The sequence below is a fragment of the Streptomyces sp. NPDC001153 genome, assembly GCF_053598315.1.
In genome coordinates this window covers 1-206,149 of the sequence record NZ_JBSFJZ010000015.1, presented here as the reverse complement: position 1 = coordinate 206,149, position 206,149 = coordinate 1, and the positions used below count along the sequence as shown (strand labels likewise).

General features: G+C 72.1%; 191 protein-coding genes, 1 pseudogene and 1 riboswitch. Of the genes and pseudogenes, 108 read left to right on the top strand and 84 right to left on the bottom strand.

All coding sequences use genetic code 11. The features are described from left to right. Nucleotides 1-139: 139 nt before the first annotated feature. On the bottom strand, nt 140-1,051 hold the full coding sequence (locus tag ACWDEN_RS19520) for a carbohydrate kinase family protein (protein WP_351619092.1): 912 nt from the start codon (nt 1,049-1,051) through the stop codon (nt 140-142). Continuing rightward, nucleotides 1,048-2,178, bottom strand: coding sequence for a LacI family DNA-binding transcriptional regulator (locus ACWDEN_RS19515; protein WP_450859743.1), 1,131 nt, complete (start codon nt 2,176-2,178; stop codon nt 1,048-1,050). The genes ACWDEN_RS19520 and ACWDEN_RS19515 overlap by 4 nt, the downstream gene beginning before the upstream one ends. 247 nt (nt 2,179-2,425) lie before the next feature. Between ACWDEN_RS19515 and ACWDEN_RS19510 the strand changes: the two genes are divergently transcribed. Next, nucleotides 2,426-2,854, top strand: a complete 429-nt coding sequence (locus tag ACWDEN_RS19510; protein ID WP_351619096.1) for a Rieske (2Fe-2S) protein — start codon at nt 2,426-2,428, stop codon at nt 2,852-2,854. Nucleotides 2,855-3,463: 609 nt separating this feature from the next. Here ACWDEN_RS19510 and ACWDEN_RS19505 read toward each other — a convergent pair. Beyond that, nucleotides 3,464-4,441, bottom strand: a complete 978-nt coding sequence (locus ACWDEN_RS19505; RefSeq protein ID WP_351619098.1) for a hypothetical protein — start codon at nt 4,439-4,441, stop codon at nt 3,464-3,466. 283 nt (nt 4,442-4,724) lie between these two features. Here ACWDEN_RS19505 and ACWDEN_RS19500 point away from each other — a divergent pair, with 283 nt between their 5' ends. The 13 genes from ACWDEN_RS19500 (at nt 4,725) to pgi (ending at nt 20,981) form a co-directional block, all read left to right on the top strand. Beyond that, a complete protein-coding gene (locus ACWDEN_RS19500; protein ID WP_351619101.1) occupies nt 4,725-5,099 on the top strand; it encodes a hypothetical protein in 375 nt (124 codons plus the stop codon). Between the two features lie 68 nt (nt 5,100-5,167). Then, nucleotides 5,168-7,264: an excinuclease ABC subunit UvrC gene (gene uvrC, locus ACWDEN_RS19495; RefSeq protein WP_450859742.1), complete on the top strand. Its 2,097-nt coding sequence runs from the start codon at nt 5,168-5,170 to the stop codon at nt 7,262-7,264. After that, complete coding sequence (gene rapZ, locus ACWDEN_RS19490; protein WP_351619106.1) at nt 7,261-8,280, top strand: RNase adapter RapZ; 1,020 nt, start codon at nt 7,261-7,263, stop codon at nt 8,278-8,280. Before uvrC ends, rapZ begins: the two co-directional genes overlap by 4 nt. Next, nucleotides 8,277-9,368: a gluconeogenesis factor YvcK family protein gene (locus ACWDEN_RS19485; protein WP_450859741.1), complete on the top strand. Its 1,092-nt coding sequence runs from the start codon at nt 8,277-8,279 to the stop codon at nt 9,366-9,368. The genes rapZ and ACWDEN_RS19485 overlap by 4 nt, the downstream gene beginning before the upstream one ends. Further along, nucleotides 9,359-10,348 (top strand): DNA-binding protein WhiA, encoded by a 990-nt coding sequence (gene whiA, locus ACWDEN_RS19480; RefSeq protein WP_030583311.1) that lies wholly within the window; start codon nt 9,359-9,361, stop codon nt 10,346-10,348. The genes ACWDEN_RS19485 and whiA overlap by 10 nt, the downstream gene beginning before the upstream one ends. Nucleotides 10,349-10,520: 172 nt before the next feature. Then, a complete protein-coding gene (locus tag ACWDEN_RS19475) occupies nt 10,521-13,484 on the top strand; it encodes a M14 family zinc carboxypeptidase (protein WP_450859740.1) in 2,964 nt (987 codons plus the stop codon). A gap of 342 nt (nt 13,485-13,826) precedes the next feature. Next, nucleotides 13,827-14,834 carry a type I glyceraldehyde-3-phosphate dehydrogenase gene (gap, locus tag ACWDEN_RS19470; RefSeq protein ID WP_191877421.1) on the top strand — a complete coding sequence of 336 codons (1,008 nt, stop codon included), beginning with the start codon at nt 13,827-13,829 and terminating at the stop codon, nt 14,832-14,834. Nucleotides 14,835-14,978: 144 nt separating this feature from the next. Next, a complete protein-coding gene (locus ACWDEN_RS19465) occupies nt 14,979-16,190 on the top strand; it encodes a phosphoglycerate kinase (RefSeq protein WP_351620075.1) in 1,212 nt (403 codons plus the stop codon). Between the two features lie 6 nt (nt 16,191-16,196). Continuing rightward, entirely contained in the window at nt 16,197-16,973 is a 777-nt protein-coding gene (tpiA, locus tag ACWDEN_RS19460; RefSeq protein ID WP_450859739.1) for a triose-phosphate isomerase, read from the top strand. A 108-nt stretch (nt 16,974-17,081) separates the two neighbouring features. Then, on the top strand, nt 17,082-17,318 hold the full coding sequence (gene secG / locus ACWDEN_RS19455) for a preprotein translocase subunit SecG (RefSeq protein WP_351620069.1): 237 nt from the start codon (nt 17,082-17,084) through the stop codon (nt 17,316-17,318). A 231-nt stretch (nt 17,319-17,549) separates the two neighbouring features. Further along, on the top strand, nt 17,550-17,885 hold the full coding sequence (locus ACWDEN_RS19450) for an RNA polymerase-binding protein RbpA (RefSeq protein WP_003976875.1): 336 nt from the start codon (nt 17,550-17,552) through the stop codon (nt 17,883-17,885). Between the two features lie 197 nt (nt 17,886-18,082). Next, nucleotides 18,083-19,276 (top strand): MFS transporter, encoded by a 1,194-nt coding sequence (locus ACWDEN_RS19445; RefSeq protein ID WP_450859750.1) that lies wholly within the window; start codon nt 18,083-18,085, stop codon nt 19,274-19,276. Nucleotides 19,277-19,328: 52 nt separating this feature from the next. Next, complete coding sequence (gene pgi, locus ACWDEN_RS19440; RefSeq protein ID WP_351620066.1) at nt 19,329-20,981, top strand: glucose-6-phosphate isomerase; 1,653 nt, start codon at nt 19,329-19,331, stop codon at nt 20,979-20,981. A gap of 136 nt (nt 20,982-21,117) precedes the next feature. On the opposite strand, the gene ACWDEN_RS19435 is transcribed toward pgi, so the two are convergent. From ACWDEN_RS19435 to ACWDEN_RS19425, 3 genes are read right to left on the bottom strand one after another with little or no spacing between them, the layout of a single operon-like run. After that, nucleotides 21,118-23,418 carry an ABC transporter permease gene (locus ACWDEN_RS19435; protein ID WP_351620063.1) on the bottom strand — a complete coding sequence of 767 codons (2,301 nt, stop codon included), beginning with the start codon at nt 23,416-23,418 and terminating at the stop codon, nt 21,118-21,120. Between the two features lie 2 nt (nt 23,419-23,420). Further along, the gene (locus tag ACWDEN_RS19430; RefSeq protein WP_351620060.1) at nt 23,421-24,173 is read right to left on the bottom strand and encodes an ABC transporter ATP-binding protein; all 753 of its coding nucleotides are present in this window, start codon (nt 24,171-24,173) and stop codon (nt 23,421-23,423) included. Further along, nucleotides 24,170-24,676 carry a PadR family transcriptional regulator gene (locus tag ACWDEN_RS19425; RefSeq protein WP_351620058.1) on the bottom strand — a complete coding sequence of 169 codons (507 nt, stop codon included), beginning with the start codon at nt 24,674-24,676 and terminating at the stop codon, nt 24,170-24,172. Before ACWDEN_RS19425 ends, ACWDEN_RS19430 begins: the two co-directional genes overlap by 4 nt. 130 nt (nt 24,677-24,806) lie before the next feature. Here ACWDEN_RS19425 and ACWDEN_RS19420 point away from each other — a divergent pair, with 130 nt between their 5' ends. From ACWDEN_RS19420 to ACWDEN_RS19395, 6 genes are all read left to right on the top strand, one after another. Beyond that, a complete protein-coding gene (locus ACWDEN_RS19420; protein ID WP_450859738.1) occupies nt 24,807-26,078 on the top strand; it encodes an ABC transporter substrate-binding protein in 1,272 nt (423 codons plus the stop codon). A gap of 135 nt (nt 26,079-26,213) precedes the next feature. Next, nucleotides 26,214-27,824 (top strand): glycoside hydrolase family 13 protein, encoded by a 1,611-nt coding sequence (locus ACWDEN_RS19415; RefSeq protein ID WP_351620054.1) that lies wholly within the window; start codon nt 26,214-26,216, stop codon nt 27,822-27,824. Nucleotides 27,825-27,852: 28 nt separating this feature from the next. Next, the gene (locus tag ACWDEN_RS19410; protein WP_450859749.1) at nt 27,853-29,178 is read left to right on the top strand and encodes an ABC transporter substrate-binding protein; all 1,326 of its coding nucleotides are present in this window, start codon (nt 27,853-27,855) and stop codon (nt 29,176-29,178) included. Nucleotides 29,179-29,190: 12 nt separating this feature from the next. After that, nucleotides 29,191-30,543, top strand: a complete 1,353-nt coding sequence (locus ACWDEN_RS19405) for an ABC transporter permease subunit (protein WP_351620051.1) — start codon at nt 29,191-29,193, stop codon at nt 30,541-30,543. Between the two features lie 8 nt (nt 30,544-30,551). Further along, a complete protein-coding gene (locus tag ACWDEN_RS19400; protein WP_351620085.1) occupies nt 30,552-31,391 on the top strand; it encodes a carbohydrate ABC transporter permease in 840 nt (279 codons plus the stop codon). Between the two features lie 160 nt (nt 31,392-31,551). Further along, nucleotides 31,552-36,450, top strand: coding sequence for a DUF3320 domain-containing protein (locus tag ACWDEN_RS19395; protein ID WP_450859737.1), 4,899 nt, complete (start codon nt 31,552-31,554; stop codon nt 36,448-36,450). An 86-nt stretch (nt 36,451-36,536) separates the two neighbouring features. Here ACWDEN_RS19395 and pgl read toward each other — a convergent pair whose 3' ends face one another. From pgl to tkt, 5 genes are read right to left on the bottom strand one after another with little or no spacing between them, the layout of a single operon-like run. After that, on the bottom strand, nt 36,537-37,319 hold the full coding sequence (gene pgl / locus ACWDEN_RS19390; protein WP_351604931.1) for a 6-phosphogluconolactonase: 783 nt from the start codon (nt 37,317-37,319) through the stop codon (nt 36,537-36,539). Continuing rightward, the gene (gene opcA / locus ACWDEN_RS19385; protein ID WP_351604934.1) at nt 37,316-38,374 is read right to left on the bottom strand and encodes a glucose-6-phosphate dehydrogenase assembly protein OpcA; all 1,059 of its coding nucleotides are present in this window, start codon (nt 38,372-38,374) and stop codon (nt 37,316-37,318) included. The genes pgl and opcA overlap by 4 nt, the downstream gene beginning before the upstream one ends. Then, entirely contained in the window at nt 38,371-39,909 is a 1,539-nt protein-coding gene (gene zwf / locus ACWDEN_RS19380) for a glucose-6-phosphate dehydrogenase (RefSeq protein WP_351604937.1), read from the bottom strand. Before zwf ends, opcA begins: the two co-directional genes overlap by 4 nt. A 1-nt stretch (nt 39,910) precedes the next feature. Next, nucleotides 39,911-41,029: a transaldolase gene (gene tal, locus ACWDEN_RS19375; RefSeq protein ID WP_351604940.1), complete on the bottom strand. Its 1,119-nt coding sequence runs from the start codon at nt 41,027-41,029 to the stop codon at nt 39,911-39,913. A 33-nt stretch (nt 41,030-41,062) separates the two neighbouring features. Continuing rightward, nucleotides 41,063-43,150 (bottom strand): transketolase, encoded by a 2,088-nt coding sequence (gene tkt / locus ACWDEN_RS19370; protein WP_351604942.1) that lies wholly within the window; start codon nt 43,148-43,150, stop codon nt 41,063-41,065. Between the two features lie 378 nt (nt 43,151-43,528). On the opposite strand from tkt, the gene ACWDEN_RS19365 reads away from it, so the two are divergent. The 4 genes from ACWDEN_RS19365 (at nt 43,529) to ACWDEN_RS19350 (ending at nt 46,966) form a co-directional block, all read left to right on the top strand. Then, nucleotides 43,529-44,485, top strand: coding sequence for a heme o synthase (locus tag ACWDEN_RS19365; RefSeq protein WP_450859748.1), 957 nt, complete (start codon nt 43,529-43,531; stop codon nt 44,483-44,485). A 69-nt stretch (nt 44,486-44,554) separates the two neighbouring features. Further along, complete coding sequence (locus ACWDEN_RS19360; RefSeq protein ID WP_450859736.1) at nt 44,555-44,875, top strand: hypothetical protein; 321 nt, start codon at nt 44,555-44,557, stop codon at nt 44,873-44,875. A gap of 225 nt (nt 44,876-45,100) precedes the next feature. Further along, entirely contained in the window at nt 45,101-46,207 is a 1,107-nt protein-coding gene (locus tag ACWDEN_RS19355; RefSeq protein ID WP_351604951.1) for an amidohydrolase family protein, read from the top strand. An 18-nt stretch (nt 46,208-46,225) separates the two neighbouring features. Beyond that, on the top strand, nt 46,226-46,966 hold the full coding sequence (locus ACWDEN_RS19350; protein ID WP_450859735.1) for an aminoglycoside adenylyltransferase domain-containing protein: 741 nt from the start codon (nt 46,226-46,228) through the stop codon (nt 46,964-46,966). A gap of 1 nt (nt 46,967) precedes the next feature. Here the strand turns inward: ACWDEN_RS19350 and ACWDEN_RS19345 are convergent, their stop codons facing one another. The 4 genes from ACWDEN_RS19345 to ACWDEN_RS19330 are packed head-to-tail and all read right to left on the bottom strand — an operon-like array spanning nt 46,968 to nt 50,583. Beyond that, entirely contained in the window at nt 46,968-47,978 is a 1,011-nt protein-coding gene (locus ACWDEN_RS19345; protein WP_450859747.1) for a COX15/CtaA family protein, read from the bottom strand. A 48-nt stretch (nt 47,979-48,026) separates the two neighbouring features. Then, nucleotides 48,027-48,758, bottom strand: a complete 732-nt coding sequence (locus ACWDEN_RS19340) for an ABC transporter permease (RefSeq protein WP_450859746.1) — start codon at nt 48,756-48,758, stop codon at nt 48,027-48,029. 53 nt (nt 48,759-48,811) lie between these two features. Next, entirely contained in the window at nt 48,812-49,735 is a 924-nt protein-coding gene (locus ACWDEN_RS19335) for an ABC transporter ATP-binding protein (protein ID WP_351604955.1), read from the bottom strand. A gap of 53 nt (nt 49,736-49,788) precedes the next feature. Beyond that, on the bottom strand, nt 49,789-50,583 hold the full coding sequence (locus ACWDEN_RS19330) for an aminoglycoside N(3)-acetyltransferase (protein WP_450859734.1): 795 nt from the start codon (nt 50,581-50,583) through the stop codon (nt 49,789-49,791). Between the two features lie 184 nt (nt 50,584-50,767). On the opposite strand from ACWDEN_RS19330, the gene ACWDEN_RS19325 reads away from it, so the two are divergent. The 11 genes from ACWDEN_RS19325 (at nt 50,768) to dapD (ending at nt 59,363) form a co-directional block, all read left to right on the top strand. Continuing rightward, entirely contained in the window at nt 50,768-51,502 is a 735-nt protein-coding gene (locus ACWDEN_RS19325) for a helix-turn-helix transcriptional regulator (protein ID WP_351604960.1), read from the top strand. Beyond that, on the top strand, nt 51,499-52,920 hold the full coding sequence (sufB, locus tag ACWDEN_RS19320) for a Fe-S cluster assembly protein SufB (RefSeq protein ID WP_069781546.1): 1,422 nt from the start codon (nt 51,499-51,501) through the stop codon (nt 52,918-52,920). The genes ACWDEN_RS19325 and sufB overlap by 4 nt, the downstream gene beginning before the upstream one ends. A 57-nt stretch (nt 52,921-52,977) precedes the next feature. Further along, a complete protein-coding gene (sufD, locus tag ACWDEN_RS19315) occupies nt 52,978-54,162 on the top strand; it encodes a Fe-S cluster assembly protein SufD (protein WP_351604964.1) in 1,185 nt (394 codons plus the stop codon). Then, nucleotides 54,159-54,476, top strand: coding sequence for a non-heme iron oxygenase ferredoxin subunit (locus ACWDEN_RS19310; RefSeq protein ID WP_351604967.1), 318 nt, complete (start codon nt 54,159-54,161; stop codon nt 54,474-54,476). The genes sufD and ACWDEN_RS19310 overlap by 4 nt, the downstream gene beginning before the upstream one ends. A 7-nt stretch (nt 54,477-54,483) precedes the next feature. Next, a complete protein-coding gene (sufC, locus tag ACWDEN_RS19305) occupies nt 54,484-55,248 on the top strand; it encodes a Fe-S cluster assembly ATPase SufC (protein WP_351604970.1) in 765 nt (254 codons plus the stop codon). Beyond that, on the top strand, nt 55,245-56,501 hold the full coding sequence (locus ACWDEN_RS19300) for a cysteine desulfurase (RefSeq protein ID WP_351604973.1): 1,257 nt from the start codon (nt 55,245-55,247) through the stop codon (nt 56,499-56,501). Before sufC ends, ACWDEN_RS19300 begins: the two co-directional genes overlap by 4 nt. Before the next feature lie 16 nt (nt 56,502-56,517). Next, on the top strand, nt 56,518-56,985 hold the full coding sequence (sufU, locus tag ACWDEN_RS19295) for a Fe-S cluster assembly sulfur transfer protein SufU (RefSeq protein WP_450859733.1): 468 nt from the start codon (nt 56,518-56,520) through the stop codon (nt 56,983-56,985). Beyond that, the gene (locus ACWDEN_RS19290; protein WP_030792219.1) at nt 56,982-57,314 is read left to right on the top strand and encodes a metal-sulfur cluster assembly factor; all 333 of its coding nucleotides are present in this window, start codon (nt 56,982-56,984) and stop codon (nt 57,312-57,314) included. The genes sufU and ACWDEN_RS19290 overlap by 4 nt, the downstream gene beginning before the upstream one ends. A 141-nt stretch (nt 57,315-57,455) precedes the next feature. Then, nucleotides 57,456-57,779, top strand: a complete 324-nt coding sequence (locus ACWDEN_RS19285) for a DMT family transporter (RefSeq protein ID WP_351604980.1) — start codon at nt 57,456-57,458, stop codon at nt 57,777-57,779. Then, nucleotides 57,779-58,348: a TetR/AcrR family transcriptional regulator gene (locus ACWDEN_RS19280; protein WP_450859732.1), complete on the top strand. Its 570-nt coding sequence runs from the start codon at nt 57,779-57,781 to the stop codon at nt 58,346-58,348. The genes ACWDEN_RS19285 and ACWDEN_RS19280 overlap by 1 nt, the downstream gene beginning before the upstream one ends. Before the next feature lie 28 nt (nt 58,349-58,376). After that, nucleotides 58,377-59,363: a 2,3,4,5-tetrahydropyridine-2,6-dicarboxylate N-succinyltransferase gene (gene dapD, locus ACWDEN_RS19275; RefSeq protein WP_351604985.1), complete on the top strand. Its 987-nt coding sequence runs from the start codon at nt 58,377-58,379 to the stop codon at nt 59,361-59,363. A 279-nt stretch (nt 59,364-59,642) separates the two neighbouring features. Here the strand turns inward: dapD and dapA are convergent, their stop codons facing one another. Further along, on the bottom strand, nt 59,643-60,548 hold the full coding sequence (dapA, locus tag ACWDEN_RS19270; RefSeq protein ID WP_450859731.1) for a 4-hydroxy-tetrahydrodipicolinate synthase: 906 nt from the start codon (nt 60,546-60,548) through the stop codon (nt 59,643-59,645). A 167-nt stretch (nt 60,549-60,715) separates the two neighbouring features. Here dapA and ACWDEN_RS19265 point away from each other — a divergent pair, with 167 nt between their 5' ends. From ACWDEN_RS19265 to ACWDEN_RS19245, 5 genes are all read left to right on the top strand, one after another. Beyond that, nucleotides 60,716-60,856 carry a hypothetical protein gene (locus ACWDEN_RS19265; RefSeq protein ID WP_450859730.1) on the top strand — a complete coding sequence of 47 codons (141 nt, stop codon included), beginning with the start codon at nt 60,716-60,718 and terminating at the stop codon, nt 60,854-60,856. After that, the gene (locus ACWDEN_RS19260) at nt 60,853-61,548 is read left to right on the top strand and encodes a hypothetical protein (protein ID WP_450859729.1); all 696 of its coding nucleotides are present in this window, start codon (nt 60,853-60,855) and stop codon (nt 61,546-61,548) included. Before ACWDEN_RS19265 ends, ACWDEN_RS19260 begins: the two co-directional genes overlap by 4 nt. Before the next feature lie 274 nt (nt 61,549-61,822). Beyond that, nucleotides 61,823-62,311 carry a DUF3618 domain-containing protein gene (locus ACWDEN_RS19255; protein ID WP_450859728.1) on the top strand — a complete coding sequence of 163 codons (489 nt, stop codon included), beginning with the start codon at nt 61,823-61,825 and terminating at the stop codon, nt 62,309-62,311. Nucleotides 62,312-62,406: 95 nt separating this feature from the next. After that, entirely contained in the window at nt 62,407-63,015 is a 609-nt protein-coding gene (locus tag ACWDEN_RS19250; protein WP_351604997.1) for an ArsR/SmtB family transcription factor, read from the top strand. A gap of 14 nt (nt 63,016-63,029) precedes the next feature. Further along, nucleotides 63,030-63,767, top strand: coding sequence for an SRPBCC family protein (locus tag ACWDEN_RS19245; protein ID WP_351605000.1), 738 nt, complete (start codon nt 63,030-63,032; stop codon nt 63,765-63,767). A gap of 7 nt (nt 63,768-63,774) precedes the next feature. Here the strand turns inward: ACWDEN_RS19245 and ACWDEN_RS19240 are convergent, their stop codons facing one another. Continuing rightward, nucleotides 63,775-65,601 carry an endonuclease/exonuclease/phosphatase family protein gene (locus ACWDEN_RS19240; RefSeq protein WP_351605003.1) on the bottom strand — a complete coding sequence of 609 codons (1,827 nt, stop codon included), beginning with the start codon at nt 65,599-65,601 and terminating at the stop codon, nt 63,775-63,777. A gap of 265 nt (nt 65,602-65,866) precedes the next feature. Here ACWDEN_RS19240 and ACWDEN_RS19235 point away from each other — a divergent pair, with 265 nt between their 5' ends. From ACWDEN_RS19235 to ACWDEN_RS19215, 5 genes are all read left to right on the top strand, one after another. After that, nucleotides 65,867-67,294: a hypothetical protein gene (locus tag ACWDEN_RS19235; RefSeq protein ID WP_351605006.1), complete on the top strand. Its 1,428-nt coding sequence runs from the start codon at nt 65,867-65,869 to the stop codon at nt 67,292-67,294. Between the two features lie 160 nt (nt 67,295-67,454). Then, nucleotides 67,455-68,906 carry an alkaline phosphatase PhoX gene (locus ACWDEN_RS19230; protein ID WP_351605008.1) on the top strand — a complete coding sequence of 484 codons (1,452 nt, stop codon included), beginning with the start codon at nt 67,455-67,457 and terminating at the stop codon, nt 68,904-68,906. A 165-nt stretch (nt 68,907-69,071) separates the two neighbouring features. Beyond that, a complete protein-coding gene (locus ACWDEN_RS19225; protein WP_351605010.1) occupies nt 69,072-69,449 on the top strand; it encodes a hypothetical protein in 378 nt (125 codons plus the stop codon). An 86-nt stretch (nt 69,450-69,535) separates the two neighbouring features. Continuing rightward, nucleotides 69,536-70,174, top strand: a complete 639-nt coding sequence (locus tag ACWDEN_RS19220; RefSeq protein ID WP_351605013.1) for a 2'-5' RNA ligase family protein — start codon at nt 69,536-69,538, stop codon at nt 70,172-70,174. A gap of 57 nt (nt 70,175-70,231) precedes the next feature. Then, the gene (locus tag ACWDEN_RS19215) at nt 70,232-70,828 is read left to right on the top strand and encodes a TetR/AcrR family transcriptional regulator (RefSeq protein WP_351605016.1); all 597 of its coding nucleotides are present in this window, start codon (nt 70,232-70,234) and stop codon (nt 70,826-70,828) included. Nucleotides 70,829-70,872: 44 nt separating this feature from the next. Here ACWDEN_RS19215 and ACWDEN_RS19210 read toward each other — a convergent pair whose 3' ends face one another. From ACWDEN_RS19210 to ACWDEN_RS19180, 7 genes are all read right to left on the bottom strand, one after another. Then, a complete protein-coding gene (locus tag ACWDEN_RS19210; protein ID WP_450859727.1) occupies nt 70,873-72,072 on the bottom strand; it encodes a TerD family protein in 1,200 nt (399 codons plus the stop codon). A gap of 82 nt (nt 72,073-72,154) precedes the next feature. Beyond that, the gene (locus ACWDEN_RS19205; RefSeq protein WP_450859726.1) at nt 72,155-73,144 is read right to left on the bottom strand and encodes a zinc-dependent alcohol dehydrogenase family protein; all 990 of its coding nucleotides are present in this window, start codon (nt 73,142-73,144) and stop codon (nt 72,155-72,157) included. After that, a complete protein-coding gene (locus tag ACWDEN_RS19200; RefSeq protein WP_450859725.1) occupies nt 73,141-73,968 on the bottom strand; it encodes a carbohydrate ABC transporter permease in 828 nt (275 codons plus the stop codon). Before ACWDEN_RS19200 ends, ACWDEN_RS19205 begins: the two co-directional genes overlap by 4 nt. Continuing rightward, entirely contained in the window at nt 73,965-74,900 is a 936-nt protein-coding gene (locus ACWDEN_RS19195; protein ID WP_351605028.1) for a carbohydrate ABC transporter permease, read from the bottom strand. Before ACWDEN_RS19195 ends, ACWDEN_RS19200 begins: the two co-directional genes overlap by 4 nt. Beyond that, nucleotides 74,897-76,261, bottom strand: coding sequence for an ABC transporter substrate-binding protein (locus ACWDEN_RS19190; protein ID WP_450859724.1), 1,365 nt, complete (start codon nt 76,259-76,261; stop codon nt 74,897-74,899). The genes ACWDEN_RS19195 and ACWDEN_RS19190 overlap by 4 nt, the downstream gene beginning before the upstream one ends. A gap of 77 nt (nt 76,262-76,338) precedes the next feature. Then, nucleotides 76,339-77,109 (bottom strand): DeoR/GlpR family DNA-binding transcription regulator, encoded by a 771-nt coding sequence (locus tag ACWDEN_RS19185; protein ID WP_450859723.1) that lies wholly within the window; start codon nt 77,107-77,109, stop codon nt 76,339-76,341. Between the two features lie 1,376 nt (nt 77,110-78,485). Further along, on the bottom strand, nt 78,486-79,295 hold the full coding sequence (locus tag ACWDEN_RS19180) for an NAD-dependent epimerase/dehydratase family protein (protein ID WP_450859722.1): 810 nt from the start codon (nt 79,293-79,295) through the stop codon (nt 78,486-78,488). A 213-nt stretch (nt 79,296-79,508) separates the two neighbouring features. On the opposite strand from ACWDEN_RS19180, the gene ACWDEN_RS19175 reads away from it, so the two are divergent. Together ACWDEN_RS19175 and ACWDEN_RS19170 are read left to right on the top strand one after the other, a co-directional pair. Next, nucleotides 79,509-80,450 carry a 5-dehydro-4-deoxyglucarate dehydratase gene (locus ACWDEN_RS19175; RefSeq protein ID WP_351605038.1) on the top strand — a complete coding sequence of 314 codons (942 nt, stop codon included), beginning with the start codon at nt 79,509-79,511 and terminating at the stop codon, nt 80,448-80,450. 67 nt (nt 80,451-80,517) lie between these two features. Continuing rightward, complete coding sequence (locus ACWDEN_RS19170; RefSeq protein WP_450859721.1) at nt 80,518-81,681, top strand: hypothetical protein; 1,164 nt, start codon at nt 80,518-80,520, stop codon at nt 81,679-81,681. Here the strand turns inward: ACWDEN_RS19170 and ACWDEN_RS19165 are convergent. Continuing rightward, nucleotides 81,618-82,850 (bottom strand): MFS transporter, encoded by a 1,233-nt coding sequence (locus ACWDEN_RS19165; RefSeq protein WP_450859720.1) that lies wholly within the window; start codon nt 82,848-82,850, stop codon nt 81,618-81,620. The genes ACWDEN_RS19170 and ACWDEN_RS19165 overlap by 64 nt on opposite strands. Before the next feature lie 863 nt (nt 82,851-83,713). On the opposite strand from ACWDEN_RS19165, the gene ACWDEN_RS19160 reads away from it, so the two are divergent. The 11 genes and pseudogenes from ACWDEN_RS19160 to ACWDEN_RS19110 all read left to right on the top strand — a co-directional run. Further along, nucleotides 83,714-84,160: a DUF6010 family protein gene (locus tag ACWDEN_RS19160; RefSeq protein WP_351605046.1), complete on the top strand. Its 447-nt coding sequence runs from the start codon at nt 83,714-83,716 to the stop codon at nt 84,158-84,160. 4 nt (nt 84,161-84,164) lie between these two features. Beyond that, nucleotides 84,165-84,746, top strand: a complete 582-nt coding sequence (locus ACWDEN_RS19155) for a TIGR03086 family metal-binding protein (RefSeq protein ID WP_450859719.1) — start codon at nt 84,165-84,167, stop codon at nt 84,744-84,746. Nucleotides 84,747-85,069: 323 nt separating this feature from the next. Continuing rightward, nucleotides 85,070-85,234: a hypothetical protein gene (locus ACWDEN_RS19150; protein WP_351605050.1), complete on the top strand. Its 165-nt coding sequence runs from the start codon at nt 85,070-85,072 to the stop codon at nt 85,232-85,234. A gap of 155 nt (nt 85,235-85,389) precedes the next feature. After that, nucleotides 85,390-88,542 (top strand): lantibiotic dehydratase, encoded by a 3,153-nt coding sequence (locus ACWDEN_RS19145; RefSeq protein WP_450859718.1) that lies wholly within the window; start codon nt 85,390-85,392, stop codon nt 88,540-88,542. Continuing rightward, entirely contained in the window at nt 88,539-89,882 is a 1,344-nt protein-coding gene (locus ACWDEN_RS19140) for a lanthionine synthetase C family protein (protein ID WP_450859717.1), read from the top strand. The genes ACWDEN_RS19145 and ACWDEN_RS19140 overlap by 4 nt, the downstream gene beginning before the upstream one ends. Nucleotides 89,883-89,956: 74 nt before the next feature. Beyond that, on the top strand, nt 89,957-91,861 hold the full coding sequence (locus ACWDEN_RS19135) for an ATP-binding cassette domain-containing protein (RefSeq protein ID WP_450859716.1): 1,905 nt from the start codon (nt 89,957-89,959) through the stop codon (nt 91,859-91,861). Nucleotides 91,862-91,923: 62 nt separating this feature from the next. Next, nucleotides 91,924-92,685 (top strand): MBL fold metallo-hydrolase, encoded by a 762-nt coding sequence (locus tag ACWDEN_RS19130; RefSeq protein WP_351605061.1) that lies wholly within the window; start codon nt 91,924-91,926, stop codon nt 92,683-92,685. Between the two features lie 120 nt (nt 92,686-92,805). After that, nucleotides 92,806-93,516: a GntR family transcriptional regulator gene (locus tag ACWDEN_RS19125; RefSeq protein WP_450859715.1), complete on the top strand. Its 711-nt coding sequence runs from the start codon at nt 92,806-92,808 to the stop codon at nt 93,514-93,516. Beyond that, entirely contained in the window at nt 93,513-94,424 is a 912-nt protein-coding gene (locus tag ACWDEN_RS19120) for a dihydrodipicolinate synthase family protein (RefSeq protein WP_450859714.1), read from the top strand. The genes ACWDEN_RS19125 and ACWDEN_RS19120 overlap by 4 nt, the downstream gene beginning before the upstream one ends. Further along, complete coding sequence (gene araD, locus ACWDEN_RS19115) at nt 94,412-96,145, top strand: L-arabinonate dehydratase (protein WP_450859713.1); 1,734 nt, start codon at nt 94,412-94,414, stop codon at nt 96,143-96,145. Before ACWDEN_RS19120 ends, araD begins: the two co-directional genes overlap by 13 nt. A gap of 97 nt (nt 96,146-96,242) precedes the next feature. Continuing rightward, nucleotides 96,243-96,617 (top strand): annotated as a pseudogene (locus ACWDEN_RS19110) (hypothetical protein); the annotation flags it as partial. A gap of 106 nt (nt 96,618-96,723) precedes the next feature. On the opposite strand, the gene ACWDEN_RS19105 reads toward ACWDEN_RS19110, so the two are convergent. After that, a complete protein-coding gene (locus tag ACWDEN_RS19105; RefSeq protein ID WP_351605071.1) occupies nt 96,724-97,206 on the bottom strand; it encodes a hypothetical protein in 483 nt (160 codons plus the stop codon). Nucleotides 97,207-97,309: 103 nt separating this feature from the next. Next, nucleotides 97,310-97,801, bottom strand: a complete 492-nt coding sequence (locus tag ACWDEN_RS19100; protein ID WP_450859712.1) for a hypothetical protein — start codon at nt 97,799-97,801, stop codon at nt 97,310-97,312. A gap of 108 nt (nt 97,802-97,909) precedes the next feature. Between ACWDEN_RS19100 and ACWDEN_RS19095 the strand changes: the two genes are divergently transcribed. Further along, nucleotides 97,910-98,707 (top strand): HAD family acid phosphatase, encoded by a 798-nt coding sequence (locus ACWDEN_RS19095; protein ID WP_450859711.1) that lies wholly within the window; start codon nt 97,910-97,912, stop codon nt 98,705-98,707. Between the two features lie 114 nt (nt 98,708-98,821). Here the strand turns inward: ACWDEN_RS19095 and ACWDEN_RS19090 are convergent, their stop codons facing one another. Both ACWDEN_RS19090 and ACWDEN_RS19085 read right to left on the bottom strand, forming a co-directional pair. Then, a complete protein-coding gene (locus tag ACWDEN_RS19090) occupies nt 98,822-99,673 on the bottom strand; it encodes a hypothetical protein (protein WP_450859710.1) in 852 nt (283 codons plus the stop codon). Further along, nucleotides 99,670-100,239 (bottom strand): SigE family RNA polymerase sigma factor, encoded by a 570-nt coding sequence (locus ACWDEN_RS19085; RefSeq protein ID WP_450859709.1) that lies wholly within the window; start codon nt 100,237-100,239, stop codon nt 99,670-99,672. The genes ACWDEN_RS19090 and ACWDEN_RS19085 overlap by 4 nt, the downstream gene beginning before the upstream one ends. 167 nt (nt 100,240-100,406) lie before the next feature. Here ACWDEN_RS19085 and ACWDEN_RS19080 point away from each other — a divergent pair, with 167 nt between their 5' ends. After that, complete coding sequence (locus ACWDEN_RS19080; protein ID WP_450859708.1) at nt 100,407-101,804, top strand: NCS2 family permease; 1,398 nt, start codon at nt 100,407-100,409, stop codon at nt 101,802-101,804. Between the two features lie 13 nt (nt 101,805-101,817). On the opposite strand, the gene ACWDEN_RS19075 is transcribed toward ACWDEN_RS19080, so the two are convergent. The 6 genes from ACWDEN_RS19075 to ACWDEN_RS19050 all read right to left on the bottom strand — a co-directional run bounded on the left by ACWDEN_RS19075 (nt 101,818) and on the right by ACWDEN_RS19050 (nt 107,584). Further along, complete coding sequence (locus ACWDEN_RS19075; protein ID WP_450859707.1) at nt 101,818-103,272, bottom strand: peptidoglycan D,D-transpeptidase FtsI family protein; 1,455 nt, start codon at nt 103,270-103,272, stop codon at nt 101,818-101,820. A 54-nt stretch (nt 103,273-103,326) separates the two neighbouring features. After that, nucleotides 103,327-103,986 carry a response regulator gene (locus ACWDEN_RS19070; RefSeq protein ID WP_450859706.1) on the bottom strand — a complete coding sequence of 220 codons (660 nt, stop codon included), beginning with the start codon at nt 103,984-103,986 and terminating at the stop codon, nt 103,327-103,329. Further along, nucleotides 103,983-105,272 (bottom strand): sensor histidine kinase, encoded by a 1,290-nt coding sequence (locus ACWDEN_RS19065; RefSeq protein ID WP_351605089.1) that lies wholly within the window; start codon nt 105,270-105,272, stop codon nt 103,983-103,985. Before ACWDEN_RS19065 ends, ACWDEN_RS19070 begins: the two co-directional genes overlap by 4 nt. Further along, nucleotides 105,269-106,213: a hypothetical protein gene (locus ACWDEN_RS19060; protein WP_351605092.1), complete on the bottom strand. Its 945-nt coding sequence runs from the start codon at nt 106,211-106,213 to the stop codon at nt 105,269-105,271. The genes ACWDEN_RS19065 and ACWDEN_RS19060 overlap by 4 nt, the downstream gene beginning before the upstream one ends. 78 nt (nt 106,214-106,291) lie before the next feature. After that, nucleotides 106,292-106,762 (bottom strand): GNAT family N-acetyltransferase, encoded by a 471-nt coding sequence (locus ACWDEN_RS19055; RefSeq protein WP_450859705.1) that lies wholly within the window; start codon nt 106,760-106,762, stop codon nt 106,292-106,294. Nucleotides 106,763-106,813: 51 nt separating this feature from the next. Next, on the bottom strand, nt 106,814-107,584 hold the full coding sequence (locus ACWDEN_RS19050; RefSeq protein ID WP_351605098.1) for an IclR family transcriptional regulator: 771 nt from the start codon (nt 107,582-107,584) through the stop codon (nt 106,814-106,816). A gap of 131 nt (nt 107,585-107,715) precedes the next feature. On the opposite strand from ACWDEN_RS19050, the gene ACWDEN_RS19045 reads away from it, so the two are divergent. The 4 genes from ACWDEN_RS19045 to ACWDEN_RS19030 all read left to right on the top strand — a co-directional run bounded on the left by ACWDEN_RS19045 (nt 107,716) and on the right by ACWDEN_RS19030 (nt 111,971). Continuing rightward, nucleotides 107,716-109,245, top strand: a complete 1,530-nt coding sequence (locus ACWDEN_RS19045; protein WP_450859704.1) for an aldehyde dehydrogenase (NADP(+)) — start codon at nt 107,716-107,718, stop codon at nt 109,243-109,245. Nucleotides 109,246-109,286: 41 nt separating this feature from the next. Beyond that, nucleotides 109,287-109,895 carry a DUF1349 domain-containing protein gene (locus ACWDEN_RS19040; protein ID WP_450859703.1) on the top strand — a complete coding sequence of 203 codons (609 nt, stop codon included), beginning with the start codon at nt 109,287-109,289 and terminating at the stop codon, nt 109,893-109,895. A 181-nt stretch (nt 109,896-110,076) separates the two neighbouring features. Continuing rightward, nucleotides 110,077-110,805: a DsbA family oxidoreductase gene (locus tag ACWDEN_RS19035; RefSeq protein ID WP_351605106.1), complete on the top strand. Its 729-nt coding sequence runs from the start codon at nt 110,077-110,079 to the stop codon at nt 110,803-110,805. Between the two features lie 59 nt (nt 110,806-110,864). Continuing rightward, nucleotides 110,865-111,971, top strand: coding sequence for an aminotransferase class V-fold PLP-dependent enzyme (locus ACWDEN_RS19030; protein WP_351605109.1), 1,107 nt, complete (start codon nt 110,865-110,867; stop codon nt 111,969-111,971). A 155-nt stretch (nt 111,972-112,126) separates the two neighbouring features. On the opposite strand, the gene thpD is transcribed toward ACWDEN_RS19030, so the two are convergent. The 6 genes from thpD to ACWDEN_RS19000 form a co-directional block, all read right to left on the bottom strand. Further along, complete coding sequence (gene thpD / locus ACWDEN_RS19025; protein WP_450859702.1) at nt 112,127-113,020, bottom strand: ectoine hydroxylase; 894 nt, start codon at nt 113,018-113,020, stop codon at nt 112,127-112,129. A gap of 6 nt (nt 113,021-113,026) precedes the next feature. After that, nucleotides 113,027-113,431, bottom strand: a complete 405-nt coding sequence (locus tag ACWDEN_RS19020) for an ectoine synthase (protein WP_069781597.1) — start codon at nt 113,429-113,431, stop codon at nt 113,027-113,029. Nucleotides 113,432-113,462: 31 nt separating this feature from the next. Next, nucleotides 113,463-114,734 carry a diaminobutyrate--2-oxoglutarate transaminase gene (ectB, locus tag ACWDEN_RS19015; protein ID WP_351605117.1) on the bottom strand — a complete coding sequence of 424 codons (1,272 nt, stop codon included), beginning with the start codon at nt 114,732-114,734 and terminating at the stop codon, nt 113,463-113,465. 13 nt (nt 114,735-114,747) lie between these two features. Beyond that, the gene (gene ectA / locus ACWDEN_RS19010) at nt 114,748-115,266 is read right to left on the bottom strand and encodes a diaminobutyrate acetyltransferase (RefSeq protein ID WP_351605119.1); all 519 of its coding nucleotides are present in this window, start codon (nt 115,264-115,266) and stop codon (nt 114,748-114,750) included. A 262-nt stretch (nt 115,267-115,528) separates the two neighbouring features. Next, a complete protein-coding gene (locus ACWDEN_RS19005) occupies nt 115,529-116,065 on the bottom strand; it encodes a DinB family protein (protein WP_450859701.1) in 537 nt (178 codons plus the stop codon). Between the two features lie 78 nt (nt 116,066-116,143). After that, nucleotides 116,144-117,187, bottom strand: a complete 1,044-nt coding sequence (locus ACWDEN_RS19000; protein ID WP_450859745.1) for a pyridoxal-phosphate-dependent aminotransferase family protein — start codon at nt 117,185-117,187, stop codon at nt 116,144-116,146. 151 nt (nt 117,188-117,338) lie between these two features. On the opposite strand from ACWDEN_RS19000, the gene ACWDEN_RS18995 reads away from it, so the two are divergent. The 5 genes from ACWDEN_RS18995 (at nt 117,339) to ACWDEN_RS18975 (ending at nt 121,980) form a co-directional block, all read left to right on the top strand. Then, a complete protein-coding gene (locus tag ACWDEN_RS18995) occupies nt 117,339-118,187 on the top strand; it encodes a transporter substrate-binding domain-containing protein (RefSeq protein ID WP_450859700.1) in 849 nt (282 codons plus the stop codon). Further along, complete coding sequence (locus ACWDEN_RS18990; protein WP_351605129.1) at nt 118,184-119,017, top strand: amino acid ABC transporter permease; 834 nt, start codon at nt 118,184-118,186, stop codon at nt 119,015-119,017. The genes ACWDEN_RS18995 and ACWDEN_RS18990 overlap by 4 nt, the downstream gene beginning before the upstream one ends. Continuing rightward, nucleotides 119,014-119,808, top strand: coding sequence for an amino acid ABC transporter ATP-binding protein (locus ACWDEN_RS18985; RefSeq protein WP_351605132.1), 795 nt, complete (start codon nt 119,014-119,016; stop codon nt 119,806-119,808). The genes ACWDEN_RS18990 and ACWDEN_RS18985 overlap by 4 nt, the downstream gene beginning before the upstream one ends. A gap of 18 nt (nt 119,809-119,826) precedes the next feature. Then, a complete protein-coding gene (locus ACWDEN_RS18980) occupies nt 119,827-120,918 on the top strand; it encodes an amidohydrolase family protein (RefSeq protein WP_351605135.1) in 1,092 nt (363 codons plus the stop codon). A 159-nt stretch (nt 120,919-121,077) separates the two neighbouring features. After that, entirely contained in the window at nt 121,078-121,980 is a 903-nt protein-coding gene (locus ACWDEN_RS18975) for an SCO1860 family LAETG-anchored protein (protein ID WP_450859699.1), read from the top strand. A 73-nt stretch (nt 121,981-122,053) separates the two neighbouring features. Here the strand turns inward: ACWDEN_RS18975 and cobC are convergent, their stop codons facing one another. Genes cobC through cobM form a run of 6 tightly spaced genes read right to left on the bottom strand, consistent with a single transcriptional unit; the run spans nt 122,054 to nt 128,398 of the window. Next, nucleotides 122,054-123,109 carry an Rv2231c family pyridoxal phosphate-dependent protein CobC gene (gene cobC / locus ACWDEN_RS18970; RefSeq protein ID WP_351605141.1) on the bottom strand — a complete coding sequence of 352 codons (1,056 nt, stop codon included), beginning with the start codon at nt 123,107-123,109 and terminating at the stop codon, nt 122,054-122,056. Continuing rightward, on the bottom strand, nt 123,099-124,031 hold the full coding sequence (locus ACWDEN_RS18965) for a sirohydrochlorin chelatase (protein ID WP_450859698.1): 933 nt from the start codon (nt 124,029-124,031) through the stop codon (nt 123,099-123,101). The genes cobC and ACWDEN_RS18965 overlap by 11 nt, the downstream gene beginning before the upstream one ends. Further along, nucleotides 124,028-124,615: a precorrin-8X methylmutase gene (locus ACWDEN_RS18960; protein ID WP_450859697.1), complete on the bottom strand. Its 588-nt coding sequence runs from the start codon at nt 124,613-124,615 to the stop codon at nt 124,028-124,030. The genes ACWDEN_RS18965 and ACWDEN_RS18960 overlap by 4 nt, the downstream gene beginning before the upstream one ends. 5 nt (nt 124,616-124,620) lie before the next feature. Beyond that, nucleotides 124,621-126,324, bottom strand: a complete 1,704-nt coding sequence (gene cobJ / locus ACWDEN_RS18955) for a precorrin-3B C(17)-methyltransferase (RefSeq protein ID WP_450859696.1) — start codon at nt 126,322-126,324, stop codon at nt 124,621-124,623. Beyond that, nucleotides 126,321-127,583 carry a precorrin-6y C5,15-methyltransferase (decarboxylating) subunit CbiE gene (cbiE, locus tag ACWDEN_RS18950; protein WP_450859695.1) on the bottom strand — a complete coding sequence of 421 codons (1,263 nt, stop codon included), beginning with the start codon at nt 127,581-127,583 and terminating at the stop codon, nt 126,321-126,323. Before cbiE ends, cobJ begins: the two co-directional genes overlap by 4 nt. Next, nucleotides 127,580-128,398 (bottom strand): precorrin-4 C(11)-methyltransferase, encoded by an 819-nt coding sequence (cobM, locus tag ACWDEN_RS18945; RefSeq protein WP_351605152.1) that lies wholly within the window; start codon nt 128,396-128,398, stop codon nt 127,580-127,582. The genes cbiE and cobM overlap by 4 nt, the downstream gene beginning before the upstream one ends. Nucleotides 128,399-128,516: 118 nt before the next feature. Between cobM and ACWDEN_RS18940 the strand changes: the two genes are divergently transcribed. Beyond that, the gene (locus ACWDEN_RS18940) at nt 128,517-129,251 is read left to right on the top strand and encodes a ZIP family metal transporter (RefSeq protein WP_351605155.1); all 735 of its coding nucleotides are present in this window, start codon (nt 128,517-128,519) and stop codon (nt 129,249-129,251) included. Nucleotides 129,252-129,322: 71 nt separating this feature from the next. Here the strand turns inward: ACWDEN_RS18940 and cobI are convergent, their stop codons facing one another. The 10 genes from cobI to ACWDEN_RS18890 all read right to left on the bottom strand — a co-directional run bounded on the left by cobI (nt 129,323) and on the right by ACWDEN_RS18890 (nt 142,961). After that, entirely contained in the window at nt 129,323-130,072 is a 750-nt protein-coding gene (gene cobI / locus ACWDEN_RS18935) for a precorrin-2 C(20)-methyltransferase (RefSeq protein WP_351605158.1), read from the bottom strand. Beyond that, a complete protein-coding gene (locus ACWDEN_RS18930) occupies nt 130,069-131,421 on the bottom strand; it encodes a cobyrinate a,c-diamide synthase (protein ID WP_450859694.1) in 1,353 nt (450 codons plus the stop codon). Before ACWDEN_RS18930 ends, cobI begins: the two co-directional genes overlap by 4 nt. Next, nucleotides 131,415-132,023, bottom strand: coding sequence for a cob(I)yrinic acid a,c-diamide adenosyltransferase (gene cobO / locus ACWDEN_RS18925; RefSeq protein ID WP_055704317.1), 609 nt, complete (start codon nt 132,021-132,023; stop codon nt 131,415-131,417). The genes ACWDEN_RS18930 and cobO overlap by 7 nt, the downstream gene beginning before the upstream one ends. Further along, nucleotides 132,023-134,017 carry a putative cobaltochelatase gene (locus tag ACWDEN_RS18920; RefSeq protein WP_450859693.1) on the bottom strand — a complete coding sequence of 665 codons (1,995 nt, stop codon included), beginning with the start codon at nt 134,015-134,017 and terminating at the stop codon, nt 132,023-132,025. Before ACWDEN_RS18920 ends, cobO begins: the two co-directional genes overlap by 1 nt. After that, on the bottom strand, nt 134,014-137,667 hold the full coding sequence (gene cobN / locus ACWDEN_RS18915; protein ID WP_450859692.1) for a cobaltochelatase subunit CobN: 3,654 nt from the start codon (nt 137,665-137,667) through the stop codon (nt 134,014-134,016). The genes ACWDEN_RS18920 and cobN overlap by 4 nt, the downstream gene beginning before the upstream one ends. Beyond that, nucleotides 137,664-139,208, bottom strand: coding sequence for a cobyric acid synthase (locus tag ACWDEN_RS18910; protein ID WP_450859691.1), 1,545 nt, complete (start codon nt 139,206-139,208; stop codon nt 137,664-137,666). The genes cobN and ACWDEN_RS18910 overlap by 4 nt, the downstream gene beginning before the upstream one ends. After that, nucleotides 139,205-140,170, bottom strand: coding sequence for a cobalamin biosynthesis protein (locus tag ACWDEN_RS18905; protein ID WP_450859690.1), 966 nt, complete (start codon nt 140,168-140,170; stop codon nt 139,205-139,207). Before ACWDEN_RS18905 ends, ACWDEN_RS18910 begins: the two co-directional genes overlap by 4 nt. A 104-nt stretch (nt 140,171-140,274) precedes the next feature. Beyond that, nucleotides 140,275-140,416, bottom strand: a riboswitch (cobalamin riboswitch). A gap of 142 nt (nt 140,417-140,558) precedes the next feature. Continuing rightward, complete coding sequence (locus tag ACWDEN_RS18900) at nt 140,559-140,786, bottom strand: hypothetical protein (RefSeq protein WP_351605178.1); 228 nt, start codon at nt 140,784-140,786, stop codon at nt 140,559-140,561. 34 nt (nt 140,787-140,820) lie between these two features. Beyond that, on the bottom strand, nt 140,821-142,071 hold the full coding sequence (locus ACWDEN_RS18895) for an anion permease (RefSeq protein WP_450859689.1): 1,251 nt from the start codon (nt 142,069-142,071) through the stop codon (nt 140,821-140,823). A 143-nt stretch (nt 142,072-142,214) separates the two neighbouring features. Further along, entirely contained in the window at nt 142,215-142,961 is a 747-nt protein-coding gene (locus ACWDEN_RS18890) for a lysozyme (RefSeq protein ID WP_351605183.1), read from the bottom strand. A 190-nt stretch (nt 142,962-143,151) separates the two neighbouring features. Between ACWDEN_RS18890 and ACWDEN_RS18885 the strand changes: the two genes are divergently transcribed. The 3 genes from ACWDEN_RS18885 to ACWDEN_RS18875 all read left to right on the top strand — a co-directional run bounded on the left by ACWDEN_RS18885 (nt 143,152) and on the right by ACWDEN_RS18875 (nt 147,033). Beyond that, nucleotides 143,152-143,814, top strand: coding sequence for a class II aldolase/adducin family protein (locus ACWDEN_RS18885; RefSeq protein WP_450859688.1), 663 nt, complete (start codon nt 143,152-143,154; stop codon nt 143,812-143,814). A gap of 68 nt (nt 143,815-143,882) precedes the next feature. Next, entirely contained in the window at nt 143,883-145,010 is a 1,128-nt protein-coding gene (locus ACWDEN_RS18880; protein ID WP_450859687.1) for an alpha/beta hydrolase, read from the top strand. 808 nt (nt 145,011-145,818) lie between these two features. Then, complete coding sequence (locus tag ACWDEN_RS18875) at nt 145,819-147,033, top strand: hypothetical protein (protein ID WP_450859744.1); 1,215 nt, start codon at nt 145,819-145,821, stop codon at nt 147,031-147,033. Between the two features lie 16 nt (nt 147,034-147,049). Here the strand turns inward: ACWDEN_RS18875 and ACWDEN_RS18870 are convergent, their stop codons facing one another. After that, on the bottom strand, nt 147,050-147,463 hold the full coding sequence (locus ACWDEN_RS18870) for a VOC family protein (RefSeq protein ID WP_351623292.1): 414 nt from the start codon (nt 147,461-147,463) through the stop codon (nt 147,050-147,052). 292 nt (nt 147,464-147,755) lie between these two features. Beyond that, nucleotides 147,756-147,977 carry a hypothetical protein gene (locus ACWDEN_RS18865; RefSeq protein ID WP_450859686.1) on the bottom strand — a complete coding sequence of 74 codons (222 nt, stop codon included), beginning with the start codon at nt 147,975-147,977 and terminating at the stop codon, nt 147,756-147,758. 63 nt (nt 147,978-148,040) lie between these two features. On the opposite strand from ACWDEN_RS18865, the gene ACWDEN_RS18860 reads away from it, so the two are divergent. The 4 genes from ACWDEN_RS18860 (at nt 148,041) to ACWDEN_RS18845 (ending at nt 151,778) form a co-directional block, all read left to right on the top strand. Then, nucleotides 148,041-148,550, top strand: a complete 510-nt coding sequence (locus ACWDEN_RS18860) for a hypothetical protein (protein WP_351623288.1) — start codon at nt 148,041-148,043, stop codon at nt 148,548-148,550. Between the two features lie 118 nt (nt 148,551-148,668). Beyond that, nucleotides 148,669-150,267: an ABC-F family ATP-binding cassette domain-containing protein gene (locus ACWDEN_RS18855; RefSeq protein WP_351623286.1), complete on the top strand. Its 1,599-nt coding sequence runs from the start codon at nt 148,669-148,671 to the stop codon at nt 150,265-150,267. 357 nt (nt 150,268-150,624) lie between these two features. Beyond that, complete coding sequence (locus ACWDEN_RS18850; RefSeq protein ID WP_004002281.1) at nt 150,625-150,846, top strand: helix-turn-helix domain-containing protein; 222 nt, start codon at nt 150,625-150,627, stop codon at nt 150,844-150,846. A 128-nt stretch (nt 150,847-150,974) separates the two neighbouring features. Next, on the top strand, nt 150,975-151,778 hold the full coding sequence (locus ACWDEN_RS18845; RefSeq protein WP_450859685.1) for an enoyl-CoA hydratase/isomerase family protein: 804 nt from the start codon (nt 150,975-150,977) through the stop codon (nt 151,776-151,778). 38 nt (nt 151,779-151,816) lie between these two features. Here ACWDEN_RS18845 and ACWDEN_RS18840 read toward each other — a convergent pair whose 3' ends face one another. Further along, nucleotides 151,817-152,539 carry a nucleopolyhedrovirus P10 family protein gene (locus ACWDEN_RS18840; protein ID WP_450859684.1) on the bottom strand — a complete coding sequence of 241 codons (723 nt, stop codon included), beginning with the start codon at nt 152,537-152,539 and terminating at the stop codon, nt 151,817-151,819. A 97-nt stretch (nt 152,540-152,636) separates the two neighbouring features. On the opposite strand from ACWDEN_RS18840, the gene ACWDEN_RS18835 reads away from it, so the two are divergent. From ACWDEN_RS18835 to amaP, 5 genes are read left to right on the top strand one after another with little or no spacing between them, the layout of a single operon-like run. Continuing rightward, nucleotides 152,637-153,107, top strand: coding sequence for an Asp23/Gls24 family envelope stress response protein (locus ACWDEN_RS18835; protein ID WP_351621164.1), 471 nt, complete (start codon nt 152,637-152,639; stop codon nt 153,105-153,107). Between the two features lie 55 nt (nt 153,108-153,162). Continuing rightward, a complete protein-coding gene (locus tag ACWDEN_RS18830; protein ID WP_351621161.1) occupies nt 153,163-153,357 on the top strand; it encodes a hypothetical protein in 195 nt (64 codons plus the stop codon). 6 nt (nt 153,358-153,363) lie between these two features. After that, on the top strand, nt 153,364-153,720 hold the full coding sequence (locus tag ACWDEN_RS18825; protein WP_351621158.1) for an Asp23/Gls24 family envelope stress response protein: 357 nt from the start codon (nt 153,364-153,366) through the stop codon (nt 153,718-153,720). Then, entirely contained in the window at nt 153,720-154,334 is a 615-nt protein-coding gene (locus tag ACWDEN_RS18820) for a DUF6286 domain-containing protein (protein ID WP_351621155.1), read from the top strand. The genes ACWDEN_RS18825 and ACWDEN_RS18820 overlap by 1 nt, the downstream gene beginning before the upstream one ends. A 6-nt stretch (nt 154,335-154,340) precedes the next feature. Then, entirely contained in the window at nt 154,341-154,922 is a 582-nt protein-coding gene (gene amaP, locus ACWDEN_RS18815; protein ID WP_450859683.1) for an alkaline shock response membrane anchor protein AmaP, read from the top strand. 25 nt (nt 154,923-154,947) lie between these two features. On the opposite strand, the gene ACWDEN_RS18810 is transcribed toward amaP, so the two are convergent. From ACWDEN_RS18810 to ACWDEN_RS18785, 6 genes are all read right to left on the bottom strand, one after another. Further along, a complete protein-coding gene (locus ACWDEN_RS18810) occupies nt 154,948-155,703 on the bottom strand; it encodes an SDR family oxidoreductase (protein WP_351621149.1) in 756 nt (251 codons plus the stop codon). A 5-nt stretch (nt 155,704-155,708) separates the two neighbouring features. Continuing rightward, complete coding sequence (locus ACWDEN_RS18805; RefSeq protein WP_450859682.1) at nt 155,709-157,493, bottom strand: glycoside hydrolase family 15 protein; 1,785 nt, start codon at nt 157,491-157,493, stop codon at nt 155,709-155,711. A gap of 129 nt (nt 157,494-157,622) precedes the next feature. Continuing rightward, a complete protein-coding gene (locus ACWDEN_RS18800; protein ID WP_351621167.1) occupies nt 157,623-158,435 on the bottom strand; it encodes an SURF1 family cytochrome oxidase biogenesis protein in 813 nt (270 codons plus the stop codon). Nucleotides 158,436-158,469: 34 nt separating this feature from the next. Next, complete coding sequence (locus tag ACWDEN_RS18795) at nt 158,470-158,703, bottom strand: hypothetical protein (protein WP_153535354.1); 234 nt, start codon at nt 158,701-158,703, stop codon at nt 158,470-158,472. Between the two features lie 113 nt (nt 158,704-158,816). After that, nucleotides 158,817-159,818 carry a DEDDh family exonuclease gene (locus ACWDEN_RS18790; RefSeq protein WP_450859681.1) on the bottom strand — a complete coding sequence of 334 codons (1,002 nt, stop codon included), beginning with the start codon at nt 159,816-159,818 and terminating at the stop codon, nt 158,817-158,819. A 146-nt stretch (nt 159,819-159,964) separates the two neighbouring features. Beyond that, complete coding sequence (locus ACWDEN_RS18785; protein ID WP_351621140.1) at nt 159,965-160,630, bottom strand: TetR/AcrR family transcriptional regulator; 666 nt, start codon at nt 160,628-160,630, stop codon at nt 159,965-159,967. Nucleotides 160,631-160,747: 117 nt separating this feature from the next. Between ACWDEN_RS18785 and ACWDEN_RS18780 the strand changes: the two genes are divergently transcribed. From ACWDEN_RS18780 to ACWDEN_RS18755, 6 genes are all read left to right on the top strand, one after another. Then, on the top strand, nt 160,748-161,560 hold the full coding sequence (locus ACWDEN_RS18780; protein WP_450859680.1) for an acetoacetate decarboxylase family protein: 813 nt from the start codon (nt 160,748-160,750) through the stop codon (nt 161,558-161,560). Next, nucleotides 161,560-162,444, top strand: a complete 885-nt coding sequence (locus tag ACWDEN_RS18775; RefSeq protein WP_450859679.1) for an SDR family NAD(P)-dependent oxidoreductase — start codon at nt 161,560-161,562, stop codon at nt 162,442-162,444. Before ACWDEN_RS18780 ends, ACWDEN_RS18775 begins: the two co-directional genes overlap by 1 nt. Before the next feature lie 17 nt (nt 162,445-162,461). Next, nucleotides 162,462-163,775 (top strand): amidohydrolase family protein, encoded by a 1,314-nt coding sequence (locus ACWDEN_RS18770; RefSeq protein WP_450859678.1) that lies wholly within the window; start codon nt 162,462-162,464, stop codon nt 163,773-163,775. Beyond that, nucleotides 163,772-165,001: an amidohydrolase family protein gene (locus ACWDEN_RS18765; protein WP_450859677.1), complete on the top strand. Its 1,230-nt coding sequence runs from the start codon at nt 163,772-163,774 to the stop codon at nt 164,999-165,001. The genes ACWDEN_RS18770 and ACWDEN_RS18765 overlap by 4 nt, the downstream gene beginning before the upstream one ends. 39 nt (nt 165,002-165,040) lie before the next feature. Beyond that, nucleotides 165,041-165,751 (top strand): VIT1/CCC1 transporter family protein, encoded by a 711-nt coding sequence (locus tag ACWDEN_RS18760; RefSeq protein ID WP_450859676.1) that lies wholly within the window; start codon nt 165,041-165,043, stop codon nt 165,749-165,751. 107 nt (nt 165,752-165,858) lie between these two features. Then, a complete protein-coding gene (locus tag ACWDEN_RS18755; RefSeq protein WP_450859675.1) occupies nt 165,859-166,908 on the top strand; it encodes a zinc-dependent alcohol dehydrogenase family protein in 1,050 nt (349 codons plus the stop codon). Between the two features lie 4 nt (nt 166,909-166,912). Here the strand turns inward: ACWDEN_RS18755 and ACWDEN_RS18750 are convergent, their stop codons facing one another. The 3 genes from ACWDEN_RS18750 to ACWDEN_RS18740 form a co-directional block, all read right to left on the bottom strand. Continuing rightward, on the bottom strand, nt 166,913-167,923 hold the full coding sequence (locus ACWDEN_RS18750) for a CopD family protein (RefSeq protein WP_351621119.1): 1,011 nt from the start codon (nt 167,921-167,923) through the stop codon (nt 166,913-166,915). A 124-nt stretch (nt 167,924-168,047) separates the two neighbouring features. Continuing rightward, a complete protein-coding gene (locus ACWDEN_RS18745; protein ID WP_450859674.1) occupies nt 168,048-169,424 on the bottom strand; it encodes a CoA transferase in 1,377 nt (458 codons plus the stop codon). A 50-nt stretch (nt 169,425-169,474) separates the two neighbouring features. Continuing rightward, complete coding sequence (locus tag ACWDEN_RS18740; RefSeq protein ID WP_450859673.1) at nt 169,475-171,007, bottom strand: S8 family peptidase; 1,533 nt, start codon at nt 171,005-171,007, stop codon at nt 169,475-169,477. 259 nt (nt 171,008-171,266) lie between these two features. On the opposite strand from ACWDEN_RS18740, the gene ACWDEN_RS18735 reads away from it, so the two are divergent. The 3 genes from ACWDEN_RS18735 (at nt 171,267) to moaA (ending at nt 174,384) form a co-directional block, all read left to right on the top strand. Then, nucleotides 171,267-171,623, top strand: coding sequence for a DUF485 domain-containing protein (locus ACWDEN_RS18735; protein WP_450859672.1), 357 nt, complete (start codon nt 171,267-171,269; stop codon nt 171,621-171,623). Then, complete coding sequence (locus tag ACWDEN_RS18730; protein ID WP_351617495.1) at nt 171,620-173,239, top strand: solute symporter family protein; 1,620 nt, start codon at nt 171,620-171,622, stop codon at nt 173,237-173,239. Before ACWDEN_RS18735 ends, ACWDEN_RS18730 begins: the two co-directional genes overlap by 4 nt. Nucleotides 173,240-173,394: 155 nt before the next feature. Further along, nucleotides 173,395-174,384, top strand: a complete 990-nt coding sequence (moaA, locus tag ACWDEN_RS18725) for a GTP 3',8-cyclase MoaA (protein WP_450859671.1) — start codon at nt 173,395-173,397, stop codon at nt 174,382-174,384. On the opposite strand, the gene ACWDEN_RS18720 is transcribed toward moaA, so the two are convergent. Next, nucleotides 174,381-174,599 (bottom strand): hypothetical protein, encoded by a 219-nt coding sequence (locus ACWDEN_RS18720; RefSeq protein WP_228623897.1) that lies wholly within the window; start codon nt 174,597-174,599, stop codon nt 174,381-174,383. The two genes, moaA and ACWDEN_RS18720, sit on opposite strands and share 4 nt — an antisense overlap. 226 nt (nt 174,600-174,825) lie before the next feature. Next, nucleotides 174,826-175,218 carry a DUF3099 domain-containing protein gene (locus tag ACWDEN_RS18715; protein WP_351617501.1) on the bottom strand — a complete coding sequence of 131 codons (393 nt, stop codon included), beginning with the start codon at nt 175,216-175,218 and terminating at the stop codon, nt 174,826-174,828. Between the two features lie 202 nt (nt 175,219-175,420). On the opposite strand from ACWDEN_RS18715, the gene ACWDEN_RS18710 reads away from it, so the two are divergent. Next, the gene (locus tag ACWDEN_RS18710; protein ID WP_351617504.1) at nt 175,421-175,708 is read left to right on the top strand and encodes a GlsB/YeaQ/YmgE family stress response membrane protein; all 288 of its coding nucleotides are present in this window, start codon (nt 175,421-175,423) and stop codon (nt 175,706-175,708) included. A 109-nt stretch (nt 175,709-175,817) separates the two neighbouring features. Here the strand turns inward: ACWDEN_RS18710 and tyrS are convergent, their stop codons facing one another. Genes tyrS through ACWDEN_RS18695 form a run of 3 tightly spaced genes read right to left on the bottom strand, consistent with a single transcriptional unit; the run spans nt 175,818 to nt 180,057 of the window. Beyond that, complete coding sequence (tyrS, locus tag ACWDEN_RS18705; RefSeq protein WP_351617506.1) at nt 175,818-177,086, bottom strand: tyrosine--tRNA ligase; 1,269 nt, start codon at nt 177,084-177,086, stop codon at nt 175,818-175,820. A 56-nt stretch (nt 177,087-177,142) separates the two neighbouring features. Beyond that, nucleotides 177,143-178,537: a metallopeptidase TldD-related protein gene (locus ACWDEN_RS18700; protein ID WP_450859670.1), complete on the bottom strand. Its 1,395-nt coding sequence runs from the start codon at nt 178,535-178,537 to the stop codon at nt 177,143-177,145. Next, on the bottom strand, nt 178,534-180,057 hold the full coding sequence (locus ACWDEN_RS18695) for a TldD/PmbA family protein (protein ID WP_450859669.1): 1,524 nt from the start codon (nt 180,055-180,057) through the stop codon (nt 178,534-178,536). Before ACWDEN_RS18695 ends, ACWDEN_RS18700 begins: the two co-directional genes overlap by 4 nt. A 183-nt stretch (nt 180,058-180,240) precedes the next feature. Here ACWDEN_RS18695 and ACWDEN_RS18690 point away from each other — a divergent pair, with 183 nt between their 5' ends. The 4 genes from ACWDEN_RS18690 to ACWDEN_RS18675 all read left to right on the top strand — a co-directional run bounded on the left by ACWDEN_RS18690 (nt 180,241) and on the right by ACWDEN_RS18675 (nt 183,737). Next, entirely contained in the window at nt 180,241-181,383 is a 1,143-nt protein-coding gene (locus ACWDEN_RS18690; RefSeq protein ID WP_450859668.1) for an SEC-C domain-containing protein, read from the top strand. A 348-nt stretch (nt 181,384-181,731) separates the two neighbouring features. After that, nucleotides 181,732-182,436, top strand: a complete 705-nt coding sequence (fabG, locus tag ACWDEN_RS18685; RefSeq protein WP_351617518.1) for a 3-oxoacyl-[acyl-carrier-protein] reductase — start codon at nt 181,732-181,734, stop codon at nt 182,434-182,436. Nucleotides 182,437-182,441: 5 nt separating this feature from the next. Then, nucleotides 182,442-183,209, top strand: a complete 768-nt coding sequence (gene fabI / locus ACWDEN_RS18680) for an enoyl-ACP reductase FabI (protein ID WP_450859667.1) — start codon at nt 182,442-182,444, stop codon at nt 183,207-183,209. A gap of 177 nt (nt 183,210-183,386) precedes the next feature. After that, nucleotides 183,387-183,737 (top strand): hypothetical protein, encoded by a 351-nt coding sequence (locus ACWDEN_RS18675; protein ID WP_351617524.1) that lies wholly within the window; start codon nt 183,387-183,389, stop codon nt 183,735-183,737. A 10-nt stretch (nt 183,738-183,747) separates the two neighbouring features. Here the strand turns inward: ACWDEN_RS18675 and ACWDEN_RS18670 are convergent, their stop codons facing one another. After that, nucleotides 183,748-184,449 (bottom strand): FadR/GntR family transcriptional regulator, encoded by a 702-nt coding sequence (locus ACWDEN_RS18670; protein ID WP_450859666.1) that lies wholly within the window; start codon nt 184,447-184,449, stop codon nt 183,748-183,750. Nucleotides 184,450-184,531: 82 nt separating this feature from the next. Between ACWDEN_RS18670 and ACWDEN_RS18665 the strand changes: the two genes are divergently transcribed. The 4 genes from ACWDEN_RS18665 to ACWDEN_RS18650 all read left to right on the top strand — a co-directional run bounded on the left by ACWDEN_RS18665 (nt 184,532) and on the right by ACWDEN_RS18650 (nt 187,806). Beyond that, nucleotides 184,532-185,905: a CynX/NimT family MFS transporter gene (locus ACWDEN_RS18665; RefSeq protein ID WP_450859665.1), complete on the top strand. Its 1,374-nt coding sequence runs from the start codon at nt 184,532-184,534 to the stop codon at nt 185,903-185,905. Nucleotides 185,906-186,680: 775 nt separating this feature from the next. Further along, nucleotides 186,681-186,800 (top strand): SGM_5486 family transporter-associated protein, encoded by a 120-nt coding sequence (locus tag ACWDEN_RS18660; protein WP_023551744.1) that lies wholly within the window; start codon nt 186,681-186,683, stop codon nt 186,798-186,800. Nucleotides 186,801-187,003: 203 nt separating this feature from the next. Further along, on the top strand, nt 187,004-187,210 hold the full coding sequence (locus ACWDEN_RS18655) for a hypothetical protein (RefSeq protein ID WP_351617533.1): 207 nt from the start codon (nt 187,004-187,006) through the stop codon (nt 187,208-187,210). Nucleotides 187,211-187,287: 77 nt separating this feature from the next. Beyond that, entirely contained in the window at nt 187,288-187,806 is a 519-nt protein-coding gene (locus ACWDEN_RS18650) for a SixA phosphatase family protein (protein WP_351617535.1), read from the top strand. A gap of 63 nt (nt 187,807-187,869) precedes the next feature. Here the strand turns inward: ACWDEN_RS18650 and serB are convergent, their stop codons facing one another. Together serB and ACWDEN_RS18640 are read right to left on the bottom strand one after the other, a co-directional pair. Next, nucleotides 187,870-189,093: a phosphoserine phosphatase SerB gene (gene serB, locus ACWDEN_RS18645; protein WP_351617538.1), complete on the bottom strand. Its 1,224-nt coding sequence runs from the start codon at nt 189,091-189,093 to the stop codon at nt 187,870-187,872. Between the two features lie 231 nt (nt 189,094-189,324). Further along, nucleotides 189,325-191,277 carry a streptophobe family protein gene (locus ACWDEN_RS18640; RefSeq protein ID WP_450859664.1) on the bottom strand — a complete coding sequence of 651 codons (1,953 nt, stop codon included), beginning with the start codon at nt 191,275-191,277 and terminating at the stop codon, nt 189,325-189,327. A 241-nt stretch (nt 191,278-191,518) separates the two neighbouring features. Between ACWDEN_RS18640 and ACWDEN_RS18635 the strand changes: the two genes are divergently transcribed. Further along, a complete protein-coding gene (locus ACWDEN_RS18635) occupies nt 191,519-194,089 on the top strand; it encodes an FHA domain-containing protein (RefSeq protein WP_450859663.1) in 2,571 nt (856 codons plus the stop codon). 83 nt (nt 194,090-194,172) lie between these two features. Here the strand turns inward: ACWDEN_RS18635 and ACWDEN_RS18630 are convergent, their stop codons facing one another. The 3 genes from ACWDEN_RS18630 to ACWDEN_RS18620 form a co-directional block, all read right to left on the bottom strand. Then, the gene (locus ACWDEN_RS18630) at nt 194,173-194,919 is read right to left on the bottom strand and encodes a transglycosylase SLT domain-containing protein (RefSeq protein WP_351617547.1); all 747 of its coding nucleotides are present in this window, start codon (nt 194,917-194,919) and stop codon (nt 194,173-194,175) included. Between the two features lie 301 nt (nt 194,920-195,220). Then, on the bottom strand, nt 195,221-196,291 hold the full coding sequence (locus ACWDEN_RS18625; RefSeq protein ID WP_450859662.1) for an S-adenosylmethionine:tRNA ribosyltransferase-isomerase: 1,071 nt from the start codon (nt 196,289-196,291) through the stop codon (nt 195,221-195,223). 8 nt (nt 196,292-196,299) lie between these two features. Beyond that, the gene (locus ACWDEN_RS18620) at nt 196,300-196,995 is read right to left on the bottom strand and encodes an SDR family NAD(P)-dependent oxidoreductase (RefSeq protein ID WP_351617552.1); all 696 of its coding nucleotides are present in this window, start codon (nt 196,993-196,995) and stop codon (nt 196,300-196,302) included. A gap of 227 nt (nt 196,996-197,222) precedes the next feature. Here ACWDEN_RS18620 and ACWDEN_RS18615 point away from each other — a divergent pair, with 227 nt between their 5' ends. From ACWDEN_RS18615 to ACWDEN_RS18605, 3 genes are all read left to right on the top strand, one after another. After that, complete coding sequence (locus ACWDEN_RS18615) at nt 197,223-198,368, top strand: GAF domain-containing sensor histidine kinase (protein ID WP_351617555.1); 1,146 nt, start codon at nt 197,223-197,225, stop codon at nt 198,366-198,368. Then, complete coding sequence (locus ACWDEN_RS18610; protein ID WP_351617558.1) at nt 198,361-199,002, top strand: response regulator transcription factor; 642 nt, start codon at nt 198,361-198,363, stop codon at nt 199,000-199,002. Before ACWDEN_RS18615 ends, ACWDEN_RS18610 begins: the two co-directional genes overlap by 8 nt. 159 nt (nt 199,003-199,161) lie before the next feature. Beyond that, nucleotides 199,162-199,407, top strand: a complete 246-nt coding sequence (locus tag ACWDEN_RS18605; protein ID WP_351617561.1) for a chaplin — start codon at nt 199,162-199,164, stop codon at nt 199,405-199,407. 174 nt (nt 199,408-199,581) lie between these two features. On the opposite strand, the gene ACWDEN_RS18600 is transcribed toward ACWDEN_RS18605, so the two are convergent. Next, nucleotides 199,582-200,370 (bottom strand): hypothetical protein, encoded by a 789-nt coding sequence (locus tag ACWDEN_RS18600; RefSeq protein WP_450859661.1) that lies wholly within the window; start codon nt 200,368-200,370, stop codon nt 199,582-199,584. Between the two features lie 150 nt (nt 200,371-200,520). Between ACWDEN_RS18600 and ACWDEN_RS18595 the strand changes: the two genes are divergently transcribed. From ACWDEN_RS18595 to ACWDEN_RS18585, 3 genes are all read left to right on the top strand, one after another. Beyond that, nucleotides 200,521-201,312 (top strand): ABC transporter ATP-binding protein, encoded by a 792-nt coding sequence (locus ACWDEN_RS18595; protein ID WP_208901649.1) that lies wholly within the window; start codon nt 200,521-200,523, stop codon nt 201,310-201,312. Nucleotides 201,313-201,395: 83 nt separating this feature from the next. Then, complete coding sequence (locus ACWDEN_RS18590; protein ID WP_351617568.1) at nt 201,396-201,827, top strand: NfeD family protein; 432 nt, start codon at nt 201,396-201,398, stop codon at nt 201,825-201,827. A gap of 111 nt (nt 201,828-201,938) precedes the next feature. Beyond that, complete coding sequence (locus tag ACWDEN_RS18585) at nt 201,939-202,907, top strand: SPFH domain-containing protein (protein ID WP_351617571.1); 969 nt, start codon at nt 201,939-201,941, stop codon at nt 202,905-202,907. A 65-nt stretch (nt 202,908-202,972) separates the two neighbouring features. Here the strand turns inward: ACWDEN_RS18585 and ACWDEN_RS18580 are convergent, their stop codons facing one another. The 3 genes from ACWDEN_RS18580 to ACWDEN_RS18570 form a co-directional block, all read right to left on the bottom strand. Beyond that, entirely contained in the window at nt 202,973-203,479 is a 507-nt protein-coding gene (locus ACWDEN_RS18580; RefSeq protein ID WP_351617574.1) for an HNH endonuclease, read from the bottom strand. 168 nt (nt 203,480-203,647) lie between these two features. After that, nucleotides 203,648-204,187 (bottom strand): YbhB/YbcL family Raf kinase inhibitor-like protein, encoded by a 540-nt coding sequence (locus tag ACWDEN_RS18575; protein WP_450859660.1) that lies wholly within the window; start codon nt 204,185-204,187, stop codon nt 203,648-203,650. Nucleotides 204,188-204,232: 45 nt separating this feature from the next. After that, nucleotides 204,233-205,015, bottom strand: coding sequence for a sporulation protein (locus tag ACWDEN_RS18570; protein ID WP_450859659.1), 783 nt, complete (start codon nt 205,013-205,015; stop codon nt 204,233-204,235). 99 nt (nt 205,016-205,114) lie between these two features. Between ACWDEN_RS18570 and ACWDEN_RS18565 the strand changes: the two genes are divergently transcribed. Then, entirely contained in the window at nt 205,115-205,765 is a 651-nt protein-coding gene (locus ACWDEN_RS18565; RefSeq protein ID WP_351617583.1) for a DNA-3-methyladenine glycosylase, read from the top strand. The last annotated feature ends 384 nt before the right edge of the window (nt 205,766-206,149 follow it).

Here is a 206,149-nt window from a genome sequence, read left to right as displayed (position 1 = left end):
CCCGCGGGAACTCCCCGCGGGGCGCCGCTCGTTCCACCATCAGCCACCCCGGCTCCGAGGCACGCCAGGTCCCCGTGTCACGGTCCGGGCCGCACCTTGACAACAGCAGAGAGGAAAACAGCACAGAGAAGAGGGCCGCTCACAGATCACCGAGCTCGGCCGAGTACGGCGGCTCGGCCCCCGCCCGTGAGCAGGTGACCGCAGCCGCGCGTGCCGCGAAGCACAGCAGCCGCCTCCAGCCCTCCGTCCCGAGGGCGGCGAGCGCTTCCTCCGACAGCGCGTCCAGGGCGGAAAGCCCATGCAGCAGAGCCGCGTTGACCGTGTCACCGGCGCCGATGGTGTCCACCACGGCGACCTTCTCACCCGGCACGGAATACTCGGCGCCGTCCCGGGTGAACGCGGTCAGCCCGTCCCCGCCCCGGGTCACCACCACGGCCGCCGGTCCCGCGGCCAGCCACTCGCGCGGTGTGCCGCCCAGCCACTCGGCGTCCTCCGCGGACAGCTTCAGCAGCGTCACCGAGGGCAGCCAGCTCTTGAAACGCGCCCGGTAGGCGTCCGCGTCCGGGATCAGTCCCGCCCGGATGTTGGGGTCGAGCGCGGTGAACAGCCCCCGCCCGGCCGCCGTGCGCATCAGCTCCTCATAGGCGCTCGCCCCCGGTTCCAGGACGAGTGAGCAGGTACCGAAGGACACCGCGCGGGTACCTTCGGGCAGCGCGGCGGGCGCGGTGAACAGGCGGTCGGCGGTGCCGTCCACATAGAAGGAATATGCGGCGGAGCCGCCGCCGTCGATCGTGGCCACCGCCAGCGTCGTCGGCTCCGTCCCGCGCTGTACGCCCGACACGTCCACCCCAGCGCGCCGCAGCCCGTCCAGCAGGGCTTCGCCGAAGGCGTCGTGTGACGTCCGGGAGCAGAAAGCGGTGCGGGAACCGAGCCGGCCAAGGGCCACGGCGGTGTTGTACGGGCCGCCGCCGAGCGCCGGCTTCAGGGTCGCGAGGGCGCCGGAGCCCTGCGGTACCAGGTCGATCAGTGCCTCACCGGCGACGACGATCACGAGGCGGTTCCCTTCTCCGACGGCGTTGACGATGTGGTGTGACCGGGCTCCTCGGACCCCCCCGGCTCCTCCGGGCACCCGCAGGACGTGCGATGGACGAACGCGCACGGCAGCCGCACTGTGCGGGTCGGCCGACGCGGCTCGTCCAGACGGTCCAGGAGCACCTGGACGGCCCGCGCACCCAACTCCCTGCTGGGCTGGGCGATGGCGGTGAGCCGGGGCGAGAACAGATCGGCCCAGGCGAAGTCGTCGAAGCAGCACAGGGCCAGGTCGTCCGGGACGGACAGACCGTGCCGGCGCAGAGCGCGCAGGGCGCCGATGGTCATCGCGTTGTTGGCGGTGACGAGTGCCGTGGGCGGTTCGGGGAGGGCGAGCAGGGCGGCCGTGGCCTGCTCGGCACCCGAGGCCTCGGAGTTGCCGGACACGAGGAGCCGTTCACCGAGGTCCAGTCCGGCGGCGTTGAGGCCGTCGTGGTAGCCGGAGACACGGTCGCTGGTGGTGCTGAGCCCCGGCAGGCCCGCGACCAGGCCGATCCTGTGGTGGCCCAGCCCGGCGAGATGGGTGACCAGGCGGGCGGTCGGCCCGGCGCCGTCGGCGCAGACCTGGTCGTACCAGGGCGCCTCCTGGTCGGGGGCGGCGCCTGCTCCAGCACCCACCGCGGATCCGTCCGTCGGGTCCGCGTCGATCACCCGGTCCAGGAACACGGTCGGCACGGCATGGCGGCGGAGATAGCCGACCAGTTCCTGAGGACGCGCGGAGGGGGCGACGATGAGGCCGTCCACGCGGCGCTCATGCAGGAGCTGCACGACCTTGCGCTCGTGCCCGGGGTCGTCGTGCGGGTCCGCGATGAGCAGGCTGTAGCCCGCCCTGAGGGCGGCGGCTTCGACGCCCTGGAGGATCTCTGTGAAGTACGGGTTGCTGATCGCCGACACCGCGAGCCCGATGGAGCGTGTGCGGGACGTCACCAGGGACCGCGCCAGGGTGTTGGGGGTGTAGCCGAGCGCGTCGATTGCGTCGAGCACGGCCTGGCGGGTGTGCGGCAGCACCGGGCGGGTGCCGTTCAGCACATGGGACACGGTCGCCACGGAGACTCCGGCGCTCCGCGCGACGTCCGCCATCGTGGGCATCGCCTCTCCCTCCCGAACCGACCGAGCGCAGTCCTTCCGGCCGGGACCGTATCCCATGGACCGCCCCTGCGTAAACGCTTGCGCAAGCGTTTACGCACCCTTCTCGCCCCGGCCCTCCCCAGGTGTCCCCTCGCTCCTCACTGTCAACGCCAGGCAGCCATCCCCGCAGTCACCGCCCCCGCTCCGGGGGCGGCCCCTGTGCCCGGGTATCGTCGCCCTCCACACCCCTTGAGCAGTGGAGTTCCCGATGCCCGCCCGACCGTCCGCGAGCCGTCGTACCGTCCTTCGAGGGGCCGCCGTGGCCCCGGTCGCCGGGCTCGGCCTGGCCGCGTGCTCGGCGCCGGGCCAGGGCGGCTCGGTCGCGGCCACCCCGACCGCTCCGGTGGACCTCGGTGCCGAGAGCGAGGTCTCGAAGGGCGGAGCCAAGCTCTACCGGGACCACAACGTGGTCGTCAGCCGCGACGGGAGCGGCGCGCTGAAGGCCTACAGCACGATCTGCACGCACGCGGGGTGCCCCATCAACAAGCTCCAGGGGACGACCTTGATCTGCCCCTGCCACGGCAGCCAGTTCGACGCCGTGACAGGCAAGGTGGTCCAGTCACCGGCCACCGAGCCCCTGGCCGAGCTCCCGGTCAAGACCAAGAACGGCAGGATCGTCGCCGGCCCGGGCGCCTGAACGGACAGCCGCGCCGGCACCCCGGGTGCCTGAACGGGGTGTACGGCCGCACAGCATCGCCGGCACCGCCGCGCGCGCCCTCATGCCGCGGCGCAACCGTGCTGCCACGCCGCTGCACGGGGCAGCCGCCTTCCAGCCGGCCCGCGGCCCTGTCCCCTCTCTCCTGTCCCCGGCATCGGCCCCCTGCCTCCGGTCTCCAGCCATGGTCCTGGGCGCCGCCGTGGTCCCCGGCCGTCGGCACCGGCCCAGCTCTCGATCCCATCCCCGGTCGCCGCGTGCCGCGGCTGCCTGCCTCGGGTCCGCCGAGCCGCTGGCCCTGGTCCGTTCCTGGTCGCCGCGTGCCGCGGCTGCCTGCCTCGGGCCCGCCGAGCCCCTGGCCCTGATCCGTCCCCGGTCGCCGCCTGTCCCGGCTGCCTGTTCCGGCCGCGTGCCTCGAGGCCCGCCGAGCCCCCCGAGCCCTGGTCCCCTGCCGCCCCCTGGTCCCCAGCCCTCCACCTGCTGCCCCGGCCCAGCCGTCGGCCCGCGAGCCCGGCCCCGTCGCCCGTGCGACGCCTTCCCGCCGCCTCGACGTCAAGGGCCCCCACGCCCGTGCGATGTCTCCCCACCGACTCACCTCAACGGACCCACGCCCGAGGCGATTTCACCCCACTCCCAGGCGATGCCGACGATGCCCGGGCGGATTCGCGGTTCGACCACGTGGACGCAGTGGTGGGGGCCGGTGACCGGCAGGTCGTGGCGGCCGCTGCGGGGAGCCGCCGTCGAGTGCTGGGTGAAGCGATGGCAGCGCGCCGGCAGCGCGGCCGCGTCGAACCGCACCTGGAGGGCGTACTGGCCGCCAGGGAAGCCGAAGCGGTGGAGGTACTCGCGGCAGGGCCCGGCCGTGCCGTCCTCGATGCCGTACCGGAAGAGGAAGGTGTCGCCGGCGCGCAGCCGGGTGTCGAAGAGCAGCTCCGCGGCCAGCACGCCGGTGCCCTGGTCCCAGCGGACGCGTCCCGTGCGGCAGTTCTCCAGCGCCCGCACCCTGATGTCGTGCGGGCGGCAACCCCGGTCGCCGTGGTGCACGGCGACGAAGCGGTCGACGCCGTCGCGGTGGGCCCGCACGATGTGGTGGGCCTCGCGGCCCGCCAGTTCGCGCCGGGCGCCGATGCGGACGCATTCGTGGTGGCCCAGGGTGTGCAGCCCGCCGTCCAGGGTCCAGCCGAGCTCGGCCCGGAGCCGGTCCAGGACGTCCGAGGCCTCGATCAGGGAGCGGTAGGAGCGCCCGGCCGGCCGGCCGGGCGTCGCGCACCCGTCGGTCTCGGCGAGCAGCCGGATCAGTGACTCGTCCGGCAGCTGGAGGATCTCCTCCAGTGCCCGTACGGCCCGCAGCGACTCCGGGCGCTGGGGGCGGCGGGCTCCCTGCTGCCAGTAACTCAGGCTGGTGACGCCGACCTTCACCCCGTGCCGGGACAGATGGTGCTGGACGCGCTGGAGCGGCAGCCCGCGTGCGGCGATCGCGGCGCGCAGCGCCACATGGAAGGGGCCGCCCCGCAGGGCCGTGTCCAGTTCCGCGGTGGGGAGGTGCGCGTGCTCTGTGGCATGCCGCATGCCGGGGCGCCTTTCTGTGAGGTGTCGCTACGGCTGGTCAGGCCGCCTGCGCCGGTGTACGGGGCCCACCCCCCTGGGCGTCGTGGACGCCCCTGGCTGCGCACGCCGCGCCGGTACGGGTGCGTGCACGGCCCCGAGTTCCCCCGCATTGAAGCGTGTTGACCAGACCCCGACAACACCTCGAACCCGCCATGGCCACCCCCGGGCGGGCCGCGGCCCTACGCCGGGGTCTCCGGCCACAGACGTCACGCCCGTCCGAGCCGGCCGATGGGAAGATCGACGCGTGACGGAGACCTGGACCTTCGACGGTGATCGCACGGCCGTGACGGGGGAGGAGGCGGTCGCCGTGCTGCGGCGGCGGATCGCCGAGGGCTGTCCGGAAACCTGGCTGACCGGCTCCGCCGGGCGCCTGCTGTCCGTGGTGAGCAACACCGGACGCGCCCTGGTAATGCTTCTCGAGGGGGAGGGCGACCCGGGCGCCCACGCCGTCTCCGCGGGTTCCGGAGGGGTGAGCGGGGGTTTCCGGCCGGCGAACGGGCAGTGCGACACGTACGCCGACGAGGACACCGTGCCGCTCGACGAGGCGTTCCGGATCGTCCGGCACGTGATCGGTACGGGCCTGCCGCCGACGGACACGCGATGGGCTGTGGACAGGTGAGCGGCACGGGCGGGGGCGTTGTCCACAGGCCCGACGCGGTGTCGGTGCTCGCCAGTAGGGTGTGAGACATGGCCGATCCCTCCAGCTACCGCCCCAGGCCGGGTGAGATCCCGGACTCCCCCGGGGTGTACAGGTTCCGTGACGAGCACCGCCGGGTGATCTACGTCGGAAAGGCGAAAAGCCTGCGCCAGCGCCTGGCGAACTACTTCCAGGACCTGGCGAACCTGCACCCGCGCACCCGGACGATGGTGACCACCGCCGCGTCCGTCGAGTGGACCGTGGTGTCCACGGAGGTCGAGGCCCTCCAGCTGGAGTACTCCTGGATCAAGGAGTACGACCCCCGGTTCAACGTCAAGTACCGCGACGACAAGAGCTACCCGTACCTCGCGGTGACGATGAACGAGGAGTTCCCGCGCGTGCAGGTGATGCGCGGTCACAAGAAGAAGGGCGTCCGGTACTTCGGGCCGTACGCGCACGCGTGGGCCATCCGGGACACCGTCGACCTGCTGCTGCGCGTGTTCCCGGTGCGCACCTGCTCGGCCGGCGTGTTCAAGAACGCCGCCCGCACCGGCCGCCCCTGCCTGCTCGGCTACATCGACAAGTGCTCCGCCCCCTGCGTCGGCCGGATCAGCCCCGAGGACCACCGGGAGCTGGCCGAGGAGTTCTGCGACTTCATGGCCGGCCGCACCGGCGCCTACCTCCGCCGTCTGGAGAAGCAGATGATGGAGGCGGCCGAGGAGATGGAGTACGAGCGGGCGGCGCGGCTGCGCGACGACATCGAGGCCCTGAGGAAGGCCATGGAGAAGAACGCCGTCGTGCTCGCCGACGCGACGGACGCCGACCTCATCGCCGTCGCCGAGGACGAGCTGGAGGCGGCCGTGCAGATCTTCCATGTGCGCGGCGGCCGGGTGCGCGGCCAGCGCGGCTGGGTGACCGACAAGGTCGAGGAGATCACCACCGGCGCGCTGGTCGAGCACGCCCTGCAGCAGCTCTACGGCGAGGAGACCGGGGACGCCGTCCCCAAGGAGGTCCTGGTCCCGGCGCTTCCCGAGCTGGTCGAGCCGGTCCAGGAGTGGCTGACCGTCCGCCGCGGGGCGAACGTGTCGCTGCGCATCCCGCAGCGCGGCGACAAGAAGGCGCTCATGGAGACAGTGCAGCGCAACGCCCAGCAGGCGCTCGCCCTGCACAAGACCAAGCGCGCCTCCGACCTGACCACGCGCTCGCGCGCCCTGGAGGAGATCGCCGAGGCCCTCGGTCTGGACAGTGCCCCGCTGCGCATCGAGTGCTACGACATCTCGCATCTCCAGGGGGACGATGTGGTCGCCTCCATGGTCGTCTTCGAGGACGGCCTGCAGCGCAAGAGCGAGTACCGCCGCTTCCAGATCAAGGGCTTCGCCGGTCAGGACGACGTCCGCTCCATGCACGAGGTGATCACCCGCCGCTTCAGGCGGTACCTCGCGGAGAAGGAGAAGACGGGGGAGTGGACCGACGGCTCCGGCCCCGAGGACGCCCTCACCGACGGCGACGGCACGCTCACCGGCACGGACGAGATCACCAACGCGCTCAAGGACGACGACGGCCGTCCGAAGAAGTTCGCCTATCCGCCGCAGCTCGTCGTGGTCGACGGAGGGCAGCCCCAGGTCGCCGCGGCCCGGCGCGCCCTGGACGAGCTGGGCATCGACGACATCGCCGTCTGTGGCCTCGCCAAGCGCCTGGAGGAGGTCTGGCTGCCCGGCGACGACGACCCGGTGGTCCTGCCCCGCACCAGCGAGGGCCTCTATCTGCTCCAGCGTGTCCGTGACGAGGCCCACCGGTTCGCGATCACCTACCAGCGCACCAAGCGCGCCAAACGCTTCCGGGCCGGCCCCCTGGACGACGTCCCCGGCCTCGGCGAGACACGCAAACAGGCGCTCATCAAGCATTTCGGCTCGGTGAAAAGGCTGCGGTCCGCCACAATCGAACAGATCCAGGAGGTGCCCGGGATAGGCCGGAAGACGGCCGAGACCATCGCCGCGGCCCTCGCCCAGGCGGCTCCGGCCGCACCCGCCGTGAACACGGCGACTGGAGAGATCATTGATGACGAGGAACCCGATACGACGGCGGGTTCCTCGGGGGAGCCCGTAACCGCGGGCCTCCCGGACGAACGACGGGGGCAGGAGAGATGACGGAGCACGACGCACAGCCCACAGCACAGCGGGACCGGGCTCGCAAGGAAGCGGGGCAGGACCAGCCGCGACCCGCGGCGGGCGAGCAGCCCGCTGCCCAGGAAAACGGAGCACAGGTGAGCACGGACGGTACGCCGGCCGCAGGCCAGGAGGCGGCCATCCCCGAGCTGGTGATCATCTCCGGGATGTCCGGAGCGGGACGGTCGACGGCGGCGAAGTGTCTGGAGGATCTCGGCTGGTTCGTCGTGGACAACCTCCCGCCCGCCCTCATCCCCACCATGGTGGAGCTGGGCGCCCGCTCACAGGGCAACGTGGCGCGGATCGCGGTCGTCGTGGACGTGCGCGGCCGGCGCTTCTTCGACAATCTGCGCGAATCCCTCGCCGACCTCGACACCCGGGGCGTCACCCGGCGGATCGTCTTCCTCGAGTCCTCCGACGAGGCCCTGGTGCGCCGCTTCGAGTCGGTGCGCCGTCCGCACCCGCTGCAGGGCGACGGCCGCATCGTGGACGGCATCGCCGCCGAGCGCGAGCTGCTGCGCGAGCTGCGCGGCGACGCCGACCTGGTGATCGACACCTCCAGCCTGAACGTGCACGAGCTGCGTGCCAAGATGGACGCCCAGTTCGCCGGCGAGGAGGAGCCCGAGCTGCGGGCCACCGTGATGTCCTTCGGCTTCAAGTACGGCCTCCCGGTCGACGCCGACCTGGTCGCGGACATGCGGTTCCTGCCCAACCCGCACTGGGTGCCGGAGCTGCGCCCGTTCACCGGCCTGAACGAGGAGGTGTCGGCGTACGTCTTCAACCAGCCCGGCGCGAAGGAGTTCCTCGACCGGTACGCCGAACTGCTGCGGCTCATCGCCGCCGGCTACCGGCGCGAGGGCAAGCGGTATGTGACCATCGCCATCGGCTGTACGGGCGGCAAGCACCGCTCGGTGGCGGTGTCGGAGAAGCTCGCCGCGCGCCTCGCGGCCGAGGGTGTGGAGACGGTGGTCGTACACCGGGACATGGGACGGGAATGACGGAACGTACACGGCGGCTCGGCAGGCTGCGCCGGATGGTGCCGGAGGGGCGCTCCGGCCGGGCCACGGCCGAGGGGACGGCCCGCCCCGCAGAGGCCCGCGGCGGCCGGCCCCGCCGCCGGGGCGCTCAGCCCAAGGTGGTCGCGCTCGGCGGCGGCATGGGCCTGTCCGCCTCGCTCGCCGCGCTGCGCCGGATCACCGGCGACCTCACCGCCGTCGTCACCGTGGCCGACGACGGCGGCTCCAGCGGCCGGCTGCGCGACGAGCTGGGCGTGCTGCCGCCCGGCGACCTCCGCAAGGCGCTGGCCGCGCTGTGCGGCGACGACGAGTGGGGCCAGACCTGGGCCCGGGTCATCCAGCACCGCTTCCAGTCCAAGGGCGATCTGCACGAGCACGCGGTCGGCAATCTGCTGATCGTCGCCCTGTGGGAGCAGCTCGGCGACCATGTCCAGGCCCTGGACCTGGTCGGCAAGCTGCTCGGCGCGCACGGCCGGGTGCTGCCCATGTCCGCCGTACCGCTGGAGCTGCAGGCCCTGGTCAAGGGGCACGACCCGGAGCGCCCGGAGGACGTGGACACCGTGCGCGGGCAGGCGAACGTCGCCCTCACGCCCGGCGAGGTCCAGTCGGTGCACCTGGTGCCGCACGACCCGCCGGCGGTGCCCGAGGCCGTGGCGGCGGTGCTGGACGCGGACTGGGTGGTCCTCGGTCCCGGCTCCTGGTTCTCCTCGGTGATCCCGCACCTGCTCGTCCCCGAGCTGCTGGACGCCCTGACCGAGACCAAGGCGCGCAAGGTGCTGTCGCTGAACCTCGCCCCGCAGCCGGGAGAAACCGAGGGCTTCTCCCCGCAGCGTCATTTGGAGGTTTTGGGGCGACACGCCCCTAAACTCGCCCTGGACGTGGTGCTGGCCGACGAGGCCGCCGTGCCCGACCGCGACTCGCTCACCGAGGCCGCCAAACGGCTGGGAGCCGCGATCGAGCTGGCGCCGGTGGCCCGGACCGACGGAACACCCCGGCACGACCCGGAGCTGTTGGCCGCCGCGTACGACCGTATTTTTCGGATGCATGGAAGGATCGGCCCATGGCGATGACGGCAGCGGTGAAGGACGAGATCTCCCGGCTCCCCGTCACCCGGACCTGCTGCAGGAAGGCGGAGGTCTCCGCCATTCTGCGGTTCGCCGGCGGCCTTCACCTGGTGAGCGGGCGCATCGTGATCGAGGCGGAGCTGGACACCGCGATGGCGGCCCGCCGTCTCAAGCGGGACATCCTGGAGATCTTCGGCCACAGCTCCGAGCTGATCGTGATGGCGCCCGGCGGGCTGCGCCGCGGCTCGCGCTACGTCGTACGGGTCGTCGCGGGCGGTGACCAGCTGGCCCGCCAGACCGGCCTGGTCGACGGCCGGGGCCGGCCGATCCGCGGGCTGCCCCCGCAGGTGGTCTCCGGGGCCACCTGTGACGCCGAGGCGGCCTGGCGCGGGGCCTTCCTGGCGCACGGTTCGCTGACCGAGCCCGGCCGCTCCTCCTCCCTGGAGGTGACCTGCCCGGGCCCGGAGGCCGCGCTCGCGCTGGTCGGAGCCGCCCGCCGGCTGTCGATCGCCGCGAAGGCCCGGGAGGTGCGGGGCGTGGACCGGGTGGTCGTCCGCGACGGCGACGCGATCGGTGCGCTGCTGACCCGGCTCGGCGCGCACGAGTCGGTGCTGGCCTGGGAGGAGCGGCGGATGCGCCGCGAGGTGCGGGCCACGGCCAACCGGCTCGCCAACTTCGACGACGCCAACCTGCGCCGTTCGGCCCGGGCCGCCGTGGCCGCGGGTGCGCGGGTGCAGCGGGCCCTGGAGATCCTGGGCGACGAGGTCCCCGAGCACCTCGCCGCCGCCGGACGCCTGCGCATGGAGCACAAGCAGGCCTCGCTGGAGGAGCTGGGCGCGCTCGCCGACCCGCCGCTGACGAAGGACGCGGTCGCGGGCCGTATCCGCCGCCTGCTGGCCATGGCCGACAAGCGCGCCGCCGACCTGGGTATCCCGGGCACGGAGGCCAACCTCTCCGAGGAGCTGGCGGACAACCTGGCCGGCTGACCAGCCGGGCCAACAGGCCGGTGCCGAGGACCAGTTGGGGTTTCGGCATCGGCCTTCGCGTACCCGGCGAACCTTCATTTGCGTGGCCGTTAAGCGCTCTTGACTCGATCTCCGACTGACATGAGCCTGGCAACCTGTTCGCCGCTGTGGCGGACCACCGCTAGGGGGGTTCATGAGACACAGAGCGAGATCGATCCTCGCTGTCGGCGCGCTCCTGATCGGCGGAGCGAGCCTCGCACCCATAGCCCAGGCACAGAGCGCAAGCCCGGCGAAGTCCGACCCGGACGCGGTCAGGGTCTTCCGCGCCGACGTCACCAAGCAGCAGATACCCCTGCTCCTCAAAGCCGGCCAGGACGGTGACGAACTCGCCGAGCAGGTCACCGGAGGCGGAAAGACCGGGAAGTCCGAGGTCGAGGTCTACCTCACCGGTCAACAGGCCGCGAAACTCCGCGAACAGGGCGTCGACCTCACCGAGCACACCGTCCCGGCCAGGGCTCAGGCGCGCATCGAGAAGGCGTCCCAGGGCGTGTTCCGCCCGTACAGCGGCAAAGGCGGGCTCAAGGAGGAGATCCTCCGCACCGCCCAGGCCAACCCCGGCCTGACCAAGGTCGAGTCCATCGGCAGGACGGTCGACGGCCAGGACATCCTCGCCCTCAAACTGACCAGCGGCGCCAGGAGGACGAAGGACGGCTCCAAGCCGTCCGTGCTGTACCTGTCCAACCAGCACGCGCGCGAGTGGATCACACCGGAGATGACCCGGCGCCTGATGCACTATTACCTGGACCACTACACGTCCGACCAGCGCATCCGGAGGATCGTCGACTCCACCGAGCTGTGGTTCGTCATCTCGGCCAACCCCGACGGCTACGACTACACGTTCAAGAACTCCACGACCCGCCTGTGGCGCAAGAACCTGCGGGACGTCAACGGAGACGGTGTCATCGGCACGGGCGACGGCGTCGACCTCAACCGCAACTTCCCCTACAAGTGGGGCTACGACGACGAGGGTTCGTCCCCCGACCCCACCAGCGAGACCTACCGCGGCGCGAGCCCCGAGTCCGAGCCCGAGACCAAGGCGCTGGACGGCTTCGAGAAGCGCGTCGGGTTCAGGTATGCCATCAACTACCACTCCGCCGCCGAACTCCTCCTCTACGGCGTCGGCTGGCAGGTCGCCACCCCCACCCCCGACGACGTCCTCTACAAGGCGCTCGCCGGCACCCCGGACAACCCGGCCATCCCCGGCTACCGTTCGCAGGTCTCCTCGGAGCTGTACACCACCAACGGCGAGGCGGACGGGCACGCGTCGAACGTCAACGGCATCGCGATGTTCACCCCCGAGATGTCGACCTGCCAGACCGCGTCGCAGATCGACCCGAACGACGCCTGGAAGCCCGAGGACTGCCAGTCCGTCTTCAACTTCCCCGACGACGAGAAGCTGATCCAGCAGGAGTTCGCCAAGAACATCCCGTTCGCGCTCTCCGTCGCCGAGACCGCCGTGCACCCGGACCTGCCGGCTTCCTCGGTCGGGCTGAGTACCGCCGACTTCACCCCGGCCGCGTTCCCCACGTCGTACGCACGGGGCGCGGGCCAGGAGGTCTCCGTCGTCGTCCGCAAGGCGATCCACGACAAGGAGCTGAAGTACCGCGTCAACGGCGGCCGTACGCACGACCGGGCGCTGCGGCACTGGAAGGGCGGCAGGACCTACGGCGGCCACGACGACCTGTACTTCGACGAGTACCGGGCCAGGGTGCAGGGCGGCGAGCCGGGCGACAGGGTCGAGGTGTGGTTCAGCGGCGAGACGAAGAGCGGAAAGAAGGTCTCCAGCTCGCACTTCACGTACACCGTCGCCGAGCGCCCCAGGGCCGACACGCTCGTCGTCGCCGAGGAGGGCGCGGCCGCCGCGCAGGCGCAGAAGTACGTGGACGCGGTGAAGGCGGCCGGGCACCGGGCGCTCGTGTGGGACGTCGCCACGCAGGGCGCCCCGGACGCGCTCGGCGTGCTGAAGCACTTCCGGACGGTCGTGCACTACTCGGGCGCCGCCGGCCCCGGCAACGCCACCCAGCTCCAGCTGCGCGCCTACCTCAACGAGGGCGGCCGGCTGATCGAGGCCGGTGAGCTGGCCGGCGGCAGCGTCGACCTCGGACGCGGCACTCTCTCGGACGACTTCAGCCAGTACTACCTGGGCGCCTACAGCCGTACGTCGACCAAGGGAGCCACCGGCTTCACCGGCACCGGCGCCCTGGAGGGCTACTCCGGCGCCCTGGGCGACGCGCCCAGCAATCCACTGGATGAGGCCGGTACCTACGGCGTCACCTCCGACGAGCTCCCGGCGTCCGCGTATCCGCAGTTCAAGAGCGCCGGCGCGGGCCGGTTCGCCGGGGCGGTGAGCCCCTACGGGCCGTACTCCGGCTCGTACATGGCCGCCGCCGTGCACACCGACGACGCCTACAAGCGTCTCACCCGCACCATCGATCTCACCGGTGTCGCCGCCGCCGACAAGCCGGCCCTGCGCACCCGGCTGTTGTGGGACACCGAGCCGGGCTACGACCACGCGGTGATCGAGGCGCACACCGTGGGTGCCGACGACTGGACCACGCTGCCGGAGGCCGGGGGCGCGACGAGGACGGCCGTGCCGGCGGACTGCGGGCAGGGGTTCCTGATCGCCGAGCATCCGTGGCTGAGGCACTATCTGACGCTCGCGAACAACGCCTGCACCGCGACCGGGACGACCGGATCGTGGAACAGCCTCACCGGCAGCTCCGGCGGCTGGCGGCAGGTCGCCTTCGACCTGAGCGCCTACGCCGGGAAGTCCGTCGAGGTCTCGATCAGCTACATCACCGACCCGGGCACCGGCGGACACGGCGTGCTCGCGGACGACGCCTCGCTCGTCGTCGGCGGAGCGGTGAAGGAGACCGAGGGATTCGAGTCGTCGCTGGGCGCCTGGCACGTGACCGGACCGCCCGCGGGCAGCCCGCCGGCCCGGAAGGACTGGGCGCGCTCCGGGGCGCTGTTCCAGACATACGGAGCGGTGACCACGGACGACACCGTGCTGCTCGGTTTCGGCCTGGAACAGGTGTCGTCGGCGGCCGACCGGGCAGCCCTGGTGCGGAAGGCGTTCGCGGCGCTCGGCGGGTGAGGGGCGCCACGTTGACAGATCCCGCTCACCTTGTTCCGACAGGTGAGCGGGAGCCCTCTCAACGGTGCGCGGAACCGGTCCTGATCAAGTGAGCCGACCCGCTCACGAACGAGTGAAGAGAGCGCAAAAACCGCCCGGCATTCCGTACTAAATACGAGTGAATCCACTGCCGTTCCGGGATGTTCCGTACCCTACTGACGGGTACGGAACGCCTGCCCGTGTATGGGCCATCTCGATGTCACCCCGGGGCCCTCAGGGAGGTAGGGTCGGTGGTGGTCGGGGACATCCCAAACAGAGCTCGCCGGCACCGCATGGCCGGCGTACCAACGAGGAGATCGGTTCGTGACGATCCGCGTAGGCATCAACGGCTTCGGCCGCATCGGGCGTAACTACTTCCGCGCGCTGCTGGAGCAGGGAGCGGACATCGAGGTTGTGGCTGTCAACGACCTGGGTGACACCGCGACCACCGCTCACCTGCTCAAGTACGACACGATCCTGGGTCGCCTCAAGCAGGAGGTCTCCCACACCGCCGACACCATCACCGTGGACGGCCACACCATCAAGGTGCTCTCCGAGCGCAACCCGGCCGACATCCCCTGGGGCGAGCTGGGCGTCGACATCGTCATCGAGTCGACCGGCATCTTCACCAAGAAGGAAGACGCCGCGAAGCACATCGCCGGTGGCGCGAAGAAGGTTCTCATCTCGGCTCCGGCCAAGGACGAGGACATCACCATCGTGATGGGCGTCAACCAGGACAAGTACGACGCGGCCAACCACCACGTCATCTCCAACGCCTCCTGCACCACCAACTGTGTGGCCCCGATGGCGAAGGTCCTCGACGAGAACTTCGGCATCGTCAAGGGTCTGATGACCACGGTGCACGCGTACACGAACGACCAGCGGATCCTGGACTTCCCGCACAAGGACCTGCGCCGCGCCCGTGCCGCCGCGGAGAACATCATCCCGACCACCACGGGTGCCGCGAAGGCCACCGCCCTGGTCCTGCCGCAGCTCAAGGGCAAGCTGGACGGCATCGCCATGCGCGTCCCGGTCCCGACCGGCTCGGTCACCGACCTGGTCGTGGAGCTCGGCCGCGAGGTCACCAAGGAAGAGGTCAACGCCGCCTTCCAGAAGGCCGCCGAGGGCGAGCTGAAGGGCCTGCTCGACTACACCGAGGACCCGATCGTCTCCTCGGACATCGTCAACGCCCCGGCCTCCTGCACCTTCGACTCCTCCCTGACCATGGTCCAGGAGGGCAAGAACGTGAAGGTCATCGGCTGGTACGACAACGAGTGGGGCTACTCCAACCGCCTCGTGGACCTCACGGTCTTCGTCGGCAACCAGCTCTGATCGCCGAAGATCTCAGCAGCAGGACCTTGAAGTGAGAGCAGGGCTCGGGCAGCGCACCGCCGCGCTGTCCGGGCCCTGTCTCGCGTACGGACCACGTCCTTTTACGATCAGGTGCACCACGAGCCCTCCTTTGGAGTCCACTCAATGAAGACGATCGACGAACTTCTCGCCGCCGGCGTGAGCGGCAAGCGGGTCTTCGTCCGCGCCGACCTCAACGTGCCGCTCGAGAACGGCACCATCACCGACGACGGCCGGATCCGCGCCGTCCTGCCCACCGTCAAGGCTCTCGCGGACGCGGGCGCCAAGGTGGTCGTCGCCTCGCACCTGGGCCGCCCCAAGGGCGCCCCCGACCCGGCCTTCTCCCTCGCGCCGGCCGCCTCCCGCCTGGGTGAACTCCTCGGCTCCGCCGTGGCCTTCGCGACCGACACCGTCGGCCGCTCCGCCCAGGACACGGTCGCCGGCCTGATGGACGGCCAGGTCGCCGTCCTGGAGAACCTGCGCTTCAACGCCGGCGAGACCAGCAAGGACGACGCCGAGCGCGGCACGTTCGCCGACCAGCTCGCCGCCCTGGCCGACGTCTACGTCGGCGACGGCTTCGGCGCGGTCCACCGCAAGCACGCCTCCGTGTACGACCTCCCGGCCAGGCTGCCGCACTACGCCGGCTACCTCATCGCCACCGAGGTCGGCGTCCTGAAGCAGCTCACCGAGGACGTCAAGCGCCCCTACGTCGTCGCGCTCGGCGGCGCCAAGGTCTCCGACAAGCTCGCCGTCATCGACCAGCTGCTCGGCAAGGCCGACCGCCTGCTGATCGGCGGCGGCATGGCCTACACCTTCCTCAAGGCCAAGGGCTACGAGGTCGGCATCTCCCTCCTGCAGGAGGACCAGATCCCGGCCGTCACGGAGTACATGGAGCGCGCCGAGAAGCAGGGCGTCGAGCTGGTGCTCCCCGTCGACGTCCTGGTCGCCCGGGAGTTCCCGGACCTGAAGACCAAGGCGCCGGCCGACTACGACGTGGTCGACGCGGACAAGATCCCCGCCGACCAGGAGGGCCTGGACATCGGCCCGAAGACCCGGGAGCTCTACGCCTCGAAGCTCACCGACGCCGCGACCGTCTTCTGGAACGGTCCCATGGGCGTCTTCGAGCACCCCGACTACGCGGGGGGCACCGCGGCGGTGGCCCGGGCCCTCCTCGACTCGGACGGATTCACCGTCGTCGGCGGCGGTGACTCCGCCGCGGCCGTGCGTACGCTCGGCTTCGACGAGAACGCATTCGGCCACATCTCGACCGGTGGCGGCGCCTCCCTCGAATACCTCGAGGGCAAGACGCTCCCCGGCCTCGCCGCACTGGAGGACTGACCCCGCATGACGACTCGCACGCCGCTGATGGCGGGCAACTGGAAGATGAACCTCAACCACCTCGAGGCCATCGCACACGTCCAGAAGCTCGCCTTCGCCCTGGCCGACAAGGACTACGAGGCCGTCGAGGTCGCCGTCCTGCCGCCCTTCACCGACCTGCGCTCCGTGCAGACCCTGGTCGACGGCGACAAGCTCAAGATCAAGTACGGCGCCCAGGACCTCTCGGCGCACGACTCCGGCGCCTACACCGGCGAGATCTCCGGCCCGATGCTGGCCAAGCTGAAGTGCACGTACGTGGCCATCGGCCACTCCGAGCGCCGCCAGTACCACAACGAGACCGACGAGCTCGTGAACGCCAAGGTCAAGGCCGCCTACCGGCACGGCCTGACCCCGATCCTGTGCGTCGGCGAGGAGCTGGACGTCCGCGAGGCGGGCAACCACGTCACCCACACCCTCGCCCAGGTCGAGGGCGGTCTGAAGGACCTCACGGCCGAGCAGGCCGAGACCATCGTGATCGCCTACGAGCCCGTGTGGGCCATCGGCACCGGCAAGGTCTGCGGCGCCGAGGACGCCCAGGAGGTCTGCGCCGCCATCCGCGCCAAGATCGCCGAGCTGTACGCGCAGGACGTGGCCGACAAGGTCCGCATCCAGTACGGCGGCTCCGTGAAGGCGGGGAACGTCGCCGAGATCATGGCGCAGGCCGACATCGACGGCGCCCTGGTCGGCGGCGCCTCGCTGGACGCCGACGAGTTCGTCAAGATCGTGCGTTTCCGCGATCAGTGACGCATGCTGTGAGTAGGCGGTAGCGGCGATACGTCGTACTCTTGCGGGGGCACGGCCGAGGTGCTGTGCCCCCGTCGTCCATCCGAATCCGAGGAAGTTGGTCCAGCCGTGGTTTTGGGGTTCTCGATCGCCCTGATCGTCTTCAGCCTGCTGCTGATGCTGCTGGTGCTGATGCACAAGGGGAAGGGCGGCGGCCTCTCCGACATGTTCGGTGGCGGCATGCAGTCCTCCGTCGGCGGCTCCTCGGTCGCCGAGCGCAACCTGGACCGGATCACGATCGTGGTCGGCCTGCTGTGGTTCGCGTGCATCATCGTCCTCGGCATCGTGATGAAGACGACCAGCTGACACGAACTGCCGGCACACCGCGCAGCACACACATCACGCATATTCGGTACGTAAGGCCCCATGTTCGGTACGCGCTCCTGGGTGCGGCCTATCATGGGGCTTGCGTCTAGGAGCGGGGCCCTTGTAACTCCAATCACTGGACGCGCGTTGGGCCTTACGTAGACTGAGGCGCTCGCAGCGAAGCGGAACGCCGACTCGTTTCGCGGCACCATCACGCAGGGAGTTACGACCGTGGCAAGTGGCAACGCGATCCGAGGAAGCCGGGTCGGGGCGGGGCCGATGGGCGAGGCCGAGCGCGGCGAGTCCGCGCCGCGTCTGCGCATCTCCTTCTGGTGCTCCAACGGGCACGAGACGCAGCCCAGCTTCGCCAGCGACGCGCAGGTGCCCGAGACCTGGGACTGCCCGCGTTGCGGCTTCCCGGCCGGTCAGGACCGGGACAACCCGCCGGACCCGCCGCGCACCGAGCCGTACAAGACGCACCTCGCGTACGTACGGGAGCGGCGCAGCGACGCGGACGGCGAGGCGATCCTCGCCGAGGCGCTCGCCAAACTGCGGGGCGAGATCTAGCACTTGACACCGGCCGGGCGCCTTGAGGTGCCTGGCCGGAACCGTCTGCGCCCGCCTGCGGCCGGTCGATTGTCAGTGCCTCCCGTTACGTTGTGTCCATGGACGCATGGTGAGGGGGAGCTGTGACGAGGGCCGGGGAAGGGCGCGGGAGTGCGCCCGCGTGGCGCGGGGGATTCGGGCGGCTGTGGACGGCCGCCGTGGTCTCCCGGTTCGGGGACGCGTTGCGGAACTCCGCGCTGCCCCTGCTCGCGGTGCGGCTCAGCGACGAACCCCTGGTCATCGCCTCGGTGACGGCCTGTGGATACGTGCCGTGGCTGCTGTTCGGGCTGCTCGGCGGGGCCGTGGCCGACCGGGTCGACCAACGGCGGGCGATGTGGGCCGTGGACACGGTCCGCGGCCTGCTGGTGGTCGCGTTCGCCGTCGCCGTGGGACTGGGCCACGCCTCGATTCCGCTGCTGCTCGCCCTCGCCTTCGCGCTGACCACGCTCCAGACGCTGTTCGACAACGCTTCCACGGCCCTGCTGCCCGCGCTCGTGGACCGCGAGGCCCTGGGCGGCGCCAACGCCCGGCTGATGACCGGTCAGCAGATCGCCGGCGGTCTGCTGGCCGCTCCGCTGGTGCCGCTGCTGCTGACGGCGGGCGCGTTCGTGCCGTTCGCGGCCGACGCGAGCACCTTCCTGGCGGCCGCCGCCCTGGTGGCGTCCCTGCGGATACGTCCGCCGGAGCGCGAGACACGCCCGGCGGGCAGCACCCTGCGCACGGAGATCGGCGCGGGGCTGCGCGCCCTGTGGGGGGACCGGGCCCTGCGCGCGATCTGCGTGGCCACGCTGCTGTGCAACATCGGCATGGGCGCCCTGATCGCCACCCTCGCGCTGCACGTGACGCGCTGGCTCGACGCGGGCGACGCCGGTTACGCGGCCGCGATGACGGCTTTCTCGGTGGGCAGCATCACGGGCGGATTCGTCGCGCAGCGCCTCGCGCGCCGCACCGGCCGGGTGCGGGCCCTGCTGCTCGCCGGCAGCGTCCAGACGTCGTCACTGCTGCTCATCGGCTCCGTCCGGCACCTGGCCGCGCTCATCACCGGCATGCTGCTGCTCGGCGCCATGAACATGGTCTGGAACGTCAACCAGGTCACCCTGATGCAGCAGCGCAGCCCCGAGGCGATGGTGGGCCGTATCGCCTCCGCGTTCCGCACCTCCTCGACGTCCGGCGCTCCGCTCGGCGCGCTCCTCGGCGGAGTGGCGGCCCGGACGTACGGACTGAACGGTCCGGCCCTGCTCGCCGCGGTCCTCTTCGCTCTTGCCGTCACCGCGCTGATACCCGCCCGTAAGACGGACGTACCTGTTGTTGCGCCGCACGACGGAGCCACGACGGCTCCTGCCGTGCAGTGATCAATTAGGTTGGAACAGCTGGGACAGGCACGAAAGAAGGCGGAAGTCGGAAATGAACGCAGACGGCCGTACCAGGCTCAACCAGAGGCCCGAATGGACCGCTCTCGCCAAGCACCGGGAGGAGCTGGCCGACACCCATCTCAGGGAGCTGTTCGCCGCCGATCCGGGGCGCGGTGAGGGGTACACCCTCCAGGTCGGCGATCTGTACCTCGACTACTCGAAGCACCTGGTCACCGACGAGACCCTGCGGCTGCTGCGCGAGCTGGCCGCCGCCACGGACGTGTTCGCGCTCAGGGACGCCATGTTCCGCGGCGAGAAGATCAACGTCACCGAGAACCGGGCCGTGCTGCACACCGCGCTGCGCGCCCCGCGGGACGCGGTGATCGAGGTCGACGGGGAGAACGTCGTCCCGAAGGTGCACGCCGTTCTCGACAGGATGAGCGACTTCGCCGACCGCGTCCGCTCCGGCGCCTGGACCGGCCACACCGGCCGGCGCATCAGGAACGTCGTCAACATCGGCATCGGCGGCTCCGACCTGGGACCCGCGATGGCCTACGAGGTGCTGCGCAGCTTCACCGACCGGGCCCTGACCGTCCGCTTCGTCTCCAACGTGGACGGCGCCGACCTGCACGAGGCCACGCGGGACCTGGACCCGGCCGAGACGCTGTTCATCATCGCCTCCAAGACCTTCACCACCATCGAGACGATCAGCAACGCCACGTCGGCCAGGAAGTGGCTGGTGGACGCACTCGGTGACGAGTCGGCGGTCGCCCGGCACTTCGTGGCGCTGTCCACGAACGCCGAGAAGGTGACCGGGTTCGGCATCGACGCGGACAACATGTTCGAGTTCTGGGACTGGGTCGGCGGTCGGTACTCGTACGACTCCGCGATCGGCCTGTCCCTGATGATCGCGATCGGCCCCGACCGGTTCCGGGAGATGCTCGACGGCTTCCGGCTGGTCGACGACCACTTCCGCACCGCGCCCGCCGAGGCCAACGCCCCGTTGCTGCTGGGCCTGCTGGGCATCTGGTACGGCAACTTCCACGACGCCCAGTCGCACGTGGTGCTGCCGTACAGCCACTACCTGTCGAGGTTCACCGCCTACCTCCAGCAGCTGGACATGGAGTCCAACGGCAAGTACGTGGCGCGGGACGGCCGGCAGGTCGAGTGGCAGACCGGCCCGGTCGTCTGGGGCACCCCGGGCACCAACGGGCAGCACGCCTACTACCAGTTGATCCACCAGGGCACCAAGCTCATCCCTGCGGACTTCATCGGCTTCGCCGAGCCGGTGGGCGAGCTGAGCGGTGAACTCAAGGCGCAGCACGACCTGCTGATGGCCAACTTCTTCGCCCAGACCCAGGCGCTGGCCTTCGGCAAGAGTGCCGAGGAGGTCCGCGGGGAGGGCGTGCCGGAGGAGCTGGTGGCGCACAAGACCTTCCAGGGCAACCGGCCGACGACGACCATCCTGGCGAAGGAACTGACCCCCTCCGTCCTCGGCCAGCTGGTCGCGCTCTACGAACACAAGGTCTTCGTGCAGGGCGCGGTGTGGCACATCGACTCCTTCGACCAGTGGGGCGTCGAGCTGGGCAAGGTGCTGGCCAAGCGGGTCGAGCCGGCACTGACCGAGGGCGCCGAGGTCGAGGGCCTCGACGCGTCGACGAAGACACTCGTCGCCAAGTACCGGGAACTGCGCGGCCGTAGCTGACGGGGCGTACGCCGGAGCCGGACGGAGCCACGGCATCGGGCCGACCGCCCACCCGGCCCCGGGCACACCCCGGAGGCCGTACAACAGCCCCAACAGCCCCCGCACCTATGGGCGTTGAGTTCCCCCGGGGGCCCGGTCAGGCCACCGCGCTCAGGGTGTCCGCGAGGCGGCTGCGTGCCGCGCGAGCCGCGGGCAGCGCCGCCAGCGCGGCCGCCCCGAGCACGGCGGCGGCGCCCAGCGCGAGCAGCAGCCCGGGTGAGGGGGACTGGGCGATGCCGGCGCCGATACCGCTGGAGCTGCCCTGGGCGTCGATCAGCCGGCGGCCCAGCGGCAGCCCCAGCGCCGTGGCGGCGATCGCCGCGGCCAGGGCCGTACAGCTCGTCGCCGTGACGGTGATCGCGGTGATCTGCCGCGGCGACATGCCGATCGCCCTCAGTGCCAGCACGTCCCGCTCGCTCTCGCGGACGCTGCCCCCGATGGCGGTGCCCAGCTCGACCAGCCCGATCAGGGCCAGCACGGCGATCAGCCCGGCGACGACCGCGCGCAGCGGGGACAGACCGTCGGCCGGGTTCGTCACCGTGTGCACGTCGAGGTGGCCGCGGCCGGCCCGGGCCAGTGCGGTGGCCACGCGCTGCGGGTCGGTGCCGGGGCGCAGCCGCAGCTCGTAGAAGGCGGGGGTCAGCCCGGGGTCGTTCTCCCGGAGGGTGTCCAGTGAGGTGGTCACGACCCGGCCGGCGTTCTGCGGTTCGATGCTGCGGCCCACGATGTGCAGGATCTGCGGCCGGTCGCCCACCGTCATGCGCACCCAGTCACCGACGCGGGCGTGCAGCAGGTCCAGCAGGCCCTGGCCGGCCACCGCCTCGTCGGATCCGTGTGCGGCCCGGCCCTCGGCGAGGGCGTAGGGATAGGGCTCGGCGCGGGTGCCGACGCCGCGCAGCGCGATGGTGCCGGTCTGGCCGGGGACCAGCGCGGCGACCTCGACCCCGGGATAGGCGGCGGTGACCCGGTGATCGCCGGTGAGCAGGGCCCGTACCGCGGACGTGTCCATGGCACCGTCGGAGCGGACCGACAGGGACGTCGGCAGACCCATGCGGTCCGGGCTGTTGTGGAAACGGTCGATCGTGGTCCAGGCGCTGAGCGCCACCACGATCAGCAGCAGCGGCAGCGTCAGCCGGGCCACGGTGGCAAGCGACCGGCCACGCCCCGCGAACGCCTTGTGGCAGCCGAGGACGAGCGCGGCCGGCAGCCGCAGCCCGAGCGCCCGCCGGGCCAGTCCGGTCAGCCGCCCGCCGGCCGCAGCGGCCGGGCGCGGCACCGGAACCGGCGGCACCCGCCCGGCCCGCCAGGCCGCGAGCCCCGTGGTCAGACCGATGAACAGCACCGCCCCCACGGGTACCAGGAACAGCGCCACGGTGTGCCCGGGCAGCCCCTGCCACAGGCCCACGGCGTCGCCGAGCCGGCCGGGGATCCTCCGGCCCAGGGCCTCGGTGAGCCCCGCGGCGGCCACCGAGCCGAGCAGCGCGTACGCGAGGTGCTGCAGCAGGAAGATCCGGACGACCTGGCCGGGTGTGAAGCCGATCGCCTTCAGCACCGAGATGTCCCGCAGATGCCCCCGGATGCGGGTGGCGATCGCTCCGTGCACGGCGAACCCGGCGGCGATCAGGGCGCCCAGACCGAACAGGCCGAGCACCTGGCCCAGCAGCCGGTTGTCGCCCTGGGCCGCGGCGCGCGCCTGCTGCCAGGTGGAGACATCGCCGACCGCGCCCGCGCCCAGCACGGTGACGGCTCGCTGCACCGCGTAGTCCGTGTCGCCCGGGTCGGCGAGGCGCAGTCCGATCACCTGGCCGCCGGGAGCGCGTACGGCGGACGGCAGGGCCCATACCAGGCCCGGCTGCTCGCCCGGGCTGTAGCGGGGTTCGGCACTGTCCGCGATGCCCTCGACGGTCAGGGCGCGGGCGGTACCGGGCAGGGTGAGGGTGTCCCCGGGCTCGGCCAGCAGCGCCCGGGCCAGGCTGCTCTCCAGCACCACGCCGTCCGGTTCGGCCGGATCCAGCCAGTGCCCGGCGGTCAGCAGCGGCCGGCCGACGGAGGGCAGCTGCGGGGTGCCACGCAGCTCCACGGAGGCGCGGGTGCCGCGTACGGCGACGGTGGCGGACTCGGTGCGGTAGGGGCCGGCCACGGAGTCGACACCGTCCAGCCGGGCCAGCCCGCGGGCGTCGGCCGACGGCACGGTGTGGATCCACACATGCGCCCCGCGGGCCTGTGTGAAGACGCGCTGCCAGGGGTTGGTCGCGTACCCGAACAGGGCGGTGGCCAGCAGCAGCGAGACGACGATCCCGGCGGTGGCCAGCACGAGGAACAGCGCCTCGCCACGGTGGGTGCGCAGATCGGAGTGCGCCCACCGCAGGGTGGCTCGTACGTCCCGGAGATCCAGCACCGTCAGTCCCTCAGCTCCAGCACGCCCGAGATCCCCGGCTTCCCGCGCGGCGGGGTGCCGCCCAGGGCGGCGTCGTCGGCTATGCGGCCGTCGAAGAAGCTGATCACGCGGTCGGCGGCGCTCGCCAGCCGGGCGTCATGCGTGACCAGCACGATCGTCTGGCCGCGTCCGTGGAAGCGGGACAGCAGCCGCATGACCTCGCGCGTGCCCCTGCTGTCCAGGCTGCCGGCTGGTTCGTCGGCCAGCAGCAGCGGGGGATGGTTGACCAGGGCCCGGGCGAGCGCGACCCGCTGCTGCTCGCCGCCGGACAGCTCGCCCGGCATGCTGCGCTCCTTGCCGGTGAGCCCCAGCTCGGCCAGCAGCTCCTCACGCTCGGCGCGGGCCTTCTTCGGCGGGACGCCGGCGAGCAGGGCGGGCAGTTCGACGTTGTCGGCGACCGACAGGTTGGACACCAGGTTGAAGAACTGGAACACGATCCCGATGGCCTTGCGGCGCTCCACCGCCCAGCGCGCCTCGCTGAAGGAGTCCGTGCACCGGCCGTCCAGCCAGATGCTGCCCTCGTCCGGCCGCTGGAGCCCGCCGAGCAGATGCAGCAGGGTGGACTTCCCGGCCCCGGACGGGCCGGTGATCGCCACGAACTCGCCCCGGCCCACACTCAGGTCGACCCCGCGGACGGCGTGCGCGGGGGCGCCCTCGCCGTGGTGGGTCTTCACCAGCCCCTCGGCCCGGAGCACCGGAACCCGGTCCTCACTCATTCCAGTTCCTCCTGGCACCGCTCCAGCCAGTCGAGATCGGCCTGCAGATGCAGCATCGCGCCCTCGATGAGCAGCAGGGCGATGCGGTTGTCCCGGTTCTCGGCCGCGGCCAGCTTCGACAGGTTGCGCATGGTGTTCAGGTACTGGCGCCGCTGCCTGTTGATGAGGGCGATCTGGTCGGCGAGACCGGTCTGCGGGGCCAGGGCGAGCTTCATGAAGAACTCGTCCCGTACCCGCGCCTCGTCCTCGGTCTCCTCGAACCAGGCGTGCAGCGCCTCCCGCCCGGCATCGGTGAGGTGGTAGACCTTCTTGTTGGGCCGGCTGGACTGCTCGACGTCCTCGCCCTCGATCAGTCCCGACTTCTCGAGGCGGCCGAGGGTGACGTAGATCTGGCCGACGTTCGGCTGAGGGTACGCGGAGCCCAGCAGTTGCTCAAGGTCCTGCTTCAGCTCGTAGCCGTGGGCCGGGCCGCGGGCGAGCAGTGCCAGGAGGGGCAGGCGCACTCGTGCTCTCCTCCTAGTCTGCGTAATGTGCTCCAGGCCCTAGTATCGCCCATACCTAACAGGTATACATGGCCTCTGACTCCCGGGCGAGGGTGCCCGGAGCCGTGTGTACGTGTTCAGGGAGGAACCTATGCGGTGGATACGCGCCGCCGGTAGGGGCCTCCTGGTTCTGGCCGTGATCCTCACCGGGTACGTCGCCTCCGGCGCGCACGCCGACGAGGACGCGGGCGACGGCCGCGGCCCGCTCACCCTGGCCACCGCCGGCGACCTCACCGGTTATCTCGCCCCGCTGCTCCAGGGCTGGAACCGCACCCACCCCGGCGAGAAGGTCACCCTCGTCGAGCTGCCCGACTCCGCCGACGAGACCCATGCGCAGATGACAACCGACCTGCGCGGCGGCGACCGGGGCCGGTTCGACGTCCTCAACATCGACGTCAACTGGACCTCGGAGTTCGCCGCGGCCGGCTGGATCCGCCCGTTGCCGCCGGACCGCTTCCCGCTGAAGAGCTTCCTGCCGCCGGTCGTGGACACGGCCACCTACGACGGCCGGCTGTACGCCGTCCCGTACGTCACGAATGCCGGACTTCTCCTCTACCGCAAGGACATCCTCGCCAAGGAGGGCGTGCCGCCGCCGCGCACCTGGGCCGAGCTGGAGCATGACGCGAAGACCATCGCGCCGAAGTACGGACTCGGCGGTTACGCGGGCCAGTTCCTGCCCTATGAGGGTCTGACCGTGAACGCGGCCGAGGCCGTCTACTCGGCGGGCGGCACGATCCTCGGCGGCGAGGGCACCCGGGTCACCGTCGACTCCGCCGCCGCCCGCCAGGGCATCGGCTTCCTCGCCCGCGGCGTCCGCGAGGGCTGGATACCGAAGGCGGCGCTGACGTACAAGGAGGAGGAGTCCAAGCAGGCCTTCCAGGACGGCAGACTGCTCTTCCTGCGCAACTGGCCCTACGCCTACGCCGTCGCCTCCGCCAGGGGCTCCAGGGTCGCCGGGAAGATCGGCGCCGTGCCGCTGCCCGGACCCGACGGGCCGGGGACCAGTGTGCTCGGCGGCTCCGACCTCGCCGTCAACTCCCATGCCCGGCACCCCGATTCGGCCGCCCGGCTGATCGCCTATCTCACCAGTGCGCCCGTCCAGCGCCAGGTGCTCACCCGGGGCGCGCTGCCTCCCGTGCGCGCCGCGCTCTACGAGGACCCCGGACTCGTACGGCGGTTCCCCTATCTGCCGACCCTGCGCACCGCCGTGCTCACCGCCCGGCCGCGCCCCAAGAGCCCGCACTACGACCAGGTCAGCCTGGTGGTGCAGGCCGTGATGCAGGACGCGCTCAGCGGGCGCCAGACGCCCGAGCAGGCCGTGTGCCGGCTCGCGTACGAGCTCGACGCGATCGCCCGCCGATAGTTACTTGTTAAGTAACGCGCAGATCTCATCTCGGTGCGTGATGCCCCGCTAAGTCCGGTTTTACGCCCTCAACTCACCGGTAGCTTCCGTTCTTTTCGTTGACACCCTCACGACACGCCTACCTAACATGCATGCATGCTGAGTAAGTACCACTGGTGGCGTGACGCGGTGATCTACCAGGTCTACGTCCGCAGCTTCCTCGACAGCACCGGCGACGGCGTCGGCGATCTGGCCGGCGTCCGGGCCGGGCTGCCGTACCTGAAGAAGCTGGGCGTCGACGGGATCTGGCTGAGCCCGTTCTACCCCTCGCCGCAGCACGACCACGGCTACGACGTGGCCGACTACTGCGGGGTCGACCCGCTCTTCGGCGACCTCGCCGAGTTCGACCGGCTGATGGCCGCCGCGCACCGGCTCGGCATCAAGGTGCTCCTCGACATCGTCCCCAACCACTGCTCCAGCGAGCACCCGTGGTTCCGCGAGGCGCTGGACAGCGCGCCCGGCAGCCCGGCCCGCGCCCGCTTCCACTTCGCCGACGGCCGCGGCCCGGACGGCGGCGAGCCGCCCAACAACTGGCACGCCATGTTCGGCGGCCCCGCCTGGACCAGGGTCGGCGACGGCCAGTGGTACCTGCACATGTTCACGCCCGAGCAGCCGGACTGGAACTGGCGCACCCCCGGGGTCGCCGCCGAGTTCGACCGCGTCCTGCGCTTCTGGCTGGACCGGGGCGTCGACGGCTTCCGCATCGATGTCGCCGCCGGCCTCTACAAGCACCCCGAACTGCCCGACTCCGACGACCCCGAGGCCGACGCCCGCACCCGCGACTCGGTCAACCCGCTCGCCTGGAACCAGCCCGAGGTGCACGCGGTGTGGCGGCAGTGGCGCGCGACCTGCGAGGAGTACACCGCACGCGACGGCCGCGAACGCCTCCTCGTCGGCGAGGTCTCCGTCCCCACGGCCCGCGAACACGCCCTGTACGTCCGCCCCGACGAACTCCACCAGGCCTTCTTCTTCGACCTGCTCGGCGCGCCCTGGGACGCCGACGCCTTCCGCAAGGTCATCACCGAGGCCATGCAGGACATCGCCGGCACCGGCTCCACGGTCACCTGGGTCCTCAACAACCACGACCAGGTCCGCACGGTCACCCGCTACGGCGAACCCGCCCCCGAGGGCAGCGGCCTCGGCGCCGCCCGCGCCCGCGCCGCCGCGCTGCTGATGCTGGCGCTGCCCGGAGCCGCGTACATCTACCAGGGCGAGGAACTGGGCCTGCCCGAGGTCGTCGACCTGCCCGACGACGTCCTGACCGACCCCATATTCCGTCGCACCGGAAGCCGCGCCCGCATCCGTGACGGCTGCCGGGTGCCGCTGCCCTGGTCCGGTCAGGCCTCGCCGTTCGGCTTCACCTCCGGCGTCGAGGGTGTGAAGCCCTGGCTGCCCCAGCCGGACTACTTCGCCGAGTACGCCACCGACCGCGCCCTCGCCGACACCCGCTCCTTCTGGCACCTGTACCGCGATGGCCTTCAACTCCGCGCGCAGCTCCCCCAGTTGGGCGAGGGCACGCTGCACTGGCTGGACACCCCGCCCGGCGTCCTCGCCTTCACCCGCGGCGACGGCCTGGTGTGCGCCGTCAACTTCGGCACGGCCCCCGCGCCCGCCCCCGTCTCCGGTACCCCCCTGCTCTCCAGCGGCCCCTGTCCGGCGGGCGTCCTGCCCGGCGCCACGGCCGCCTGGTGGCTCAGCGACCTGTGATCAACCACCTCTTGAAGGGACATCGATGATGATGCGACGCCGTACCACCCTGCTCACCGGCTGTACCGCCCTCACCCTCGCCCTCGGCGCGACAGCCTGCGGCGGCGGCCCCGTCTCGGCCGGCGGCGGCGACAAGGCGCTCAGCGGCCAGACCGTCACCGTGGCCGGCGTCTGGACCGGCAGCGAGCAGAAGAACTTCCAGAAGGTCCTGGACGCGTTCACCGCGAAGACCGGCGCCAAGACGCAGTTCATCTCCACCGGCGACAACGTCTCCACCGTCGTCGGCAGCAAGATCGAGGGCGGCAACGCGCCCGACGTCGTGATGGTCCCGCAGGTCGGCGTCCTGCAGCAGTTCGCCAAGAAGGGCTGGCTCACGCCGCTGTCCCCGACCGCCCAGCAGACGGTCACCGCCGACTACGCACCCGTGTGGAAGAAGTACGGCAGCGTCGACGGCACCCTGTACGGCCTGTACTTCAAGGCCGCCCACAAGTCGACCGTCTGGTACAGCCCCGCCGCGCTCACCCAGGCCGGGGTCAAGCCGCCGAAGACGTACGACGAGCTGCTGAAGGCCGGGCACACCGTCTCCGACTCCGGGCTCGCCGCCTTCGCCGTCGCCGGTGAGGACGGCTGGACCCTCACCGACTGGTTCGAGAACATCTACCTCTCCCAGGCCGGACCCGAGAAGTACGACGCCCTCGCCGCGCACAAGCTGAAGTGGACCGACGCGTCCGTCGTCAAGGCGCTCACCACCCTCGGCAAGCTGTTCAAGGACAAGCAGCTCGTCGCCGGCGGCCAGAAGGAGGCCCTGAACACCGACTTCCCGAGCTCGGTGGAGAAGGTGTTCGGGCCCAAGCCCGAGGCCGGCATGGTCTACGAGGGCGACTTCGTCGCCGGCGTCGCGCACGACCAGTTCGGCAAGACCATCGGCAAGGACGCGAACTTCTTCCCGTTCCCGGCGGTCGACGGCGGCACGGCACCCGTCGTCAGCGGCGGTGACGCGGCCGTCGTGCTGAAGGACGGCAAGAACACCAAGGCCGGCATGAAGCTCCTGGAGTACCTGGCGAGCCCCGAGGCCGCGGCCGTATGGGCGAAGGCGGGCGGCTTCCTGTCCCCGAACAAGAAGCTCGACCTCGCCTCCTACGCCGACGACGTCACCCGCGCCACCGCCAAGTCCCTGATCGACGCGGGCGACTCGGTCCGCTTCGACATGTCCGACCAGGCCCCGGCGGCCTTCGGCGGCACCAAGGGCGCCGGCGAGTGGAAGCTGCTCCAGGACTTCCTGCGCGACCCGTCGGACCCGAAGGGCACCGCGGCGAAGCTGGAGTCCGCAGCCGCCCAGGCCTACCAGGGCTGACCGGCAGCGATCATGACCGCCACCACTCTTGTGAAACAGCAGGCGGGCCCGCGGGCCGCCGGCGAGGCGCGCGGGCGCCGCAGCCGGCGGCGCGCCCGGCTGATCGCCCTGCTCTTCGTCTTCCCCGCGCTGCTGCTGCTCGGCGCGCTCGTCGTCTACCCGGTGCTGTTCTCCGTCGGCCGCAGCTTCTTCGACGCCTCCGGCACCCGGTTCGTCGGCGGCGACAACTACGCCGAGATGTTCCGCGACCCGGCGACCCTGAAGGCCATCCGCAACACCGCCATCTGGGTGGTGGTGGCCCCGTCCCTGCTCACGGGCCTGGGCCTGATCCTGGCCGTCCTGGTGGAGAAGGTCCGCTGGGCCACCGCCTTCAAGCTCCTGCTCTTCATGCCGATGGCCGTGTCCTTCCTGGCCGCCGGCATCATCTTCCGGCTCGCCTACGACCAGGACCCGAACAAGGGCGTGCTGAACGCGGCCGCCGTCTCCGTCCACGACGCCTTCCAGGGCACGTCGTCGTACCCGACGGCGCGCGGCCGCGCGGGCCTGCTGACCCAGGACCGCGACGGCTCCTACCGCACGACCGCCGCCGCCGGCCACACGGTGACGCTCCCGATGGTCGGGGTGCTGCCCAAGGACCTGCCGAAGGGAGCCGAGCCCGCTGCCGCGGCGGCCTCTCGCAAGGCCGCGCCCGGCGAGCTGCGCGGTGTCGTCTACCTGGACTTCACCCCCGGCGGGGGCGGCAGGCAGGGCCAGGTCGACCCGAAGGAGAGCGGCCTGCCCGGCATGCGGGTCCAGGCGGTGCGCGACGGGCACACGGTCGCGAGCACGACCACCGCGGCCGACGGCTCCTTCCGCTTCGCCGGGCTGCGCGCGGGCTCGTACACGGTGGAACTGCCCGCGTCCAACTTCGCCCCGCCCTACCAGGGCGTCTCCTGGCTCGGCCCGACGCTGGTCACCCCGGCGATCATCGGCGCGTACCTGTGGATCTGGACCGGCTTCGCGATGGTGCTGATCGGCGCGGGCCTGTCGACGCTGCCCCGGGACGCGCTGGAGGCGGCCCGGATGGACGGCGCGAACGAGTGGCAGATCTTCCGCCGGATCACCGTCCCGCTGCTGGCCCCCGTGCTGACGGTCGTCTTCGTGACCCTCGTCATCAACGTGATGAAGGTCTTCGACCTCGTCTACATCATCGCGCCCGGGCCGGTGCAGGAGGACGCCACGGTGCTCGCCACCCAGATGTGGCTCGTGTCCTTCGGCGGCGGCAACAACCAGGGCCTCGGCAGCGCGCTGGGCGTGCTGCTCCTGCTCCTGGTGATCCCGGCGATGGTCTTCAACGTCCGCCGCTTCCGAAGGAGCCAGCGATGAACTCGGCGATGAACGCGATCAGGCGCGGCCTGGGCAACGGCGTGGTGCAGGCCTTCCTGGTGGTGATCGGCCTGGTCTGGCTGACCCCGCTCGCGGGCCTCTTCGTGTCCTCCCTGCGCTCGGCGCAGGACACCGCGAAGGGCGGCTGGTGGACGGCGCTCACCAGCCCCGGCCAGCTGTCCTTCGACAACTACTCGGCCCTGCTGAAGAACTCCGGCATGACGCAGGCCTTCTGGAACACGGTCCTGATCTCGGTGCCGGCCACGACCCTCGTCGTGGTCATCGCCGCCCTCGCCGGATACGCCTTCGCCTGGCTGGACTTCCCGCTGCGGGAGCCCCTCTTCCTGCTGGTGGTGGCCCTGTTGGTGGTGCCGGTGCAGATCGGACTGCTGCCGGTGGCCAAACTCTTCGGCGCGCTGGGCCTGTTCGGCACGATCCCCGGAGTCGTCCTCTTCCATGTGGCCTACGGCCTCCCCTTCGCCGTGTTCCTGCTCCGCAACTACTTCGCGGAGATGCCGAAGGAGATGCTGGAGGCGGCCCGGATGGACGGAGGCAGCGAGTGGCGCATCTTCACGCGGCTGGTCCTGCCGGTGGGGCGCCCGGCGATCGCCTCCCTCGCGATCTTCCAGTTCCTGTGGGTCTGGAACGACATGCTGGTGGCGTTGCTGTTCGCCGACAGCTCCTCGCAGCCGCTGACTGTTGAACTCCAGTCCCAGATCCGGCAGTTCGGCAGCAACATCGACGTCCTCGCCCCGGGGGCGTTCCTGTCCCTGATCGTGCCGGTGGTGGTGTTCTTCGCCTTCCAGCGGCACTTCGTCCAGGGCGTCATGGCGGGCTCGGTCAAGTGAGCGCGGCGGAACCACACCTCATCCGCACGCCCGCTGCACAACAAATTCATACCATCGGGCGATCAACAGGCGTGTCGGATGGCGTGAGCTGATAGGGAGATACCTCCAGGGGGCCGGGAAGGGTGGTCACCCCTGCGCCCGCTCAGGAGGTATCCACGGCATGGCCCAGCAGCCCCAGACCATGATGAAGACCGTCCTCGACGGATGGCGGAACTCTCTGCTGGACATGGGCGGGCGCAACCGGCTGCTGAACTTCCGTCATACCAGAACGGCCACGCTGGAGGTCGGCTCACCCGGCGCCGAGGCGGTGCTCGCGGACCTGGCCAGGGGATGGGAGTTCGCGCCGCTCCCGCAGAAGGCGCCGGGCGTGGGCCTGGAGAAGGCCGGCGACACGGCGGAGGGGAGCACCGGCCGGCAGCACCGCCCGGGACTCGTCACCCAGAAGACCACCCAGGCGGCGCTGGACTCCTCGCTGTACCAACTGCGCCAGAAGTCCGGCCAGATGTACAACGACTACGGCCTGTGGGTGCTCTGGCTGGGCGTCGGCATGCTCGACTGGCGGGAGGCCGACGCCCACGAGAGCAGCGCCGCGCCCCTGCTCCTGGTACCCGTCGAACTGCGCAGGGACGGCAACCGCCGCTACCGCCTGCACCCGGCGGAGGACCAGGAGCGCATCCACAACCCCGCGCTCGCGGTGAAACTGGACCGGCTCGGCGTCGACTGGACACCCGTCACCGCGACCGATGCCGCCGATCTGCCCGGCGTCCTCGCGGCGGCCCGCTCGGTCGCGGCCGGGCTGCAGGGGTGGGCGGTCGAGGAGCGCGTGGTCCTCGGGCTGTTCGCCTCCCACCGAGAGGCGATGTACCAGGACCTCCAGCAGAACGAGGAACGGATCCTCGCCCATCCGCTGGTGCGGGCCGTCGCCCTCGGGCCCGAGGCCGGCCTGCCCGACGACCTGACCGACTTCGAACCCCCCGACGCGGACCGCATCGACGACGTCCAGCTGCCCGAGCAGACCCCGCTCGTCCTCGACGCCGACGCCTCGCAGCGGCAGTGCATCGCCGCGGCCCTCGACGACCGGTCCTTCGTCATGAGCGGCCCGCCCGGCACCGGCAAGAGCCAGACCATCACCAACCTGATCGCCGCACTCATGCACGCCGGCCGCAGCGTGCTGTTCGTCAGCGAGAAGGCCGCCGCCCTCGACGTCGTACGCAACCGGCTGCGCGGGGTCGGGCTCGGTGACTTCGTCATGGCACTGCACAGCGGTGACACGAGCAAGAAGGCGGTGGCCACCGAACTCGCCCGGGTGCTCACCACCGAGGCCCGGGTCACCGGAGCCGCCGAGCACGAGCTGGCGCGCGCCCGGAAGCTGCGCACGGACCTGTCCGCGTACGCCGCCGCCATGAACGAGACCCGCGAACCCCTGGGGCGCAGTCTGCACGACGTCCTCGGCCGCCTGGTGCTGCTGGAGCAGTCCGACACCCCCGGCCTGCCGCTGGGCGCGGAGAACGCCAAGGTCGTCCGCACCCTGACCGCCGGCGGCCTGCAGGAACTCGCCGCCGCCGCGCAGACCGTCGCCCGAGCCTGGCGCCCCGCCGCCGAGGGCGAGTCCTTCCCCTGGCGGGGGCTGGCCGGCGGCTCCGAGCACCAGGTGGTCGCCGAGGCCGCCGACGCCCTCGGCGCCCTGCTGACGGCGGCCGGACGCCGCCCCTTCGCCGCCACCCAGGACGAGCCCCGTTCGGTGCGTGAGGTCCAGCAGCTCGTGCGCGGCCTGCGGGCCGGGCTCACCGGCCGTCCGGCGCAGCAGGAGGACGGCGGCCTGCCGGAGGACGTCACCACTCAGGTCGCTCAGCTCGCCGACCTGCTCGGCATGCCGAAGCCCGAGCGCGCCGAGACCGCGTTCGCCCTGTGCGAGCTGGCCGACCTGACGACGGCCGGCCACCGCCCGCTGCGCGGCTGGTTCGACACCGACACCCTGCGCTGGGCCCACGCGGCGGCCCGGGACCTGCGTACGGCCCTCGACGCGCAGGCCGTGGCCCGACAGGCGGCCGAGGACGTCTTCGGCGAACAGGTCCTCACCGCCACCGACCTGCCCGCCCTGGTGCGCCGCTTCGCCGAGCAGCACCGCGGACTCATGTCCCGCTTCTCGGCACAGTACAAGGAGGATCGTCAGCGAGTGGCCGGCCTGACCAGGGCCGGCACCTGGGACAAGGCGCTGGCCGGCCGGCTGGAGCAGGCGCTGGCCTGGCAGCAGGCCGCCGCCGAGGTGACGCGCCTGACCGGGGCGCACACCGCCCTGCTCGGCAGGTACACGCCGCACACCCCGGACGCGTGCGAGGAGCTGGACCGGGCCCTGGCGACGGCCGACCGCGTCGAGACGCTCGGCCGGGACGCCCAGCGCCGCGACCTGCTCGCCGACCGGCTGGCCGACCAGGCCGAACCCGACCGGCTCCCCGCCCTGCTCGCCGAGCACGTCCGCAGGTCGCTCGGCGCCTGGTGCGCGGCCGCCGAGACCCGGGCCGAGCGCTTCAACCGTGCCGTGACGGACCTGCTCGACCTCTTCGACACGGCCCGCCGTACCCGGCTGTCGCCCTCCCTGCTCGGTCCCCTGGACCAGGCCGAGCAGGCCATCCACACCCTGCTCGCCGACCCGGAGGGCCCCGAGGTGTGGCGCGCCCACCTCGACGGGCTCGCCGTCCTCGCCCGGCACGGGGCGGACGGCCTGGTCGCGGGCGCGGCCGAGCGCGGCCTCGACCCGTGGCGCCTGCCGGACATCGTCGAGCAGGCGCTGCTGCGCGCCTGGGCGGACGGCGTCCTCGCCGCCGACCCGCGCCTGCGCAGCACCCGCGCCGAGGACCTGGACGCGCGCGTGGCCGACTTCCAGGAGGCCGACCGGCGGCTGATCGCGGCCGCCGGGGGAGCGGTGACCGAGGCGTGCAACAAGCGCCGGCCCCGCAGCTTCGGCGGTGGCGGTGCGGCCGTCGTCATCCGGGAGGCCGAGAAGAAGACGCGGCACATGCCGGTGCGCGAACTGCTCGGCAGAGCCCGCGAAGTCGTGCAGGCCGTCAAGCCGTGCTTCATGATGAGCCCCCTGACGGTCAGTCAGTTCCTGCCGCCGGACTTCCAGTTCGACATCGTCGTCTTCGACGAGGCCTCCCAGGTCCGCCCCAGTGACGCGGTCAACTGCATCTACCGGGGCCGTACGCTGATCGTCGCCGGTGACGACAGGCAGTTGCCGCCGACCTCCTTCTTCGACTCCTCCGTCGACGACGACTCCGACGAGTACGCCGAGGACGTCCCGGACTCCTTCGAGTCCCTGCTGCAGGCCTGCAAGGCCGGCGCCATGCGGGAACTGCCGCTGCGCTGGCACTACCGCAGCCGCCACGAGAACCTGATCACCTTCAGCAACCACGAGTTCTACGACAACTCGATGATCACCTTCCCCGGGGCCCTCGACGAGGGCAACGGCGTCGGCGTCGCCTTCCTGAAGACCGACGGCGTCTACGACCGGGGACGGCGCCGGGACAACCGCGAGGAGGCGGAGTTCGTCGCCCGCCGGGTCCTGCACCACTTCGACACCCGCCCCGGAAGGAGCCTCGGCGTCGTCGCGCTCTCCCAGGCCCAGGCCTCCGCCATCGACCAGGCCGTGCAACAGGCCCGGCTGGCCCGCCCCGACCTCGACCACTGCTTCACCGAGGACCGCCTCGACGGGTTCTTCGTCAAGAACCTGGAGTCGGTGCAGGGCGACGAGCGCGATGTGATGATCATGTCCGTGGGCTACGGCCCCGACGAACACGGCAAGGTGGGGCTCAACTTCGGCCCGATCAACAAGAGCGGAGGCTGGCGCCGCCTCAACGTGGCGGTGACCCGCGCCCGTTACCGCATGGAGGTCGTGGCCTCCTTCCGCGCCGCCGGCCTGCCGGACAGCCCCAACGACAGCGTGCAGTACCTGAAGCGCTACCTCGACTACGCCGAGAACGGCCCGTCGATCCTCGCCCGGGACGTCGTGCAGACCGACGCCGAGCCGGAGAGCCCCTTCGAGGAGTCCGTCCTCGCGGTGCTGCGCGGCTGGGGCTACCAGGTGCAGCCCCAGGTCGGTGTCGCCGGATACCGCATCGACCTGGGCGTACGCCACCCGGAGCTGCCCGGCGCCTTCGCCCTCGGAGTCGAGTGCGACGGGGCCATGTACCACTCCGCCAAGGCCGCCCGGGACCGGGACCGGCTGCGTGAACAGGTCCTGAACGGGCTCGGCTGGCGGCTGCACCGCATCTGGGGCACCGACTGGTACCGAGGCCGGCCGGCCGCCGAACTGCGGCTGCGGGAAGCGGTCGAGCAGGCCGTCGCCCAAGGTCCGCTCACCACGGCGCCGGCCACGCCGAGGCCCGCCGCGGGGGAGGGGGCGGACACCGCACCGCCCTCGGGCGGCGACGAGCACGGCCGCATCCCGCGGCAGACGAGGGTGGAGTACGAACGCGTGCCCGTGGACACCGGGACCGCACGCGAGTGGAGCGTTGCCTACCGGGCCGGCGCCGTCACGGTCGTACCACGCCATGAACTGCACACCCCGGAGGCCCGGCCCGCCCTGCGCAAGGTGCTGGCGCAGATCATCGAGACCGAGGGCCCGATCCACGAGGACCTTCTGGTCCAGCGGGCGCGCGAGGCCTGGGGCGTCGGCCGCGCCGGCAGCCGCATCCGGGACAACGTCCGGGAGGTGGCCCGCGCCCTGGTCCGCTCCGGACAGGTCCGCGCGGACGACGCCTTCTACGATGTGACGGCCCGGGACGAGGCGAAGGCGCGGCACCCTCAGGACGGCACTCCGCCCCGCAAGATCCTCCACATCGCACCGGCCGAGCGGCACCGGGCGCTGTACGAGCTGGCCGCCGAATGCCCCGGCATGTCCGAGGACGAACTGATCAAGCAGGCCTGTGAGTTCTTCGGCTGGCGCCGGACCGGCAAGGACATCCGGGACCGCCTGGCCGCGGACCTCGCGGAACTGCGCCGGCGGGGCGAGCTCCACGGCGGGCCGGACCGGGTCAGCGCCGTGCGCCGCGCCGGCTAGCGACCTCAGGAGACAGCCGGCCCGCGACCTCGCGAAAAAACAGGGCGGCGGGGTCGAAACCCCGCCGCCCCGCGCTCAGCCGGGGCTCACGGCGAAGCCGGCGGATACAGCGACCTCGGCAGCTGCGAAGCCGCGGCGGCATCCAGCAGCCACAGCGTGCGCGAGCGGCCGTACGCCCCCGCCGCCGGGGCCTGGATCTCGCCCGCGCCCGACAGGGCGATGGCCGCGGCCTCCGCCTTGTCCTCGCCGGCCGCGAGCAGCCAGACCTCGCGGGCCGAACGGATCGCGGGGAGGGTGAGGGAGATCCGGGTCGGCGGCGGCTTGGGGGCGCCGTGGACGCCGATCACCGTGCGTTCCGTCTCCCGTACCCCCGGATGCTCCGGGAAGAGCGAGGCCACGTGGGTGTCCGGGCCGACACCCAGCATCAGCACGTCGAAGGTGGGCACCGAGCCGTGGTTCTCGGGTCCGGCCGCCTTCGCCAGCTCCGCCGCGTACGCCTCCGCCGCCGCGTCGACGTCCGTACCGTACGGGCCGTCGGAGGCGGGCATGGCGTGCACGCGCTCCGGGTCCAGCGGGACGGAGCCGAGCAGGGCCTCGCGGGCCTGCGTGACATTGCGCTCGGGGTCGCCCTCGGGGAGGTAGCGCTCGTCGCCCCACCACAGGTCGAGCCGGCCCCAGTCGATGGCGTCCCGGGCGGGGGCCGCCGCCAGCGCGGCCAGCAGGCCGTTGCCGTTGCGGCCGCCCGTGAGGACCACGGACGCGGTGCCCCGGGAGGCCTGCGCGTCCACGATCTTCGTGATCAGGCGGGCCGCGGCGGCCTGCGCCATCAGTTCCTTGTCGCGGTGGACGACCAGCTGCGGAGTGCTCACTTCGCCGCCGCCTTCCTCGCAGGTGCCTTCTTCGCGGTCTTGGCCGCCGCTCTCTTGGCCGGTGCCTTGGCCGCTTCCTCTTCCGGCCGGGGCTCGGCGACCGGCTCGCCCGCAGGCTGCTGCTCCGGAACCGTGTTCAGCCGCTCCACGCCGTAGCGCAGCGCCGACGCGTAGGTGTCGTCCGGGTCGAGCCGGCGCAGCTCCTCCGCGATCAGCTCGGCGGTCTCCCGCCGCTTCAGCGCCACCGCGCGGGCCGGCTGGCCCTCGATGGCCAGCGTGGCCAGCGTGCCGTCCGCGCGGTCCAGGACGATCGAGCCGCAGGTGGTGTCCATGCGGACCGCGGTGAGACCCGGGCCGCCCGACAGCGACCGCTTCACCGGTACGTCCAGCCGGTCCGCGAGCCACATCGCCAGCAGCTCACAGCTCGGGTTGAACTCCTCGCCCTCCACCTCGACGGCCCTCACCTCGCAGGTGACCTGGTCGAGTGCCGCCGCGAGCATGGAACGCCACGGCGTGATCCTCGTCCAGGACAGGTCGGTGTCGCCGGGCGTGTACGACGCGGCGCGGGCGGACAGCTCCCGCACCGGCTGCTCGGCGGCGTAGGTGTCGGTGACCCGGCGCTGGGCGAGCGCGCCCAGCGGGTCCTTCGCCGGGTCCAGCGGGGCGTTCACCGGCCACCACACCACCACCGGCGCGTCCGGCAGCAGCAGCGGCAGCACGACCGAGTCGGCGTGGCCCGCGACCTCGCCGTACAGGCGCAGCACGGCCGTCTCGCCGGTGCCCGCGTCCGCGCCCACCCGCACCTCGGCGTCGAGACGCGAGGACGTGCGGTCGCGCGGACCGCGGGAGACCCGCTTGATGACCACCAGCGTGCGCGAGGGGTGCTCGCGCGAGGCGTCGCCCGCGGCCTTCAGCGCGTCGTAGGCGTTCTCCTCGTCGGTGACGATGACGAGGGTCAGGACCATGCCGACGGCGGGGGTGCCGATGGCGCGGCGGCCCTGCACGAACGCCTTGTTGATGTCGCCGGCGGTGGTGTCGGTCAGGTCTGTCTTCATGGCCGGCGCCAGCTCCGTCCGTCTCGTGCGAGCATCTCGTCCGCCTCGGCGGGGCCCCAGGTGCCCGACTTGTACTGCGCGGGCCTGCCGTGCCTGTCCCAGTACTCCTCGATCGGGTCGAGGATCTTCCAGGACAGCTCGACCTCCTCCGTGCGCGGGAAGAGGTTGGCGTCGCCGAGCAGCACGTCCAGGATCAGACGCTCGTACGCCTCCGGGCTGGACTCCGTGAAGGACTCGCCGTAGGCGAAGTCCATGGAGACGTCCCGGATCTCCATCGAGGTGCCCGGCACCTTCGAACCGAAGCGCACGGTCACGCCCTCGTCCGGCTGGACGCGGATGACGATCGCGTTCTGGCCCAGCTCCTCCGTCGCCGTGGTGTCGAAGGGGGAGTGCGGGGCCCGCTGGAAGACGACGGCGATCTCCGTCACCCGGCGGCCCAGGCGCTTGCCGGTGCGCAGATAGAAGGGGACGCCCGCCCAGCGGCGGTTGTCGATGCCCAACTTGATCGCCGCGTACGTGTCGGTCTTCGACTTCGGGTCGATGCCCTCCTCTTCGAGGTAGCCGATGACCTTCTCGCCGCCCTGCCAGCCGGCCGCGTACTGCCCGCGCACGGTGCTGCGGCCCAGGTCCTTGGGCAGCCGTACGGCGCCGAGCACCTTCTCCTTCTCCGCGGCCAGCGCGTCCGCGTCGAAGGAGGCGGGCTCCTCCATGGCGGTCAGCGCCATGAGCTGGAGCAGGTGGTTCTGGATGACGTCACGGGCGGCGCCGATGCCGTCGTAGTAGCCGGCGCGGCCGCCGATGCCGATGTCCTCGGCCATGGTGATCTGCACGTGGTCCACGAAGGACCGGTTCCAGATCGGCTCGAACATCGTGTTGGCGAAGCGCAGCGCCAGGATGTTCTGGACGGTCTCCTTGCCGAGGTAGTGGTCGATGCGGAACACCTGGTCCGGCTCGAACACCTCGTGCACGACCTTGTTGAGCTCCTCGGCCGACTTCAGGTCGTGGCCGAACGGCTTCTCGATGACCGCGCGCCGCCAGGAACCGCCGCTCTGGTCGGCGAGGCCGTGCTTCTTCAGCTGCTGGATGACCACCGGGAAGGAGCGCGGCGGCACCGACAGGTAGAAGGCGAAGTTGCCGCTCGTGCCCTGTGCCTTGTCCAGCTCCTCGATGGTGGAGCGCAGCCGCTCGAACGCGTCGTCGTCGTCGAAGGTGCCCTGGACGAAGCGCATCCCCTGGATGAGCTGCTGCCAGACCTCCTCACGGAACGGCGTACGGGCGTGCGCCTTGACCGCGTCGTGGACCTCCTGCGCGAAGTCCTCGTTGGCCCACTCGCGGCGGGCGAAGCCCACCAGCGAGAAGCCCGGCGGCAGCAGACCCCGGTTGGCGAGGTCGTACACCGCGGGCATCAGCTTCTTGCGGGACAGGTCGCCCGTGACACCGAAGATGACCAGACCCGACGGCCCCGCGATACGCGGGAGCCGTCGGTCGGCCGGGTCACGAAGCGGGTTCGCTCCGGAACCGGTAAGGGGTGACAAGTCAGCCCTCCGAAGGGGCGAGGCGCTCGAGCTCCGCCTGGGTGGACTTCAGCAGGTCGTTCCAGGACGCCTCGAACTTCTCGACGCCCTCGTCCTCCAGCACCTGCACGACGTCGTCGTACGAGATGCCGAGGTTCTCCAGCGCGTCGAGGTCGGCACGCGCCTGCTCGTAGGTGCCGGCGACGGTGTCGCCGCTGATCTGGCCGTGGTCCTCGGTGGCCTCCAGCGTGGCCTCCGGCATGGTGTTGACCGTGTTCGGCGCGACCAGCTCGGTGACGTACAGGGTGTCCGGGTAGGCCGGGTCCTTCACGCCGGTCGACGCCCACAGCGGACGCTGCTTGTTGGCGCCCGCGTTCTCCAGCGCGCTCCAGCGGTCGGAGGAGAAGACCTCCTCGTACGCCTGGTAGGCGAGGCGCGCGTTGGCGACGGCGGCCTTGCCGCGCAGCGCCTTGGCCTCGTCGGTGCCGATGCCGTCCAGCCGCTTGTCGATCTCGGTGTCCACGCGGGACACGAAGAAGGACGCCACGGAGTGGATCAGCGAGATGTCGAGGCCGCGCTCCTTGGCCTTCTCCAGGCCCGAGAGGTAGGCGTCCATGACGGCCCGGTACCGCTCCAGGGAGAAGATCAGGGTGACGTTGACGCTGATGCCGAGGCCGATCGTCTCGGTGATCGCCGGCAGACCCGCCTTGGTGGCCGGGATCTTGATCAGGGTGTTGGGGCGGTCCACCAGCCAGGCCAGCTGCTTGGCCTCGGCGACGGTGGCCCTGGTGTTGTGCGCCAGGCGCGGGTCGACCTCGATGGAGACCCGGCCGTCCTTGCCGCCGGTGGCGTCGAAGACCGGGCGCAGGATGTCGGCGGCGTCGCGGACGTCCGCCGTGGTGATCATGCGGATGGCCTCTTCGACGGTGACCTTCCGGGCGGCCAGGTCGGCGACCTGCTGCTCGTAGCCGTCGCCGCTGCTGATCGCCTTCTGGAAGATCGTCGGGTTGGTGGTGACGCCCACGACGTGCTGCTGGTCGATCAGCTCGGCGAGGTTGCCGGACGTGATCCGCTTGCGCGACAGGTCGTCCAGCCAGATCGCGACGCCTTCGTCGGAGAGGCGCTTGAGTGCGTCTGTCATGGAATTACATCTCCTACGTGTCGTATATGAGCGTCAGCGCTGGGCGGCGGCGAGGGATTCCCGGGCCTTGGCGGCCACATTCTCGGCAGTGAAGCCGAACTCGCGGAAGAGCACCTTGCCATCGGCGGAAGCACCGAAGTGCTCCAGGGAAACGATGCGGCCGGCGTCCCCGACATAGCGGTACCAGGTCAGCCCGATGCCCGCCTCCACGGCCACACGGGCCCTGACGGACGGCGGGAGCACGGAGTCCCGGTACCCCTGGTCCTGCTCTTCGAACCACTCGACGGACGGCATCGACACGACACGCGTCGGGACGCCCTCGGCCTGGAGCTGCTCACGCGCCTCCACGGCCACGTGCACCTCGGAACCGGTGGCGATCAGGATCACCTGCGGCTCGCCGCCGTCGGCCTCGAACAGGACATAGCCGCCCTTGGCCGCGTCCTCGTTGGGCTCGTACACCGGCACGCCCTGGCGGGTGAGGGCGAGGCCGTGCGGCTGCCCCTTGCCGAACTCCTTGGTGTAGCGCCCCAGGATCTCGCGCCAGGCGATCGCGGTCTCGTTGGCGTCCGCCGGGCGGACGACGTTCAGACCGGGGATCGCGCGCAGCGAGGCCAGGTGCTCGACCGGCTGGTGGGTGGGGCCGTCCTCGCCGAGGCCGATGGAGTCGTGCGTCCACACGTACGTCACCGGCAGGTGCATCAGGGCCGACAGGCGCACCGCGTTGCGCATGTAGTCGGAGAAGACGAGGAACGTGCCGCCGTAGACACGGGTGTTGCCGTGCAGCGTGATGCCGTTCATCTCGGCGCCCATCGAGTGCTCGCGGATGCCGAAGTGGATGGTGCGGCCGTACGGCTTGGCCTCGGGCAGCGGGTTGCCCTCGGGCAGGAACGAGCTCTCCTTGTCGATGGTCGTGTTGTTCGACCCGGCGAGGTCGGCGGAGCCGCCCCACAGCTCGGGGATGACCGCGCCGAGAGCCTGCAGCACCTTGCCGGAGGCGGCACGCGTCGCGACGCCCTTGCCCGGCTCGAAGACCGGGATCTTCTCCTCCCAGCCGGCGGGCAGCTCGCCCTTGCTGATGCGGTCGAACTCGGCGGCCCGCTCGGGGTTGTCGTCGCGCCACTGCTGCAGGGACTTCTCCCACTCGGCCTTCGCCTGGGCGCCGCGCTCCAGGGCCTTGCGGGTGTGGGTGATCACCTCGTCCTCGACGGCGAAGGACCGCTCCGGGTCGAAGCCGAGGACGCGCTTGGTGGCCGCGACCTCTTCGGCTCCCAGCGCCGAGCCGTGCGCGGCCTCGGTGTTCTGGGCGTTGGGCGCCGGCCAGGCGATGATCGAGCGCATCGCGATGAAGGACGGCTTGTCCGTGACGGCCTTGGCCTTCTGGACGGCGTCGTAGACGGCGGCCGGGTCCAGGTCGCCGTTGGCCTGGGCCTCCACGCGCTGCACATGCCAGCCGTAGGCCTCGTACCGCTTGACGGTGTCCTCGGACACGGCCGTCTCGGTGTCGCCCTCGATCGAGATGTGGTTGTCGTCCCACAGCAGGATCAGGTTGCCGAGCTTCTGGTGGCCGGCCAGCGAGGAGGCCTCGGCGGAGATGCCCTCCTGGAGGCAGCCGTCACCGGCGATGCAGTAGATGAAGTGGTCGAAGGGCGACTCGCCCTGCGGGGCCTCGGGGTCGAACAGACCGCGCTCGTAGCGGGCGGCCATCGCCATGCCCACCGCGTTGGCGACACCCTGGCCGAGCGGACCCGTGGTGGTCTCGACGCCCTTGGTGTGCCCGTACTCCGGGTGGCCCGGGGTCTTCGAACCCCAGGTGCGGAAGGACTCCAGGTCCTGAAGCTCCAGGCCGAAGCCGGCCAGGTAGAGCTGTGTGTAGAGGGTCAGGGAGGAGTGGCCGGCGGACAGCACGAAGCGGTCGCGCCCGACCCACTCCGGGTCGGCCGGGTCGTGCCGCATCACCTTCTGGAAGAGGGTGTAGGCGGCCGGGGCCAGGCTCATCGCCGTACCGGGATGGCCGTTGCCGACCTTCTGTACGGCGTCGGCGGCCAGGACACGGGCGGTGTCCACGGCCCGCTGGTCCAGCTCGGTCCACTCAAGGTCTGTGGTGGTCGGCTTGGTGCTCACCCTGGGTCAGGGCTCCTCTCCACATGTCGGTCGCCGGTCTTCGGGGCATGCCCCCACCCGGCCGCCGGCGCGCTTGCCGCCCGCCGGCCGCTGACGAGCCTACCCTCGCGAGGACGTGCATTTTTTCGAGTGTTTCCAGACTGCCGGGACTCTGTCGGATCCGCCTCCCGACTGGCCGAGAAGCCATGTGGCACATGAATACGGACGCTGACATCTGAGCGCTCAATCGAGGGGTGGGTCCCCTCTTATGGGGCGTGCGCCAACACGACCCCACCCCCGCGAAGGCCGGGGTATGGGCAACGTCTAAAGTGGCGTGGTACGCGCGAGCCTTTACCGGGACTTCACACGGGGAGGCTTGCTGGGATGTCTCTGTCAGGGGTGTGCGTGACGGCCGTCGAATCCCGTCCAGCGGGCTTGCTCGGTGGTGCGAGCCAGGGCCCGGTTCACCGGCCGTTCGGGGCCCGTGTCAAGGCGTTCGTGGCGCTGACCAAGCCGCGGATCATCGAGCTGCTGCTCATCACCACCGTTCCGGTGATGTTCCTGGCGCAGCAGGGCGTGCCCGACCTCGGGCTGGTCCTGCTGACCTGCGTCGGCGGCTACCTCTCGGCGGGCGGCGCCAACGCGCTGAACATGTACATCGACCGGGACATCGACGCCCTGATGGACCGCACCTCGCAGCGGCCGCTGGTGACCGGCATGGTCAGCCCGCGCGAGTGCCTCGCCTTCGGCATCACCCTCGCGGTCGTCTCGACGCTCCTGTTCGGCTTCACCGTCAACTGGCTGTCCGCCTGGCTCTCCCTCGGGGCACTCCTCTTCTACGTCGTCGTCTACACGATGATCCTCAAGCGGCGTACGGCGCAGAACATCGTGTGGGGCGGCATCGCGGGCTGCATGCCCGTGCTCATCGGCTGGTCGGCCGTGACGGACTCGCTCTCCTGGGCGCCCGTCATCCTGTTCATGGTGATCTTCTTCTGGACCCCGCCGCACTACTGGCCGCTGTCCATGAAGGTCAAGGACGACTACGCGCGCGTGGGCGTGCCGATGCTGCCGGTCATCGCGTCCAACAAGGTCGTCGCCAAGCAGATCGTCATCTACAGCTGGGTGATGGTCGCCGTGTCCCTGCTCCTCACCCCGCTCGGCTACACCGGCTGGTTCTACACGGCCGTCGCGCTGGCCGCCGGCGGATGGTGGCTGTGGGAGGCGCACGCGCTGCAGAACCGGGCCAGGGCCGAGGTCACGGGCGTGAAGCTGAAGGAGATGCGGCTGTTCCACTGGTCGATCACCTATGTGTCGCTGCTGTTCGTGGCGATCGCGGTGGACCCGTTCCTGCGCTGACACACGGCGGGCGTACGTCACAGAGACCTGCTCTCGCCAGCTGATCTACCCGCGAGTAGCATCCTGGCCATGGCAGACACGCAGCAGGTTGACGCGAGGGCCGAGCGCAAGGCCGCGAAGCTCGCCCGGGAGATCACCGCCTTCTCCAAGGCGCACGGCGGCGCCGAGGGCCAGGTGGCCTACATCGGCGAGCGCGGCGCCCGCATCGTCCTCGTGGGCGAGGACGGCGGCTGGGGCGACCTCGTCGCACCCACGTACGCCATCGCCGAGCAGGCGGTGGAGAAGGCCGGCATCACGCGCCACGAGTCCTTCGACGGCGAGTTCGCGGCGAAGGTGAAGACGGGTTCGTACGAATGGAAGCGCATGGCCGGCATCCAGATCGGCGGTTGACCGGCGCGCCCGGAGGGGCGCGGGGCCGTATCGATATGCGGCTCCGCCGCGATGGGGGTCCCCCCGGTTCCAGCGAAGCCGAGAATTTGGGGGAGCGACCGGCCACGTACGGTCCGAAGTCGCCAAATAACCCGCAGCCCCGAGCTCATCCGCGACCTCGAACCGTGTTCACCCGTTAGGCCGTGCGGGCCAGCGCAGCGCCCACGCGTCTGACGGGGAGTCCGGATGATCGAAACGCCGTCCCTCGTGGACCAGTACTGCCACGGAGTGCTCCGCACGGAATTGGGCCTCGGCACCTTCGAGGCCCAACTCGCCCGCACCGAGGGCCCACCCGCACCGGGCACCACCCTCTTCGACACCCAGACGGGATTCGCCGTACGGCGCTGGTGCCCGCCCCTGCTCGGCCTGGAGCCGCACTGCCCGCCCGCCCGCTATCTGGCCCGGCGCCGGGAACTGGGCGTCCTGGAGACGGGCCGCAGGCTGCTGCGCGGCAGCGGCATCACCGCCTACCTCGTCGACACCGGCCTGCCCGGCGACCTCACCGGCCCCGCCGAGCTGGCCTCCGCCGGTTCCGCCCAGGCCCACGAGATCATCCGGCTCGAGCAGCTCGCGGAGCAGGTCGCCGACACCTCCGGCACCGTCGAGTCCTTCCTCGCCAACCTCGCCGAGTCGGTGCACGGCGCCGCCGCGAACGCGGTCGCCTTCACCTCCGTCGCGGGGCTGGGGCACGGCCTGGCGCTCGCGCCCGAGCCGCCGGGGCCGGGGGAGGTGCGGGGCGCGGCGGGCCGCTGGCTGGCCGGGCGGCGGGTCGGCGGGCCGCTCACCGACCCCGTGCTGCTCCGGCACCTGCTGTGGATCGCCGTGGCCTCCGGCCGCCCGCTCCAGCTGCACGCCGGGCTCGGCGAGCCGAGCTCCCGCATCGACCGTACGGACCCCGTGCTGCTCACCGACTTCGTGCGGGCCACGGCCGGCCTCGGCACGGACCTGATCCTGCTGCACGGCTACCCGTACCACCGGCACGCCGCCCATCTGGCCGGGGTCTTCCCGCACGTCTACACCGACTCCGGCGCCGCACTCGTGCGCACCGGAGCCCGCGCGGCCACCGTGCTCGCCGAGATCCTGGAGCTGGCCCCGTTCGGCAAGATCCTCTTCTCCACGGGCGCGCACGGCCTGCCCGAGTTGCACGTCGTGGGCGCCCGGCTGTTCCGCGAGGCCCTGGGCCGGGTCCTGGGCACCTGGGTCGCCGAGGGCGCCTGGTGTCTGGAGGACGCTCAGCGGGTGGCCCGGATGGTCGCGGCGGACAACGCGCGCCGGGTGTACGGGCTGGAGTGAGCTGTCCAGACTGGGCGGATGCCGACCACATCGCTGCTCGACCGGTTCCTCGACGGACTCACGCCGCTACGGCCCCGCGCGGTATGGGCCCACGGCTCGCTGGCCGGCGGTGACTATCAGGAAGGCCGCAGCGACCTGGACCTGATCGCCGTACTGCCGGGCCCGGTGCGCCTCGGGAGCGTACGGCGGGTGGTGGCCCTGCACCGGCGGCTGCGGGCCGAACCCCTCGCCCCGAAACTCCACTGCAGCTATGTCACCCCGGCCACCCTGGGCGACCCGGACCGCTCGCACCTCACCTGGGCCCACGGACGCGTGCTGCGCCGCCCGGTCACCCCCGTCACCCGGCGCGAGCTGCACGACTTCGGGCGGGTGCTGTACGGCGGATCCCCGGCCGGACTGCTCCCGCCGGTGCCGGAGCGGCAGCTGCACGACTTCGCCGTACGGGACCAGCGGGACCACTGGCGCCCGGCGGTGGACAAGGCTCGGCTGTGGCGGCAGGACGTGTGGGTGGACCTGGGCCTGCTCACCTTCGCCCGGGCCACCGTGACCCTGCGCGACGGGCGGCTGGTCTCCAAGCGGGAGGCGCTCGCCGAACTCCCGGCGCTCGGCGCTCCTGTCGAGGTCGTCGAGGACATCGCCCGTCGGCGCTACGACGACGACCCCGCCCCGGCGGCCCAGGACTGGCGCGACCGCCGCGCCGAGCTGACCCGCGCCTACCTCGGCCCGGCGATCGACGCGCTGGTCACCGCCTACGGGTGACTCACGCGCGCGTGCCCACCGTCGCCTCGGCCGAGGGGCCGGGCAGTTCCAGGGCGGCCTCCGGGCGTTCGCGCAGGGCCAGCAGGACGCGCAGGACGCCGATCCACACCAGGCACGAGCCGAGCATGTGCAGGCCCACCAGCAACTCGGGCAGGTGGGTGAAGTACTGCACGTAACCGATCACACCCTGGCCGAGCAGGATCAGGAACAGATCGCGGGTGCGGGCGAGCGGCCCCTTCGGCGCGTCCACCGCCTTCAGCACGAACCACAGCGCGAACGTCAGCGTCACCACGATCCAGGCGAGCACCGCGTGCAGCTTGGCCACGGTCTCCCAGTCGATGGGGATTCGCTTGACGTCGCTGGAGTCACCCGCGTGCGGCCCGGCCCCGGTCACCACCGTGCCGACCGCGATGAGCAGCAGGGACGCCGCCACCAGGAACCACACCAGCTGTTCCACGGCCTTGCCGGTCAGCGGCCGGGGCGCGCCGTCGCCCTCGCGGGTGCGCTGCCACATCACCGCGGCGACGGTGGTCAGGGCCGTCGCCAGCAGGAAGTGGGCCGCGACGGTGTACGGGTTGAGGCCCACGAGCACCACGATGCCGCCGAGGATCGCGTTGCTCATCACCAGCCAGAACTGCGCCCAGCCCAGCCGGGTCAGGCTGCGCCGGTACGGCTTCTCGGAGCGGGCGGCGATGATCGCCCAGCCGACCGCGGCGCACAGCACGTACGTCAGCATGCGATTGCCGAACTCGATCGCGCTGTGGTAGCTCAGCGCGGTCGTCGGCGTGAGGGAGCCGTCGGTGCACTCGGGCCAGGTCGGGCAGCCGAGGCCGGAGCCGGTCAGGCGGACGGCGCCGCCGGTGACGACGATGACCACCGACATCACGAGCGCGGCGAGGGCCGCCCGCCGGACCGTCCGGGGGGAGGGGGTCCAGCGTTCGGCGATGAAGGCGAGCGGGTTGCGCACGGCCGCTGCGGCGTCGGCGGGGTTCAGCTTGGGCACGCCCACCATCGTAGGCCGCCGCTTGTGCATGCTTTCACGAGGGTCCACCGTGACCGCTCACTCCCAGCGGAAGAACGTGCCCGCCGCGGCCAGCCCGACGACCGCCCACCCCGCGAGGATCCCCAGGTCGCCCCACGGCATCCCGGTGCCGTGCTGGAGCACGTCCCGCAGGCCGCCGGAGAGCGCGGAGATGGGCAGCAGTCCGAGCACGTGCTGTGCGGCCGGGCCGAACTTCTCCAGCGGCACGATGACCCCGCCGCCGACCAGCAGGAGCAGGAAGACCAGGTTGGCGGCGGCCAGGGTCGCCTCCGCCTTCAGCGTGCCCGCCATCAGCAGGCCGAGGCCGGAGAAGGCGGCCGTACCCAGGATCAGCAGGAGCAGGACGGCGGCCACGCTTGTAAATGTTCCGGCGCCGTGCGGGTTCCAGCCCAGCGCGAAGGCGATCACCGTCAGCAGGATCACCTGAAGGACCTCGGTGACCAGCACGGACGCGGTCTTCGCGGTCATCAGGCCCCAGCGGGGCAGCGGCGAGGAGGCGAGCCGCTTGAGCACGCCGTAGCGGCGCTCGAAGCCGGTCGCGATGGCCTGACCGGTGAACGCCGTCGACATCACGGCCAGCGCCAGGATGCCCGGGGCGAGGAAGTCGACCGCCCTGCCCTTGCCGGTGTCCACGATGCCCACCGAGCTGAAGAGCACCAGCAGCAGGGTCGGGATGACCACGGTCAGCAGCAGCTGCTCGCCGTTGCGCAGCAGCATCCTCGTCTCCAGCGCCGCCTGCGCCGCGATCATGCGAGGGAGGGGCGCCGCGCCCGGCTTGGGGGTGTATGTACCGGTTGCAGTCGTCACGAGCGCAGCTCCTTGCCCGTCAGCTCCAGGAAGACGTCCTCCAGCGTGTGCCGCTCCACCGAGATCCTCTCCGGCATCACTCCGTGCTGGGCGCACCAGGAGGTCACGGTGGCCAGCAGCTGCGGGTCGACCTTGCCGACGACCCGGTAGGCACCCGGGGTGAGCTCGGCGGCCGTGCAGTCGGCCGGGAGGGCCTTCAGCAGGGAGCCCACGTCGAGTCCGGGGCGGCCGGTGAAGCGCAGGGTGTTCTCGGCGCCGCCCTTGCACAGCTCCTCCGGGGAACCCTGGGCGATGACCCGGCCGCCGTCGATGACCGCCACGTCGTCGGCGAGCTGCTCGGCCTCCTCCATGTAGTGGGTGGTGAGGATCACCGAGACCCCGTCGGCGCGCAGGTCCTTCACCAGGTCCCAGGTGGCCCGGCGGGCCTGCGGGTCCAGGCCGGCCGTCGGCTCGTCCAGGAACACCAGCTCCGGGCGCCCGACGACGGCCATGGCGAGCGCGAGGCGCTGCTGCTGGCCGCCGGACAGCCGCCGGTAGCCGGTCCGGCCGCAGCTGCCCAGGCCCAGCCGCTCGATCAGGGCGTCCACGTCCAGCGGGTGCGCGTGCAGCTTCGCGACGTGTCTGAGCATCTCGTCGGCCCGGGCGCCGGAGTACACGCCGCCGGACTGGAGCATCACACCGATACGGGGACGCAGCTCGGCGGACTGGCGTACGGGGTCGAGGCCCAGGACGCGCACCGTGCCGGAATCCGGCTTCCGGTACCCCTCGCAGGTCTCGACCGTCGTCGTCTTCCCCGCCCCGTTGGGACCGAGTACGGCGGTCACGCCCGCTTCGGCCACCAGGTCGAGGCCGTCCACCGCGGTCTTCGTGCCGTACCGCTTCACCAGGGCCTGGACCTGGACCACGGGCTCACTTCGCATGGTCCCAGAGTCTAGGGAGACCGCTTGCCGTCCGGACCGGCGGGTAGGCGCACTCACTCTTCCCGGGGGCGGTGTACCGGGAGCCACCCCTCGGCGTAGGCCACCGCGTCCGCCACCGGGAACAGCCGGGCGTCCGCCGCGCCCACCTTCCCGCGCACGACGGTCCGGTCCCGCTCGAAGTCGTGCCCCAGCTCGTCGAACCGGTCGGAGTCGATCGACACCTCGACCACCGTCTCCCAGCCACCCCCGGGAGCGGGCCGCCCGACCTCGACCAGCGGGGCGGGTATCCGGTACTCGGCCAGGTGGAAGGCGGTGCAGGAGTCGTAGCCCGCGCCGAGCAGCAGGACCCGGGCGCCCAGCTTCTCCAGCCGGGCCAGCGGGCTCCGCTCGCCGAGTCGGCAGTCGGGGGCGTGGCCGTCGGTGATCTCCCGCGCGCGGGGGCCGAGGGCCGCGAACGAGGTGTGCGGGTGCGCGCTGCGCAGGGCGCCCGGCCAGGTCCGTACGGTCTCGGGGATCACGCCGACCCCGCGCGTGGGGGTGATCAGCGGGTCGTACGGCGGCATGGTGGCCCGGATGCGGTCCCACCACTCCCGGGGCACGGGCGGCCTGCACCACAGCGCGGGGTCCGACAGGTCGGCCGACTGGGCGGGGACGACGAGCGTGCCCGAGGGGCCGAGGGCGTCGAGCAGTCCCTGGACGACCGCGACGGTTCCGCCGTTCACCCAGCCGAGAGAGCTGAGCGAGGAGTGGACGAGCAGGGTTTCACCGGTCTCGACACCCAGAAGGCGTAGCTGTGCGGCGAGGATGTCGCGGGTGACAAGAGGGCCGGTCGGAGGGGGTGTCGGCATGGTTCGCGAGTCTTCCGGACGGACCCGCCCGCCGCCACCGAATTGCCTGCTCAGGGCCTCGCCGGATGATCGATCAAAGATCGTTTCCGCAGGTCGGATTAGGTATGCCTAAGTGACGCAGGGCACCGCTCGATGATCCGGACGGCGCTTGTCAGGCTCCGCGGAATTACGCAACAATGGCGTTGTGAAAAACGTCGGCGAGGCTCGGGAGACCCCCCTGGGGGCCCCGCAGGAGGAACTCGCGACCGGTGAGCGCTCCACGCGCAACCGCGTCGCGCGCTCCATCCTGGATCACGGCCCGTCCACCGTCGCCGAACTCGCCGGCCGGCTGGGACTGACCCAGGCGGCCGTCCGGCGCCACCTGGACGCACTGGTCGCCGACGACGTCGTGGAGGCCCGCGAACAGCGCGTGTACGGCACGCGCACGCGCGGCCGCCCCGCCAAGGTCTTCGCGCTGACCGACTGCGGCCGGGACGCCTTCGACCAGTCGTACGACAAGCTCGCCGCGGACGCGCTCCGCTGGATCGCCGAGCAGGGCGGGGGCCCCGAGGCGGTCGCGGCCTTCGCCCGTGCCCGGATCGCCGCCCAGGCGAGCGCGTACCGCAAGGCGATCGAGGCGGTCACGCCGGACAAGCGCGCCGAAGCCCTGGCCAAGGCCTTGAGCGTGGACGGGTACGCTGCTACGGCACGCAGCGCACCGGTCGGCGAGCAGCTGTGCCAGCACCACTGCCCGGTCGCTCATGTCGCGGAGCAGTTCCCGCAGCTGTGCGAGGCGGAGACGGAGATCTTCGCCGAGCTGCTGGGTACCCACGTCCAGCGACTGGCGACCATCGCGCACGGCGACGGCGTCTGCACGACGTTCATCCCCAAGACATCCACTGACGCACCTGCAAGCACGGCCGGGAGGAACCCCGCATGACTCTCCCCACGGAGACTGCCCACCCCGAACTCGAGGGCCTGGGCAAGTACGAATACGGCTGGGCCGACTCCGACGTGGCCGGTGCCTCCGCCAGGCGCGGCCTGAACGAGGAGGTCGTCCGCGACATCTCCGGCAAGAAGTCGGAGCCGGAGTGGATGACCAAGCTGCGCCTGAAGGGCCTGAAGCTCTTCGAGAAGAAGCCGATGCCGAACTGGGGCTCCGACCTCTCGGGCATCGACTTCGACAACATCAAGTACTTCGTGCGCTCCACGGAGAAGCAGGCGGAGTCCTGGGAGGACCTGCCCGAGGACATCAAGAACACCTACGACAAGCTGGGCATCCCGGAGGCCGAGAAGCAGCGCCTGGTCGCCGGCGTCGCCGCCCAGTACGAGTCGGAGGTCGTCTACCACCAGATCCGCGAGGACCTGGAGGAGCAGGGCGTCATCTTCCTCGACACCGACACCGCCCTGAAGGAGCACCCGGAGCTCTTCAAGGAGTACTTCGGCACCGTCATCCCCGCCGGTGACAACAAGTTCGCCGCGCTGAACACCGCTGTGTGGTCCGGCGGCTCCTTCATCTACGTCCCGAAGGGCGTGCACGTCGAGATCCCGCTCCAGGCCTACTTCCGCATCAACACGGAGAACATGGGCCAGTTCGAGCGGACCCTGATCATCGTCGACGAGGGTGCCTACGTGCACTACGTCGAGGGTTGTACGGCCCCGATCTACAAGTCGGACTCGCTGCACTCCGCGGTCGTCGAGATCATCGTCAAGAAGAACGCCCGCTGCCGCTACACGACCATCCAGAACTGGTCGAACAACGTCTACAACCTGGTCACCAAGCGCGCCGTGGCCTACGAGGGCGCGACCATGGAGTGGATCGACGGCAACATCGGCTCCAAGGTGACGATGAAGTACCCGGCCGTCTACCTGATGGGCGAGCACGCCAAGGGCGAGACCCTCTCCATCGCCTTCGCGGGCGAGGGCCAGCACCAGGACGCCGGTTCGAAGATGGTCCACATGGCCCCGAACACCTCGTCCAACATCGTCTCCAAGTCGGTGGCCCGCGGTGGCGGCCGTACCTCGTACCGCGGCCTGGTCGAGATCGGCGAGGGTGCCGCCGGGTCGAAGTCCAACGTGCTGTGCGACGCGCTGCTGGTCGACACCATCTCCCGCTCCGACACGTACCCCTACGTCGACGTCCGCGAGGACGACGTGTCCATGGGCCACGAGGCGACCGTCTCCAAGGTCTCCGAGGACCAGCTCTTCTACCTGATGAGCCGCGGTCTGACCGAGTTCGAGGCGATGGCGATGATCGTGCGCGGCTTCGTCGAGCCGATCGCCAAGGAGCTGCCCATGGAGTACGCCCTTGAGCTCAACCGGCTGATCGAGCTGCAGATGGAAGGCGCGGTCGGCTAAAGGCCCGCCCCATCGGTCAGCACACGTCTTACTCAGAAAGCGAGCACTACGACAGCCATGGCTGAGGCTCAGAACATCCCGGTGGGCTCCACCACCGCCGGCCAGATCGCGGTCGCCGCCGAGTCGACCGTCGTCTCGCGCATGAGCGCGCCCCCGTCCTTCGACGTGTCGGACTTCCCGGTCCCGCACGGCCGCGAGGAGGAGTGGCGGTTCACCCCGCTGGAGCGGCTGCGCGGGCTGCACGACGGCACCGCGGTCGCCACCGGCGACGGCGTGAAGGTCACCGTCGAGGCCCCCGAGGGCGTCGTCGTCGAGACCGTCGGCCGCGAGGACGCGCGCCTCGGCAGGGCCGGCACCCCGGTGGACCGCGTCGCCGCCCAGGCGTACTCGGCGTTCGAGAAGGCCGGCGTGGTCACCGTCCCCAAGGAGACGGTGCTCACCGAGCCGATCCGGATCGCCGCGCACGGCGAGGGCGGGGTCGCCTTCGCCCACCAGGTGATCGAGCTGGGCGCCTTCGCCGAGGCCGTCGTGGTCATCGACCACACCGGTGACGTCGTGCTCGCCGCCAACGTCGACTACATCCTGGGCGACGGCGCCAAGCTGACCGTCGTCTCCGTGCAGGACTGGGACGACAAGGCCGTGCACGTGGCCCAGCACAACGCGCTGGTCGGCCGGGACGCCTCCTTCAAGTCCGTGGTCGTCACCTTCGGCGGTGACGTGGTCCGCGTGCACCCGCGCGTGACCTACGCCGGCCCCGGTGGCGAGGCCGAGCTGTTCGGCCTGTACTTCACCGACGCCGGGCAGCACCAGGAGCACCGCCTGCTGGTCACCCACAACACCCCGCACTGCAAGTCGAACGTCGTCTACAAGGGCGCGCTCCAGGGCGACGACGCGCACGCGGTCTGGATCGGCGACGTGCTCATCGAGGCCAAGGCCGAGGGCACGGACACCTACGAGATGAACCGCAACCTGGTCCTCACGGACGGCGCGCGCGTCGACTCGGTGCCGAACCTGGAGATCGAGACCGGCGAGATCGTCGGCGCCGGCCACGCCTCCGCGACCGGCCGCTTCGACGACGAGCAGCTCTTCTACCTGATGGCCCGCGGCATCCCGCAGCACGAGGCCCGCCGCCTGGTGGTCCGCGGCTTCTTCGCCGAACTGGTCCAGCAGATCGGTGTCGCCGACATCGAGGAGCGCCTGCTCGCCAAGATCGAGGAGGAGCTGGAGGCTTCGGTCGCATGACCTTCGTACGCGTCTGCGGGCTGAGCGAGCTGGAGGAGGACACCCCGAAGCGGGTGGAGATCGACAGCACGCCGGTCTCGGTCGTCAAGACCGAGGGCGAGGTGTTCGCGATCTACGACATCTGCTCCCACGCGAACGTCTCGCTCTCCGAGGGCGAGGTGGAGGACTGCCAGATCGAGTGCTGGCTGCACGGCTCCTCCTTCGACCTGCGCACCGGCAAGCCGTCCGGCCTCCCGGCCACGCGCCCCGTCCCCGTATACCCCGTAAAGATCGAAGGGGACGACGTTCTCGTCTCCCTCACCCAGGAGTCCTGAGGCACCCATGGCAACGCTTGAAATCCGAGACCTGCACGTCACCGTCGAGGCCGACAACGCCACGAAGGAGATCCTCAAGGGCGTAGACCTCACCGTGAAGCAGGGCGAGACGCACGCCATCATGGGCCCCAACGGCTCCGGCAAGTCGACCCTCGCCTACTCCCTCGCGGGTCACCCGAAGTACACGATCACCCGCGGCACCGTCACCCTCGACGGCGAGGACGTCCTGGAGATGTCCGTCGACGAGCGCGCCCGCGCCGGCCTGTTCCTGGCGATGCAGTACCCGGTCGAGGTCCCCGGCGTCTCGGTCTCCAACTTCCTGCGCACCTCCGCCACCGCCGTCCGTGGCGAGGCCCCCAAGCTGCGCACCTGGGTGAAGGAGGTCAAGGAGACCATGGAGCGCCTCAACATGGACCCCTCCTTCGCCGAGCGCAACGTCAACGAGGGCTTCTCCGGCGGTGAGAAGAAGCGCCACGAGATCCTCCAGCTGGAGCTGCTCAAGCCGAAGGTCGCGATCCTCGACGAGACGGACTCCGGTCTGGACGTCGACGCGCTCCGCATCGTCTCCGAGGGCGTCAACCGCGTCCGCGAGACCGGCGAGGTCGGCACCCTGCTGATCACGCACTACACGCGCATCCTGCGCTACATCAAGCCCGACTTCGTCCACGTCTTCTCCGGCGGCCGGATCGTCGAGTCCGGCGGTGCCGAACTCGCCGACAAGCTGGAGGACGAGGGCTACGAGGCATACACGAAGGGTGGCGTATCCGCGTGACACAGATGCCGGGCCTCCTCGACACAGAGGCGATCCGCAAGGACTTCCCCGTCCTCGACCGACTGGTCCACGACGGCAAGAAGCTCGTGTACCTGGACAACGCGGCGACCTCGCAGAAGCCGCGCCAGGTACTGGACGCCCTGAGCGAGTACTACGAGCGCTACAACGCCAACGTCCACCGCGGTGTGCATGTGCTCGCCGAGGAGGCCACGGCGCTGTACGAGGGCGCGCGTGACAAGGTCGCCGAGTTCGTCAACGCGCCCAGCCGCGACGAGGTGATCTTCACCAAGAACGCCTCCGAGTCGCTGAACCTCGTGGCGAACATGCTGGGCTGGGCCGAGGAGCCCTACCGGGTGGACCACGAGACCGAGATCGTCATCACGGAGATGGAGCACCACTCCAACATCGTGCCGTGGCAGCTGCTCGCACAGCGCACGGGCGCGAAGCTGAAGTGGTTCGGTCTCACGGACGACGGCCGGCTGGACCTGACCAACATCGACGAGATCATCACGGAGAAGACGAAGATCGTCTCCTTCGTGCTGGTGTCGAACATCCTGGGCACCGTCAACCCGGTCGAGGCGATAGTGCGCCGCGCCCAGGAGGTCGGCGCGCTGGTCTGCATCGACGCCTCCCAGGCCGCCCCGCACATGCCGCTGGACGTGCAGGCCCTGCAGGCCGACTTCGTGGCCTTCACCGGCCACAAGATGTGCGGCCCGACGGGCATCGGCGTCCTGTGGGGCCGCCAGGAGCTCCTGGAGGACCTTCCCCCCTTCCTGGGCGGCGGCGAGATGATCGAGACCGTCTCGATGCACTCCTCCACCTACGCCCCGGCGCCGCACAAGTTCGAGGCGGGCACGCCCCCGATCGCTCAGGCGGTCGGTCTCGGCGCGGCGATCGACTACCTCCAGTCGATCGGCATGGAGAAGATCCTCGCCCATGAGCACGCGCTGACCGAGTACGCGGTCCAGCGTCTGCAGAAGGTCCCGGACCTGAGGATCATCGGCCCGACCACGGCCGAGGACCGGGGTGCCGCGATCTCCTTCACGCTCGGTGACATCCACCCGCACGACGTGGGCCAGGTCCTCGACGAGCAGGGCATCGCGGTTCGCGTCGGCCACCACTGCGCGCGCCCGGTCTGCCTGCGCTACGGAATTCCTGCGACCACGCGAGCGTCGTTCTATCTGTACTCCACGCCGGCCGAGATCGACGCACTGGTCGAGGGGCTGGAGCACGTACGGAACTTCTTCGGCTGAGAGGCGTGTCTACACCGTGAAGTTGGACTCGATGTACCAGGAAGTCATCCTGGACCACTACAAGAACCCCCACGGGCGTGGTCTGCGGGATGGCGACGCCGAGGTGCACCACGTGAACCCGACGTGCGGCGACGAGATCACCCTCCGCGTGAAGTACGACGGCACGACGATCGCGGACGTCTCGTACGAGGGCCAGGGCTGCTCGATCAGCCAGGCGAGCGCGTCGGTCCTCAACGAGCTGCTGGTCGGCAAGGACCTGCCCGATGCGCAGAAGATCCAGGAGACCTTCCTGGAGCTGATGCAGTCCAAGGGCCGGATCGAGCCCGACGACGCGATGGAGGACATCCTGGAGGACGCGGTCGCGTTCGCCGGTGTCTCCAAGTACCCCGCGCGGGTCAAGTGCGCCCTCCTGAGCTGGATGGCGTGGAAGGACGCGACGGCCCAGGCGCTGGGTGGCGCCGACGCCGAAAGGAAGACGGCATGACCGACACCGCTGAGATGAAGCCGGCCTCCGAGGAGGAGCTGCGCGAGGCCCTGATGGACGTCGTCGACCCCGAGCTGGGCATCGACGTCGTCAACCTCGGCCTGATCTACGGCATCCACATCGACGACTCCAACATCGCGACCGTCGACATGACCCTCACCTCGGCGGCGTGCCCGCTGACGGACGTCATCGAGGACCAGGCCAAGTCCGCCACGGACGGCCTCGTCAACGAACTGCGCATCAACTGGGTCTGGATGCCCCCGTGGGGCCCCGACAAGATCACGGACGACGGCCGCGAGCAGCTCCGGGCGCTCGGGTTCAACGTCTGACACCGAGTCGGTGGAAGGGGCCACGGCCATGTGCCGTGGCCCCTTCGTCGTTCACCGGCGCCGCGGGCTGATGGCCGGCGGTCTCCGCCGGGACCTCCCCGTTGTGTACGACCGTACGCAACGTTGTGTACGCTTGTACACATGGGATACCTGACACTCGCCGGCGCCATAGCCGCCGAGGTCGCCGCGACGACGGCGATGAAGTACAGCGAGGGGTTCAGCCGGTTCTGGCCCTCGCTCGTGACGGCTCTGGGCTACCTCGTCTCCTTCGCGCTGCTCGCCCAGACGCTGAAGACCGTCCAGATCGGCACGGCGTACGCGATCTGGTCCGGGGTCGGCACGGCGGTCATCGCCCTGCTCGGCCTGCTGCTGTTCGGGGAGGGGCTGGGCGTCGCCAAGGTCGGCGGGATCCTGCTGATCATCGGGGGAGTGGTCGTGCTGAACCTCGGCGGGGCGAGCCACTGATGCCCCGCCGCTACGACCCCGACCGGCGCCGGCGCATCGTCGACGCGGCGATCCGCGTGGTCGGCCGGGACGGCATCGCAGGCCTCAGCCACCGCTCGGTCGCCGCCGAGGCGGACGTCCCGCTCGGCTCCACGACGTACCACTTCGCCACCCTGGAAGAGCTGATGGTGGCCGCGCTGCGGCAGACCAACGAGAACTTCGGCCGGGTGCTGGCCGAGCGGCTGCCGGAGAACGGCGAGGGCGATCTCGCCGCCGACCTCGCCCGCGCGCTCGGCGTGTGGCTGGGCGGCGAGCGCACGGGCGTGGAGCTGGAGTACGAGCTGTATCTGGCGGCCCTGCGCCGGCCCGCCCTGCGCCCCGTCGCCGCCGAGTGGACCGATCAGGCGGCGGCACTGCTGGCCCGCCGCACGGACCCGCTCACCGCCCGGGCCCTGCTCGCGCTGATGGACGGAATCTGTCTCCAGGTCCTGCTGACGGGCGGTTCGTACGACGAGGAGTACGCCCGCGCCGCCCTCGCTCGGCTGATCCCCCGAAGCGGCGACCGGCACGTGAGACGCGGTTCGCCCTGACCACCCCGCCCACGTTAGGTTTTCTTCCATGACCGACTCTGCTTCCCGCACCACCGGCGCCGTCGCCGCCGGCCTCGCCACCCTCGCCTCCGACGGCACCGTTCTCGACACCTGGTTCCCGGCCCCCGAGCTGGTCGCGGAGCCGGGCCCGGCCGGCACCGAGCGGCTGACCGCCGAGCAGGCGGCCCAGCTGCTGGGCGGCGGCGCGACCGCGGCGGTCGGCCCGGACGCCCGCCGGGGCGTCGAGGTGGTCGCGGTCCGGACGGTCATCGCCTCCCTCGACGAGAAGCCGCTCGACGCGCACGACGTCTACCTGCGGCTGCACCTGCTCTCGCACCGCCTGGTCAAGCCGCACGGCCAGAGCCTGGACGGCATCTTCGGCCACCTCGCCAACGTCGCCTGGACCTCGCTCGGCCCGGTCGCCGTCGACGACATCGAGAAGGTGCGCCTGAACGCCCGCGCCGAGGGCCTGCACCTGCAGGTCACCTCGATCGACAAGTTCCCGCGCATGACCGACTACGTCGCCCCCAAGGGCGTCCGCATCGCCGACGCCGACCGGGTCCGCCTCGGCGCGCACCTCGCCGAGGGCACCACCGTCATGCACGAGGGCTTCGTCAACTTCAACGCCGGCACGCTCGGCACCTCGATGGTCGAGGGCCGGATCTCCGCGGGCGTCGTGGTCGGCAACGGCTCCGACATCGGCGGCGGCGCCTCCACCATGGGCACCCTGTCCGGCGGCGGCAACGTGATCATCTCCATCGGCGAGCGCTGCCTGATCGGCGCCGAGGCGGGCGTCGGCATCGCCCTCGGCGACGAGTGCGTGGTCGAGGCCGGCCTCTACATCACCGCGGGCACCCGGATCACCATGCCCGACGGCCAGATCGTCAAGGCCCGCGAGCTGAACGGCGCCTCCAACATCCTCTTCCGCCGCAACTCGGTCACCGGCACGGTCGAGGCCCGCCCGAACAACGCGGTCTGGGGCGGCCTGAACGACATCCTGCACAGCCACAACTGACCGCAACGCCCTCGGAGCGCCCTTCGCCGCGCGGTGATGGGCGCTCCGTCAGGCCGGCGGAGCCGCCGCGGACGCCCGCAGCGCCGCGAAGCGCACGCCGTCCGTGCCCTCGGCGAACAGGCCCGCGCCGGCGTCGACGTGCGGCGATTCGGGCAGCCCGGCCTCAGCGTTCCGCCGGATGTGCCGTGATGTGCCGTCAGGAGTCTGCGGTGCCGTCGTGGTTGGTCGCGCGGTTCGCCGCGCGCCTTCGGGGCGCGCCGAAGCCGGCCCGGGCGCTGATCAGGCGGTCGTCAGTTCCTCGTACCGCGCCAGCAGCCCGTCGGCCGCCTCCCGGCCCGCGGGCAGCAGCGGTGCGCGCACCGGGCCCGCGGGCAGGCCGAGCCGGGCGAGGAGGGCCTTGGCGGTGACCGTGCCGGGCAGGCCCGCGCCCATCATCGCCTCGATCAACGGCGTGGCGCGCAGCTGGAGTTCGGTCGCCCGGGCGGTGTCGCCCGCGTCGAAGGCGTCGAGGATCGCGGCGATCCGGCCGGGTACGGCGTTCGCGACCGTGCTCACGCAGCCCGCCGCGCCGACCGCGTACAGCGCCAGCATATGCTCGTCGCAGCCCGCGTAGAACGCCAGGTCCGTGCCTGCCAGCACCTTCTGGGCGCCGAGGAAATCGTAGGAGCAGTCCTTGACGGCCACGATCCGCGGATGCCCGGCGAGGCGGATCATCGTCTCCGGCTCGATCCGGGTACCGGTGCGGCCCGGAATGTCGTACAGCATCACGGGCAGCTCACTCGCGTCGGCGACCGCGCGGAAGTGCGCCTCCACCGCCTGCTGGGGCGGCCTGCTGTAGTACGGAGTCACCACCAGCACGCCGTCGGCGCCCGCCCGCCCGGCCGCCAGGGCCAGCTCGACGGTGTGCCGGGTGTCCGCGCTGCCCACGCCCGCGACCAGGGGCACCCCCTCGCCGACCGCCTCCCGTACGGCCGCGACCAGCTCCGCCTTCTCCGCGTCCGTGGTGGTGGGCGATTCGCCCGTGGTGCCGTTCAGCACCAGACCGTCGCAGCCCTCGGCCACCAGCCACGCGGCCAGCTTCCGGGCACCGTCCAGGTCGAGGGCTCCCTCCTCGGTGAACGGCGTGATCATCGCGCAGAGAGCGCGGCCGAAGGGGCGGACGGCGGTGGTGCGTGAGGTCCTCATGGGAGTAGTCTCGGCGCCGCATCCGTGAAGCTCTACTTAATTCTTCTACGAGGTATCGCTAAGTATTGCTGATGCGTCGGGGCGGCGGCCGAAGGTCCTGTGTCCAACTCGGCCCCTCATGGGTCACTATGGCCGGAGGGTCACCGACGTTCGTCATGGGAGGCACCATGAAGCTCGGCAAGGCACTGGCCACGGGAGTCGCCGAGGAGCGGCCGCTCGTCGACGAGGAGCAGACCCCGCTCCCCGAGGAGACCGCCCGCACCGAACCGGCCGAGCCGGCCCGCGAAGAGGTCCCGGCCGCCCGATGAGGCTCCGGCTCCCGGCGGAACGCCCGACGGAGCCGCCGACCGGATACAAGATCGCCCACCCGGTGCTGTCCCAGGACGGCACCCGGGCCGGGTTCACCGGTGTCTCGCTCGGCGGCGCGCTGCCGTACGCCGTACTCGACGACGCCTCCTGCGTCTACGGCCGCCGGCACCGCCCGCCGGCCCGGCTGTGCGACTGCGGCTTCCACTGCGTCCACGACCGCGGTGCCGCCGAGGCCATGCTGTGCACCGCCGAGCACCGCACCGCCCTGCTCCTGGAGGTCTCCGTGCTCGGCGCCTACATCCGCTTCGAGCGCGGCTTCCGCTACGCCCGGCAGCGGGTGCGCACGGCCACCGCGGGACCGTGCGCCTGCGGCGCCACCGCCGTCGCGCTCGCCGACGCCGGCTGGGGCAGACCCGGCTGGCGGGCCCTCGCCCCCGTCTGCGGCGACTGTGTGCGCGGCAGTGCGTCCGTCTCGCTCGCCGGCTTCGCCGGGCTGGCCGGGCAGGGGCTGCGGGTCGCGGCGCGGGGCGGCGGTACGGCACTCCCGTCCGCCGAGTTGGCGTACGGCGCAGAGCCGGGCGTGCCCGAACTCGTCGCGGAGGCCGCGCTGTTGCAGGCTCGGCTCGACTGGTTCCAGAGCCAGCTCGCGCGGCTGGGTGAGCGCGGGAACGGGAGCGCGGAGCGGGGCTGACGGGCTTCGGGCCGGGTACCCGGGTGTTGGGTGCGGATGCCTGCGGCGGCCCGTGCGGGTGCGTCGTGGCCGGGGTCGCGCCTACGGTGGGTTGTGAGTCGGTGCCGCGCCAGGCGGTGTCCGTCCTCGGTCCGGCGGGCTGTTCGTCGCGTGGTGCGGGGAGGTTTCGCCGCCCGCCGCGGGCGGACACTGCTCGCCACGACCCCTCCCCGCCGTGCGCGACCTCAGGAGGCATCACGCTCAGCGCTCCAGCGATCAGGGAAAGGGCACACCGATGAAGCACAGGATTCCGCACGGCTCGGGCGCCAAGGGTCCCGACGAGCTGCGGCAGCAGATCGAGCACACCAGGCACCAACTCGGCCACACCGTCGCGCAGTTGGTCGGCAAGGCCGATGTGAAGGGCCGGGCACGGGTGCGGGCCGCCGACCTGAGGGACAAGGCCGGCGCCATGACCGTACAGCTGCGGGTGAGCGCGGCCCACGCCGGCCACGGCATGCAGGACAGGGCCGCCAAGGCCGGTCACGTCGTGCAGGGCAGGGCGGCCCGGGCGGGTCACACGGTGCAGGGCAAGGCCACACAGGTGGGGCACGCGCTGCAGGGGCGGGCCGTGCAGGCCGGGCATACGGCGCAGGGCCGGGCGAGTCGCGCCGGGCACGTGGTGCAGGAACGGGCCGGACGTCATCCGGGGCCGGTTCTCGCCGTGGGCGTGCTGGGCGCGGCCGCGGTGGCGGCGGGCGTCGCCCGGCGCAGGCGGCGCCACTGAGATCGACCGCCCGAGCGGCGGTGGCTCGACATCACCCTCGTACCGAAGATCAGATCCGTCTGGACAAAATAATTTTTCGGTGCGAGGGTGGGCGCATGCTGGACGTGACCGTGATCGAGGACCCCGAGGCGGCGGCCGTGTCGCTGGACCCCATCCGGGCCCGGCTGCTCGCCGAGCTGGCCGCCGAGCCCGCGTCGGCGGCGATGCTGGCCGGCAAGGTCGGACTGCCCCGGCAGAAGGTGAACTACCACCTCAAGGCGCTGGAGCGGCACGGCCTGGTCGAGCTGGCCGGAGAGCGCCGCAAGGGCAATGTCACCGAGCGGCTGATGCGCGCGACCGCCGCGTCGTACGTCATCTCGCCGGCCGCCCTGCCCGCCGTGCAGCCGGACCCGGACCGCTTCCGCGACCAGCTCTCCGCGCGCTGGCTGCTCGCGCTCGGCGCCCGCCTGGTGCGGGACGTCGGCGCGCTGATCACCGGCGCCGCCAAGGCCAGGAAGCGGCTGGCGACCTATGCCCTCGACGGCCAGGTCCGGTTCGCCTCCGCCGCCGACCGCGCGGCCTTCGTGCAGGAGCTGACGGCGGGCGTGAGCGCCTTGATCCGCAAGTACGACGCCCCGGATGCCGAGGGCGGCAGGGATCACCGGATCGTCGTCGCCCTCCATCCCACGGTCAAGGAACAGCCCGCCCCCGCACTGGATCAGTGAGAAAGAGCCCCGCCATGTCCAAGGAATTCGAGATCGTCCGCGAGTTCGAGGTCGACGTCCCGCCCGAGAAGGTCTGGGAGGCCGTCACCACCGGCACCGGTGGCTATCTGTGGCCCATGGACCCGCCCGAGCCCAGGGAGGGCGGCAAGGGCCCCTTCGGATCCACCGTCACCGCCTGGGACCCGCCCCACCGCTACACCAACCGCAGCGAGGACGTCGGCTTCCCGACCCAGACCGCCAACCAGCTCGACTACACCATCGAGCCCCGCGACGAGGGCCGCCGCGCCTGGGTGCGCTATGTCCACAGCGGCATCTTCACGGACGACTGGAACAACCAGTACGACGGCGCGAGCAAGCACACCAACTTCTATCTGCACACCCTGTGCGAGTACCTGACGCACTTCGCACCCCGCCCGGTCGTCTTCGCCCAGCTGCAGGGCCCCGCCGCCTCGCAGAACCCGAGGGCGCTGGCCGCCGTCGGGCACGCCCTCGGCCTGGCGGACGACACGGCGGCGGGGACGAAGACCGGCGTGCGGGGACCCGGCGGGCGGACCCTGGACGCCGTACTCGACTACCGCAACCCGTACTTCATCGGGCTGCGCACCGACGGCGCGCTCATCCGCTTCTTCGGGCGCGGCCACTGGGGCGCCCCCCTCGGCATCAGCATCCACGACTTCGCGCCGGACGCCGACGCCGAGGCGAACGAGAGCGCCTGGCAGGACTGGCTGAACGGGGTGTTCAGCCAGTCCTGAACGGGAGTTACGGGCGCAAGCGCAGCACCTGCGGGTCGTGGTCGCTGATCTGGTCGTCGAACTCGGCGTTGATGTGCACGCTGTCGTACTCGAAGTCGCAGCCGCGCCGGATCGCGGGGCTGATCAGGATCTGGTCCAGGACCTGCTCGTTGCCCTGGTAGTCGTAGGTGTAACGCTCGCTCTTCGGCAGCGACTTGATCGCCGACCACAGCTCGCCGTCACCCTCGAGGATCTTCGCGGTGCCGGAGAACTCGAAGTCGTTCATGTCGCCGAGCGCGATGACGTCCGCGTTCCGCTGGACCTTCAGGATGTCCTTGACGAAGGCGTTCACCGCGGTCGCCTGTGCGTGGCGCTGGATCTCCGAGCTGCGCGTGGGCGGCTGGTACTGCGAGGTCAGGCCCTGGTCGCCGCCCTTGGAGACCAGGTGGTTGGCGATCACGAAGACGGTCTTGCCGCGGAAGACGAACTCGCCGGCCAGCGGCTTGCGGCTGTCCTTCCAGGCCGCGTTCGCCGGGTCGATCCGGCCGGGGGAGACCGTCAGTTCGGCCTTGCCGTTCTCCTTGGTGACGCCGACCGCGGTGGTGGAGTCGCCGCCCGGCCGGTCCACGAAGGACACCCGCTCGGGGTTGAACAGGAACACCTGGCGGATGTTGCCGCCCGGCTCGCCGCCGTCCTGGTCGTTGACCGGGTTGATCGAGCGCCAGTCGTACTTCGGGCCGCCCGCCGCGACGATCGCGTCGATCAGCTTGTTCACGGTGACGCTCGCGTCGACCGTGCCGTCGTCCGTGGCACCGTTGTTGTCCTGGATCTCCTCCAGGGACACGATGTCCGGCGACTGCAGGTTGTTCACGATCGCGGCGGCGTGCTGGTCGAACGTGTTGTCCGACGGGTCGAGGTTCTCGACGTTGTAGGTGGCCACCGCCAGCTCGCGGCCCGACTGCCTGCGGGTCGTCTCGCGCTCCAGGCCGCCGCTCCTCAGCGTGCCGAGCTTGCTCGCGACCAGGGTGTAGCCGCCGAACTGGTTGAAGTCCAGCGGGCCGGTGGTGGTGCCCTCCAGGGTGTCGCCGACGTTCGCCTTCGGGAAGTCGGCGGTCGAGCCCAGCGACTGGATCTGCAGCCGGCCGGTGTTCTGCGAGTCGTAGGAGCCGTAGACCGTGCCGCCGCGGCGGCTCCGGTGCTCCCAGGGCTTCACCGTGACCCACAGCTCGCTGTACGGGTCGGTGCGGCCGACCACGCGGGTGTCCTCGACCTGGACGTTCATGCCCTCCAGGGACTCGTAGTAGTCCAGGGCGTACGCCGACGGGTCCAGGGTCAGGCCGTTGACCGAACCGCCGGCGGCGGTGTCGCCCTCCGGCGCGTACTCGTCCGGCACCGAGTCCTCGTCGATCACGACCGGCGCCGGGACCGCGTTGCCGGTGGAGACCGTCGTGATCGTCGGCTTGGTGATCTCCGTGACCGACTGGTTGCCGGAGGAGGCGCCGCCCGGGACGTACTCCGAGACCGTGCCGGTCACCGTCACCGAGTCGCCGGCCGCGACCTTGGGCGCGGAGCCGGTGAAGACGAAGACACCCTCGCTGGTGGCCGGATTGTCGTCCGGGTTCGGATCCTGCATCCAGAAACCTCTGGAGGAGCCGTAGGTGCGCGTGGCCGTGACGATGCCGGGAACGTCCGTCACCTTCTGGCCCGCGAACGGCGATATTCGGGTGGTGCCCTGAATGTCGTGGATACGCACCGAGTCGGCGTGCGCGGGCGAGGTGAGGACGACGGCGGACGCCGCGCTGCAGACGGCGGCGACGGTGAGCGCGGCGAGGCGCGCGGAAGACCTGCTCGGCAAGGGATCCCTCCGGGGACGTGACGATGCGCCGGGACGAGGGTGGTACGGGAGCGTGGAGGACTCGTAGCCCTCTGTGACACGCGTAGAGCCGAGTGAACAGTTGTCCCCCCAACTTCTACGCGCGTCAATCTCCTGCCTGGCAACGGGAGTTGTCAAGGTTTCGGCCATGTACGGTGGCCGTCGGGGAGATGAACCGGGCGGCATGGGTGGAAATCCGTCTAGGCTGAGCGGCTGAGCCCGTTCACGGTCCGAGGAGAACCAGCCGATGCCAGACAGCTCCCCCCTGCCGCCCGTACGGCTGCGCCCCGAAGCGGAGCTGGCACACGCCGCGCTGTCCACTCCGCTGCTCTCCCGCGCCGCCCGCCTCGCCCGCTGGGCCGGGCCCGACACCCGCGTGGACGCCGGCGGCGGACTGGTCGAGGAGCAGCTTCCGGCCGCCGCCGAAGTGCTCGGACTGAGCGACGACGACGCCGCCGCGTACGCCGCCGAGGCCTGGCGGGTCGCCGTGGACACCGGACTGGTCGAGATCGTCGACGAGGAGGCCGGGACGGTCCGGGCCGGCGAGGAGCTGAAGCTGCTCACCGGGGGCGCCCCGGCCGATGTGCTCGCCGTGTGGCTCACCGCGCTGGAGACCGTCATCGCCGACGCGAGCGTCCCCGACCTGGACGACCTGGTCGACACCCTGGACGAGGGCGGCGAGATCGATTTCGCGTCACTCGACTGGGATCCCGAGGCCGAGGCGGAGTTCCTGGACGGCGTCCTCGGCAACCTCTATCTGCTGACGGTGAGTGAGGACGGCCCCGGCGAGGGCCCGGTCCCGCTGCCCGCCCTCGCCGCCTCCATGATCGTCCCCGACGACATGGGCGAGCCCACCAACGACGTCCTGGAGCAGGTCTCCGACGCGATGATGCGGCTCGACGACCAGTTCCGGGTGCTGGAGCCGGTCGGGCTCGTGGAGTACCAGCCGGTCGACGAGGCGCTGATGGCCGACGCCGAGGAGGAGCCCGCGGCGTCGCCGGACGACACCGACGTCACCCGGTACGGCATGGTCCGGCTCACCCCGCTCGGTGCGTACGGGCTGCGGGCGCGGCTGCTGGAGGCCGGGCTCCAGGCGCCGGCCGTCGGGGACCTCGCCGACAAGGGCGCGGACGCGCTGCTCGACGCCACGGCCGGGTTCGGCCAGGCGGCTGCCCGGGCCGAGACCGAGCAGTGGCTCGCGCGCCGCGAACCCCTCGCCGCGGCACGGGAGTTGCTGGCGGCGGCACGGGGTGCGGACGCGGGCGCGCCGCTGCGCCGACTGCGCTGCCAGCAGGCCCTGTCCCTGATCGGCACGGAGGCCGAGCCGGCGCTGCGGGAGGTGCTGGACGACCCGGAACTGGGCGGCCTGGCCCGGGTGTGGCTCAGCGAACGGGGCGCGGCGGGGGTGCCGGCGCCGTCCGAGGAGCTGGTGTTCTGGCTGACCATCGACACGGTGGCCGCGCAGCTGGCGGCCGAGGGCAACTCCGCGGAGCTGCAGGCGCTGGTGGAGGGGCTGGCCGCGCAGCACAGCGGGTTCTTCTCCGCGGCCTGGCGGGTGGAGCACCCGGCCACGGCCGATGTGCTGGAGGCGATGGGGCGGCTGCATCCGGACAAGAAGGTGGCGAAGGAGGCGCGGAAGGCCGCGTTCAAGGCGAGGTCGGCGCACGGCGGTTGAGGGCTCCTTGGGTCGGCCATGGGGTGGTGCATACGGATTCTTGAACAAGGGCATCTGGAGTGACCCGGCGTTCAACTGCCGTTCAGGGTGTGGCGGGAGCGTGTGCGCCGAACCGAGGTCCGCCCCTCCACGGCACTCCGACCGTCTCAGGAGACACACCATGTCGCTCACCCGCAGGGACTTCGCCAGAAAATCCGCGATCACCGGTGCCGGGGTCGCCCTGGCGGGCAGCGTCGGCGTCCTCGCCACCGCGCCCAACGCCCTCGCCGCGACCGACATCGACACCGCCGGGGCGGAGGAACCGGCCCACAGCGGCCACCACGGCGTCGGCTACGGCCCGCTGGTCCCCGACCCGGACGGCATCCTCGCCCTGCCGGCGGGCTTCACGTACAAGATCGTCACCTACAGCGGCAGGACCAGGCTGGAGTCCGGCGAGTTCACCCCCTCCCACCACGACGGCACCGCCGCCTTCGAGGGCCCCCGCGGCACGACCCTCCTCGTCAACAACCACGAGCTCGCCGGCGCCCGCGCCCAGTGGCCGCACCCGGTGCCGCCGACCGAGGGGCTCGTCTACGACCCGGCGGCGGCCGGCGGCTGCACCGTCGTCGAGGTCCGCCGCGGCGGCGAGGTCGCCGAATGGGTCGGCATCGCCGGCACCGCCACCAACTGCGCGGGCGGCAGCACCCCGTGGGGCACCTGGCTGACCTGCGAGGAAACCGAGGACAAGGCCGGCACACACGGCTTCACCAAGGACCACGGCTATGTCTTCGAGGTCGACCCCGAGGACCGCCGGGCCAACCGCGACCCCAGGCCCGTCAAGGCCCTGGGCCGCTACGCCCACGAGGCCGTCGTCGTCGACCCCAGGCGCGGCCACCTCTACCTGACCGAGGACGCGGCCGGCCCCAACGGCCTGCTCTACCGCTGGACCCCGCCGGAGGGCTTCCGCCACGGCCGCGGCGAGCTGCGCACCCTCGCCGACGACGCGGGCCGGCTCCAGGCCTTCAGGTGCTTCGACTCCGGCGGAAGGTTCGTCGACGACCTGTCCCGCGCCACGAGGATCGGCACGGTCTACGGCGTCGACTGGGTGGACGTCCCCGACCGCGACGCGAGGACCGTGTCGGTGCGCAAGCAGTTCACCGACGGCCAGGTCACCCGCGCCCGCAAGCTGGAGGGCATGTGGTGGGGCGACGGCGGCGCCTACATCGTCTCCTCCTACGCCCGCGCGGAGAGCCCGGTCCAGCACGACGGCCAGGTCTGGTTCTACGACCCGCGGCGCCGCACGCTGACCCTCAAGGTCCTGCTCGGCATGAACCCGGACCCGGGCCGGGACGGCGCCTTCGACGGCCCCGACAACATCACCGTCTCCCCGTACGGCGGCCTGGTCATCGCCGAGGACGGCGAGGGCGTCCAGCACCTGTTCGGCGCCACCGAGAGCGGCCGCACCTACCCGATCGCCCGCAACGAACTCAACACGGGCACCGAAGCGGAGCCGGAATACAGCGAGTTCACCGGCGTCACTTTCTCCCCCGACGGCCGGACCCTGTTCGCCAACATCCAGACACCCGGCATCATGCTCGCGATCACGGGGCCGTGGAAGCGGCAGCGGCGTTAGGACACGGATTCGCCGAACGGGTGACTCGAGCTCGATTCGTCGAAGTACGCGCACGCTGTTCCGGTCGGCGTGCCCGGCCCTTATATCTCACGTTACTACGATCCGTGCGTCTATTCTCACGCTGAGTAGTTCTACCATCACACTCAGATGAGAAAGGGCACACACATGCGCACGTTTCAGCGCGCCGCGCTCGTGGCGGCGGTGGTCGCGGGACTGTCCACCCTGGGCGCCGGCGTCGGCTTCGCCGAGGGCACCGACGGTCCGCACGAGGTCTCCGCCGTGGCTTCCGCGCACGCCACCGCGGTGGTCACGTGGGGCGCCCCGCACAGCGAGGAGCATTCGAGGCCGGGCCACGAGCCCGAGGAGTCGAAGCCGGGGCATGAGCATCACGGCTCGAAACCCTGTCACAAACACGAGGAGCCGAAGCCCTGTCACAAGCACCACAAGTGCAAGCACCATCACAAGCGGTGCAAGCGCGACCACGAGCGCGCGGCTGAACGCTTCTCCGACGCCTGGGCGGACGTGAACGCCTCGGAGGCGTGAGGAGCCGGACCATGCGGCCGGGACGGTGAGCCACCCGCCGGAGACCAGGCACGGCGGCCGTCGGGGGGCGGGGCCATGATGGCGATATGCCCCGCCCCCCGACGCCCCGCCCGGCCGCCGCCCCCGGCCGCCTGGAGTCGGCCCCGACGCCCCGGACCGCCGTGGCGTGGCTGCCCCCGGCCGGACTGTGGCCCGCCATCCAGGGCATCCGCGCCGAGCACGACCCGCAGATCCGCCGCTGGCCGCCCCATGTGAACCTGATCTTCGGCTTCGTACCGGAGGAGGACTTCCCGGCGGCGTTCCCGCTGCTGGCCGCCGCGGCCGCGCAGTGCGAGCCCTTCGGCATCCGGCTCGGCGGGGTCCGCTTCTTCCGCCACCGGTCCTACTCCACCGTGTGGCTCGACCCCGCGGCGGCCGGCGCCGCGCCCTGGACGGAGCTCCGGCGCGTGCTGGCGGAGCCCTTCCCGTCCTGCACGGACCGCTTCCCGCGTTTCACCCCGCACCTCTCGCTCGGCCGCACCCGCGCCCCGCGTGTGCTCGCCGCCGAATGCGCCGCCCGGCTCGGCGTACTGCATGCGCGCGTGGCCGAGATCGCGGTGCTGTCCCGCCGTGACGACGGCCCGATGCGGACGCGTGCCACGATCGGCCTGGGCACCGGCGCGGTACGCCGCCATCTCGGACCGGACCCGGCCACCGGCGGGTACGAGCCCCCGGAACCGCACTGACCGGGGGGCGTCCCGATAGGATTCGGGGAGAATCCCCGGTCCGCGAGGAGTGTCTGGATGCCGCAGGTCAGGCCCATGCGCGCGGACGCCCGGCGCAACTATGAGCGGCTGCTGAAGGTCGCGGCGGAGGCCTTCGCCGAGCACGGGGAGAACGCGTCACTGGACGACATCGCCAAGCGAGCGGGCGTCGGCTCCGGCACGCTCTACCGGCACTTCCCGACCCGGCAGGCGCTGCTGGAGGCCGCGTACGTGGACCGGATCGAGGCCATGGCGGCCCGGGCCGACGAGCTCGCCGCCGAACTGCCGCCCGGTGAGGCGCTGGTGGAGTGGCTGGGCGAGGTGGGTGTCGGGGCGATCCAGGTGCGCGGCCTGAAGGCCCTCCTGGGTTCGGCCGTCACCGACGGCAGCTCCCTCGCGGCCACGGCCTGCGGCACCCGGATGAAGGACGCGGCACGGCGGCTGGTGGAGGCGGCCCAGCGGGAGGGCAGCCTGCGGGAGGACGTCGAGCCGATCGAGGTCCTGCGCCTCGCACATGGCGTGGCGTCCGCGTCGGAACTCGCGGACGGGCAGGGGAGGCAGATCCGCCGCTACCTGTCCCTGCTGACGGAGGGACTGCGGCCGGACGGCACGGCCCGGGAACCGGGCGCCCCCTGACGGACGGGGGCGCCACCGGCTCTCGTACGGCCGGGTACGACCGTCTACAGGGCCCGCGCCCCCGGCTCCACCATGTTTCTCACCGTGCGGGCCTTGACGAAGTCGCCCAGAGCCGTCATGTCCCACTCGCCGGAGAACTGGCGGACGAGCTTGGCCATCATCACGCCCGTCTGGGGCTCGGCGTGGGTGAGGTCGAAGCGGACCAGTTCCTCGTCGGTGGTGGCGTCCACCAGGCGGCAGTAGGCCTTGGCGACCTCGGTGAACTTCTGGCCGGAGAAGGAGTTGACCGTGAAGACCAGACCGGTGATCTCCTGGGGCACGCGGCCGAGGTCGACCGTGATCACCTCGTCGTCGCCCGCGCCCTCGCCGGTGAGGTTGTCGCCGGAGTGCTTGATCGCGCCGTTCAGGATCGTCAGCTTGCCGAAGTAGCAGCTGTCGACGTGGTTGCGCTGCGGGCCGTAGGCGATGACCGAGGCGTCCAGGTCGATGTCCGCGCCGCGGAACGCCGGCTCCCAGCCGAGCCCCATCCTGACCTGGGCGAGCAGCGGGCGGCCGCCCTTGACGAGGGACACGGTCTGGTTCTTCCGGAGGCTGACCCGGCCCTTGTCGAGGTTGATCTTCCCGGCGCCCGGAGCGGGCGCGGGCGGGACCGGGGGAGGGGACGCCGGCGGGGCGGGCGGGGTGACCGGCGTCTGCACGGTGGGCGCCGGCGGGGCCACCGGCTGCGGCGCAGTCGCCGGGGCCGCCGCCGGCTCCTCCACCGTCACGCCGAAGTCCGTCGCGATGCCGGCCAGCCCGTTGGCGTACCCCTGGCCGACCGCGCGGGCCTTCCAGGTGCCGCCCCGGCGGTAGATCTCCACGACGACCAGCGCCGTCTCCGCGCCGAGCTGGGGCGGGGTGAACGTGGCCAGCACCGCGCCGCCGTCCGCGTCGCGGATCGTGGCCGTCGGCTCGATGCCCTGGAAGGTCCGGCCGGCCGCGTCCGGGCTGGCCGTGACGACGATCTTCTCGATGTCCGGCGGGACGGCGGCGGTGTCGACCGTGATCGCGTCCGGCGCCGCACCGCCGCCGGGCGCATACGTCACGCCCGGCCCCGCCGGCTGGTTGTAGAAGATGAAGTCGTCGTCCGAGCGCACCTTGCCGTCGGCGGTGAGCAGCAGGCCCGACACGTCGAGCCGCACCGGAGCGGCGACGTCCACCGTCACGCGCGCGGCCGGAAGAGGGATGTTCGAGCCAGGGGTCATAGCTGTCATGCCGGGTGAACGAACAACACCGCTTTACCGTTCCCTTACCCGCGGAAACCCGTCGAACGGCCTGCCGGACGGCCTACGGCACCACCACGATCTTCCGCCCCACCCCGGCCGCGAACTGCTCCAGCGCCTGCGGGTACCGCGCCAGCGGGATCCGGTCGCTGATGAACACCTGCGGGTCCAGCACCCCGTTCGCGAACAGCTCGGCCGCCCGTTCGAAGCTGTGCAGCACCGCCATGGAGCCGGTGATGGTGATCTCCTGGTTGTAGATGCGGTACGGGTCGATCGTCACCCGGGTCGCGTAGTCGGCCACCCCGAACTGCAGGAACGTACCCGCCTTCGCCACCCGGCCCAGGCCGTCCTGGATCGCCGCCGCGTTGCCGGTCGCGTCCACCACGACGTCCCAGCCCTGCGGACGGTCCAGCTCGGCCGCGTTCGCGGCGGACGCCGAGACGCCCAGCCGTACGGCCGTCTCCAGGCGTGCCGGGTTCACGTCCACCACGTCCACACGGGCCGCGCCGGTCCGCTTGGCGAGCTCCAGCATCATCAGGCCCATGGTCCCCGAGCCGTAGATCAGGACATGCGCGCCCAGACGGGACTGCAGGACGTCGTAGCCGCGCACGGCGCAGGACAGCGGCTCGACCAGGGCCGCGTCCTCGGTGCGCACGTGGTCCGGCAGCTTGACGCAGTTCGCCACCGGCGCGACGGCGTACTGCGCCGCCCCGCCGGCCGTGGTCACGCCGATCGCGGCCCACCGTTCGCACAGGTTGTTGTGGCCGGTACGGCAGTAACGGCACTCGTAGCAGTACAGGGAGGGGTCGACGGCCACCCGGTCGCCGACCGCCACCTCGGTGACCTGGGTGCCGACGCCGACCACCTCGCCCGCGAACTCGTGGCCGGGGACGATCGGCAGCTTGGGCGCGAACTCGCCCTGGAGGATGTGCAGGTCGGTGCCGCACAGGCCGCAGGCGGCCACTTCCACGACGACCTCGCGCGGGCCGGGCGTCGGGTCCGGCACCTCGGTGACGACGGCGCGGCCCACGGACTCGATGACGGCGGCCTTCATTTCACGGCTCCCAACGACAGGCCCTGGACCAGCTTGTCCTGGGCGGCGAACCCCGCGGCGAGCACCGGCAGGGAGACGACGAGCGACGCGGCGCACACCTTGGCCAGGAACAGGCCCTGGCTGGTGATGAAGCCGGTCAGGAAGACGGGGGCGGTCTCGGCGACCACGCCCGTGAGGACTCGGGCGAAGAGCAGTTCGTTCCAGCTGAAGATGAAGCAGATCAGTGCGGTGGCGGCGATGCCGGGCAGGGCGATCGGGGCGACCACGCGCGCGAGGATGGTCGGCAGCCGGGCGCCGTCGATCTGCGCCGCCTCGATCACCGCCACCGGGACCTCGGCGAGGAACGACTGCATCATCCACACCGCGATCGGCAGGTTCATGGAGGTGTAGAGGATGACCAGGAGCCAGATGTTGTCGAGCGTCCCGGTGTTCTTCGCGAACAGGTAGACCGGCAGCAGGCCGGCCACCACCGGCAGCATCTTCGTGGACAGGAAGAAGAACAGGACGTCCGTCCACTTGCGGACCCGCCGGATCGACAGCGCGTACGCCGCCGGCAGGGCGAGGAGCAGCACGCAGATCGTCGACACCACGGACGCCACCGTGGAGTTGATCAGCGCCGGCCAGGGGCTCGCGCCGCCGCCCGACCCGAAGAACTCGCGGTAGCCGTCGAGGGTCAGGGAGGCGGCGAAGGACGGCGGGTTGGTCGCCGCGTCCGCCTCGGAGTGGAAGGACGTCAGCGCCATCCAGGCGATGGGCAGGAAGAACACGATCCCGACGAGCCAGGCCACGAGACCCAGGCCGTTACGGCGGAGCACGGCGTTCATGCGCGGGACACCTCCTCGCGGAACAGGGACGACACCACGCGCAGGGCGAAGGTCGCGATGATGATCGAGCCGATGACCACCAGGACGCCGGCGGCCGAGGCGAGGCCGTTCTCGTGGGCCTGGTAGAAGCTCTGGTAGACGGTGTAGGGCAGGTTGGCGGTGCCGAGGCCGCCGGACGTGATCGTGAAGACCGCGTCGAAGTTCTGGACGATGTAGATGGAGCCCAGCAAGGCGCCGAGTTCGAGGTAGCGGCGCAGGTGCGGCAGTGTCAGGTGGCGGAAGACCTGCCAGTCGTTCGCGCCGTCCACCCGCGCGGCCTCGATCTGCTCGGGGTCACGGCTCTGCAGCCCGGCGAGCAGGATCAGCATCATGAACGGCGTCCACTGCCACACCAGGGAGGCCTCGACCGCGAGCAGCGGGGTGTGGGAGATCCAGTCGGGCTGTGGGCCGCCCAAATAGTGCAACAACCCATTCAGCAGGCCGTATTCGGGGTTGTAGAGCACATGCTTCCAGAGCAGGGCCGCGGCCACCGGCACGACCAGGAAGGGTGCGATGAGGAGGGTGCGGACGATGCCCCGGCCGAGGAACTTCCGGTTCAGCAGCAGCGCGAGCGCCAGCCCGAGGACCAGGCTGACCAGCACCACCGTCACGGTGAGCAGCACGGTCGTCCAGACCGAGTGGCGCAGGTCCGCGTCCGTCAGGACCTGGCGGTAGTTGTCCAGGCCGGTGAAGTGGCGGGCCTTGGGGTAGAGGGCGTTCCAGTCGAAGAGGGAGATCACCAGCGTGGCCACGAACGGCAGCTGGGTCACCACGATCATGAAGACGAGGGCGGGCATGAGCGGGGCCCGGGTGGCCCAGGCGCGCAGGCGGGCGGAGGGCTGCCGCGTGGCGCGTACCGGTGTGGTCGCAAGGGGTGCTGTCGTCGCGGTCATCGTCCCTCGTACTCCTTGGAGATCTTCTCGGCGAGCGCCTGCGAGTGCCTCAGGGCCGAGTCGACGGACTGGCGTCCGGCGACGGCCGCGCTGATCTCCTGGGAGACCTTGGTGCCGAGGTCGGTGAACTCGGGGATGTCGACGAACTGGATGCCGGGCGCGGGGCGCGGCTGCACACCGGGATCACCGGGCCGGGCGCTCTCGATGGCCTGCTTCGTCATGTCCTGGAAGGCGGCGGCCGACGCGCGGTAGTCGGCGTTGGTGTACGTCGAGGCCCGCTTGCCCGCCGGGACGTTCGGCCAGCCGCTGATCCGGCCGACCAGCTGCTCGTACCCCTTGCCGGACGCCCAGGACACGAACTTCCAGGCCCTGTCCGGATTGCGGGAGGCCTTCTGGATGCCCCAGGCCCAGGTGTAGAGCCAGCCGGAGGACGAGGTCTTCTCCACGGGGGCGGGGGCGTAGCCGAGCTTGCCCTGGACGGGGGAGCCCTTCGCCTCCAGCAGGCCGGCCGCGGACGTGGCGTCGTACCACATGGCGACCTTGCCCTGGGTCATGTCGTTGAGGCACTCGGCGAAGCCGGACTGGGCGGCACCGGACTCGCCGTGCCTGCGCACCAGGTCGACATAGAACTTCGTCGCCTTCTCGAACTCGGGGGAGTCGAGGTGCGCCTTCCAGTTCTTGTCGAACCAGGTGCCGCCGAAGGTGTTCACCACCGTGGTCAGCGGCGCGATCATCTCGCCCCAGCCGGGCAGGCCGCGCAGACAGATGCCCTTCATGCCGGGCCTGGCGCCGTCCACCCGCGCGGCGAGGTCGGCGACCTGCGTCCACGTCGGGTGCGCGGGCATGGTCAGGCCCTTCGCCGCGAACACGTCCTTGCGGTACATCAGGAAGGACGACTCGCCGTAGAAGGGCTGGCCGTAGAGCTTGCCGTCGGAGGCGGTCAGGGACTGGCGCATGGGCCCCAGGACGTCCTGTTCGTCGTACGACGGGTCCTTCGCGACGTACGAGTTCATCTCGTGCAGCCAGCCGTTGCGGGCGTAGATGGGTATCTCGTAGTTGCTCAGGGTCGCCACGTCGTACTGCCCGGCCTGGTTGGCGAAGTCCTGGCTGATCTTGTCGCGGACGTCGTTCTCGGGCAGGACCGTGAAGTTGACCTTGATGCCGGTCTCTTCGGTGAAGCGGGGGGCGAGCTTCTGCAGCTCGGTCATCTGGGGGTTGTTGACCATCAACACGTTGATGGAGTCGCCGCCACCGGTCCCGCCCGCGCCGACCCAGCAGCCGGAGAGCAGCGGGGCGAGCAGCGTCCCTGCGGCGGCCATGGCGAGCGTGGCTCGCGGCCTCCGTCGGCTCTGGGTTCGCATGGATCGCTCCTGAAGATATCGGGATATAAAGGGCACTTGGCGGTGTGGAACGCCTCTGGAAGGAGTGAGTCGGTCTTTCAGACCCGGATGACCTGCGGGCCCAGCAGGGAGTAGCGGTGGGCCTCGGAGGCCGGGAGCTGGGTGCTCGTCACGATCGTCTCCAGCGCGCCGACCTCGGCGAACCGGCAGAAGCTGACCGCGCCGAACTTGGTGTGCACGCCCGCGAAGACGGTGCGGCGCGCGGCCCGTATCGCCTGCGCCTTGACCTCGCTGACCGCCGGGTCGGGGGTGGTGAGGCCGTGCTCGCGGGAGATGCCGTTGGCTCCGATGTAGGCGAGGTCGATGACGAAGCCGGCGAGCATCTTCGTGGTCCAGTGGTCGACGGTGGCCAGCGTGCCGGCCCGGACCCGGCCGCCGAGGAGCAGGACCTGGATCTGCTCGGCCTCCGCCAGGGCGCCCGCGACCGGCAGGGACGCGGTGACCACGGTCAGCGCCCGGTCGGCGGGCAGGGCCTCGGCGATGAGCTGCGGGGTGAAGCCCTCGTCCACGAAGACCGTCTCCGCGTCCCCGAGCAGCTCGGCCGAGGCGGCCGCGATCCGGCGCTTCTCGGGCACGTGGCTGGTGGCGCGGAAGGCGAGCGTCGTCTCGAAGCCCGCGCTCTCCACCGGATAGGCGCCGCCGTGCGTACGACGGACCAGCCCGTGGTCCTCCAGGGCACGCAGATCGCGCCGGACGGTCTCCTTGGCCACGCCCAGCTCGGCGGCGAGCGCGGTGACGTCGACCGAGCCGGCGGCGCGCGCCGCCCGCACGATCGCGCGCTGGCGTTCTTCCGCCGTCCCTGTGCCCATGTCGTCACCCACCTTCCCGCGGAACCGCCCGTTCGGGCCCATGGGGGAAGTTCTACAGCGGGCGTGCGGCACTGACCAGGCCTGTTGCGGGCCCGATACTGCCCGCTTGTGCCCGTTCACCGAGGGCGGTGCCCGGCGCGGACCTGCGCGGCCGTGCCCGGCGGGGTGGGAGCGGGCGCCTCGGATGCCCGAATGCGGCGGCGGACGGGCCCGTTCGGTGTCCGCACGCGCGCGTGGACGATTGTTTCGAGCCGCCGGGGCTCTTTCGGCCGCAGCCTCTCCGGGGCCTCCCGCCCCGGCCTCGGCTCCGTGCCGCCCGGCGGCCGGGGCCGCAGCCGTCGCTGCGCGGCACCTGCCGGGCGTCGGGGTGTGGTGGGTGTGGCCGTCGCGTCGGCCGTCCTCCGTCGGGTTTGCGGGCCGGTGGGGGTTTGCCGTGTGTCCGGGTTCGGTGGCCTTTGCCGGGCGGGGTCATGGCGGGTGTGGCCGGGAGGGGGGGGCGCCGGGGCTGTGGGCCGTGTGGGTGCTGCTCGTGGGGTCCGGCCGATCGGTGTCGTTGCCGGGGGCCTGCCGGGCGTCGGGGTGTGGTGGGTGTGGCCGTCGCGTCGGCCGTCCTCCGTCGGGTTTGCGGGCCGGTGGGGGGTGCCGTGTGTCCGGGTTCGGTGGCCTTTGCCGGGCGGGGGCACGGCGGGTATGGCCGGGAGGGGGCGCCGGGGCTGTGGGCCGTGTGGGTGCTGCTCGTGGGGTCCGGCCGATCGGTGTCGTTGCCGGGGGCCTGCCGGGCGTCGGGGTGTGGTGGGTGTGGCCGTCGCGTCGGCCGTCCTCCGTCGGGTTTGCGGGCGGGTGGGGGTTGCCGTGTGTCCGGGTTCGGTGGCTTTCGCCGGGCGGGGGCACGGCGGGTATGGCCGGGAGGGGGCGCCGGGGCTGTGGGCCGTGTGGGTGCTGCTCGTGGGGTCCGGCCGATCGGTGTCGTTGCCGGGGGCCTGCCGGGCGTCGGGGTGTGGTGGGTGTGGCCGTCGCGTCGGCCGTCCTCCGTCGGGGCTTGCGGGCGGGTGGGGGTTGCCGTGTGTCCGGGTTCGGTGGCCTTTGCCGGGCGGGGGCACGGCGGGTATGGCCGGGAGGGGGGCGCCGGGGCTGGGCGCCGTGCGGGTGGTGCCCGTGGGGTCCGGCCGACGGTGTTCGCGCCGGGAGGCGACTGCTGGGCGGCCCGGCCCGGCCCGGCTCGGCCCGGCCCGGCTCGGCGCAGGGGCGAGGGGAGGTTCGTCGTTGTCCCGGGTGCACCGGTGGCCGCCGTGGGGACAGGCCCCGGTGCGGCGGCGGGACAGGGCCGTCACCCCGGTGCCGGCCGGCCTGGCGGCACGGCGTCCCGTCCGGCAGGCTCAGTACGGCCAGATCGGAGGGTCGTTCACGAAGTGCCCGCCCAGGTGGCTGTGCGCCGGGTTGCCCGGGTCCAGCTCGCCCTGCTCGGCGATCAGCTTCTCGGCGTACGGCTCGGAGTCGTCCTGCGGCTCGTAGCCGAGCGCCCGCGCGGTGGTCAGGTCCCACCACAGCCGGGTGTTGGCGGAGGAGCCGTAGACGACGGTGTGGCCGACCTCCTCGGCGGTCAGGGCCGCGTGGAAGAGGCGGGCGCCGTCGGCCGGGCTCATCCACACCGAGAGCATGCGCACGCTGGTCGGCTCCGGGAAGCAGGAGCCGATGCGCACGGAGACGGTCTCCATGCCGTGCTTGTCCCAGTACAGCTGGGCGAGGTCCTCGCCGAAGGACTTGGACAGGCCGTAGAAGGTGTCCGGGCGGCGCGGGGTGCCGACCGGGATCAGCGGCTCACCCGGGCGCGGGGCCGGGGTGAAGCCGACGGCGTGGTTGGAGGAGGCGAAGACGATCCGGGGCACGCCCTCCTGGCGGGCTGCCTCGTAGAGGTTGTAGGTGCCCTCGATGTTGGACTTGAGGATCTTCCCGAAGGGGGCCTCCAGGGAGATGCCCGCGAGGTGCAGGACCGCGTCCACGCCCCGTACGGCCTCGCGCAGGGCCCCCGTGTCGGCGAGGTCGGCGGTGATCGCGTCCGGCGCGTCCTCGACGGGGCGCACGTCGAACAGGCGCAGCGTGTACCCGTACGGCGGCAGCAGGGACCGCATCAGGGTGCCGAGCCCGCCGGCGGCGCCGGTGAGCAGAACGGTGCGGGGAGCGGGCATCGGCACTTCTCCTTGTGGCCGTTATTCACATACGTGGACACGCTAGAGAGCTTCGCCGCGCACCGTCAAGTGTGGCGTGAAGTCGGCGAATTCGCTCCGGGTGTTGCGAGTTTGCCTGCTTGACCTGCCATAAGGAGGCCCCGTAGCGTGGTCGCGTTCAGAAATATGGACGTGGATCAGAAACATGCACCGGTGTGTCCCAAGGGAGAGCCCGTGACGCCAGCCCCTCTCACCGAACGGCTCGACGAACCGAGCGGGCCCCTCTTCTTCCCCGTCACGGCCTACGGCCCCGACGGCTCGCTCGACCTCGACGTGTTCCGCACCCACGTCCGCCGCGGTGTCGCCGCCGGTGCCGCCGCCGTGTTCGCCTGCTGCGGCACCGGGGAGTTCCACGCGCTGCTGCCGGAGGAGTTCGAGGCCTGCGTCCGGGTGGCGGTGGAGGCGGCCGAGGGACGCGTCCCGGTGGTCGCGGGCGCCGGCTACGGCACCGCGCTCGCCGTCCGCTACGCCCGTCTCGCCGAGCAGGCCGGCGCCGACGGCCTCCTCGCCATGCCGCCGTACCTCGTGCTCGCCGGTCAGGAGGGCCTGCTGCGGCACTACCGGGAGGTCGCCGCGGCCACCGGCCTGCCGGTGATCGTCTACCAGCGCGACAACGCCGTCTTCGCCCCGCGGACGGTGGTCGAACTCGCCCGCACCGACGGGATCATCGGCCTCAAGGACGGCCTCGGCGACCTCGACCTGATGCAGCGGATCATCAGCGCCGTACGCACCGAAGTCCCCGGCGGCTTCCTGTACTTCAACGGCCTGCCCACCGCCGAGCAGACCCAGCTCGCCTATCACGCCCTCGGCGTCACCCTGTACTCCTCGGCCGTCTTCTGCTTCGCCCCCGAGATCGCCCTCGCCTACCACCGGGCCCTGACCGCGGGCGACACCGCGACCCTGCGGCGCCTCCTGGACGGCTTCTACCGCCCGTTCGTGGAACTGCGCGCCCAGGGCCGCGGTTACGCCGTCTCGCTCGTCAAGGCGGGCGTACGGCTGCGCGGCCTGGACGTCGGCGAGGTCCGGCCCCCGCTGCACGAGCCGGCGGAGGACCACGTCAAACAGCTCGCCCAGCTGATCGAGCGGGGCTACGCGCTGCTGGAGGAGGACGCGTGAGCGAGCGTCGGCACGGCTCGGACGGGGGACGCGTGAGCGAGCGTCCGTGCGGCTCGGAGGAGGGCGTGTGAAGGCGTCGGCGTTCGTCTACCCCTGGGACGTCAACGGGGATCCCGTGGCCCCCGCCCGCATCGCCGGGCTCGGCGTGGAGCAGGTGACCCTGGCCGCCGCCTACCATTCCACCCGCGCCCTGACCCCCCGCCACCCCCGCCACCGCATCGTCACCGCCGAGTACGCGGCCGTCCTCTATCCGCCGGGCGAGCGCTGGGCGGGCCGGGGTCTGAGGCCCTACCCCGCCGGCCGCTGGGCCCCCGGCGACGCCTACGGCGAGGCGGCAGCGGCCCTGACCGCGGCGGGCCTGGAGGTGCACACCTGGGCCGTCCTCGCGCACAACTCCCGCCTGGGCGCCGAGCACCCGGACACCTCGGTCGTCAACGCCTACGGCGACCACTACCCGTGGGCGCCCTGCATCGCCCAGCCCGCCACGCGCGCCTACCTGGTCGACCTGGCCGCCGAGGCCGCCGTACGCCCCGGCGCGCGGGGCACCGAGCTGGAGTCCGTCGGCTGGTACGGGCTCCAGCACCTGCACGCCCACGACAAGACCGGCGGTGTGGGTCTCGGCGAGGCCGGGCAGTACCTGATGTCCCTGTGCTTCTGCCCGTCCTGCCGCGCCGGGTACGCCGGACGGGGCCTGGACCCCGAGGAGTTGACGGCTTCCGTGCGGGCCGCGCTGGAGCCGCTGTGGCGGGGCGCGGCGGACGACGAGGGCTGGCCGACGGTCGCCCAGCTGCTCGGCGAGGAGAAGGCGGGCCGCACGCGCGCGTGGCGCGACGAGGTCGCCGGCACGCTCCAGGAGGAGGCCGTCGCCGCCGTACGCGCCGCCGCACCGGCCGGCTTCCAGGTCCTGCTGCACGCCGACCCGGTCTCGTACCACTGCGGTGCCAACGCGGGCGTCGACCCCGCCCGCGTCCTCGCCGTCGCCGACGGCGTGGTGGTGCCCTGCACCGGCGGTACGGCCCTGCTGGCGCCCTTCGCCGCAGCGGCCCGGGAGGGGACGGTGCTGGCCGCCAACCTCACCGTCGTCTCCGGCATGGGCGGCAGCCCCGGCACACTCGCGGTGGACGCGGCACGCGCGCGTGCGCAGGGCGCGACGGAACTGCGGCTCTATCACGCCGGGTTGGCGTCGGACTCGGACCTCGCCTCGGTGCGCGAGGCGCTGTCGGCGCGCTGAGCCAGGGAGGCCGCCGTCCCGAGCAGTGCGAGGCCGTACAGCGGCAACAGCAGCGCGGGGGAGGCCGGTTCGACCAGGGCCGCGCCGACGGCCAGTCCGACGGCGTTGGGTGTGAAGACCAGGGTGCCCGCGGTGGCCGTCGCCCGGCCGAGCAGCGGGCCGGGCGTCTCCCGCTGTACGGCGGTGAACACCGCGACGAGCACGCAGGGCAGGCCGAGACCGCCCGCCGCGGACGAGGCGAGGGCCACCGCGTCCGACGGCACGGCACGGGCGGCCACCGCGAGTGCCGTCAGCGCGATCCCCGCCGCCGCGAACCGGCGCGCGCCGAGCCGCCGCAGCGCGGCGCCCGAGACGAGCCCGGCCGCCACCGAACCGGCGCCCTGGACGGCGTACAGCACGCCCGTGTACGCGGGGGAGTGACCGAGACGGTCGACGACGGCGTACAGCGTCGTGCCGCACAGGGAGGTGAGGAGCATCGTCGCACCGCCCGCCCGGACCAGTGGGCGCAGCTCCGGGTGACCCCACAGGTGCCGGATGCCCTCCGCGGTCTCCTCGCGCCAGTTGCCGGCGGACCGGGCGGGCCGTTCCTCGCGCACCCGCAGCAGGGCGTACAGCCCGGCGGCGACCGCGAAGGTGCCCGCGTCCAGGCAGGCGACGGCCGGGCCGCCGAAGGCCGTGTACAGACCCGCCCCGGTCAGCGGGGCGACGAGCTTCATACCTTCGGTGACGGCCATGCGCAGCCCGTTGAAGTCGCCGAGGAGCTCTGGGCCGATCGCCGCGGTCACCAGGGCCGACTCGGCCGCGTCATGGACGACCTCGGCGGCGCCGTAGACCAGCAGCACGGTGAAGAGCAGCCAGAGGCCGCCCGGGGAGTGCACGGTGCACAGGGTGAGCAGCAGGGCCGCCAGGCCCGCGTTCAGGGCCACCAGCAGGGGCTTGCGGCGGACGCGGTCGGCGATCGTGCCCAGCGGCGGGCCGGCCACGGTGGGGGCCCACATGGCGAGCATGCACAGCGCGGCCAGGCCGTCGGAGCCGGTGAGGTCCTTCACCCACACACCCGAGGCCAGAAACAGCGCGGAGTTGCCGAAGCCCGACACCACCACGGCCGCCAGATACAGCCCCGCGTTGCGCTGCCGCAGCACGCGCAGCGGGGTCCAGGAAGTCGTCATGCCTGCTCATCGTGGGTCTAAGGAGGGGCGGCGGGGATCGGTAAGGTGCCCTGTCCCGGCACACCGGGCGCTCCACGAGGACGGGGCACCCCTCCCACTTCCGCGCTCGTCACTCCCCGGCTCGGCTGCCGCCCGCTTCCCCACGCTCCTGCGCCTCCTGAGCTCGGGGCCCTGCCCTTCCCGGCTGGGGCTTGCGTGCCTCCTGGGCTCGGGCGGGATGTGTGCCTCGCGGGCAGGCTCTTGCGCGCTTCCCGCGCCCGGGGCATGTGCCTCCCAAGCCCGGGCGCCCCCTGCCGGTCCCCGGGCTCCCGCTTCTCCGGTCCCCGGGCTGCCGCCCTGCCGGGTCCGGGCGCCCGCTGCCGGGCCTGGGCTCCTGCCGCTCCCGGTCTCCGGGCTCCTGCCGCTCCCGGTCCCGGGCTCCTGCCTCTCCCGGTCCCGGGCTCTTGCCCCTGCCGGTCCCGGGCTCTTGCCCCCTGCCGGTCCCCGGGCTCCCGCTTCTCCGGTCCCCGGGCTCCCGCCCTGCCGGGTCCGGGCGCCCGCTGCCGGGCCTGGGCTCCTGCCGCTCCCGGTCTCCGGGCTCCTGCCTCTCCCGGTCCCGGGCTCCTGCCCCTGCCGGTCCCGGGCTCTTGCCCCTGCCGGTCCCCGGGCTCCAGCCCTCTCGGGACCGGGCTCCAGCCCTCTCGGGACCAGGTTCCCGACCTCTCGGGACCAGGTTCCCGACCTCTCGGGACCAGGCTCCCGACCCTCCCTCCCGGGCGCGGTCTCCCGCGTACCCGTCCGTCGGCTGCCGTCGGCGGCAATCCGTCGGGACCTGTCGGTAATGGGCCTGGGGCGGGAGCTCGCCCGGATCTACTGTCGGCGGCATGCGCTGCATCGCCCCGATCCTGATCGGTCTCGTCTACGTCCTGCTGATGTCGCTCGTCCCGGAGCGGCACCGGCGCCGCCTCAACGCGGTCATGGTCGCCGGCGCGGGTGCCGCCTATCTCAGCGGCGGCGGCCTCGGCGGCTGGGAGTTCGTGTTCACCGCGGTGGCCACCTGGGTGGCGTACAAGGGCCTGGACTCCTGGGCCTGGATCGGCGTGGGCTGGCTGCTGCACACGGCCTGGGACGTGGTGCACCACCTCAAGGGGCACCCGATCATCCCGTTCGCCCACGACTCCTCGTTCGGGTGCGCGCTGTGCGACCCGGTGATCGCGCTGTGGTGCCTGGGCGGCGGGCGGTCGCCGTGGGAGCGGCTGCGCGGCACCGATGAGTTCTCGCGGGCCGGCCGGTCAGCCCTCCGTACGAGGAGTGCAACCGTGAAGGAGTAACGGCATGACCATGATCGACCTCGGCCCGCAGGCCCGGATCGTGGCGCGGCTCGCCGAGTCCGTGACCGACGACCAGCTGGGCGCACCCACACCGTGCCCGGACCTGGCGGTGCGGAACCTGCTGGGCCACATCCAGATGCTCTCGCCGGCCTTCCGCGACGCGGCCCGCAAGGACCTCGGTACGACGACCGACACCAACCCGACCGCCGCCGTGCCGGACATCGGCCCCGGCTGGCGGGCGGAGCTGCCCAAGGCCCTGGACGAACTGGCCGACGCCTGGCGCGATCCGGACGCCTGGACCGGGATGACCCGCGCGGGCGGGGTGGACCTGCCGGGCGAGCTCGCCGGTGCCGTCGTCGCCGACGAACTGGTCATCCACGGCTGGGACTTGGCCCGTGCCGTCGGCCGGCCCTATGCTCCCGACCCCGCGGCCCTGGACTCGGCCCACGGTTTCCTGCTCGCGGCCGCCGGGGACCCGAACCGCGGCGGCGGACTCTTCGGCCCGGTCGTCCCGGTGCCGCCGGAGGCACCCCTGCTGGACCGGGCGGCGGGGCTGAGCGGGCGGGATCCGGGATGGCGCCCGTAACAGGAACATCGATCATCGCATTATCGCGAAAATAGATCAGGACATGTTCCAGCGGTGGTTCACCCCGGACGGGAAAATCCTTTTTCCGGCCCGGGGGGTGAGAGGGGAAAGGTAAGGAATCCGGCTGCGCCGAGGCATACCGGGGGCGGCTCCCGGGGTGCACGGGGGTTGCGCGGACCGGGCCGGCTTCGAGGTGGCAGGCGCAAAATTACCCACCGGCCGACGGTTCTCTTGCGGCCGGCTCGATTGCGCTGCGATCGTTTGAGTGGCCGATGAATCTTCGGCTTTTCGTGCCGTATTCCCTTTCGGAACAGGAGTTGGTCATGCCTGCTCAGAACACCACGACGGACGTTTTCGACCTCGACGTCCGCACCATCGTGGACCCGACCGAGGAAGCGACCACCAGCATCGGCAGCAGCAGCGGCATCCCGACGCTGTGCAGCAACGAGTGCACGGGTGACTGCTGCACCATCTTCAACTGCAACTGACGCCAGGATCAGCCTGACGTGACAAGTGGCTCCCCTTCCGGCCGCGACCGGAAGGGGAGCTGCGGTCACCGCCCAGGAAGACGCTCAGGACGCCCAGAAAGCAGAGAATCCTGGTGACCGACGAGCCTTTGTACTCCTGTACCGGCTTTGCGCTGTTGCGTATTCCCACGCTGCCCGAAAAATGTTCCGAGGCAACCTTCGCCGACATTACGGAAGGCGCTGCCGACGAAACTCAGAAAAGCCTCGCATACCTCCGCGCGCTCGCCGCCGACGGCCTGCTGCGTGAAGCGGTCGAGATCTCCAGCCCGCCGCTCGCCCATCGCTGGGACGAGATCCTGCGCGGGGAGAAGCGCGGTGCCGCCGAGATCCGGCGCGCCGTCCGCGCGGTCACCTCGTACCTCCTGCGCATGGCCACGCGGTGCACCCCGTTCGGGATCATGGCCGGGGTCGCGGTGGCACGGTTCGCCGGGAGCGCGGGGGACACTCATGTGCGCCTGGGACCGGCGCACCGCAAGTCCGTCCGGCTGGAGCGGAGTTGGGTCACCGCGCTGACGGCCTCCTGGGCCGGCCGGCCGGAGGTGCTGCGCTGCCTGCGGCTCACGGCCAACAACCTGTGCCGGGTGCGCGGCGACCGGCTGGTGCTCTCCTACCTCCCGGACCTGGGTGTCGAGGAGACCGAACCCGTGCGCGAGGTCAGCGTGCGCCACACACCGGCCGTCCGCGCCGCGCTGGACACCGTACGCACGCCACTGCCCTGCCCGGAGCTGGCCAAGCGCCTGGCCGAGCGGTTCCCCTCCGCCCCCGACGGGGCGATCGTCCGGATGCTCGCCGGTCTGGTCCGCAAACAGGTGCTGCTCACCGACCTGACCCCGCCGGCGGAGGCACCCGACGCCGCGGCGCACGTCCTGGACACGCTGGGCGCGCTGCCCGGGCGGTCCCTGCCCGAACTGGCGGAACTGCGGGAGATCACCCGGTGCCTTCAGGCGTACCGGGACCGGCCGCTGGGGAAGGGCCGGGCGCTCTGGTCCGAGGCCGGCACCCGGATGCGCCGGCTGCGGCCCGCCCAGCGGGGCATCCAGGTCGATCTCGCGATGGACGCGGAGGTACGGCTGCCCCCCGAGGTGGCGGCCGAGGCCGAGCGGGCGGCGGATCTGCTGTGGCGCCTGGCCCCGGAGGGCACCGGCTACCCCGCGCTGCGGACCTACCACACGGAGTTCGTCGAGCGGTACGGCGTGGGACGGGCCGTCCCGGTCACCGACGTACTGGACCCCGACGCCGGGTTGGGCGCCCCCGCCGGCTACGAACACCCGCCCGGCAACCGCCCCCTCCCGCCACGGACGCCGGAGGTGACCCGACGGGACCGGCTGATGACCCAGCTCGCCCAGGAGGCGCTGCTCCGCGGTGCCCAGGAGGTGGTCCTCGACGAGGCGCACCCCCTGGTGGGCCGGCTCGCCCGTCCGAAGACCGCACGCGCACCCTCGATCGAACTCGTCACCCGGCTGGTCGCGCCCTCGGTGCGGGCCCTGCGCGACGGCGAGTTCCGCCTGGTCGTGATGGGCGGCTCGGCGGGCCCCGCCGCCGCGACGTTCGGGCGGTTCGCCGCTCTGCTCCCCGACGGACTGCGCCCGTCCCTGACCCGCCTCGCCCGGGTCACCGACGGCGAGCGCGCGGACGCCCTGCACGCCCAGATCGTCTTCCAGGCCCGCCACGGCCGGGGCGACAACGTCACCCAGGTGCCCCAGTGGCTGGAACACCGGCTGCCCGTCGGGGTGTTCGCCGACCCCGCCGATCCGGGCACGCTGGCGCTCGGGGACCTCGCGGTCTGCGCCGACCCCCATCGACTGGTGATCGTGGACACGGCCGGCGGCCGGGAGGTCGTACCGAGCGTGCTGCACAAGCTCAACACCCGCACCCTGGCCCCCAACGCGGCGCGGCTGCTCGACGAGATCGGGCGCGGCCAGGTGCGCGGCGTCCACTCCTGGGAGTGGGGCCGCGCCGAGGAACTGCCGTACGTGCCCCGGGTCCGCTACGGCCGCACCGTCCTCAGCCTGGCCCGCTGGCGCCCCACCGAAGCCGTCCTCGACCAGGACACGCCGTACCCCGCATGGACCCGGGCCGTCGCGGAGTGGCGCGAGCGCTGGCAGGTCCCCGACCGGATCTGCCTCGTCTACGCCGACCAGCGCCTCGAACTCGACCTGACCAGCCCCCTCCATCTGAGCCTGCTGCGCCACGAGCTGAAGCGGCGCCCGGAGACCCTGGTGCTGGAGAGGTGGGACGCCGGCGGGGCGGGAGGCGGATGGCTGACCGGCCCCGAGGGCACCCACCGCAACGAGCTGATCATCCCGCTGGTGGCACGGCCCGCCGGGGCGGCGCGGGACGAGCCCGGCCCGGTCCGGACCGCGCGGACCCGCCGGCCCGCCCCGCGCCGGACGCGCTCCGCGGAGCACCCGCCCGGCGGCGAGTGGCTGTACGCCACCGTGCACTGCACGCCCGCGCGGCAGAACGAGCTGCTCGTCCACCACCTGGACGACCTGCTCGACGGCCTTCCCGAGGACGTGGACCGCTGGTTCTTCATCCGCTACCGCAGCCCCGACGACCTGCTCCGGCTGCGCTTCCACGGCGCGCCGGACACCCTCACGGCAACCCTGCTGCCCAGGCTGCACCGCTGGGCCGCGACGCTCCGGTCCGCCGCGCTGATCCGGGGCATCGGCCTCTGCACGTACGACCCCGAACTGGAGCGCTACGGCGGCCCCCGCGCCATGGCGGCGGCCGAACGGGTCTTCCACGCCGACAGCCTGGCCGCCGTCGAGGCACTGAGGCTGCGGGAGACCGGGCGGCTCACCCTGGATCCGGTCACGGTGGTTGCGCTGGGCCAGGCCCACATCGCCCGGACGTTCTGGACGGCGTACACCGCCGACGAGGCGAAGAGCGCCCAACCGGCCTGGCTGGGGCGCGTCCTCGACGCCGTCCCGCGCGGCGAGATGCACCACGCCTTCCAGAAACGCAGGCGCGAGGTGCTGCCGCTCGTGGACGTCCACGGAGACTGGCCGGGACTGCGCGGCCGGCCGGGAGGCGAGGAACTGCTCGCCTCATGGCAGGCCCGTACGGCGGCCGTCACCGCCTACGCGCGCACCCTGCGCACGCTGGGCGACGACGCCTGGTCGGCACCCGTGCCGGTCTTCCTCTCCCTGCTGCACATGCACCACAACCGGGTCATCGGCATCGGCCCGCAGGCCGAACAGGCCGCGACCGCCGTCATGCGCGGCGCCGTGCAAGCCCATCGAGACCGCATCAGGAGCTGCTCATGAGCGCCCCCGTACAGGACACGGCCACCGAGGCGACCGACGCACGGATCGGCGCCGTCGTGACCGAACTCGCCGAACGGCTCATCGACCCGGAAAGCGTGGCCACCGCCGCCCGCGCCCCCGGCAACGCCGACCTGCTGACCGGCATGCCCTGCGCACAGTCCCCCTGGGGCACCCTCGGGCTGGGCGAGGCCCATGCCGGTGTCGCGCTGCTGTTCGCCGAGCTGTCCCACACCGAGGAGCGCTTCCGCGGCGCCGCGCACGCCCACCTGGCCGCCGCCGTACGGGGGTTGAGCGGGCCGACCGAGCGCGGGCTGTTCGGCGGCGCCGCCTCGCTCGCGTTCGCCGCCCACACGGCCCGGCACGGCGCGGACGACTACGCCGGACTGCTCGACACCCTCGACGGCCGAGTGACGGCACAGCTGAACCGGCTGCTCACCGACGAGGAACGACGGCTGGCGTCCGGCCGGGCGGGCGTGCGGATGAGCACGTACGACGTCGTCGCCGGCGCCACCGGACTCGGCCGCTGCCTGATGCTGCGCGGCGACCGGCACCGCGAGGCGCTCACCGACGTGCTGAGCTATCTGGTGCGCCTGACCGAACCCGTCGAAGCGCACGGACACCGGGTACCGGGCTGGTGGGTGCCGCTCGAGCCCGGCCACGGTCCCCAGTTCCCCCGCGGACACTTCAACCTCGGCCTGGCGCACGGCGTCAGCGGGCCCCTCGCGCTGCTCTCGCTCGCCTGGCGCGAGGGCGTACGCGTCCCCGGCCAGCGCGATGCCATCAGCGCGATCGCCGGCCACCTCCTCGACCACCGGACCGAGCAGGGCACGTGGCCCGGGGTACTGAGCTTCGACGCCTTCGTGGGCGCGGCGGACCCGCACGCCGGCCACTCCCGCATGATCGCCTGGTGCTACGGGACGCCCGGCACCGCCCGGGCCCTCCAGCTCGCGGGCATCGCCCTGGACCGCCCGGACTGGCGGAAGGAGGCCGCCGACGCCCAGGCCACGGCGCTCGCGGGGCTGCTGGGCACCGTCACCGACAGCTCGCTGTGCCACGGCTGGGCGGGACTGCTGCACCTGACCGGCCTGATGGCCCGGGACAGCGGCGACCCCCGGCTGACCGGGCGGCTGCCCGCGCTGGCCTCCGCCCTGCTGGCCGCCCATCGCCCCGAACTCCCCTTCGGATACGAGTACGTCCGCCCGCAGCTGGGCGAAGGACTGCGGCAGGCACCCCATCGCGCGGGCTTCCTGGACGGGAGCGCGGGCATCGCACTCGCCCTGCGCGCCTACGCGGCCGGCGGCTGCGCCTCACCCTGGCAGACCGCCCTCCTGGTGGCCTGATGAGGGGCCCGCAGATCCCTGTGCGGCGCCCGCACCTCCGTAGGGGGCGCCAACGCCGCCGCGCCCGGCCGCAGTTGCCCGTTTCCGACAGCGAGCGGCTGCTCTTCGGTGGCGCCCTGCGCTACGAATCGGCGTACGCGGGACATGAGTTGCCCCTGCTGCGGATGGGCCTGTGGACCATGGCCCGGCAGTTCCCGCAGGTGATCGGCGCCGTGGCGAAGGCCGCCTGGCGCGAGGACCGGACGGCGCTGCTCACCCTGCTGGCCGCCGAACTCGGGCAGGGGCTGATGCGGGCCTTCGCCCTCGTGGCCACCAACACGGTCCTGCTGGCGCTGTTCGCGGCCGGTCCCACCCCGGCACGGCTGCGCCAGGCCCTGCCCGGCCTCGTGGCCATGGCCGCCGTCGCCGCCCTGCTCGCGCTGCTCGGGGCGGTGTCGACCGCGGCGTCGGGACGGCTGGAGCCCAAGGTGGAGCGCGTGTGCACCGCCCGGTTCTACGAGGGCGTGATCCGCGTGGAGCTGGCCGCGCTGGAGGACCAGGCGGTGAGGCGCACGCTGGACGCGGGGAAGTTCGGCACCGACTCGATCCGTGCGATGCTCGGTTCCTCCGTCCTCGTGCTCAACGCCCTGATCAGCCTGGTCGCGGCGGCCGGCGTCCTGTTCCTGCTGCATCCGCTGCTCGTCCTCACCCTCCTGCTGATCGCCGCCCCCCAGGGGTGGGGCGCCGTCCTCTCCGCCCGGCGCCGGTACGCCTCCCGCCACGCCTGGATCGAGCACCGCCGCGCCATCGCCGTCCTCACCGAGAAACTCACCGACCAGCGGTGCGCCGCCGAGATCCGGGTGCACGGCGCCGGGCGCCTGCTGGTCGGCGCCTATGCGGACATGTCCGGGACGATGGAGCGCGAGCAGTGGCGGCTGGCCCGTGCGGAGGCGGTGACGCAGACGGCCGCCGCGGCCGGGTCGGGGCTGGCTGCCCTGGCCGCCTACGGACTGCTGTGGGCGCTGCTGACCAGCGGCGGAATGCCCCTGGCCGTGGCCGGCACCGCCGTGATCGCGGTACGGACCGCCGGCGCCGGGCTCCAGTCCCTGGTCATGCAGGTCAACCGCCTCTACCAGGAGGCCATGTACCTCAAGGACTGGGAACGTGCCTGTGCCACGGCACGGCAGCACGCCATCCCCGCCGGCGGCTCAGCCGTTCCCGGCCCGTTCAAGGCGGTCCGGCTGGAGGGAGTCTCGTTCACCTACCCCGGTGCCACCGCGCCCGCGTTGCACGCGGTGGACCTCACCATCCCGCGCGGGCAGGTCGTCGCCCTGGTGGGGGAGAACGGCTCGGGCAAGACGACCCTCGCCAGACTCGTCGCCGGGCTCTACCTGCCCAGCGGCGGACGCCTGTGGTGGAACGGGACGGAGATCCGGGACGCCGACCGGGCGGCCGTCTTCGACCAGGTCGCCGTCCTCACCCAGGACTTCCCGCAGTGGCCCATGACCGCACGCGCCAACGTCCACATCGGCCGCAGCGACCGGAACTGCGCACAGTACCGCGTCGAGAAGGCCGCGGCCGACGCGGACGTCGCCGGTACCGTCGCCGCCCTGCCGTACGGCTGGGACAGCCTGGTGATCAAGGGGTTCGAGCGCGGCACCGAGCTCTCCGGCGGCCAGTGGCAGCGACTGGGCAGCGCCCGGGCCCGCTACCGCTCGGCGCCGCTGCTCATCGTGGACGAGCCCACCTCGGCCCTCGACCCCAAGGCGGAGATCGAGGCGTTCCGCGCCCTGCGCGACCTGGCCGACCAGGGCACCACGGTGCTCCTGATCACCCACCGCCTCGCGGCCACCGCCACCGCCGACCTGATCTACGTCCTCGACCACGGCCACCTCATCGAACACGGCACCCACAGCCACCTCATGACCCTCCCGAACGGCCGCTACCGCACCCTCTACGAGGCCCAGGCCGCCCAGTACGCCCCCGTACCGGGCGCCTGACGCCCCGGTTCCGCTTGCCCGGGTGGACCGAGGCGGATCCCCGGCCGTCGTACTCTCCCCCCATGCCACTCACCCTCACCGTCCTCGGCACCGCCTCCCCGCACCCCGGCCCCGACCGGCCCTGCTCCGGATACCTGCTGTCCGGCGGGGGTGCCGAGGTGTGGGTGGACGCGGGGCCCGGCACGTTCGCCGCGTTGCAGCGGCACACGGACCCCGCACGGCTCACCGCGATCTGGATCTCCCATCTGCACGCCGACCACAGCGCCGACCTGCTGCCCGCCGCCTACGCCTTCGCCTACGGCGGGATGACCCCGGCCGTACCGATCCCGGTGTACGCCCCGCAGGACTGCGCCCGCCGGCTGGCGGGCTTCCTCGGGCGGGCGGACGTCGACTTCCTCAAGGGCGTCTTCGACTTCCGGCCCCTGTACGACGGCCATGACGTCCGGCACTGGAACCTCCGCCTCACCGCACGCGCCGTCGCCCACGACACCGAGGCCTACGGGCTGCGCGCCGAATGCCAGGGGAGCGTGCTCGCCTACTCCGGGGACAGCGGGCCGTGTGCCGCCCTCGGTGAACTCGCCTCCCGTGCCGACCTGTTGCTGTGCGAGGCGGACATCGACACGCATCGCGATGGCGAACACCAGGAGCAGGTCCATCTGACCCCCGAGGACGCGGGCCGGATCGCCCATGCGGCGCGCGTCCGCGAGCTGCTGGTGACCCACGTCGGACCCACGCTCACCCGCGAGGCGGCCACCGCCCGCGCCGCCGCGGTCTCCGGCCGGCCCACCCGCGCCGCCGTCGAGGGTGCCGTCCACACCGTCTGACGCAGCCCGGCTTTCCTTTGTCACAGGCATTGACGAAACACGGACCCCCTCCTACCTTCAACCGCGTCGCACTTCGTACGTCATATATGAGACGCGATATGTGAGATCCGAGAGGGCCGCATGACCTCTGTGCCCACACCGATCCCGTCCCGCACGCAGTTCGTGCTGGACGCGATCAGACACCGCATCCTGACCGGACGGCTGACACCCGGTCAGGCCCTGGTCGAGACGGAGCTGGCCGCGCAGTTCGGGGTGTCCAAGACCCCGGTGCGGGAGGCGCTGAAGACCCTTGCGGGGACCGGACTCGTCGTGATGAACCAGTACAAGGGCGTCACGGTGCGCATGGTGGACGCGGACATGGCACGCGAGGTCTACGACGTGCGGCTGCTGCTGGAACCCGAGGCACTGAGGAGAACCGTCGGGCGGGGCGCCTCCCTCGACGCCGCGCGCGACGCGCTGAACCGGGCCGATGCCGCCCACGACACCGCCGAACGGTCGCTCGCCAACCGGGAGTTCCACCGCGCCCTGTACCTGCCGTGCGGCAACCCGCTGCTCGGCCGGATGCTGGACGAGGTCCGCGACCAGGCCGCGCTGGTCTCCGCCGTCGCCTGGGCCGCCGAGCCCTCCTGGGAGCGGGAGGCCGCCGAACACCGGGAGATCCTCCGGCTCGCGCTCCACGGCGACGCCGACGGCGCGGCGAGCGCCCTGCACGCCCACATCGCCTCCTTCGTCCGGCGTGCATTCCCCTCGGACACCGGGGACACCGAGGACGCCGAGGACACCGGGGGAACCGAGGCCGCCGGCCCCCACCCCCAGGAAGGTCATTCATGAGCAGCGTGACGTTCGAGACCGGGCGGGCGGCCCTGGCCGACGTGGTGGCCATCCCGGTGACCCCCTTCGCCGCGGACGGCTCCGTCGACACCGGCACCCACCGGGCCCTGCTGCGTCGCCTGCTCGACGGCGGGATCCGCACCCTCACCCCCAATGGCAACACCGGCGAGTTCTACGCCCTCACCCCCGAAGAGCGCCGTCTGGTCACCGAGTTGACGGTCGAGGAGGCCGGCGACCGTGCCGCGGTCCTCGTCGGCGTCGGCCACGACCTGCCCACCGCCATCGCCTCCGCCCGGCACGCCCGCGACCTCGGCGCCCCGATGGTGATGGTCCACCAGCCCGTCCACCCGTACGTCTCGGCGGCCGGCTGGGTCGACTACCACCGCGCCGTCGCCGAGGCCGTGCCCGGGCTGGGCGTGGTGCCGTACATCCGCGACGCGCAGCTGCCCGGCGCCCGCCTCGCCGAACTCGCCGACCACTGCCCGAACGTCATCGGCGTGAAGTACGCCGTACCGGACGCCGCACGGTTCGCGGCCTTCGCCCGGGACGCGGGCCTCGACCGCTTCGTGTGGGTCGCCGGCCTCGCCGAGCCGTACGCTCCCTCCTACTTCTCCGCGGGCGCCACCGGCTTCACCTCCGGACTCGTGAACGTCGCCCCGGCCGTTTCGCTGCACATGGTTGAAGCGCTTCGATCCGGCGACTATGCGGCCGCCATGAAGGTCTGGGAGCAGATCCGCCGCTTCGAGGAGCTCCGCGCCGCCCACGGCTCCGCGAACAACGTCACCGTCGTCAAGGAAGCCCTCGCCGCGCTCGGTCTGTGCCGCCGCGACGTCCGCCCGCCGAGCAGGCCGCTGCCCGAGGACGAGCGCGCCGAGGTCGCCGCCATCACCGCCGGATGGTCCATATGAACCACCCCGCCGGGAAGCTGAGAAGCCATCAGTGGTACGGCACCGACGGGCTGCGGTCGTTCAGTCACCGGGCGCGGACCCGGCAGCTCGGGTATCTGCCCGAGGAGCACCTGGGCAAGCCCGTGATCGCCGTGCTCAACACGTGGTCCGACATCAACCCGTGCCATGTGCACCTGCGGGAGCGCGCCCAGGCGGTGAAACGGGGCGTGTGGCAGGCCGGCGGCTTCCCGCTGGAGTTCCCGGTCTCGACGCTGAGCGAGACCTTCCAGAAGCCGACGCCCATGCTCTACCGGAACCTGCTGGCGATGGAGACCGAGGAGCTGCTGCGCTCCTATCCGGTCGACGGCGCCGTGCTGATGGGCGGGTGCGACAAGTCCACGCCCGCGCTGCTGATGGGTGCGGCCAGCGCCGGTCTGCCCGCCGTCTTCGTCCCCGCCGGGCCCATGCTGCCGGGGCACTGGCGGGGCGAGGTGCTCGGGTCCGGTACCGACATGTGGAAGTACTGGGACGACAGGCGGGCCGGTCTCATCGGCGACTGCGAGATGACCGAGCTGGAGAGCGGGCTCGCGCGCTCCCCGGGGCACTGCATGACCATGGGTACGGCGTCCACGCTGACCGCCGCCGCCGAGGCCCTCGGCGTGACCGTGCCGGGCGCGTCGAGCATCCCCGCCGTCGACTCCGGACACGACCGGATGGCCGCCAGGGCCGGGATGACGGCCGTGGAGCTGGTGCGCGGCGACCGGAGGCTGTCGCAGATCCTCACGCGTGAGGCCTTCGAGGACGCGGTCACGACGGTGCTCGGCCTCGGCGGCTCCACCAACGCCGTGATCCACCTGATCGCCATGGCCGGCCGGGCCGGCGTGAAGCTCACCCTGGACGACTTCGACCGCATCGCCCGGACCGTGCCCGTCCTCGCCAACGTCCGCCCGGGCGGCCGGAAGTACCTCATGGAGGACTTCCACTTCGCGGGCGGCCTGCCCGGATTCCTGTCCCGGATCACCGACCTGCTCCATCTCGACCGGCCGACGGTGTCGTACGACACCCTGCGCGAGCAGCTGGAAGGCGCGCGGGTGCACCACGACGACGTCATCCGCCCCCGCGACAACCCGGTGGCGAGCGAGGGCGGGGTCGCGGTCCTGCGCGGCAACCTCTGCCCGGACGGCGCGGTCATCAAGCACATCGCGGCCGAGCCCCGCCTGCTGAGGCACACCGGCCCCGCGGTCGTCTTCGACGACTACAGGACCATGCAGCGCACCATCGACGACCCCGCGCTCGGCATCACCGCCGACAGCGTGCTGGTCCTGCGGGGCGCCGGTCCCAAGGGCGGCCCCGGCATGCCCGAGTACGGCATGCTCCCCATCCCCGACCACCTGCTCAAGCAGGGCGTGCGGGACATGGTCCGGATCTCCGACGCCCGGATGAGCGGCACGAGTTACGGCGCCTGTGTGCTGCACGTCGCCCCGGAGTCGTACGTCGGCGGGCCCCTGGCCCTCGTGCGGACCGGGGACCTCATCACCCTGGACGTCGCGGCCCGCGGCCTCCATCTCCACGTGGACGACGCGGAGTTGGGGCGCCGGCGCGCCGCGTGGACCCCGCCGCCCGCCCGTCACGAGCGCGGCTACGGCGTCCTCTACAACGGCCAGATCACGCAGGCCGACACCGGCTGCGACTTCGAGTTCCTGGCCCGGCCGGGCCAGGTGCCGGACCCGTACGCCGGCTGACCCACGCATCGGGAGAGGTGAAGCGCTTCACCCATGTGTACGTAGCAAGCGCTACCTGTCCCCGCTGTACATGTCCCACTGCGAACGGAGAACAGTCATGGCCCAAGCCGCAGCCGTGGCGAAACCGCCCGCGCCACCCCGGCGGCGCCGTGCCTCCGCGACCCCGCGCGGGCTGCCGTACCTGCTGATCACCCCGGCGGCCCTGCTGATGCTGGGCTTCATGTCGGGCGGGCGCCGGGCCGTGCCCTGGTCTTCTCCCCGTGGGCCGTCTCCGGAGTGCTGACCTCCGCGATCCGGGTGCTGCTCTACAACTCCCGGACGGGCACCACCCGTTACCTCGCCGACGCGGGAATCGGGTCGTACGGCACCAGCCGGCTCTCGGACACCTCGACCGTCTTTCCGGCGGCGGTCGTCGCGGATCTCTGGCGCGGGGGTGCCCTTCTTCGCGATCCTCATCCTCGCCGACCTGCAGTGCGACGGTGTACAACGCCCGCAAGCCGGACGGCTTCCTGCCGGACACGACGTTCCTGACGACGGGGAGCACGACCATCGGCGCGACGATGAACTGACGCCCGGCTTCAGCTCGGGCTGCCCCACTCGGCCCGGAGGTCCTGGCACCGGACGGTGATCGATGCGTCGGTGAGCGCGATCTCGTGCACACAGCCGGCGCCCTCGGCACCGTCCTCGCCGGTTTCCTCCTCCGGGAGGATCTCGTCGAGCAGCACGGTGTCGACCCGCATCCAGTCGATCGCATGGTGGTGGTCGATGGAGAAGTGCCGCACGCCCGAGTAGCTGATGCGCAGCCCCGAGTCGTGCTTGAACCGGTTCGGCGCGAACTCCAGCACCAGTCGCCCGCTCTTGTCGGTCGCCGGATGGATTCCGGCCAGCTCCAGATCCTTGACGCACCGGTCGGCGCCCGGGATGTCGTAGTGTCCCGGATCGGAGGCGAACGCCCAGGCACCCGGCGGAAGGAGGCCGCGCAGGCGGGGCAGTTCGGCGAGGTAGGCGGTGGGGTCGACGTAGAAACCGTGGCCGTGCCAGTGCGTCTTGACGAATCTCATGACAGTGGTCCTGTGAACTCGAGCGCGGACAGCCGTCCGCCGCTCACCCGGACGAGCAGCTCGCCGAGGACGCGGCGGGTCGGCGGAGGAAGGGGGCCGGCCGTCATGACACCGGGGGCTGCCACCGGAGCAGCGCGGGGATGGTGGCGTGGTCGGTGGTCTCCATGGTCAGGATGACTTCCCGGCCGGTGGATGTTCCCAGCCATGCCATGAAGTCGCGAACGGGCTCGAAGGTCTCCCGGTCCGTCACGTCGCGGGGGTCGAAGGTGAACCCGATCTCCTCGGGCTCGAAGAAGTAGCAGGTGAACCACGTGCCCGCGATGTCGACGGCCAGGCTCGCCGATTCCTGCGGGTCCTGTGCGAGCCGGGACCAGACGGCAGCGGCGTCCGGAACGCCGGTGTCCGTGGTGCCGGCGAGTGTCCAGGTGAGGACGTGCCGTCCCGGCAGGACGCGCAGCCCCTCGGCCATGCGCCGCCAGTCGTCGAGCGTGGTGCCGAGGACGCGGACGTCGCGCAGAGCGCCGTCCGCGACGAAGTCCTCCGGCCGGTACCCGGGTTCGCTCTCCCGGTGCTCTTGTCCCTGCACGGTGATCACGCGGAACAGTGTATCGATCGGATAACAGGGCTCGCAGTGCAGGTAGTTATGCGCGTAGATGGTCTCTGACCTGGTACATCACTCTCATTCACCAGATCCGGAGAATCCATGCGGAAGTCCCACAGAGCCGTCGCCGCCGGTGCAGCCTGTGCTCTCGCCGGTGTCGCGCTGTACGGCGCGGGCGCGGCCACCGCCGGGCAGTCGACGGCGAACTCCACCCACGAGCCCTACAACATCGGGCAGTTGGTGAAGGACATCGACACCTACTACGGCACGACCGCCGACAGCAACGGCGTCTACCAGGCGTCCCCGGACAGCCCGTACGCCAAGGACCTGGCGCAGATCGACGCCGACGCCAGGCGCTATATCGACAAGGCGGCCCGCAAGGCGCGCCGCCACGGCGAGAAGCCTGCCGTCATGTTCGACATCGACGACACGCTGCTGCTCAGCCTCGACTACGAGAAGCGCTACAACTACACGTTCAACCCCACCACGTGGACCGACTACGTGAACAAGGCCGACCGCCCGGAGGTCTTCGGCAGCCCCGAGCTGGTCCGGTACGCCGAGTCCAAGGGCGTCGAGGTCTTCTACAACTCCGGTCTGAGCGAGGCCCAGCGCGCCGCCGCGGTCGCGAACCTGAAGAAGGTCGGCGCCGATGTGGACCTCGACGCCGACCACATGTTCCTCAAGGACAAGGCCAACCCGCCGGCCTACCTGAGCGACTGCGCCACCCCGAACGCCTGGAACTGCACGACCGTTCAGTACAAGTCCGGGACGCGCAAGCACATCGAGGACGACCTCGGTTACGAGATCATCGCCAACTTCGGCGACCAGTACTCGGACCTCGACGGCGGCTACGCCGACCGCACCTACAAGCTGCCGAACCCGACGTACTTCGTCGGCTGAGGCCCTGGCCGTTCGTCCTGAGCGGCCGCTCGTGCTCGGCCCCCGTCACCGGCAGCACCGTGCCGTGGCGGGGGCTTCGGCCGCGGGCCGGTCCGAGAGCCCGGCGACCGCGGCTCACGCGCCACCGCCCGAGCCGCCCTGTGCGGCGAAGTCACCGGTCACCGCGTACACACGACCCCCGGCGGTACCGCTGATCCTGTAGCTGTCGTCCTTCGCGTCGCGCCCGCCCCGCGCATGGTCGTACTGCCCCGCGAACACCCACTGCCCGGCCGGGACCGTACGTCCCTGCTTCAGCGTCCAGGTGTAGACGACGAACCCGCCTCTCTCCACGACGCTCAGACCGAAGTCCCCCTCCGGCAGCGAACGCCACGCGCCCGTCGAGGACACCCCGCCGGTCTGCGCCACCCGCAACTCGACCGTGAGGGAGGTCAGTTGGCCGGCCGTCTTCAGGGTCAGGTCGCTCTGCGCCCAGAAGTCGTTGCCGTGCGCGTCCACCGAGCCGTCCGACCACAGGGGACCGTCCTGCTCGCCGTGTGCCGCGGGCGGGCGCCGGGAGGCCGTCGGTGTCCGGGAAGCTGTGGCACCCGGGGTGCGGGGCGGGCGCGGGGTGCCCGGGCCGGGCGCCGGGGCTCCGGAATGCGCCGGAGGGCGCGCGGTCCTCTCCGGCGAGGAACTCGGCGTCGGCGAGACCGCCACCGTCTGCCCGGCGGGCGGACGGTCGCCGCGGACCACGGAGGCCACCGCGTATCCGCCGACGGCGAGCACCCCGGCGACGGCCGCCGTCGCGCCGGCCACCCGCAGCCAGCCGAACACCGGCGGACGCGTGGACCCGTGGCCGGAAGGGCCGGTCCGCGCGGCCATGCCCCGCTCCACCCGGGCCCGGATGCGCGCGCGGTCGGGTTCGTGGGCCTCGGCCGCCTCCTGCAGCCGGGCGCGCAGCTCGTCGTGCACGTCCTGCCGCCTCATCGGTTCCGCCCTCCGCTCGCGGCGCCCCGGGCCGCCATCGCCGCGTGCACCCGCCGCGGATCGCCCTGGGGGCCGAGCAGGCGCTGGAGTTCTGCCATGCCCTTGGACGTCTGGCTCTTCACCGTACCCACCGAGACGCCGAGCGCCAGCGCGGTGTCCTTCTCCGACAGGTCGAACGCATGCCGGAGCACCACACACGCCCGTTTGCGGAACGGCAGTCTGCGCAGCGCATCCTGTACGTCCACCACCCCGGCCACGTCCGGGTTCTCGGTCCTCTCCTCGCGGTGCGGCCAGAACAGCGCGATCCTGCGGCGTTCGCGCACCGCGCTGCGGATCCGGGTGCGGGCCAGGTTGGCGACCACACCCCGCGCGTACGCCACCGGATGGCCGGCCGCGCGCACCCGGTCCCAGCGGTGCCACAGCGCCAGCAGCGCGTCCGCCGCCAGGTCGTCGGCGGCGTCGGCCTCACCGGTCAACAGGGCGGCCAGCCGGGCGAGTTCGGCGTAGTGCCGTTCGAAGAAGGCATGGAACTCCACGGAGGCGGCGTCGTCGACGACTGTGCCCACGGGTGACCTCGTCTCGGTGCGGCTCTGGAATGACTGTACGGGGTATCGGACAGCGTATGGACCACCGAACCAGATCCGTAACACGGGGAAAACCTGAAACAGGTTGAACAGGGGAACAATCCAGCCAGCATCCGCAAGCCGATCACCAGGTCACGAGGAGTGGCACCATGTCAGTGGACCGGTACTTCCGGATCTCCGAGCGGGGATCCACGTTCGCCCGGGAGATACGCGGCGGTTTCGCCACGTTCTTCACCATGGCCTACATCCTTGTCCTGAACCCGATCATCCTCGGCAGCGCCAAGGACAGGTTCGGGCACACGCTCGACACCGGCCAACTCGTCACCGCCACCGCGCTGGTGGCGTGCGTGATGACCATCGTCATGGGCGTCGGCGGCAACCTCCCGCTCGCCATCGCCGCCGGCCTCGGCCTCAACGCCGTCGTCGCCTTCCAGCTGGCCCCGCTGATGAGCTGGCCCGACGCGATGGGCCTGGTGGTCCTGGAGGGCCTGCTCATCTGCCTGCTGGTCCTCACCGGACTGCGGGAGGCCATCATGAACGCGATCCCGCAGCAGCTGAAGCAGGCGATCGGCGTCGGCATCGGCCTGTTCATCGCCTTCATCGGCTTCGTCGACGCCGGGTTCGTCAGCCGCATCCCGGACGCCGCGCACACCACCGTGCCCGTGCAACTGGGCGCCGTCGGCCGCCTGACCGGCTGGCCCGTGCTCGTGTTCTGCCTCGGCGTGCTGCTGACCGTCGCGCTGCTCGCCCGGAAGGTGAAGGGCGCGATCCTCATCAGCATCGTGACGATGACCGTCGTCGCGATCATCGTCAACGCCGTCGCCGACATCAAGAGCTGGGGCCTGACCACGCCCAAGGTGCCCGACAAGCTCGTGGCCGCCCCGGACTTCGGGCTCATCGGTCACTTCAGCCTGTTCGGCGGCTTCGCCAAGGCCGGCGTCCTCACCGCCGTACTGCTGGTCTTCACCCTCATCCTGTCCGACTTCTTCGACGCCATGGGCACGATCGTCGGCATCAGCGCGGAGGCCGGACTGCTGGACGAGAAGGGGCAGGTGCCCGGCATCGGCCGCGTGCTGTTCATCGACGGCGCCGCGGCCGCCGTCGGCGGTCTCGGCTCCGCCTCCTCCAACACCGCCTACATCGAGTCCGCGGCCGGCGTCGGCGAGGGCGCCCGCACCGGCCTCGCCAACCTCGTCACCGGCGGCCTGTTCGGCCTCGCCCTCTTCCTCACCCCGCTGCTCACCATCGTCCCGCTCCAGGCGGCGGCGCCCGCGCTGATCGCCGTGGGCTTCCTGATGATGACCCACGTCAAGCACATCGACTGGGACCGGTACGACATCGCCATTCCGGCGTTCCTCACCATCGCGGCGATGCCGTTCACCTACTCCATCACCGACGGGATCGGGGCCGGTTTCCTGTCCTACGTCGTCATCAAGTCGGTGCTGGGCAAGGCGCGGGAGGTCAACTGGCTGCTGTGGGCCGTGTCGGCGCTGTTCCTCGTCTACTTCGCGATCGACCCGGTCGAGCAGATGCTCGGGGTGAAGTGAGGGGCGCCGACGCTCACCTCAGCGCCGCTTGCATCATCGCCTTCGCCACCGGCGCCGCCAGACCGTTGCCGCTCACTTCCGACCTCGCCGCGTCCGACTGCTCCACCATCACGGCGACGGCCACCTCCTTGCCGCTGCTGTCGGACTTGGCGAAGGACGTGAACCAGGCGTAAGGCGTCTTGCTGTTGTTCTCGCCGTGCTGGGCGGTGCCGGTCTTGCCGCCGACGGTGGCACCGTCGACCAGGGCGTTCGTGCCGGTGCCGTCCTTGACCACCGTCTCCATCGCCGACTGGAGCTGTTCGGCGGTGGAGGCGGAGACGATCTCCTTGCTGTCCGCGCTGTCGTCGTAGTTCTGCAACACATCACCGCCGCTGTCGGTGATCTGCGACACCATATGCGGCGAGACCAGCTTGCCGCCGTTGGCTATGGCCGCGGACACCATGGCCATCTGCAGCGGGGTCGCGGTGACATCGAACTGTCCGATACCGGACAGCGCGGTCTGTGCCTGGTCCATGCCGGAGGGGTACACGCTGGCGTAGGCCCGCACCGGCACGTCCTGCTTGTCGTTGTTGAAGCCGAACTTCCCGGCCATGGCCCTCACCTTGTCCTGCCCGAGCTGGACGGCCATGTGGCCGAAGACGTTGTTGCAGGAGTACTGCAGGGCGACGCGGATGGGGGCGTTCCTGCACGGCGCCGACTTGTTCTCGTTCTCCAGCACGTGCGTCGTGCCGGGCGGGGTGTACGGGTCGGGGCTGTCGGTCGGAACGTCCACGTTCTTGTACAGCCCGTCCTCCAGCGCGGCCGCCGCCACGACCAGCTTGAACGTCGAGCCCGGTGGCAGCGGCTGGCGCAGCGCGCGGTTGGTGAGCGGCTTCTCCTTGTCCGCGTTGAGCTGCTTCCAGGCGCCCCCGGCCGTGTTGGCGTCGGTGAGCGAGGAGGGGTCGTACGACGGCGTGGACACCGCCGCGAGGATCTTGCCGGTCTTCGGGTCGATCGCGACGGCGCCGCCCTTCTTGCCGCCGAGCGCGCGGTAGGCCGCCTTCTGCACGTCCGGGTCGATCGTGGTGAGCACGTTTCCCGGGTCGGCGCGCTTGCCGGTGACCGAGTCCAGCACGGTCTTCAGCCGGTTGTCCGTGCCGTCGAGCAGGTCCTTGTAGATGCCCTCCAGCTGCGTGGGGGCGTAGGCCTGCGAGGCGTAGCCCGTCACCGCCGCGTAGAGCCTGCCGTCCGTGTACGTCCGCTTGTACGCGAGGTCGCTCCCCCTGGTCCGCGTGGAGCCGGTGATCGCGTTCCCGGCCACGATGATGTTCCCGAGCGGCCGCGAGTACGTCTGGATCGCGTTGCGCCGGTTGTCGTTGTCGTCCGCGAGGGCCTTGCCGTCGTAGAACTGCACCCATGTCGCCCTGACCAGCAGAGCGAGCACGAGCAGCAGCGAGAAGACGGACGCCCGCCTGATCGTCTTGTTCATCCCGCTCCGAAGACGATCGGGAAGGGGTTGATCGTTCCCGTACGTCCCGTTTTCTCATCCCGCGTTCAGGAAACCGGCCTCGTAGGCGGCGATCACCGCCTGTGTGCGGTCCCGGGTGCCCGTCTTGGCCAGCACCGCCGCGACGTGCGACTTCACGGTGGCGGGGCCCACCTCCAGCCGCCGGGCGATCTCGGCGTTGGTCAGTCCGTCGGCCATGTGCCGCAGCACGTCGCGTTCGCGTGCGGTGAGCTTGCTCACCCAGGGCGCGGACGGGGCGGTCCTGCGTCCGTGTTCGGCCGCGAGCGCCCGGACGGCCGACGGGAACAGCAGGCTGTCGGTGCGCGCGACCAGCCGTACCGCCTGCACCAGGGCGTCGGCGTCGGACCGCTTCAGCAGGAAGCCGGCGGCTCCGGCGCGCAGGGCGTCGTAGACGTAGGAGTCGTTCTCGAAGGTGGTCACGACCAGGATCCGCGGCGGCTCCGGCATGGTGGCGACGAGCTGCTCGGTGGCCCGGATGCCGTCGATCTCCGGCATGCGGACGTCCATGAGCACGACGTCGGGCCGCAGTTCCCGGACCACGGAGACGGCCTCGGCACCGGTCGTGGCCTCGCCGGCCACCTCCAGGTCCGGTTCGGCGGAGAGGATGGCGCGCAGGGCGGTGCGGACCATGCGCTCGTCGTCGGCGAGGACGAGCCGGATGGCGGGCCGGGTCATGCGGTTCCCTTCGGGAGCTGTCGGGTCGGCGGGCCGGGTGGCGTCATGGGCGTGGTCAGGGGCAGTCGTACGGACAGGCGCCAGGTGTCCGCCGACGGTCCCGCCTCAGCCGTGCCGCCGAGCAGCCGCACCCGGTCGGCGATGCCCCGCAGGCCGTGGCCGCCGCCGGGGCGGGGAGCCCGGGCGGCGCCCAGGGGGTTCTCGACGGTGATCTCCAGCTGCCCGGCGGCGGCGGTGATGCGGACGGCGACGGGCGCACCGGCGTGTTTCAGCGCGTTGCTCAGGCCCTCCTGCACGATCCGGTACGCCTCTCGGGAGACCAGCGGCGCCAGCGCGGCGAGGTCGGTGCCGACGGTGGCCGTCACCGGCTGCCCGGCGGCCCGGGTCCGGCGCAGCAGCCCGTCCAGGTCGCTCTCCAGGGTCGGCGCGGGCGCGGTGCCCGGCGCGTCCCCGTCCCGCAGCACGCCGAGTACGGCGTCGAGTTCGCCGACCGTGCGCCGGGTGGTCTCCTCGATGGCGGCGAGGGCCTCGCGGACGAACCCCGGGTCGCTGTCGAGGAGCCGGCGGGCGGCGCTCGCCTGGAGGGTGACGGCGCTCAGGGCGTGACCGACGCTGTCGTGCAGCTCGCGGGCGAGCCGGTTGCGCACGGCGAGGTCGGCGGCGCGGGCCTCGGCGGCTGCCAGCCGGTCCTGAGGGGTGGGCCCGAGCAGCACGGGCGCCCAGCGGGCCAGCAGGGCCCCGCAGCCGGCGGCGCAGGCGGCGAGGGCGAGCAGCGTGGCCAGGCCCGCGACCGGGGCGAGCGCCAACGCCCAGGTGTGGTCGAACACTTCGGGCGGAGCCGGCGGGGAGTGGCGGAGCCCTGCGAACAGGGGCAGGACCATCAGCAGCACCGCGAACGGCGGCACGGCCAGCGACATGCCGGCGATGATGCCGCCGAAGCCGAGGTGCAGCGTGAACCAGGCCGCCGTACGGGCCCGTTCGGACCGCGTCCTGGCCGGGCCGTGGGCGAGCGAGTCCGCGTCGATCCCGCACAGGGCTCTCACCGCCGCCGACTCCAGCGGCCGGGTCAGAGGGAACAGCGCCGTGACGGTGGCGATCGGCAACCCGACGGCGAACGAGCCGAGTTGGAGCGGCAGGGACCGGAAGACGTCGTCCACGCCGGTGAGCGGCCCGACGATCACCGAGCCGACGAGGACGTACGGCATGGCGAGCGCACCGCCGAGGATCAGATGGATCCAGCGGCGCCGCGCCCGCCCGCCGAGGAGCAGGACCAACGCCCTTGTCACTGCGGCGCCTTGACGGGCCGGACCGTGAGGAAGCGGGCCATGACGCCCGCCACGAGGAAGCCGGTGATCATCTGCCCAGCGTAGGCGAGGCCGGTCAGCGGCGCCGGGCTGTCGCCCGTCACCAGCACCGCCAGCGACATCCATCCGCCCCAGCAGGCCACCGCCCCCGAGCCGATCCAGGCCGACGCGAGCGGTACGGCGACCGGCAGCGCACCGCCCCGGCCAAAGGCCAGCTGCCAGGCTCCGGTGACGGCCGCGGCGAGGAAGAGGACGTAGACGCACTGCATGGGCCGGTCGCCGCTGCCGTCCGGTGCGGCCGCCCCGCAGGCCCGCAGCAGCCGCACCGCGGCCGGGACCAGCGCGATCAGCGCCGCCGCGAGGGCCGTCCGCCGCTGCGGACGTCCCGCGCCCCCGGCCGGCAGCTCCCGCATCCGCCCCCGCCACAGATGCCCCCAGCGCTCGCGGGCGTACCCGGTGAACAGCGCCCCCAGCGCCAGCCCCTGCACGATGAACCCGCCGTACACCACCCCGAAGACCCAGTCGTCGAGGAACGGCTTGCCGGCCGGGCCGCCGCCCCCGCCGCCGGTGCCGTGGAGGACGAGTTGCAGCGGGAAGCCCACCATGATGGGCGCGAGGAGTCCCACGGCGAGCCACATCGGCACCGCGAGCAGCCAGGCCGGCACCCGCCGCCCCCACGGGCGGGTCAGCAGCAGCGCCAGCACCACCACGGCCGCGTCCATCAGGACGGTGAGACCGTTGGCGAGGATCATGGTGAGCCGGTGCTTCAGCAAGGGGCTGCCGTCCGGGATGCCGAGGTGGCTCCCGGCGATCCAGGCGAGCTTGAGGGACAGGTAGGGCAGGCAGGCGGCGACGGCGACGAGCCGGAGCGAGCGCCGCCCGGCGGAGACACCGGCGGGGACAGGAGCGGTTGAGATCGTCATGGCTCAACGCTCCCGTGTGAACAGGGGTGTTCACCTCCTGCCGCCCGACGATCCGTCTCCGCCGCACGGGGGAGGAACTCAGTCGTCCAGGACGAGCACGACCTCCTCGATCTCCCGGCCCCGCCCGTTCGCGTACCCGCGAGCCCGGGCCGTCTCGCGGAAGCCGCACTTGTGCAGCACCCGCAGCGACGCGGCGTTGTCGGCCGCCGCCCGCGCGTACAGCGGCCGTTCGGGCACCTCGGCCAGCAGGCCCCGCAGCGCCGCCGTGGCGACACCGCGGCCCCAGTAGGCACGGTCGATCCAGTACGTCACCTCGCGCTCGCCGGCCACCCCGTAGACCGCCGCGCTGCCGGCCACCTCGCCGTCGGCCAGGACCGTGCGCAGCACGTGGGCGGAGTCGCGCACACGCCGCCAGTAGGCCGCGAAGGCCTCCTGGTCGTAGGGGTTCTCCGGGCCGAACGCGGCCATCCGGACGGCCTCCGGGTCGGTCATCTGCCGGTAGAACACCGGCAGGTCACCGTCCTCCACGGCCCTGAGCGCGATCTCCATGGGACCCGACCCTACGACGGCACGGCCGCCGGGCCCGCGACCTCCCCGCGCTCAGAGCCTGCGCGTCGCCAGGGCCAGCCGGTCGCGGGCGTCGAACAGCGCGTCCTTGATCATCTGCTCGTGGGCGGGGGTCAGCCGGGCCACCGGCACCGAGCAGCTGATCGCGTCCCGGGCCGGGGTGCGGTAGGGGATCGCCACGCCGAAGCAGCGCAGGCCCAGCGTGTTCTCCTCGCGGTCGACCGCGAAGCCCTGCTCCCGCACCTGGTGCAGCTCCTCGATGAGCTTCTCCCGGTCGGTGAGGGTGTTCTCCGTCAGCGCCGGCAGGGTCTCCGGCAGCAGCTTGCGCACCTGCTCGTCGGTGTAGGTGGCGAGGATCGCCTTGCCGAGGGAGGTGGAGTGGGCCGGCAGCCGGCGCCCGACCCGGGTGAAGGGGCGCAGATAGTGCTGGGACTGGCGGGTGGCCAGATAGACGACGTTGGTGCCGTCGAGCCGGGCCAGGTGGATGGTCTCCGTGGTGTCGTCGGAGAGCCGGTCCAGGGTCGGACGGGCGGCGGCCACCACCTCGTCGCCGTCGATGTAGGAGGTGCCCACCAGCAGCGCCCGCACCCCGATGCCGTACCGCGTGCCCGTCGCGTCGGTCTCCACCCAGCCCAGCTCCACGAGCGTGCGCAGCAGCATGTACAGGCTGGACTTGGGATACCCGACGGCCTCCTGGACGGCCGCGAGGGAGTGCATGCCGGGCTTGCCGGCGAAGTACTCGAGCAATTCAACGGTTCGTACCGCGGACTTGACCTGCGCCCCGCCCGTCTCGCCTGCCGACATCGCCCTTGACCCCTTCAATCGCCGGGAAATAGTCTCCGAGCAGCGTATTCATCATCAGAGACAGTGTTCAGTATATCGAACGCGGCTGATCGGTGACCCTACTTCTTGCGGCCTTACTGGAGGGACCCGCGGTGGCAGCAGCACCAGTCTGGAGTGTCGACCCGCGTACCGGGAAGCAGCGTGAACAGGTTGCGGTGGAGGCTACAGCCCAGGAGGTGGACGCGGCGGTCCGGGCGGCCCACGCCGCACGCGGCGCCCTCGCCGACCGCGCGGTGCGCTCCGCCTTCCTGCGCTCGGCCGCCGCGGGCCTGGAGGCGGCCAGGGACGGTCTGGTCGAGACCGCCGACGCCGAGACCGCTCTCGGCCCGGTCCGGCTGACCGGCGAACTCGCCCGCACCGGCTACCAGCTGCGGGCCTTCGCCGGCATCGTCGACGAGGGCGCCTTCCTCGACGTCGTCATCGACCACCCCGACGACACGGCGACCCCGCCCGTCCCGGACCTGCGCCGCTACAAGGTGCCGCTCGGCGTCGTCGCCGTCTACTCCGCCTCCAACTTCCCCTTCGCCTTCTCCGTCGCCGGCGGCGACACCGCGAGCGCGCTCGCCGCGGGCTGCCCGGTCGTGGTCAAGGCCCACCCCGACCACCCGGCCCTGTCCGAGCTGGTCGCCAAGGTGCTGCGCCGGGCCGCGGCCGAGCACGGCATCCCCGAAGGCGTCGTCGGTCTCGTGCACGGCTTCGAGGCGGGCGTCGGGCTGATCCGGCACCCGCTGGTCGCCGCGGCGGGCTTCACCGGTTCGGTACGGGGCGGACGTGCCCTCTTCGACGCGGCCGCCGCCCGTCCCGTCCCGATCCCGTTCCACGGCGAGCTGGGCTCGCTGAACCCGGTCCTGGTGACCGAGGCCGCCGCCGCCGAGCGCGCCGAGGAGATCGGCACCGGGCTCGCCGGGTCGATGACGCTGGGTGTCGGACAGTTCTGCGTGAAGCCCGGCCTGGTGCTGGTGCCGTCCGGCGCGGCGGGCGACGGCCTGGTGAAGGCCCTGACGGCCGCGGTGAGCGACACCGAGGCGGGCGTGCTGCTGGACCACCGGATGCGGGACAACTTCATCGCGGGGGTGGCCGAGCGCGCGCAGCTCCCCGGGGTCGACTCCCCGGTCACCCCGGGCGCGGGCGGCGAGCACACGGTCAGCGCCGGGTTCCTGACGGTGCCGGCGGCCAGGCTGGCCGAGGAGGGGGCGTACGACCTGCTCCTGGAGGAGTGCTTCGGCCCGGTCACCGTGGTGGTGCGGTACGAGGACGAGGGCGAGGCCGCGGCCGTGCTGTCCCGCCTCCCGGGCAACCTGACGGCCACGGTCCAGCTGTCCTCGCAGGAGGCCGCCGGCGGGGGCCGGGGCGCGGAGCTCCTGGCCGAGCTGACCCCGCTGGCCGGGCGTGTCCTGGTGAACGGCTGGCCGACGGGCGTGGCGGTGGCGCCGGCCCAGCACCACGGGGGGCCGTACCCCGCGACCACCTCCACGTCCACCTCGGTGGGCGGTACGGCCATCGAGCGGTGGCTGCGGCCGGTGGTGTACCAGAACGCGCCCGCGGCCCTGCTGCCGGACGAGCTGAAGGACGACAACCCCCTCGGCCTTCCCCGGCGGTTCGACGGGCGCCTGGAACGCTGAACACGGGCACGAGAGAAACGAGAACCTGGGAGACTCGCCCCATGGACCTGAAAATCCCCGAACTGCCCTTCCCTCTCCGGACGTACGGGCCCGACGGACACTGGGTTCATGAGGACGGCGTGCTCACCGGATGGGCGGGACCCCGGCAGGACCGCTTCGTCACGCCCACCGGGGAAGCCCTGGACCCCGCCTCCGACGCGCCCCGGCTGCTGGGGGCGCCGGAAGGGGACTTCCAGCTGATCGCCCGGGTCACCGTCGGGTTCAACGCCTCCTTCGACGCCGGCGTGCTGTACGTCCATGTCGACGACCGGGCCTGGGCCAAGCTCTGTCTGGAGTACTCCCCGGACGTGCCCACCGTCTGCACGGTGGTCACCCGGGGACACTCCGACGACGCCAATTCCTTCACGGTGGAGGGGAGTTCGGTGTGGCTGCGGGTCAGCCGGACCGGGCGGGCCCTCGCCTTCCACGCCTCCCGGGACGGCGAGCGCTGGACCTTCGTCCGGCTGTTCACCCTCGGCGACGAGGAGCAGACCGGTGACGCGCTGGTCGGCTTCATGACCCAGTCGCCGCTGGGGGAGGGGTGCGTGGTCACCTACGACCACATCGAGTTCAGGACGTCCTGGCCGAGCGACCTGCGAGACGGAAGCTGAGGGCGAAGGCCGGGACGAGCAGGGCTTCGCAAGGCCCAGCCGTGTGACCACCGGCGGGCCCCGGCCTTCCACGGTTGCCAGGGCCGGGTTCCGGCCCGGGAATGAAACGGGGCTGTTTGAACGTTCACGTACCGGGCGGAGAGAGCCTCCGCGCCCGTACGACCTGGAGAGAGCCGAAGACATGCGCGTCGAGATCTGGAGCGACATCGCCTGCCCCTGGTGCTACGTGGGCAAGGCCCGCTTCGAGAAGGCGCTCGCTGCCTTCCCGCACCGCGAGGACGTCGAGGTCGTGCACCGCTCCTTCGAGCTGGACCCGGGCCGCGCCAAAGGGGACGTCCAGCCGGTGATCACCATGCTGACCAGGAAGTACGGCATGAGCGAGGCGCAGGCCGAGGCCGGCGAGGACAACCTCGGTGCCCAGGCCGCCGCCGAGGGCCTGGACTACCGCACCCGGGGCCGCGACCACGGCAACACCTTCGACATGCACCGCCTGCTGCACTTCGCCAAGGAGCGGGGCCGGCAGGACGAGCTGATCCAGATCCTGTACCGGGCGAACTTCGCCGAGGAGCGGTCCGTGTTCACCGAGGGAGACGAGCGGCTCGTCGAGCTGGCCGTGGCGGCCGGTCTCGACGCCGAGGCCGTCCGCGCCGTGCTCGCCGACCCGTCCCGCTACGCCGACGACGTCCGCGCCGACGAGCGCGAGGCCGCCGAGCTCGGCGCGACCGGCGTGCCCTTCTTCGTCCTCGACCGCACGTACGGCGTCTCCGGCGCCCAGCCGGCCGAGGTCTTCACCCGGGCGCTGACCCAGGCCTGGGGCGAGCGCTCTCCGCTGAAGCCGGTCGAGCAGGGGGACCAGGGGGAGGGGGCAGCCTGCGGGCCCGACGGGTGCGCGGTGCCGCAGCAGGGCTGAAACCGCAGGTCGGGGCGGACGTATAAGGAGTCCCTTGGCGATCCGCGGAAAAATTCGCAATGGACGGGGACTTCCCGGGGCCGCAGAGTGGACCCATGAGGAACACGGAGACCACGGAGACGTTCGACCACCTCGTCCGCGCCGAGTTCGCCCCGAAGAACACCTACCTGAACACCGCGAGCAGCGGCCTGCTCCCGGCCCGTACGGTCGCCGCGCTGCGCGAGGCGGTGGCCATCCGGGCCGAGGGCCGGCCACTGGACCCGCTGTTCGACGACGTGGAGGTCGCCCGGGCCGCGTTCGCCCGGCTGGCCGGAGTGCCGGTCACCCGGGTCGCGGCGGGCCCGTCGGTCTCCGCCCAGACCGGGCTGATCGCCGCCTCGCTGCCCGCGGGCGCCGAAGTCCTCACCGCCGAGGACGACTTCACGTCCGTACTCAACCCGTTCCACGCGCGCGGCGACCTCAAGGTGCGCGCGGTGCCGCTGGAACGGCTCGCCGAGTCGGTCCGCCCGGGCACCGCCCTGGTCGCGGTCAGCGCCGCCCAGTCCGCCGACGGGCGGATCGCCGGCCTGCCCGCCCTGCGCGAGGCGGCCCGCGCGCACGGTGCGCGCACCTACGTCGACTTCTCCCAGGCCGCCGGCTGGCTGCCGATGGAGGCCGACGCCCACGACTTCACCGTCTCCACCACCTTCAAGTGGCTGCTCGGCCCGCACGGGGCGGCCTTCCTCGTCGTCCCCGAGGACTTCGGCGGGCTGTCCCCGCTGCTGGCGGGCTGGGTCGCGGCCGAGGAACCCTGGAACAGCTGCTACGGCCCGGTGACCGAACTCGCCCACTCCGCACGGCGGTTCGACGTCAGCCCCGCTCTGTTCACCTACACCGGGGTGGCGCGGTCGCTCGCCCTGATCGAGGAGCTGGGCGTGGCCGCCGTACAGGCGCACGACCTGGCGCTGGCCGACCGGTTCCGCACCGGACTCGCCTCGCTCGGCCACGAACCGCTGCCCGCCCCCGGCTCGGCCATCGTCTCCGTGCCCGGACTGGGCGCGCGCCAGCCGGAGTTGAGCCGCGCGGGCATCGAGGTCTCCGACCGCGCCGGTAACCTGCGCGCCTCCTTCCACCTCTACAACACGGAAGCGGACGTGGACCGCCTGCTGGACGTGCTGTCCGGCTGACGACATGACCGGGCCGGAGCCCCCCGTCCCACACGAGGAGGCCCCGGCCCGGAGCCGTACGTCCGGCGACTACTTCACCTTCACCGGCGTGAAGTCCCGCGCCCTGATGCCGCGTTCTCCGGGGGACAACCCCCGGACCCCCGGCCGGTCTCCGCTCACCGGACGGGAGTGAAGTCCCTTGCTCCAATGAACGTGGGCCGTCGCACCGGAGCCGCGAACGGCTCGACCGCCTTGTTCTCCACGCTGTTGAACACGATGAAGACGTTGCTGCGCGGGAACGGCGTGATGTTGTCGCCCGAGCCGTGCATGCAGTTGCAGTCGAACCAGGTCGCCGAGCCGGCCTTACCGGTGAACAGGCGGATGCCGTGCTCGCCGGCCAGCGCGGTCAGCGCCTCGTCCGAGGGGGTACCCGCGTCCTGCATCTGCAGCGACTTCTTGTAGTTGTCCTTGGGCGTGGCGCCGGCGCAGCCCAGGAACGTCCGGTGCGAGCCCGGCATGATCATCAGGCCGCCGTTGGTGTCGAAGTTCTCGGTCAGCGCGATCGAGACGGACACCGTGCGCATGTTCGGCAGCCCGTCCTCGGCGTGCCAGGTCTCGAAGTCCGAGTGCCAGTAGAAGCCGCTCGCGCCGAAACCGGGCTTGACGTTGATCCGGGACTGGTGGACGTACACGTCCGAGCCGAGGATCTGCCGGGCGCGCCCGACCACCCGCGGATCGCGCACGAGGTTCGCGAACACCTCGCTGATCCTGTGCACCTCGAAGACCGAGCGGATCTCCTTCGACTTCGGCTCCACGATGGAGCGCTCGTCGGCGCGGATCGCCGGGTCGCCGACCAGCCGGTCCAGCTCGCGCTTGTAGACCTCGACCTCGTCCGGGGTGATCAGCTGGTCGACGGCGAGGAAGCCGTCACGCTCGAACCCCTGCAGGCCGGCCGCGGAGATCGGGCCCGGGGTGTCCGGGGAGCCCCAGACGACCGGGTCCTGGCGCGGGACGGACACCTCGGTGGTGCCGCGGGTCGGGTAGAGATCCTTCACGGGTGCGGTGGTCATGGGTTCTCACACCTCCTCGGGCTCGGTGAGCAGCGGGTAGACGCCGTTCTCGTCGTGGTCCTCCCGTCCGGTCACCGGCGGGTTGAACACGCAGATGCAGTGGAAGTCCTCCTTGACGCGCAGCGTGTGCCGCTCGTGCCCGTCGAGGAGGTACATGGTGCCGGGCGTGATGGTGTACGTCGTCCCGGCCTCGTGGTCGGTGAGTTCGGCCTCGCCCTTGGTGCAGACGACGGCCTCGATGTGGTTGGCGTACCACATCGACGTCTCGGTGCCGGCGTACAGGATGGTCTCGTGCAGGGAGAAGCCGACCCGCTCCTTGGCGAGGACGATCCGCTTGCTCTCCCAGGTACCTGACTTCGCCTTGACGTGCCGGTCGGTGCCTTCGATGTCCTTGAACGATCGGACGATCACGGTGGTGCTTTCCTCCTGGTCGGCTTGCGGTTCAGACGGTTTCGCGGACGGCACGGGCGAGGACGCTCAGGCCCTCGTCCAGCTCGTCGGGCGTGATGGTGAGGGCGGGCAGCAGCTTGACGACCTCCCCCTCCGGGCCGGACGTCTCGATGAGCAGCCCGAGTTCGAAGGCCCGCCGCGCGATCCGCGCCGCCCGGCCCTTGTCGCGGAACTCCATGCCCCACACCAGGCCGCGCCCGCGGTACTCCTTCACGTCGGCGAGGTTCTCCTCGGTGATGGCGATCAGCGCCTGCTCGACCTGCTCGCCGCGGGCGCAGGTCTGCTTCTCCATGGCCGAGCCGTCGGTCCAGTACGCCTCCAGGGCCGCGGTGGCGGTGACGAACGCGGGGTTGTTGCCCCGGAAGGTGCCGTTGTGCTCGCCCGGCTCCCAGACGTCCAGCTCCGGCTTGAACAGGCACAGCGACATCGGCAGCCCGTAGCCGCTGATCGACTTGGAGACGGTGACGATGTCGGGCGTGATCCCGGCCTCCTCGAACGAGAAGAAGGCACCCGTCCGCCCGCACCCCATCTGGATGTCGTCGACGATCAGCAGCATGTCCTGCCGCTCGCACAGCTCCTTCAGCGCCCGCAGCCACTCGGGCCGGGCCACGTTGATGCCGCCCTCGCCCTGCACGGTCTCCACGATCACCGCGGCGGGCTTGTTGAGCCCGGAGCCCTGGTCCTCCAGCAGCCGCTCGAACCACAGGAAGTCCGGCACCGTGCCGTCGAAGTAGTTGTCGAACGGCATCGGCGTGCCGTGCACCAGCGGGATCCCGGCGCCGGCCCGCTTGAAGGCGTTGCCGGTGACGGCGAGGGAGCCCAGGGACATCCCGTGGAAGGCGTTGGTGAACGACACGATCGCCTCGCGCCCCTTCACCTTCCGGGCCAGCTTCAGCGCCGACTCCACGGCGTTGGTGCCGGTCGGCCCCGGGAACATGACCTTGTACGGCAGGTCGCGCGGGCGCAGCACCAGATCCTGGAAGGTCTGCAGGAAGGACCGCTTGGCCGTGGTCGACATGTCCAGGCCGTGGGTCACCCCGTCCCGGGACAGATAGTCGATCAACGCCCGTTTGAGCACCGGGTTGTTGTGGCCGTAGTTGAGTGAGCCGGCGCCGGCGAAGAAGTCGAGGTAGGCATGACCGTCCTCGTCGAACATCCGGCTGCCCTGCGCGCGGTCGAAGACCGTGGGCCAGCCGCGGCAGTAGCTGCGCACCTCGGACTCGAGGGTCTCGAAGACGCTGAGGTCGGGCTGGGTGATGGTCACGGTGAATCGCTCCTCAGTGGGCGGTGGTGTCGGTCAACGGGCCGATGCGGTAGAGGACTTCGGGATCGTGCGGGCCGTCCGGGAACAGCTCGGCGGGGAACAGCACCTCGCGCTCCAGACGCGCCCCGTGCCGGGCGGCGAACGAGGTGAACAGCCGCTCGGAGGCGGTGTTGCCCGGGGTGATGGTGGTCTCCACGTCGGTGATGCCGCGCTCGGCGGCGAGCCGGGCGGTCAGCCCGTCCAGCAGCGCGGCCGCGATGCCGAGACCCCGGTGGGCGGAGTCGACGGCCACCTGCCAGACGAGCAGCGTGCGGGGGCGCTCCGGCCGCACATAGCCGGTGACGAAACCGACCGGCTCCCCGTCCGCACCGCGCGCCACCGCCGAGGTGCCGGCGAAATCCCGGCACCACAGCAGATAGCTGTACGAAGAGTTCAGGTCGAGGGTTTTCGAGTCCTTGGCGAGACGCCAGAGCGTGGCTCCGTCCGTCACCGCCGGCTGGTCGACGATCAGGTCTGCGGGTGCGGCAGTCATGCGGCACGAATTTAGCGAGGCGAATTAGGAAATGCACGGCCGCTGTCGCTGTGCCGCACAGAGGGTGCGGCGAAATGCCCTAATTGACCCGCATCAAATCGGGACAAATGTGCCGCACTGTGGAGTGTGTCACACCCTTGAAACCGTCAAAAAACCGCTAGGAAACTTCCCTGTTTAGGCTTGCAAAAAGCGGGCAGAAGAAGACGGGAAGCTACCACCGGGAGAATTGGCAGAAATTGTGAAACCAAACTGAATAATGAATTCAGGCTCCGGTTGCCCCGTCGATTCGTTCACGCAGAATGTCGGCGTGCCCGTTGTGCCGGGCGTATTCCTCGATGAGGTGGACCAGCACCCAGCGCACACTGACCTCGACGCCGGTCATCGGTTCGTCCACGATCCGCCCGGTGTCCTCCAGGTCCCGCCCGGCGAGCAGCTCCCGGCCGCGCGCGACCTCCCGGCGCCACGCGCCCAGCGCCTCTTCCAGCCCCCGCCGGGGATCGAGGGCGTACCCCGTCGCCTCCTCGAACACCGGCGGCACGTCCAGATCGGCCAACACCCGCTGGAACCAGTTCCGTTCGACTTCGGCGAGATGCTGCACAAGCCCGAGCAGCGTCAGCGACGAAGGCTCGGCCGAGGCCTGCCGCACCTGCTTGTCGTCCAGCCCCCGGCACTTCAGCTCCAGCGTGGCCCGGTGAAAGTCCAGCCAGCTCTCCAGCATGGGGCGCTCGGGGCCGGTCAGGAGGGGGATGGGGCGGCCGTCGGGGAGCGTGTGGGGAGCCTGGGGTGTGTTGTGGGTCATGCGGTGAGGATGGCACGGGCCACTGACACCGGCCCCGGCACCGGCACCGGCAAAGAGGGTGCGACGGCCTCGGTCGTGTCAGCCCCCGAGCGCCGCCCCGAGCGCCGCCAGGCACCTCTGCACGGTTTCCGGCGAAGCATCCGCCCCGTAATGGTTCACCCGGATCATCTCCCCGGCCAGCGCGCCCCCACCCGCGGCCAGCGGCAGCGAGGGGTCACTCGCCAGCGCCCGGGCCACCACCTCCGACGCCACCACCCCCGACGGCACCCGGAGGGTCGTGGCCACCGGCGCCGCATCCGCGGCCTCGTACACATAGGGCTCAAGGCCCGCGCCCAGGGCAACCGCACCGGCCCGCGCGGTGAGCGCGGCGCTGCGGTGACGGTCCATCACCGCGTCCAGCCCCACCGACTCGATCCGCTCCAGACACGCCTGAAGCGCCAGCATCTCCAGCTGCGCCGGAGCGTGCGGCAGCGCCGTGCGGCCGGCGTCGAGCCAGCGCTCCTTCCAGTCGAGCAGGGACAGGTAGGAGCGGCGCGGCGCGTAGGGGTTGGCCGCCATCCGGGCCCACGCGCGCTCGCTCACCGAGATCGCCGACACACCCGCCGGGCCGCCCATCGCCTTCTGCGCGCCGATCACGCACAGGTCCACACCCCACGCGTCCGGCAGCACCGGCTCCGCGCCCACGGAGGCGACCGCGTCCAGGTAGAACAGCGCACCCTGCTCCCGGACCGCCTCGCCGATCGCCGCGACCGGGTTGGTGTTGCCGGTCGCCGCCTCCGCGTGCACCAGCGACACGAAGTCGATCTCCGGGTGCTCGGCGCACGCCTCCCGGACCTGGTCGGCGGTCACCGCCGTGTGGAAGGGCACGGAGAGGTCGTACACCGTCGCACCCGCGTCCCGGAGCCAGTTGCCGAAGGTCTGCCCGTAGGGGCCCGTGATCACGTTCAGGGCCACCGTGCCCGGACCGGCCGCCGCGCGGATCGCGCCCTCCAGCGGCAGCAGTGCCTCGCCCTGCGTGACCAGCACGTCCTGCCGGGTGCCCAGCAGCCGCGCGACCCCGTCCTCGATGGCGGCGAAGCGCTCGGCGCTCAGCGGGGGCAGGTCCAGGAACGGGTGGGTCACGGCCGCGCTCTCTTCGTTCTCGGGGTCAAGGTCCGGGGGTAATTCCATCGATCTTAGGTCCAACGCCGTCGTAACCATCGGTTTGATTTGAGAGACTCAAACTCTTCCTTATAATCAGAACCCACGGTTCCCCCACAGAGAAGATCCCCCCATGAAAACGCTCCTCGGACGCCGGACCCGCCTCCTGGCTGCCACCACCGCCACCGCCGGGCTCGTCCTCGTCGTGGCCGGCTGCTCCTCGAACGGCGGGGGGAGCGGCGGTGCCACCGTCAAGGGGGTCCACCTCGTCAAGGCCGGTCAGCTGACCACCTGCACCCACCTGCCCTACCCGCCGTTCCAGTCGGAGATCAACGGCAAGGTGCAGGGTTTCGACGTCTCCCTCATCGACCTCGTCGCCAAGAACCTCGGCGTCAAGCAGCAGATCGTCGACACGCCGTTCGAGAACTTCAAGACCGGCGCCTTCCTGAACTCCGGCCAGTGCGACCTGGCCGCCGCCGGCATGACGATCACGCCCGAGCGCAAGAAGAACGTCGACTTCTCCGACCCGTACTTCGAGGCCACCCAGGCCGTCCTCGTCGGCAGGAACAGCGGCATCAACTCCCTCGCCGACGTCAAGGCCAAGGGTGAGAAGCTCGGCGCCCAGGCGCAGACCACCGGCGAGGACTACGTCAAGGGCAAGGGCTACGACCCGATCTCCTTCGACTCCTCCGACGCGGTCCTCAACGGCCTGCGCACCGGCCAGGTCCAGGCCGTCGTCATCGACTACCCGGTCGTCCAGGGCTGGCTGAAGGACAAGGCCAACGCGGACAAGTTCAAGGTCGTCGACAACCTCAAGACCGGCGAGCAGTACGGCTTCACGGTCAAGAAGGGCAACACGGCGCTGCGCGAGGCCATCGACAAGGCCCTGAAGGACGCCAAGGCCGACGGCACCTACAAGAAGATCTACGAGCAGTGGATCGGCCCGTACAACGCCTCCGTGGCCTCTCCCGCCGCCTCATGACCGATACGGACGTACGACTCCAGCCGAAGAAGAAGGGGCTGACGCGACGTCAGAAGCGTCGGCTGTCGCGCGGCACCCAGTACGCCGTCTTCGTCGCCGCCGTGATCGCCATCGCGGTCTCGGCGGACTGGGGCCGGCTGCAGAACCAGTTCGCCCAGGGCGGCATCGCGAAGCAGATGTGGCCGGACGTCATCACGCTGGCGCTGAAGAACACCGTTCTGTTCACGGTGTCCGGCTTCGTCCTCGGTCTGGTGCTGGGCCTGGTCATCGCGCTGATGCGGCTGTCCTCCGTGGGGCCGTACCGCTGGGTGGCCGGCATCTACATCGAGATCTTCCGCGGCCTGCCCGCCCTGCTGATCTTCGTCTTCATCGCGGTGGCCGTCCCACTGGCCTTCCCAGGCACGGAGATCCCCGGCGGCACCTACGGCAAGGGCGCCCTCGGCCTCGGGCTCATCGGTGCCGCCTACATGGCGGAGACGTTCCGCGCCGGCATCCAGGCGGTGCCCAAGGGGCAGCTGGAGGCGGCGCGTTCGCTGGGCTTCTCGCCCGCGAAGGCCATGATCTCCATCATCATCCCGCAGGCGTTCCGGATCATCCTCCCGCCGCTCACCAACGAGCTGATCATGCTCTTCAAGGACTCCTCCCTGGTGCTGCTGCTCGGTGTGACCCTGGAGGAGCGCGAGCTGTCCAAGTTCGGCCGGGACCTGGCCAGTACGACCGCCAACTCCACGCCGATCCTGGTCGCGGGCCTGTGTTATCTGCTGGTCACCATCCCGCTCGGCTTCGTCGCCCGGCGTCTGGAGGCCAGGGCCCAGAAGGAGATCAAGTGACCCGCCCCGAGATCCGCGTCCAGGACCTGCACAAGTCCTTCGGCGACAACCAGGTGCTCAAGGGCATCGACCTGGAGATCGGCCGGGGCGAGGTCGTCTGCGTCATCGGCCCCTCCGGCTCCGGCAAGTCGACCCTCCTGCGCTGCGTGAACCTGCTGGAGGAACCCACCGAGGGCCAGGTCTTCGTCGGCGGCACCGAACTGACGGACCCCGACGTCGACATCGACGCCGTACGCCGCCGGATCGGCATGGTCTTCCAGCAGTTCAACCTGTTCCCGCACCTCAGCGTCACCGAGAACCTCACCCTCCCGCAGCGCCGGGTGCTCGGGCGGGACAGGGCGACGGCCGCGCGGATCGCCGCCGAGAACCTGGCCCGGGTCGGCCTGGCCGAGAAGGCGGAGGCCTACCCCTCCTCCCTCTCCGGCGGCCAGCAGCAGCGCGTGGCGATCGCCCGGGCGCTGGCGATGGGCCCGGAGGTCATGCTCTTCGACGAGCCGACGTCCGCCCTCGACCCGGAACTGGTCGGCGACGTCCTCGCCGTCATGCGCATGCTCGCCCGCGAGGGCATGACGATGATGGTCGTCACCCACGAGATGACCTTCGCCCGCGAGGTCGCCGACCGGGTCGTCTTCATGGACGGCGGCGTGATCGTCGAGGACGGCAGCCCCGAGCAGGTCATCGGCGACCCGCGGCACGAGCGCACCCGCCACTTCCTCTCCCGCCTGCTCGACCCGGCGATGGCCGAGGTCGAGGAGGAGACCTCGGACCAGGTGGGCAGGCCCGGGCAGTAGCTCATTAAGGTGCAGTACATGAGCGATGGCGCCGTGCTGCACGTGAAGGGGAGGGTCCTCGTCGGACCCGAGGACGTCCGCGACGAGCTGTGGGTGGTCGGGGGCCGGGTGTCGTACGACCGCCCCGCCGGGGCCCGGGACGTCCGGACCGTCGAGGGCTGGGCGCTGCCCGGCCTGGTCGACGCGCACTGCCATGTGGGCCTTGGTGCGGAGGGCCCGGTCGACGCCGCCACCGCCGAGAAGCAGGCACTCACCGACCGGGAGGCCGGCACCCTGCTGATCCGGGACGCCGGCTCGCCCTCCGACACCCGCTGGGTCGACGACCGCGAGGACCTGCCGAAGATCATCCGGGCCGGCCGGCACATCGCCCGCACCCGCCGCTACATCCGCAACTTCGCCTGGGAGGTCGAGCCGGACGACCTGGTCGCGTACGTCGCCCAGGAGGCCCGGCGCGGCGACGGCTGGGTCAAGCTGGTCGGCGACTGGATCGACCGCGACCTCGGCGACCTCGCCCCCTGCTGGCCGCGCGGGGCGGTGGAGGCGGCCATCGCCGAGGCCCACCGGCTCGGCGCCCGCGTCACCGCGCACTGCTTCGCCGGGAGCTCCCTGCGCGACCTGGTCGAGTCGGGCATCGACTGCATCGAGCACGCGACCGGCCTGACCGACGACCTGATCCCGCTGTTCGCCGAGCGCGGGGTCGCGATCGTCCCCACCCTCGTCAACATCGCCACCTTCCCGCGGCTCGCGGCCGGCGGCGACACCAGGTTCCCGCGCTGGTCCGCGCACATGCGCCGGCTGCACGAGCGCCGCTACGACACCGTGCGCGGCGCCTACGACGCCGGCATCCCGGTGTTCGTCGGCACGGACGCCGGCGGCTCGCTGGCCCACGGCCTGGTCGCGGAGGAGGTCGCCGAGCTGGTCACCGCGGGTATCCCGCCGGTCCAGGCCCTGTCCGCGACCAGCTGGGGCGCCCGCGCCTGGCTCGGCCGCCCCGGCCTGGAGGAGGGCGCGCCGGCCGACCTGGTGGTCTACGAGAGCGACCCGCGCGCGGACGTACGGGTGCTGGCGGCGCCGCGCCGGGTGGTGCTGAACGGGATCGTGCTCGAGTAGCCGCACCGGGGCGTACGGGAACGACTGTGCCCGGTGATTCGAATCGGCGTGCGTCATATCCACGTTTGAGTGAAGTGACCCGGGATCGCTGACCGTTCACCCGCAGTGCGTACAAGGTTGACGGGTCCCAAGCATGTTCCCACTGGGGGTCCCACCACCTTGAACAGCAACGACTTCCGTATGCCCGCACGCCGTCTCGCCACCGTGGCGACGGTCACCGCCCTGGCCGCCGGTCCCGCGGTCCTGGGCGCGGGCGCCGCGCACGCGACCACCGACCACGGTCGCGCCTCCGCCGTCGTCCTGCGCACCGGGCTCGACGTGTCCCTGCTCGACAAGACCCTCGACGTCCCGCTCGCGGTCTCCCTCAACGAGGTCCGGGCGCCGCAGAGCGCCGACAGGACCGCGCTGTCCGCCCGGCTCGACGGTGTGGCCGGCGGCAAGCCGTTCACGGTGCTCGGCGCGGACGTCGCCTCGGCGAGGGCCACCGTGACCGCCGAGCGCGCCGAGGGCTCGGTCCGGCTCGTCCACGCCAGGCTGCACGTCCCCGGCCTGCCCCTGCTGTCCCTGATCGAGGTCGGCGCGGTCACCGCCAGGGCGACCTGCGAGGTCGGCAAGGCACCGGCCGCCGACGCGAACGTCCTCGGCGCCGTCACCGTCCTCGGCAAGCGCGTCACCCTCACCGCCGGCGGCCCGACCGAGGTCAGGGTGCCCGGCGTCGGCGAGGTCCGCCTCGACCTCGCCCGGCGCAGCACCACGACCCGCACGGCCGCCGCCACCGCCCTCGAACTCAAGGTCTCCGTCAACCCGTTGAAGCTCAACGTCGCCGACGTCGAGGGCACCGTCACCCTGGCCAAAGCGACCTGCGAGTCCCCGACGGCCCCGCCCACCGGGCACCCGGTCCCGAGCCACGACCCGGCCGCCGACGTGAAGCCCCAGGGAGCCAGACAGGACCTCGCGGAGACCGGCGGCGGCTCCGCGACCCCGTACATCGCGGGCGGCGCGCTGGCACTGGTGCTGGTCGGCGCGGGAGCGGTGACGGTGGCCCGGCGCCGCAGGAGCTGACGCGACGTCCCTGTGCCGCTCCCCGCTCGGCCGTCACGCCGGGCAGGGAGCGGAGCCCCCTGGCGGGATCCGGCTACGGAAGCGCCGCCGACAGTGCCTTCAGGAAGCCGTTCACGGTCACCCGGTCCCGCACGGCCACCCGCAGCCACTCCTCCCCGAGCCCCGGAAACGTGTCCCCCCGCCGCACCGCATGGCCAAGCTCACGCAGCCGGTGCCGTACCACCGCAGCGCCCGGCACACGGACCAGCAGGAACGGCCCTTCCGCAGGCTGCACCACCCGCACACCCCGGTCGGCGAACGCCGTCAGCCCCGCCACCAGGTGCGCCCGGTCCGCCGCGATGCGATGCGCCGCGTGCCCCGCCTCCGCCAGTGCCCGCGGCGCGACACACGCCTCGGCCGCGGCCAGCGCCGGCGTCGACACCGGCCACAACGGCTGAGCCCGCTCCAGCTCGGCGACGATCTCCGCGGGAGCCAGCACATACCCGATGCGCAGCCCGGCCAGCCCCCACGTCTTGGTGAGGCTGCGCAGCACGACCAGCCCCGGCACATCGGTCCGCCCGGCCAGCGTCTCCCGCTCGCCCGGCACCGCGTCCATGAACGCCTCGTCCACCACCAGCACCCGCCCCGGCCGGGCGAGTCGGGCGATCGCCTCCGCCGGATGCAGCACGGACGTCGGATTGGTCGGATTCCCGATCACCACGAGATCGGCATCCTCCGGCACCGCCGCCGGATCCAGCCGGAACCCGTCCTCCTCCCGCAGCAGCACCCGCTCCACGGTGTGCCCCGCGTCCCTGAGCGCCGCCTCCGGCTCGGTGAACTGCGGGTGCACGACGACCGGTTGCCGTACCTTCAGCGCGCGGGCGAGCAGCACGAACGCCTCCGCCGCGCCCGCCGTCAGCAGCACCCGTTCCACCGGCAGCCCGTGCCGCGCCGCCACCGCCGCGCGCGCGGCCCGCCCGTCCGGGTAGGCCGCGAGGGACGCCAGCGAGCCGGCGATCTCCTCCCGCAGCCACGCAGGGGGCGTGTCCGCGCGGACGTTGACGGCGAGGTCGACCAGCGCGGCCCCGTCGTCCCGCACCTCGGCGTCCCCGTGATGACGCAGATCCGGTCCCGTGCCCTCAGTGCGCATGGCTGTGCGAGTGCCCCCCGTGATGGTGATGCCCGTGCCCGTGCCCGTCGTGGCCGTCGTCGTCCGGGTGGTAGTGCGGCTGCTGCGGCAGCCCCACCTTGTCCTCGAAGCCCGGCAGCGCGATCCGGTACACGCACGAGTCGCAGTTCATGCGCAGATCGCCCTTGACGGCCTCCTCGTACCGCTCCGTCACCAGGTCCAGCAGCTCCGGCTCGGGCCCGATGACATCGGCCGACCGCACCTCGATCTCCGGGTGCGCGGCCGCCCACCCCTCGGTCTGCTGCCGCACCCGGTCCGGCAGGATCCCGGTGAACAGGAAGTAGGGGAGTACGACGATCCGCCGCGCCCCCAGCGCCGCGCACCGGTCCAGCCCGCTCGGCACGTCCGGCGCCGCCAGCGACACGAACGCCGTCTCCACCCCGGCGTACCCGCGGCCCTCCCACAGCAGCCGCGCCGCCTTGTGCACCTCGGCGTTGGCGTCGGGGTCGGTGGAGCCGCGGCCCACCAGCAGCACGGTCACATCGGCCCGGTCCCCGGTGCTCCGCCCGGAGGAACCCAGCGCCTCGTCCAGCCGCCGCTCCAGCACGCTCAGCAGCGCCGGGTGCGGGCCCAGCGGACGGCCGTAGGTGTACGAGATGCCCGGGTGCCGTTCCTTCTCGCGGGCCAGTGCGGCCGGGATGTCACCCTTGGCGTGCCCGGCGGACACCAGCATCAGCGGCACGGTGGCGAACCGCCGTACCCCCCGCGCCACCAGTGCGGCGACGGCCTCGCCCAGCGGCGGCGCGGACAGCTCGATGAAGCCGCCCGCGACCGGCATGTCGGAGCGGAGCTGCAACTGCCGCACGAAGTCGCGGAACGCCTCGGCGCCGGCGTCGTCACGGGTGCCGTGTCCGGCGATGAGCAGGGCGGGCGGGGTGGTCACGAGGTCTCCTCAGACGAAACGGGGTGGTACAGCAGGGCGTTGAGCGCGGCGGCGGCAACCGCCGAGCCGCCCTTCTCGGACACGTTGCTCACGGCGGGCAGCCCGCTCTCCCGCAGCGCGGCCTTGGACTCGGCGGCGCCGACGAAACCCACGGGCAGGCCGATGACGAGCGCGGGGGAGGCGTCCAGGGCGAGCAGCTCCTCCAGGGCGGTCGGCGCACAGCCGATCACCCACAGGGCGCCGGGCCCGACCTGCTCGTAGGCGAGCCGGATCGCATGGGCCGAACGGGTCAGTCCCGGGCCGGACTCGGCGTCCTTGAGCCGGCAGACCGTCTCCCGGCGGGTGATGCCGGCCGCGACCATCTCCACGTCCACGACGACCGGCGCCCCGGCGTGCAGCGCGGCATGCGCCGTCACCAGGTCGCCTTCGTCCATGACGAGATCGGTCGCGTACTCCGGGTCGGCGGCGGAGTGGACGACCCGCTCCACCACCGCCCGGGTCAGCGGCGGGAAGTGCGAGGTGTCCAGGCGGGCGCGCAGCCGCCGGAAGGACTCCTGCTCGATCGGATGGACCACACGGGCCATGGGGTTCACCGGGCGCCCTCCTGGGTGCGTTCCTGCCAGCGGTAGCCGCGCGGGGTCACCATGCGCCCGGCGATGATCCGGGTCGCGGTGTTGCCCACCGTCACGACCGTCATCATGTCGACCGTCGCCGGGTCCAGTTCTGCGAGGGTCGTGACCCGGCTGGACTCGTCCGGCCGGGACGCGTTGCGGACGACCCCCACCGGCGTCGCCGGCTCCCGGTGCCCGGCGAGGATCGCGAGCGCCTTCGGCAGCTGCCAGTCGCGGCCCCGGGAGCGCGGGTTGTAGAAGGTCACCACGATGTCCGCCTCGGCCGCCGCCCGCACCCGCCGCTCGATGACCTCCCACGGCGTGTGCAGGTCGGACAGGCTGATGGACACGTGGTCGTGGCCCAGCGGCGCGCCCAGGACCGCCCCGGCGGCCAGCGCGGCCGTCACCCCGGGCACCCCGACCACGTCGATGTCGTCGGAGGCCTCCGCGAGCGCCGGGGACGCCATGGCGTACACCCCCGCGTCCCCGCTGCCGATCAGCGCCACCGCATGTCCGCGCCGGGCCTCTTCGACCGCCGTGCGCGCCCGCTCCTCCTCGGCGCCGAGCCCCGACTCCAGCACCCGGGTGCCGGGCCGCAGCAGATCGCGGATCTGGTCCACGTACTGGTCCAGTCCGACCACGACCGAGGCCCGGCGCAGCTCCGCCGCCGCGCGCGGGGTCAGCAGGTCCCGGGCGCCGGGTCCGAGCCCGACCACCGCGAGCCGCCCGCGCCCCGGACGCCGTACGACGGCACAGGTCGCCATCGCGGGCTGCCTGTCGGCCCGCACGGACTTCCGCTTGGGCACGAGGAGTTCACCACCGCGCACCAGAGCCGCCGCCTCGGCGACCGACGGGGTGCCGATGGCGGCGAGGGGCGCGTCCGAGGGATGGGGCACATCGACGGCGGCCAGCTCCTCGGCGGAGTACGTCACCAGCGGCACCCCCAGCCGCTCGGCGGCGGCCACGATGCCCGGCTCCTCCGACTTGGCGTCCACGGTGGCGAGTTCGGCGACGGACCTCGGGGACAGCCCCGCCTCCCGCAGCGCCCCCTCGACCAGCCCGAGGACCTCCTCCACCGGCACGCCCCTGGACGCGCCGACCCCGACCACCAGCGACGGCGGCCTCAGCAGCACCTCGCGCTCGCCGGGTGCGACGTCCCGGTCGGTCAGCCGGATCGTGTACGTGCCCCGCGGCGAGGTCGGCAGCGGCGGCAGCGGCCACGCCGACTCGGCCTCCAGCGCGACCGGTTCACCGTCCAGCAGGGCGCGCGACACGGTCGCGACCGAGCCCTCGTACGGCAGCCCCAGCGTGTCCAGGCCGGCCAGCCCGACCGAGTCCGTCGCGGTCGTCACCACCGGCTCGGCGCCCAGCAACTCACCGGCCTCCCGGGCGAGTTCGTTGGCGCCGCCGCCGTGCCCGCCGAGCAGCGACACCGCGAACCGGCCGCCCTCGTCCACGCACACCACACCGGGGTCGGCCGCCTTGTCGCCGAGCAGCGGGGCGAGCAGCCGTACCACCGCGCCCGTCGCCAGGAAGCACACCAGCTGCTCGCACTCGGCGAACGCGGCTCGGACCGCCTCCCCGACGGGCCCCTCGTACACCCGCGTACGGCCCGGCCAGGCCGCGGCCAGCCGGTCGCGCGCCGCCGCCCCCGCCGCGGTGGCGGAAATCAGGCCGATCACTCGAGAACTCCTTCACTAGGCACCGGGGTTCCGGTATTTCTTCCGCCCCAGAGCAGGAACACAGGATTGGTCGCCGCGAGCCGGGTCACGTCCCCGGGCAGCGGCGCCAGGCGCGAGGACTGCAGCAGCACCCCGTCGCAGGTGAACCCGGCGGCCGTGAGCGCCTCGCGCGCCGCCGGCACCCGGTCGAGGGCGGCCATGGCGACGACGACCGTACGCCGGGCCCGCCGGGCGCACGCGGTGACGACGGCGGGCAGTTCGCGCCCCCCGCCGCCGACGAACACGGCGTCGGGATCGTCGGCGAGCCCGGCCAGCACGTCCGGTGCCGAGCCGTGCACCACGTCCACGTCGACGCCGTGGGCGTGCGCGTTGGCGCGGATCCGCTCCACCCCGTCCGCCGCCTTCTCCACGGCGACCACGGCTGCGCCGAGCCGCGCGCACTCCACCGCCACCGAGCCCGAGCCGGCGCCCACGTCCCACACCAGGTCGCCCAGGCGCGGCCCCAGCCGGGCCAGCGCCAGCGCCCGCACCTCGAACTTGGTGATCATCGAGTCGCGGTGGGCGAACCCGTCCTCGGCCAGGGCCCACCGCGCAGGCCGCGCGGGAACCCCGGCGACCGTACGCACCGGTCCCAGCGCCCGCGCCTCGTCCAGACACAGCACCACGCTCACCGCCGTGCCCCAGTCCCGGGCGGCGGCCTCGGCGGGCGTGACCCGCTCGACCCGCTCGTCCGCTGAGCCGAGGGCGGAGGCGACGACCAGGACACGCCCCGGCTTCCGCGGCTCGTGCAGCAGCGCGGCCCCCAGTTCCGCCGGACCCGCGCCCGGCCCCGTCAGCACCGCCACCTTCGGCCGCGCCCGGCACACGTTGACCGCCGTGCGCAGCTCCCGGCCGTGCGCGCTGACGACCACGGCGTCGTCCCACGGCAGCCCCACCCGCGCGAACGCGGCCGCGACGGAGGAGACCCCGGGCCGCACATCCAGCAGCCGTGACCCGAACCGCTCGGCCAGCACCCGCACGATCCCGAAGAACCCGGGGTCGCCGGAGGCCAGCACCACCACCGGGAGCTCTTTGCCGACATACCCGGCGATCGTGTCCAGGGCGGGCGCCAGCGGTCCGAGCACGACCCGCTCGGCGCCCTCGGGCAGCCGTACCGCGTCCAGGTGCCGGCGCCCGCCGACCACCAGCGCGGCGCCCGCGACGACGTCCTCGGCGACCGGCGCGCCCGCGCCCGTCCCCGTGCCGACGACCGTGATCAACTCTTCGCCCTCTGCTCGCGCAGGGCTCGCCGGGCCTCCGGGTCGGCCTTGCGGTAGCCGTGGAAGTGCCCCGGGTGGTACAGGTGCGAGCGGGTGCCGTGCGCGTCCAGCGCCGGGCCGACCAGGAAGAGCGTGTGCTTCCAGAGTCTGTGCTCCTTGACCGTCTCCTCCAGCGTGCCGACCGTGCACTTCACGACCAGCTCCTCGGGCCAGGTCGCCTGGTGGGCGACGATCACCGGGGTGTCCGTCGGGTAGCCGCCCTCCAGCAGCTCGCGCACCAGCTGCCCGCTGCGGGCGGCGGAGAGGAAGATCGCCATCGTCGTACCGTGGCGGGCGAACTCCCGTACCTCTTCCCCGGGCGGCATCGGCGTCTTGCCGCCGCCCAGCCGGGTGAGGACGACGGACTGCGCCACCTCGGGAATGGTCAGCTCGCGCTGCGCCAGAGCGGCGACGGCGGAGAAGGACGACACGCCCGGTACGACCTCCGTGGCGATCCCGATCTGCGCGCACCGGTCCAGCTGCTCCTGCGTGCCGCCCCACAGGGCCGGGTCGCCGGAGTGGATCCGCGCGACCTTCAGCCCCTCGGCGTGGGCGCGCCGGTAGACGGCGACGACCTCCTCCAGGGGCATGGTCGCCGAGTCCAGGATCTCCGCGTCCTCGCGCGCGTGCTCGAGGACCTCCGCCTGGACCAGGCTCGCCGCCCAGATCACCACGTCCGCCTCCGCGATGGCGCGCGCGGCGCGCAACGTCAGCAGATCGGCGGCGCCGGGGCCGGCACCGACGAACGTCACCTTGCCGGTGGGGGCATCGGCCATGGGAAGGGTCCTCTCGTACGGGAAACACACATCAAAAGCGGGTGAAATGTCAGGGTCCGGCGGGGTGTGATCGGCGCCGGATGTGCGCGAAGGCGCCTCCATCGGATAGCAAGGCCCTATGGCGGTCTTCGTCGCGCTCGGCGCGTTCCTGATGACGCTGGCCGGCGGCTGGACGGCACAGCGCGTGACCGACCGGCGTCATCTCGTCCTGGGACTCGCCGGCGGCCTGATGCTGGGCGTGGTCGGCCTGGACCTGCTGCCGGAGGCGCTGCACGCCGCCGGCCGCGAGATCTTCGGCGTACCCGCCGCCCTGCTGCTGTTCGTGGCCGGCTTTCTCCTGGCCCATCTGGTGGAGCGCACCCTGGCCGCCCGCCAGGCCGCGCACGGCGGCGCCGAGGGACACAACCACCGGGCGCCCGAGGTGGGCCTCGTGGCGGCCGCCGCGATGGTGGGCCACAGCGCGATGGACGGCGTGGCGATCGGCGCGGCCTTCCAGGTCGGCGGCGGCATGGGCGCGGCCGTCGCGCTCGCCGTGATCGCGCACGACTTCGCCGACGGCTTCAACACCTTCACCATCACGAGCCTGTACGGCAACGCCCGCCGCCGGGCGATCGCCATGCTGGTGGCCGACGCCTGCGCACCCGTGCTGGGCGCGCTGTCGACCGCTTTCCTCCACATCCCCGAGACGGTGCTCGGCGGCTACCTGGGCCTCTTCGGCGGCGTCCTGCTCTATCTCGCCGCCGCCGAGATCCTGCCCGAGGCCCACCACGAGCACCCCGCGCGCTCCACCCTGCTGTGCACGGTGGCGGGCGCGGCGTTCGTCTGGCTGGTGGTGGGTCTGTCCGGCGGCTGAACGGACCGGTGGCCGGCGGCCGGTGTCACCGGCGGCCGCCCCGGCCGGCCGCCCCGGCCACCCCGGTCGCCTCACAGCTTCCCGCCCCGTCCGCCGTCCCGCCGCGGGGGCGCGATCAGCGTGGACAGGTACGGCAACGGCGTCCCGTCCAGCTCGGCGGCCGGCCGTACGGACTCCTCCGGCAGCCCCAGCGCCGATCCCCACACCGCGTCCGCCAGCCGCCCGTTCTCCTGCAGCGCCTCGGCGACCTCGGCGGCCTGCCGCCCGAACTTGTACGCGACGACGGTCCCGGGCCCGGCCAGCGCCTCCTTGAGCACGGCGGACCCGGCCGTCACCGGCACCAGCGTCAGCGGCTCGGTCCCCTCGGTCAGCACGGCACCGGACCGGGCCGCCAGATCCTGCATGGCGGTGATCCCGGGCACGGTCTCCACGACGACACCCGGCACGAGCCCGGCGATCGTCTGCGCGAGATAGGTGAACGTCGAGTACACGTTGGGATCGCCGATGGTGGCGAAGGCGACGGACGCGTGCCGCCTCAGCAGCTCGGCGACCCGCTCGCCCGCCGCGTCCCAGGCAGCCTCCCGGCGCGCCCGGTCGGTCCGCTCGTTCAGCGCGAACACCACCCGGACGACCTTGTCCTCGGGCACGTAGTGCAACACGGTCGCCTCGGCCCGCCCCCGCTCACCGCCATCTGTTCCATCGGATGAAGCCATCACGGGTACGACGACCACCTCGGCGGCCCGCAGCGCGTTGACCCCCTTGACGGTCACCAGCTCCGGATCACCGGGACCGACCCCGACCCCGACCAGCCTGCTGCTCATGACGTCCGGCACCTCTCCACGAACCGACGGGCGACACCGGGCCGGGACGCCCAGTGCGTGTGCAGATAACTCGCGTGCACGCCGTGCTGCACGAAACCTTCGACCCGCCGGACGGGCGCCCGCACGCCCCACGCCGGGGCGGCCCCGGCGCCGGGCTCGACGACGGTCCGGTGGAACTCGTGCCCCCGCATCCGCGTCCCCGCGGCGGCCAGCACACTGTCCCCGACGGCCACGGCGTCCCGGTAGCCCAGGGTGAGCCGTTCCGTCATCCGCGCGGTGGCGTCCAGCACCCCGCACATCGGCTGCCCGTCCAGCTCCCGGCACAGGTACAGCAGTCCGGCGCATTCGGCGGCCACCGGGGCACCGCTCAGCGCCAGCCCGGCGACGGCCTTGCGCAGTGGCTCGTTGGCGGACAGTTCGGCGGCGTACACCTCGGGGAAGCCGCCGCCGATGACCAACCCTGCGGTGCTGTCCGGGAGTTGCTCGTCCCGGAGCGGATCGAAGGTGACGACCTCGGCACCGGCGGCGGTGAGCAGCTCGGTGTGCTCGGCGTAGGAGAAGGTGAAGGCGGACCCACCGGCCACGGCAACCACCGCACGCCTCTTCGTCGTGGTGGCGGGCGGTTCCCAAGGAGCACAGGACAACGCTCCCGCACTCCGAGCCAGTCCGAGCAGAGCTTCGAGATCACACCCCTGTTCGACCTGCGCGGCCATCGCCGCCACCGCGGTCACGGCATCGGTCCGTCGTTCGGCAACCGGCACCAACCCGAGATGCCGCGACGGCGTGTCCACCTGAGGAACCCGCCGCAGCACACCCAGCACAGGCACCCCCGCCTGATCCAGCGCCTCCCGCAGCAGCTCCTCATGCCGGTCGGAGCCCACCTTGTTCAGGATCACGCCCCCGACCCGCACCTCCGGATCCCAGGAGGCGAAGCCGTGCACCAGCGCCGCCACCGACCGCGACTGCGACGACGCGTCGACGACCAGCACCACCGGCGCCCTGAGCAGCTTGGCGACGTGCGCGGTGGACGCGAGTTCACCCTCGCCCGCCGCCCCGTCGTACAGCCCCATCACCCCCTCGACCACGGCGAGGTCACACCCCCGCGCCCCGTGCAGGAACAGCGGAGCGACCAGCTCCGGCCCGCACAGGTACGCGTCCAGGTTGCGCCCCACCCGCCCGGTGGCGAGCGTGTGGTACCCGGGGTCGATGTAGTCCGGCCCGGCCTTGTGCGGGGACACGGCGAGCCCCCGCGCGGCGAACGCGGCCATCAGCCCCGTGGCGACGGTGGTCTTGCCGCTGCCCGAGGAGGGCGCGGCGATGACCAGCCGAGGCACCGACGACGTCACCACTCGATGCCCTTCTGGCCCTTCTGGCCGACGTCCATCGGGTGCTTGACCTTGGACATGTCGGTGACGAGGTCGGCGAAGTCCACCAGCTTCTCCGGCGCGTTCCGCCCGGTGATCACCACATGCTGCGTACCGGGCCGGTTGCGCAGCACGTCCACGACCTCGTCGGTGTCCACCCACCCCCAGTGCATGGGGTAGGCGAACTCGTCCAGCACGTACAGCCGGTAGGTCTCGGCGGCCAGGTCCCGCTTGACCTGCTCCCAGCCCTCCCGGGCCTTCTCCTCGTTGGTCGCGTTGTCACCCTGGATGTCCCGCTGGACCCACGACCAGCCCTCGCCCATCTTGTGCCAGTCGACGGTGCCGCCCTCGCCGGAGGCGCCGAGCACCCGCAGGGCGTTCTCCTCGCCGACCTTCCACTTCGCCGACTTGACGAACTGGAACACCCCGATGGGCCACCCCTGGTTCCAGGCGCGCAGCGCGAGCCCGAACGCGGCGGTGGACTTGCCCTTGCCGACGCCCGTGTGCACGACGACCAGCGGCCGGTTGCGGCGCTGACGGGTCGTCAGGCCGTCGTCCGGTACGACACTCGGCTGTCCCTGCGGCATCAAGCGGCCCTCCTCTGTACGTCCTTCACCAGCCCGGCGATCGAGTCCGCCCGCAACTCGTCGAGCGTCACCGCCGTACCGCCGAGCTCACCCGCGAGCTGCCCGGCGAGCCCGAGCCGCACCGGCCCCGACTCGCAGTCCACGACCACCGAGGCGACCGACTCGGCCGCGAACAACCGGGCCGCACGCCCCGCCAGCGCGACCGGCTCGGGGCCACCCGTGGCCCGCCCATCCGTCACGACGACCATCAGCGCCCGGCGCGCCGGATCCCGCAGCCGCTCCACGCGCAGCACCTCGTGGGCCCTGAGCAGCCCGGCCGCGAGCGGCGTACGGCCACCGGTCGGCAGCGACTCCAGCCGGGCCGCCGCCGCGTCCACGGAGGAGGTCGGCGGCAGCGCGACCTCCGCGGCCGCCCCCCGGAAGGTCACCAGGCCCACCTTGTCCCGGCGCTGGTAGGCGTCCAGCAGCAGCGACAGCACGGCACCCTTCACCGCGCCCATCCGCTGCCGCGCCGCCATGGACCCGGAGGCGTCCACGACGAACAGCACGAGGTTGCCCTCGCGTCCCTCCCGGGTCGCCTGGCGCAGATCGTCCCGGCGGATCACCAGTCCCGGCCCGGACCGGCCGCGCGCCCGCTGGTGCGGGGCCGCGGCCTGCACGGTGGCGGCCAGGTGCAGCTTGGTCAGCGCGCCCCGGGGCCGGCGGGCCCCGGTCGTCCGCCCGTGCTCGGTGCGCGCCCGCGACCGGCGGCCTGCGGCGCCCTCCCCGATCCCGGGCACGCTCAGCACCTTGGTCCGGAACGGCTCGGCGGCCCGTACGGCCGACTGCTCCCGTGCGCCGGACGCCTGCGGTTCCCCGCCCTCACCGGCCTCGGGTCGCGTGGCGGTGTCCCCGTCGCCCTGCGGGCCGCTGTCGGGAGCGGGCTGCCCACCGCCGCCACCGGGACCGTCGGGATCGGGATCCTCGTCGCCCTCGGAGTCGTCCCCCGAGAACTGCTCCAACGTCTCGTCCAGCTTGTCCTCGTCCAGACCAGGCGCGTCAAAGGGGTTACGGCGCCTGCGGTGCGGCAGCGCCAGCAGCGCCGCCTGCCGCACGTCCTCGGCGAGGACGTCGGTCCGCCCGGCCCACGCGGCCAGCGCGGTCGCCGTACGCGCCATCACGATGTCGGCGCGCATGCCGTCCACCTCGAAGGCCGCGCAGGTCGCCGCGATCTGCCGCAGCGCGCCGTCGCCGAGCCGCACCCGCGGCAGCAACTCGCGTGCGGCCACGATCCGTTGCCGTACGGCGGACTCCTCCTCGGCCCACCGCGTGGCGAAGCCCGAGGGATCGTCGTCGTACGCCAGCCGGCGCCGCACCACCTCGACCCGCTGCTCGGGCTCGCGCGAGGCCGCGACCTCCACGGTCAGCCCGAACCGGTCCAGCAGCTGGGGCCGCAGCTCGCCCTCCTCGGGGTTCATCGTGCCGACGAGCAGGAACCGCGCCGCGTGCCGCACGGAGACGCCCTCGCGCTCCACGTACGAGGCACCCATCGCCGCCGCGTCCAGCAGCAGGTCGACCAGGTGGTCGTGGAGCAGGTTGACCTCGTCGACGTACAGGATCCCGCGGTGGGCGTCGGCCAGCAGGCCCGGCTCGAACGCCTTCACGCCCTCGGCGAGCGCCCGCTCGATGTCCAGGGCGCCGACCAGCCGGTCCTCGGAGGCGCCGACCGGCAGCTCGACCATCCGCGCGGGCCGCCGCGCGCCCGGCCCCGGCTCGTGCGGGCCGTCGGGGCAGGACGGGTCCGGTGCCGCCGGGTCGCACGAGAAACGGCAGCCGGGCACGACGGCGACCTCCGGCAGCAGTGCCGACAGGGCGCGCACCGCCGTCGACTTGGCCGTGCCCTTCTCGCCGCGCACCAGCACACCGCCGACCGCCGGGGACACGGCGTTCAGCAGCAGCGCCAGCCGCAGGTCGTCCTGGCCCACGACGGCCGTGAAAGGGAAGGGGGTTGTCACTGGTCGTCGCCCTCCAAGTCGCCTTCCAGCTCCAGGTAGGTAGCGCGCAGCCGCTCCAGCGTCTCCGCGTCCGGCTCCGCCCACAGGCCACGGTCCGCCGCCTCCAGCAGCCGCTCGGTGATGCCGCGCAGCGCCCACGGGTTGGACTTCTTCATGAAGTCCCGGTTCTCCGGGTCGAAGACGTACTCCGCGCTGAGCTTCTCGTACATCCAGTCGTCGACCACGCCCGCGGTGGCGTCGTAGCCGAACAGGTAGTCCACGGTCGCCGCCATCTCGAAGGCGCCCTTGTAGCCGTGCCGTCGCATGGCCGCCATCCAGCGCGGGTTGACCACGCGGGCCCGGAAGACGCGGTGCGTCTCCTCACCGAGCGTGCGGGTCCGCACCTGGTCCGGTACGGCCGAATCGCCCACGTACGCCTCGGGGTTGGCGCCGGTCAGATGCCGGACCATGGCGACCATGCCGCCGTGGTACTGGAAGTAGTCGTCGGCGTCGACCAGGTCGTGCTCGCGGGTGTCGACGTTCTTCGCGGCGACCGTGATCCGCTTGAACGCCGTCTCCATGTCCCCGCGCGCCGCCCGTCCGTCGAGCCCGCGCCCGTAGGCGTAACCGCCCCAGACGGCGTACACCTCGGCGAGGTCGGCGTCGGAGCGCCAGTTGCGGGCGTCGATCAGCGGCAGCAGACCGGCGCCGTAGGCGCCCGGCTTGGAGCCGAAGATCCGGGCCGTCGCCCGCCGCCGGTCACCGTGCCCGGCGGTGTCCTCGTCGGCGTGGGCCTTCACGAAGTTGCTCTCGGCGGGTTCGTCCAGCTCGGCGACGGCCCGTACGGCGTCGTCGATCAGGCCGACGACGTGCGGGAACGCGTCCCGGAAGAACCCGGAGATACGGACCGTGACGTCGATGCGCGGCCGGCCCAGCTCCTGAAGCGGGACCACCTCGAAGCCCGTGACCCGGCGCGAGGCGTCGTCCCACACCGGACGGCAGCCCAGCAGAGCCAGGATCTCGGCGATGTCGTCGCCCTGGGTGCGCATCGCGGACGTGCCCCAGACGGTCAGGCCCACGGACTGCGGGTACTCGCCCGTGTCCTGCAGATACCTCTGCACCAGGGAGTCCGCGAGCGACTGGCCGACCTCCCAGCTCAGCCGCGACGGGATGGCCTTGGGGTCCACCGAGTAGAAGTTCCGGCCGGTCGGCAGCACGTTGACCAGACCGCGGGTCGGGGAGCCGGAGGGGCCCGCCGGGACATAACCGCCGTCCAGCGCCCGCAGGATGTGCCCGATCTCGTCGGTGGTGCGGGCGAGCCGCGGCACGACCTCGTCGCACGCGAACTCCAGCACCGCGGCGGCGTCGGCGAGCTGGGTGCCGAGCGCATCACCGAGGATCGCCGGTACGGCCGTGCGGTCCCAGGCCCGCTCCTCCATGCCCTCCGCGATCCGCCGGCACAGCTGCTCCAGCAGGTCGATCGCGTCGGAGGCGGTCCGAGCCGGGCCCTCCACCAGGTCCGTGAGCTCCACCGGCACCTTCACCGGAGTACCGGGCTCGCCCAGCAACTCCTTCTCGTCCAGACCGAAGTGGGCGGCGAGGCAGGACCGCAGCCCGGGCAGGGCGTTCGCCCGGCCGCCCCACACCTGGGACGCCCGCAGCACGGCCAGCACCAGGTTCACGCGGGGCTCGCCGACCGGGCCGCCGCCCAGGATGTGCAGGCCGTCGCGGATCTGCACGTCCTTGATCTCGCACAGGTAGCCGTCGATGTGCATGACGAACTCGTCGAACGCCTCGTCGTCCGGCTGCTCGTCCACATGCAGGTCGTGGTGCAGCTCGGCCGCCTTGACCAGCGTCCAGATCTGGGCGCGGACCGCCGGGGCCTTCGCCGGGTCCAGGTCGGAGACCAGCGCGTACTCGTCGAGCAGCTGTTCCAGCTTGGCCAGGTCGCCGTAGGTGTCGGCGCGCGCCATCGGCGGCACCAGGTGGTCGACCACCGTGGCGTGCCCGCGCCGCTTGGCCTGGGTGCCCTCGCCGGGGTCGTTGACGATGAACGGGTAGATCAGCGGCAGGTCGCCCAGGACCGCGTCCGGCGCACACCCGGCGCTGAGCCCCAGCCCCTTGCCCGGCAGCCACTCCATCGTGCCGTGCTTGCCCATGTGCACGATCGCGTCCGCGCCGAAGCTGTGGTCGAGCCACCTGTAGGCCGCCATGTAGTGGTGCGAGGGCGGCATGTCGGGGTCGTGGTAGATCGCGATCGGGTTCTCGCCGAATCCGCGCGGCGGCTGGATCATCACCACGACGTTCCCGAACTGGAGCGATGCCAGCACGATGTCGTCGCCGTCGACGTACAGGCCGCCCGGCGGCTCGCCCCAGGCCTCCACCATGGCTTCCCTGAGGTCCGGGTCCAGTTTCTCGAACCAGGCCCGGTAGTCGGCCAGCGGCACCCGCGCGGGCGCCGCCGCCAGCTGGTCCTCCGTGAGCCATTCGACGTCGTGGCCGCCGGCCTCGATGAGCCGGTGGATCAACTCGTCGCCGCCGGAGGGGTATTCGGTGAGGCCGTAGCCGGCTTCCCGGAGGGCGTCCAGGACCCGGACCGCCGACGCGGGCGTGTCCAGGCCGACCGCGTTGCCGACCCGGGAGTGCTTGGTCGGGTAGGCGGTGAAGACCAGCGCGATCTTCTTCTCCGCGTTCGGCTTGTGCTTCAACCGCGCGTGCCGCAGGGCGATTCCGGCCACCCGCGCGGCCCGCTCCGGGTCGGCGACGTACACCGGGACCTCGTCCGGACCCTGCTCCTTGAAGGAGAACGGCACGGTGATCAGCCGGCCGTCGAACTCCGGGATCGCGACCTGCATCGCCGCGTCCATGGGGGAGAGCGCGGCGTCCGACTCCTCCCACGCGGCCCGCGAGGAGGTGAGGCAGAGCCCCTGCAGGACGGGGATGCCGAGGTCGGCGAGCGCGCCGATGTCCCAGGACTCCTCGTCACCGCCCGCCGAGGCCTGCGAGGCGTGCGTACCGCCGGCCGCCAGCACGGTCGCGACCAGCGCGTCGGCCTTCCCCAGCAGCTCGTACAGCCCGGCGTCCGCGCCGCGCAGCGAACCGCAGTACAGGGGGAGCGCGTTGGCGCCCTTCGCCTCGACGGCGTCGCACAGGGTGTCCACGAAGGCGGTGTTGCCGCTGAGCTCGTGGGCCCGGTAGAAGAGCACGCCCACAGTGGGGCGTCCGTCGACGAGCGCACGATCACCGTGGACGCCGTACTCCGGCATCTTCCGCGGCTCCTCGAAGCCCTCGCCGGTCAGCAGCACGGTGTCCGAGAGGAACCGGGACAGCTCCAGCAGGTTCGCGGGCCCGCCCTCGACCAGGTACTTCAGTGCCTCGGCCACCACACCGGCCGGCACCGACGACTCGGCCATCAGCTCGGCGTCGGGCACGGCCTCGCCGCCCAGCAGCACGGTCGGGATCCCGGCCGCCTTCAGCGCGGCGAGCCCGTCCTCCCAGGCCCGTTTGCCGCCCAGCAGCCGTACGACGGCGAGGTCCGCGCCCTCGATCAGCCCCGGCAGCTCCTGCTCGACGTCCACCCGCGTCGGGTTGCCGATGCGGTAGTCCGCGCCGGAGGCTCGGGCCGCCAGCAGATCCGTGTCGGCGGTCGACAACAACAACACTGTGCTCATGCAGGCGCTCCCGGTGGGATGAAAGGCAGTCCTTGCGGCGCGCCCGACTCGATGAGCCGCCACAGCGCGTCCGTGTCCGCGTGCTGTTCGATCAGGTCGCCGAGCCGGTCGAGCTGCTCCTCGCGCAGCGCGGCGAAGGAGGTGTCCGGCGCGGGCACGAAGCGGCGGCCCGCGGCGGCGGCCACCTCGCGCAGGAAGGCCCGCCGGAAACCGTCCGACTCCAGCGAGCCGTGCCAGTGGGTGCCCCAGGTCCGGCCGACCCGGCAGCCGTCCAGGAAGGGTTCCCCTCCTTCCAGGGAGGCGACCCCGTGGTGGATCTCGTACCCCTCGACCCGCTCGCCGAGCGCCTCGCCGGCCGGCCGGGTCAGGGTCTTCTCGCGGGCGAACCGCACCCGCACGGGCAGGATCCCCAGGCCGGCCACATGCCCCTCGCGGCTCTCGACCTCGTCCTCGATGTGCTCGCCGAGGATCTGGAAGCCGCCGCAGATGCCGAGGACGGGCCTCTCATCGGCGGCCCGCCGCACGAGGGCGTCCGCGAGGCCCCGCTCCCGCAGCCACTGCAGCGCCCGGACCGTGCCCCGGGTGCCCGGAACCACGACCAGGTCCGCGTCCGCCAGCTCCTCCGGCCGGTCCACGAACCGCACCACGACCCCCGGTTCGGCGGCGAGCGCGTCCACGTCCGTGAAGTTGGACATCAGCGGGATCGCGCACACGGCGACCCGCAGCACGTCCTCGCCGGCGGGCGGGGTCACGGCCGACTCGCGGACCGTGCCGCGCAGCGAGACCCTCCCCCACGCTCGGCTTCGCTCGCGCGGGGGGACCCCCATCCCATCCTCCTCGTCGATACCGAGCCCGTGCCGGAACGGGAGGACACCGTAGGTGCGTCGCCCGGTGAGGCCCTGGAGCATCTCCAACCCGGGCTCCAGCAGGGAGACATCGCCGCGGAACTTGTTCACCAGGAACCCGGCTACCAGCTCCTGGTCCTCGGGTGAGAGCAGGGCGACGGTGCCGAAGAAGGAGGCGAAGACGCCGCCGCGGTCGATGTCGCCGACGACGAGCACGGGCAGCCGCGCGTTCCGCGCGATCCCCATGTTCACGATGTCGGTGCGCCGCAGATTGATCTCGGCCGGGCTGCCCGCCCCCTCACAGATCACCGCGTCATACGTGCCCCGCAACTCGGCGAGGCAGTCCAGTACCGTGCCGAGGAGCTTCTGCTGCCGTCCGCCGTGATAGCCGCGGGCACTCAGCTCGCCCACGGGCCTGCCCAGCAGCACCACCTGGCTGCTCTGTTCGCCGCCCGGCTTGAGCAGCACCGGGTTCATCAGCGCGGTCGGCTCGATCCGGCACGCCTGGGCCTGCATGGCCTGCGCCCGCCCGATCTCCGCGCCCTCGCGGGTCACGAAGGAGTTGAGCGACATGTTCTGCGCCTTGAACGGCGCCACCTTCACGCCCTGGCGCACCAGCCACCGGCAGATCCCGGCCGTCACGACGCTCTTGCCGGCGTCGGAGGTGGTGCCGGCGACGAGGAGTCCCCCGTTCACTTCCCACGTCCCTTCAGACCCTTGACGACACCATTGACGAGGAGGCGCGCGGCGACCGTGGTGCCGAGCGCGAGCACGCCGACGCGGCGGGAGAGCCGTACGGCCCGGTCGATGTCGGTGACCTGGACGGCCCGGCCGGTGTCGCCGTTGAGCACGGGCCGGTGCTCGACGCGGCCGCCGTAGGAGAGCGTGCCGCCGAGGCGCACGCCCAGGGCGCCCGCGAAAGAGGCCTCCACGGGGCCCGCGTTGGGGCTCGGGTGCTGGTGGGCGTCGGCCTTCCAGGCGCGCAGGGCACCCCGCGGGTCGGATCCGGCCGCGGCGGCGAGTACGGCGGTGAGCCGGGCCCCCGGCCAGCCCGCGACGTCGTCGAGCCGGGCGGAGGCCCAGCCGAAGCGCCGGTAACGCGGGGACCTGTGACCGACCATCGCGTCCAGGGTGTTGACGGCCCGGAAGCCCAGCAGCCCGGGCACCCCGCCCACGGCCCCCCACACCAGGGCGCCCACGACGGCGTCGGAGGTGTTCTCGGCGACCGACTCGACCACGGCCCGGGCGATCCCGTCGGCGTCCAGCGCCTGCGGGTCCCGGCCGCACAGATGCGGCAGCCGCGCCCGCGCCGCCTCGACGTCCCCGGACTCCAGGGCGCGCCCGATGGCGCGGGCCTCCCGGGCGAGCGACGTACCGCCGACGACCGCCCAGGTGGCGGCGGCGGTCAGCGCGACGGAGGCGGCGGGGCAGGGGCGTACGGCGCGTGCGGCCAGCGTGCCGAGTGCGACGGCGCCACCGGCGCACACGACGGTGTGCACGGCGCCCCAGCCGCGGTGGTCGTGCCACAACGCGCGGTCCACGGCAGCGGCCGCACGTCCGAACGCGGCGACCGGATGCCCGCGGCGCGGATCGCCGAGGAGCAGGTCACCGAGAAGACCGGCGGCGGCGCCGTACGCGAAAGTGCGATCGGCACCCATCGGCTCAGCCGGCCATGGGTACAGGAGCGGGCCTGGTGCGGGTCCTTGTCCTTCGGCAGCCGGGCATGGCGATCGATGTCCTCACTCAGGGTGTCCGCGCCCTGGTTCGACGAGATTCGGCGGTGAGAGTTCCTGGCTCCCGGGGTTTCTTCCCCGGTGACAGTGGCGGGACCGCGCCGGATTCGCACCGGCTTCCTCTCTTGCCGCCGTACATGGCCTGGGCAGTCCACCACGCGCCCGGAACGGCCGTCAACTTGCCGTTGACCTGCGAGGGGAGAGTGTGCCGATCCCCACATCGCGGGACGCCCGTGGCCTGTGGGTACGGCGAAGGCTCCCCTCCGTCACGCTGGGAGGGGAGCCTTCGTGCTGCCTGGTTCGTGGCGGTCCGTCAGGACTTGGACACGATGAGGAAGATGCCGTACGCCACCGCCGCCGCGCAGGCCGCGAAGCAGACGTAGGCGCCGGTGACGGCGAGGGCGGCGGAGTCGCCCTGGGCCGCGGCCTTCTCGCGCCGGGCCAGACCGTTGATGCCGAGGGTGAACAGGGCCACCAGGCCCACGGTGAACACGAGGCTGGCGCCGAAGACGGAGCCGAGGGCCGACCAGTCGATCTTCATGGGGTTGCTTCCTTGGTTACCGGTGGGGCCGGGGTCAGACGGTCGCGGCCGGCGGGGCGGCCTCGGGCGCGGGCTCGGTGGCGGCCGGGGAGGCGATCGTGGCCGTCAGGTCCTCGGTGATCAGGCCCGCCGGGGGCGGGGTCACCGCGGCGATGGCGGCGGTCACCACGCCGGCCAGCTCCTCGGTCTCGGTCACGACGTTGGTGTGGTCGACGACCTCACGGCGGGAGATCTTCCAGATCGCGGCGCTCGCGGCGACCAGGAAGACGGCCACGACGGCGGTGCCCCAGTCACCGAGATCGGTGACGGCCTCGGCGCCCCCGCCGACCAGCGCGGCGGCCGGGAGGGTGAGCACCCAGGCGACGGCCATGCGGGTCGCGGTGGACCAGCGGACCACCCCGCCCTTGCGGCCGAGGCCGGCGCCCATCACCGAGCCGGAGACGACGTGCGTGGTGGACAGGGAGAAGCCCAGGTGGGAGGAGGCCAGGATGGCGGTCGCGGCGCTGGTCTGGGCGGCGAAGCCCTGGCGCGGCTCCAGGTCGGTCAGGCCCTTGCCCATGGTGCGGATGATCCGCCAGCCGCCGATGTAGGTGCCGAGCGCGATGGCCAGGCCGGCGGAGAGGATGACCCAGGTGGGAGGGTTCGAGCCCGGGGCGATGGCGCCGCCCGCGATCAGGGCGAGGGTGATGATGCCCATCGTCTTCTGGGCGTCGTTGGTGCCGTGGGCGAGGGAGACCAGGCCGGCGGAGGCGATCTGGCCGGCGCGGTAGCCCTTGCGGGTGGCCTCGCCGTCGGCCTTGCCGCCGATGCCGTAGGAGAACCGGGTGGCCAGCATCGAGGCGACGCCCGCCACGATCGGCGCGGCGACCGCCGGGAGCAGCACCTTGGTGACCAGGACGTCGCCGTGCACGGCGCCGAAGCCGGCGGAGGCGACGGTGGCGCCGATCAGACCGCCCATCAGGGCGTGCGAGGAGCTGGAGGGCAGGCCCACCAGCCAGGTCACCAGGTTCCAGAGGATCGCGCCGACCAGGGCGGCGAAGATGACCTCGGGACGGATGCCCTTCTCGTCGACGAGACCCTTGGAGATCGTGTTGGCGACCTCCACGGAGAGGAAGGCGCCCACCAGGTTCAGGGTGGCGGACATGGCCACCGCGATCTTGGGCTTCATGGCGCCTGTGGAGATGGTGGTGGCCATCGCGTTGGCGGTGTCGTGGAAACCGTTCGTGAAATCGAACGCGAGAGCGGTTACCACCACTATCGCGAGGATCAGCGAGAAGCTTTCCATTTACCCAGGCAATCGTTCGAGGTCATTGGCTGGACGACCGTAGGCAACCTGGGTGAACGGAAGATGAACTGAGGCAGGCGTAGGGGTGTCCAGAGAGGGGGATCGAGGTTCCGCCCGGCTCCCGCGTCCCAGGCGCGCCATGGCTACCGGCCGCGCGCGAAGGTCCGCAGCCGGGCGGCGGTGCCGTTGAAGAGATTCTGGTCACCCGGCAGCCGGCCCCGGGTGCCGAACTGCCAGAACGTCCAGTACCGCCACCCGCCCGGCAGCTTCCCCGGCCGCGCGGCGTCGTGCCGGGCGATCCACAGGGCGTGGCTCTTGGCGAACGCGCGGCTGTTGCCGGTGCACAGCCGCCACCACTGGGTCGTCGTGTAGAGCACCGGACGGCGGCCGGTCTCCCGCTTGACCTCGTTGCTGAAGGACCGGATCCAGCGGACCATCCGCGTCCTGCTCAGGCCGTAGCACTTGTGCCGCTTGTTGTACGGGTTGTACTCGATGTCGAGCACGGGCGGCAGTGTCCGGCCGTCCGCCCGCCAGCCCCCGCCGTGCCGCACGAAGTACGCGGCCTGCCGGGCGCCGGAGGACCTGTCCGGCCGTGCGAAGTGGTACGCGCCCCGGTACAGGCCCGCCTTGCGCGCACCGTTGTACTGCTGGGAGAAGTAGGGGTTGCGGTAGTCCGTGGACTCGGTCGCCTTGACGTAGACGAACCGCGCGCCCCTGGACCGGGCGGCCGCCCAGTCGACGCGCTTCTGGTGGGAGGAGACGTCGTGCCCCCGGGGCAGGCCCGAGGCGAGCGCCTCGGGCGCGGCCACGGTGCCCGTCAGGGCGAGCGCCGCCGCGGCCGCCGCGAGGACACCGGCGCGGTGACGGAGAGGGGTGCGTTCGCGGGCCATGTGTCTCCCCGGGTCGGCGGACGAAAGATCGTTCCGTCGGGCAAGAGTGACCATTGAAGGCCGGATGATCTTCGAATGGGTGCCTTTCTGCGGCGATTCACCCCGTCTTTCGCCCAATCGGGGGCATGCGCCCGCGGCCGACGGCGACCGACCACACCCCTCCGCGGGGCGCGGCTGGCAGGATCGCGGCATGGCTGAACAGCGGCGGGACGCGGAAGAGGAACGGATCTGGGCGGAGCTGGTCGCGACGGCGCGGCGCACCGTAACCGACGGGCTGGTGGTCGGCACCTCGGGAAACGTCTCGGCGCGCGTCGGCGACCTCGTGCTCGTCACCCCGTCCGGCGTGCCGTACGACCGGCTCACCCCGGACCACCTCACCGGCGTCGACCTCACCGGACGCCAGGTGCTCGGCGCACTGGTGCCGACCAGCGAGCTTCCCATGCACCTCGCCGTCTACCGCACCACCGACGCCCGCGCGGTCGTCCACACCCACGCCGTGCACGCGACCGCGGTCTCCACGCTCGTGCCCGAGCTGCCCCTGGTCCACTACATGGCCGCCGCCCTCGGGGGCCCGGTGCGCGTCGCCCCCTACGCCACGTACGGCACCGACGAGCTCGCCGAGAACATGCTCCGCGCCCTGGCCGGCCGCTCCGGCTGCCTCCTGCAGAACCACGGCACGATCACCTACGGCGTCTCTCTCGACCAGGCCTACGACCGCACCGCCCAGCTGGAGTGGATGTGCCGCCTGTGGCTGACGGCGTCCTCCGTACCGAGCCTGACCCCGTCCCTGCTGACGGAGGCACAACTGGCCGAGGTGGGGGAACGTTTGCGGGGCTACGGCCAACGGAGGTGAATCCCGAGCCTCCTTCGGCCCTTGTCGCTCCGCTGGCCGGTGACGGCAACCCCCACGACACTGGACCCGTGCGCACCGTCAGAGCGACCGCCCTCAGCACGGCCATAGCCGCCGGGATGGCCGTGGCGTCCGTCGCCGCCGGCCGGATCGCCAGCGACGCCGCGCTGAAGGCGCCCGCGGGCCGCCCGCTGCCCACCGAACCCCGCCTCACCGTGCACGGCACCGCCGCCGGCCAGATCACCCTCACCCGCGATCTGGCCGCACTGCGCCCCGGCACCTACGGCCTCTCCGGCGACGGCTCCCACGCGGTCGTCGGCCCCGTCCTGGACGCGGCCCCGCATGCGGCCGACACCGTCGTACGCCGCCTGGAACGCGTCACCCACGGCACCCTCGCCGCCGGCGACGCGGTGTGGCTCACCCCGAACCTGTACGTCGGCAACCCCGGCACCGCCCTCGGCCTCGACCACGCCGACATCGACGTGCCGGGCGAACTCGGCGAGCTGCCCGCCTGGTTCGTGCCCGCGGCCCGGGACACCTGGGTGATCGCCGTGCACGGACTCGGCACCACGCGGGAACAGGCCATGAACCTCATGGCCCCCCTCCACGCCCGCCGGGTGCCGGTCCTCGCCCTCGCCTACCGCGGCGACCTCGGCGCCCCGCGCCCGCCGGACGGCCTCAGCCGCCTCGGCGAGACCGAGTGGCGGGACCTGGACGCGGCGATCCGCTACGCCGTCCGCTACGGCGCCCGCCGGGTCGTCCTGCTCGGCTGGTCCACCGGCGCCACCATGGCCCTGCGCGCCGCCGAGCACTCCGCGGTGCGCGAGCGCATCGCCGGGCTGGTCCTCGACTCGCCGGTGCTCAGCTGGGAGGCCACGCTGCGCGCCCTCGCCCGGGCCCGCCGCACCCCGCAGCCGCTGCTGCCGCTCGCGGTGCGCGCCGCCCAGGGCCGGACCGGCCTGTACGCCGACCGGCTCCCCGAGTTCACCGACCCCGACCTGCTCACCGTGCCGACCCTGATCTTCCACGGGCCCGACGACCAGGTGGCCCCCTGGCAGTTCTCCCGCCGGCTCGCCCGCCGCCGCCCGGATCTGGTCTCCCTGCACACCGTCCCGCAGGCCCCGCACGGCGCGATGTGGAACGCGAACCCGAAGGAGTACGAGGAGCGGCTGCGCCGCTTCCTGACCCCGCTGGTGTGAGAACGTCCCCGGCCCTCCGGAGGGCCCCGGGAGGCCGGGTGCCCGGCATTCCGTTTAAGGCCGTACGACTGGCCTGATCACCACCCCTGGCCCCGTCCCGGCCCCCGTGCGTTGGCCAGCCCCGTCGCCCGCCGTGACATTCCGTTTGGGTTTTCGGACCGTCAACCGGAAGACTGCACCCGTGACGTCCCGTATCCCGCGCGACTCCAGGCTTCGACTCGTCCGACCGCGACCCCTGGCCGCCGCCCCCAGAGCTGTGAACCAGCGGCGTCCGCGCCGCGCCGCACCCCGGCCGCCGGAGGGCACCCCCGCCCCCGCGGAACTGGCCGGAATGGCTCGCACCGGGCTGGCCGGCCCGGTGCGTGTGGCTCGCTGGGCCGACGCCGTACTCGGCCCCGGCAGCGACGGCGCCACCGCCGACGGCAAGGCCACCCTCTCCGACGCCACCGCCCGTCGCGCCGCCGCCGACCTGGGCCTGAGCGTCGCCCAGGTCCGCGCCGACTGGGACACCGCACGCCTCGCCGGGCTCGTCGAGGTGCACGGAGGCAGCGCGCGCCCGGGCTGGCGGCTGCGCGCCTGGAACCGCGACGACAGCGCCGTACTGCGCGGCTGGGTCGCCCTCTTCGACGCCTGGTCGCTCGCCTCCCCGGAACCCGAGGGGCACGAGCCGGCCGCCGTCGCCGAGGTCGTCTCGGCCATGCCCCAGGTGCTCTCCTTCCTCCAGCTGTCCGCCGGGCCCGTCCCGGTCGAGCAGCTGCTCGACCTGCTCCAGCAGCGGGTCACCGAACTCCGCACCGAGCGCTGCGAGATCCCCTACGAACCCGGCACCGACCGGCTCGCCGAGCCCGGCACCGAGCCCACCGCCCCCGGCGCCGACCGGCTCGCCGAGTCCGGCGCCGAGCGGCTCGCCGAGTCCGGTACTCAGGGGTCTGCCGCCCGGGGCACCGGCCGCCTCGCCGCCCCCGGCACCGAGCCCACCGCCCCCGAGCGGCTCGCCGAGTCCGGCACTCAGCGGTCTGCCGAGCCCGGCACTCAGGGGCCTGCCGCCCCGGGCACCGAGCGGCCCACCGCCCCCGGCACCGGCCGCCTCGCCGCCCCCGGCACCGAGCCCACCGCCCCCGGCACCCAGCGGCTCGTCGAGCCCGTGCTCGCGCGGGCGACCGTGCCGGCGGCGCGGCAGCCGTGCGGGACCGGGGCCGTGCAGCCGGACCCGGCGGGGGCGCGGCGGCCGTCCGAGTCAGGGCACGCCCGCCCGGCGGAACTCGCGGCCGCCGCCCCGGAACACCCCGCGCCCACGGGCGACACCCCGCTCGAACCCCTCCTCGACTGGGCGCTGCGGGCCCTCGCCTCCGTCGGCGCGCTGACCTACGGCGACGGCCAGGCCACCCTCACCCCGCTGGGCAACTGGGCGGTGTGGGTCAAGCTGGAGCAGATCTGCGTGGCCGCACAGAGCCCGGCCGGCAACATCGAGCAGTCCGCCGAGGACATGCTCCGCGGCTGCGCCCAGCTCCGCCCCAACGCCGCCCGCGCCGAATACCGCGCCTGGCTCGCCGCCCGCACCGTCGGCGACGCCGTCACCGAGCTGATCCATGCCGCGCGCGGCGAGGACGCCCTGCTGCGCGGCCTGGCCTTCGAGGCGCTGCGCGTCGTCGGCGCCCCCGCCGAGCCGGACGTACACGCCGTCGTGGAGGAGCCGGCCCTGCGGCCCTACGCCCTGCTGTGGCTCGCCGAGCACGACGGGATCGATCCGGAGGACGCCCACGAGGTCCTCACCCGGGAGGAGGCGACCTGGCTGTGGGTGGACACCGCCGCCGCCGTCGCCGACCACGGCGAGTCGCCGATGCTGGTCCGGCACCTGGAGTCCGCGGTGCAGCCCACCGTCCCCCAGCTGCTCGACGAGGTCCGCGCCGTCGGCCACCCGCGCACCGTGCAGGTCCTGGTCGCGCTCGCCGCCGCGCATCCCGACCCGGCCCTGGCCAAGGCCGTGCGCCGGGCCGCCTTCCAGGTGCACACCGGAGGATGAGCGGAGCGGGGGCCGCTCAGGCGCCGATCTCCGGGGCGTACGTCCCGAAGCTCCAGATGTTGCCCTCGGCGTCCCGGGCCATGTAGTCCCGCGAGCCGTAGTCCTGGTCCGTCGGGGGCATCAGGATCTCCACGCCGTGCTCCAGGGCCCGCTCGTGGTGGGCGTCCACGTCGTCCACGACGACGTACACCCCGGCGGGCCCGGCGTCCTTCATGGCCGCGTCGAAGACGCCGCCGCGCCCCTTGGAGCCGATCATCACCGCGCCGTTGCCCTGGACCAGCTCGGCGTGCATCACCTTGCCGTCCTCCGTCTCGTACACCGACAGTTCGGTGAAGCCGAGGGCCTCGGTGAGCTGCTTGATCGCCGCCTTCGCGTCCGCGTACAACAGCGTGGGGTAGAGACTCGGCCGTCCGCCGCCCGTGCCTGCCATGCCGATCACTCCTTCGTGCGTCGGTTCCGTGGCGTCCCGTTCAGTCTCGCAGCCGCCACTGACAACGCCCCGGCGCCACGTGTCGCGCTGCTTCACGACGCCGGTCCGGCAGCCCCGGCGGAACCACCGCTGCCGCCGCCCCGCCCCCGGTGGACCCCCGAACGGGCGACTCCCCGCCCCGTCACCCCGCCCCCGGCCGGACCCCGTGACTACGCTCTGCGCCTGATCCGAGGCCGAGGACAGCGAAGGGGGAAGGGTGGCAGCCGCCCCGAGCGAAGCAGGACTCGCCGTCTCAGACGAGCCATCCCATGCGGCGCACCCCGGCGCAGGCGCACCGCCCCACCGCGGCCCCCGTCACCCACCGCGCGCGAAGTTCAGCGCCCACCACAGCACCCGTCACCACGGCCGGACCGCAGGCGTCCTGCGGTCCCTCGGTGGCGTCCTCCTCGCCGTCGGCCTCCTCGGTGCCGCCCACCACCTGCGTCCCGCCCCCTACGAAGACCGTCTCGTCCACGCGGCGCGAGGGGAGGGGCAGCCGGGCGCCGGAACCTGGGCACTCCGCACGCGGGGCGCCGCCGTGGCCGCCTACGACACCCGTACCGGCGCCCTGCGCTGGCGCTACGCGCGCGTGGGGCATCGGCCCGTCGACGTGCTGGCCACGCGCGCGGAGGTGATCGCGCTGTGGGAGGACGGGCTGCTGACCGACACCGACGGGCGCTCGGTGCGCTGGCACCGGGCCCTGCCCGACGCGGCCGAGTGGCTCCCCGCGCAGGGCGGCACCGGCGTGCTGCGCTCCCTGGGACGCGGCATGCTCGCGGCCGTCACCCCGCACCGCGTGACCGCGTACCGCATCGCCGACGGCGACCTGCGCTGGGTACTGCCCGCCGACGACGGCTGCGCGTTCCGGCCCGTGGGCGCCGTACGGCGCGGCCCCGCCCTGCTGATCGCCCAGCCGTGCGCGCAAGGGCCCTGGACGCAGCAGCTCGTGGCCCTGGACGACCTCGGCCGGATCGTCCCGGGCCGCACGCCGCTCGGCAACGATCTTCCGCAACGATCTCCACGGGACAGATCGAACGCGCGGACGTAGAAAACCGCTTGCACACCCCCGTTAGACTTCTCCGCATGGCCATTCTCCTCGCGCATTAGACGGCGGGAACGTCCTCAGCCGCCCACCCGTCAATCCCTGTACGCCCTGGAGTCTGTCCTTGATCTCCGCCTCCGGTATCGAGCTGCGCGCCGGTGCGCGCGTCCTCATCGAGAACGCCACCTTCCGTGTCGCCAAGGGCGACCGCATCGGTCTCGTCGGCCGCAACGGCGCGGGCAAGACCACCCTCACCAAGTGCCTCGCGGGCGAGGGCATCCCGGCCGCCGGCCAGATCACCCGCTCCGGCGAGGTCGGCTACCTCCCGCAGGACCCCCGCACCGGCGACCTGGACGTCCTCGCCCGCGACCGGGTCCTGTCCGCGCGCGGCCTCGACGTACTGATCCGCAAGATGCGCGAGAACGAGGAGCGCATCGCCAACGGCAGGGGCGCCACCCGCGAGAAGGCCCTCAGGCAGTACGAGCGCCAGGAGACCGAGTTCCTCACCAAGGGCGGGTACGCCGCCGAGGCCGAGGCCGCCACCATCGCCGCCGCGCTGAACCTGCCCGACCGCGTCCTCGGCCAGCCGCTGCACACCCTGTCCGGCGGTCAGCGCCGCCGTATCGAGCTGGCCCGGATCCTGTTCTCGGACGCGGACACCCTGCTCCTCGACGAGCCGACCAACCACCTCGACGCGGACTCGATCACCTGGCTGCGCGACTACCTGAAGACCTACCGCGGCGGCTTCATCGTGATCTCCCACGACGTCGACCTGGTCGACACGGTCGTCAACAAGGTGTTCTACCTGGACGCCAACCGGTCCACGATCGACATCTACAACATGGGCTGGAAGCTCTACCAGCAGCAGCGCGAGGCCGACGAGAAGCGCCGCAAGCGGGAGCGGGCCAACGCCGAGAAGAAGGCCGCCGCCCTGAACGCCCAGGCCGACAAGATGCGTGCCAAGGCCACCAAGACGGTCGCCGCGCAGAACATGGCCCGCCGGGCCGAGAAGCTGCTCTCCGGCCTCGACGAGGTCCGGATGTCCGACAAGGTCGCCAAGCTGCGCTTCCCGGAGCCCGCGCCCTGCGGCAAGACCCCGCTGATGGCGGAGGGCCTGTCGAAGTCGTACGGCTCGCTGGAGATCTTCACCGACGTCGACCTCGCCATCGACAAGGGCTCACGGGTCGTCATCCTCGGCCTCAACGGCGCCGGCAAGACGACGCTGCTGCGCCTGCTCGGCGGCGTCGAGCAGCCGGACACCGGCCAGGTCGTCCCCGGCCACGGCCTCAAGCTCGGCTACTACGCCCAGGAGCACGAGACCCTGGACCCCGACCGCACGGTCCTGGAGAACATGCGCTCGGCCGCCCCCGACATGGACCTGGTCGAGGTCCGCAAGGTGCTGGGCTCGTTCCTCTTCTCCGGCGACGACGTCGACAAGCCGGCCGGCGTCCTCTCGGGCGGTGAGAAGACCCGACTCGCCCTTGCGACCCTGGTCGTCTCCTCGGCGAACGTGCTGCTCCTGGACGAGCCCACCAACAACCTGGACCCCGCCAGCCGCGAGGAGATCCTCGGTGCCCTGCGCACCTACAAGGGCGCGGTCGTCCTCGTCACGCACGACGAGGGTGCCGTGGAGGCGCTCCAGCCGGAGCGGATCATCCTGCTGCCGGACGGCGTCGAGGACCTGTGGGGCTCCGACTACGCGGATCTCGTCGCCCTGGCGTGATCGAAAGCCTGATCCGGGCCTGGCCGAGGCCTGATCCACCGCGTATGGATCATTCGGCTCATCGGTGATCCATCATCTGTGTGAGATCTCCTCGTATCGAGGTGTGTCGTACACGGAATTCCCGGCCGATCCCTTGCGCGCCAAGGGGTCGGCCGTCGCGCGTCCCTGACCTGGCACTTCACGAATCCACCCGTTCGGCCCCGCGGACACCACCCCATGGAATCCAGGATTCCGCTTGTGGGGATCCCCTCCTGTCGTCACAACGATGTCTCACGGACCTTGCCGAATGGGTGGCCATCAGGCCCGGGAGGGGTGATCATGAGGAGACCAGAGCGCACTTCCCATGAGGAGGCACGGGTGGCCGAGACTCTGAAGAAGGGCAGCCGGGTGACCGGCGCCGCGCGCGACAAGCTCGCGGCAGACCTGAAGAAGAAGTACGACTCCGGTGCGAGCATCCGGGCGCTGGCCGAGGAGACCGGCCGCTCGTATGGCTTCGTGCACCGGATGCTCAGCGAGTCGGGCGTCACGCTTCGTGGGCGTGGCGGAGCGACCCGGGGCAAGAAGGCCGCATCGTCCTGACTCCGGGCGGCCCATCGGCTTCGATGGTGGCCACCCGGTCGGCGGTCTGACCGGCCGGGTGGTTACTGTGCAGTCACTTAAGCGTGCCCACGGCATGCCCGGCTGACCGCACCCATCGGAGGCGCTCCATGGCTTCGCCCGACCAGGACCTCGCTCCTGTACTCGACAAGGACGGCGTACGGCTCACCGTCGACGACGCGCTCGCCACGGTGACGCTGACCAATCCGGCCAAGCGCAATGCGCAGAGCCCCGCCCTGTGGCGCGCGCTCACCGAGGCCGGCCGGCTGCTGCCGGGCTCCGTCCGTGTCGTCGTGCTGCGCGGCGAGGGCAGGTCCTTCTCCGCCGGGCTGGACCGGCAGATGTTCACGCCGGAGGGGATCCCGGGCGAGCCGAACTTCATCGAACTCGCGCGCCGTGACGACGCCGGGCTCGACGCGAGCATCGCCGAGTTCCAGGAGGCGTTCACCTGGTGGCGGCGCAACGACATCGTGTCCATCGCCGCCGTCCAGGGGCACGCCATCGGCGCGGGCTTCCAACTCGCGCTCGCGTGCGATCTTCGGGTCGTCGCGGACGACGTGCAGTTCGCCATGCGCGAGACCAGCCTCGGCCTCGTCCCCGACCTGACCGGCACACACCCGCTGGTCGGTCTCGTCGGGTACGCCCGCGCGCTCGAGATCTGCGCGACCGGGCGGTTCGTCGGCGCCGAGGAGTCGGTGGCGTCCGGGCTGGCCAACGTCGCCGTGCCGGCGGCCGAACTCGACGCGGCTGTAAGGGACTTGGCCGCCGCGCTGCTGGCCGCGCCGCGGGACGCCGTGGTCGAGACCAAGGCGTTGTTGCGCGGGGCGCTGGACCGTGACTACGAGGCCCAGCGTGCGGCCGAGCGGGCCGCTCAGGCACGCCGGCTCCGGGATCTGGCCGGCCTCGGCGAATGAGCCCCGCGCCGGTGCGGCGCCCTGCGCGAGCAGGCCGTTCAGCCGACCGCCGTCACCAGCACGGCCACCGTCGGCCGGTCCGCCAGCGCATCCCGTACGGCCGTGCGGACCTGCCGAGCCACGTCGATGGTTCGGTGGTCCGCGCCCGTGGCGAGCTCCACGCGCGCGTGCCGGTGCGTCAGGGCCGTACCGGCCGGGCGTTCCTCCAGGTGGACCGCCCGGCCCAGACCGCCGAGGGAGCCCGTCAGGCCGGTCACCCCGGGGACGGACAGCGCGGCCTCGGCCACCCGGATCTCGTCCGGGTCCGTGGGCTCCCGCGCGGGTACGGGGCGCGGCCCGCGCCTCTCCCGGACGGGCTCCTCCGCCTCCAGCAGATCGGTGACCCGCAGGTCCACCTCCGTCACCGCGAGCCCGAGCCGCTGTGTCGCGGCCGTCGCCAGGGCCAGCCGTAGCCTGGACGCCACCGTGGGCAGCGGCTCGGCGGCCGCCGCCGCGAAGTCCGCCGTCAGCCGCAGCGGGCCCGGCGCCAGCGCGCTCGGCGGAGCCGGTACGACGGACTCGGGCGCCTCTTCCGGCTCGGCGAGCGCGAGCCGCAGCGCGCCGAGCCGCACCCCGGGCAGCCCGTCCGCGGCCGCGCGTTCCAGTACCGCCGCGGCCGCGGCCTCCGCGATCCAGACCCCGTCGGGCGGCCCGCCGAGCGGCAGCAGCCTGCCCAGCCCGACCTGGCGCCGAACCACCTGTGTCCACCGATCCGCCGTCATTCCTCCAGCCTGCCGTATCACCGGCGCGCGGTCGGGGAACCTTGCTTACGGTGGACGAAGGACGATCGAAGGGGACGACCGAAAGGGACGTACGGCGATGACCGACATGACGACGACCCCCGAAGGCGACCAGGAACCACAGGTCTCGACCCGCAAGGCGACCCGGCGCGGCGGCGGCGATCCCGCGACCCGTGGCCGGACGACCATCGCCGACGGCGTCGTGGAGAAGATCGCCGCTCTCGCGGCCCGGGACGTGGTCGGCGTCCACGCCCTGGGCAGCGGCCTGGCCCGCACCTTCGGCGCCGTACGCGACCGGGTGCCCGGCGGCTCCAAGTCGGTCACCCGGGGCGTGAAGGCCGAGGTCGGCGAGGTGCAGACGGCGCTCGACCTGGAGATCGTCGTGGACTACGGCGTCTCCATCGGCGATGTCGCCCGCGCCGTGCGGGAGAACGTGATCGCCGCCGTGGAACGCATGGCCGGACTCGAGGTGGTCGAGGTCAACATCGCGGTGAGCGACGTCAAGCTGCCCGAGGAAGAGGAAGAGGAACCGGAGCCCCGGATCCAGTGAGACCCGGTCCCGGACCCCTGACGAGCTGACGAGCTGACGAGCTGAGGAGCGCTCCATGAGCATGGCCGTGATCGGGATGATCGCCGGAATGGCCTTGGGCTTCGCCGGGTACTTCGGCGGCTTCGGTGCCTTTCTGCTGGTGGCGGCCCTGGGTGCGCTCGGGTTCGTCGTCGGCCGGTTCGCGGAGGGCGACCTGGAACCGGGTGAGTTCTTCCGCACCCGAGGCGACCGGCGCGAGCGGCGGCGGTGACCGGAGGTGAGTGCCGAGACCGGCGCGGCGCGCCCGCCGTCGGCCCTCGTGCCGCCGGGCGAGCGCGGCGCCACCCGGATCGCCGACCGGGTCGTGGCGAAGATCGCCGCCCAGGCCGCCCGCGAGGCGCTGCCGCCGCCGCCCGCCGAGGCGGCCGCCCCCCACGCCACGGTCGTCGTCCACCAGCAGGCGGCCCGCGTCCGCGTGCACCTCGAACTCGGCTACCCCGGCGACATCGGCGCCCACTGCGCCGCCGTGCGTCGCCATGTCGCCGAGCGGGTAGGCGCGTTGGTGGACATGGCGGTGCCCGAGGTCGCGGTCCAGGTCGAACGGCTGCACCCGGCACCGCACGGGAGGGCGTGATGAACGAACCGCAGCCGACCACCCCGACCCTCGACAAGGACCCCGGCACCACCCCGCCCGCCCCCGCCAAGGGCAGTGGCCGCTTCTGGTCCCCGCGCCGCGTCCCGGCCGCCGTCGTCGCGGCGCTGCTGCTGGCCGGCGCCGGCCTGCTGCTGTACGACATCGTCGCCGTACGCGCCCACCACCCCGCGATGCACTGGCGCCGCGCACTCGCCCGGCAACTGGCCGGGCGGCCCCTGGACGACACCTGGGTGCTGACCGGCGCGGCCGTCGCGGTCGCACTCGGCCTGTGGCTGATCACCCTCGCGGTCACACCCGGCCTGCGCGCACTGCTGCCCATGCGGCGCCCGCACCCCGATGTCCGCGCGGCACTCCGGCGCGAGGCCGCGGCGCTCCTTCTCCGCGACCGGGCCATCGACGTGTCCGGGGTCCGTTCGGTCCGGGTGCGCATGCGCCGCACGAAGGCCGACGTCCGTGCCGTCTCGCACTTCCGTGACCTGGACGACGTACGCGCCGACCTGGACACCGTGCTCACGGACGCGATCCGGGGCCTCGGCCTGGCCCGGCCGCCCACGCTGTCGCTGCGTGTGTCCCGGCCCGGGCGGAAGGGGTGAGGACGGATGCGCACCGGCGGTCTCAACCGCGTCCTGCTGGCCCTCGTCGGCCTGCTCCTCCTCGCGCTCGGCGGCGCGGTCCTCGCCGTCGGCCTGGGTGCGCCGCCGCCCTCCTGGTGGATCCACACCGGCCCGCACGACGTCCTGCTCACCAAGGCCGAACGCACCCACTGGCGCGGCACGAGCTGGTGGTGGCCGACGGTCGTCGCCGCCCTCGCCGTCGTCGTCCTGCTCACCCTGTGGTGGCTCACGACGGTCCTGCGCCGCCGCCGGCTGACCGAGATCGTGATCGACACCGGCGACGACGCGTCCGCCCTCCTGCGGGCCAGGGCCCTGGAATCGGCCCTGGCCCAGGACGCCGTACGGCAGGAGGGCGTGGCTCACGCGGAGATCCTCCTGCGGGGCCGCCGTACGACGCCCACGGCACGGGTGTGGCTCCGGCTGGAGCCGTACGTGGACCCGGCAACGGCCCTGACCGGGTTCACGGCTCAGGCATTGACCCATGCGCGCGAGTCGGCGGGCCTGCCGTCACTTCCGGCAGAAGTACGGCTGGGGTCGGTCAAGCACCGTGCGGAAAGGGTCACTTGAACGCCGGCGACGGCCTTCGGAACCGTCAGAACCCGTGCCGCATCCCGCCGTCCACAGGCACCATGACCCCACTCAGATAGGAGGCGGCCGGAGAGAGCAGGAACGCCGCGACCTTCCCGAACTCCTCCGGCGTCCCGTACCTCCGCAACGGAATCCGGGACTCGTTCGCGGCCCGGGTGGCCTCGGGATCGGCGGACAACGCGTCCAGTTCGCGCACGCGATCGGTGTCGATGCGCGACGGCAGCAACCCCAGCACCCGGATCCCGCGCGGCCCCAGCTCGTCGGCGAGCGACTTGGCGAACCCGGCGAGCCCCGGCCGCAGCCCGTTGGAGATGGTCAGGCCCGGAATCGGCTCGTGCACCGACGCGGACAGCACGAATCCGATCACCCCGCCCGGCTCCAGCTCGGCGGCCGCCGCGCGAGCGAGCCGCACCGCACCGAGGAACACCGACTCGAACGCGTCGCGCCACTGTTCGTCGGTGTTGTCCGCGACGAACCCCGGCGCCGGCCCGCCCACGCTCACCAGCACGCCGTGGAACGCGCCGAAGGCGTCCCGGGCGGCCGCGATCAGCCGCTGCGGCGCCTCGGGGTCGGCGTTGCCCACGGCCACGCCCACCGCGTTCGGGCCCAGTTCGGCGGCGGCGTCGGCCACCCGCTTCTCGTCCCGCCCGCTGATCACGACCTTCGCCCCGTCGGCGACGAGTTCCCGCGCGGCGGCGTTGCCGAGTCCGCGGGTCGCCCCGGTGACGACGTACACCCGGTCCTTCAGTCCAAGATCCATGGCCCCTATCCTGCCTGGTCGTCCCGGAACAGCGTGAGGGCGGTGTTCACCAGCGCGATGTGACTGAAGGCCTGCGGGAAGTTGCCCAGGTGGCGGCCGTCGACGGGGTCGTACTCCTCGGCCAGCAGTCCCACGTCGTTGACCAGGCCCACCAGCCGGTCGAACAGCTCCCGCGCCTCGTCCTTGCGTCCGGTCACATGGAGCGCGTCGGCCAGCCAGAACGAGCAGGCCAGGAAGGCGCCCTCGCCGCTCGGCAGCCCGTCGATCACCGAGTCCTCGGTGTCGTACCGGCGCAGGAAGCCGCCGTGCCCGAGGCCGTCGCGGATCGCGTCGACCGTGCCGACCACCCGCGGGTCGTCGGGCGGCAGGAAACCGACGCGCGGGATGAGCAGCAGCGCCGCGTCGAGTTCGCGGGAGCCGTAGTACTGGGTGAAGGTGTTGCGCTCGGGGTCGAAGCCCTTCTCGCACACCTCCCGGTGGACCTCGTCGCGGAATCCGCGCCAGCCCTCCAGATCGCCCTTGAGGTCCTCGTACTGCTCCAGCGTCTTGACGGCCCGGTCGGCGGCCACCCACACCATCACCTTGGAGTGCACGAACTGCTGCCGGCCGCCGCGCACCTCCCACAGGCCCTCGTCCGGCTGCCGCCACGCCGACCTCAGGAACTGCATCAGGGCGCGCTGCATCGCCCACATGTGCGGCCGCGGGGGCAGGCCGGAGCTGCGGGCCAGCGCGAGGGAGTCCATCACCTCGCCGTACACGTCGAGCTGGAGCTGTTCGACGGCGCCGTTGCCGATCCGTACGGGGGCGGAGTCGGCGAAGCCGGGCAGCCACGACAGCTCCATCTCCGGCAGCCGCCGCTCGCCCCCGACGCCGTACATGATCTGCAGGTCGGCCGGGTCGCCCGCGACCGCGCGCAGCAGCCAGTCGCGCCAGGCCGAGGCCTCGTCGTGGTAGCCGGCGTTGAGCAGTGCGCCGAGGGTGAGGGTGGAGTCGCGCAGCCAGCAGTACCGGTAGTCCCAGTTGCGCACCCCGCCCGGCTTCTCGGGCAGCGAGGTGGTCGCCGCGGCCACGATCCCGCCGGTCGGGAGGTAGGTGAGGGCCTTGAGGGTGATCAGGGAGCGGACGACCTCGTCCCGGTAGGGGCCCTGGTAACGGCACTGCCGGGCCCAGCCCTGCCAGTCGGTGACGCTGCACTCCAGGCCCTCGAAGGGGTCGTTGAGCGGCGGGCGCTGCTCGTGCGAGGGGTGCCAGGTGAGCACGAACGCGACCCGCTCGCCCTCGGCGACGGTGAACTCCGAGTGGGTGCCGAAGTCCTCGCCCCAGGTGCGCACGGCGGGCTCGGAGCGCAGCCAGACCGAGTCCGGGCCCGCGACGGCCACCCGGTGCCCGTCCGCGCGGCGCACCCACGGCATGATCGAGCCGTAGTCGAAGCGCAGGCGCAGGGTGCTGCGGACGGTGACCCGGCCGCTGACGCCTTCGACGGTGCGTACGACGTCGGGGGCGCGGTCGCGCTGCGGCATCAGGTCGGTGACCCGGACCGTGCCGTCCGGGGTCTCCCACTCGGTGTCGAGGACGAGGGTGTCGGGCCGGTAGGCGCGGCGCGTGCAGGTCTCCGCTCCCTCGGGGGCGATCCGCCAGTAGCCGTGGTCCTCGTCGCCCAGCAGCCGCGCGAAGCAGGCGCCGGAGTCGAAGCGGGGCAGGCACAGCCAGTCGATCGAGCCGTTCTTCCCGACCAGCGCGGCGGTCTGCTCGTCACCGATGAGTGCGTAGTCCTCGATGCGCGCGTTCACGGGATCCGGTTTCCCGGCGGACCAGAGGGCCAATCAGGTGGTGCGCCGGGGGAGTGACGTGGTCCCGTGGGGCGCGGGTTCCCGTGGGCGCGGTTTCCCGCGGGCCGTGGCTTGGAGCCGCCGGCCCGGTCACACCGTGGCCGGTGCGCTCTCCTCCGGCTTCGCCTCCGCCGCCGAGGCCTCCTCCCGGTCGCGGATCTCCCGGCGGACCAGGAACCACCAGCCGACCGGCACGCCCGCGGCGAACAGCCACCACTGGATCATGTACGCGTAGTTCAGCGGGGCGTCCTCGCTGCCGGGGTCGGAGATCTGCTCCGGGCCGCCCTTGGGCGTGGGCGCCGTCTGCTCGACGTAGCCGCCGAGCACCCGCGCGCCGAGCCGGTGCGCCTCCTCCGCGCTGTTGATCAGCATGATCTGCCGGTCGGGGAGGCCCTTGACGTTCTTGATGCCGCTCGCCGCGGTCGTCTCGTCGGCCATCAGCCGCCCGGTGACGGTGGTCCGGCCGGACGGCGGGGCGGGGATCTTCGGGAAGGCGGTCTGGGCGCCGTTCGCGGGGATCCAGCCGCGGTTGACGAGGAGGATCCTGCCGTCCGTGAGGACGAGCGGGGTGAGCACATGGAAGCCGACCTCGCCGTCGGAGTTGGTCCGGCGCCGGACCACGACCTCCCGGGCGGGGTCGAAGGTGCCGGTCGCGGTGACCGTGCGGTACTTCTCGGTGCGGGTCACGGCGTGCCCGGGAGAGGTCAGCCGCTCGACCGGGACCGGCCTGGAGTGCAGCGCCGAGGAGACCAGGTTGTTGCGCGCGGTGCGCTCCTCGTACCGGTGCTTCTGCCAGAAGCCCAGCCTGATCATCGTCGGGATCAGCGCGATCGCGACGATGCTGAGGATGACCCACTGGCGGGACAACAGGAAGCGGTAGCGGTGCACCCCACGACGGTACATCCGGGCCGTGGGGTGCATTCAGGCGGGTACCGGGTCACACCCGGTCGACGATGCCCACCTTTCCCTCGGCGCGGGCGCAGTGGGCCCCGCAGTAGAACCGGCCGTCGGCCTCCACGCCCTGGCCGATGATCTGCACCCGGCAGTGCTCGCAGATGGGGGCCATCCGGTGGATCGCACAGGAGAAGCAGTCGAAGACGTGCACCGAGCCCTGTGCGTGGACCTCGAAGGTCATTCCATAGTCATTGCCGCAAACTTCGCATTTCGCCATGCGCCACAGGGTGATCCGTCACCGTCGCGCGGGCGAGCGGCCGCCGGGTGAGTCGTCCGGCAACCACCCGTTCGTACGATTTCCTGCCGGTTCGGTGGCGTGCTTTCGTGCCGCTATCCGTCGGCGGGCTCGACGTCCCGCAGCAGCTGCCCGAACGCGGCCTCGTCCACGATCGGGGTGCCGAACTGCCGCGCCTTGACCACCTTGGACGTGCCCGAGTCGGGGTCGTTGGTCACCAGCAGGCTGGTCAGCCGGGAGATGCTGGACGCCACGTGCAGACCGGCCTCGGTGGCCCGGTCCTCCAGTAGCTCGCGCTCGACGGAGGTGTCTCCGGAGAACGCCACCCGCATGCCCTGTTTGAGGCGTTTGCCGTCTTCATAGCGACCCGGGTTGGGATAGGGGCATGCGGGCCTTTTGCGGGAGGGGCGCCAACTGGTCGTCCGGTAGCCGCCGTAACCGCCGGAACCGCCGTGTCCGCCGGTCGACTGCCGGGGCACCGAACGGTCCGACCACTCCGTCAGCGGCCTGCACTCCAGCAGTGGCAGCCGGACGCCGCCCGCCGCCGCGGCCCGCAGACTCGGCCGGAACGCCTCCGCCAGCACGCGCGCGTCGTCCAGCGCGTGGTGCGCCCGCTGCTGTACGACGCCGTAGTGCGCCGCCAGCGACTCCAGCTTGAAGTTGGGCAGCGGCAGCCCCAGCTCCTTCGACAGCGCGATGGTGCACAGCCGCTGACGCACCGGCGCCTCGCGCTCCGCGCGCGCGTACTCCCGCGCGATCATCTGCCAGTCGAAGACGGCGTTGTGCGCGACCAGCACCCGGCCGTCCAGCCGGGCCGCGAACTCCTCGGCGATGTCCGCGAAGAGCGGCGCCCCCTCGAGCACCTCGCTCGTCAGACCGTGTATCCACACCGGTCCCGGATCGCGCTCCGGGTTGACCAGCGTGTACCAGTGGTCCTCGACCTCGCCGCGCTCGTCCAGCCGGTAGACGGCCGCCGAGATGATCCGGTCGTCCCGGGCCAGGCCGGTGGTCTCCACGTCAACGACCGCGTATCCCTTCGGATACGCGGCCGGCCACTGGGTGGGGGAGGACACTGCGGTCGCACGGTCTTCGAGCATGGTCATTGAGGATACGGGCCGCGACTGACACTGCTGACCTTCAGGTGCCGGTCCCGCCCGCCGGACCCGTCCAGGTGCGCGGGCACCGCACACGCGTGCGTGCTCTGTCCGCTGCGCCACGCGCGCGTGCCCGTGCCCCGAGCTGCTCAGCCGGCCGAGTCGCGTGGGTGAATGGGCGACACGCCGGCCGGTGTCAACAGCGACCGCACCAGCGCCCGTACGGCCGTCAGGAACAGCCGCTCGGTGTCCACCGGCCGGGCCAGCGCACGCGCCAGCGCGGGGTCGTCCCCGGCGGTCTCGGCGCTCCACAACTCCTCCTCGCCGGGACGCTGCACCGGGGCCCGCTCGCGATTGCGCTCCACCAGCACATGCCCGACGACCTGGAACTGCACCGCCCGGACGAACTCGGCGACCCGCGCGCCGCGCAACCCCGCGGCGTGCGCCTCGTGCACCAGAACCCGCTGCGCGGGCAGGAACATCCGCTCGGTCAGGCCCCGCTCGTGCACCAGGGCCACCAGATGTGGATGGTCGCGCAGTTGCCGGCGCAGGTCGCGCGCGACACCGACCACGCGCTGCTCCGGCGTGCGTCCGGACGGGCGGATCTCGCCGAGCTCGGCCATGGTTCGCTCCACCAGGGCGTCGAGCAGCGCCTCACGCCCGCCGACATGCCAGTAGATCGACGTCACGGCGGTGCCCAGCGCCGCGGCGAGGCCCCGCATCGTGAGCGCGTCAGGCCCGTGCCGCTTCACCAGAGCGGCAGCGGCGTCCAGCACCGCCTCCCGGGTCAGCGCACTCCTTGCCCCGCTCGTCATGGTCCCCCCAACTCCCGTCCGTACGCGTGTCTTTACCCTGCACGGGGACTGCTGTAACAGAGTTACAGGTGACGGTTCGTCAGGAACGGCATCGCCGGAAGAAGGGCGGTACGACGCATGGGACGCGTACGGTACGGAGCACGGACCGAGCGGGAGATCGCCGTGACGCGCACCGCGAGCGCGCGGCTTCCCGACATCTGGTCCACCGGGGTGGTGGCCGTCTGGGACACCGACCCGGACGCGGTCGCCGCGGTCCTGCCGCCACCCCTGAAACCCACCGGCAGTCCGCTCGTCCGGGTGAACATCAGCAAGGTCGACCTGCCCGGATACCCGCTCGGCGCGGGCTCGTTCGCCGTCGCCGCCGCGCACGGCACGGTCGAGGGCTGGTACCCGCTGGTCATGCCGATGACCCACGAGCGCGCCCTCACCGGCGGGCGCGAGGTCTTCGGCGAGCCCAAGAAACTCGGCGAGGTGACCGTCGAGCGCGACGGCGCGGGCGTGCGCGCGTCGATGAGCCGGCACGGCATCGCGTTCGTCGAGGTACGCGGCACGGCCGACGCCGAACTGCCGCTGCCGGAGCCGTCGCGGAAGACCGACTTCTACTTCAAGTTCCTTCCCGCCGTGGACGGTTCCGGCTTCGACACCGACCCGGTGCTGGTCCACTGCGTGCGCCACGAGCGGGTGCGGCGGCTGGAGCGGGTCACCGGGGAGGTCGTCCTGCGCGAGTCGGCGTACGACCCCGTGGCCGACCTTCCGGTGCTGCGCCTCCGTGAGATCACGGTCGGCGAGAAGACCAGCGACCAGAGCGGCCGGGTCGTCGAACGGGTCGACGCCGAGGCCCTGTTGCCGTACATCCACCAGCGCTACGACGATCCGCTGCAGATCCTCGACGGACCGCCGGAGTTCGCGCCGCCCGAGGGGAGCGTGTGATGGACCTCCAGGCCGGACAGGTCGCCGTCGTCACCGGCGCGGCGAGCGGGATCGGGCTCGCGATGGCCCGGCGGTTCGCCGCCGAGGGCCTGAAGGTGGTCCTCGCCGACGTGGAGGAGGCCGCCCTGGACAAGGCCGCGGCCGGCCTGCGGGCCGAGGGCGCCGACGTGCACGCGCGCGTGGTCGACGTCGGCGAGCGCGCCCAGGTCATGGAGCTGGCCGAGGCGGCGTACGGCACCTACGGCGCCGTGCACGTCCTGTGCAACAACGCGGGCGTCGGCTCGGGTGCCGAGGGCCGGATGTGGGAGCACGACCCGAACGACTGGCGGTGGGCCTTCGCCGTCAATGTGTGGGGCGTCTTCCATGGCGTCCAGGCGTTCGTGCCCAGGATGATCACGTCGGGTCAACCCGGTCATGTGGTCAATACATCCTCCGGCGACGGCGGCATCGCGCCCCTCCCGACCGCCTCCGTGTACGCGGTCACCAAGGCGGCCGTCGTCACCCTGACCGAGTCCCTGTACGCGCACCTGAAGGCCGAGCACGCGCGCGTGGGCGCCTCGGTGCTCTTCCCGGGCCCGCACATGCTGCGCACCGGTCTGTGGGAGTCGCACCGCAACCGCCCCGCCCGCTATGCCAAACAGCGCCCGCGCAGGACGCCGTACCGCAGCCTCGACCAGTGGGAGGCGGCGATGCGCGCGGCCGGCCAGGAGGTCCGCTTCACGCCGGTCGAGGAGGTCGCCGGACTCGTCGTGGCCGGCATCCGGGCCGACCGCTTCTGGCTGCTGCCGCAGAGCGAGCACAGCGACGCGCAGATCCGCGCCCGCGCCCGGTCGATGCTGGACCGGGCGAACCCCTCGTACCTCGAAAGCTTCGTCCTGGACTGAACCGAGAGGAGGCCCTGGTGAGCGCATACGACGACCCGTACCTGATCATCTCCTCCGACTGCCACGCCGGACTGCCCACCGAGGAGTACCGGCCCTATCTGGAGTCCCGTTTCCACCGGGACTTCGACGAGTTCCTCGCGGGCCAGGGCCGGCGCCGCGAGGAGATGACCCGGCTCGGCATCCGCAACGAGACCTTCGCCGACCGGTGGTTCCGCGACAACGAGGAAGGCCTGCGCGGAGGCTGGGACACCGCACAGCGCCTGAAGGAGCTCGACGGGGACGGCGTGGCCGCAGAGGTGGTCTTCCCGGACGCCGACGCCGTCGACAGCCGCACCGCCGCCCCCTTCGGCGTGGGCCTCGGCCTGAGCGGCGACCAGGACCCGGAGCTGGGCATGGCGGGCGCGCGGGCGCACAACCGCTGGCTCGCGGACTTCGTCTCCGAGCACCCCGAACGCCACTGCGGAGTCGCCCTGCTGCCGGTCACGGCCCCCGTCGAACAGGTCGTGGCCGAGATCCAACGGGCCCGGGAGTCCGGCCTCGGCGCGCTGATGATCCCGGCCATGTGGGCGGACAAGGAGCCGTACCACGACCGCCGTTACGACCCCGTGTGGGCGGCCGCCGCCGAGTGCGGCATGCCTGTGCTCACCCACTCCGGCGCCGCCCCGCGCGAGGAGTACGGCGACCACCTCGGCATCTATGTGAGCGAGGTGACCTGGTGGCCGGCCCGGCCGCTGTGGTTCCTGCTCTGGTCCGGTGTCTTCGAACGCCACCCCTCCTTGCGCTTCGGCGTCGCCGAGTCCGGCTGCTGGTGGCTGCCGAACCTGCTGTGGTTCATGGACCGCCTCTACCTCGGCGCGCACGGCGGCAAGAAGCTCTCCCCGTTCGAGGAGCTCAGGCGCCCGCCGCACGAGTACCTGGACCGGCAGGTGTTCGTCTGCGCCACCAACACCAAGCGGCGCGAGCTGGCCCAGCGCTACGAGATCGGCGTCGACAACATCCTCTGGGGCAGCGACTTCCCGCATCCCGAGGGCACCTGGCCCGACACGCGCGCGTGGCTGCGCCGTACCTTCCACGACATCCCCGTCACCGAGACCCGCCGTATGCTCGGCCTCGCCGCGGCCGAGGTCTTCGGCTTCGACGTGGACAAGCTCGCTCCCCTGGCCCGGCGCATCGGGCCGACCCCCGCCGACCTCGGCCAGCCGGCCGGCCAGAGGGCCGTCGAGGCGTCCTGGGCGCGCTCGCGCGAGACGGGCCGCCACTGGCTGACCGGCCACGACTTCCCGGTGCTGGGGACCGGCCCCGGCTTCTCCGCAGGGGGAGCGCCCGCATGAGCGACGACCGGTACACCGTCATCTCCGCCGACTGCCACGCCGGCGCCGACCTGCTGGACTACAGGCCCTACCTGGAGAAGCGGTACCACGACGACTTCGACGACTGGGCGGCCACCTACGTCAACCCCCACGCGGACCTGCTCGCCGACTCCGCCGACCGCAACTGGAACTCCGAGCGGCGCCTCGCGGAACTGGCGGCGGACGGGATCGTCGCCGAGGTGATCTTCCCGAACACCATCCCGCCGTTCTTCCCGTCCGGCTCGCTGATGACCCAGCCGTCGAACGCCGGGGAGTTCGAGCGCCGCTGGGCGGGCCTGCGCGCCCACAACCGCTGGCTCGCGGACTTCTGCGCCGCCGCGCCGGGCCGCCGCGCGGGCGTCTTCCAGATCCTGCTCGGCGACGTCGAGGAGGCCGTCAGGGAGATCCGCCGGGCCGCCTCGGCGGGCCTGAAGGGCGGCCTGATGCTGCCCGGCACCCCGCCCGGCTCGGGGCTGCCCGAGCTGTACTCGCGGACGTACGACCCCATCTGGGCCACGTGCGCGGAACTCGGCGTCCCCGTCAACCACCACGCCGGCTCGGCCTCCCCGCCGCTCGGCGACGAACCGGCCGCCCGCGCGGTGTTCATGGTGGAGACCACGTGGTTCTCCCACCGCGCCCTGTGGCACCTGGTGTTCGGCGGCGCCTTCCGCCGGCACCCCGAGCTGACACTCGTCCTGACCGAGCAGGGGTCGGGCTGGATCCCCGGGGTGCTCGGCATGCTGGACTACTACCACGGCCGCCTGGTCGCGGCGGCCACGAAGGCCGGCACCGCCGAGGCCAGGTTCGGCGTCGGTCTGGCCGACGGCATGGGCGCCGCACCCTCGCGGGTGTGGCGGGACAACTGCTTCGTCGGCGCCAGCTTCATGCGCCCGCACGAGGTGCCGCTGCGGGACCGCATCGGCGTCGACAAGATCATGTGGGGCAGTGACTACCCGCACGACGAGGGCACCCATCCCTACACCCGTGAGGCCCTGCGGTTCGCCTACGCGGGCGTGCCGCGCGAGGAGCTCGCGGCCATGCTCGGCGGCAACGCGGCCCGCGTCTACGGCTTCGACCTCGCCCTCCTCGACACCCTCGCGGCGAAGGTGGGCCCTGCGGTGGCGGAAGTCGCCGAGCCCCTGACGCAGCCACCGGCGGACGCGACCAGTCCGGTGTTCGCTCGGGGGGCCTCACTGCGGGTGTGGTGATCTGGAGGTGGCAGCCCCGGGAGTGCGATCCTCCCTGCTGTGACGGAACCCACCCACGAAGAGGCCCACGGGCGCGCGCTCGGCTCGCGGCTGAACTGGCTGCGGGCCGCCGTGCTCGGCGCGAACGACGGCATCGTCTCCACCGCGGGCATCGTCGTCGGCGTGGCCGGCGCGACCCAGAGCCGGTCCGCGCTGCTCACCGCCGGACTGGCCGGCCTGCTCGCCGGGTCGATGTCCATGGCGGCCGGCGAGTACGTCTCCGTCTCCACCCAGCGCGACTCCGAGATGGCCGCGCTGGCCGTGGAGAAACGGGAACTGCGCGAGCAGCCCGAGGCCGAGCTGCGGGAGCTGACCACACTGCTGGAGGAACGCGGACTGTCCCACGAGGTGGCCCGGGAGGCCGCCGAACAGCTCACCGCGCGGGACCCGCTCAAGGCCCACGCGCGCGTGGAGCTCGGTATCGACCCGGAGGACCTCACCAACCCCTGGCACGCGGCCTGGGCGAGCTTTCTGGCCTTCACGGTGGGCGCGCTGCTGCCGCTGCTGGCCATCGTCCTGCCCCCGGCCGGCTGGCGGCTGGGTGTGACCGTCGTCTCCGTCCTGGCCGCGCTCGTCCTCACCGGCTGGAAAAGCGCGCGGCTCGGCGCCGCGGACCCGAAACGCGCGGTGCTGCGCAACGTGGTGGGCGGGGCGCTGGCGATGGCGGTCACCTATGCGGCGGGCAGCCTGCTGGGCGCGGCGGGCGTCTGACGCGCGGACCCTGGGCGCGCAGCCCGGGCCGGTGACGGCGTACCGTGTGGTGCGCTCGACCACCCCCTGAGCACACCGCACCATCCCGCACGAGAAGGACCCTCGCCATGCGCGCCACCACCATCCACGCCCCGTTCGACATGCGTGTGGAGGACGTCCCCGAGCCCGTGGTGCAGCTGCCCACCGACGCCGTCGTGCGGGTGCTGCGCGCCTGCATCTGCGGCAGCGACCTGTGGGCCTACCGGGGCGAGGCGGCCCGGCAGCCGGGGCAGCGCATCGGACACGAGTTCCTCGGGATCGTCGAGGAGACCGGCTCCGAGGTGAGCACCGTCAAGCGCGGTGACCTGGTGGTCGCGCCGTTCATGTGGTCCGACGGCGTCTGCGACTACTGCCGCGAGGGCCTGACGACGTCCTGCGAGCACGGCGGTTTCTGGGGCTCCGTCGGCTACGACGGCGGCCAGGGCGAGGCCGTGCGCGTGCCCTTCGCCGACGGCACCCTCGTCCAGCTCCCCAAGGACGCCGCCTCCGACGACCACCTGCTGTCGGCCCTGCTGACCCTCTCCGACGTCCTCGGCACCGGCCATCACGCCGCCCTCGGCGCGGGCGCCCGCCCCGGCGCCACGGTCGCCGTCGTGGGGGACGGCGCGGTCGGCCTGTGCGCGGTGCTGGCCGCCAAGCGGCTGGGCGCCGAGCGGATCATCGCCCTCGGCCGGCACGAGGTCCGCACCGACATCGCGCGCCGCTTCGGGGCCACCGACGTCGTCGCCGAGCGCGGGGACGCGGCCGTCGAGGCCGTCCGAGAGCTCACCCGCGGCCAGGGCGCGCACGCCGTCGTGGAGGCCGTCGGCACCGAGCAGTCCATGCGGACGGCCGTCAACATCACCCGCGACGGCGGCGCGATCGGCTTCGTGGGCGTGCCGCACGGCAGCGGCACCGGCCTCGACCTCGGCGTCATGTTCGACCGGAACATCGCCCTGCGCGGCGGCGTCGCCCCGGTCCGCGCCTACATCCCGGACCTGCTCCCCGACGTCCTCGACGGCACGATCGACCCCTCGCCGGTGTTCGACATGACGGTGGACATCGAGGGCGTGCCCACGGGCTACAAGGCGATGGACGAGCGCACCGCCCTCAAGGTCCTGGTCACCAACGACCGGTGACCCGCTAGGTCCAGCGGATCGGCAGCGGCAGCGCCGTGAGCAGACCCGAGACCGCGACGACCGCGCCCAGGGCGATCAGCTCGGCCCGCGCGGGCGCGCACGCGGTCAGCGGGTCGGCGGCGCGGCGCAGCCGGATCCGCGCCCACAGGGCGAGCAGCGCGACGGCGGCGACCAGGAACACCTTGGCCAGCAGGGTGCGTCCGTACGCCGTCGTCGTCAGCTGGTCCAGGATGGTGGCCGACGGCATGCGGCGCAGCGAACTGCACACGCCCGTCGCGGTGATGGCGGCGAGCAGGACGGCCGCCACGCGCGCGTAGAGGCCGAGCAACGCGGCCCCGGCGGGGCTGGCGCGCCACAGCCCGATCAGCCGCAGGGTGTGCAGCAGACCGCCGGTCCACAGCGCCGCGCACGCCAGGTGCACCAGTGTCAGGGCCGAGCCGATCAGCGGGCTCTGCTCGGTCGCGGGGTGGGCGCGCAGTGCCTCCGCTACCACCACCGCGGCCGGCGGCCACACCCGGGCCGCCGGACGGCGCAGGAACGCGCACAGCGCCGCCAGCAGAAAGGCGTTGACCTCCAGCAGGGCCAGCCGGCCGTCGCGGGAGCCGTACAGGCCGCCGACGTCGATCTGGCCGAGGCGGTGCGGGATCAGGTTGCCGGCGGACACCACCGAGGCGAGCGCCAGCGCGGCGACGAAGCCTGCGCTGGTGGCCAACGGGGTCCAGCTGTGCGGTCGTTCGGGCGGAACACCGGGCAGGCGCCGGGCGAGCCGGTGCACGAACAGCTCGCCGAGGGGCACGCTCAGGGCCGCGAACAGCACCGCGCGCAGCAGCCCGATGCCGCCGGCCCCCGGCGCGGCGGCCTCCCCGGTGCCGTGCAGCGCCGCCGACGGCCCGAGCAGCGGGATCAGGGCGCCCAGCGCTACCAGGATCAGGAGGGCGACGGCCCGGCCGGTGCCCAACCGCCGGGCGGGGCCCTCTTCGCCGCTCGCCTCGGCGGTCGGTCGTATCAAGCTCACCCCGTGATCTTCGCCAGCCGCCGCAGAACCGGGCAAGTCCCGGAAAACAACTGGCAGTACGGAATTCCACGCATACATACGTTTCCGGCCGCCCGCGCACTCACCTGTTCCGGGCCGCGAGCGCTCACCGCCAGCGGGCGCCGTCCGACCCCCACGGCACCGGAGGCCGCGCCCAGTCGGCGGGGCCGCCCGTGAAGGACACCGGCGGCAGTGCGTGCCGCAGCCGGCCGAGCGCGCTGTCCGTCTCGGCCAGCCAGGCGTCCGGGCCGTCGTACGGCGCACCGGTGGCCGCGGTCGGCCGGATCCCGTCGGTCAGCCAGTGCGCGGTCCGGGCCAGCGCCAGCCGCACGAGGCGGCCGCCCCCGTCGTACGACTGCTCGGTCAGCGCCCGCAGTACGGCCGCGGCCAGGAGATAGCCGGTGCCGTGGTCCAGTGCCTGCGCGGGCAGTGCGCCGGGCGCCTCGGCGGAGCCCTCGGTCGCGGCGATGCCGGTCGCGACCTGCACCAGGCTGTCGAAGCCGCGCCGCCCGCCCCAGGGGCCGTACGCGCCCCATGCCGAGACCTGCGCCACGACCAGTCCCGGCCGGCGCGCGAACAGCGCCTCCGGCGCGAGCCCGAAGCGGTCGAGGGTGCCCGGCCGGTAGCCGGTGACGACGACGTCGGCCGTGGCCAGCAGCTCCTCGAAGGTGTCGCGGTCGGCGGTGAGATCGAGCAGCGCCGACCGCTTGCCGAAACCCGTGTCGGCGTGCTGGTCGGGGAGTTCGGGCAGCCAGGGGGCGTCCACGCGGAGCACGTCCGCGCCGAGCAGGGCGAGGGTGCGGGTGGCGACCGGGCCGGCCAGGACCCGGGTCAGGTCCAGCACGCGCAGGCCTGCGGCGGGCAGCAGGGGAGCGGCGGCGGGATCGAGCGGGGTGAGCACGCGCGCGTGCGTGGAGCCGAGGCGTTCGCGCTCGACCAGCGGGCGTGCGGCCACCTCGGCGGCCTGCCCGGTGGCCGCCCACTCCTTCGGGCCGCGCAGGGCCACGGCGAGGCCGCCGGCGCCGCAGACCGCCTCCTCGACCTGCGCCGCGGACCCTTCGGCGATCCGGCCGGCCACCGCCTCCGCCGAGGCGTCCTCCGGCAGGCCCAGCGTGCCGAGCAACCGGGCCCGGTGGTGCGGGTAGTTGGCGTGGGTGCGCACCCAGCCGTCCGCCGTCCGCCAGAACCGCGACAGGGGTGCGAAGGCGACCGGCGTGCGCCCGTCCACCTGGAGCAGGCGCTCGCTGTGGAAGGCGGCGGCGACCGCCCCGTCGTCGACCCGGACGCCGGGCACCTCGCCGCGTCCGGAGCGGCGGGCCGCCAGTTCCGCGGCGGCCAGCGCACAGACGCCGACGCAGGCACGGGCGAGCTCGCGTACGGGAAGGCGCGCCGGGAGCGCGCCCTCCCGCACCACGGTGGTGAGCCGCGCGAGGTGGGCGGGGTCGCCGCCCAGCGCGGACCAAGCGAACTTGATAGCAGTCATGACTGCACTATGCAGTATTGACTGAATCAATATACTGTCCCAGTCCGGCCCTACTTGGTCACCGCGGCCAACGCGTCCACCGTGCCGAAGCCGTAGAAGCCGTTGACGCGCTCGCCGCCGACGCACGTCGCGTCCACGACCCCGTCACCATTGCCGTCGTAGGGTTCGCTCGGGCAGCCCGGGTTGTCCGCCTCCGCCTTCAGCAGGGCCTGCAGCTGGGCCGGAGTGGCGTTCGGATGCGCCGACTTCAGCAGCGCGGCCACCGCCGCCACGTGCGGGGAGGCCATCGAGGTGCCCTGGAGGAAGCCGTACTGGCCGTTCGGCAGCGTGGACAGGATGCGGCCGTTCTTCGACGGCGTGTCCGGGATCTGGTACTTGTCGCCGCCCGGCCCCGCCACGTCGATCACGCCCAGGCCGTAGCTGGAGTAGTACGACTTGGTGCCCTTCACGCCGACCGCGCTCACCGTCACCACGCCGGGCAGCTGGGTCGGCACGTCGAAGCACTCGTGCGGGTCGACCGTGCGGCTCGTGGCCGTCGAGTCGTCGGGGCTGGAGCCGTCCACGAGCGCGTGTGCGTCCAGGTCGTCGTTGGAGTTGCCCGCGGAGGCCACATTGAGCGTGCCCTTGCGCTGCGCGTACATCTGGGCTCTGTTGACCGCGTCAACGATGGCACGTTGATCCGGATCGTCCATGCAGTTGTACAGCCACGGATCAACGTAGTAGCTGTTGTTGGTGATCTGTATGCCGTGGTCGGCGGCGAACACGAAGGCGCAGACCACGCTCTCCGGGTAGAACAGCTGCGTCGAGTCCGGCTGGGCCACCGTGATGCTCGCGACCTTCACGCCCGGCGCCACACCGGCCACGCCTGTGCCGTTGCGGGCCGCGGCTATCTCACCGGCCACGTGGGTGCCGTGGTAGTGGTTGGCGTCCGCCGGGCGCCACGCGCCGTAGGTCGTGTCCGCCTTTCCGCTCACGCAGTTCGCCGACTGGGAGGCGGAGAAGTTCGGGGCTATGTCCGGGTGGGTGTCGTCCACGCCCGTGTCGATGACACCGACGGTCACTCTGCTGCTGCCCGGGTTGATCCGCGCGGCCCGGTCGGCGCCGATCGCCCGCAGGTCCCACTGGTCCGCCTCGAGCGGCTCCTCGCCCGGGGTCGCGGCCTTGGCGAGCTTCGCGGCCTCCGCCGTGGAAAGGACCTGCACCGCACCCTCGTCGGTCGTCCCCGCGGCACTCAGCGGCGCGGTACGCGTGGCACCCGCCGACTCCACCCCGCGCACCGCGCGCATCCGCGCGGCGAAGTCCGCCGTCGCGGAGTGGACGACGATCACACCGATTCTGTCGTAACTGGCCACCACCGAGCCGCCGTTGTGGACGATCTCCCGCTGCACGGACTCGATCGTGCCGTGATCCGTACGGGTGTTGACCACGTACGCGAGGTTCGGCTCGCCGTCCGCAGTCCGTGCCGCCCGGGCCGTGCCGGGCGCCGCGGAGGCCGCCGCCGGCAGCAGGCCGAGCGAGGCGGTCAGCGACAGCACGACGGGCACCGCGAGCGCGAGCCGGCGTCTGGAACGCAGATGAACCATGGGATCTCCACTTCATCCGGATACGAAACCGCCCGAGACGCAGAGGGTGCTCGGGCAGGTACATGACGCGTGGTGCAGGCAGAAGCCAACCCCACGGCTCACTGGGCGGCAATGTCTTGGCAATGGCTCGCCAAGACCGCTTGCGAAACAACTCATAGGACTTGAACCGGTCCTCGCGTGGCGCCGTGGACCTTGGCGGGGAGCGCCAGCACCATCGAGCTCCCCGTTCGTCACCGCTTCCGCAACGCGAGGAGACTCCGTGGCCACCGAGACACCACCCCCCGCCACACCAGGGGCCCCACTTCCCACCACCGAGGAGTTCGCCGAGGTGCAGCAGAGCGCGGAGTTCGGTGAACTGCGCCGCGCCCACCGCTCGTTCGCCTTCCCGCTGGCCGTCGCCTTCACCGGCTGGTACCTGCTGTACGTGCTGCTCTCCAACTACGCGGGCGGCTTCATGGGCACCAAGGTGGTCGGCAACGTCAACGTGGCCCTCGTCCTGGGCCTCGCCCAGTTCCTCACCACCTTCCTCATCGCCTGGTGGTACGCACGGCACGCCGCCGCCGAGCTCGACCCCAAGGCCGAGGCCATCAAGTCCCGGATGGAGGGCGGCGCATGAGCCCCGCGATCACGCTGGCCGCGGGCGAGGCGAGCGACCACCGGACGCTGATCACCACCCTGTTCACGGTGTTCGTCGCCGCGACCCTCGTCATCACCGTCTGGGCCGGCCGCCAGACGAAGAACGCCGCCGACTTCTACGCCGGCGGACGCCAGTTCACCGGCTTCCAGAACGGCCTCGCCGTCTCGGGCGACTACATGTCCGCCGCGTCCTTCCTCGGCATCGCCGGCGCCATCGCCCTGTTCGGCTACGACGGCTTCCTGTACTCCATCGGCTTCCTCGTCGCCTGGCTCGTCGCCCTGCTCCTGGTCGCCGAACCCCTGCGCAACTCCGGCCGCTACACCATGGGCGACGTCCTGGCCTACCGCATGCGCCAGCGCCCGGTCCGCACGGCCGCCGGCACCTCCACGATCGTGGTCTCGATCTTCTACCTGCTGGCCCAGATGGCGGGCGCGGGCGTCCTCGTCTCGCTCCTGCTCGGCATCACCAGCGACGGCGGCAAGATCGGCATCGTCGCCCTGGTCGGCCTCCTGATGATCGTCTACGTCACCATCGGCGGCATGAAGGGCACCACCTGGGTCCAGATGGTCAAGGCGGTCCTGCTGATCGCCGGCGCCCTGCTGCTGACCTTCCTGGTCCTGCTGAAGTTCCACTTCAACATCTCCGATCTGCTCGGCCGGGCCGCCGACAACAGCGGCAAGGGCTCGGCGTTCCTGGAGCCGGGCCTGAAGTACGGCGCCACCGGCACCACCAAGCTGGACTTCATCTCGCTCGGCATCGCCCTGGTCCTCGGCACCGCGGGCCTGCCGCACATCCTGATCCGCTTCTACACCGTGCCGACCGCCAAGGCCGCCCGTAAGTCGGTCATCTGGGCGATCGGCCTGATCGGCGCCTTCTACCTGATGACCCTCGCCCTGGGCTTCGGCGCCGCCGCACTGATCAAACCCGGCGAGATCATCGCCTCCAACAAGGCGGGCAACACCGCGGCACCCCTCCTGGCGCTGCATCTGGGCGGCGTCGACTCCAACTGGGGCGCCATCCTGCTCGCCACCATCTCCGCCGTCGCCTTCGCCACGATCCTGGCGGTCGTCGCGGGCCTCACCCTGGCCTCGTCGTCCTCCTTCGCCCACGACATCTACGCCAACGTCATCAAGAAGGGGCAGGCCACCGAGAAGCAGGAGGTCGGCGCGGCCCGCTGGGCCACCGTCGGCATCGGCGCGGTCTCGATCGTCCTCGGCGCCCTCGCCCGCGACCTGAACGTGGCCGGCCTGGTCGCCCTCGCCTTCGCGGTCGCGGCCTCCGCCAACCTGCCGACCATCCTGTACAGCCTGTTCTGGAAGCGGTTCACCACCTCGGGCGCCCTGTGGTCGATCTACGGCGGCCTGGTCACCGCGGTCGGCCTGGTGCTGTTCTCCCCCGTGGTCTCCGGCAGCCCCGCCTCGATGTTCCCCGACGCCGACTTCCACTGGTTCCCGCTGGAGAACCCCGGCATCATCTCCATCCCCGTCGGATTCCTGCTCGGCGTCGTGGGCACCCTGCTCTCCAAGGAGGTCCCGGACGCCGGCAAGTACGCCGAACTGGAGGTGCGGTCCCTGACCGGCACCGGGGCACACTGACGTTCGTACGACGGCCGCGTCGTGCGGGGACTGTACGGTCCTACGACGCGGCCGCGCCGTACCTCGTCGGATCGGGCCGCTGCCGTTGTCAGTGGTGTCACGTAGGCTCTCAGTGACGCGGAACAAGTGCTCCGGGATCGAGGGAGGGGGCCCACGTGCTCATCGACACCTACGGCCGGGTGGCCACCGACCTGAGGGTCTCGCTGACCGACCGCTGCAACCTGCGCTGCACGTACTGCATGCCCGAGGAGGGCCTGCAGTGGCTGGCCAAGCCCGACCTGCTCACCGACGACGAGATCGTCCGCCTCGTCGACGTCGCCGTGCGCAAGCTCGGCATCGAGGAGGTCCGCTTCACCGGCGGTGAGCCCCTGCTGCGCCCCGGCCTGGTCGGCATCGTCGAGCGCGTCGCGGCCCTTGCCCCCCGCCCGCAGATGTCCCTGACCACCAACGGCATCGGCCTCAAGCGCACCGCGACCGCGCTGAGGGCGGCAGGCCTGGACCGGGTCAACGTCTCCCTGGACACCCTCCGCCCCGACGTCTTCAAGACCCTGACCCGCCGCGACCGCCACAAGGACGTCCTCGAAGGCCTCGAGGCCGCCCGCGAGGCCGGCCTGACCCCCGTCAAGGTCAACTCGGTCCTGATGCCGGGCCTGAACGACGACGAGGCCCCCGACCTGCTGGCCTGGGCCGTGGAGCAGGACTACGAACTGCGGTTCATCGAGCAGATGCCGCTGGACGCCCAGCACGGCTGGAAGCGCGAGGGCATGGTCACCGCCGGGGACATCCTGGCCTCCCTGCGCACCCGCTTCGACCTCACCCCCGAGGGCGCCGACACGCGCGGCTCGGCCCCGGCGGAGCGCTGGCTGGTGAACGGCGGCCCGCACCGGGTCGGCGTCATCGCCTCGGTCACCCGCCCCTTCTGCGCGGCCTGCGACCGCACCCGCCTCACGGCCGACGGGCAGATACGGACCTGTCTGTTCGCCACCGAGGAAACCGACCTCCGCGCGGCCCTGCGCTCCGGCGCCCCGGACGAGGAGATCGCCCGCATCTGGAAACTGGCGATGTGGGGCAAGAAGGCGGGAGCGGGCCTGGACGACCCTTCGTTCGTGCAGCCGGAGCGGCCGATGTCGGCGATCGGCGGCTAGGCCCCTTCGGGATCCTGCCAGTCGGCGAACTTCACGACGTCCTTCAGGAAACCCCGCACCCCGAGGAACTGCGAAAGATGCTCGCGATGCTCCTCGCAGGCGAGCCACGTCTTGCGCCGTTCCGGCGTGTGGATCTTCGGGTTGTTCCACGCCAGCACCCACACGGCAGCGGCACGACAGCCCTTGGCGGAGCAGATCGGCGTCTCGTCACTCACGGGTTCGTCTCGGGTTCGTCGTACAGAAAGGGCCCGAACAAGGCGACGCCGAGCAGCCACGGGGGGAGCTGCCCGGCGTCGGTCTGTCGCTCCGACGGGGGATGCGGAGCGCGTACGCAGTATGTCACGGTTACCCCGTCGCCCGGCACTGGAACTACACGATTGATTTGAGCTTTTCTTGAGTTTGACGGGCGACGGCATTCCGCTTCCCGCGTACCCGTCGTGCTCACGCGGGGCCGGTCCGCTCGCCACGCGCGCCCGTCGGATGAGCCGCCGCGCCCTTGGGAACGGATTCCGCCTCTGCCTCCTCCGCCTGCGGCGGGGTGATCATCGGCCGCGTCGGCGCGGTGATGAACGTCGAGGGCAGGGACGGCGGCCGCTCCCGGCCCGCGTTCGCGATCACCACGGCGATATACGGAAGCAGTGCTCCGGCGACGAGCGCCACCATGGCGACGTACCGCTCGACGTTCCACAGGGAGACCGCGAGGATCACCGACACCGTGCGGATCGTCATCGAGATGACGTACCTCCGCTGCCGGCCCCGCACGTCCTCGGCGAGTCCCGTCCGGGCCCCGGTGATCCGGAACACCTGGGCGCTGCCGCCGTGCTGTTTCCGCATCACATTCCACCATCCGCCCGCTTCGGCTCTCCCCGACCTTCTTACGTTACGCCGCGGCTGCGCCGCCCACGAGACCGGGTCGCCCGCTGCCTGCGGTGACGCCACCGGCCGTGCCGCGCACGGGGGAACCCGACATGCGCCGTACGGCCCGCCCACCCAGACTGGCCGTAATGCTCACGTCGAGCCGTACGAGGAGGCAGCCATGGGCTGGTTGTGGGCGATCATCGTGGGATTCGTGCTGGGCGTCATAGCCAAGGCCGTCATCCCGGGCAAGCAGCACAGCCCCCTCTGGCTGACCACCATCTGCGGCATGCTCGGCGCCATTGTGGGCAACGCGGTCGCCCGAGCCGTCGGCGTCGCCGCGACCCGCGGCATCGACTGGACCCGGCACATCTTCCAGCTGGTGGCCGCGATCATCATCGTCGCGGCCGTGGACGCCCTCTACATGGCGACGCTGGGGAAGAGGAAGCAGGAGAGGGTCGGGGCATGAGAGCGCCCCGTAAGGGGCGCGGCGCTGTACCGGTATGCGGCCCTGCCGCGTGGGCGCGAGAAACCACGACGAAAGCCGCCGTCGCCAGTCCGCCCACGCCCCCACGGCACTAAGCGGAAACAACCTCCACCGCGGCAAGGTTCTTCTTCCCCCGCCGCAGCACCAGCCACCGCCCGTCCAGCAGATCCCCGGACGAGGGCACCGCGTCCTCGGAGGCGACCTTCACGTTGTTCACGTAGGCCCCGCCCTCCTTCACCGTCCGCCGCGCAGCGGACTTGCTGGCGACGAGCCCGACCTCGGCGAACAGGTCGACCACCGGACCCAGCTCGGTGACCTCGATGTGCGGCACCTCGGACAGCGCCGCGGCCAGCGTCCGACCGTCCAGCTCCGCCAGCTCACCCTGCCCGAACAGGGCACGGCTCGCGGCGATCACGGCGGCCGTCTGGTCGGCGCCGTGCACCAGCGTCGTCAGCTCCTCGGCGAGCGCCCGCTGCGCGGCCCGGGCCTGCGGCCGCTCCTCGGTCTGCCGCTCCAGCTCCTCGATCTCCTCCCGGGACCTGAAGCTGAAGATGCGCAGGAACTTCGAGACGTCACGGTCGTCGGCGTTGACCCAGAACTGGTAGAACGCGTACGGCGTGGTCATCTCGGGGTCGAGCCACACCGTGCCGGACTCGGTCTTGCCGAACTTGGTGCCGTCCGCCTTGGTGATCAGCGGGGTGCCCAGCGCGTGCACCACGGCGTTCTGCTCCACCCGGTGGATCAGGTCCGTGCCCGAGGTGAGGTTGCCCCACTGGTCACTGCCGCCGGTCTGCAGCGTGCAGCCGTACCGCCGGTACAGCTCCAGGAAGTCCATGCCCTGCAGGATCTGGTAGCTGAACTCGGTGTAGCTGATCCCGGCGTCGGAGTTGAGCCGCCGGGCGACGGCCTCCTTGGCGATCATCTTGTTGACCCGGAAGTGCTTGCCCATGTCCCGCAGGAACTCGATGGCCGACATGCCCTGGGTCCAGTCCAGGTTGTTGACCATGATCGCCGCGTTCGGGCCCTCGAAGTCCAGCAGCGGGGCGATCTGCGCGCGCAGCCGCTCCACCCACTGGGCGACGACCTCCGGAGAGTTCAGCGTCCGCTCGGCGTTCGGCTTCGGGTCACCGATCAGACCGGTGGCGCCTCCGACCAGGCCCAGCGGGCGGTTGCCCGCCTGCTGGATCCGGCGCATGGTCAGGATCTGCACGAGATTGCCGAGGTGCAGGCTGGGCGCGGTCGGGTCGAAGCCGCAATAGAACGTGACGGGGCCGTCCGCGAACGCCTTGCGCAGTGCGTCCTCGTCCGTGGAGAGGGCGATGAGCCCCCGCCACTTCAGCTCGTCGACGATGTCCGTCACGGTTCTCGTATCTCCTTGATGGTCCTCGGGCAGTCGAGCGACTACCGCCTACGAGGTTATACGCCCTGACTGACAGAGCTCATATTGAAGTCGGGCACCCGCAGCGCGGGCATCGCAGCCCTAGTGAACCAGTCGCTCCACTCCCTCGGCAGCGTCTTTTCCGTGCGCCCCGCCTCCGTGGCCCGCCCCAGCAGGGCCACCGGCGACTCGTTGAACCGGAAGTTGTTGACCTGCCCGGTCACCTCGCCGTTCTCCACGAGGTAGACGCCGTCCCGGGTCAGGCCCGTGAGCAGCAGCGTCGCCGGGTCGACCTCGCGGATGTACCACAGGCAGGTCAGCAGCAGCCCGCGCTCGGTGTCCGCGACCATCTCCTCCAGGGAGCGGTCGTTCCCGCCGTCGAGGATCAGGTTCCCGAGCACCGGGGCCACCGGCAGCCCGGTCAGGCCCGCGCTGTGCCGGGTCGTCGTCAGGTGCCTCAGCACACCCTCGCTGATCCACTCCGTCGTGTGGGTCGGCAGCCCGTTGTCGAACACGGACTGGTCCCCGCCGGAGGAGTGGGCGACCACGAACGGCGGGCACTCCAGGCCCGGCTCGTTCGGGTCACTGCGCAGGGTCAGCGGCAGCTCGGCGAGCTTCTCGCCCACGCGCGTGCCACCGCCCGGCTTGGAGAACACCGTCCGGCCCTCGGCCGCGTCCCGGCCCGAGGCCGACCACAGCTGGTAGATCAGCAGGTCCGCGACGGCCGTGGGCGGCAGCAGCGTCTCGTAGCGGCCGGCGGGCAGCTCCACGCGCCGCTCGGCCCAGCCGAGCCGTACGGCCAGCTCGGCGTCGAGCGCCCCGGGGTCGATGTCCTTGAAGTCCCGCGTGGAACGGCCCGCCCAGGCCGAGCGCAGGCGGTCGGGCGACTTGGCGTTCAGCTCCAGCGTGCCGGTGGGCTGGTCATGGCGCAGGCGCAGCCCGGTGGACGTGCCCAGGTACGTCGACACCAGCTCGTGGTTGGCGAAGCCGTACAGCTCCCGGCCGCCCGCACGCGCGCGTGCGAAGGCTTCGCCGAGCGCCGGGGCGAAGTCCGCGAACACCGCGGAGGAGGTCTCCGCGGGCGCGTCCGCGAAGTCCGGCGACTGGGGCACCTCGCCGACCAGCGGCTGCGCGTCCTCGGCGGGCCCCGCACCGCGCGCGGCGGTCTCGGCGGCCCGCACCAGCGGCTCCAGCTCCTCGGCGGTGACCGCCGAGCGCGACACGACACCCGAGGCGGTGCCCTCCTTGCCGTCCACGGTCGCGATCACGGTGAGCGTACGGCCGCGCGTCACCCCGTTCGTGGTGAGCGCGTTGCCCGCCCAGCGCAGGTTGGCCGTGGAGTGCTCGTCGGCGATGACGACACAGCCGTCGGCCCGGGACAGCGCGAGCGCCTGCTCGACGATCTCGTGCGGCTTGTTCGTGCGGGCGCTCATCGACCGGCCTCCTGGGTCGTGTTGAGGATGCTGACGGACCTGAAGACGGCGGACGGGCAGCCGTGCGACACGGAGGCCACCTGACCCGGCTGGGCCTTGCCGCAGTTGAAGGCGCCGCCGAGGACGTAGGTCTGCGGACCGCCCACGGCCGTCATGGACCCCCAGAAGTCGGTGGTCGTGGCCTGGTAGGCCACGTCCTTCAGCTGCCCGGTGATCCGCCCGTTCTCGATCTTGAAGAAGCGCTGGCCCGTGAATTGGAAGTTGTACCGCTGCATGTCGATCGACCAGGACCGGTCGCCGACCACGTAGATGCCCCGGTCGACACTCCCGATCAGGCCCTCGGTGGACAGCCCCGCCGGGTCCGGCCGGAGCGAGACGTTGGCCATGCGCTGCACCGGCACATGCGCGGGGGAGTCGGCGTACGCGCACCCGTTGGACCGGTCGAACCCGGTGAGCCGGGCGATCCGCCGGTCCAGCTGGTAGCCGACCAGCGTGCCGTCCTTCACCAGGTCCCAGGACTGCGCCTCGACGCCCTCGTCGTCGTACCCGACCGTCGCGAGGCCGTGCTCGGCGGTGCGGTCGCCGGTGACGTTCATCAGCTCGGAGCCGTACCGCAGCTTGCCCAGCTGGTCGAAGGTGGCGAAGGAGGTGCCGGCGTAGGCGGCCTCGTAGCCGAGCGCGCGGTCCAGCTCCGTCGCGTGCCCGATGGACTCGTGGATGGTCAGCCACAGGTTGGACGGGTCGACCACCAGGTCGTACAGGCCCGGCTGCACGCTCGGCGCCCGCATCTTCTCGGTGAGCAGCTCCGGGATCCGCTCCAGTTCGTCGTCCCAGTCCCAGCCGGTGCCGGTCAGGTACTCCCAGCCCCGCCCGGCCGGCGGCGCGAGAGTGCGCATCGAGTCGAACTCGCCGCTGGACTCGTCCACCGACACCGCGGTCAGCTGCGGATGCAGCCGCACCCGCTGCTGGGTCGTCACGGTCCCGGCGGTGTCGGCGTAGAACTTGTTCTCGTGGACGGTGAGCAGGGAGGCGTCCACGTGGTTGACGCCCTTCGCGGTCAGCAGCCGCGTGCTCCAGTCCGCCAGCAGCGCCGCCTTCTCCTCGTCCGGCACCGTGAACGGGTCGATCTCGTACGACGACACCCACGTCCGGTCGGCGTGCACCGGCTCGTCGGCCAGCTCGACGCGCTCGTCCGAGCCCGCCGCCCTGATGACCTGCGCGGACAGCTTGGCCATGGCCACCGCCTGCGAGGCCACCTTGGCGGCCGCGTCCATGGTCAGATCCACACCGGAGGCGAAGCCCCACGTGCCGCCGTGCACGACCCGCACCGCATAGCCGAGGTCGGTGGTGTCCGACGATCCGGCGGGCCTGGCGTCCCGCAGCCGCCAGGACGCGCTGCGCACCCGCTCGAACCGGAAGTCCGCGTGCTCGGCCCCGAGCGCACGCGCGCGTGCCAGCGCGGCGTCGGCGAGGGCGCGTAGGGGGAGTGCCAGGAACGACTGATCGATTTCATGGGGCACGGGTGGGAATCCCTTCGGTCTGACCACCAGGTTCGTCCTGCTCGATCCATCGAATCGCCAGGCGGAAGTCAAGCACGCCCTGGGCTCGTCACACATGCCGAATATCCATCGCGCAGCGCGTGCGGCCGTGCGCCGGACCCAACTCCCCGGCGCGCTCGGCTCCGACGGCACTACGGTGAGTCCATGTCCAGCAAGCATGGCAAAGCGGGCAGGAGCAGGATGAAGCGCGGGGGCGGGCGCGCCACCGCTCTGCGTCCCGGACGCCCCACGCCCACTCCCGCACAGGCCGCTGCGGAGTGCGAGCGGCTGGCCGAGCAGCTCCCCGAGGAGCGGGAGGACCTGCTGCGGGAAGCGGCCGAGGCGTGGAGCGACGCGGGCGAGCACGAGCGTGCGGTCGCCGTGTACGAACGTTTGCTGGACCCGCTGGGTGGGGGAAGCCGGGAGCCTGATCTGGTGGACGCGTTGCGCATCAATGCGTTGTGGGACGCCGAGCGCCGGGAGGAGGCCCGCGCGGCGGCCGCGGCGTTCCGCAGGCGCCATCCCCGGGACGGGGGCGCCTGGATGTTCGTCGCCGAGGTCTTCGAGTCCGCGCACGAGACGGCGACGGCGGCCGAGTGGTACACGGCGGGCATCACACACGTCCTGGGCGCCGGTACGACGGTGACGGCCGACACGGTGGAGGACTCTTCCGACGGCTTCGACGTGGAGACGCTCCTCATCGGCCGCCACCGGGTGCGGCGTCTGCTCGGCGAGCCGCACGACGACTGGGACGATGTGGCGGATGAGCTGCACGAGCGGCGTACGTCGCCCCTGCAGGGCCGGATACACCCCCTGGACACCCTGCACGATCCCGTGCGGCTCGCGAGGTTGGCGGAGGGCGGTCCCGATGCCCTGGAGGCGGAATTCGGGGACCTCGCGGAGGTGACCGCCGAGGACCGGGCGGTGCGCACCGGCCCGCAGGCGACGTGCGTGCTGTTCTGGCCGCGCGAGGAGTTCGACCGCCTGCTGGAGCGCTGGCCGTCCGCCGCGGACTCGTACGGCGACGACCATGCCGCCCATCGACGGCAGGTCGAGCGCACCCTGCGGAAGCTGTCGGACGAGGGCGGCAGCCGCCTGGCGGTCGGCCGGGCAACGGTGAGCGGTCTTGACGCGTATGTGCGCGAAACGGGCGGGTCTCCCCATACACCCGCCGCGCGGTCCGCGTACGCGGCGCAGCTGGCTCGCACGGGCCAGGCCCATGACTGGCCTCCGCCACGCAACGGTCCCTGCTGGTGCGGTTCGGAACGCAAGTACAAGAAGTGCTGCGGGAATCCCGCGAACGGGTGATCGGCGCGTCGGGCCGCTGCGCTGTCCACCCCGGACGCTCTCCACGCGGCCGGCGCACCGACCCTCGGTGACGCCTTGCAGCGTCTCGGCACGTACGACAAACCGATGCCGGCGGCAACCAGGGCAGCGGCCCTCCCCGCCCACGTGCCCGGTGGGGCGGACGGAGACCGCAGCTCTCCGCAGGCCCGCCAACTGTAGGGATCCCACAGCGCGCGGCGTGAGTGACTGTCGGTGCCCGAATGCCCACGCGCCCGGCCGTACCGATAGGTTTTCGGTGAAGCCGCCTGCCATCCAGGTGTTCGGGCGGGTTGTCCGACATCTGCAGACCGCTATCGAAAGGGTGATCCGTTGAGCCGCTCGGTTCTCGTCACCGGAGGAAACCGGGGCATCGGCCTCGCCATCGCCCGCGCGTTCGCCGACGCCGGCGACAAGGTCGCGATCACGTACCGCTCGGGTGAGCCGCCCGCCGGCTTCCTCGCCGTCAAGTGCGACATCACCGACCCGGAGCAGGTGGAGCAGGCCTACAAGGAGATCGAGGAGCAGCACGGCCCGGTCGAGATACTGATCGCCAATGCCGGTGTCACCAAGGACCAGCTCCTGATGCGCATGTCCGAGGAGGACTTCACCTCGGTCATCGACACCAACCTCACCGGCACCTTCCGCGTCGTCAAGCGCGCCAACCGGGGCATGCTGCGCGCCAAGAAGGGCCGCGTCATCCTGATCTCGTCCGTGGTCGGCCTGCTCGGCTCGGCGGGCCAGGCGAACTACGCCGCCTCCAAGGCCGCCCTCGTGGGCTTCGCGCGCTCCCTCGCCCGTGAGCTGGGCTCGCGCAACATCACTTTCAACGTCGTCGCGCCCGGTTTCGTCGACACCGACATGACCAAGGTGCTCAGCGACGAGCAGCGCAAGAACATCGTCTCGCAGGTGCCGCTCGGCCGTTACGCGCAGCCGGAGGAGATCGCCGCGACGGTGCGGTTCCTCGCCTCGGACGACGCCTCGTACATCACTGGAGCCGTCATCCCCGTTGACGGCGGACTGGGAATGGGTCACTGATCACCATGAGCGGAATCCTCGAGGGCAAGCGCGTCCTGATCACCGGCGTGCTGACGGAGTCCTCCATCGCCTTCCACGCGGCCAAGCTGGCCCAGGAGCAGGGCGCGGAGATCATCCTGACCGCGTTCCCGCGGCCCACGCTGACCGAGCGCATCGCCAAGAAGCTGCCGAAGCCCACCAAGGTCATCGAGCTGGACGTCACCAACGACGAGCACATGGGCCGGCTGGCCGACGTCGTCGGCGAGGAGCTGGGCGGCCTCGACGGCGTCGTGCACTCCATCGGCTTTGCCCCGCAGGACGCGCTGGGCGGCAACTTCCTCAACACGCCGTTCGAGTCGGTGGCCACCGCCATGCACGTCTCGGCGTACTCCCTGAAGTCGCTCACCATGGCCTGCCTGCCGCTGATGCAGAACGGCGGCTCGGTCGTCGGCCTGACCTTCGACGCGCAGTTCGCCTGGCCGCAGTACGACTGGATGGGCCCGGCCAAGGCCGCCCTGGAGGCGACCAGCCGGTACATCGCCCGTGACCTGGGCAAGCAGAACATCCGCTGCAACCTCATCTCCGCGGGCCCGCTCGGCTCCATGGCCGCCAAGTCCATCCCGGGCTTCGGCGAGCTGGCCTCCGTGTGGGACACCCGCTCCCCGCTGGAGTGGGACCTGAAGGACCCGGAGCCGGCCGGCCGGGGCATCGTCGCCCTGCTGAGCGACTGGTTCCCGAAGACCACCGGGGAGATCATCCACGTCGACGGCGGTCTGCACGCCATCGGCGCCTGATCCTCGTACCTGACGCCCCGTCTCCCGCAAGTGCGCGGGCGGACGGGGCGTCACCCGTTCGGCCCACCTGCCGGGCGCCCACCGGCCCGGACGGCGCACCCTGGATTACGCGTCCACCACACGGATTACGCGTCCACCACACGCGTCCCTCCCCAGCCCGGCCGAGGAGGTCCCCTTGTGCGCCTGTCCCGAAGCCTGGCCCCGGTGACCTTGGCCGTGGCCCTCGTGCTCTGCCTGCCGTACGACGCGATGCCCTACGCGCGCGTGGACGACGGAAAGCCCCCCGCGCCGAGCCTCTTCGGGGCCTCCTGCCGTACGACCGTCCACGGCTCCCATGTGGTGGCCTACTGCCACAATCCCTATGTCGACACCGATCGCGTGCGTCTGCACATCGAGTGCGCCCGCTGGTGGGACATCGACACCGACAGCGCACCGGTGGACACCGGCCCCGCCATGACCGTACGGCTCACCGGCCGGTGCTGGAAGGAAGTCCGCTCGGTCTGGATCAGCCACCAGAACGAGCACTGAACCGGCTGGATCAGTCAGCGGAAGGGGCGGAAGGGGCACTGAACCGGCCCGGCCGGCACAGGAAGGGATAGCTCGCGGCCTCTGCGGCCGCCGCCTCCGCCTCCCCGGCGCGGATCGCGTCCACCAGGCGCGTGTGATCCATGTACGTCTCCGGAGTCAGCTCCGCGCCCACGTCCGCGCGCAGCCAGTCCCGCAGCACCTCGCCCAGATCGGCGTACATCGCGGTGATCACGTCGTTGTGCGAGGCCGCCACGACGGCCAGGTGGAACGTGGCGTCGGCGGTCACGAAGGCCTCCGCCTCGCCCGCCGCCCAGGCCACCTCGCGCCGGTCCAGCAGCGCGTCCAGCTGCTTGAGGTCCTTCTCGGTGCGCCGCTCGGCGGCCAGCTTCGCCGCGGCCGACTCCAGCGCGGCGCGCAGCTCGGCGATGTGCCGGGGATCGGCGTCGGCGAACCGGCGGTGCATCACACCGGCCAGCTCACTCGTCGCCACCACATAGGTGCCCGAGCCCTGCCGGATGTCCAGCAGCCCGTTGTGGGCGAGCGCGCGGACGGCCTCGCGGACGGTGTTGCGGGCGACGCCGAGCTGCTCGACCAGCTCCGGCTCCGTCGGGATGCGCGAGCCGACCGGCCACTCGCCGGAAGTGATCTGGTTGCGCAGTTCGGCGATGACCTGCTCGGACAGCGCCGAACGGCGCGGGTGGCTCAAGGGCATGGCTCACCTTCGCACGCGAGGCCCGGGCGGGGACGGTCCGGGACCGGAAAACCGAATGGACAACGAATCATCCTATGATTCTATGATGGGTCTCATGGCACGTGAGGAAACCCGGACAGTGGAGACCCGTACGGCGATGTCCCCGACCGAACGCGGTACGGCCGCCACGACGAGCACCGCCGAGACGACCCCCGGCGCCGGCCGCACGCGCGCGTGGGCGACCCGACTGGTCGTCGTCGGCATCGTCCTGTCCGCGCTGAACCTCCGCCCGGCCATCACGAGCCTCGGCGCGCTCCTGGAGGAGGTCCGTGACGGGCTCGGCATGAGCGGCAGCGCGGCCGGTCTGCTCACCTCCGTACCCCCGCTCTGCTTCGCGGTCTTCGGTATCACCGCACCCCGGCTGGCCCGCCGCTTCGGTCCGGCCGCCGTGGTGTGCGCCGGCATGGTGGCCATCACCACCGGCCTGCTCATACGGCCGTATCTCGGCAGCACGGCCGGTTTCCTGGCCGCCAGCGCGCTCGCCCTGATGGGCATCGCCGTCAGCAACGTGCTCATGCCGGTCATCGTCAAGCGCTGGTTCCCCGACCGGGTCGGCTCCATGACCGGCCTGTATTCGATGGCCCTCGCCCTCGGCACCTCCCTCGCCGCCGCGGTGACCGTGCCCCTGACCGGCGCCCTCGGCGGCGGCTGGCGGTCCGGCCTCGCCGTGTGGGCCGCCCTCGCGGGCGCCGCCGTCCTGCCCTGGCTGCCGCTTCTGCGGGACCGCGGCCCCGACACCGCGCCCGCGCGGCCGGGGCAGCGGCAGCGTGCGGCGGAGGGACCGCGGGCGGAGGCACAGCAGGCCGGGGCGGCGGCATCGCGCGCGCCGCTGCGCATCACCCGCAGTCGCACCGCCTGGGCGCTCGCCGTCTTCTTCGGCCTCCAGGCCACCGCCGCCTACGTCACCATGGGCTGGATGCCGCAGATCTTCCGCGACGCCGGTGTCCCGGCCGGCACCGCGGGCGTGCTGCTCGCCGTCACCATGGTGATGGGCGTGCCGCTGGCCTTCGTCATCCCGCGGGTCGCCACCCGGCTGCCCCATCAGGGGCCGATCGTGCTGGTCCTGGGCGTGTGCGGGCTCGCCGGATACGCCGGACTGTACTTCGCTCCGGCCGCCGGCGCCTGGGCCTGGGCGCTGCTGCTCGGCGTCTCCAACTGCGCCTTCCCGCTGGCCCTGACGATGGTCGGCATGCGGGCCCGGAGCGGGCCTGGGGTGGCCCAGCTGTCCGCGTTCGCGCAGAGCACCGGCTACCTGATCTCCATCCCCGGCCCACTGCTGGTCGGCGTGCTCTACCAGCGGAGCGGCGGCTGGGGCCTGCCCATCGCCCTCATGGCGAGCCTGATGCTGCCGCAGATGGCAGTGGGCTTCCTGGCGGGCCGCGACCGCACGGTGGAGGAAGAGGCGAGCGCACGCTGACTCGCGCGGCGGACGGGCCCGGAGACGGCGACGGGATGACTCGCGGGGACGGGCTCGGGGGCGGGGATGGGCCGACTTGCGCGGCGGACGGGCTTGGGGGCGGGGGACGCGGTCCCTTGCAAGGACCGGCGTGGAGGCGACGACGGACTGACTCGCGCGCGGAAACGGGCGCGGCGACGCGGTGCCCCGCAAGGACGGGCAGGACGGCGGCGACGCACTGACTCGTGCGGACGGTCTCGGGAGCCGGCCTCGGACCGACTCGCCGCGGACCGACTCGCCGCGGACCGACTCGCCGCGGACCGACTCGCCGCGGACCGACTCGCCGCGGACGGGCTCGGCGGGTGGCGGCGCGGTGCCTCGCATGGGCGGGCGGGGTCGGGATGGGCGGGAGGCGGCGACGCGTTGATCTGCGGATGGGCCGGAAGGCGGTGTACTGGCCTCACGGACAGCCGCGGCCGCCGTAAGGCATGGATCCGCGGACCGGCCGGCCCGGAGGGCGCCGCGCCGCACTGCGCCGACGGGACCCGGGAGCGGGCGCCCCGCCGACCGTCGCGGCACGTGGAAGCCGGTGCCGATGGCTCTGCCGGCCTTCGGCGGACCGGGGTGACAGGGGCCGGCCCAGCCACCGGCGGTCGGGGTGGAGACCGTGCCGTGGCCGCCCGTGGCAGGCGGGGCCGGGAGCCGGCAGAAGCCCCGGTGCCCCGTTCGGCGGTCCGCGCGGGGCGACACCTGCCCCGGCCGACCCCTGCGGAGCGGAGGGTGCGAGACTGGGCGCATGCAGCCTGTGCTCGACCCGAACCCGCAGAACGGCCAGAAGAAGATGCTGCTCGTCTTCGGCTCGTTCTTCGCCATCTTCGTGATCATCGCCGTCATCGCGACCCTCGCATCCCCCTGACGGCCGCCACCGGCCCTGTGGGGCACCTCTCCTGGACGCCTCTTCCGGCGGATGGTGGGGTTGGCCCCCCATCCCCTAGGGGGAAAGGGTCAGGGGCAACTGGGTGGAAGTCCGGATGGGTTGGCGGCCCCGGATTCCGTAACTTCGAGATGTGACCGCACGACACGGTCACGGACCCGCTCGAAAGACACACGGAGGCGATCATGCCGGCCCGCACCCACCCCCGGCCCCACCCGGCGACCACGGGCGGCGTCGACAGCCGGCTGCCCTGGTGGGCCCTCGCCCTCCCCGCGCTCGCCTTCATCGCACTGCTGGCGCTGATACTGAACCCGTCGGACGCCCACGCGGCGAGCGGCGACCCGGCGATCACGCACCTCGTCGAGCGCGCCCGACAGCTCCTCGCGCGCTGACCAGGCACCCCGTACGCGGTGAATCCGCATGTCAACTCCCTGCGCCGCATGGTCCGTTTCATGCGAAGCTGGGTCCCATGAGCGCCGCAGAACCTCGCAGTATCGTCCTCCTCCGGCATGCGAAAGCCGACTGGCCCCAGGTGTCCGACCATGAGCGCCCGCTCGCCGAGCGCGGCCGTATGGACGCCGCTGTCGCCGGACGCAAGCTGGCCGACACCGGCATCACCTTCGACCTCGCCCTGTGCTCCACCGCCATCCGGACCCGCGAGACCTGGAAGCTCGCCGTCCACGAACTGGCGCACCGGCCGAAGACCGTCTACGAGGAGCGGGTCTACGAGGCTTCGCCCGGCGAACTGATCGCCGTGCTGAACGAGACCCCGGACGACGTGCGGAACGTGATCCTCATCGGCCACAACCCGGGTGTCCACGGCCTGGCCGACATCCTGTCCGGCACCGCCGAGGGCGAAGCCCGCGACCGGATGAACCGCCGCGGTTTCCCGGCCGCCGGGTTCGCGCTGCTGTCCTTCGAGGGCCCCTGGAAGAGCCTGGAGCCGGGCGTGGCCACACTCATGGACTACTGGGCGCCAGACGAGTGATCTCACCCATGTGCGAGGGCCCGGCACGTGCGCGGTGCCGGGCCCTCGCACATCAGGGCCTGCTCAGCCCTCGTCGTGCGTGTCGGCCGCCTCGACCTCTTCCCGGGTGACGCCCAGCAGATACAGGACCGTGTCGAGGAAGGGGAAGTTCACCGCCGTGTGCGCCGCCTCGCGGACCACCGGCTTGGCGTTGAAGGCGACGCCCAGACCGGCCGCGTTCAGCATGTCCAGGTCGTTGGCGCCGTCGCCGATCGCCACCGTCTGCGACAGCGGCACCCCCGCCTCCGCGGCGAACCGGCGCAGCAGCCGCGCCTTGCCCGCGCGGTCCACGATCTCACCGGTGACCCGACCGGTGAGCTTGCCGTCGACGATCTCCAGCGTGTTGGCCTGCGCGAAGTCCAGGCCCAGCCGTTCCTTCAGATCGTCCGTGACCTGGGTGAAGCCACCGGAGACAACCCCCACTTGGTAGCCGAGCCGCTTCAGCGTGCGGATCAGGGTGCGGGCACCCGGCGTCAGCCGGACCTCGTTGCGCACCTTGTCCACCACGGAGGCGTCCAGCCCCTTCAGCAGCGCCACGCGCGCGTGCAGTGACTGCTCGAAGTCCAGCTCCCCGCGCATCGCCGCCGTCGTCACCTCGGCGACCTTGTCCTCGCAGCCGGCGTGCGCCGCGAACAGCTCGATGACCTCGTCCTGGATCAGCGTGGAGTCCACGTCCATGACCACCAGGCGCTGGGCGCGCCGGTGCAGGCCCGCCGCGACGACCGCGACGTCGACACCCAGTGCCGCCGCGTCCGTGACCAGGGCCGTGCGCAGCGGCTCGGTCTCCACGCCCGACACCGCGAACTCCACTGCCGTCACCGGGTACTTGGCGAGCCGGAAGATACGGTCGATGTTGCCGCCGGCCTTCGCGATCCGGTCGGCGATGGCGGCCGTCGACTCGGCGGTCAGCGGATGGCCGAGCACGGTCACCAGCGAACGCCCGAGGCCGCGCGGCCGGTTGTCGCCGTGCCCCGAGATGATCTCCGCCTGCATCTTCATCGACTCGGCCCAGCTGTGCACGGTGGCCCTCAGATCGCCCTCCAGGCCGGCCGGCGGCTGCGTGACCAGCGCGCACAGCACCAGGCGGCCCCGGGTGACGACCTGCTCGATGTCGACCACGTCGACCAGGTAGGCGGCGAGGGTGTCGAAGAGGCCCGCCGTGATGCCCGGCCGGTCCTTGCCGAAGATCTTGACGAGGAGGGTGGGGACCTCGGGGGTCTGTTCAGCGGAGGTCTGCGAAGCGCTCATGGTGTCACCACCGTATCCGGCACCCAGTGCCGTCCGCCGTCGAGGTCCGACTGACGGACACGGAACAATGGATGTCGCGCCGGTGTCAGGGATCTTGCCGCCGGGAGACACCGCCCGCCCGCTCACGGCGGCCCCCGGCTCCACCACGACTGTGCCACGAGATGCCCTGACGGGCAGGACGTGCGCTTCCGCACGCCCCCGGCCGGCTGGCCCCTGCCCGCTCCGGCCGGCTCACCCGCGGCGCTTCGGCTTGCCCGGCGGGGCCGGGGGCGGCGGCGGAGGGGGCGGCGGTGGCCATTCGGTGCCGTCCGCCCCCTGCGAGCGGTCGCCTCGCCGCGCCGTGGGACGGCGCCGGGCCGGTGGGGGAGCGGAGTCGAGCGGCCGGGCGATGGTCGGGGCGCCGTACAGGTCGCTGCCGGCGGCCGCCGGCCCGGCACCCGGCGGCTCCTCGCGCAGGTCCTGCGGCACCTGGAGGCCGTCCGCCACCTGGAGGTCCTCCGGCACCCGGAGATAGGGATTCGTGTCGGGGTTCGGCGGCCGGTACGGCCTGCCCGGCGCGTACGGCCCGACGCCGTGGCCGGGTCGGGGACCACCGGCGCCCCCGTCGCCGAGGCCTGAGCCACCGTACGGCGCGGACTCGACCGCGCCCCCGTACCTCGAGCCCTCGGCCTCGCCCCCGCCCGCACCGCCGTACCCCGGCCTCCCGCCGGCACCCTCGTACCCCACGCTTCCACCGTCACCCCCGACTCCCGCGTCCCCCGGTACCCCGCGAGCCGCCCACGCCGCCCGTGCCCCCGCCGTCCCCGTCCCCCAGGCCGCCAGTGCCCCGATCGCCCCGGCGGCCGCGCCCCACGCCGCGCCGAGCAGCAGTGCCAGGCCGAGGCGGCCCTGCAGTTCCAGGCCGGCGTCGAAGGTGTCGAAGCCGAGCACGGACAGGGACGAGGTGACGGACACGCCCGTCAGCCAGGCGAGCAGCGGGAGGGCGAGCGCGGTGGTGACGCCGAGGCGCAGGCCGCACCGGGTGGCGAGAGCGAGGGCGGTGTCGGCCTGCCGTCCCACGGTGCTGTCGGCCCGCCGTACCACCGGTGTGCGGACCGCCGTGAGGACACCGGCCAGCAGCATCGCCAGTGCCGCGGCCCCGGCCAGCAGCCACACCCGGCCGTCCAGGCCGGCCAGCCGGCCCAGCGTCACGGGCTGGTCGGTGTGCGCGCCGAGGAGCTGGTCCAGCGGGTGGGGGAGGGACCTGGCGAGGACGCCGGAGGCGTGGCCGTCCCAGGGGACGAAGAGACCGAGGGGGAGGCCGAGCCAGACCCCGTTCGGTGTACCGAGCAGGGCCGCGCCGGCGATCCGTCCGGGACGGTCGTCGCGGATCGCCGCGTACGCCGCCGCCGCGAGCCCCGCCGCCACGGCCACCAGCAGCACGGTGACCAGCGCCGAGACCGCCGGCCGTACCACCCGGTGCACGACGGACCAGCCGGGCGGCAGGGGCGCGCGCCGGGAGGCGAGCAGGGCGACCAGCAGCACGCCGGCACACCAGAGCGCGCCGCCGAGCAGCGTGGCCGCCGTGTCCACGGTGAAGCCGACCGCGGCCTTGGCGTGGACGAGGTCGCCGATCCGGCCCGGCAGCAGTCCGCTCACGTCGCCGAGGCCGGGGATGCTCAGCCCGCCGCCTCCCTGGCCGCCCGTGCCCGGCAGGTTGTCCAGCCCGAGCGAGCCGCCGTCGATCGTGACGATGTCGTGACCGGCCCAGGCGAGACCGCCCAGCAGTGCGACGAAGAGCGCGACCACCGTGCCCGCGCGGGCGAGGAGTTCGGCGGGGGCGACGACAACTCCGGCCCTGCGCAGGGACCGTAGGAAGAACCACGACAGCAGCAGGGCACCGGCCAGGCTCACCCCGAGTGGCGTGATCTCGATGGCGGTGTGGGCCTCGGCGCCTTTCAGTCCGAAGGCGGACACATCGCCCGACGGCGTGACCGAACCACCCGCCCCGAGGGCCACAACGGCCGCCGTCATGGGGCCCAGTGAGCCCGCCGTGTCCGCGCGCAGGAGATGCAGGCCGAGCGCGGCCGTCCCCGCCATCCCCATCAACGCCCAGCTCACCGCGGCGATCGCGGACAGCAGGACGTCCTTCCAGGGCACCGTCGCGGCACGCGGCGCGCTCTCGGCGTTCGTGGCAGACCTCATGGCAGACCCCCCGATCCGCGGCGCGGCACCGGAGCCGCGCTTGTCCCCCTCGCCGGGATTACCACTCTCCGGCCCGGTTTCAACCCCGTCAACGGGGCGAGTTGAAGCGTGCGAGGGCGCCCGTTGACAAGGCCCGGGTTTCGGTCAGCGGGCCGAGCCTGAAATAGTTCCCCCCGATGTTCGACATCCCTAGACTCCCTGTGATGGGGGTAACTCGGGGGACAACTCAGTGGGGCATGGAGTGCCGGAACTCGTACTGGAATCAAACGGACGGACCTGGACGTTGGACCCGTCCAGGCCCTACACCCTCGGCCGCGATCCGCAGGGTGACATCGTCTTCGACGACGCCAGGGTGTCCTGGCGGCACGCCACGGTCAGCTTCAACGGCCGCAGTTGGGTCATCGAGGACCATGGCAGCACCAACGGCACGTTCGTGCAGGGCCGGCGGATCCAGCAGATGGAGATCGGGCCGGGCGCGTCGCTGCACCTTGGCAACGCGACCGACGGACCGCGGCTGAACCTGTCGGGCGCCGCGGCCGGCCGGCAGCAGCCGGCGCCGTACGCCGCGCAGGGCGCCGGGGCACCGGGCTGGGCCCAGCAGGCACCGCAGCAGGCACCCGCCGCGGGGCAGGCGGCCGCACAGCCGCAGGCACAACAGGCACCGGCCCCGCAGCAGGGCTGGCAGCAGCAGGCGCCCGCGTTCCCGCAGCAACAGGCGGGTCCCGCGGATCAGTACGCGCAGAACACACCCGGTGGTGGCGCGGGGGCGCCGCCGGTCTACGGCGACCGCAGCCCGACCACGTTCCACCAGTTCGCCGTCGGCCGGGTGATGCGCATCGGCCGTGCGCTGGAGAACGACCTGGTCGTCTCCGACCTCCAGGTCTCCCGGAACCACGCCGAGTTCCACGCCACGCCCGACGGCCGGCTGGAGATCCGCGACCTCGGCTCGCACAACGGCACCTACGTCAACGGCCAGCCGATCCCCAAGGGCGGCTCGGTGCAGCTGGGCCCGGCCGACATCGTCGGCGTCGGTCACTCCACGTTCCGGATCGTCGGCGACCGGCTCGAGGAGTTCGTCGACACCGGTGAGGTCTCCTTCTCCGCGCGCCATCTGACCGTCACGGTCGACGGCGGCAAGCAGATCCTGAAGGACGTCTCCTTCGGCGTCCCGGAGAAGTCCCTGATCGCGGTCATCGGCCCGTCCGGCTCCGGCAAGTCGACCCTGCTCAAGGCGCTCACCGGCTACCGGCCCGCCAACCAGGGCGAGGTCCTGTACGACAACCGGAACCTGTACAAGCAGTTCGCCGAGCTGCGCCAGCGCATCGGTCTGGTTCCGCAGGACGACATCCTGCACAAGGAGCTGACGGTCAAGAAGGCCCTGAAGTACGCGGCCAAGCTGCGTTTCCCGGCCGACACCACGGCGCAGGAGCGCGACGCCCGCATCGACGAGGTGCTGCGCGAGCTCAAGCTCGACATCCACAAGGACAAGAAGGTCACCTCCCTCTCCGGCGGCCAGCGCAAGCGTGTCTCGGTGGCCCTGGAGCTGCTCACCAAGCCGTCGCTGATCTTCCTGGACGAGCCGACCTCCGGTCTCGACCCGGGCATGGACCGCGACGTCATGCAGCTGCTGCGCGGCCTCGCCGACGACGGCCGTACGGTCCTCGTGGTCACCCACTCGGTGGCCGAGCTGGCGCTGTGCGACAAGCTGCTGGTGATGGCGCCGGGCGGCGCGGTCGCCTACTTCGGCCCGCCGGAGGAGGCGCTGAACTTCTTCGGCTACGACAGCTGGGCCGACGTCTTCTCCGCCTTCGAGAACTACCGCGACTACAACTGGGCGGACCGCTGGAAGGGCTCCCAGCACTACCAGATGTACGCCGCGGACGTGGACGCCGTTGCCCCGCAGTCCGTACACATGCCTCCGCCGCAGGCCATCAAGCCCCCCAAGCCGCAGGCCTGGGGTTCGCAGCTGATGACCCTGATCCGGCGCTATGTGTCGGTCATCGTCTCCGACAAGGGCTTCCTGGCGCTGACGGTGATCCTCCCGGCGGTGCTCGGCGCGGTCAGCCTGCTGATCGACCACAAGCGCGGCCTGCTGGTCAACGCGGCGATCAACCCCAGGACCGGCGCGCACATCCCCAACGGCACGGCCACCACCGTGCTGCTGATACTCGCCGTCGGCGCGTGCTTCGCGGGTGCCGCGAACTCCGTCCGAGAGCTGATCAAGGAACGGGTGATCTACGAGCGGGAGCGTGCGACCGGCCTGTCCCGGTCGGCGTACCTGATGTCCAAGGTGGTCGTGCTCGGCGCCGTCACCGTGCTCCAGGGCCTGATGGTCGGCGTGATCGGCTTCTCGCCCCGGGAGATCCCGGACCAGGGGCTGGTCCTGGGCGGCAACACCCTCCTCGAGCTGTGCCTGCCGATCATGGCGCTCGGCTTCACCTCGATGATGGTCGGCCTGGTGATCTCCTCGCTGGTGAAGACCGCCGAGAAGACCATGCCGCTGCTGGTGATGTTCGCGATCATCCAGGTCGTCTTCACCGGTTGCCTCTTCACCCTGCACGGCACACTCGGCGTCAACGAGTTCTCGTACCTGATGCCGTCGCGCTGGGCGGTGGCCGCCGCAGGCGCCACGCTGGACTTCAACAACATCGCCCCGAACTCCGACAACCCGAGCAGCACCGACCCGCTGTGGAACCACACGGCCGGGGCCTGGACCCTGGACATGATCGCGCTGATCGTGCTCGGTGTGGTCTGCGGCTTCTTCGTGGCCCGCTTCCTGCGCCGCCACGAGCCGGAGGTCATGCGCAAGTAACCGCGCCCGTACGACGCGAAGGGCGGCACCCCGTGATGGGGTGCCGCCCTTCGGCGTCACGTCGCTGAGGTCCGCGCCAGCCCTCAGTACGCGCTGTTGACGTTGTCCATCGAGCCGTAGCGGTGGGCCGCGTAGTTGGCGGCGGCGGTGATGTTGGCGACCGGGTCGTAGATGTTCCACGACGTGCCCGCCACGTGGTAGGCGGAGAAGGTGGGCTGGATCACCTGCAGCAGACCCTTGGACGGGATGCCGTTGGCCGCGTTGACGTCCCAGTTGTTGATGGCCATCGGGTTGCCCGAGGACTCCCGCATGATGTTGCGGTACAGGCCGTTGTAGCTGCCGGGGATGCCCTTGGAGCGCATGATGTCCAGCGACTGGCGGATCCAGCCGTCGAGGTTGTTGGCGTACGTCTTCGCGGCGACCGGCTGCATGTCGATCCGCTGGGTGGAGCGGCTCGCGGCCTCCGTGGCGGCGCGGTCCTGCGCGGCCTTCTTCGCGGCGGCCTCGGCGGCGGCCTTCTTCGCGGCCTCGGCGCGCTGCTTGGCGGCGGCGGCCTCGGCTGCGGCCTTCTTCTGCGCGGCGAACGCGTCGAGCTTGACCGTCTCGGTGGCGAGCTGGTCGGTGACCGTGCCCTTGACGTTCTTCAGCGTCGTGCTGGTGGCGACCTGGGCGGCCGTGGCCGGGGCGCCGGTGGTGACGGTGTCGGCGTTGCTCGGGACGGCCGAGATGGCGATGGCGGCGGTGCCGAGGGCGGCGACGCCGGCGATGGCGATCTTGTGCTGCCTGGTCAGGGCACGACTATGAGCACGGTTGAGGATGTTCTTGGGCATTGGCTGATGGACCTCTTCGATAGCGCGGAGGTCGCTCCTGCGTCCGCCGGGGGAATCGGCTCCTCCCACACGAACGCCGCGGGCCGGTGACCCACGGCGCTGAGCGACGGGAGCAATTCTTAGCTGGCGCAAAATTCCCAGGCAAAGCTGTGACGTACGATCCTCGATAGTGGATCGGCCAAGGGCAAAACGGGACAGACTGGACCGTCTGTCCCGTTCATGCGGGGATGGTTTATCTCCTATGCCCGGTCGTACGTGATGTGGGCCCTATGCGCGGGCTCACATCGGACACGTAACAGTCTCACCAGGAGTTGCCGTTGCAACGCTCTGTGTGAGGGCCCTCCTCCGGGAGGACGAGATGTACGTCGCCGAACTCGTGCCACAGGTAGAGCCCCCGGAGCGCCTCCTCGTAGGCACGGTCGACCGCGGCCCGCCCCGCCACCGCCCGCAGCATCAGCAGATGCGAGGCCTCCGGCTCGTGCAGCCCGGTCAGCAGCCCGTCCACCACCCGCACCCCGCGCTCCGGCGTCACCACCAGATCCGTCCACCCCTCGGCCGCCCGCACCACCCCGTCCGGCCCGGCCGCCGACTCCACGGCCCGCACGGCGGTCGTACCCACGGCGATCACCCTGCCCTCGCCCGCCCTCGCCGCGTTGATCAGCCGCGCCGACGCCGCCGGCACCGAGAACCGCTCCGGATACGGCGGCTCGTGCGACTCCGCCGATGCCACCCCCGTGTGCAGCGTGACCGGCGCGAACTGCATTCCCCGGCTCACCAGCTCCGCCACCAGGCCCGCGGTGAAGGGGCGCGCCGCACTCGGCATCTCCGCACTGCCCGCCCCGTCCGGCGACGGCAGCGCGAACACCGTCTGGTACACCGACAGCGGCTGGTCCCGCTCCGTATAGGAGTAGCGAATGGGCCGCCCGTGCGCGCGCAGCATCCCCAGCACGTCCCCGTCCGCCCGGGCCCACCACAGCCGCTCCCCGCCCGGGCTCAGCGGCTCCTCCAGCACCAGCCGCCCCGTCCCCGGCAGCAGCACCTCCGTACCCGCACGCGTGCCCGTACGCGCGCGTGTGGTGCCCCGCCCGTCCGGCTCCCGCAACTCGACCGCCCACCGGCCGTCGTCGCCGCGCGTGGAGAAATGCACCACCACGCGCGCGTGGCCGCTGCGTCCGTCCACCGCCGCGGCCAGCGTGGGCGAGGTGTTCACCACCAGCAGGTCCCCGGCCCGCAGCAGCAGCCCCAGCTCCGGGAAGAGGTGATGCGTCACCTGCGTACCGCGCGAGACCAGCAGCCGTACGGCGTCCCGGTCCAGCCCCGGACCACGCTGCTCGGCGGGTACGCGCGCGGACAGCCCCTCCGGTACGCGCACGACTGTCCTCACCGCTCCTCCAGCAGCGCCGGCGCCGCGTACCGCCCGCTGGCCGGCCGCTCGTCCAGCAGCCGCAGAAACGCCGGTACGACCGTGTCCGGCGCCGGACGCCGCTCGTCGTCGCCGGGTACGGCCGCCGCGTACAGGTCAGTGGCCATGTCCCCGGGATCCACCGCCCACACCCGCAGGCCGGGCTCCTCCACGCCCAGCACCGCCGCCAGCTGGTCCAGGGCCGCCTTCGAGGCGCCGTAGCCGCCCCAGGTCTCGTACGCCTCGGCCGCCGCGTCCGAGCTGACCACGACCACCGTGCCGGCCGGCGACTCCCGCAGCAGCGGCAGCGCCTCATGGACCAGGCCGAGCGCGGCCACCACGTTCACCTCCAGCGCCCGCCGCAGTCCCTCCACGGGCAGCTCGGCCAGCCGCACCAGCGGCTCCGCACCCAGCGCGCTCGCATTGCTGACCAGCAGGTCGACCCCGCCCAGCCGGCGCGCCGCCGCCACCAGCTCCGCCCGGTGCCCGGCATCCGTCACGTCCCCGGCCGGGGCCGTCACGCGCGTGCCGTGCCCGGCGACGCCCTCCGCGGCCTCCTTGAGGGCCTCGGCGCCCCGGGCGTCCAGCACCAGATCCCAGCCCCGCGCGGCGAGTGCCTCCGCGAGTGCCCGCCCCAGGCCCTTCGAGGCCCCCGTGATGATCGCCACCGGCATGACTACCGTCCCCTCGTCGCCTCCCGCCACCGTCGGGCGGTGACCACACCGTAGGAACGGCACCGTCCCGGCCGCCTCGGACGCGGGCCGCAACACGGAGGGGCCCTTCGGCGTACACCGCGCGTCCGGGGTCGCGGGGCCTACACCGGCCGCCCTAGGACCAGCGGACCGGGTCCCGCCACCACAGGTCCGATCCGCTTGTCACACCCCGCCGGTACCGTGAGGACATGAGTCACCGTCCTCGGTCCGGCCTGGCAGCGGTCAGTTCCGCGCTGCTGGCCATGAGCAGGCATCTGGAGGTGCGCGACGTCCTCAAGACGATCGTCGCCTCCGCCCGCGAACTGCTCGACGCGCAGTACGCCGCCCTCGGCGTCCCCGACGATCACGGCGGCTTCGCCCAGTTCGTCGTCGACGGCGTGAGTGACGAGCAGTGGCGCGCCATCGGCCCGCTCCCGCGCCAGCACGGCATCCTCGCCGCGATGCTGCACGAGGCGAAGGCGGAGCGCCTCGCCGACGTGCGCAAGGACCCCCGCTTCGAGGGCTGGCCGGCCGCGCACCCGGACCTGGCCGACTTCCTCGGCCTGCCCGTCCGCGACGGCGACGAGGTCATCGGCGCGCTCTTCCTGGCCAACAAGAACTGTCCCAGGCGAGAGGGGAGTTGCGGCTTCACCGAGGCGGACGAGGAACTGCTCGCCATCCTCGCCCAGCACGCCGCCATCGCCCTCACCAACGCCCGGCTCTACGAACGCAGCCGCGAACTCACCATCGCCGAGGAACGCTCCCGCCTCGCCCACGAACTGCACGACGCGGTCAGCCAGAAGCTCTTCTCCCTGCGCCTGACCGCCCAGGCCGCGGCGGCGCTCGTCGACCGCGACCCCGCCCGGGCCAAGGGCGAACTCCACCAGGTCGCCGCGCTCGCCGCCGAGGCCGCCGACGAGCTGCGCGCCGCCGTCGTGGAGTTGCGCCCCGCCGCCCTGGACGAGGACGGCCTGATCGCCACCCTGCGCACCCAGACCCAGGTCCTCGACCGCGCCCACACCGCGCGCGTGACCTTCACCAGCGGCGGCTTCCGGGCCCTGCCCGCCGCCCAGGAGGAAGCCCTGCTCAGAGTCGCCCAGGAAGCCCTGCACAACGCACTGCGCCACTCCGGCGCCGAACACGTCGAGGTGAGCGTCGGGCGGCGCGGCTGCGGAGCCGTGCTGCGCGTCACCGACGACGGCAGCGGCTTCGACCCGAAGGCGGTCCGCCGCGCCGGACGGCATCTGGGCCTGGTCTCGATGCGGGACCGCGCGAGCGGCGTCGGCGGCACGCTGACCGTGGAGTCGGTGCCCGGCAAGGGCACCACGATCGAGTTGGAGGTCCCCGGTGGCTGACGCGATCAGGGTGCTGCTCGTCGACGACCACCAGGTCGTCCGCCGGGGCCTGCGCACCTTCCTGGAAGTGCAGGACGACATCGAGGTCGTCGGCGAGGCCGCCGACGGCGCCGAAGGAGTCGCCCGCGCCGAGGAACTGCGCCCGGACGTCGTCCTGATGGACGTCAAGATGCCGGGCATGGACGGCGTCGAGGCCCTGCGCCGGCTGCGCGAACTCGACAACCCCGCGCGCGTGCTCGTCGTCACCAGCTTCACCGAGCAGCGCACGGTCGTACCGGCCCTGCGCGCGGGCGCCGCCGGATACGTCTACAAGGATGTGGATCCCGACGCCCTCGCCGGCGCCATCCGCTCCGTGCACGCCGGCCACATCCTGCTCCAGCCCGAGGTCGCCGGCGCCCTGCTCTCCCAGGAGGAGGCCAACTCCGGCCAGAGCAGAGGCGGTTCGCTCACCGAACGGGAGCGCGAGGTGCTCGGCCTGATCGCGGACGGCCGCTCCAACCGCGAGATCGCCCGCGCCCTCGTGCTGTCCGAGAAGACCGTCAAGACGCATGTCTCCAACATCCTGATGAAGCTCGACCTCGCCGACCGCACCCAGGCCGCGCTGTGGGCCGTACGCCACGGCGTGACCGGCTGAAACGCCCTCCCCAAGGCCTCACCCACGGCAACAGCCCAGGCTGAGATTCATACCGTCGTGGGAATGTCACCCGGACGGCGCATCCTCCGGCGATCTCCGCCGTTCTCCAGTGCGTGCTGCGGCGAGCCGCCGCGGTGAACGTCAAGGAGGGGTTGGAAAGTGAAGAACCTGAAGAAGGCCGCGGCCGTGACGATGGTGGCCGGTGGCCTGGTGGCGGCCGGTGCGGGGATGGCCTCCGCCACGGAGGGCGCCCACGCCTGCGGCGAGGCCCTGGGCTCCCCGGGCGTCATCTCGGGCAACGTCGTCCAGGCCCCGGTGCACATCCCGGTGAACGCGGTCGGCAACAGCGTGAGCGTGGTCGGCGTACTGAACCCGGCCTTCGGCAACAGCGGCCTCAACCACTGAGGTCCGGCCGACAACGACCACAGGCCTCCCGGTGCCCATCGGGAGGCCTGTCATGTTGTCGTCCCGCTTCCCCAGCCCGTCCGGCCCCCGAGCACCAGGGCCGCAGGCCCGGCGGCGGCGTCCGCGGGCGGCAGCCCCCAGGTACGCCCGCACCGGACCCCGGCACCCGTCGGCCTACCGCACGCCCCGCTCCCGCTCCTCCACGATGGAGTTGTACGCCGCCACCTGCGCCCGCCGCGCCGTCCGCTCGACGGGCCGCAGGGCCTCCGCCCGAGCGGCCATCTCCGAGGAGCTGACCGCACCCCCGTGCCCGTTGCCGTACGCCAGCGACACCAGCAGCGCGACCCGCTGCGCCAGCTCCAGCACCCGCACCGCACGCGGCGGATACCCCGGCGCCAGCACCTCCCGGCCCCGCTCGGCCCGCGCCCGGTACGCGTCGATCGCCGCCTCCGCCACCGGGCCCGCCCCGGCGACGTCCAGCTTCGACAGCACCTCGGTCGCCTCGCGCAGCGCCTCCGCCAGCTCCCGCTCGGCCTCGCCCAGCGACGGCACATCGGCGGGCGGCGCCTCCCGCACCGGCAGCACATGCCAGACCACCTCGGCATGCACATCACCCGTCGGCCCGGCCTCGTACACCTCCGGCACCAGCCCGAACGCGGCGCCGTGGCAGACCACCGCCTCCTCGGCCTCCAGCGCCCGCGCATTGAACTCGGGCGGACCGCTCAGCCCCAGCGGATGCCCCGGCGCCGGCAGCGCGACCCGCAGCCCGGTCGTCCCCAGCGTCCGCAGCCGCCCCAGTGCCAGCGTGAGCCCGACCGGCGCGGACTCCCCGGGCAGCCCCTCCACCCGGTGCACCGTGTCCTCGCTCACGATGGCGAGCGCGGCGTCATCCGGAGAGACAAGTCCGGCCAAGAGGGCATTTCCCCAAGCGGCGAGGCGTCCTGAACGCGGTTCCGAGAGCATGCCCCCACCCTAAGGACCGGACCGATGGAATGGGGCGGGGCACTCGTGGCGTAGATTTCATAAGGGCTGCGCCCACAGGCGCGGCGGACCGAGCCACAGGCGTACGCGACAGCCGAGACCGGCCACACTGCAAGGGGAGACAACGCGCTCATGAGCGATGTTCTGGAGCTTCAGGACGTATCCGTGGTCCGCGAGGGCCGGGCTCTGGTGGACCAGGTCTCCTGGTCGGTGAAGGAGGGCGAGCGCTGGGTCATCCTCGGACCCAACGGCGCCGGCAAGACCACCCTCCTGAACGTCGCCTCCAGCTACCTCTTCCCCAGCAAGGGCACCGCCACCATCCTCGGTGACACCCTCGGCAAGGTCGACGTCTTCGAGCTGCGTCCCCGCATCGGCGTGGCCGGCATCGCCATGGCCGAGAAGCTCCCCAAGCGTCAGACGGTCCTCGAGACGGTACTGACGGCCGCCTACGGCATGACCGCCCACTGGCAGGAGGAGTACGACGAGGTCGACGAGCAGCGCGCCCGCGCCTTCCTCGACCGCCTCGGCATGAGCGACTACCTCGACCGCCGCTTCGGCACCCTCTCCGAGGGCGAGCGCAAGCGCACCCTCATCGCCCGCGCCCTGATGACCGACCCCGAGCTGCTCCTGCTGGACGAGCCCGCCGCCGGTCTCGACCTCGGCGGCCGCGAGGACCTGGTCCGCCGCCTCGGCCGGCTCGCCCGCGACCCCATCGCCCCCTCGATGATCATGGTCACCCACCACGTCGAGGAGATCGCCCCCGGTTTCACCCACGTCCTGATGATCCGCCAGGGCAAGGTCCTCGCCGCCGGCCCGATCGAGCTGGAACTGTCCTCCCGCAACCTCTCCCTCTGCTTCGGCCTCCCGCTCGTCGTGGAGCAGGTCGGCGACCGCTGGACGGCTCAGGGCCTGCCCCTGTCCTGACCCTCCGCCCAAGGTCCTCCCGAGCCGGTCCCGCTCCCTTTCGCGCCCTGTCCGCCGCCCGGCCCCGGCCCTACCATGACCCTGTGAACGACATCGACGCATGGGTGTGGTGGCTCGTCGGCGCGGCGGCGCTCGGAATCCCGCTCGTCGTCACCGCCATGCCGGAGTTCGGCATGCTGGCGGTGGGAGCCATCGCGGCCGCCGTCGCCGCGGGCCTCGGCCTGGACGCCGTGATCCAGGTCCTCGTGTTCGTCGCCGTCTCCGTCGCGCTCATCGCCGTCGTCCGCCCCATCGCGGCCCGCCACGGCAGACAGCTCCCGCAACTCGCCACCGGCATCGACGCCTTGAAGGGCAAGCAGGCGGTCGTCCTCGAGCGCGTCGACGGCTCCGGCGGCCGCATCAAGCTCGGCGGAGAGGTCTGGTCGGCCCGCGCCCTCGACACCGACCGGGCCTACGAAGTGGGCCAGGCAGTGGACGTCGTCGACATCGAAGGGGCCACCGCCATCGTCATCTGAGGCATCCTGCACACGAGTTGGACGATGGTCTGTCAGACTCGACCAGCAAGATCTTCTGCAACCACGAGATCTGCCGAAGGCGCCGAGGCGGAGAGGGGTACGGGGAACACGATGGGATCGGTCATCATCGTCCTGGTCATTCTGGTGGTGTTGGTCTTCATCGCCCTGATCAAGACCATCCAGGTCATCCCACAGGCCAGCGCAGCCATCGTCGAGCGCTTCGGCCGTTACACACGCACGCTGAACGCGGGACTGAACATCGTGGTCCCGTTCATCGACACCATCCGCAACCGCATCGACCTGCGCGAACAGGTCGTGCCCTTCCCGCCGCAGCCGGTGATCACCCAGGACAACCTGGTCGTCAACATCGACACGGTCATCTACTACCAGGTGACCGACGCCCGCGCGGCCACCTACGAGGTCGCCAGCTACATCCAGGCCATCGAGCAGCTGACGGTCACCACGCTGCGCAACATCATCGGCGGCATGGACCTCGAACGCACCCTGACCTCCCGCGAGGAGATCAACGCCGCCCTGCGCGGCGTCCTCGACGAGGCAACGGGCAAATGGGGCATCCGCGTCAACCGCGTGGAGCTGAAGGCCATCGAACCGCCCACCTCCATCCAGGACTCGATGGAGAAGCAGATGCGCGCCGACCGTGACAAGCGCGCCGCGATCCTCACCGCCGAAGGTACCCGCCAGGCCGCCATCCTCACCGCCGAGGGCGAGAAGCAGTCCCAGATCCTGCGCGCCGAAGGTGAGGCCAAGGCCGCGGCCCTGCGCGCGGAGGGCGAGGCCCAGGCGGTCCGTACGGTCTTCGAGGCCATCCACGCCGGCGACCCCGACCAGAAGCTCCTGTCCTACCAGTACCTGCAGATGCTCCCGAAGATCGCCGAGGGCGACGCCAACAAGCTCTGGATCGTCCCGAGCGAGATCGGCGACGCCCTCAAGGGCCTCTCCGGCGCCATGGGCAACTTCGGCCCCCTGGGCGGCGGTGGCCAGGGCAACGGCGGAGCCAATGTCCCCGCACAGAACAACGGCCCGAGCACAGAACGCCGCGAGAAGCCGAGCATCGACTAGGAGTTATCGACTAGGAGTTGTGGACAACGCCGGTTCCCCCTACGCCCCTCCAGGGGCGCGGGGAACTAGGCAGCGTCCCGAGCCAGCCACTCAGGCAGAGCCTCGAACTCCTCGGAGCCCAGAGCCAAGAGCATCGCATCGGCGGGAGTCGGCTCGAAGGGCTCCCGCAGCAAAGCCATCCCCGCCTCCTCCGGAGTCCGGTTCGCCTTGCGGTGATTGTCCTCCGCGCACGCGGCAACCGTGTTCAGCCAGGTGTCCTGCCCACCCTGCGCCCGCGGCACCACATGGTCCACGGTCGTCGCCCTGCGCCCGCAGTACGCGCACCGGTGCCGGTCCCGGACCAGCACACCCCGTCTCGACCACGGAGCTTGTCTTCGGAACGGCACCCGCACATACCTGCACAGCCTGATCACCCGGGGCGCGGGTATGTCCACATCGGCACCGCGCATGCGCAGTTCGGGATGGGCCTGCTCGACGACGGCCTTGTCCTGCAGCACCAGGACGACGGCTCGATTCAGCGTCACCGTCGACAGCGGCTCGAAGCTCGCGTTCAGCACCAGCGTGTCCCGCATCCAGCCCACCTCCCGTGTGCACCTGCCCACCCCCCGGCGGGCTTGGATCAACTCTGGACGGGCGCGCCGAGATGGACAACGCAATAAAAAATGCCCGCCCCCGATCACTTCCAAGACCGGAGGCGGGCAAACGTTCAATGAACGCTCGGCTGAATCCGTGTTGTGCGGTCAGCCCTGCGCAGGGTTCTCGTACTCACCGATGAGCTGGGCACGCGCGATCGTGTGGAACCGCAGATTGAAGCCGACGACGGCGGGCGAGACATCGGCATCCGGACCGAGCTTCTCCTGATCCACCGCGTACACCGTGAAGACGTACCGGTGCGGCCCGTCCCCGGGCGGCGGCGCGGCGCCACCGAAGTCCTTCGTCCCGTAGTCGTTGCGCACATGTACCGCGCCCTCGGGCAGGCCCTCGAACTTGCCGTTGCCCGCACCCGCCGGAAGCTCCGTCACGGAGGCCGGGATGTCGAACAGGACCCAGTGCCAGAACCCGCTGCCGGTCGGCGCGTCGGGGTCGTAACAGGTCACGGCGAAGCTCCTGGTCTCCGGCGGGAAGCCCTCCCACCGCAGGTGCGGCGAGGTGTTGCCCTCCGCATGGACCTGGGCGCTCTTCAGCGTCGCACCCTCCTCGACGTCGTCGCTCGTCACCGTGAACGACGGCACCGGCGGATGGAAGTCGTGGGGGAGCGGCCGCCGCTTGAGCTCGGTCACCTCGGTACCTCCTGATCGATGATCTGGAACCAGCAGTCCCCGAGCCTAGAACCAGTTGCGCTTGCCGCCGACCTCGGACAGCCACTGGTTCAGATAAGCCGCCCAGTCGGTCCCCATCCAGTCGTTCAGCCCCACCTGGAAGGACCGGTAGGTGTCCGAGCCCTCGCTGAACAGACCCGGCTTCTTGTCCATCTCCAGCACGACGTCCATCGCGTGCCCGTCGGCCACGAAACTCAGCTCGACCTGGTTCAGACCCCGGTACTGCGACGGCGGGTAGAACTCGATCTCCTGGTAGAACGGCAGCCGCTGCCGCGTACCCCGGATGTGGCCACGCTCCATGTCCGCGTTCTTGAAGCGGAAGCCGAGCTGGATGAAGGCGTCCAGGATGGCCTTCTGCGCCGGCAGCGGATGCACGTTGATCGGGTCGAGGTCACCGGAGTCCACAGCCCGCGCGATCGCCAGCTCGGTCGTCACCCCGATGTGCATCCCGCGCAGCGCCTGCCCGTCGATCATCGTGACCGGCGTCTCCCAGGGGATCTCCAGACCGAACGGCACCGCGTGCACCGCACCCGCCTGCAGCTCGAAGGCGCCACCGAGCCGTACCTTGGTGAACTCGATGTTGTGCTTGTACTCCTCGTCGCCGCTCTCCACCTCGACCCTGGCCTGAAGACCGACCGACAGCCCCTCGATGTCCTGGTTCACGGACCCGCCCTGGATCCGCACCTCACCCTGGACGACACCGCCCGGCACCACATTGGCCTCGGTCAGCACCGTCTCGACCGAGGCCCCGCCGGCCCCGAGGCTCGCGAGCAGCTTCCTGAACGCCATTGACTCTCCCTTTACGAACGGACCTCGCCCCCACACACGCGATCCGCCCACACCTGGTTCCGCCGAGGGGCCGCCCCGCCTGCACTACCCTCGGAGGGCATGATCGCGCCCCCGGACCGTACGCCACTGCCCAGAGAGTTCTTCGACCGCCCGGTCCTGGAGGTGGCACCGGACCTCCTCGGCCGCATCCTGGTGCGTACGACACCCGACGGCCCGATCGCCGTCCGCCTCACCGAGGTCGAGGCGTACGACGGCCCCAACGACCCCGGCTCACACGCCTATCGTGGGCGCACCCCGCGAAACGCCGTGATGTTCGGTCGGCCCGGACACGTGTACGTCTACTTCACCTATGGCATGTGGCACTGCATGAACCTCGTCTGCGGACCCGAGGGCCGGGCGAGCGCCGTCCTGCTCCGCGCCGGCGAGGTCGTCGAAGGTGTCGAACTGGCCCGCAAACGACGAGTTTCGGCCCGGAACGACAAGGAACTGGCCAAAGGTCCGGCCCGCCTGGCCACGGCCCTGGACGTCGACCGCGCCCTGGACGGCACGGACGCGTGCGCCTCCGGCGAGACCCCGCTGCGGATGCTCACCGGTACGCCGGTAGCCGCTGACCAGGTACGAAGCGGACCGCGCACCGGAGTCGCCGGCGAAGGCGGGAATGGCGACATCCATCCCTGGCGTTACTGGGTGGCGGGCGACCCTACGGTGAGCCCCTATCGGGCACATGTACCGAGGCGGCGCCCAAGTTGACGCGCCTCGCCGGGGTGCGTAATGTATCCCGAGCCGCTGAACCGGGTACGGCAATCGCCTGCAGCCGGAGCGGCCAACCCACTACTCAGCTACAACCCCTCGCCGGGGTCGATTTTGGCGCGCCCGCGTGCCCGAATTCGAACTCGCGAGACTCGATCGAGACTCGATTATGAGTCGCCGAGAGAATGAGCTAACGTAGTGAATGTCGAAAGGGCGGACGGCGAAAGCCGAAAACCTGGAGGACACCCGCCGACAGGGAATCGGATCGAGAAAAGATCTGATAGAGTCGGAAACACCGAAGGGAAGCGCCCGGAGGAAAGCCCGAGAGGGTGAGTACGAAGGAAGCGACCGTTCCTTGAGAACTCAACAGCGTGCCAAAAATCA

What these genes read in the sequence shown, in the direction of transcription:
- ACWDEN_RS19515 (WP_450859743.1), bottom strand. Translation starts at nt 2,178, where the DNA reads ATGCCCACGATGGCGGACGTCGCGCGGAGCGCCGGAGTCTCCGTGGCG.
- ACWDEN_RS19510 (WP_351619096.1), top strand. Translation starts at nt 2,426, where the DNA reads ATGCCCGCCCGACCGTCCGCGAGCCGTCGTACCGTCCTTCGAGGGGCC.
- ACWDEN_RS19505 (WP_351619098.1), bottom strand. Translation starts at nt 4,441, where the DNA reads ATGCGGCATGCCACAGAGCACGCGCACCTCCCCACCGCGGAACTGGAC.
- uvrC (WP_450859742.1), top strand. Translation starts at nt 5,168, where the DNA reads ATGGCCGATCCCTCCAGCTACCGCCCCAGGCCGGGTGAGATCCCGGAC.
- rapZ (WP_351619106.1), top strand. Translation starts at nt 7,261, where the DNA reads ATGACGGAGCACGACGCACAGCCCACAGCACAGCGGGACCGGGCTCGC.
- ACWDEN_RS19485 (WP_450859741.1), top strand. Translation starts at nt 8,277, where the DNA reads ATGACGGAACGTACACGGCGGCTCGGCAGGCTGCGCCGGATGGTGCCG.
- whiA (WP_030583311.1), top strand. Translation starts at nt 9,359, where the DNA reads ATGGCGATGACGGCAGCGGTGAAGGACGAGATCTCCCGGCTCCCCGTC.
- ACWDEN_RS19475 (WP_450859740.1), top strand. Translation starts at nt 10,521, where the DNA reads ATGAGACACAGAGCGAGATCGATCCTCGCTGTCGGCGCGCTCCTGATC.
- ACWDEN_RS19465 (WP_351620075.1), top strand. Translation starts at nt 14,979, where the DNA reads ATGAAGACGATCGACGAACTTCTCGCCGCCGGCGTGAGCGGCAAGCGG.
- tpiA (WP_450859739.1), top strand. Translation starts at nt 16,197, where the DNA reads ATGACGACTCGCACGCCGCTGATGGCGGGCAACTGGAAGATGAACCTC.
- pgi (WP_351620066.1), top strand. Translation starts at nt 19,329, where the DNA reads ATGAACGCAGACGGCCGTACCAGGCTCAACCAGAGGCCCGAATGGACC.
- ACWDEN_RS19430 (WP_351620060.1), bottom strand. Translation starts at nt 24,173, where the DNA reads ATGAGTGAGGACCGGGTTCCGGTGCTCCGGGCCGAGGGGCTGGTGAAG.
- ACWDEN_RS19420 (WP_450859738.1), top strand. Translation starts at nt 24,807, where the DNA reads ATGCGGTGGATACGCGCCGCCGGTAGGGGCCTCCTGGTTCTGGCCGTG.
- ACWDEN_RS19415 (WP_351620054.1), top strand. Translation starts at nt 26,214, where the DNA reads ATGCTGAGTAAGTACCACTGGTGGCGTGACGCGGTGATCTACCAGGTC.
- ACWDEN_RS19410 (WP_450859749.1), top strand. Translation starts at nt 27,853, where the DNA reads ATGATGCGACGCCGTACCACCCTGCTCACCGGCTGTACCGCCCTCACC.
- ACWDEN_RS19405 (WP_351620051.1), top strand. Translation starts at nt 29,191, where the DNA reads ATGACCGCCACCACTCTTGTGAAACAGCAGGCGGGCCCGCGGGCCGCC.
- ACWDEN_RS19400 (WP_351620085.1), top strand. Translation starts at nt 30,552, where the DNA reads ATGAACGCGATCAGGCGCGGCCTGGGCAACGGCGTGGTGCAGGCCTTC.
- ACWDEN_RS19395 (WP_450859737.1), top strand. Translation starts at nt 31,552, where the DNA reads ATGGCCCAGCAGCCCCAGACCATGATGAAGACCGTCCTCGACGGATGG.
- opcA (WP_351604934.1), bottom strand. Translation starts at nt 38,374, where the DNA reads ATGAAGACAGACCTGACCGACACCACCGCCGGCGACATCAACAAGGCG.
- tal (WP_351604940.1), bottom strand. Translation starts at nt 41,029, where the DNA reads ATGACAGACGCACTCAAGCGCCTCTCCGACGAAGGCGTCGCGATCTGG.
- ACWDEN_RS19360 (WP_450859736.1), top strand. Translation starts at nt 44,555, where the DNA reads ATGGCAGACACGCAGCAGGTTGACGCGAGGGCCGAGCGCAAGGCCGCG.
- ACWDEN_RS19355 (WP_351604951.1), top strand. Translation starts at nt 45,101, where the DNA reads ATGATCGAAACGCCGTCCCTCGTGGACCAGTACTGCCACGGAGTGCTC.
- ACWDEN_RS19350 (WP_450859735.1), top strand. Translation starts at nt 46,226, where the DNA reads ATGCCGACCACATCGCTGCTCGACCGGTTCCTCGACGGACTCACGCCG.
- ACWDEN_RS19345 (WP_450859747.1), bottom strand. Translation starts at nt 47,978, where the DNA reads ATGGTGGGCGTGCCCAAGCTGAACCCCGCCGACGCCGCAGCGGCCGTG.
- ACWDEN_RS19340 (WP_450859746.1), bottom strand. Translation starts at nt 48,758, where the DNA reads ATGATCGCGGCGCAGGCGGCGCTGGAGACGAGGATGCTGCTGCGCAAC.
- ACWDEN_RS19335 (WP_351604955.1), bottom strand. Translation starts at nt 49,735, where the DNA reads ATGCGAAGTGAGCCCGTGGTCCAGGTCCAGGCCCTGGTGAAGCGGTAC.
- ACWDEN_RS19330 (WP_450859734.1), bottom strand. Translation starts at nt 50,583, where the DNA reads ATGCCGACACCCCCTCCGACCGGCCCTCTTGTCACCCGCGACATCCTC.
- sufB (WP_069781546.1), top strand. Translation starts at nt 51,499, where the DNA reads ATGACTCTCCCCACGGAGACTGCCCACCCCGAACTCGAGGGCCTGGGC.
- sufD (WP_351604964.1), top strand. Translation starts at nt 52,978, where the DNA reads ATGGCTGAGGCTCAGAACATCCCGGTGGGCTCCACCACCGCCGGCCAG.
- ACWDEN_RS19310 (WP_351604967.1), top strand. Translation starts at nt 54,159, where the DNA reads ATGACCTTCGTACGCGTCTGCGGGCTGAGCGAGCTGGAGGAGGACACC.
- sufC (WP_351604970.1), top strand. Translation starts at nt 54,484, where the DNA reads ATGGCAACGCTTGAAATCCGAGACCTGCACGTCACCGTCGAGGCCGAC.
- ACWDEN_RS19290 (WP_030792219.1), top strand. Translation starts at nt 56,982, where the DNA reads ATGACCGACACCGCTGAGATGAAGCCGGCCTCCGAGGAGGAGCTGCGC.
- ACWDEN_RS19285 (WP_351604980.1), top strand. Translation starts at nt 57,456, where the DNA reads ATGGGATACCTGACACTCGCCGGCGCCATAGCCGCCGAGGTCGCCGCG.
- ACWDEN_RS19280 (WP_450859732.1), top strand. Translation starts at nt 57,779, where the DNA reads ATGCCCCGCCGCTACGACCCCGACCGGCGCCGGCGCATCGTCGACGCG.
- dapD (WP_351604985.1), top strand. Translation starts at nt 58,377, where the DNA reads ATGACCGACTCTGCTTCCCGCACCACCGGCGCCGTCGCCGCCGGCCTC.
- dapA (WP_450859731.1), bottom strand. Translation starts at nt 60,548, where the DNA reads ATGAGGACCTCACGCACCACCGCCGTCCGCCCCTTCGGCCGCGCTCTC.
- ACWDEN_RS19265 (WP_450859730.1), top strand. Translation starts at nt 60,716, where the DNA reads ATGAAGCTCGGCAAGGCACTGGCCACGGGAGTCGCCGAGGAGCGGCCG.
- ACWDEN_RS19260 (WP_450859729.1), top strand. Translation starts at nt 60,853, where the DNA reads ATGAGGCTCCGGCTCCCGGCGGAACGCCCGACGGAGCCGCCGACCGGA.
- ACWDEN_RS19255 (WP_450859728.1), top strand. Translation starts at nt 61,823, where the DNA reads ATGAAGCACAGGATTCCGCACGGCTCGGGCGCCAAGGGTCCCGACGAG.
- ACWDEN_RS19250 (WP_351604997.1), top strand. Translation starts at nt 62,407, where the DNA reads ATGCTGGACGTGACCGTGATCGAGGACCCCGAGGCGGCGGCCGTGTCG.
- ACWDEN_RS19245 (WP_351605000.1), top strand. Translation starts at nt 63,030, where the DNA reads ATGTCCAAGGAATTCGAGATCGTCCGCGAGTTCGAGGTCGACGTCCCG.
- ACWDEN_RS19235 (WP_351605006.1), top strand. Translation starts at nt 65,867, where the DNA reads ATGCCAGACAGCTCCCCCCTGCCGCCCGTACGGCTGCGCCCCGAAGCG.
- ACWDEN_RS19230 (WP_351605008.1), top strand. Translation starts at nt 67,455, where the DNA reads ATGTCGCTCACCCGCAGGGACTTCGCCAGAAAATCCGCGATCACCGGT.
- ACWDEN_RS19225 (WP_351605010.1), top strand. Translation starts at nt 69,072, where the DNA reads ATGCGCACGTTTCAGCGCGCCGCGCTCGTGGCGGCGGTGGTCGCGGGA.
- ACWDEN_RS19220 (WP_351605013.1), top strand. Translation starts at nt 69,536, where the DNA reads ATGCCCCGCCCCCCGACGCCCCGCCCGGCCGCCGCCCCCGGCCGCCTG.
- ACWDEN_RS19215 (WP_351605016.1), top strand. Translation starts at nt 70,232, where the DNA reads ATGCCGCAGGTCAGGCCCATGCGCGCGGACGCCCGGCGCAACTATGAG.
- ACWDEN_RS19210 (WP_450859727.1), bottom strand. Translation starts at nt 72,072, where the DNA reads ATGACCCCTGGCTCGAACATCCCTCTTCCGGCCGCGCGCGTGACGGTG.
- ACWDEN_RS19205 (WP_450859726.1), bottom strand. Translation starts at nt 73,144, where the DNA reads ATGAAGGCCGCCGTCATCGAGTCCGTGGGCCGCGCCGTCGTCACCGAG.
- ACWDEN_RS19200 (WP_450859725.1), bottom strand. Translation starts at nt 73,968, where the DNA reads ATGAACGCCGTGCTCCGCCGTAACGGCCTGGGTCTCGTGGCCTGGCTC.
- ACWDEN_RS19195 (WP_351605028.1), bottom strand. Translation starts at nt 74,900, where the DNA reads ATGACCGCGACGACAGCACCCCTTGCGACCACACCGGTACGCGCCACG.
- ACWDEN_RS19190 (WP_450859724.1), bottom strand. Translation starts at nt 76,261, where the DNA reads ATGCGAACCCAGAGCCGACGGAGGCCGCGAGCCACGCTCGCCATGGCC.
- ACWDEN_RS19185 (WP_450859723.1), bottom strand. Translation starts at nt 77,109, where the DNA reads ATGGGCACAGGGACGGCGGAAGAACGCCAGCGCGCGATCGTGCGGGCG.
- ACWDEN_RS19180 (WP_450859722.1), bottom strand. Translation starts at nt 79,295, where the DNA reads ATGCCCGCTCCCCGCACCGTTCTGCTCACCGGCGCCGCCGGCGGGCTC.
- ACWDEN_RS19165 (WP_450859720.1), bottom strand. Translation starts at nt 82,850, where the DNA reads ATGACGACTTCCTGGACCCCGCTGCGCGTGCTGCGGCAGCGCAACGCG.
- ACWDEN_RS19160 (WP_351605046.1), top strand. Translation starts at nt 83,714, where the DNA reads ATGCGCTGCATCGCCCCGATCCTGATCGGTCTCGTCTACGTCCTGCTG.
- ACWDEN_RS19155 (WP_450859719.1), top strand. Translation starts at nt 84,165, where the DNA reads ATGACCATGATCGACCTCGGCCCGCAGGCCCGGATCGTGGCGCGGCTC.
- ACWDEN_RS19150 (WP_351605050.1), top strand. Translation starts at nt 85,070, where the DNA reads ATGCCTGCTCAGAACACCACGACGGACGTTTTCGACCTCGACGTCCGC.
- ACWDEN_RS19140 (WP_450859717.1), top strand. Translation starts at nt 88,539, where the DNA reads ATGAGCGCCCCCGTACAGGACACGGCCACCGAGGCGACCGACGCACGG.
- ACWDEN_RS19130 (WP_351605061.1), top strand. Translation starts at nt 91,924, where the DNA reads ATGCCACTCACCCTCACCGTCCTCGGCACCGCCTCCCCGCACCCCGGC.
- ACWDEN_RS19125 (WP_450859715.1), top strand. Translation starts at nt 92,806, where the DNA reads ATGACCTCTGTGCCCACACCGATCCCGTCCCGCACGCAGTTCGTGCTG.
- ACWDEN_RS19120 (WP_450859714.1), top strand. Translation starts at nt 93,513, where the DNA reads ATGAGCAGCGTGACGTTCGAGACCGGGCGGGCGGCCCTGGCCGACGTG.
- araD (WP_450859713.1), top strand. Translation starts at nt 94,412, where the DNA reads ATGGTCCATATGAACCACCCCGCCGGGAAGCTGAGAAGCCATCAGTGG.
- ACWDEN_RS19105 (WP_351605071.1), bottom strand. Translation starts at nt 97,206, where the DNA reads ATGAGATTCGTCAAGACGCACTGGCACGGCCACGGTTTCTACGTCGAC.
- ACWDEN_RS19095 (WP_450859711.1), top strand. Translation starts at nt 97,910, where the DNA reads ATGCGGAAGTCCCACAGAGCCGTCGCCGCCGGTGCAGCCTGTGCTCTC.
- ACWDEN_RS19090 (WP_450859710.1), bottom strand. Translation starts at nt 99,673, where the DNA reads ATGAGGCGGCAGGACGTGCACGACGAGCTGCGCGCCCGGCTGCAGGAG.
- ACWDEN_RS19080 (WP_450859708.1), top strand. Translation starts at nt 100,407, where the DNA reads ATGTCAGTGGACCGGTACTTCCGGATCTCCGAGCGGGGATCCACGTTC.
- ACWDEN_RS19075 (WP_450859707.1), bottom strand. Translation starts at nt 103,272, where the DNA reads ATGAACAAGACGATCAGGCGGGCGTCCGTCTTCTCGCTGCTGCTCGTG.
- ACWDEN_RS19070 (WP_450859706.1), bottom strand. Translation starts at nt 103,986, where the DNA reads ATGACCCGGCCCGCCATCCGGCTCGTCCTCGCCGACGACGAGCGCATG.
- ACWDEN_RS19060 (WP_351605092.1), bottom strand. Translation starts at nt 106,213, where the DNA reads ATGACGATCTCAACCGCTCCTGTCCCCGCCGGTGTCTCCGCCGGGCGG.
- ACWDEN_RS19055 (WP_450859705.1), bottom strand. Translation starts at nt 106,762, where the DNA reads ATGGAGATCGCGCTCAGGGCCGTGGAGGACGGTGACCTGCCGGTGTTC.
- ACWDEN_RS19050 (WP_351605098.1), bottom strand. Translation starts at nt 107,584, where the DNA reads ATGTCGGCAGGCGAGACGGGCGGGGCGCAGGTCAAGTCCGCGGTACGA.
- ACWDEN_RS19040 (WP_450859703.1), top strand. Translation starts at nt 109,287, where the DNA reads ATGGACCTGAAAATCCCCGAACTGCCCTTCCCTCTCCGGACGTACGGG.
- ACWDEN_RS19035 (WP_351605106.1), top strand. Translation starts at nt 110,077, where the DNA reads ATGCGCGTCGAGATCTGGAGCGACATCGCCTGCCCCTGGTGCTACGTG.
- ACWDEN_RS19030 (WP_351605109.1), top strand. Translation starts at nt 110,865, where the DNA reads ATGGACGGGGACTTCCCGGGGCCGCAGAGTGGACCCATGAGGAACACG.
- thpD (WP_450859702.1), bottom strand. Translation starts at nt 113,020, where the DNA reads ATGACCACCGCACCCGTGAAGGATCTCTACCCGACCCGCGGCACCACC.
- ectA (WP_351605119.1), bottom strand. Translation starts at nt 115,266, where the DNA reads ATGACTGCCGCACCCGCAGACCTGATCGTCGACCAGCCGGCGGTGACG.
- ACWDEN_RS19005 (WP_450859701.1), bottom strand. Translation starts at nt 116,065, where the DNA reads ATGACCCACAACACACCCCAGGCTCCCCACACGCTCCCCGACGGCCGC.
- ACWDEN_RS18995 (WP_450859700.1), top strand. Translation starts at nt 117,339, where the DNA reads ATGAAAACGCTCCTCGGACGCCGGACCCGCCTCCTGGCTGCCACCACC.
- ACWDEN_RS18990 (WP_351605129.1), top strand. Translation starts at nt 118,184, where the DNA reads ATGACCGATACGGACGTACGACTCCAGCCGAAGAAGAAGGGGCTGACG.
- ACWDEN_RS18980 (WP_351605135.1), top strand. Translation starts at nt 119,827, where the DNA reads ATGAGCGATGGCGCCGTGCTGCACGTGAAGGGGAGGGTCCTCGTCGGA.
- cobC (WP_351605141.1), bottom strand. Translation starts at nt 123,109, where the DNA reads ATGCGCACTGAGGGCACGGGACCGGATCTGCGTCATCACGGGGACGCC.
- ACWDEN_RS18960 (WP_450859697.1), bottom strand. Translation starts at nt 124,615, where the DNA reads ATGGCCCGTGTGGTCCATCCGATCGAGCAGGAGTCCTTCCGGCGGCTG.
- cobM (WP_351605152.1), bottom strand. Translation starts at nt 128,398, where the DNA reads ATGGCCGATGCCCCCACCGGCAAGGTGACGTTCGTCGGTGCCGGCCCC.
- ACWDEN_RS18940 (WP_351605155.1), top strand. Translation starts at nt 128,517, where the DNA reads ATGGCGGTCTTCGTCGCGCTCGGCGCGTTCCTGATGACGCTGGCCGGC.
- cobI (WP_351605158.1), bottom strand. Translation starts at nt 130,072, where the DNA reads ATGAGCAGCAGGCTGGTCGGGGTCGGGGTCGGTCCCGGTGATCCGGAG.
- cobO (WP_055704317.1), bottom strand. Translation starts at nt 132,023, where the DNA reads ATGCCGCAGGGACAGCCGAGTGTCGTACCGGACGACGGCCTGACGACC.
- cobN (WP_450859692.1), bottom strand. Translation starts at nt 137,667, where the DNA reads ATGAGCACAGTGTTGTTGTTGTCGACCGCCGACACGGATCTGCTGGCG.
- ACWDEN_RS18905 (WP_450859690.1), bottom strand. Translation starts at nt 140,170, where the DNA reads ATGGGTGCCGATCGCACTTTCGCGTACGGCGCCGCCGCCGGTCTTCTC.
- ACWDEN_RS18900 (WP_351605178.1), bottom strand. Translation starts at nt 140,786, where the DNA reads ATGAAGATCGACTGGTCGGCCCTCGGCTCCGTCTTCGGCGCCAGCCTC.
- ACWDEN_RS18895 (WP_450859689.1), bottom strand. Translation starts at nt 142,071, where the DNA reads ATGGAAAGCTTCTCGCTGATCCTCGCGATAGTGGTGGTAACCGCTCTC.
- ACWDEN_RS18890 (WP_351605183.1), bottom strand. Translation starts at nt 142,961, where the DNA reads ATGGCCCGCGAACGCACCCCTCTCCGTCACCGCGCCGGTGTCCTCGCG.
- ACWDEN_RS18885 (WP_450859688.1), top strand. Translation starts at nt 143,152, where the DNA reads ATGGCTGAACAGCGGCGGGACGCGGAAGAGGAACGGATCTGGGCGGAG.
- ACWDEN_RS18870 (WP_351623292.1), bottom strand. Translation starts at nt 147,463, where the DNA reads ATGGCAGGCACGGGCGGCGGACGGCCGAGTCTCTACCCCACGCTGTTG.
- ACWDEN_RS18845 (WP_450859685.1), top strand. Translation starts at nt 150,975, where the DNA reads ATGGCTTCGCCCGACCAGGACCTCGCTCCTGTACTCGACAAGGACGGC.
- ACWDEN_RS18840 (WP_450859684.1), bottom strand. Translation starts at nt 152,539, where the DNA reads ATGACGGCGGATCGGTGGACACAGGTGGTTCGGCGCCAGGTCGGGCTG.
- ACWDEN_RS18835 (WP_351621164.1), top strand. Translation starts at nt 152,637, where the DNA reads ATGACCGACATGACGACGACCCCCGAAGGCGACCAGGAACCACAGGTC.
- ACWDEN_RS18830 (WP_351621161.1), top strand. Translation starts at nt 153,163, where the DNA reads ATGAGCATGGCCGTGATCGGGATGATCGCCGGAATGGCCTTGGGCTTC.
- ACWDEN_RS18820 (WP_351621155.1), top strand. Translation starts at nt 153,720, where the DNA reads ATGAACGAACCGCAGCCGACCACCCCGACCCTCGACAAGGACCCCGGC.
- amaP (WP_450859683.1), top strand. Translation starts at nt 154,341, where the DNA reads ATGCGCACCGGCGGTCTCAACCGCGTCCTGCTGGCCCTCGTCGGCCTG.
- ACWDEN_RS18810 (WP_351621149.1), bottom strand. Translation starts at nt 155,703, where the DNA reads ATGGATCTTGGACTGAAGGACCGGGTGTACGTCGTCACCGGGGCGACC.
- ACWDEN_RS18800 (WP_351621167.1), bottom strand. Translation starts at nt 158,435, where the DNA reads ATGTACCGTCGTGGGGTGCACCGCTACCGCTTCCTGTTGTCCCGCCAG.
- ACWDEN_RS18795 (WP_153535354.1), bottom strand. Translation starts at nt 158,703, where the DNA reads ATGGCGAAATGCGAAGTTTGCGGCAATGACTATGGAATGACCTTCGAG.
- ACWDEN_RS18790 (WP_450859681.1), bottom strand. Translation starts at nt 159,818, where the DNA reads ATGCTCGAAGACCGTGCGACCGCAGTGTCCTCCCCCACCCAGTGGCCG.
- ACWDEN_RS18785 (WP_351621140.1), bottom strand. Translation starts at nt 160,630, where the DNA reads ATGACGAGCGGGGCAAGGAGTGCGCTGACCCGGGAGGCGGTGCTGGAC.
- ACWDEN_RS18780 (WP_450859680.1), top strand. Translation starts at nt 160,748, where the DNA reads ATGGGACGCGTACGGTACGGAGCACGGACCGAGCGGGAGATCGCCGTG.
- ACWDEN_RS18775 (WP_450859679.1), top strand. Translation starts at nt 161,560, where the DNA reads ATGGACCTCCAGGCCGGACAGGTCGCCGTCGTCACCGGCGCGGCGAGC.
- ACWDEN_RS18765 (WP_450859677.1), top strand. Translation starts at nt 163,772, where the DNA reads ATGAGCGACGACCGGTACACCGTCATCTCCGCCGACTGCCACGCCGGC.
- ACWDEN_RS18755 (WP_450859675.1), top strand. Translation starts at nt 165,859, where the DNA reads ATGCGCGCCACCACCATCCACGCCCCGTTCGACATGCGTGTGGAGGAC.
- ACWDEN_RS18745 (WP_450859674.1), bottom strand. Translation starts at nt 169,424, where the DNA reads ATGACTGCTATCAAGTTCGCTTGGTCCGCGCTGGGCGGCGACCCCGCC.
- ACWDEN_RS18740 (WP_450859673.1), bottom strand. Translation starts at nt 171,007, where the DNA reads ATGGTTCATCTGCGTTCCAGACGCCGGCTCGCGCTCGCGGTGCCCGTC.
- ACWDEN_RS18730 (WP_351617495.1), top strand. Translation starts at nt 171,620, where the DNA reads ATGAGCCCCGCGATCACGCTGGCCGCGGGCGAGGCGAGCGACCACCGG.
- ACWDEN_RS18715 (WP_351617501.1), bottom strand. Translation starts at nt 175,218, where the DNA reads ATGCGGAAACAGCACGGCGGCAGCGCCCAGGTGTTCCGGATCACCGGG.
- ACWDEN_RS18710 (WP_351617504.1), top strand. Translation starts at nt 175,421, where the DNA reads ATGGGCTGGTTGTGGGCGATCATCGTGGGATTCGTGCTGGGCGTCATA.
- ACWDEN_RS18700 (WP_450859670.1), bottom strand. Translation starts at nt 178,537, where the DNA reads ATGAGCGCCCGCACGAACAAGCCGCACGAGATCGTCGAGCAGGCGCTC.
- ACWDEN_RS18690 (WP_450859668.1), top strand. Translation starts at nt 180,241, where the DNA reads ATGTCCAGCAAGCATGGCAAAGCGGGCAGGAGCAGGATGAAGCGCGGG.
- fabI (WP_450859667.1), top strand. Translation starts at nt 182,442, where the DNA reads ATGAGCGGAATCCTCGAGGGCAAGCGCGTCCTGATCACCGGCGTGCTG.
- ACWDEN_RS18670 (WP_450859666.1), bottom strand. Translation starts at nt 184,449, where the DNA reads ATGCCCTTGAGCCACCCGCGCCGTTCGGCGCTGTCCGAGCAGGTCATC.
- ACWDEN_RS18665 (WP_450859665.1), top strand. Translation starts at nt 184,532, where the DNA reads ATGATGGGTCTCATGGCACGTGAGGAAACCCGGACAGTGGAGACCCGT.
- ACWDEN_RS18660 (WP_023551744.1), top strand. Translation starts at nt 186,681, where the DNA reads ATGCAGCCTGTGCTCGACCCGAACCCGCAGAACGGCCAGAAGAAGATG.
- ACWDEN_RS18655 (WP_351617533.1), top strand. Translation starts at nt 187,004, where the DNA reads ATGCCGGCCCGCACCCACCCCCGGCCCCACCCGGCGACCACGGGCGGC.
- ACWDEN_RS18650 (WP_351617535.1), top strand. Translation starts at nt 187,288, where the DNA reads ATGAGCGCCGCAGAACCTCGCAGTATCGTCCTCCTCCGGCATGCGAAA.
- serB (WP_351617538.1), bottom strand. Translation starts at nt 189,093, where the DNA reads ATGAGCGCTTCGCAGACCTCCGCTGAACAGACCCCCGAGGTCCCCACC.
- ACWDEN_RS18640 (WP_450859664.1), bottom strand. Translation starts at nt 191,277, where the DNA reads ATGAGGTCTGCCACGAACGCCGAGAGCGCGCCGCGTGCCGCGACGGTG.
- ACWDEN_RS18630 (WP_351617547.1), bottom strand. Translation starts at nt 194,919, where the DNA reads ATGCCCAAGAACATCCTCAACCGTGCTCATAGTCGTGCCCTGACCAGG.
- ACWDEN_RS18620 (WP_351617552.1), bottom strand. Translation starts at nt 196,995, where the DNA reads ATGCCGGTGGCGATCATCACGGGGGCCTCGAAGGGCCTGGGGCGGGCA.
- ACWDEN_RS18615 (WP_351617555.1), top strand. Translation starts at nt 197,223, where the DNA reads ATGAGTCACCGTCCTCGGTCCGGCCTGGCAGCGGTCAGTTCCGCGCTG.
- ACWDEN_RS18600 (WP_450859661.1), bottom strand. Translation starts at nt 200,370, where the DNA reads ATGCTCTCGGAACCGCGTTCAGGACGCCTCGCCGCTTGGGGAAATGCC.
- ACWDEN_RS18595 (WP_208901649.1), top strand. Translation starts at nt 200,521, where the DNA reads ATGAGCGATGTTCTGGAGCTTCAGGACGTATCCGTGGTCCGCGAGGGC.
- ACWDEN_RS18585 (WP_351617571.1), top strand. Translation starts at nt 201,939, where the DNA reads ATGGGATCGGTCATCATCGTCCTGGTCATTCTGGTGGTGTTGGTCTTC.
- ACWDEN_RS18580 (WP_351617574.1), bottom strand. Translation starts at nt 203,479, where the DNA reads ATGCGGGACACGCTGGTGCTGAACGCGAGCTTCGAGCCGCTGTCGACG.
- ACWDEN_RS18570 (WP_450859659.1), bottom strand. Translation starts at nt 205,015, where the DNA reads ATGGCGTTCAGGAAGCTGCTCGCGAGCCTCGGGGCCGGCGGGGCCTCG.
- ACWDEN_RS18565 (WP_351617583.1), top strand. Translation starts at nt 205,115, where the DNA reads ATGATCGCGCCCCCGGACCGTACGCCACTGCCCAGAGAGTTCTTCGAC.